Origin of the sequence: Paracoccus chinensis, assembly GCF_900102885.1 — a bacterium.
In the GTDB taxonomy this organism is placed as follows: Bacteria; Pseudomonadota; Alphaproteobacteria; order Rhodobacterales; family Rhodobacteraceae; genus Paracoccus; species Paracoccus chinensis.
In genome coordinates this window covers 109,914-335,410 of sequence record NZ_FNGE01000002.1, presented here as the reverse complement: position 1 = coordinate 335,410, position 225,497 = coordinate 109,914, and the positions used below count along the sequence as shown (strand labels likewise).

The following is a 225,497-nucleotide window of genomic DNA, read 5'->3' as shown; positions in this document are numbered from 1 at the left end:
ACAGGACGCTGTTGCCCTTGGGCCGGGGATCGTCGGGCAGTTCGCCCGTGACGACATACAGCACCTGCTCGGCGATCGAGGTGGCGTGGTCGCCCATCCGCTCGATGTTCTTGGCGATGAAATGCAGGTGCATGCAGGCGGTGATGTTGCGCGGGTCCTCCATCATGTGGGTCAGGAACTCGCGGAACAGCGCGTTGTACATCTGATCCACCTCCAGGTCGCGCGCCCGCACGTCGGCGGCCAGCGCCGCGTCCCGCTGGACATAGCTGTCCAGCGCGTCGCGCAGCATCCCCTCGACCGTCGCGGCCATGCGGCGCAGCGCAAGGCCGGTGCCGGGGATCACCGGCATCTGCGACAGCTGGTTGGTGCGCTTGGCGATGTTCTTGGCATAGTCGCCCACGCGTTCCAGCGCCGCGGCGATCTTGATCACCGACAGCACCAGCCGCAGGTCGGTCGCGGTGGGCGCGCGCAGGGCGATCAGGCGGGCGGCGGATTCGTTGACCTGCACCTCGAGCTGGTCGATGGCGCGGTCGCGGCGGCGGACCTCCTCGGCCAGTTCCTCGTCGCGGGTTTCCAGCGCGCGCGCGGCTTCCTCGATCGCGGCCTCGACCATGCCGCCCATGCGGATGACCTCGGCCTGGATGCTTTCAAGGTCGCGGTCGAAGGCCGACAGGATGTGCTTGTCGCGGTTCATCATCGAAAACCCCCTCAGCCGATCCGGCCGCTGATGTAGCTTTCCGTCCGCGGGTCGCGCGGGCGGGTGAAGATGTCGTCGGTGTCGCCGTATTCGACGAGGTTGCCCAGGTGGAAGAAGGCCGTCTTCTGGCTCACGCGGGCGGCCTGCTGCATCGAGTGCGTCACGATCACGACCGAGAAGGTCGCGCGCAGCTCGTCGATCAGTTCCTCGACCTGCGCGGTGGCGATGGGGTCAAGCGCCGAGCAGGGCTCGTCCATCAGCAGGACCTCGGGCGCGGTGGCGACGGCGCGGGCGATGCACAGGCGCTGCTGCTGGCCACCCGACAGGCCCGTGCCGGTCTCGCCCAGGCGGTCCTTGACCTCGTTCCACAGGGCCGCGCCGCGCAGGGCCTTTTCGACGATCTCGTCCAGTTCGGCGCGGTTGCGGGCCAGCCCGTGGATGCGCGGGCCGTAGGCCACGTTGTCGTAGATCGACTTGGGAAAGGGGTTCGGCTTCTGGAACACCATGCCGACGCGGGCGCGCAGCTGCACCGGGTCCACGCGGCGGTCATAGATGTCCTCGCCGTCCAGCAGCATCCGGCCCTGGACGCGGGCGATGCCGATGGTGTCGTTCATGCGGTTGAGGCAGCGCAGGAAGGTGGACTTGCCGCAACCCGAGGGGCCGATGAAGGCCGTCACCGTCTTGTCCAGCAGGTCGACGCTGACGTCCTTGATGGCGTGTTTCTCGCCATAGAAGACCTGCACGTCCTTGCACTGGAACTTGATATCCCGGGCGTCTGTGTCCACCACTCGCTCCACCATTCTCACGTCGTCCATGATGTGGTCCCTTTCCCCGGATTTACCACCGCCGCTCGAACTTGCGGCGCAGGGTGATGGCCAGAAGGTTCATCGCCAGAAGGAAGACCAGCAGCACGATGATGGCGCCCGAGGCACGTTCGAAGAACGCGGGGTCCGCGCGCTGGGTCCAGTTGAAGACCTGCACCGGCAGGGCCGAGGCGGGGTCGAGAAAGCCCTCGGGCGGGGCGGACGGATAGGTCGTGACGAAGGCCACCATGCCGATCAGCAGAAGCGGCGCGGTTTCCCCCAGCGCCTGCGCCAGTCCGATGATCGTGCCCGTCAGGATGCCGGGCATGGCCAGCGGCAGGACATGGTGGAACATCGTCTGCATCCGCGAGGCCCCCACCCCCAGCGCCGCGTCGCGGATCGAGGGCGGCACCGCCTTCAGCGCGGCGCGGGTCGAGATGATGATCGTGGGCAGCGTCATCAGCGTCAGCACCAGCCCGCCCACGATGGGCGCGGACCGCGGCAGACCCGCGAAGTTGATGAAGACCGCCAGCCCCAGGATGCCGAAGACGATCGAGGGCACGGCCGCGAGGTTCGATATGTTCACCTCGATCAGGTCGGTCAGCCTGTTCTTCGGCGCGAATTCCTCAAGGTAGATCGAGGCCGCGACGCCGATCGGCAGCGACAGCACCAGCACGATCAGCATCATGTAGAAGGACCCCAGGATCGCCACGCCCAGGCCCGCCGCCTCGGGCCGGTTGTCCGAGCTGTCGGTCGAGGTCACGAAGTCCCAGTTGAACCGCGTCTGCAGGTCGCCCCGTTCCTGCATCGCCATGGCGAGGTCGTATTGCGCGACCGAGGTCTTGGCGTCGATGGCGGCGGATTCGCGGCTGACGCGGCCCTTGAACATCCCGTCGATGCGGGACGAGGTCATCACCGGCGCCTCGATCACGGTGCCGACCAGTTCGGGGTTCGCCAGCACGGCGTTGCGCAGGTCGGCGCGCGCCTGGGCCGAGAAGAAGGAGGACAGGTCGCGGTCGTCCAGCCCCTCGATCTCGATGCCGTTCGCCTCGACATAGGCGGCCAGCGAATTGTCCAGCAGCTTGCCGTAGCCCATCGTCAGGACCTTCTGCATCTCGGCCGGATCGCGGTTGCCGGCCGGGTCCACCACCTGCGCCTCGATGGCGATGGGGATGCGGGCATAGGTCTGGAAGAAGGCGCTGGTGCCGTCGCGGAAGATCGTGAACAGCAGGAAGACCAGCGCGCCCATGGCCAGCGCGATGGCGACCACGCCATAGGCGCGGAAGCGCCGCTCGGCCGCGTTGCGGCGCCTGGTGCGGGGGTCCTCGATCAAGAGCGACCTCCGCGCGGGCGCGGCAGGGGGATCGACGGGCCGGGGCGGCTGCGAGGTGACGTCGGTCATTCGTACTGTTCCCGGTACTTGCGCACGATGTAGAGGGCCAAGACGTTCAGCCCCAGCGTCATGACGAAAAGCGTGAGGCCCAGGGCAAAGGCCACCAGCGTCTCGGGACTGGCGAAGTCGTTGTCGCCGGTCAGCTGGCCCACGATCTTGACGGTGATGGTGGTCATCGCCTCGAAGGGGTTGGGGCTGATCCGGGCCATGGCGCCCGCGCCCAGGACCACGATCATCGTCTCGCCGATGGCGCGCGAGGCGGCCAGCAGGACCGCGCCGACGATGCCCGGAAGGGCGGCGGGCAGCACCACCTGGCGGATCGTTTCGGAATGGGTCGAGCCCATGGCGAGGCTGCCGTCGCGCAGCGACTGCGGCACGGCGTTGATGATGTCGTCCGACAGCGAACTGACGAAGGGGATCAGCATCATCCCCATGACCAGACCCGCCGTCATCACCGACGAGCCGCTGGACCCCAGACCCAGCGGCTGGGCGATCCAGTCCCGCAGCAAGGGGCCGACCGTCACCAGCGCGAACAACCCGTAGACGATGGTGGGAATGCCGGCCAGCACCTCGATGGCGGGCTTCACGACCGAGCGGACGCGGGGCGTCGCGTATTCGGACATGTAGATCGCGGCATAAAGCCCCACCGGCACCGCCACCAGCAGCGCGATCAGCGAGATGTACAGCGTACCCCACAACAGCGGCAGCATGCCCAGTTCCGAGCCGCCGCCGAAGCTGGGCGTCCATTCGGTCCCGAAGAAGAAGTCCTGCCAGGGGTACATCCGGAAGAAGCGTAGCGATTCGAAGACCAGCGACAGCACGATGGCCACGGTTGTCGCGATGGCGATCAGCGAGCAGACGATCAGGATGCCGCGCACGACCTGCTCGACCACGTTGCGGGCGCGGAACTGGGGTGCGGTGCGCGACAGGGCAACGGCCAGCCCGGCCACGCCCAGCGCCAGCGCGGCCGGGGCCAGCCAGCCCGGCGCCTGGAGCAACCGCGCCAGCGCCAGCAGCACCAGCGCCGGAAGCGCGGTGAACAGCGCGACATGCCAGCCGTGATAGGTCGGGCGCGAATGCAGCGCCCGGGTGTCGCCGCCCGCAAGCCGGACCGAGCGGCTGCGGCCCAGCAGATAGCCCAGCGCGGCCAGGGCCAGGATGGCGATCGTGATCCAGAAGGGCGACATCAGACCTCGCACAAGGGGGACGCGGCGGAAGTCATCACGACACCGGCCGCACCGCAAGCAAGCGGGCCACCAGCGGCCCGCCTGCCGGCGTCAGGTAACGGGCTCAGTTGGCCGCGACAACCGTTTCGGCCGCAACCGCCTGCTGGACCCTGGCCAGTTCCGGGTCGGGCACCAGGCCGTATTCGGACAGCGGGCCGCCGGGGCCGGCGATGGCGTCGGCCACGAAGAACTCGGCAAACTCCTTCAGGCCGGGGATCTCGCCGAAGTGGTCCTTCTTGACGTAGAAGAACAGCGGGCGCGACACGGGGTATTCTCCCGAGGCGACCGTCTCGACCGAGGGCGCCACGCCGTCGATGGTGGCGACCTTCAGCTTGTCGGTGTTGTTTTCATAGAAGGACAGGCCGAAGACGCCCAGCCCGTTGGGGTTGCTGTCGATGCGGGCCAGCGTCTCGGTATAGTCGCCGTCGATGTCCACCGAACGCCCGTCGGTGCGCAGCTTGACGCAGGCCTCCTCGGCCTTGTCGGCGTCCGACAGCACGGTCATCGCCTCGAGCGCGCCCGAGGTCTCGCAGCCGGCGGCCATGACCTTCTCCTCGAAGACCTCGCGGGTGCCGTGCTTGGTGCCGGGGACATAGGCGGTGATCTCCTGCGCGGGCAGCGCGGGGTTCACGTCGGCCCAGGTGGCGGCGGGGTTCGCGACCAGCTTGCCGTCCACGACGACCTCGGCCGCCAGCGCCTTGTAGACGTCCTGCGGGGTCAGGGCGAAGTCCGGGCCGTTGATCGACGAGGCGAAGACGATGCCGTCATAGCCGAACTGCACTTCCATGATGTTGTTCACGCCATTGGCGCGGCATTCGGCCAGCTCGGCCTCCTTGATGGGGCGCGAGGCGTTGGCCACGTCGATGGTGTTCTCGCCCAGGCCCGCGCAGAACTGCTTGAGACCCGCGCCCGTGCCGCCACCCTCGACCACCGGGGCGGTGAAATCCATGTTCTCGGCGAAGGCTTCGGCGACGATGGTGGCATAGGGCAGGACGGTGGACGACCCCGCGACCTGGATCTGGTCGCGCGCGGCGGCCGCCGTGGCCGAGACGGCCAGCATGGCGAGGACCGAGGCGGAGAATTTCATGGTGTTCATTTGGCAGCTCCTGCGGTGTGGGCCCTGAAGGCCTGCGCCCGGTTAGATCGGCTTCATGTCATCTTCATGACAGAAATGATGCAGGCAGGTGACTGCCCGTGGAAAGCCCCTGCCCGGCGCGTCGAATGAAAAGGGGACCGGACTGGCCGATCCCCTGGCTGTTGCGGTCCGCCGCCACCGCCTGTGGCGGGCGCGGTTCCTCAATGGCTAAGGCGCTCGATCTCCTCTTTCAGCCGCAGCTTTTCCTTCTTCATCGCCGCGATGCTGAGGTCGTCCGTACCCGGAGCGCGCTGTGCGCGTTCGACTTGTTCCGAGAGATCCTGGTGCTTCCTGCGCAGTTCCGCGACGTGCGACTGAACCGACATTCCGAATACTCCTTCTCTGGTGTCGAGAAGGGCAGTCCAGCATGATTCGCCCGCACTGTCACGCCAGTCACGGATGTATGATGTTAAGGGCGGCCCCATGTCGCAGGACTGCCTGCGCGGCGGGCGTCAGGTCCTCGCCGTCGCCTTCATGCGCCGCACCTTCGTGCAGCACGAAGGGCGCGAGAAGCCGCAGGGGGCCGCGCGCGCCCTTGCGGGCGGCGACGATCACCCGGCCCGCGTCACGGCCGCGCCGCGCGGCGAGGGGCAGGATCGCCGTGGCCCCCGCCCGGCCCGGCAGCGCCGACAGGATGCGGTCCAGTGCCTCGGCCCGGTGGATCAGCACCAGCCATCCGCCCGGACGAAGACGCCGCAACCCGGCGTCGATCCAGGTTTCCAGCGGCGTTTCCTCGTGCCGGGCCTCGGCGCGGCTGTCGTCGGGCGCGCGGGTGCCGGGACCGAAGAAGGGCGGGTTGGCGATGACATGGTCGAAGGTTTCAGCCCGCAGTGCCGTGGGCATCGCGGAGAGGTCGCCCGCGACGATCCGGGCCGCGATGCCGGTCGCGGCGGCATTCTGCCGCGCAAGGTCGGCCATGCCGGGCTGGCGTTCCAGCCCCGTCAGGTCAAGCCCCGGCACCCGCGCCCCGAGGCAGAAGAGCGCGACCCCTGCCCCGCAGCCAAGCTCCAGCACGCGTTCGCCCGCCCGTGCGGGGCAGGCGGCGGCCAGCATCACGGCGTCGGCGCCTGCGCGATAGCCGCGCGCGGGCTGGCGCAGGACCAGCCGCCCGTCCAGGAAGGCGTCGTCGCGCGTCATCCGATCCCGTGGTCGCGCAGGATCGCCGCCGCCATGAAATGATCGCGGTCTGCCACCATCAGGCGGCGCGGCAGGATGCCGATGGACCCTTCCAGCACGCTCATGTGCTGGTCGAACTGGAAGGCCATGATGCCTTCGCCTCTCAGCACGTCTTCGGCACGGGTCATGGTCAGCGGATCGGTGGTGCGCAGGACTTCCTTCATGGCGCGCCACGCTAGGGCGCGGTTGCGAAACTGTCCACGACATGGCAAGGGCCACGGCGAAAAGGGGTGCTCTCATGGGTGTGAACGAAACCGTGGCGAAACCGCTGGACCGACTGGCCGCGCTGCTGGCCCACGACATGGGCGCGGTGGACGCCCTGATCCGCACCCGCATGGAAAGCCGCCACGCCCCCCGCATTCCCGAGGTCACGGCCCATCTGGTCGGCGCGGGCGGCAAGCGGCTGCGGCCCCTGCTGACCATCGCCGCGGCCCGGCTGCTGGGATACGAGGGCACGCATCACCAGCTGCTGGCCGCGACGGTCGAGTTCATCCACACCGCGACGCTGCTGCATGACGACGTGGTGGACGAAAGCCGCCAGCGCCGGGGCCGCCCGACCGCGAACCTTCTGTGGGACAACAAGTCCAGCGTGCTGGTGGGGGACTATCTTTTCGCCCGCAGCTTCCAGCTGATGACCGAGACCGGCAACATGCGGGTCATGTCGATCCTGTCGAACGCCTCGGCCGTGATCGCCGAAGGCGAGGTGCTGCAACTGACCGCAGCCCAGGACCTGAGGACGACCGAGGAGATCTACCTGCAGGTCGTGCGCGGCAAGACCGCCGCGCTTTTTTCCGCCGCGACCGAGGTCGGCGGCGTGATTGCGGGCGGCACGGATGCGCAGGTGCAGGCGCTTTACGACTATGGCGACGCTCTGGGGATCGCCTTCCAGATCGTGGACGACATCCTCGACTACAGCGGCACGACCGAAACCATCGGCAAGAACACCGGCGACGACTTCCGCGAGCGCAAGCTGACCCTGCCGGTCATCAAGGCGGTGGCGAAGGCGGATGCCGAGGAACGCGCCTTCTGGCAGCGCACCATCGAGAAGGGCGACCAGCAGGAGGGCGACCTCGAGCGTGCAATGGCGATCCTCGGCCACCACGGCGCCATCGACGCGGCGCGCGCGGACGCCCTGGCCTGGGCCGCGCGCGGGCGGTCGGCGCTGGAGGCCCTGCCCGAGGGCGAGATCCGGGCGCTGCTGACGGAACTTGCGGATTTCGTCGTCGCACGGGTGGCCTGAGACCGGACCAGGGCCCTGCCCCCTCGTCGCAAACGACGATCCCGGGAGGCTTCGGCGAAGAAGAACGCGCATGAAAGAAGGCCCGGCAGACTCGCCGGGCCTTGTTGTTGCAACATGGGGCTCAGTTGTAGGCGTTCTCGCCGTGGGTGGTGAGGTCGAGGCCTTGGCGTTCGTCGGTTTCCGACACGCGCAGGCCGATCGTCATGCGGATCAGGTGCGCGGCGACAAAGGACACGACGCCCGACCAGACGATGCAGATGATGACGCCCAGCGTCTGCACCCAGACCTGCGGGCCCATCGCATAGCCGTCCAGCCCCGTGCCGCCCAGCGAGGGCGCCACGAAGACGCCGGTCAGGATGGCGCCGACGATCCCGCCCACGCCGTGGATGCCGAACACGTCGAGGCTGTCGTCGATCCCCATGCGCCGCTTGAGCGAGACCACCACCCAGAGGCAGGCGAGCCCGGCCACGATCCCGATGGCGATCGCCCCCATGGGCCCGACAAAGCCCGCCGCCGGCGTGATGCCGACAAGGCCCGCGATGGCGCCCGAGACGCCGCCCAGCAGCGAGGGATGACCGCGCAGGACCCACTCGCCCCCGGCCCAGGCCAGTGCCGCGGCGGCGGTGGCGACGACCGTGTTGATGAGGGCCAGCGCGGTCAGGCCGTTGGCTTCCAGGTTCGAGCCCGCGTTGAAGCCGAACCAGCCGATCCACAGCAGGCAGCCGCCGATCATGGTCATGGTCAGGTTGTGCGGCGCCATCGGCTCGCGCCCGTAGCCGAGGCGGGGTCCCGCGACCATTGCGGCGACCAGACCCGCCACGCCCGCGTTGATGTGGATGACGGTGCCGCCCGCGAAGTCCAGCGCGCCATGAGCGAACAGGTAGCCGCCGCTCCACCAGACCATGTGGGCCATGGGCAGGTAGGACAGGAAGAACCAGATCACCACGAAGGCGAGGATGGCCGGAAACTTCAGCCGCTCGGCCGTGGCGCCGACGATCAGCGCGGGGGCGATGCAGGCGAAGGCCATCTGGAAGGCGACAAAGGCGAATTCCGGGATCTGGACGCCCGCCGTGAAGGTATCGACCAGCGACTCCGGCGTGACGCCGGCCAGGAAGGCCTTGCCCAGTCCGCCGATGAAGGGGGTCAGCGGACCTGCCGCATCGCCCTCGGCGCCGGTGAAGGCCAGCGAATAGCCGGCGATCACCCAGAGGATCGACATGACTGAGAAGACCGACAGCACCTGCATCAGCACCGACAGGACATTCCGCGACCGGACCAGCCCGCCGTAGAACAGCGCGAGGCCCGGCAGCGTCATCATCATCACCAGCACCGCCGAGATCATCACCCAGGCGGCGTCGCCCTTGTCCATCACGGGCGCTGGGGCCGCCACCGCCTCGGGCGCCTGCGCCAGCGCCGCCCCGGCCGTCAGCGCCAGAAGCGTCCCTGCGGCAAGGGGCAGGGCCATCCTGGCGGCTGCCATCGTCTGACGGCCCGCGGGCCCGTCGCCTGCATGGATCAAGATCTGGCTCATCGGCATGTCCTCGTCGCTTGCCGCGGGCCCTTGCGCCGGCCCGCCCTTCAGCCGGATCACGCGGCAACTGCCCGCCGCGCGTCCAGCAGCAGGCGGATTTCGGCCGGTCTCCGGCGGAAATTGCCCAACCACGCGGCAGAGTTTGCGGAAAATGCGCGATATTCCGGCAGGTCACGTCTGGGTGCGCAGGCCGACGGCGCGTGTTCTCAAGCGGGCCGGGCTGCTATATGTGGGCGGACGAAAAAGGCCGGGAAACGGCCCATTGGATGCAGGCATGAAGAAACCCGAGAAGCCCCGGCGCCTTGCCGCCGACAGGCGCTATGCCGCCCCCTCTGCCGCGGCCCCGCCTTCGGGCGGAGGGCTGCCGCCCCAGCAGGCGCAGCGGCGGGCCAGTGCCGCCCCCCCGCGCAAGCCACGGCGCGGCAACTTCGTCACGCGCGGCGTGACGGGCGCGGTGTCGCTGACCTGGCGCCTCATCTGGGGGTCGTTCTGGCGAACCGGCGCGACCCTGGCGCTGATCCTTGGCCTGACTGTCGCCTATTATTATTCCACCCTGCCCGATCCCCAGGCGCTGTTCGACGGGCGCGCGCGCGGCTCGGTCACGATGCTGGACCGCGACGGCCGCGTCTTCGCCTGGCGGGGCGAGACCTACAACACCGTCAGCGCCGACCGGATCGCCCCCGTCCTGCGCAACGCGGTGGTGGCGACCGAGGACAAGCGCTTCTTCAGCCACCTGGGCATCGACCCGCGCGGCATCGCCAGTGCCGTCAACATCAACATGGCCGAGGGGCGCGGGCCCCTGGAAGGCAACGGCGGGTCCACCATCACCCAGCAGGTGTCCAAGCTTCTGTGCCTGGGCGAGGAATTCGACCCCATCAAGTGGAAGTCCGAGGCCGAATACGAGGCCGACTGCCGCAAGTCCTCGCTGTGGCGCAAGATCAAGGAAGTTCCCTACAGCCTCGCGATGGAGGCCAAGTATTCCAAGGCCGACATCCTCAACATCTACATGAACCGCAGCTACCTGGGCGCGGGCGCCCGCGGCTTCGAGGCCGCCGCCCAGCGCTATTTCGGCAAGTCGGCGGCCGAGGTGAACGCCGCCGAGGCCGCCATGCTGGCCGGGCTGCTGAAGGCGCCGAGCTATTTCTCGCCCACCTCGAACCTCCAGCGATCGCAGGACCGGGCGGCGGTGATCCTGGGGCTGATGCATGACCAGGGCTACCTGGACGACGCGCAATTTGCCGAGGCCAAGGCCAACCCCGCCGTCCTGTCCAGGGCGGCGGCGGCGCGGGCGGGCGGCTATTTCGCGGACTGGGTGATGGAATCGGGGCCGGGCTTCCTGACCTCGGAAACGACCGAGGACGTGACGATCACCACGACCTTCGACCAGACCGTGCAGCGGCAGGCGGAACGCGCGCTCAAGCGGATCTTCGACGAGAAGGTCAAAGAAGGGTCCAAGGCGCAGGCGGCGGTGGTCGTGATGTCGGCCGACGGCGCGGTGCGCGCCATGATCGGCGGGCGCGACACGGCGGGTGCGGGCACCTTCAACCGCGCGACCCAGGCCAAGCGGCAGACCGGTTCGGCCTTCAAGCCCTTCGTCTTCGCAGCGGCGCTGGACCAGGGCTATTCGCCCAACGACACGATCCTGGACGCGCCCATCACGATCCACATCAAGGGCTCGAAGCCCTGGACGCCCAAGAACTACACCCGCCGCCACATGGGCGAGATCACGCTGACCAAGGCGCTGTCGCAGTCGATCAACACCTCGACCATCCGCCTGCAGGAGGCCGTGGGCCGCGACAACGTGCGCCGCGTGGCGCAGGACTTCGGCTTTGCCCATGACATCACCGCCAGCCCCTCGATGGGCCTCGGCGTGGCGGAAACCACGCTGCTGGAAATGACGGGCGCCTATGCGGGCATCCGCAACGGCGGGACGGCCGTGCGCCCCTATGGGCTGGTGGAACTGCGCATCAAGGGCGACGACAAGCCTCTGATCGGGCAGGTCGGCGGCATGGGGCAGCGGGTGATCTCGCCCAAGGCCGCGTCCGAGCTGATCTGGATGATGCAGCAGGTCGTGGAAAACGGCACCGGCGGGCGCGCCAAGCTGCCGGGGCGCGAGGTCGCGGGCAAGACCGGCACGACCTCCTCCTATCGCGACGCCTGGTTCATCGGCTTCACCGAGCAATATGTCACCGGCGTCTGGATGGGCTATGACGACAACACGCCGCTGCAGGGGGTCACGGGGGGCGGGCTGCCCGCCGAGATCTGGCAGGCGGTCATGGCCGAGATCCACGAGGGCCTGCCGCCCCAGCCGCTGGGGGTGATCGCGCCCGACGCGGCGGGCAACATGATCGTCGCCAGCGACATCGTGTCGGCCGATTCGGACGACCCGCTGGCCGCCGCCCTGGCCGAGGCCGTAGCCGCCGCACAGCCCGTGGACGGCCGCGAGACGGACGTGATCCAGCCGGGCGACGCCACGGGGATGCCGATCGATGCACCCGCCATCGTGGCGACCTCGCCTGACGGCGCGGCGGACCCGCTTGCCGCCGCCCTGGCCGAGGCGATGGGCGAAAGCGCCCCCGCGCCCGAGCCCGCGCGCCTTGTGGAACCGGCGCCCTCGGCCCCGCCGCCCGCGCCTGTTCCAGCGCCCGTGCCCGTGCGCTCCGGCCCCATCGGCGCGGACCCCGCCCCTCCTCCGGCGCCGCGCACCGAGGGCTCGACCGTCAGCAGCTCGGGCGAGGACGCGCCCCCTGCCCCCAGCCCCGTCGAGGCCGCGGTGGCCGAGGCCGTGGCCCCGGCCGACCTTCCGGCCGACGATGCCCTGAACGACGCGCTGTCCCAGGCGCTGCAAGGCATCCCCGCCCTGAACTGACGCAAGAGAAAGCCCCGCTCGAAGGCGGGGCTTTTCCATGGCGCGGCGGCGGTCTCAGCCTGCCTGCTGCAGGTCCGCGATCAGGGCGCCCACGTCGCCCTTGCGGCGGGCCAGCATGGCGTTGATCTCCTCGCGCTCGGAGGCCAGCATGTTCACGCCCTCGATGATGAGGTTGAAGAAGCGCGGCTGCCCGGTCTTGTCCGAAATGTGCCATTCGACGCGCATCGGGCTGCGGCCGTTCAGGTAGGCCGTGGAATCCACCGCCCAGAAGGACTTGAGCGGACGCGCCGCCCCGACCTCGATCCGCGAGCCCAGGAATTCCTGGAAACGCCGTCCATACTTGCGCGCGACATAGCCGGTCATCGCCTCGCGGAACTGCCCGAAGCTCGACGGGTCCATCTGCCGCGCCGTGGGCCCCAGCGCCGAGCGCGAGATCGCGTCCACGTCGGCATGGCGCTGGAACACGCCTGCAAAGGCCCCGTACATCTGCGCGGGCGGCCGGCCCGAGTTGATGATGCCCAGAACCTCGTCCACCGCGCGCCGGATCGCGGTTGAGGCCTCGGCCGCCGTCATGGCATGGGCCGGCGTCACCGCCATCACGCCGCCCATGGCGACCAGTCCCAGGAACCCGCGTCGGGTGCTATTCGGCATATGGGTCAATGGCGTCCTCTTCCTGCTTCAGCTCGTAACGGCGGTGCTGGGTGTAAAGCAGCCGCGTCTGGGCGTAACTGTCGGCACTTTCATGCAGGACCGAGTCCACCGTCGAGCCAAATTGCGCCCGCTCACCCGCTTTTGAGACGACGCGCGCCGCCGTGCCCGCAAGCTTCTGTTCATCCGTCAGCACATTGTCCAAGGGATCGATCAGCGCGAAGTCCACGATCTTGCCCGCGAGGTCGCGTTCCGTGGACGGCCCCAGCAGCGGCAGCTCGAGATAGGCGCCCGAGGGCACGCCCCAGACATGCAGCGTCTCGCCGAAGTCCGTGTCGATCTCGGGCAGCGCGAAATCCGAGCCCGCCGGATCGAACAGCCCGCCCAGCCCCAGCGTCGTGTTGACGGCGAAGCGGAAGGTGTTCTTCACCGCGGGCTCGGGGCGGCCCTGCAGCAGGCTGTTGACGACCTTTCCCGGCAGCGACAGGTTCGAGCCGAAGTTCCCCACCATCTGCATCACGCCCGGCGGCTGGCCTTCAACCGGGGGGCGTGACGCGCCGTCGCCTTTGACCATCCGCGCGGCGGGGCGCACGAGGTTCGCGTCCAGCGCCTTGTTGAAGGCGTGGACGCGGCGGTTCATGGGCTCGTAGGGGTCGGCGATCTCGCCCGGGGGCGCAGTGGCGCAGCCGGCAAGACTCAGAGCCAGCACAACCGGAACAAGACGCATCAATCTCTCCTTAACATCCATAGGCGAGTATTGGCCCAAGACCGAACGAAGCTTGCCACCTGCCTGTCCGAATGGTTCGGCTTGGGATAGAGGGCGCGCGGTGCCGCGACAACCTGTGGTCGGCACTGCGGCAGACGGGGCGGCCGATTGCCGCGCATGAACGGAAACAAAGAGCCGATGGCAACAGGACGTCAGGACGGATTCGCCGAGCTTCGGGCCGCGCGCGGGGGCAGTCTGGGGCTGGTCGCCGCGGTGGCCGTGTTCTCGGTCGCGGTGAACCTGCTGAACCTCACGGGGCCGCTGTTCATGATGCAGGTCTACGACCGCGTGCTGGGCAGCGGGTCGGTGCCGACGCTGGCGGCGCTGTTCGGGCTGGTGGCCTTCCTCTTCGCCATGATGGGCCTGATCGACCTCGCCCGCGTCCGCGTGATGTCGCGCGTGGCGATGCGGTTCCAGGACCGGCTGGAATCCCGCGTCTTCCAGGCGGCCTTGGCCGAGGGCGCTGTGACGGGACAGGCCAGCGCAGCGCAGGGCGGGCTGCGCGACCTCGAGGCCGTGCGCCAGCTGATCGGCTCGCCGGTGCTGATGGCGCTGTTCGACCTTCCCTGGGCGCCCGTCTTCCTGGCGGGGCTCTACATCTTCCACCCGGTGCTGGGGGTCGTGGCGACGCTGGGCGCGATCGTGCTGGTCCTCACGACCTGGGCCAACCAGTGGCTGACCCGCCGCCCCCTGCAGGAAGCGATGGTGTCCGGCCAGACCGCCGACCGCGCCGCCGACCTTTACCGCGACGAGGGCGAGCTGATCGGCGCGCTGGGCATGCGGCAGGCGGCCTTTTCCCGCTGGAAGCAGACCCGCGACCGGATGGCCAATGCCACGATGTCGGCCTCGGACCGGGGCTCGGGCTTCTCGATCTTTTCGAAAACCTTCCGGCTGTTTCTGCAATCGGCCCTGCTGGCGGCGGGGGCCTGGCTCGTGCTGCAGCAGGCGGTGACGCCGGGCGCAATGATCGCAAGCTCGATCCTGATGGGGCGGGTGCTGGCGCCGGTGGAGCAGATCGTCGGCGGCTGGTCGGCGGTGCAGCGCGCCCTGGACGGCTGGAACCGGCTGGGAGGGCTGCTGACGCGTCGCCCCCCGCAGGCGCAGCGGACGCCCCTGCCCCGTCCGGCGGCACGGCTGGACGTGACCAACCTGACCGTCGTGCCGCCGGGGCAGACCGTGCCCACGCTGCGCGGCGTCAGCTTCAATCTCGGCCCCGGGCAGGCGCTGGGCGTGATCGGCCCCTCGGGTGCGGGCAAGTCCACGCTGGCCCGCGCGCTGATCGGGGCCTGGGCCCCGGCCAGCGGCTCGATCCGGCTGGATGGCGCGACGCTGGAGCAATACGACCCTGACGTGCTGGGCCGGCTGATCGGCTACCTGCCCCAGCAGGTGACGCTGTTCGACGGTACCATCGCCGAAAACATCGCCCGCCTTTCGCCACGTCCCGACCCGGACGCGGTGGTCCGCGCGGCGACGGCGGCAGCGGCGCACCGGATGATCCTGGACCTGCCGCAGGGCTACGACACGCCCCTGGCGCAGGCGGGCGCGCGGCTTTCGGGCGGGCAGATCCAGCGCGTGGGCCTTGCGCGGGCGCTTTACGACGACCCGGTGCTGTTCGTGCTGGACGAGCCGAACTCGAACCTCGACAACGAGGGGTCCGAGGCGCTGAACCTCGCGATCCGCGCGATCAAGGCGCGCGGCGGCGCGGTCATCATCATGGCCCACCGCCCCGCCGCCATCGCGGAATGCGAGCTGCTGCTGGTGATGGAAGGGGGCATGCGCCGCGCCTTCGGGCCGCGCGACGAGGTGCTGCGCTCGACCGTCCGCAATGCCGAAACGATCACCCGCGCGCGCGGCGCAGGCGGAGGCGTGACATGAACAACCCCACTCCGCAGATGCGCGACCCCGCGCAGATGGGCCTCGCCACCGCGCCCGTCGCAAGGGTGGACGATATCGTCGCCCCGACGCGCCGTGCCGTGCGTCGGCCCGAGCAGCCCCCTCCGCCGCCCCCGGCCGCGGGCAGCCGCTGGTCGGCCCGCAGCGCGCTGCTGCTGGGGCTCGTCGGGATGCTGCTGCTGGTCGGCGGCTTCGGCCTGTGGTCCGTGACGTCGCGCATCGCGGGGGCAGTCGTGGCCGCCGGCCAGGTCGAGGTCGAGCAGCACCGCCAGATCGTTCAGCATCCCGAAGGCGGCGTGGTCGAGGAGATCGCCGTCCGCGAAGGCCAGCCGGTCCAGGCGGGCGACCTGCTGATCCGGCTGGACGGCACCCTGCTGCGCACCGAGCTTGCCATTGTCGAGGGCCAGTATTTCGAGATCCTCGCCCGCCGCGGAAGGCTCGAGGCCGAGCGCGCCGACCGCCCCGCCATCACCTTTCCCGAGGAACTGGTGGAACTCGCGCCCACCCGCCCGGACGTGGCCGACCTGATCGAGGGGCAGACGCGGCTTTTCGAAAGCCGGCTCGACACGCTGCGGCAATCGACCGACCAGCTGGACCAGCAGGCCGAGCAGGTACGCAACCAGATCGAGGGGATCGACGCGCAGATGACCGCGCTGCGCACCCAGCGCGAGCTGATCCAGGAGGAACTGACCGACCAGCAGACCCTGCTGGACCGCGGTCTGGCGCAGGCCTCGCGCGTGCTTGGGCTGGAACGCGAGGCCGCGCGGCTGGACGGCCAGCTGGGCGAGACCCAGGCCATGCGCGCGCAGGGCGAGACGCGCCTGACCGAGATCGACATCACCAAGCTGAAGGAAGCGGCCGAGCGGCGCGAGACCGCTGAAACGGAACTGCGCGACCTTGGCTACCGCGAGCTGGAACTGGCCGAGCGCCGCCGCTCGCTGATCGAGCAGATCTCGCGGCTCGACATCCGGGCGCCGGTCTCGGGCATCGTCCACCAGTTGCAGGTGACGACACCCCGCGCGGTGATCCGGCCCGCCGATCCGGTGCTGTTCCTGGTCCCGCAGGACCGCCCGCTGGTGATCGCGGCGCGAGTTTCTCCCTTGAACATCGACGAGGTGTCGGTGGGGCAGGACGTCACGCTGCGATTCTCGGCCTTCTCCAGCCGCACCACGCCCGAGATCCACGGCACGCTGGCGCGTGTCTCGGCAGATGCCGTCACGGACGAGGCGACGCAGATGCAGTACTATCGCGCCGAGGTCACGATCCCTCCGGCCGAGCGCGAAAAGCTGGGCAACCTGTCCCTGATCCCCGGCATGCCGGTCGAGGTTTATGTCCAGACCGGCGAACGCAGCCCGCTTGCCTATCTGATGAAGCCGCTGACCGACTATTTCGTGCGCGCCTTCCGCGAACAGTAGCAGGCCGCGCCTCCGGTGGGGCCTAGGGAGACGCCTGCCTCCGGCACCCCTGCCCTTGGCAGCAGGATAGGCCCGGGCCGCGTACCCGGCGCAAAGCGCAGGTTCCTTCTCTTTCGGGAAAATATCCCGGGGTCCGGGGCAGCGCCCCGGTCCTTTCCCGTCCCCGGCAGGATACTCTTGCCGCTTCGGGACAGCCTGCGGCGCAGCCCTCGCGCCCAAGCCACCCCATTGCCGTGCGTCCTCCCTCGGCCTAAGGCTGCGAACTGACGTTCACCGCGGGACAGGACCATGCGGATCATCATCTGCGGTGCGGGACAGGTCGGCTGGCAGATCGCCCGTCAGCTTTCGGGCGAAGGCCATGACGTCGCCCTGATCGACCGTGACGAGCGGCTGATCCAGCAGGCCAACGACGCGCTGGACGTACAGGGCATCGTCGGACACGCCAGCCATCCGGAAGTGCTGGACCGCGCCGGCGCGGCGGATTGCGACCTGCTGATCGCCGCCACCGCCAGCGACGAGGTCAACATCGTCGCCTGCGAGATCGCCGCCGCCCTGTTCTCGGTTCCCCGCCGCATCGCGCGGCTGCGCGCGCAGGCCTATATCCGCCCCGAGTACGCCGATCTCTACCAGGCGCAGAACCTGTCCATCGACGTCGTCATCAGCCCGGAACAGGAGGTCGCGGCCGCCGCCCTGTCGCGCCTGGATGCGCCGACCACCTTCGACACCGAGACCTTCATGGACGGGCGCGTCCGCATGCTCGCCATGGCGCTGACGGACAGCTGCCCGATCCTGAACACGCCGCTGCGCCATCTCGACCAGACCTTCTTCGGCCTGCGCGCCGTGGTGGTGGGCCTGCGCCGCGGCGGGCGCTTCTTCGCCCCCGAGCCGAACGACCAGCTGCACGCAGGCGACCGCGCCTATGTCGTGACCCCGCAGGAGGACGTGGCCCGCACGCTGGACATCTTCGGCCTGCCGGGGCGTCCGATCTGCCGCGTGGTCGTGATCGGCTGCGGCAACATCGGCAGCGCCGTCTCGCGCAGCCTGGACCGCGCCCCCGAGGTCACGCTGCGGATCATCGAGGGCGACCTCGGTCGCGCCGAAACCGCCGCCGAGCGGCTGCGCCGCAGCGTGGTGCTGCATGGCGACGGCATGTCCCCCGACCTCATGGCCGAGGCGGGTGTTCCGCAGGCCGACGCGGTGCTGACCCTGACCGCCAACGATCATGTCAACATCCTTGCCGCGATCCGGGCCCGGCAGGCGGGCGCAGGAATGGTGGTCGCGCTGATCAACGACCCCTCGCTGCTGCCCCTGGCCTCAAGCCTCGGGATCGACGCGCAGATCAGCCCGCGTGCCGTGACCGTTTCCTCCATCCTGCGCCACATCCGCCGGGGCCGGGTCCGCGACGTCTATTCGCTGGGCGACGCCGAAGCCGAGCTGATCGAGGCACAGGTCCTGCCCGGCTCGGCCCTTGCGGGCCAGGCGGTGCGCGATCTCAAGCTGCCGCGCGGCGCGCTGATCGCGGCGGTGGAGAAGGCGGGCGCCATCCTCAAGCCCCGCCCCGACACGCGGCTGGAGCCGGGCGACCTTGTGCTGATCTTCGCCCTGTCGGGCGACATCCACGAGGTCGAGCGCCTGCTGCAGGTCTCGGCCGACTGGTTCTGATGGACCGGATCGCCCGCCTGCCCGTGCTGGTGATCGCGGGGCTGGCGATTGCGCTCGCGATGCTGGTCCCGGCCGCCCATGCCGAGGCCGTCGGCGACCACCGCATCGCCGCGACCTTTGCCGCCTCGGCCGTAGGCGCGCTGGTTCTGGGGACGATGCTGGGGCTCGCGACGGCCGCCACACCCGCAGCGGCCCCCTCGCGCGGGGTGCTGAGCACGCTTCTCAGCGTCTATGCCGGGCTGCCACTGCTTTGCGCGGTCCCCTTCGCGGCCGTGATGCGCGACACCGGCCTTTTCAACGCCTGGTGGGAGATGCTGTCCTGCCTGACGACCACGGGCGCCACGCTTTACGCGGCCGAGCGCCTGCCGCCCTCGCTGCACCTGTGGCGCGGCACCGTGGGCTGGCTAGGCGGGCTGTTCATCCTGGTCGCCGCGATCGCGCTGATGGCCCCGGTGAGGGTCGGCGGCTTCGAGATCATGGACCGTTCCACCGGCACGGACGAACGCCTCAACCGGCTGGGCGGCGGAAATGACGTCACCCGCGGCCGCGACCATGCCGCGCACCTGGCAGACCCAGCGCTGCGGCTGATCCGCTGGGGGCTGGCCATCGCGCCCCTTTACGCCGCCGCGACCGGCGCGCTGTGGCTGGGGCTGATGATGACCGGGGATCACGCGCTGAACGCGCTGATCCGCGCAATGGGAACGCTGTCCAGCAGCGGCGTCGGCCTCGACGCCCGCCCGGTCGGCGCAAGCGGCGGAGTGGCGGCCGAGGCGCTGGTCGCGGTCTTCATGCTGGCCGCCCTGACCCGCCGCGCCTGGCCGGGCGGGGGCGAACTGCAGACCACCCGCCGCCTGCGCAACGACCCGGAGTTGCGCGTCGCGGCCGGCCTTCTGGCGCTGGTCACGCTGATGCTGGTGCTGCGGCCCTTCATCGGCGCCTTCGATGCCGACGTGCAGCCGCTCGCCCCGCCCGAGCCCGCCGCCCCCGGCCTGGCCGGCGGGCTGGCCCGCGCCGCCGGCGCCGCCTGGGGCGGCCTGTTCACGGCCTTGTCCTTCCTGACGACGACCGGCTGGACCTCGATGCACTGGGATGGCGCGCGGGCCTGGGCGGGGCTCTCCGCGCCGGGGCTGATGCTCGCGGGGCTGGCCATCATGGGCGGCGGCGTCGCCACCACGGCAGGCGGCGTCAAGCTGCTGCGCGTCTTTGCCCTTGCCCTGCATGCCAAGCGCGAACTCGACAAGATCGTCCACCCCGCCTCGGTCGCGGGTGGAGGGCCAGTGATCCGGCGGCTCAGGGGACCGGGGGCCTACCTGTCCTTCATTTTCTTCATGGTCTTTGCCCTGGCCATCGTGGCGACCATCGCGCTGGTGTCGCTGCGCCCCGTGTCCTTCGAGACGGCGACGATCCTCAGCGTGGCCGCACTGACCAACACCGGGCAACTGGCCGAGGCGATCCCCCTGACCCCCGTCTTCGAGGGCAGCGCCGGGATCGCGGGTGCGCCCTGGCAGGGATGGGCGGGGCTTGCCCCCTTCACCAAGGCGGTGCTGGCCGCCGCGATGGTGGCCGGGCGGCTGGAGATGCTGGCGATCCTCGCCCTGCTGACGCCCGGCGCCTGGAGGCGCTAGCGGGCGAAGATGCCCGCCGTGTCGGCGAAGCCCTTGACCTCGATCGGGTTGCCGGACGGGTCGCGGAAGAACATCGTCCCCTGCTCGCCGGGCTCTCCCTTGAACCGGATATGCGGCTCAAGCTCGAAGCGGGTGCCGGCGGCGCGCAGACGCTCGGCCAACGTGGTCCAGTCCTCCATCCCCAGCACCACGCCCAGATGGGGCATCGGCACCATGTGATCGCCCACCTTGCCGGTGTTGGTGGTGGCGAAGGGCTGGCCCAGGTGCAGGCTGATCTGGTGGCCGAAGAAGTCGAAATCGACCCAGGTGTCGGTGGAACGCCCCTCGGCGCAGCCGAGCGTGCCGCCATAGAAGGCGCGCGCCTTGTCCAGGTCGGTGACGTGATAGGCCAGGTGGAAAACGGACTGCATCGCGGCTCCTTGTCGCAAGTCGGCGGAGAATAGCCGGGCGTGGCGAAAGGGAAACACCTGTGGCGCATTTTTGCCCGCGCCTTGTCACGTTGCGGCGGGTGACCTTAATGTGAACACAACGCTGCAAGAACAAGAAAAGGTGTCCCGCATGGCCGGCGACAAGCAGAACCTTCAGGACGCGTTTCTGAACCATGTCCGCAAGGCCAAGGTCCCGGTCACGATCTTTCTGATCAACGGCGTCAAGCTGCAGGGCGTCATCACCTGGTTCGACAACTTCTGCGTCCTGCTGCGGCGGGACGGACAATCGCAGCTGGTCTACAAGCACGCGATCTCGACGATCATGCCGGGCCAGCCGATCAGCCTGTACGAAGGCGAGGACTGAGTGGCCGAGCCGCAGTCGACCGAAACGCGGCGCACGCCCGCCTTCGTCGTCCACCCGGACCTGGGCACCCGGCGCGACCAGCGCCGCTCGCCCGAGCTTGCGCTGGAGGAAGCAGTGGCGCTGGCGCGCGCCCTGCCCGCGATCGAGGTCGTGGGCAGCATGGTCGCCAAGCTGCGCAACCCCTCGCCGGGGATGCTCTTCTCCTCGGGCAAGCTCGAGGAACTGGGCGAGGCGATCCGCGCGGCGGAAGCCGAGCTGGTCCTGATCGACGGCCCCGTGAGTCCGGTCCAGCAGCGGAACCTGGAAAAGCACTGGGACGTGAAGATCCTGGACCGGACCGGCCTGATCCTTGAGATCTTCGCCGACCGCGCCCGGACGCGCGAGGGCGTGCTGCAGGTTGAACTCGCGGCGCTGTCCTACCAGCGCACCCGGCTGGTGCGCGCATGGACCCACCTCGAACGCCAGCGCGGGGGCTTCGGCTTCGTCGGCGGCCCCGGCGAAACGCAGATCGAGGCCGACCGCCGCGCCATCGACGACCAGATGGTCCGCCTGCGCCGCCAGTTGGAACGGGTCGTCCGCACCCGCACACTTCACCGTGCGGCCCGGGCCAAGGTGCCCTATCCGATCGTCGCGCTGGTGGGCTACACCAACGCGGGCAAGTCCACGCTGTTCAACCGCCTGACCGGGGCCGAGGTGCTGGCCAAGGACATGCTGTTCGCGACGCTGGACCCCACGATGCGGGCGATCCACCTGCCCTCCGCCGATGGCGAAGCGCGGGGCCGCCGGATCATCCTGTCGGACACCGTGGGCTTCATCTCGGACCTGCCGACCGAACTCGTCGCCGCCTTCCGCGCCACGCTGGAGGAGGTGCTGGAGGCCGACCTGATCCTGCATGTCCGCGACATCAGCCACCCGGAAACCGAGGAACAGGCGGGCGACGTCGGCGACATCCTCGACAGCCTGGGCGTGGACGAGGACGTGGCGCTGATCGAGGTCTGGAACAAGATCGACGCCCTGTCGGACGACACCCGCGCCGCCCTGCGCCGCACCGACGCCCGGCGCGCCAATGTTCAGGCCGTCAGCGCCCTGACCGGCGAAGGCCTGCCCGACCTGATCGCCGCCATCGACCAGCGCCTTGCGGAGGTTCTGGACGAACCGCGCGAACCGGGCGTGGTCACGCTGACCCACGCCGAGGGCCGCCGCCGGGCCTGGCTGCATGAGGCCGGCGTGGTGGAACGCGAGGAACAGACCGAGGAGGGCTCGCGCCTCCACGTCCTCTGGACCCATCGCCAGCGCACCGCCTTCGAGGCATTGGACGGCGCCGACCGGCCGGAAGCCGAGGAGGACGACGAGGACGACGACACCTCCGCGCGTCCCTCGCCGGGCGGCTGGGATCCCTTGGCTCGCGACGACCGCGAGTGAGACGGCGTGGGGCGCTGCTTCTGGCTCGCCCCTGCCACGTCCTTCCCGCTGGGAACAGCCTGTAGGGTGCGTGCCTTGCACGCACCCGTGCCACCCGAACGTGACCGTGAAGGACGCACGCTTCGCGCCCATCCTCCTATCCGACGATCCCGCAAAATATCTACAGACAGAAAATCAAGGCGCTCTGGCCATCTTCTGTCCCCAAATATCCCCGCCGGAGGCGCCGGAGCGGTGCAGCCCACGCGGCGCCAGAGGCCCTATTTGGCCATCACCTCGTCCTCGACCCGCATCCCCCCGACGACTCCCAGCGACTTGAGCTTGCGATGCAGGGCGCTGCGCTCCATGCCGACGAACTGCGCGGTGCGGCTGATGTTGCCGCCGAAGCGGTTGATCTGGGCCAGCAGGTATTCCCGTTCGAACAGTTCGCGCGCCTCGCGCAGGGCCAGCGCCGTGATCTGCGGGCCCAAAGCCAGCGCCTCGCCGTTGTCGGGGGTCGCGCCCTGGGGCTCCAGTTCCGCAGGCTGGATCGGACCGCTGCCCTCGCCCAGGATCAGGACACGTTCGATCACGTTGCGCAGCTGGCGGATGTTGCCGGGCCAGCGCATCGCCTGCAGCGCGGCGATGGTCTCGTCCGGCAGGGCGCGCAGCGGCAGGGCCTGGCTTGCGTGGAACTGCTCGATGAAATGGCGGGCAAGCTCAGCGATGTCCTCGCGCCGCTCGCCAAGGCTGGGAACCTGCACCGGCACGACGTTCAGCCGGTCGTAAAGTTCCTGCCGAAAACGGCCGGCGGCGATCTCGCTGCCGAGATCGCGGTTGGTTGAGGAGATCACCCGCAGGTCCACCCGCACCTTGTCGGTGCCGCCCGCGCGCTGGAACTGCTGTTCTGTCAGCACGCGCAGGATCTTGGGCTGGGTGCCCAGCGGCATGTCCGCGACCTCGTCGAAGTAGATCACCCCTCCATGCGCCTGTTCCAGCAGGCCGGGCTCGACCCCGCGTTCGGAGGACTCGCGGCCGAACAGGACCTCCTCCATCCGCTCGGGCTCGATCGTGGCGCAGGGGACGGCGACAAAGGGGGCGTCGGCGCGGGGCGAGTGGGCGTGGATGTAGCGGGCCGCCATCTCCTTGCCCGCGCCGGGCTCGCCCGTCAGCATCACGCGGCCGTTCGACTTGGCGACCTTGTCGAGGTTCTCGCGCAGCCGCCGGAACGAGGCGGAATGCCCCAGCATCTCGGCCGCCGCGACCTCGCGCCGGCGCAGCTGCATGTTCTCGCGCCGCAACCGGCTGGTTTCCATTGCCCGCGTGATCACGACCATCAGCTGGTCGATGTTGAAGGGCTTCTCGATGAAGTCATAGGCGCCCTGCTTGATCGCCGCGACCGCGATCTCGATGTTGCCATGCCCCGAGATGATGACCACCGGCACCGAGGGGTTGTTGCGCTTGACCTGCTTGAGGATGTCGATCCCGTCCATCCGGCTGTCCTTGAGCCAGATGTCCAGGATCATCAGCGCCGGCTCCTCGGCGTTGATGGCGGCCAGCGCCTCGTCGGCATTGGCGGCGGTGCGCGTCTGGAAACCCTCGTCACCGAGGATGTCGGCGATGAGTTCCCGGATATCGCGTTCGTCGTCCACGATCAGAATGTCGCTCATGTGCCTGTCGCCTCTTCGAGTTTATGTTTGCGCGATGGGGCCAGCCGGACGGGCTGGCGTTCGCGGGGCAGTCTGACTTCGGCCATCGCGCCGCGATGGCCGGTGGCGTCGGGGGGCGCGTCGGTCAGGACCAGCGAGCCGCCATGCTCCTCGACGATCTTCTTGACGATGGGCAGGCCCAGCCCCGTGCCGCCGCGTTTCAGCGTGACATAAGGCTCGAACAGCCGGGCGCGGTCCTCGGGCAGGCCCACGCCGTTGTCGCAGATGCGGATCGTGACCGCGTCGGGACGCGCTTCCAGCACGACCTCGGCGCGGGGCATCCAGTCGCCTGCCGGACGGTCGCGCAGGGCTTCGCCCGCGTTCTTCAGCAGGTTGGTGAAGACCTGCCCCATCATGCCGGGGTCGCAGTCCACGATCACCGGCTCGTCGGGGATATGCGCCGCAACGCCGCCCGCGATCGCGTCCTTCTGCAGCACAACCGCCTCGCGCAGCAGGGCGGCGATGTCGGTTTCCGCGCGGTCTGGCTCGGGCATCCTGGCAAAGCGGCTGAACTCGTCCACGATCCGGCGCAGGTCATTGGTCTGGCGGATGATGACGTCGGTGTATTGGGCCAGCGCCTCGCGGTCCTCGTCCGAACCCGCCAGCTTGCCGAACTTGCGCCGGATGCGCTCGGCCGAAAGCTGGATCGGGGTCAGGGGGTTCTTGATCTCATGGGCCACGCGGCGGGCCACGTCACCCCAGGCGGCCATGCGCTGGGCCGTCACCAGTTCGGTCACGTCGTCGAAGGCGATCACATATCCCGCGACGGTCCCGTCCTCGGCCTGCCGCGCGGCCATGCGCACCAGCAGACTTTCGATGCGCCCGTCGCGCTGCAGCCGCACCTCGTCCTGCACGCTGTCCGCAACCGACCCCTGCAGGCGCGCGAACAGCGAGCCAAACTCCGGCACCACGTCCAGCAGCGGCATGTCGTCCGTCGCCGTCGGGTCCAGCCCCAGAAGCCGCAGGGCCGAGCGGTTGACGAAGTCGATCCGCCCGTCATGCCCCAGCCCGATCACCCCCGCCGTGACCGAGGTCAGCACGCTGTCGAAAAGCCGCCGCTGTTCGTCGGTGGCGCGGTAGCTGTCCACCAGCTCGAGCCGCTGCTGCTTGAGCGCCTGGGTCATGCGGTTGAAGCTCTGGCCCAAGGTCTGGATCTCGTCGCCCGTGTCGGGTTCAGGAACCTGCACATCCAGGTTCCCCTCGCCCACCTGTTCCGAGGCCGCCGCCAGCCGCCCGATGGGACGGGCCAGCCGTTCCGCGAACCACAGACCCAGCCAGATCGCCCCCGCCACCAGCAGCAGCGCAAAGCCGAGATACAGCAGCGAGAACTCGAACAGCACCCGGCTGCGGGTGCGTTCAAGCTGCTGGTATTCGCCGACCGTGGCGCGGGTGTCGTCCAGAAGGCCCAGAAGGTCGCCGTCCACGTCGCGGGTAACGTAAAGATAGCGGCCCGGCAAACGCTCCAGCCGGACCAGGGCGCGGAACTCGTTGCTCTGCCAGTCCTCGACCAGCAGCATGCCGTCGGCGTCCACGGCGCGGAACTGCGCCTCGGTCGGCTCTTCGTACCAGAAGCGATAGCTGCGGTCGCCGCGCGCGCGGATCGCGCCGGTCGCGTCGATCACGTAAGCCTCGCGCAGGCCCCGCTGGATCAGCCCCTGCCCCTCGGTCAGCACGGTGCGGACGGTGCCGTCGTCCAGGAAGGGCGCGGCGCGGGCGGCCTCGTCCAGCACGCGGGCGAGAAGCCGGGCGTCCTCGGTCAGGTCGCGGCGGTGTTCGTCCTGATAGGCCTCGGCCGCCGACAGCGAGGTCGCGACCACCTGCTGCACCCGGCCGGAAAACCAGCCTTCAAGGCCGATGTTGACCGTCAGCCCGGCGAACAGCGCGACCAGCACGGTCGGAAACAGCGCCAGCGCGGTGAAGACGCCCACCAGCCGCATGTGCAGGCGCGACCCGGCGGCGGCGGACTTGCGGGCGGTCAGGATTGCGGCCATGCGCGCGCCGACCAGCCCCGTCAGCAGCAGGATGTAGATGAGGTCGGCCAGAAAGACGAGCCGCAGCCCCGTGCTGGCCGTCTGCTGGCTGAGCGGCCCCATGACGACATAGGTCGCAACCGCCAGCACCGGCCCCAGGACGGCCATGAACAGCGTGGCCGCGTTGCGCACGCGCCGCTTCCGGCGCAGACGCGCCAGACGTTCCCAGGGTCGCGCCGCGATTGCGTGTGCCACCTTGACTGCCTCGCCCTCGGTCCGCCGCTGTTGTCGCGGCGTTCTTGTTGCACAGGCGTTACGTGACCCTGTGTCGCTGTGACCGTTTTACATCAGGCGGCGGCGGCGTGTCACCTCGATATTCAGGTCGTTCACTTTCTTGCGAAGCGTGTTCCGGTTGATCTGCAGAAGATCGGCGCAGCGCAGCTGGTTTCCGTTGCACGCGTCCAGCGCGATCTGGATCAGGGGACGCTCAACTTCCCGCAGCACACGGTCGTAAAGGCCCGGCGGGGGAAGCTGGTCGCCATGCAGGTCGAAATAGCGCTGCAGATGCTGCTCGACAGCTTCGGAGAGCGGACGCGAGGGGTCGATGCGCGGCGCCCCCGTGCGGGGGGCGTTGGGCACGGGCAGAGCGGCGGCCACATCCTCGGCCTCGATCCGGGGGCCGGGGGCGGTCAGGGCCAGGCGGCGCAGCAGGTTGTCCAGTTCCCGCAGGTTGCCGGGGAAGGGATAGGTGCGCAGGGCGTCCAGCGCGGCGTCCGACAGGGTGGCCATGCCGCCCTGCCCCGCGGCGCGGTCCAGCATCAGCCGCACCAGCGCCGGCAGATCATCCAGCCGCGACCGCAGCGGCGGCACGGTCAGCACCATCCCGGCCAGCCGATAGTACAGGTCGGGCCTCAGCTGCCCGCTAGCCGAATCTCCCTCAGGGTCGGGCCCGGTCGTCGCCACCAGGCGCGGCGCGCGGGCGCGGTCGGGCCCGCTTTCGGCGGCCTCGATCAGGCTGGCCAGGCGGGCCTGGACCGCAGGCTCCATCCCCGCCGGGTCTTCCAGGATCAGCGTGCCGCCCTGGGCCTGCGCCAGCCGCGGCCCGAGCGTTTCGGGCGTTTCCGAGGCGCCCAGCCGCACCAGCGGCCCGTCGCGGCGGTCGCCCAGGTCGTGCAGCGCCTGCGCCAGCGTGCTGCGGCCGGTCCCCGGCTCTCCGGCCACGATCACGGGCAGGTCGGTGTTGACGATGCGCGCCACGCTGCGGAACAGCCCCTGCATGACGGGCGTATGGCCGATCAGGGACACGCCCTCGGGCACGACCGGCGCAGAGGCGGCGGCAGGCGCGGGCTCGCGGCGGATGCGGCGTTCCAGCCCGGCACGGACGCGGCCCATCAGGTCGGGCAGGTCGAAGGGTTTGGGCAGGTAGTCGAAGACCGCCGCTTCCGTTGCCCGGATCGCCGTCACGATCGAGTTCTGCGCCGAGATCACGATCACCGGCAGATCGGGCCGGGCGCGCGAGATGCCGGGGATCATGTCCAGCCCGTTGCCGTCGGGCATCATCACGTCCGTCACGACCAGGTCGCCCGTTCCGTCCTCGACCCAGCGCATCAGCTGGCCCAGGCTGCCCGTCGCATGGACGCGGCAGCCTGCCCGCGTCAGCGCCTGGGTCAGCACGGTGCGGATGGTGCGGTCGTCGTCCGCGATCAGTACGGTTCCGTCCATGGGGCAGCTCCTTTTCCTGCAAGCGGCAGGGATACGCGAAACAGGGTGCGGCCGGGGCGGCTGTCCGCGCGGATCAGCCCCCCGTGCTCGGTCACGATCTTGCCGACCAGCGCCAGCCCAAGGCCCGTGCCGTTCTCGCGTCCCGACACGAAGGGCTCGAAGATCTGGTCGGCGATGGCCTCGGGGATGCCGGGACCGTTGTCCTCGACCTCGACCTGCAGGGCCAGGGGCGTGCCTTCGGGCCCGCGCACGTCGCGGTCATAGGCGGTGCGCAGCCGGATCAGCGGTGGCCCGCGCGGATCGTCCGGGCCGCGCGGCTCGCGCCCCAAGGCCTCCGAGGCGTTGCGCAGCAGGTTCAGCACGACCTGCATGATGCGCCCCGGATCGACCAGCGCGGGCGGCAGCGAGGGGTCATAGTCCGCGACGATCCGGGGCGCGGTCCCGCCCAGCGCCATGCTGCGGCAGGCGCGGTCGAGGATATCGTGGATGTTCACGGGCCGAAGCTGCGGCAGGGTGGTGTCGCCGAAACGCTCGACCTCCTCCAGCAGGGCCACGATGCGGCGGCTTTCGGCGACGATCAGGTCGGTCAGTTCCCGGTCCTCGGGGCCAAGGCCCTCGGACAGAAGCTGCGCGGCGCCCCGGATGCCCGCCAGCGGGTTCTTGATCTCGTGGGCCAGCATCTCGGCCATGCCGATGGCGCTGCGGGCCGCGCGGCGGGGCGAGGCGTCCACCTCGGCCTCGGGCTCGGGGCGGATCAGGGCGACCACGCCCCCGTCGGGCAAGGGTGCGAGGTCCAGCCCCGCACGGCGAGCGGTCCAGCGGCCCGCACGGTCGCTGATCTCGAAGCGGACGCGGGGGTGCAGGACGGACTCGCCCGCCTGCGCCGCCTGCGCGACCAGCGGCCCGAGTTCGGGTTCGACCCGCAGGCGGGCGATCAGGGCGGGGTCGTCGGCGGACAGGCCGGTCACGCCGCGTTCCGACAGGTTCAGCCACAGCTCGGCGGCCTCGTTCAGCCCGCTCCACCGTCCCTTGGCGTCGAAGGTGGCGACCGGCGCGGGCAGCGCGGCCAGCACGGCGCCGGGATCGGCGGGAAGGAAGGTCCCCGTCATGCGGCCCGCGCCTTTTCGCCCGCACCGGAAAAGACGGCGCGGATCGCGATCAGCGCCGCCTCGGGCGTAGCGGCGGCCATCAGGGCGGCGCGGGCGGCGGCGAGGTCGGGAAGGTCCGCGGCCTCGGCATACCAGCCGAGGTGCTTGCGCGCGACGCGCATCCCCAGCTCGCGGCCGTAATGCGACAGGATGTCGGCGTGGTGGTCCGCTACCGCATCCGCCAGCGCCGCGCCTTGCGGCACCTGCGGGGCGGGCGCGCCGTGGTTGGCGGCGGCGATCTGCGCCAGCCGCCAGGGCGCGCCCTGTGCCCCGCGCCCGACCATCACCGCATCCGCCCCAGACAATTCGCGCGCGCGGGTGGCCGATGCGGCATCCACCACGTCGCCATTGGCGACCAGGGCCAAGTCCGGCACCGCCTCGCGCACCGCGCGGATCGCGGCCCAGTCGGCAGAACCCGTATAGAACTGCGCCCGCGTCCGCCCGTGGACGGCGATCATCCGTATCCCTGCGTCCCGCGCGCGGCAGGCGAGGTCGGGCGCGTTCAGGCAATCGGCGTCCCAGCCGAGCCGCATCTTCAGCGTCACGGGCAGGTCGGGGACGGCGCCCACGACCGCCTCGATCAGGGACAGCGCCCGGTCGGGCTCGCGCATCAGGGCGGCACCCGACAGCCCGCCCGTCACCTTGCGCGCGGGGCAGCCCATGTTGATGTCGATGATCCCCGCGCCCATGTCGGCCACGATCCGCGCAGTTTCCGCCATCGGCCCCGGCTCTCGCCCGGCGATCTGCACGCTGACGGGGACGCCGTTTTCCTCGACCATCGCCTTGGCGCGGACGGCCGCGCGGGTAGACGGGCGCGGCGTCACCATCTCGGTCGAGGCGACCATCTCGCTGACCACCAGCCCCGCCCCGTGCCGCGCCACCGCGCGACGGAACGGCAGGTCGGTGATTCCGGCCATCGGGGCCAGGAAGACCGGAGGGTCCAGCAGCGCGTCGCCAAGGCGGATGGGGTTCGTCGTCATGGGCTCAGTTGACCTTGCAGCCGGGGATCGGAAAGCGGGCAGGCGGCATGACCTCGGGGCAGGAAACAACGGCGCCGGGCAACTGCCTCGCAGGCAGCCGATATGCACAAAATTCAGGCAGATTGCAAATGCGCGAGGGCTGGCGCGCAGGCGGCAGGGCACCTACCTTGCCCCGGGTTTCGCAAGGGGAAGGCGCTGCCATGTTCCTGTCGGTCTTCGATCTCTTCAAGGTGGGCGTCGGGCCGTCCTCGTCGCACACGATGGGGCCGATGGTCGCGGGGGCGCGCTTCCTGGACCTGCTGCGCGCCGCGCCCTTCCGCGCCCAAGGGCTGCGGGCCAGCCTGCACGGCAGCCTCGCCTTCACCGGCAAGGGCCATGCGACCGACCGGGCGACGATCCTGGGCCTTGCGGGCTTCACCCCCGAGACGATGGATCGCGAAGCCGCCGACGCCGCGCTGGAGCAGAACCGCCAGACGCGCCTGCTGCACCCCGAGGGCCTGGGGGACCTGCGCTTCGACCCCGAGCGCGACCTGATCTTCGACTTCGACCGCCCCCTGCCCGGCCATGCCAACGGCATGATCCTGATGGCGACCGACGCGCAGGGCGACGTGATCCTGCGTGAAACCTATTACTCGATCGGCGGTGGCTTCGTGCTGACGGAAGGAGAGCTGGAGGACCGCGCCTCCGACCGGCGCAGCGATGCGGCATCCAGCGTGCCCTATCCCTTCGCCACCGCCGCCCGGATGCTGGAGATGGCGGCGCAGTCGGGCCTGTCCATCGCCCAGATGAAGCTGGCGAATGAACGCGTCTACCGCAGCGACATCCAGATCCGCGACGGGCTGGCCCGCATCTGGCAGGTGATGCGCGACTGCATGGACCGGGGGCTTGCGGCCGAAGGCACGCTGCCGGGGGGACTGAAGGTCCGCCGCCGCGCCGCCGCCATCCACCAGGCGCTGCTGGCCGAACGCGGGCAGAACCTGACCGCGCCCCATGTCATCAACGACTGGATGTCGGCCTATGCGATGGCCGTGAACGAGGAGAACGCGGCCGGCGGGCAGGTGGTCACCGCCCCGACCAACGGGGCTGCGGGCGTGGTGCCCGCCGTGATCCGCTACTGGCTGGACCACGTCCCCGGCGCGTCCGAGCGCGACATCGGCACCTTTCTTCTGACCGCCTCCGCCATCGGCGGGCTGGTCAAGCACAACGCCTCGATCTCGGGGGCCGAGGCCGGTTGCCAGGCCGAGGTCGGGTCCGCCAGCGCCATGGCGGCGGCGGGGCTGGCGGCCGTCCTGGGCGGCACGCCCGAGCAGGTGGAAAACGCGGCCGAGATCGCGCTGGAACATCACCTCGGGATGACCTGCGATCCTGTCGCCGGGCTGGTGCAGGTTCCCTGCATCGAAAGGAACGGCCTGGGCGCGATCAAGGCCGTCAGCGCCGCCAGCCTGTCCCTGCGCGGCGACGGCAAGCATTTCGTGCCGCTGGACGCCGCCATCGAGACCATGCGCCAGACCGGCCGCGACATGAGCGAGAAATACAAGGAAACCTCGCTGGGGGGCCTCGCGGTCAACGTTCCCAACTGCTGACGGCGAATCCGCGCCGCAGGCGGGTCCCCGGCCACCGGGAATGCTTGTCACGAAGGGGCGCGCTGTCTAAGGCTGACAGCAAAAGAACGACCTGGGACAGGAAAAACAACATGACGTTGCGCTTTGCCCTGCTGGCGCTGCCGCTCGCGCTGGCCGGATGCGACAGCCAGGCCATGCAGAACATGCAGAACCTGCGGATGCCCTGGGACAAGCCCGAGCCGGTGGCCGCCGCCCCGGCCACGCCGGCCGTTCCGACCATCCCCGAACCGACCGGCGCCTCGCCGACCGTCCAGCCGCTCGAGATCGAAGGCAAGACCGCCAAGGTCGCCACCGCCGACGCCGAGACCCTGGCCGTCACCGACCTGACCGCCGCGGGCGAGGGCTGGGCCGCCAGCGTCAAGGGCACCACCGCGCGCTTCGAGCCGGCGGGCGGGAAAGCGGCGAACATCACCGTGCGCCGCATCCCCTATTCGGGCGGCCTCGAATATATCGGCGTGCTGGGCGGCCAGCCCTTCGTGCTGCGGGTGAACGCGCAGGATTGCGGCGGCCAGCCGCTGACCGCGACCGTCCGCGCCAGCGGCAGGACCCTGCCGGGCTGCGCCGCCCCGGCCGCAGCTGCGGCCACGCCCGCGGCTCCGGCTTCGACTCGACCGCCCAGGGCATGACAACGGCAGCGGGCGGCGACGCGGCCCGCGCCATGACGACCCGGCGCCGCGCCGCCACCGGCACAGGAAGACCCGGCGGCCCTTGCGCCCCGGTTCCGCCCGCGAAAGGACAGTTCGCATGACGAAAGCCCGCCTGACCCCTCTGACCCGCCGCCTGCTGGCCACGGCGCTGCCAGTTGCGGCGGCGCTGGTCCCGGCCGGCGCGGGCTTCGCCGATCCCATGATCGGGACGGTGACGAACCGCTATGGCCTGCCCGGCGTGATCGACACGCCCACGGCCGAGATGATGCCCGACGCGACCCTGGGCGCGGTGCTGGGCTATACCGAGCTGGGCAACAGCACCGGCCTCAGCTTCCAGATCCTGCCGCGCGTCACGGCCGTGCTGCGCTATGGCAAGTTCGACAGCACCGAGGAAGACCGCGGCTATGTCCGCGACCGCTCGTTCGACATCCGCGTGTCGCTGCTGGACGAATCCCTGGGCGGCTGGCGGCCCTCGGTCGCAGTCGGCCTGCAGGATGCGATCGGGACGGGCTTCTATGCCTCGGAATACGTGGTCGCCACCAAGACGCTGTCGCCGCGCCTGCGCGTCTCGGCGGGTCTTGGCTGGGGGCGGCTGGCCAGTTCCGGCGGCATCGGCTCGCTGATCGACGACCGGGGGGCGCCTGACGAGGAGGAAGGCGGCTCGCTGAACACTGACCAGTGGTTCCGAGGCGAGGCCGCGCCTTTCATCAACCTCCAGTGGAAGGCCACGGACAAGCTGACGCTGCTGGCCGAATATTCCGGCGACGACTACGCCTGCGAAACGGGCGACGCCGACAACTGCGCCCGCACCGCCTGGCTCAGTGACGAGGAGCCGCTGTCCAACAACGTCAACCTCGGGCTCAGTTACCAGATGGGGCCGAACTACCAGATCGGCGCCTATGTGCTGGGGGGCAAGCATTTCGGCATCCAGGCCAGCATGACGCTGAACCCGCGCCGCGCGCCCTTCCCCTCGGGGCTGGAAAAGGGCCCCGCGCCCGTGCGCCCGCGCGCAGCCGTGGCGGCGGACCCCGACGGCTGGTCCGGCGCCTGGGCGCAGGACCCGACCGCGCAGCCCGCGATCCAGAAGGCCCTGGGCGACGCGCTGCGCAAGGAAGGCCAGACGCTCGAGTCCATGGTGCTGACCTCCAATCGCGCCGAGGTCCGCATCCGCAACAACCGTTACATCCAGCAGGCCGAGGCCGTGGGCCGCACCGCGCGGCTGATGACCCGCGCCCTGCCGCCGTCCGTGGAAACGCTGGTCGTGACCTCGGTCGAAGGCGGGATGCCCGTGTCCTCGGTCACCATGCGCCGGTCGGATGTCGAGCGGCTGGAAAACACCGAGGCCGGGCAGATCGCCAGCGTGGCCGTCCTGACCGACGCCGATCCGCGCCCCGCCGGGCTGGTCCGCAACCCCGAGGTGACGCCACGCTTCCAGTGGGGACTGCGGCCCTATCTCTCCACGGGCCTCTTCGACCCCGACGAGCCCTTCCGCTACGAGGTCGGCGCCGCCGTTTCGGCCAGCTACGAACTGGTGCCCGGCCTGACCCTGAAGGGCACCGTCCGCCAGCGCCTGTTCGGCAATGCCGAGCAGGAGGCGCCCGGCGACCTTTCGGTCGAGGAATACCTGGCCCTGTCCGACGAGCAGATCGCCGAGGGCAACAACGGCGTCTACCGCGTCCGCTCGGACGGGCGGATGTATTCGGGCAACGACAAGCTGCGGGTGCCCGAACTGACGCTGAACTGGAACGCCCATCCGACGCAAACGGTCTATACCCGCGTGACGGTCGGCCTTCTGGAAAACATGTATGGCGGCGTCTCGGGCGAGGTGCTGTGGAAGCCTGTGAACTCGCGCCTGGCGCTGGGGGCCGAGATCAACCGCGTCCGCAAGCGCGACTACGAGGACGCCTTCGAGTTCCTGGACTACGAGGTCACCACGGGTCACGTGTCCGCCTATTACGAATTCGGCGGCGGCTTCGTGGGCCAGCTGGACGTGGGCCGCTACCTGGCGGGCGACGACGGCGCGACCGTGACCCTGACGCGCGAATTCGCCAGCGGCTGGTCGGTCGGGGCCTATGCCACCAAGACCGACCTGTCCGCCGAGGAATACGGCGAAGGCTCGTTCGACAAGGGCATCGAGATCAAGATCCCGCTGGCCTGGGCCACGGGGATGCCGTCCAAGCGGACGGTGGGCGGCACGATCAGCTCGCTCAACCGCGACGGCGGGCGGCGGGTGCGCGTCGATGACCGGCTGTACGAGACGATCCGCGATAGCCATTCGACCAAGATGTATGACGGTTGGGGGAAATTCTGGCGATGAACAGGTCCATGCTGAAGCTGGTGTCCGCTCTGACCCTTGTGGCCTTGGCGGCGGGCTGTTCCAGCCGCAACGGCGCCGACGAGGCCGAGCCCTCGGCCTCGCCCTTCGGGATCGCGCGTGCGGCGCTGGGCCAGATCGTGACCGAGCGGCGCAGCCAAGGCACCCCCGCCCCCGCGCGCAGCCCCGATGAGATGGCGGCCGCGGCCCTGGCCGCCAATCCGGGTCCGCTGATCATGGTGGGACTGGAACAGTCCGGCACGACCCAGGTGATGGCCATGACGGGCCAGAACGGGGGCATGCGGACCTACATGACCCCGAACGAGCAGGCCGTGATCATGCGCGGCTTCATGGTGACGGGGACGCGCGGGCTTGGCCGCGACCTGTCGGTTGCCGAGGCCGCCCCGACCGCCGCGCTGGTCCAGGCGGGCCGCTCGGGGAACGCGAAGCGGGTGATGCGCTACTACAGCGGCGACGGGCTGGAACGGCCAATTGACTTCACCTGCCAGGTGAGCCCCGGCCCACGGGCCGGCGTCATGGTCGAGAACTGCGAGGGTCACGGGCTGTCCTTCCAGAACAGCTACCTGCCCTCGGCGGGCGTGTCGCGGCAGTGGATCGGGCCGGGCCTGGGCTATGCGACCATCCAGGTCCTGCGGAACTGACGGGCGCCGGATGTCCGACTATGGAAGGCTCGCCATCCGGCGGGCCTTTTTCCTTTCCCGATATCCGGTTCGCCCTGTCGGGCCGCTCCAACGAAAAGGGGCCAGTCCGAAGACTGGCCCCTGATCGGTACCGATCCGAAAAGATCAGTTGGTGGTGTCGTCGTCGTCATCATCATCGTCGTCGTCCGAAGCGACGGCAGCGATGACGCCCAGCAGCAGCAGGGCGGGGACGACGAGACCGGCGTTGGTCGACGCCGGACGGGTGTCGACGACGACGGGCTCGACGTCGACGACCGGGGCGACGTAGCCGCCGGCGAGAGCCGACGAAGCCGACAGGCCAAGGGCCGCGGCGAAGGTAGCGAATTTGGTCATGATCATGCTCCGTACTCTTTTGAAGTCTGCCGGTTTCCCGACAGCATCGAGGCGACAGTTACACAAAGGCCCGATATTGAAAAGCGGCTAACAGCCGGTTTCGCTGCGGGTCAGCGGGTACTGTTGCTTTTTGGCCAACACCCGCTTTCGCCCCTGGTTCCTCACTGCGCGGACAGCCCCGGAAGGCTGTGGCTCATCTGCATCAATATTGCCTTTGCAGGCAGAAAACCGCGCATTTTCCGTTTGTTCCGGAAAGTTGGGGAACCAACTGAGAACTGCCCGAAACGGATCACTGGCCTTGGCGATTCCGGCGGAGGCAATTCAACGACAAGGCGAATCATTGCCCTGCCGAAAAGGCGCGACCCGTGGTCCTGAACGGGTCGCGGCAAGGGTCTGAAGACCCTCTCAACCCCGGTCGGGGCCGCGCGGACCCCTGGGCCGGCCGTCGGGCTTGCTCCCCGGCCCGCGCCCGGTCGGCGCACCGCCCCGAGGCTTGCCCGGTCCCGCACCGCCTTGCCGGGGACGGCCGCCTTGTGCCGGTCCGCCGGGACGGGGACCACGATCGGCCCGGTCAGGGCGCCCGCCCTCGCCCTGCGGACGGTCGGGGCGCAGGCTGCGCGGCTTGCGCGCGAACCCCTCGTCCTCGCCGCGCCGGGGGCCGCGCGGGGCACCCTCGCGCGGCGGCCGGGCCGGGCGGTCGCCGTCGCGCTGCTCGCGCTGGGCCCAAGGCTTGCGCTCGCCGCGCGGGCCGCCCTCGCTGCGCGCACGGTCAGGACGCTGTCCCGCACCATCGGCGCGCGGACCACGGGGGCGGTTTTCCCCCTCGGTGCGGCGGCCGGGGCCCTTCCGCTCGAACCCGCCCTCGGCCGGACGGAGGCCGCGCTCGCGGTCACCGAAGCGTCCGCCCTCGGCACGGCCGGGGCCCGCGGGCTTGCGGTCGAACCCGCCGGTCTTGGGGCCACGCTCGTATCCGCCCTCGCGCGGCTTGCGGTCGAAGTCGCCCCCCTCGCGGCGCGGCTTGCGCTCGAAGCCCTCGCCCCGTGGAGGCCGGGCCTCGCCCGAACGGGCGGCCCAGGGCTTGCGATCCGCCCCTTCGCCGTCGCGCCGGGGCGCTCTCGGCTTGCGCTCGGCATTGTCGCCCTCGGGCCGCGGGGACCAGGACCTGCGCTCACCACCCTCGCTGTCGCGGCGCGGCGTGCGGGGCTTGCGTTCGGCACCCTCGGGCCGCGAGGACCATGGCTTGCGGTCACCGGCCTCGGCGTCACGGCGCGGGGCGCGCGGCTTGCGTTCGCCCATATCGCCCTCGCGGCGCGGCCCTCGCGGAGCATCCGGGCGGCCACGGCTTGCGGCGCGAGGCGCCTCGTCCGTTTCGCCGGTCAGCAGCCCGCCGAGCTGGTCGCGCAGCACGCGGCGCTTGACCTCGCGGACCTCGTTCTCCTCCATCCCCGTCAGCTTGAAGGGACCGTAGCCGATGCGGATCAGCCGGTTCACGATCAGCCCGACATGGGCCATCGCGCGGCGGATCTCGCGGTTCTTGCCCTCGCGGATGCCGACGGTCAGCCAGGCGTTCGCGCCCTGCTGGCTGTCGAGCTTGATCTCCATGGGCGCAAATTCCTCGCCCTCGATGGTGGCGCCGCGGCGCAGGGGATCGAAGGTCAGGTCGTTCGGCTGACCATTCACGCGGACGCGATAGCGGCGCAGCCAGCCGGTCGAGGGCAATTCCAGCCGCCGCTTCAGCTCTCCGTCGTTGGTCAGCAGCAGCAGGCCCTCGGAATTGAGATCGAGCCGCCCCACGCTCATCACCCGCGGCAGTTCGCGCGGCAGGGCGTCGAAGACAGTCTGGCGGCCCTTCTCGTCCGATTCCGAGGTCACGAGTCCGACCGGCTTGTAATAAAGCCAGAGCCGCGTTTCCTGCGCGGCCTCCATCGGCTTGCCGTCCACCGTCACCTTGTCGGCGGGCAGCACGTCCAGCGCGGGGCTGGAGATCTTTTTCCCGTTCACGGTGACGCGGCCTTCCACGATCATCCGCTCGGCCTCGCGCCGGCTGGCCACGCCCGCGCGGGCCATGATCTTGGCGATGCGCTCGCCGCCCGAGGACTGAGCAGGCGCGGATTTCTTCGCCGCGCCGGCCTTCGCGGGCTCGGCCGGCGTCTCGGGCACGTCGTCGTCGTCGTCGTCGTCGTCGTCGTGGCGCTCGTCCGCCTTGTCCTCGGCGGCAAGCTCGATCTCGTCGTCGTCCTCCTGCTCGACGCCCTCGACGGGCGGCAGGGCTTCGTCGTCTTCGTTGCGGGGGGTGTCAGCGTCGGTCATTGCGATCTCCTGCGCATCGCTGCGGTGGTGTGGCGGCAAGGCGCCGGGTCTAGACCCAACGCTGCTCGGGTGAAAGCGGTTCTTGCGCCCGGACCCGCGTCACGGCATCCCCGCCCCATGTTCCGCAGCCACATGGATGCCGCCCTGAGCGAAGCCCGCGCCGCCGCCGACCGGGGCGAGGTGCCTGTCGGCGCCGTCCTGACCGACCCGGCGGGCCGGGTCGTCGCCGCAGCGGGAAACCGCACGCGCGAGTTGTCAGACCCCACGGCCCATGCCGAGATCCTCACCATCCGCGCGGCCTGTGCGGCGGCCGGATCGGAACGCCTGCCCGGCCACCGGCTGTGGGTCACGCTCGAACCCTGCCCCATGTGCGCCGCCGCCATTTCCGCCGCGCGGATCGCCGTGCTGTATTACGGCGCCGCCGACCCGCGCATGGGGGGTGTCGCGCACGGCGCGCGGGTCTTCGACCATCCGCAATGCCACCACCGTCCCGAGGTCTACGAGGGCATCGCTGCCGAACCCGCGGCCGAGCTTCTGCGCCATTTCTTCGCCGCGCGGCGCTGAGCCCATCGTCGCGCTTGCACTCGCCGGACGCCTGCTGAAAGGTTCGCCCCAAATCCTCCGGGGGTGCAGATGTTCCAGAAGATCCTTGTGGCGAACCGCGGCGAAATCGCGATCCGCGTGCTGCGGGCGGCCAACGAGATGGGCAAGCGGACGGTCGCGGTCTATGCCGAGGAGGACAAGCTGAGCCTCCACCGCTTCAAGGCGGACGAAGCCTACCGCATCGGCGAGGGGCTGGGGCCGGTCGCGGCCTACCTGTCGATCCCCGAGATCATCCGGGTCGCGAAAGCCTCGGGCGCGGATGCGATCCATCCGGGCTATGGGCTGCTGTCGGAAAACCCCGACTTCGTGGACGCCTGCACCGCCGCCGGCATCGCCTTCATCGGGCCAACGGCCGAGACGATGCGGGCCTTAGGCGACAAGGCTTCGGCCCGGCGCGTGGCGATACAGGCGGGCGTGCCGGTGATCCCCGCGACCGAGGTCCTGGGCGACGACATGGCCGAGGTGGCGCGGCAGGCGGAAGAAATCGGCTATCCGCTGATGCTGAAGGCCAGTTGGGGTGGCGGCGGACGGGGGATGCGTCCGATCCAGTCGGCGGCCGAACTGGCCGAGAAGGTGCGCGAGGGCCGACGCGAGGCCGAGGCCGCCTTCGGCAACGGCGAGGGCTATCTGGAAAAGATGATCCTCCGCGCCCGCCACGTCGAGGTGCAGCTGCTGGGTGACGGCCACGGCGGGCTCTACCACCTCTATGAGCGCGACTGCACGGTGCAGCGCCGCAACCAGAAGGTCGTGGAACGCGCGCCGGCGCCCTACCTCACCGCCGAACAGCGGGCCGAGGTCTGCGGGCTGGCGCTGAAGATCGGGCAGGCCGTTGGCTACCGCAACGCGGGCACGGTCGAGTTCCTGATGGATATGGACTCGCAGCAGTTCTACTTCATCGAGGTGAACCCCCGCGTCCAGGTCGAGCATACGGTGACCGAGGAGGTCACCGGCATCGACATCGTGCAGGCCCAGATCCGCATCGCCGAAGGCGCGACCTTGGCCGAGGCGACCGGCATGGCCTCGCAAGGGGACGTGACGCTCTCCGGCCACGCGATCCAGTGCCGCGTGACGACCGAGGACCCACAGAACAACTTCATCCCCGACTATGGCCGCATCACCGCCTATCGCTCGGCCACCGGCAACGGCATCCGGCTGGACGGCGGCACGGCCTATGCCGGCGCGGTCATCACCCGCTATTACGATTCGCTGCTGGTCAAGGTCACCGCTTGGGCGCAGACGCCCGAGGCCGCGATCCGCCGCATGGACCGGGCGCTGCGCGAGTTCCGGGTGCGGGGCGTTTCGACCAACATCGACTTCGTCATCAACCTGCTGAAGCACCCGGTCTTCCTGTCCGACCAGGCGACGACCAAGTTCATCGACACGACGCCCGAGCTGTTCGACTTCTCGCCCCGGCAGGACCGGGCGACGAAGATCCTGACCTATCTCGCCGACATCAGCGTGAACGGGCACCCCGAAACCAAGGGCCGCCCGCGCCCCGCCGAGGCGAAGCTGCCCGTCGCCCCTGCCCCGCGGCAGGAGCCGCCCGAGGGCACGCGGCAGCTTCTGGACCGCGAGGGGCCGCAGGGCGTCGTGGACTGGCTTTCCCGCCAACAGCGGCTTCTGCTGACGGACACCACCATGCGCGACGGGCACCAGTCGCTGCTGGCGACGCGGATGCGGTCCATCGACATGATCCGCGTGGCACCGGCTTACGCGGCGAACCTGCCCGGCCTCTTCTCGGTCGAATGCTGGGGCGGCGCGACCTTCGACGTGGCCTACCGCTTCCTGCAGGAATGCCCCTGGCAGCGGCTGCGGGACATCCGCGCGGCCATGCCCAACATCATGACGCAGATGCTGCTGCGCGCCTCGAACGGGGTCGGCTACACCAACTATCCCGACAACGTCGTGCAGAGCTTCGTCGCGCAGGCCGCGAAGTCCGGCGTGGACGTCTTCCGCGTCTTCGACTCGCTCAACTGGGTCGAGAACATGCGGGTGGCGATGGACGCCGTGGTGGGTTCGGGCAAGCTCTGCGAAGCCGCGATCTGCTACACCGGCGACCTGATGGACCCGGATCGGTCCAAGTATGACCTCGCCTATTACGTCGACATGGGGCGGCAGCTGCGGGACGCGGGGGCCCATATCCTCGGCGTCAAGGACATGGCGGGGCTGCTGAAACCTGCCGCCGCGCGGGTGCTGTTCAGGGCGCTGCGCGAAGAGGTCGGCCTGCCGATCCACTTCCACACCCATGACACCAGCGGCATCGCGGGCGCCACGGTGCTGGCGGCGGCGGAATCGGGCGTGGCCATCGTGGACGCGGCCATGGACGCCTTCTCGGGCGGCACCTCGCAGCCCTGCCTCGGCTCGATCGTCGAGGCGCTGGACGGGACGGACCGCGACACCGGTCTGGATATCAGCGCGATCCGGGAAATCTCGAACTACTGGGAACGGGTGCGCGACCAGTATTGCGCCTTCGAGGCGGGTTCGCGCGCCCCGGCCTCCGAGGTTTATCTGCACGAGATGCCGGGCGGGCAGTTCACCAACCTCAAGGCACAGGCGCGATCCTTGGGCCTGGAAGACCGCTGGCACCAGGTGGCCGAGACCTATGCCGAGGTGAACCGGATGTTCGGCGACATCGTCAAGGTCACGCCTTCGTCCAAGGTCGTGGGCGACATGGCGCTGATGATGGTGGCGCAGGGACTGACGCGCGCGCAGGTCGAGGATCCGGCGGTCGAGGTCGCCTTCCCGGATTCGGTCGTGGACATGATGCGCGGCAACCTCGGCCAGCCCCCCGGCGGCTGGCCCGAGGCACTGCAAAGGAAGGTCCTGAAGGGCGAGACGCCGATCACCGAGCGGCCGGGCGCCCTGATGCCCTCCGTGGACCTCGATGCCGCCCGCGCCGAGGTGCAGGCCAAGCTGGACACGGACCTCGACAACGAGGACTTCAACGGCTGGCTGATGTATCCCAAGGTCTTCAGCGACTATGCAGAACGGCACAAGGTCTATGGCCCCGTCCGCACCCTGCCCACGCCCGCCTTCTTCTACGGGATGGAGCCGGGCGAGGAGATCAGCGTCGAGATCGACCCCGGCAAGACACTGGAGATCCGGCTGCAGACCATCGGCGACACCGATGATGCGGGCGAAGTCCGGGTGTTCTTCGAACTGAACGGCCAGCCCCGCACCGTGCGCGTCCCGAACCGGGGCGCAAAGGGGGTGACCGCCGCCCGGCCCAAGGCGGACGGGGCGAACCCCGGCCATCTCGGCGCGCCGATGCCGGGCGTGGTGGCGACGGTCGCGGCGCAGGCGGGGGCCAAGGTCCGCGCGGGCGACCTGCTGCTGACCATCGAGGCGATGAAGATGGAAACCGGCATCCACGCCGACCGCGAGGCCACCGTGAAGGCCGTCCATGTGGCGCCCGGCCAGCAGATCGACGCCAAGGACCTGCTGGTCGAACTGGACTGACAAGGGCCGCGCCGCCTTGGGGCGGCGCGCCCGATCACGCCGTTTTCACAAGGCTTTGGCCGCCCTCACGCAGGCGTGGGGGGAACGCGGCGGGGTTTTGGTGGTTCATTCCCGGACAGCCCGCCTCTTGCGGGCCGGAACCGCGCGGCGCCCTTGCCGCGCCTCGGGACATGGAGCCGCAATGCCTCGCACCTTTTTCCGCAATTCCACCGCGCTTGCCCTGGGCCTGGGCCTGGCCCTGCCGCATGTAAGCGGGGCGCAGGCCCTGCCTGCCCCCGACGCAGCCCGAACCGCCCAGACGCGGGCAGGCAACATGCCGGAACTGGCCCGGATGCTGGACGAGGAAATCCGCGCGGGCCTGAAGGCGGACGACCTGAACTGCCTGATGAACGCGCCGAAGCCCTGCCCCGAGGGCTCGCCCCTGTTCACGCCCAAGGGCATCGCCGTGCAGATGGTCGAAGACGGCAGCTTCATCCTCGCCCCCGCGCCGCAGCAGGTGAAGCGCGTGAACGGCGAAGGCAGGCTGGTGCCGGCGGATGGCAAGCTTTACGGCGCACCGAGGTCCGAGGCCGATCTGCCCGCACCCGTGCGGCTGGCGCAGGCGGACGGGGAGACGGCCACGGATGCCGTGCCACTGCCTGACGCTGCGGCTGAAGGTAACGCAGGCGCCGATGCAGCGGCGGCCGATGCAGCGGCTGCGGCCGCCGCGGCCGAGGCGGATGCACCGGTCGTGGCCGAAGAGCCGGCCGCCGAAGCGCCCGCCCCCGAACCCGTGGCAGAGGCCGCGCCGGAGCCCGAACCCGAGGCTGCTGCGCCGGCCGAAGCTCCGGCGGCGGCGGAAGAGCCTGCAGCCGAGGCCGAAGAGCCCGCCGTCGAGGCTGCCGCCCCCGAGGAAACGGCAGAGGCCGCGCCGGAAGCTGCGCCCGAGCCTGCCGAGGCACCGGTCGTGGAGGCAGAGCCTGCCGCCGAGGCGCCCGCGCAGGCGGCCGAAGCCGCAGCTGAGGACACGGCGGAAGACCAGCCGGAAGCCGCGGCCGAGCCCGCCGAGGCGCCGGTCGTCGCCGCCGAGACGCCTGCGCAGGCAGCCGAAGAGGCTGCGGCGTCCCCCGAGGCGCCGACGCCTGCTCCGCAGGCGCAAGCCGCCCCCGAGACCAGCGAGCCCGCCGCGGCGGCTGAAGCTCCGGCCGCTGCAGATGCGCCGTCCGAAGCCGACCTGGCCCGCGCGCTGGCCGAACGCAGCGAAGGCGAGGCCAGCACCGACGCGGCCCCTGCCGCGGAAAGCGGCGCGGCAGCTTCGGCCGCAAGTGCCGACAGGGACGCAGGCGCAGCACCTGCGGCCGAGGCGACCAGCCCGGCCGAAGCCGCCGGACAGGCTGCAGCGGAAAGCGCCGCCACGGACGGCACTGCCACAACCCCGATCGTCGAGGGCACCGCTTCCGAAGGAACGGCCCCCGCGGCTGAAGCAGCGGCCGGAGCCGGCGCGACGGCTGCCACTGCGGCAGAAGGCGCAGCCCCGGTTGTCACGGAAGGCGCGGCGGCGACGCCGACCGCCCCCACCGACGAGGAGCTTGCCGCCGCCCTCGCCGGCGCGCGCGAGGTTCCCGAGGCCGAGGCACGCCCGACCGACGCCGCCCGCGAGGCCGCCGCGGCGGCAGCGGCCCCGGCCGCCGCCGCGCTGGCCGAGACGGCCGCGCCGGTCACCACCTCGGACACGCGGCAGGTGACCGAGGAAACCTCGCGCAGCGCGACCGAGGACTTCCTGACCGACGTGCGCGGGGCGCTGCGCCAGGGCGACATCCCCGTGGTGGGCGGAACGCAGGGCGCGACCGCCCCGGTGGTCGTCGGCGCGGACGGCCAGCCCGTCACCACGGACGGTGCGCGGACCGAGGCGCGTGACAACGAGGACGATGACCGCAGCAACCTGGAAAACGTGCTGCGTCAGGCGGTGCTTCCGGCACTGGCGGGCCTCGCCGTGGGGCAGCTTCTGTCGAACAACCGCCAGGTCGAACTCAACACCGGCGACCGCGTCGTCGTGACCCGGCCTGACGGCAGCCAGGAGATCATCAAGGACGACAACGCCCTGCTGCTGCGTCCCGGCTCGACCGTGCAGACCGAGGAATATGCCGACGGTTCGACCCGGACCATCGTCACGCGCGAGGACGGCAGCCAGGTCGTGACGATCCGCGACGCCGACCTGCGCGTGCTGCGCCGGACGCTGGTGCAGCCGAACGGCACCACCACCGCGCTGATCGACGAAACGGCGCAAGTCGCGCCCGTGGACGTGGCGAGCCTGCCCCCGCCCGCCCGCCCGGTCGTGGTCGCCCCCGGCCAGCAGCTGTCCGAGGACGCCCTGCGCGAGGCGCTGCGGCGCGAAACGCAGGTGGACCGGACCTTCACCCTGGGCCAGATCCGCAACATCCCCGAGGTGCGCGCCCTGGTCGCCCCCGTGGACATCCAGGCGATCACCTTCGACACCGGCTCGGCCGCGATCAAGCCGGACCAGGCGCAGGCGCTGGCCTCGCTGGGCCGCGTGATCGCCGACAGCGTGCGGCAGAACCCCTCGGAGATGTACCTGATCGAGGGACATACCGACACGGTGGGCGCGGATGCCATGAACCTGGCGCTGTCGGACCGCCGGGCCGAGTCGGTCGCCCTGGCCCTGACCGAGTTCTTCGGCGTGCCGCCGGAAAACATGGTGGTGCAGGGTTATGGCGAGCAGTTCCTGAAGGTGCCGCAGGAAGGCGACATCCGCGCCAACCGCCGCGCCTCGGTGCGCCGGATCACGGACCTGCTGGCGCGGAGCTGACGGGACCGGGGCCTTGCCCCTGCACCCTTGGATACTTGGATCAGACGAAAAGGCCGGGGCGTTCCCGGCCTTTTCCCTTTGCGTCAGTCCTTCCGCTGCCAGACGACGCGAAAGGCATCGTTCGCCGCCAAGGCCGCCGCGGCCGCGCTGAGGTCGAAGCCCGGCAGGGCCGCGAAGGCATCGGCCAAGGCCGCCGCCCCTGCCGCCTCGACGGGGATCAGCAGAGCCTCGCCCTCTCGCGTCTTCAGCCGCCAATGGGCGTGGCCTTCCAGCCGGATCAGACGGATCTGGGACAGGTCGCGCAGGGCGATCTCTCCGCCCAGCGCCCGGGCGCCGTAATAGCGGATCGCGCCTTCCTCGACCTCGACGAATCCCGGCGCTCCGATGTCCACGGCAAAGCGCCGACGCCGCCAGGCGCCAATGCCCCAGAGAAGCGCGAAGGCGAGGATCGCCCCGCCCAGGGGCTGGAAGAACAACCCGCCCTGTGCGAAGACCCAGAGGCCGAAGGCGCCGGTCAGCGCGGCGGCCCCCACCTCGCGCCAGGGCCTGAAGCGGGCGACCAGCTCGGGGCGGATCAAGCCCGCCTCACAGCGCCAGGCTCATGTCGCGGTGGGGGATCCCCGCGTCGTCGTATTCCGGGCCGTAGACGGTGAAGCCCAGCCGTTCGTAGAAGCCGATGGCATGGGTCTGCGCGCCCAGTTTCGCCATGGTGACGCCGCGCGCGCGCAGTTCGTCCAGCGCGGCGCGCATCAGGGCCGCGCCTGCGCCCGTGCCCCGCAACTCGGGCAGGATCGCGACGCGGCCGATCTTGGCGGTTTCGCCCTCGATCAGCAGGCGGGCGGTACCGACGGGGCGACCGTCCTGCGTCGCCAGCAGGTGCACGGCAGTGGCGTCCAGATCGTCCAGTTCCAGTTCCTCGGGAACGTTCTGTTCCTCGATGAAGACGCGGCGGCGGATCGCGGCGCAGGCGGGGAAATCGTCGGTGACGGTGATCTTCATCGGAAAAACCGCTGCAGGATGGACTGGTAGATGGCTTTCAACTGGTGGACCTGCTCGACCGGGACGCGCTCGTCCACCTGGTGCATGTAGGCGCCGACAAGGCCGAACTCGACCACCGGGCAGTGGTCCTTGACGAAGCGGGCGTCCGAGGTGCCGCCCGAGGTGGACAGCACCGGAACGCGGCCGGTGTGCTTGGTCACGACTCCCGCCACCAAGTCCACGAAGGGACCGGGCTCGGTCACGAAGGACTCGCCGCTGACCGTGACGGCAAGGGCGATGCGGACGCCGGTCTCGGCCTCGACCGCCGCCGCGCGCTCGTGCAGCATGGCGGTCAGGCTGTCACCGGTATGCGCGTCGTTGAAGCGGATGTTGACGGTCGCGGTCGCCCGTTCGGGGATGACGTTCGAGGCCGGGTTGCCGCAGTCGATGGTCGTGACCTGCAACCCCGAGGGGTCGAAATGCGCCGTTCCCTGGTCCAGCGGCCGGGCGGTCAGGTCCCCCAGCAGCCGTACCAGCGCGTGCAGGGGATTGAGCGCGCGATGGGGATAGGCCGCATGGCCCTGGCGGCCGGTGGCGGTGATCTGCGCGGTCAGGCTGCCCCGGCGGCCGATCTTGATCATCTCGCCCATCGCCTCGGGGTTCGAGGGCTCGCCCACGATGCAGACGTCCATGCGCTCGCCCGCGTCACGCATCCAGTCGAGGATGGCGCGGGTGCCGTCGCGGGACGGGCCTTCCTCGTCGCCGGTGATGGTCAGGATCACGGCGCCATCCGGGGGCGTCTTGGTCACGAAATCCACCGCCGCCGCGACAAAGGCAGCCACGCCCGACTTCATGTCGGTGGCGCCCCGGCCCCAGATCATCCCGTCCGCCAGCGCGCCGGAAAAGGGCGGATGGGTCCAACTGGCCGGATCGCCCGGGGGCACCACGTCCACATGGCCGTTGAAGCCGAAGCTGCGCGCGCCCTTGGCGCCCCAGCGGGCGTAAAGGTTGGGCACGCCGTTCCGGTCCACCCGGCGGCAGTCGAACCCCGCAGGTTCCAGCACCTCCTGCAGCAGGTCCAGCGCTGGGCCGGCCTCGGGCGTCACCGAGGCGCAGCGGATCAGGCGGGCGGTCAGAAGGGTGGGATCGGTCATGACATCACCTCTATCCCCCGGCGGATCAGGTTCAGCGAGGTCAGCGCCAGCAGCACCAGGGTCCAGCGCCGGAACTGCGCCAGGTCCATCCGGTCCTGCAGCCAGAAGCCCAGCTGCATCCCGGCGAAGGCGGGGATCACCATCAGCAGGGACAGCGGCAGCGTCTGCGCGTTCAGCACGCCCGAGGCAAGATGCGCCACCGTCAATGCGGCCCCTCCCAGAAGGAAAACGACGCCCTGCACCCGGATCTGTTCCAGCTTGGGGGCGCCGATGGACAGCAGGTAGACGATCAGCGGCGGCCCCCAGATGCCGGACACCCCGCCGTAAAGCCCGCCGATGATGCCGCTGGTGACCTCGGCCCGGCGGCGGTGATGGATCGGCAGGGTCATCGGGCGGCCTGACAGCTGCCACAGCGCGAAGCCGAGGATCGGCACCCCGAGCGCGAGATACATGAGCGGCTGGGGGATCACCCGCGCGAAGGGGGCCGAGACGAACATGAACACCGCCACCATCGCGATATGCCAGCGATAGTCGCGCGCCGTTCCCCAGGCCGCGCCCATGCCCTGCCGCGTCGCCTGCTGCACATTCGTCAGCAGCACGGGCAGGATCATCAGCCCCAAGGCCACCTGCGTGGGAAGAAACGAGCCCAGCGCCGACATCAGGATGATCGGCATGGCAAAGCCGATCGCGCCCTTGATGGTGCCCGCGCCGAAGGTGATGGCGGAAACAAGCAGAAGCGTCTGGGGGTCAAGGCCGAACATGGCGCGGACCCTGCCCCCGCGCAGGCGTGGCGGCAAGAGGTGGCCGCAGGGACAGGCCTTGTGAGAGACGCCATTGCGCATGTGCGCAACGAAGCTGCGCGCAAGCCTGTGCCTGCGCAGCATAGTTGCGCTGCACCTGCGAAAAGGCTAGGCAGATTCGAGCCCCTTCTCGCAGGAACAGCCCCATGCTTGACGCCCGCGCCACACTTTCCCCTGCCGACGCGCAGACCCTTGTCCCGGAACTCGATACGCTTCTCGCCCGCGCGACCGAGGCGCTGCGGGCGCGGGTGGGCGGCGGCAGGATCGACCCGGCCGTGCTGGAAACCGATCAGCACGCGGCCCACGCGCTGTCCTGGCTTGCGACCTATGTCGAGTCGCTCAGGCAGCTGTCGGCCTGGGCCGGGCGGCTCGGCGAGGCTTTTGGCGAGATCGAGGCGCTGATCCTGCAGATCGGCTTCGGCGAATACCTGACGCAGATCGCCGGCGGCATTCCGATGAGCCAGACCGAGTTCGCCCGCCTCTCGGACCTCGGGATCGACTGGCAGCCCTCGGACGCGGCCCGCGCGGCGATGGGGGGCAACAGCCCGCAGGCCCGCGCGCGGCTGGTCGCGCTGATGCAGGACAACGCGGGCCGGGCGACGGTCGGCGCCACCGGCCTCGACGAGGACCTGGAGATGATCCGCGACCAGTTCCGCCGCTATGCCGAGGACCGGGTGATCCCCAACGCCCATGAGTGGCACCTGAAGGACGAGCTGATCCCGATGGAGGTCATCAACGAACTCGCCGAACTCGGCGTCTTCGGCCTGACCATTCCCGAGGAGTTCGGGGGCCTCGGCCTCTCGAAGGCGTCCATGGTCGTCGTCAGCGAGGAACTCTCGCGCGGCTATATCGGCGTGGGCTCGCTGGGCACCCGCTCGGAGATCGCGGCGGAACTGATCCTTGTCGGCGGCACGCCCGAGCAGAAGGAACAGTGGCTGCCCAAGCTCGCAAGCGGCGAGATCCTGCCCACCGCCGTCTTTACCGAGCCGAACACCGGCTCGGACCTCGGGTCCCTGCGCACCCGCGCCGTCCGCACCGAGGACGGCTGGGAGATCACCGGCAACAAGACCTGGATCACCCATGCCGCCCGCACCCATGTCATGACGCTGCTGGCGCGGACCGAGTCCGACACGACCGACTGGCGCGGCCTGTCGATGTTCCTGGCCGAGAAGACCCCCGGCACGGACGAGAACCCCTTCCCCACCCCCGGCATGACGGGCGGCGAGATCGAGGTGCTCGGCTATCGCGGCATGAAGGAATACGAGCTCGGTTTCGACGGCTTCAAGGTCAAGGCCGAGAACCTACTGGGCGGCCAGCCTGGGCAGGGCTTCAAGCAGCTGATGCAGACCTTTGAATCCGCCCGCATCCAGACGGCGGCCCGCGCCATCGGCGTGGCGCAGTCGGCGCTGGAACTGGGGATGCGCTATGCGCTGGACCGCAAGCAGTTCGGCAAGGCCCTGATCGAGTTTCCGCGCGTGGCCGACAAGCTGGCGCTGACGGCGGTGGAGATCATGATCGCCCGCCAGCTGACCTATCATTCGGCATGGCAGAAGGACCATGACAAGCGCTGCGACCTGGAAGCGGGGATGGCCAAGCTGCTGGGCGCCCGGGTCGCCTGGGCCGCGGCCGACAACGCCCTGCAGATCCACGGCGGCAACGGCTTCGCGCTGGAATACACGATCAGCCGGGTGCTCTGCGACGCGCGCATCCTCAACATCTTCGAGGGTGCGGCCGAGATCCAGGCGCAGGTGATCGCACGGCGTCTGCTGGGCTGATCGCGTTGCCCGAATGGCACGACGGGCGCCGCTCGCGCCCCCGTGCATGGACATTATGGCAACCCGGTGGCAGGGCCGTGCGATATTCTCGTGAAGTCAAACACCTGTTCATCGGGGGAAGCCTTACATGATCTCCGCCCTGCGCATCGCCGCCGTTTCCGCAACCCTCGCCACCCTGGCGGCCTGCGGCCCCGAGCCCATGCCCGCTGACGGCACGGGCTTCGAGGGTGGCATTCCCTTCGGCACCTACACCATGGTCGGCTTCGGCCAGGAGGCCGTGCCCACGCGCGATTCCCGCATCCGCCTGACGCCCGGCCAGATCACCGGCAACGGGCCGTGCAACACGTTCGCCGCCACCAACGCCGCGACGCTGCCGCAGATCAGCGTCAGCGTGATGAACTGGACCGACAATCCCTGCGGTCACAAGGGCTTCGAGGGCCGCTTCCTCGAAGCCGTGACCCAGGCGTCCGAGGCCGAATGGTCGGGTGGCGTGCTGAAGATCAAGAGCCCCCTGGGCTGGATGACGCTGGAACGCTCGGGGAACTGAGCTTTCTCAGGGCCGCCCCTCGGGGCGGTCCTTATCCTTGGGGCCGGCTGTCAGCCGCGCCACCAGCCGCGCGCGGGCGGCAGGCAAGGGCCGCCCCACCTGCGCCTCGGCCAGCCGCGTGGTCAGGAAATGTCCGGTCAGCGCGAAACCGGCGGCAAGACCGCCCTCCGCATCCGGTCCGCCCAGGATGCCCGGCAAGGGAAGCAGCCGCGCCGCCCACTCCCCCGCCGCCTCGGCCGTCACCGCATGGCCGGACTTGGGCGAAACATACGTCAGCCCCTCGCGTGCGCCGCTGACCGCACAGCGATCCAGCGACAGGCCGAAGCCCAGTTCGTCCAGCAGCAGAAGCTCCCAACGAAGATACTGCTCTGTCCAAGGCGGTGGACCGTTTTCAGCGAGGAAGGCGGCGGTGGCGGCAAGGGGGGCAGACAGCTCCCCGGCTCCGGCAGTGCCGTCAGCGCCCCTTCCGCTGCCCCCCTCCATTGCGTCCAGCAAGCCTTCCGTCGCATCGACCAGCCGCGGATGCGGGTCGCGCTCGGGCAGCGCCCAGGCGATCAGCGCGGTCACCGCGTTCAGGCCCGCCAGGGCATCCGCATCCGCCATCAGCCCCGCACGCGTCCGCCCCGGTTCGACCGTGAAGCTGCCCAACTGGTCGTCCAGCCGCGCCCGCCACCGCAGGGACAACCTGTTTCCGGGCTGAAGGATGGCCGCGCGCCGTACGCTCGCGCCGCCCGGCACGACACCCGAGATCAGCCCCAGCTCGCGCGTCAGCGCGGTCAGGATCACCGCGTGTTCGCCATGCCGGCGCCGCGTGATCGCCGTGCCCTCGCCCTGCCATTCCATCCGGCTTCCTTTCCCGCGCCCGCTGGCGCAAGTTGCGCCGCATTATCGAACGAACGAAAGGGACCCGTCGATGCTGAAACCGTGGATCGAGGCGCAGGCGCGGCTGGTCGAGGTCGCCGCAGGCCGCGCGCCCGCCGACATGGTGATCCGGGGCGGCCAATGGGTCAACGTCCACACGCGCGAGGTCCTGCCCGGCCACGACATCGCCATCGCCGACGGCCGCGTGGCCTGCGTCCTGCCCGACGCATCAGTCAACATCGGCCCCGACACGCAGGTGATCGAGGCGAATGGCCGCTACATGGTCCCGGGTCTGATCGATGCCCATATGCATGTGGAATCGGGGATGCTGACGCCCGCGGGCTTCGCAGCGGCGGTGATCCCGCATGGCACGACCACGATCATGCACGACCCGCATGAGATCGCGAATGTGATGGGGCTGGAAGGCGTGCGGCTGATGCGCGACGAAAGCCTGATCCAGCCCATCACCATGCTGACGCAGATGCCCTCCTGCGCGCCCTCGGCGCCGGGGCTGGAAACCACGGGCCATCCGATCACGGCTGGCGAGGTCGCGCAGGCCATGGGCTGGGACGGCGTCGTGGGCTTGGGCGAGATGATGAACTTCCCCGCCGTTTCGGCCGGAGACCCCGCGATGCTGTCCGAGATCGCCGCGACCCGCGCCGCAGGCAAGACGGTGGGCGGCCATTACGCGAGCCCCGACCTCGGCCGCGCCTTCTCGGCCTATGTCGCGGGTGGCGCCGCCGACGACCACGAGACGGTGGCCGAGGCGCAGGCCGTGGCTCGCGTGCGCCAAGGCATGGGCGCGATGATGCGGCTGGGCTCGGCCTGGCACGACGTCCAGGCGCAGATCACGGCGATCACGCAGCGGGGGCTGGACACCTCGAGCTTCATGCTCTGCACGGACGATTCCCATGCCGGGACGCTGGTGCATGACGGGCACATGGACCGGGTGGTGCGCCATGCCGTGGACTGCGGCTGCGATCCGCTGGTCGCGATCCAGATGGCCACGATCAATACCGCCCGGCATTTCGGGATGGAACGGGACCTCGGCTCGATCACGCCCGGGCGCAGGGCCGACGTGATCCTGACCTGGGACCTGCGGGCGCTGCCTGTCGAGATGGTGGTGGCGCAGGGCCGCCTGGTGGCGGAAGACGGTCGCCTGCTGGTGGACTGCCCGCGCATCGACTGGCCGGATGAGGCACGGAACTCGGTCCACCTCGGCCGTGCGCTGAATGCCGCCGACTTCCGCGTGCCTGCTCAAGGGCGCGAGGCCGAGGTCCGCGTGATCGGTGTCATCGAGAACCAGGCTCCGACCCGTGCCCTGATCGCGACCCTGCCCATCCGCGACGGCGAGGTGATCCCCGGGGGCGTCGAGCGCATCGCGCTGGTCGAACGCCACAAGGGCACGGGCGGCGTGGTCAACGGCTTCGTGCAGGGCTTCGGCTACCAAGGCCGCATGGCCGTTGCCTCGACGGTCGCGCATGACAGCCACCACATGATCGTCGTCGGCACCTGCGGCGAGAACATGGCCGCCGCCTCGGCCCGGCTGGCCGAGCTGGGCGGCGGCATCACCGTCTTCCGGGACGGGGCCGAGCTTGCCCATGTCGCCTTGCCCATCGCAGGGCTGATGTCGGACCGTCCTGCCCCTGAGGTCGCCGAGGCCGCCGAGGCCGTCAACCGCGCCATCCGCGACTGCGGTTGCAGCCTGAACAACGCGATCATGCAGCATGTCCTGCTGGCGCTGGTGGTGATCCCCGAGTTGCGGATCTCGGACCTGGGACTGGTGGACGTGACCCGGTTCGAGATCTGCGACGTGGTGATCGCCTCGCGGTAGCCATGGGTATCTGGGTCAGGAAGGACCTCAGGGGAGCGTGAGGGCTCCATCCTCGCCCAAGGGCCAGAAGGGGTTGTGCGCGATCTCCCACACATGGCCGTCGGGGTCGGCAAAGTAGCCGGAGGTGCCGCCCCAGGCCGCCTTCTCCGGGCGCTTGAGGCAGGTGGCCCCGGCCTCAAGCGCGGACTGGAAGACCGCCTCGACCTCCTCGACGTCGCGGCAGTTCTGGGCCAGCGTCGCGGCGCCGGTCCCGAGTTCGGCTTTCGCGCGGCGCTGGTCCTCGGCCAGTTCATCCAGCGCGAAGAGCGCCAGCGCGAGGCCGGGCATCTGGAACAACGCGAGGCCCTCGGGCGCGTCCGGATGCGGGGTCCAGCCCCAGTCGCCATAAAAGCGGCGGGCGCGGGAAAGGTCCGCCACGCCCAGCGTGATCAGGCTGATGCGATTGCGCGGCAGGGTCATGCACATCTCCCCTTGGTCCAGGGCACCGCCTCGCACCTGGGGCTGGCGCGGCTGCGGCGCGGCCTCAACCCTCATCCGTCAGGGCCGAGGCCTCGCCTTCGCGCTCAACGTGCAGGAAGCGGGCACGGCCGTCCAGCGCGGCGAACAGCTCGCGGCCCGTGGCGGTCAAGAAAGCCTGCGCGGGCAGCGCGGTGATCTCGTCATACAGCGCAGCGCGGCGGCTTTCGTCCAGGTGGGCTGCGACCTCGTCCAGCAGGACGACGGGGCGTTCGGGCGCCAGCGCGCGGGCATTGGCGAGGATCAGCGACAGCAGCAGCGCCTTCTGCTCTCCGGTCGAACTCAGCGCGGCGGGCATGTCCTGCGGGCCCCAGCTTGCGCCGAGATCGGCCCGGTGGGGGCCGGTCAGGGTGCGGCCGGCCGCCATGTCGCGGGGGCGCATCGCAGCCAGACGCGCGGCGATGCTGTCAGGGTCGGCATCGTCGGCCTCGCCGTCGCCGGCCAGCAACACCAGACGGGCCGAGGGGAAGCTGGTCTCGGCGCCCGCCTGCGCCTGCATGATCCGGGCCAGGGCCTCCTGCCGGTTGCGGGTGATCGCGGCGCCCGCCTCGGCCATCCGCGCCTCAAGCACGCGATACCAGCGGTCGTCGCGCATCTCGTCCCGCAGCAGCCGGTTGCGGTCGCGCATGGCCTTTTCATAGGCGAGCGCCTCCTCCGCATGCCCCGGCGCGAAGCTGAGCGTCAGGCGGTCGAGGAAACGCCGCCGCACCTCGGGCGCGTCGGTCCACAGCCGGTCCATCGCGGGCGTCAGCCAGATCAGGCGCAGCAGCGCCCCCAGCGCCACCTGCGGCGCAGGCTTGTCGTCGATGGTGACGCTGCGGCCCTCGCCCGGCCCCGCGCCGGTTTCGACCGCATGGTCGTCGATGGTGGCCCTGATACGCCAGCCCGCCTCGGGGCCGCGCCGGGCTTGGTCCTGGGGCGCGGCGCTGCGCATCCCCCGCCCCGGCGACAGCATCGACAGGGCTTCCAGGATGTTGGTCTTGCCCGCGCCGTTCGGGCCGAAGATGGCGACCGGCCGCGCGTCCAGTTCCAGCGCCAGCCGCGGCCAGGACCGGAACTGCGCGAGAGCCAGATGGCTAAGCGTCACACGCGCATCGGCATGACGACATAGACGGCGGATTCGTCCCCGCCCTCGCGGATCAGCGCCGCATCGCCCGAGCCGTTGAACAGGAAGACGGCATTCTCGCGGTCGATCTGGGCCGCGATCTCCTGCAGGTATTTCGCGTTGAAACCGATCTCCAGCGGCTCGTCGGCATAGGCCACGGCCAGCTCCTCGTCGGCCGCGCCGGCATCGGGGGCGTTCACCGACAGGATCAGCCGGTCCTCGTCCAGCGCGAGCTTCACCGCGCGCGAGCGTTCGCTGCTGACGGTCGCGACCCGGTCCACCGCGCGGGCGAAATCGGCGGCATCGACCTCCAGCCGGCGGGTGTTTCCGCGCGGGATCACGCGGGTATAGTCGGGGAAGGTGCCGTCGATGACCTTCGAGGTCAGCGTGATCGTCGGATTGGCGAAGCGCACCTTGGTTTCGCTGATCGAGACGGCAATCTCGGCCTCGTCGTCGTCCAAGAGCTTCTTCAGCTCGGCCACGGTCTTGCGGGGGACGATCACGCCCGGCATTGCCTCGGCCCCTTCGGGCAGGGGCGCGTCGATGCGGGCCAGACGGTGGCCGTCGGTCGCCACGCAGCGCAGGGTGCGCCCGCCCTCGCCATCTGCGACATGCATGAAGACGCCGTTCAGGTAATAGCGCGTTTCTTCCGTGGAAATCGCGAAGCGCGACTTGTCGAAAAGCCGCCGCAGCACCGGCGCCGGGGCGGTGAAGTTCGCCGTGTATTCGGTCGAGGCCATGACCGGAAAATCCTCGCGCGGCAGGGTGGCGAGGTTGAAGTTCGCCCGTCCCGCCTGCACGCTGACCCGGCCCGAACCCGCGTCAAAGGCGATGTTGACCAGCGCCCCGTCGGGCAGCTTGCGGGCGATGTCGTTCAGAAGGGCCGCGCTGACGGTGGTGGCGCCGGGGCGTTCCACGGTGGCAGGCGCGCGGTCCACGACCTCGGTGTCGAGATCGGTGGCGCGGAAGCTGACCCCCTCGGGCGTGGCCTCGATCAGCACGTTGGACAGGATCGGGATGGTGTTGCGGCGCTCCACGACCGACTGGGCCTGCGACACGGCCTTGTTCAGAACCGCCTTTTCGATCGAGAATTTCATGGCGTCCTTGCCCCTTTGGTCGCGAAAGCCGCCCCGAAGGGCGGCGCGCTCAGTTTCGTCAATGTTCGTCGGCGGTCAAGCGCCCGTGAAGACTCAGGCCTCCAGCGAGCGGCGCAGCAGGTCGATGTCCTCGGCGAGGCTGCGATCCTCGGTGCGCAGTTCCTCGATCTTGCGGATTCCGTGCATGATCGTGGTGTGGTCGCGCCCGCCGAAGCGGCGACCGATTTCCGGCAGGCTGCGGCTTGTCATCTGCTTGGCCAGATACATGGCGATCTGGCGGGGCCGGGCCAGCGTGCGGACCCGCTTGGGACCGACCAGGTCCGACAGGCGGATGTTGTAATGCTCGGCCACCTTGCGCTGGATCTCCTCGACCGTGACCTTGCGGTCCGAGGCCCGCAGGATGTCGGTCAGGCATTCTTGGGTCATGTCCAGGTCGATCTCGCGCCCCATGAGGCTGGCGAAGGCAAACAGCCGCTGCAGCGCGCCTTCCAGCACGCGCACGTTCGAGGTGATGCGGTGGGCGAGGAATTCGAGAACCCCCTGCCCCAGCCGCAGGCCCGGATAGGTCTGGCGGAACTGTTCCGTCTTGGACTGCAGGATCGACAGGCGCAGTTCATAGTCGGTTGGATGCAGATCCACGATCAGCCCGCAGGACAGGCGCGACTTGATCCGTTCTTCCATGTCCTTGATCTCGCCCGGCGCGCGGTCGGCCGAGATGACGATCTGCTTGCCCTGGTCCACCAGCGCGTTGAACGTGTGAAAGAATTCCTCCTGCGTGGAATCCTTGCCGGCGATGAACTGGACGTCGTCCACCATCAGCAGGTCCACGGTGCGGAACAGTTCCTTGAAGTCCATGACCGTGCGCTCGCGCAGGGCCTGGACGAAACGGTACATGAACTGCTCGGCCGACAGATACAGGATGCGCGCCTGCGGGTCGCGGGTCTGCCGTTCATAGGCGATGGCGTGCATCAGGTGCGTCTTGCCCAAGCCCACCCCCCCGTAAAGGAACAGCGGGTTGAAGGTGACATGCCCGCCCTCGGCCACGCGGCGGGCGGCGGCATGAGCCAGCTCGTTGGGCTTGCCGACCACGAAGTTGTCGAAGGTGAAGCGCGCGTCCAGCGGCGCCGTCATCTCCTCGTCGCGCAGGGGGGCGCGAACCGGAGCGGGCGCAGCCACGGGCGCAGCAGCAGGGGCCGCGGCGGGCATCGGACTGGCCACCGCGCGCGGGATCGAATCCACCGGGCGCAACTCGGCCGGGCGGTTGTCCACGGCGGGGGCAGGCGCGGCGACGGTGAAGCTCAGCCGCTCGACCTCGGCGCCCTGATGGACCAGCGCGTCAAGGATCGGGCGGGCATAATGGCGCGACACCCAGTCCGACAGGAAGCGCGTCGGGCAGGCGATGTCGGCCGATCCGCCGTCGATGGCGCGCAGGCTCAGCGGCGCCAGCCAGGTGACGTAGTTGTGGGTCCCGACCCGAGCTTCGAGTTCGGATCGTGCGCCCGTCCAAAGATCATCCATCCGAATCGTTCCTTTTCGTCCCCGAACCCCCACCGGGAACGCCGGCAGGACACCGCGATCACGCCGCAACACAGGGATGAACAGGACAGGGACGCCACAGGCGAGCCTTTGGCGCGTCGGGCCAGTGGCCCCTTCTGTCTGTTCCGGGTCGGCCCGTTCCGGTGGCAGCCGGAAACGGACCCGTGGCGCGCCGGATCGGCCCGTGGCAGCGGGCCGCGGCATCGGCTGGCGCCTGCCCGGACCTGTGCTGGCAGCTGAAGGCCCGGGCGTTCATCCCCTGTTGCGACGTGAATCGCTTGGATCAAGCTAGCGGCAAGCCCCGGAGGCCCGCAACCGAACTATCGGCTTGACAGCCCCTTTGCCCGTCGAATCTGTGGCAGTCTTGCACCGCTTTTGTAAAGTAAGCAAAATCAATGATTTACGTAAATTAATGACGCTGCGGCGCAGAATGACAAAGGGCGCCCCGAAGCTCCGGGACGCCCTTGCAAAGGCCGGCGGGATGTGCCGGATCAGGCCTTCGACAGCGCCTTCACACGGGCCGCCAGGCGCGAGATCTTGCGCGACGCGGTGTTCTTGTGGACCACGCCCTTGGTGACGCCGCGCATCAGTTCGGGCTGGGCCGCCTGCAGCGCCTGGGCCGCGACCTGCGCGTCGCCGCCGGCGATCGCTTCCTCGACCTTGCGCAGGAAGGTGCGGATGCGCGAGCGGCGGGCCTTGTTGACGGCGGTGCGGCGCTCGGTCTGGCGGGCGCGCTTCTGGGACTGGGGCGTATTGGCCATGCTGGGGTCTTTCCTGGTCAGTTGCGTTCGATGATCGCGCAAAAGACCCAAGCCACCGCCCCTGCAAGGAGAGGCGGTCCTGTTTCATGCCTAAGCGGGCCCACGCGCATTTCAGCGCCCGCCTATAAACGCTGCGGGCGCGAAATGAAAGACCCGAATCAGCGGTCGCGGAACTGCGCTTCGCGCTTTTCGGCAAAGGCGCTCATGCCTTCCTTCTGGTCCTCGGTGGCGAACAGCGCGTGGAAGGCGCGGCGTTCGTACAGAAGCCCCTCGCGCAGCGTCGTCTCGTAGCTGCGGTTCACGGCCTCTTTCGCGACCATCGCGGCAATGGCGGACTTGGAGGCGATCTTCTTCGCCGCCCCCATGGCCTCGTCCAGCAGCTTGTCGGCGGGCACGACGCGGCTGACGAGGCCCGAGCGCTCGGCCTCGGCCGCGTCCATGAAGCGGCCCGTCAGGTTCATGTCCATGGCCTTCGACTTGCCGACGAAACGGGTCAGCCGCTGCGTGCCGCCGATGCCCGCGATGACGCCCAGGTTGATCTCGGGCTGGCCGAACTTGGCGTTGTCGGCGCAGATGATGAAGTCGCACATCATCGCAAGTTCGCAGCCACCGCCCAGCGCATAGCCCGCAACGGCGGCGATGACCGGCTTGCGGACCCGCTGGATCACTTCGATCTCGGGACCGAAGAGATCGCCCGTCAGCACGTCGACATAGGATTTCGACGCCATCTCCTTGATGTCGGCGCCTGCGGCAAAGGCCTTCTCGCTGCCGGTCAGGACGATGCAGCGCACGTCCGCGTCGGCGTCGGCGGCCTTCATGGCGGCGGCGAGTTCGGACACGAGCTGGCCGCTCAGCGCGTTCAGCGCCTCGGGGCGGTTCAGCCGGATCAGGGCGACATGGTCGGTGATTTCGACGATCAGGGTCTGGTAGGCCATGGAAGCGGTTCCCCGGGGCGATTGAAGCGTGGCCCCCGGCTTAGCAAAGCGCGCGCGCCCCTTCCAGCGTCACCGCTGGCAGACCGGGCAATACCAGGTGGACCGCCCGCCCTGCACGATCCGCCGCAGCGTGCCGCCGCATCCTTCGCGCAGGCAGGGCTGGCCTTCGCGGCCATAGACGCGGAAGCTGTGCTGGAAATAGCCAAGCTCGCCCGAGGTCTGGCGGTGGTCGCGCAGGGACGAGCCGCCCGCCTCGATGGCCTGCAGCAGCACCTCGCGGATGGCGGCGTGCAGGCGGGCAATGCGCTCGGGCCCGATCCGGCCGGCAGGGCGGGTGGGGTGGATGCCCGCGCGGAACAGCGCCTCGCAGACATAGATGTTGCCCAGGCCCGCCACGATCCGCTGGTCCAGCAGCGCCGCCTTGATGGGCGTCCGCCGCCCGGCCAGCGCCGCCGCCAGCCGCTCGGGCGTGAAGCCGTCGTCCAGAGGCTCGGGGCCAAGGGCCGCCAGCAGCGGGTGGCCCTCGCCGCGCACGAAATCCACCGCGCCGAAGCGGCGGGCATCGTTCAGGGTGATGGTCGTGCCGTCCTCGGTGGTCAGCACAAGGTGGTCGTGCTGGGGCAACACGGCGGGATCATGGTGGAACCGGCCCAGCCCCTCGCCCTCGATCCGCACCCGGCCCGACATGCCGAGATGCAGCAGCAGGCTCGCATCGCGGTCGAGATCGGCGAGGATATATTTCGACCGCCGCCGCAACTCGGTCACCCGCGCGCCGGTCAGCATCTGCACGAGGTCCGGCGGCATCGGCCAGCGCAGGTCGGGGCGGCGCTGGTCCACCCGGACGATGCGGCGCCCGACAAGGTGCGGCGCAAGACCGCGACGCACCGTTTCCACTTCCGGCAGTTCTGGCATTTCCCGCCCATCCGCTGCATGGTGCCGCCCTGACCGGCGACTGGATGTTCAGCTATGACCGAAGACTCCCCGAAACAATCCGAGGGGCACACCCATTTCGGCTTCCGCGACGTGCCCGAGGGCGAAAAGGCCGGGATGGTGCATGGCGTCTTCTCGCGCGTGGCGTCCAAGTACGACGTGATGAACGACCTGATGAGCGTGGGCATCCACCGCATCTGGAAGAACGCCATGATGGACTGGCTCGCGCCCCGGGACGGCCAGCACCTGCTGGACGTGGCGGGCGGGACCGGCGACATCGCCTTCCGCTTCCTCGGCCGGGCGCCGGGGGCGAGGGTGACGGTGTGCGACATGACCGAGTCCATGCTGGTCGAGGGGCGCAAGCGGGCCGAGGCCGACCGTCTGGCCGACCGCCTCGCCTGGGTCACGGGCGACGCCATGGCCCTGCCCTTCGCGGACGCCAGCTTCGACCGCTACACGATCAGCTTCGGCATCCGCAACGTGACGCGCATCCCCGCCGCCCTGTCCGAGGCCTTCCGCGTTCTCAAGCCCGGCGGCCGCCTGATGGTGCTCGAATTCAGCCAGCTTCCCGTGCCCATGCTGCAATGGGCCTATGACCAGTATTCCTTCAACGTGATCCCCCCCTTGGGCCAGCTGGTCGCGGGGGACCGCGACAGCTACCAGTATCTCGTGGAATCCATCCGCCGCTTTCCCGACCAGGAAACCTTCGCCGGGATGATCCGGGACGCGGGTTTCGAGCGGGTGCAGTACCGCAACCTGTCCATGGGCATCGCCGCGCTGCATTCGGGCTGGAAGATCTGAGATGCGCGGCCCTCACAACATCTGGCGCCTGATCCGCACGGGCGCGACCTTCCAGCGCACGGGCGCGATGGGCCAGGCACTGGACGCGATGAACGCGCCGCGCCGGCTGCGGGTCGCCGCCCGGCTGCTGGGCCTGCCCTTCGCCTGGCTCGGTTATCGCGGGGACCCGGCGCTGCCCCCCGTGACGCGGGCAATCACCGCGCTGGGCCCGGCCTATATCAAGTTCGGGCAGATCCTCTCGACCCGCCCCGACGTGGTCGGCGCCGAGATGGCGGGCCACCTGCGGATGCTGCAGGACAGCCTGCCCCCCTTCCCAACCCCGATCGCCCGCCTGCAGGTGCAGGAGGACCTGGGCGCCCCAGTCGAGACGCTGTTCTCCGAATTCTCGGAACCCGTGGCCGCCGCCTCGATCGCGCAGGTCCACCGGGCGCGCCGCACCGATACGGGTGCCGAAGTCGCGGTCAAGGTGCTGCGGCCGGGCATCGCCGCCGCCTTCCGCCGCGACATCGACGCCTTCCACTTCGCCGCCGGCATGATCGAGCGGCTTTCCCCCTCGAGCCGCCGCCTGCGCCCGCGTGACGTGATCTCGCATTTCGAATCTGTCGTGATGGGCGAACTGGACCTGCGACTGGAAGCGGCCTCGGCCTCGGAATTCACCGAGAACACACGCGAGGACGCGGGCTTTTCGGTCCCCCACCCGCACTGGGACCTCAGCGGCCGGCGCGTGCTGACCAGCGACTGGGCCGAGGGCATCCCCATGGCCGACGTGCCCGCAATCCGCGCGGCGGGGCACGACACCTCGCGCCTGGCCGAGCGGCTGCTGCAGCTTTTCCTCAGCCATGCTCTGCGCGACGGCTTCTTCCATGCCGACATGCACCAGGGAAACCTGCGCATCGCGCCCAACGGCGACATTGTCGCCTTCGATTTCGGCATCATGGGCCAGATCGACGAATACACCCGCCGGGTCTATGCCGAGATCCTCTACGGCTTCATCCAGCGCGATTATCACCGGGTCGCCCGCGTCCATTTCGAAGCGGGCTATGTTCCCCCCGACCGCAACATGGCGCAGTTCGCCCGTGCCCTGCGCGCGGTAGGCGAGCCCATCTTCGGCGCCGACGCGAGCCGCATCTCGATGGCGAACCTTCTGGCCTATCTCTTCGAGGTGACCGAGCGCTTCGGCATGGCCACCCGGACCGAGCTGATCCTGCTGCAGCGCACCATGGTCGTGGTCGAGGGCGTGACCCGCACGCTCGATCCCCAGATCAACATCTGGGCCGCCGCGCGGCCGGTGGTCGAGCTTTATATCCGCGACAACCTTGGCCCGCGCGCCGCCCTGCGCGACGGGCTGAAGGTCGTCCAGGCCCTCGGCCGCCGGGGTCCCCTGCTGCCTGAGGTCGTGGACCGCCAGATCGATCGCCTGTCTCGACCCGAGCCCAGCACGATCATCGTCGAACCGACCGCGCCTCGTTGGCCCCTGGCCATCAGCCTGCTGGCCGCCGGCGTCGTGCTGGGCGCGCTGCTGTCATGAGGACCAGGACCGCGCCTTCCGCGCCATTCCCCGGACAGCGCTGACCCAAGGGGCGGCCTGTTCCTGCCTGTTGCGCTCGCAGCCTTGTCCGACCGCAGAACCCAGCCTGCAACATGGCTGAAGACTTGCGTGTTCTTGCCGGCCTGGGCCGCGCTCCCTCGTCCTGCCGTCCTCAACCCGACAACAGCACCAGCGCCGCATTGTAGGAGGACTGCGCGGGACTGACGGCTTGGGCACGGACCAAGAACCGCTGGATCAGCTTCTCGACATTGGCCGGATCGGCGAAGACCGAGGGCGACTCGGACCCGAAGAGCTTGCCGCTCCGCAGCTTCATCTCGGAAAGCTGGCGGTCGATCGGCAGTTTGCCGAACTCGGTTCCAAGGCCCAGCGCGCCCTCGACCACCTTCCGCAGCGGCGCCGTGCCAAGAATATTGTACCAGCGCGTATTGTCCGTCGCGTTCGAGCCGCCCAGCGCGCCGAGCTCACGCCTGGCACTCATGGCCAGGCGCAGGTTGCCATCGACCGTGCCCACCCGGCGCTCCAGTTCCGCCGAGACATGACGCTCGGCGATTTCATCGGCCAGCTTTGCCGAAGGTCCCGTCCCTCCGGCAAAGCGGAACGCCTCGGCCATGGCGCGATAGCGCTTGTCGCCCAGCCGGTTCGCCAGGCTTTTCGGATCGTCCAGGTCGGACTCCAGCACCTTGCGGATGAAAAAGCGGTTGCTCGCGTCCGCCTCAAGCCCGAAGGCGCTGAGCGTCGTGCGCAGCAGGCGAAAATCCGACACCAGTTCCTCGGCGCTGCCCACCTGGCCCAGCTTCGCGCGGACATGGGCCGTGTCGCGCGCCACTTGGGGATCGCGCGCGACCAGCGCCTTCTGCGTCTCGCCTGTTCTGGCGAGCAGCCGCCAGCCGGCGTAGCCGCCCTGTCCGACAAGCGGCTGGAAGCTCATGTGATCTGCGCGAAGATCCGCGCCTCGCGTGGCATCAGGCTGCGCAACTGGCGCAGTGCGCGATAAACATTGCCTGCAATCACGTCCTCGGCCGCAGCGCCCAGAGCCTCGCGGCTTTCGGGATCGTCGAACACCTGGACCAGCTGCTCGATCCCCCGCAGAAGATCGCGCTGACCTTGCGCGGGATCGGCATCCCCCGACAGAAGGAGCTGGGCATCGTAGCACACCCGCGCCACCGGAGTCGCCACGTCATCCGGATGCATCGCATCCTTCAGCCGCAGGATGCTGGCGTTCGGGGTCTTGATCGAGATCCTGCAGCGGCGGTCGCCATTCTCGATCACCGCGCCGTTGATCAACAGGCGCTCGCCGGGTGCGAGCTTGAGGACCAAGCCCGTCATGCGGCAACCTCGCCACGAAGGCCCTTCATCACATGCAGGTTGATGTCGATCAGCGGCTGCGGGCTGGCGCCCTGTGTCATCACCGCCCGGCCATGCCGCAGCGAGAAGATCGCCAGCGACAGAAGGCCCGCGCGCAACTGGGTGGGAAGGGCGTTGTCCTCCTCGGCCAGGTCACTGGCCAGAATGGTCCACAGCCGCGTGTTGGCGCCAGCGGCAGCGGCCGGCGAGGCCTGCCCGGAAAGCGCGTGCTGCAACTGGCGGGTGACGCGCGAGAAGGCGTCGTATTCCATGCCCCGCGCCGTGCGGACCTGTTCCGATCCGAAGCCGCGGGCGGCAAGCCCGGTCTGGTGAGCGGTCAATTCTGGACTCCTTCAGACGGAATGGGGACGGGCGCGCGCAAAGGCGCGCCCGGGCATCATCAGCCGCGGAACAGCGACAGGATGTTCTGCGGCGCCTTGTTGGCAATCGACAGCGACTGGATGCCCAGCTGCTGCTGGGTCTGCAGCGCCTGCAGGCGGGCCGAGGCTTCCTCCATGTCCGCGTCCACCAGCGCGCCCACGCTGGATTTCAGCGTGTCGGTCAGCTTGGACACGAAGTCCGACTGCATCTCGATCCGGCGACCCGCGGCGCCGAAGCGCGCGGCGGCGTCGGTGGAGGTCTGCATCATCGTCTCGATCGAGGCGAGCGCCGCTTGGGCGTTCGCTGGCGTGGTGACGTCGATGCTGGCCAGTGCACCCAGACCGCCCGAGCCAGCGTTCCGGAACTGCGCGGTGATGTTCAGGTCATTGGCGGTCGCAGGCGCGCTCCCCGATTTGATGGTGAGCTGCCCCACGGTGCCCGAGTCGTAATCGACGCTGACGCCGCTGATCCCCAGCTTCTCGATGGCGGACTTGAGGCCCACGGCCACGACGTCGTTGGGTGTGGTCGAGCCCGCATCCGCCGCGCTGACGGTATAGGTCGCCGTCTTGTCGCCGATGCGGATCGAGATGCTGTCGCCTGCCGCGAGCGCCCCGGCCCCCGCCCCGATGGTTAGGGTGACGCCGGTGGTATCCCCGGCCCCAAGCGTCATCACCGCGCTGTCACCTGCGGTCGAGGCCGGCGCCGTGCCCGCCCCGAAGATGTCTTTGGCCACATAGTTGCCGGTGGACAGATTCTGGCCCGACACGGTGATGTTCGAGGTGCTGACCCCGGCCGAGGTCCGGTCCAGCGACGACAGGAAGTCCACCGAGGCCGTGCTGCCGTCCAGCAGGTTCAGGCCGTTGACCTGCGACCCCTTCACGACGCCCTCGATCTGCTTTCTGAGGTTGGTGACATCCTCCTGCAGCTTGGCGCGGTCCTGCGCATTGGTCGCGTTCTGCGAGGTCACGATCGTGTCGCGCATCTTGGTCAGCAGGCCGGTGATCTGCTCGGCCCCTTCCCGCGCCATGCCGACAGATTGCGCGCCCAGCGCCAGGCTGGACGAGATCGCCTTGAAGCCGCTGACATCGGCCTCCATCACCTTCGAGATCGCCCAGACGGCGGCATTGTCCTTGGCCGTGGCGACAGACTTGCCGGTCGAGATCTCGTCCTGCGTCTTGGCCAGGTTCGAGTTGATTCCCTTGAGGGTCTGCAGCGCGACCATCGCGCCATTGTTGGTCAGAATGCTGGACATTGTGTCCCCCTTCGCTTGCGGACGTCTTATCCCCGTCCGGGTTTCGTGAATTCCGGCCTTCTGACCATCGGGCTGCACCCGGCGCCTTCCGACGCGATCACCCTTCTATCCGGTGTCGCCTAAGGAATAGTGAATTGCCGCGGCACCGCCAAAAACCGAGTTGCAGGCATTTTATCAAAACCGCTGTGTGCGGGCGGAAAGCACGGTGGCGACCCGCTGCCGCCCACCGCGGTCATAGACATCCAGCCCACCGAGGAGCGCGGACAATTCGCGCAGCCAGGCGCGCGCGCTGTCCAGGCCCTCCAGCGCCGACAGGGCAAGCCCGCGCAGGCGCGCCAGCTGGCGTTCACAGGCTGCCTGCGCCTCGGGATCCAAGGGCTCGCGTGCGACCTGGGCCGCAAGGGACTCCAGCGCCTTGCGGCAAGCCTCGGGGTCGCCCTGGGCCATGGCGGCGCAGGCGCTTTCGAGCAGCCGTTCCGCCTCACCCATGGTCCGCCTCCAGCCTGCCCGCGAGGCCGAGGTCGAGGCGCGAGGCCAGCGCGGCCGCGTGCTGCTCGGTCAGGAAGGAGGAAAACTGCGACTCTCCCGTTCCGCCGCCGAATGCGCCCGCCCCCCCATCCGGCATGGCGATCTTGAGCATTTCCGCAAGGAACGCCGTTTCCAGCTGGTCTCCGACCCCTGGAAGCCGAGGCCGCGGGGAAATATCCGCTCCGTATCCTTCGATTTTCATCTTCTCACCATATTAATTCGCCTGGTCCCCCAATTACCCTTCAGCGGTAAATATTCGGTAACCCGGACCGGATAATCACAAACCGTGATTCTCAGGGGCCCTGCGATGCCGACCGCGATTGCACGTCTTTCTCCTGCCGCCTCGACCTTGCTCCCGCAGGCCGGCGCGCCCTCGGCAGAGGCGGCCTCTCCGGGTCAGGCCGCTGCATTCGAGGCGGTGCTCGACCTGCTCGCCGCAGCCCGGTCCTCCGGTCTGCGGAAGGAGGCGCAGGCCGCCGAGCCGGAGGCGCCGGGCGCGGATGCGGCCGAGGAGGAGCATGCTGCCGACGAGGCCGATCCCGAGGAACTCGGGCAGCCCGTCTGGCCCGAAGCGTCGCCAAGCCTTGTCGGGACCTTCCTGGGCCAGCCGCCTGATGACGCGCGCCTTGCCCGGCAGCAGGGCATAGACCCCGCGCAGGACGCCGCCCTCACGGGTGCTCAGGCGGGGGCACATGCGGCCACGACTCCAGCGCTGCGGGAGGGCTCGGCCACGCTGGACCCGGACCTCCCGGCCTCCGAGGCGCCATCCCCGGATCAGGCACCGCTCCAGGCGGAGCACGCGGGCCGCCCCGCTTCTCCCGCGGCCGAGCCCTCGCTGCGCTCCATGACGCAGGAACCTGCCGTGCGCGGCTCTGTGCTGGCGGCGACCGGGCAGCCCGGGGCAAGCCCGGCACCCGCCTGGGCAGAGCATCGGCAAGACCGCCAAACCGCGGCGGCTGCACCCCAGGCGCCCGGCAGGGAAATCCCGGAACTGACCGTCCCTGCGGCAGCCCAAGAGACGGCAGCCTCACCCGCTCTCGGACATGACCGCGACGCTGCGTCACCAGCGCGTCCACCCGAAACGGCCGCGCTCAGCCAGGGCGCAACCCACGAACAGGCAGGCGCCCCGGCTGCGTCCGGTGAGCCTGCCCCTCTCGAAGCGGCTGCCACGGAAGGCGCCGACCTCCATCTTCCGCAGGCTGCGGCCGAGCCTGTGATCGGCCCCGCAACCTCCGCGCCTGCCATGCCTGGACCTGCACCCGCGACCGAGGGGGCCTCCCGCCCTCCTGCAAGGGCCGAGGCAGCCGCTCCGCACCCGCCTCATGTCCCTGCGCCCGAACGTCCGGTTGCCGACGCCATCGTGCGCACGCGGGAGGGGCAGGTCGAGGTCGTGCTCAACCCCGTCGAACTGGGACGCGTCACGCTTCTGCTGGGGGCCGAGGGCGATCCGGGGCATCTGGGGCTGTATGTCGAGCGTCCGGAAACCGCCGATCTCATCCGGCGCCACAGCGACCAGCTGCTGCGCGAGTTGCGCGAGAACGGCATGCCCGAGGCCCGGCTGGATCTGCTGCGGCAGGACGGACAGGGCCAGAATCGGGGCGGCGGCTTCCGTCAGCCTTCCTCGGCAGGCGCCCCCGAAGGCGCGCGCGCGGGACCGCCCGACCGGCCCACGCCGCCCGCACCCTCCCTCTCCCGCCTCGACATCCGCCTTTAGGATCGCCCGCATGAGCAGCATCACCGCCCCTGCCCCCGCCTCTGCCGCCTCCGCCGCCCTGCCCGGCGGGGGAACCGCCACCCCCGCCTCGACCATGGCCGGCGGCGACTTCGAAACCTTCCTGAAGATGCTGACGACACAGATCAGGAACCAGGACCCGCTGAACCCGATGGAAGGCTCGGACTTCGCGGTCCAGCTGGCGACCTTCTCGGGGGTCGAGCAGCAGGTCAGGACCAACCAGCTGCTGGAACAGGTGGCGATCGGACAGATGGGGGGCCTGGGCGCGCTGGCCGGCTGGATCGGGAAGGAGGTGCGGACGACCGCGCCCGTCAGCTTCGACGGCGAACCGCTCACGCTCGACATCCGCCCCGCAAGCGGCGCCGACCGGGTCGAGCTGGTCGTGATGGACGCGCGCGGCCGCGAGGCGCTGCGCGAGGACATCGGTCCCGGCACGGGCGAGATCGACTGGGCGGGACGGACCGAGGACGGCCCGCTGGCCGACGGGCTCTACAGCTTCAAGCTGGTGAGCTATCGTGGCGAAGAGGTCCTGAGCACACAGGCCGTGGGCGCCTATGCCCGCGTGACCGGCGCCGAGGTGACGGCGGACGGCATCCGCCTGTCCCTGCCCGGCGGCGCAAGCGCGCTGGAGCGCGAGGTCACGGCCCTGCGCGAGGCCTGAGGTCCGGTGCAGGCGCGGGTGCGGCCAAAGGGGCGCTCCTGCCCTGCCTCTCCTCCGCACCGCCAAGCTTTCTCTCCCATGGGCGCATCATGCATTTCCACGCTGCGTCCCGCCCGCTGCAATGCTGCCTGCCCTTGCGGAACCGCCGCCGCTGTCTATAACCCCCGACGATTTGCACGCCGCCAAGCGCCGAGGGGAAAGCCATGCCGAAAAGAACCGATATCTCCTCGATCCTCATCATCGGCGCCGGACCCATCGTCATCGGCCAGGCCTGCGAGTTCGATTACTCGGGCGCCCAAGCCTGCAAGGCGCTGCGCGAGGAAGGCTACCGGGTCATCCTGGTGAACTCGAACCCGGCGACGATCATGACCGACCCTGGCATGGCCGACGCGACCTATATCGAGCCGATCACCCCCGAGATCGTGGAAAAGATCATCGCCGCCGAGCGTCCCGACGCCCTGCTGCCGACCATGGGCGGGCAGACCGCGCTGAACACGGCGCTGGCGCTCGCGGACATGGGCGTGCTGGAAAAATACGGCGTCGAGCTGATCGGCGCCCAGCGGTCCGCCATCGAGATGGCCGAGGACCGCAAGCTCTTCCGCGAGGCCATGGACCGGATCGGGCTGGAAAATCCCCGCGCCACCATCGTCTCGGCGCCCAAGCTGCCGAACGGCAAGTACGACATCTCGGCCGGCGTCGCCCAGGCCATGGAGGCGCTGGAGGAGATCGGCCTGCCCGCCATCATCCGCCCCGCCTTTACACTGGGCGGCACCGGCGGCGGCGTCGCCTACAACCGCGACGACTACGAGGCCATCGTGCGTTCCGGTCTCGACGCCTCGCCGGTCGCGCAGGTGCTTGTGGACGAAAGCCTGCTCGGCTGGAAGGAATACGAGATGGAGGTGGTCCGCGACCGCGCGGACAACGCCATCATCGTCTGCTCGATCGAGAACGTGGACCCGATGGGCGTCCACACGGGCGATTCGATCACCGTGGCCCCGGCGCTGACGCTGACCGACCGCGAATACCAGCGGATGCGCTCGGCCTCGATCGCGGTGCTGCGCGAGATCGGCGTGGAAACCGGCGGCTCGAACGTCCAGTGGGCCGTAAACCCGGCGGACGGCCGCATGGTCGTGATCGAGATGAACCCGCGCGTCAGCCGCTCCTCGGCGCTGGCGTCCAAGGCCACCGGCTTCCCCATCGCCAAGGTCGCGGCCAAGCTCGCCGTCGGCTACACGCTGGACGAACTGGACAACGACATCACCAAGGTCACCCCGGCCTCCTTCGAGCCGTCGATCGACTATGTCGTGACCAAGATCCCCCGCTTCGCCTTCGAGAAGTTCCCCGGCGCCAAGCCCGACCTGACCACCGCGATGAAGTCGGTGGGCGAGGTCATGGCCATCGGCCGCACCTTCCACGAATCGCTGCAGAAGGCGCTGGCCTCGATGGAGAACGGCCTGTCCGGCCTTGACGAGATCGCCATCGCGGGCGCGGCCGAGGAAGGCCGCCCCGCCTTCATCAAGGCCCTGTCGCGCCAGACCCCCGACCGCATCCGCGTCATCGCCGAGGCCATGCGCGCTGGGCTCACCAACGATGAAATCCAGCGCGTCACCAGCTTCGACCCCTGGTTCCTGTCCCGCATCCGCGAGATCGTGGACGCCGAGGCCGAGATCCGCCACCACGGCCTGCCCTCGGACGCCGCCGGCCTCAGCCGGGTCAAGATGATGGGCTTCACCGACGCCCGCCTCGCGCATCTCACCGGCCAGACCGAGACCGCCATCCGCCGCGCCCGTCGCGGCGCGGGCGTCCTGCCCGTCTTCAAGCGCATCGACACCTGCGCGGCCGAGTTCGAGGCCCAGACTCCCTACATGTACTCGACCTACGAGACCCCCGCGATGGGCGAGGTCGAGGACGAGGCGCGTCCCTCGGACCGCAAGAAGGTCGTCATCCTCGGCGGCGGCCCCAACCGCATCGGTCAGGGGATCGAGTTCGACTACTGCTGCTGCCACGCCTGCTTCGCGCTGACCGAGGCGGGCTACGAGACCATCATGGTCAACTGCAACCCCGAGACCGTCAGCACCGACTACGACACCTCGGACCGCCTGTATTTCGAGCCGCTGACGCTGGAGCACGTCCTCGAGATCCTGCGCGTCGAGCAGGAAAACGGCACCCTCCACGGCGTCATCGTCCAGTTCGGCGGCCAGACCCCGCTGAAGCTCGCGCAGGCGCTCAAGGACGAGGGCATCCCGATCCTCGGCACCACCCCCGACGCCATCGACCTGGCCGAGGACCGCGAGCGCTTCCAGAAGCTGCTCAATGACCTCGGCCTCAAGCAGCCCGTCAACGGCATCGCCCACAGCGCTGACGAGGCGCGCGAGATCGCCGCCCGCGTCGGCTTCCCGCTGGTGATCCGCCCCTCCTACGTCCTCGGCGGCCGCGCGATGGAGATCGTGCGCGACACCGACCACCTCAACCGCTACATCACGACCGCCGTGCAGGTCTCGGGCAAGAACCCCGTGCTGCTCGACAGCTATCTCTCGGGCGCCATCGAGGTCGACGTCGACGCGCTCTCGGACGGCAAGACCGTCCATGTCGCGGGCATCATGGAGCATATCGAGGAAGCCGGCGTCCATTCGGGCGACTCGGCCTGCTCACTCCCGCCCCACACGCTGGACGCCGCCACCATCGAGGAGCTCAAGCGCCAGACCGTCGCCATGGCCCGCGCGCTGAACGTCGTGGGCCTCATGAACGTGCAGTTCGCGATCAAGAACGGCGAGATCTTCGTGCTCGAGGTCAACCCCCGCGCCTCGCGCACCGTGCCCTTCGTCGCCAAGGCCACCGACAGCGCCATCGCCTCCATCGCCGCGCGCCTGATGGCGGGCGAGCCAATGGCGAACTTCCCCCTCCGCCCCGCCTATCCCGAGGGCGTCGGCCCCGACACGCCCCTGCCCTATGCCGATCCCCTGACGCTGGCCGACCCGGTCACGCCCTGGTTCTCGGTCAAGGAGGCCGTGCTGCCCTTCGCCCGCTTCCCCGGCGTCGACACGCTGCTGGGGCCGGAGATGCGCTCGACCGGCGAGGTCATGGGCTGGGACCGCAACTTCGCCCGCGCCTTCCTCAAGGCGCAGCTGGGCGCGGGGACGCATCTGCCGGACGAGGGCCGCGTCTTCGTCTCGGTCAAGGACGCCGACAAGACGCCCGAGATGGCCGAGGCCATGCGCGACCTCTGCGCCATGGGCTTCACCCTGATCGCCACCCGCGGCACGGCCGAGTTCCTGCGCGGCGCCGAGGTCGGGGCCGAGCTGGTCAACAAGGTCTACGAAGGCCGCCCGAACATCGTGGACCGCCTGAAGAACGGCGACATCGCGATGGTCCTGAACACGACGGAAGGCGCGCAGGCCATCGCCGATTCCCGCGACATCCGCTCGGTCGCGCTTTACGACAAGATCCCCTATTTCACGACGGCGGCGGGAGCGATCGCCGCCGTGGCGGCGATCAAGTCACGCGAGGAAGGGGACGTGGGGGTGAGGACGTTGCAGGGGTAATAACCCGGAGCCAATCAAGAGTGGATCAAGAAAGACCAAACAAGCAAGCCACTGATTATAATTGGTTTCTCCTGCAGACACGACACCGGAGCAGTGAAGCATCAAGAGCAGATCAAGAACCTATGCCCACACAGGCAGGTAACCTGCTCTAGGATGCTCTGGATCAGCAACGCGAATTAACTGTTGCTCAAGCGTACGCTTGATGACTGCCGAAGCCTGCGCAGCGTTTCGGGGCTCAATACCAAATCTTTCGCAAAGACTTGCGTTCCGCATTCGGTCACCCGCTAAAAACCTTAAAACTGCATGAAAATAGCAAGCCCTAACTCTTTCATCTGCTGTCATGTCAGCGAACGTTCGGGGTCCATATAGACAAACTTGCATTGAGTTATCGCTAGCGCGGAGCAAAGGCGGGGGTAGTTGAGCGACCTCAACCTCAGTTAACACCTTATCCAAACCGCTGCCCTGCTCTTCACAAAATCCCATGCGCCGCATTAACGATGCAAGAGCTTCGTTTCTAGAACGAGGTGCTAAATCTATCATTCTTTCCGGGTCAACCAACGGTTTTCCCGGGTTGGTAATTTCCAATCGGTCTTCAAACAGCTCGATTAGCGGCCCTGCACCAGTGACTGTCATATCTTGATGGATGAGCGCGTTTGCAACAAGCTCCCGAACTGCCAACTCTGGATATAAAGGCTGCGCCTCCCTAAGCGCACGGCCTATATGTTCATTTCTTGGTATTTGAGCGTCTATATAATCCATCAGACCTTGGAAGCCAGACGCATAGCCACGTTTGCCATCTCGCCTATGCTGAACACTTGTAGCGCGCGTGCGCCCGGAATAGGATACAAACCGAACTGCTTTCCTCGCAATCGACACTGGAAAATCATCCAAGTTCGCAGCAAACAATATTGCCCCGAGATTCATTACATTCCATCGACCACCAACATCCTTGCTGATTAGCCTATCCGCCTCAAGGCGATCCAGAATGGCAGTTTGACTTTGAGGCAAAGGTTGCTTCGTAAGCGAAAAGTAACTAGCAAAATCCAAATACCTCAGCACATCCTCCGGCGGAAGAAAAGATAGCGCCACTCCGGCTTCCCAGTGATAAGGCCTAAGCCTATCTATCAGCGCTTGATATCTATCGGGATAATCCGAGAGTTTAGGCGTCGCCGGTCCAATACGAATATAAGGAATCCCTGCATAAGTCACTGGTGCGCTTAAAGCAGCAGAAATCTCCAAGATAACGACTGGCCCGCTTGGATGGGTGACCTCACGAAACTCAAACGCTGGGCTTGGTTGCAGCTGATTAGCCAACCACAGTTGAAGAACCTGGTTGCCGACAGTTGCAGAGGTGGGGACAAATGTTGTTCCTACAACCTGCCGATCCTGATCCTTGATACCCCAGATGATGAACGCAGAGTCTCGACCTGAAAGTCGTGCGCTATTCGACAGCGCTGAACATAGTTTAGCTATTCTTTCTGGATCGGCATTGTTTTCTTTGAACTCCAACCAGGATGTCTCTGCCGGGAGCTGCAAGAGATCATTTAGTAGAGCAAGATCTCGCTCCTGGGACATACTTAGCCTCACTAGACCACAATACCAAAGCTAAGTATGCTCGCCGATTAGAGCTTAAAGGTCAAACGCTAATTGATGCATTGATATACGATCTCCGGACTAAGCAAGCGTAGGTTTTGGTTCCACCCGGCTATCTTCCAAGTGCTCTACCGCGCCCTCAACCACGCCATCGTATCCGCCCGCGCCGAGCGCTTTTCCTCGCCCAGAGGCACCCCCGGCTCGTCGCTCATCAGCCGGGAGGCGTCGGGGCCGAGGTCCTCGTAGGCCGCCTGCGCCTCGCCCCAGCCCGGCTTGCGGCCGTCCAGCCCCTCGCCCTCGCGCCGCGACAGGTAGTCCATCGTCTCGCCCCCGCGCAGAAGGCCCGCCAGCCGCGCGTGCATGAAGGCGCGCAGCACCGCGTTCATGCGGGGGCCATAGCCCTCGCCCATGCCGCGGAAGAAGCGGACCACGTCCTCCTCCAGCGCGATGGTCACCCGGATGCGTTTCGCCTCGCCGCGCTCGCGCGCGATCTCGTGCCAGGCCTCGGGGATGCGCCCCTCGGTCAGGACCTTCTGGTGCAGGTCCCATTCCAGCCGCCGCATCGCGTCGGCCATGTAGTGATAGTTGATCCGCCTCGCCGTCTCGGCCTTCGTTTCGCCCATGCGCGCCCCCTGCCCCTATGCCCGCAGTCTGGCGGAACGGGGTTAACACCCCCTCAACGCGGCGTTCGCATCGGTCGTGCATCGAGTGTGCATCCCCCGTGCAGCGGATGTGCATGGCATTTTCCGGGGAAATCCCGCCCCGGACAGGCAGGGGGCGGAGTTCCGAAAGCGCGCCCCGTTGCGCCGCGCGCCCCCCTCGCCTATGCCGTCGCAAAGGGGTTTTCCGCATGAGCGTCAACAGTTTCGGCCGCATCTTCACCGTCACCACCTGGGGCGAAAGCCACGGCCTCGCCCTCGGCGCCACCGTAGACGGCTGCCCCCCCGGCATCTCCTTGGACAAGGCCGCGATCCAGCCCTTCCTCGACCGCCGCCGCCCCGGCCAGTCCAAGATGACCACGCAGCGGCAAGAGCCTGATTCCGTTCGCATTCTCTCCGGCGTTTTCGAGGGCCGCACGACCGGCACGCCCATCCAGCTGACCATCGAGAACACCGACCAGCGCTCGCGCGACTATGGCGAGATCGCCCAGGCCTTCCGCCCCGGCCACGCCGACATCACCTATCACCTGAAATACGGCCACCGCGACTATCGCGGCGGCGGCCGCTCCAGCGCCCGCGAAACCGCCGCCCGCGTTGCCGCCGGAGGGGTCGCCCACGCGGTGCTTGGCCAGTTGGCGCAACAGGTAGTGATCACGGGGTATATGGTGCAGATGGGCGAGCTGGAAATCGACCGCGCGCGCTTCGACCTTGAGGAGATCACCCGCAACGACTTCTTCCTGCCCGATGCCGCCGCGGTCCCTGAATGGACCGACTACCTGTCCCGCATCCGCAAGGACCAGGACAGCGTCGGCGCAGTGGTCGAGGTGCTGATCCAGGGCTGCCCGCCGGGCCTAGGCGCGCCGGTCTATGGCAAGCTCGACACCGACCTCGCGGCGGCTATGATGTCGATCAACGCGGTGAAGGCCGTGGAGATCGGCGAGGGCATGGCCGCCGCCCGTCTGCGCGGGACCGAGAACGCCGACGAGATCCGCATGGGTCCGAACGGCCCCGAGTTCCTGTCGAACCACGCAGGTGGCATCCTCGGCGGCATTTCCACGGGTCAGGACATCGTCCTACGCTTCGCGGTGAAGCCCACGAGTTCGATCCTGACACCACGCCGGACGATCAACCGGGCGGGCGAAGAGGTCGATCTCGTGACCAAAGGCCGCCATGATCCCTGCGTCGGCATCCGTGCGGTGCCGGTGGCCGAGGCGATGGCGGCCTGCGTGATCCTCGACCACCTGCTGCTGGACCGCGCCCAGACGGGCGGGCGCAGGGGCGTGATCGGCTAGGCGGCCTCGCGCAAGGGCTGGACCACGAAGGGCGTGATCGTGACCGTGTCGCCCTCGAAGACGCAGAAGGAACCGGGCGGGACCTCAAGCCAGTCGGCCTCGTCCACCTCCAGCGGCTCGGACACGACGGCGCGGCCCGCGCGGCTGTCGGACCAGCGGTGGAACAGCGTCGGGGCGTGGTCGTCGGTGGCATAGCGGGCCGCGTAGAGCCGCCGCCCGTCCGAGAAGGCGCAGGTCAGGCGGACATGGGGCGCGGTCCCCCGCTGCCGGGCCAACGCCTCGAAGCGTGCCGTGGCGCGGGCCAGCGCGCCGCGGGGGTCGTCCTCAAGCCCCTCGCCAAGGGCGCAAAGGAACAGCGCCTCGCTGTCGGTCGCGCCCTTGCGATGCGGGTAAAGCGCGTCGGGGATCAGCAGTTCGGCCGCGCGGCGCCAAGTGTCGTAGCCGCCGAACTGGCCGTTGTGCATGAAAGACCAGCGGCCGACCGCGAAGGGGTGGCAGTTGTTGCGGCTGGTGGCCGTCCCGGTCGAGGCGCGGACATGGGCCATGAACAGGTGCGATTTCACCGTCGCCGTCAGGCTGCGCAGGTTCGGGTCGGACCAGGCCGGCATGACGTCGCGGTAAAGGCCGGGCTCGTCCCGCTCGCCATACCACGCAAGGCCGAAGCCATCGGCGTTGACCGGAGTCTGGCAGCGGACGGCGCCGTGGCTTTGCCGGATCAGCGAATGCCCCGGACGGCTGACGATGTCCTCAAGAAAGATCGGCCTGCCCAGATAGGCCGCCCAGCGACACATTCCCGTCCCCCACATCAATGTTTGGGCGGACGTTAGCAGCAGCCGGGCGACAAATCAGCATATTCCTTTGGACATTGCGCGGAGCCGTCGATCACAACCCCGCGCAAGCCAAGGCGTTCACGCGGCGTCCGCGATCACCTTCTCGACCGCGGCAATAGCGTCGTCGAGCGCGTCAAGCGACGGCGCCCCGCCCTGCGCACGGTCGGCACGGCCACCGCCGCCTTTGCCGCCCAGCGCCGCGACCGCCGCCTGGACCAGCGACACTGCGCTGACCCGCTCTGCGAGATCCGGCGTCACCGTCGCGGCCACCGTGGCCTTGCCGTTGTCCTCGGTCATGACGACGACCGCCCCGGTCGAAAGGCCCGAGCGCATCTGGTCGGCCAGCGCGCCCAGTTCCTTGCCCGAGACTCCCTCGACCCGCCGCGCGATCACCTGCACGCCGCCGATGTCCTTGGGTGCGGCCTCCGAGCCGCCGCCCATCGCCAGCTGGCGCTTGAGCTGGGCGATCTCGTTCTGCATGGCCTTGCGGTCGTCGGCCAGCGCCTTGACGCGGCCCACCACGTCGCCCGCCTGCGCCTTGAGCATCCCGGCGATTTCCGCAAGCTGCCGCTCGGCCTCGCGCAGATGCGCCAGTGCCGCCTGTCCGGTCAGCGCCTCGACCCGCCGCACGCCGGCCGAGGAGGCGCTGTCGCCCAGCAGGACGAACGCGCCGATGTCGCCGGTGCGGGTGACATGGGTGCCGCCGCAGAGCTCGATCGAGTAGATGTCGCGGTTCGTGCCCTTGCCCGAGCCCTCGCGCCGGCCCATGGACACGACGCGCACCTCGTCGCCGTATTTCTCGCCGAACAGCGCCTGCGCGCCCATCTCGCGGGCGTCGTCGGGCGCCATCACCCGCGTCTCGACAGGAGTGTTCTGGCGGATGACGGCGTTCACCTCGGCCTCGATCTGCGCCAGCTCCTCGGCGCTCAGCGCCTTGCCGTGGCTGAAGTCGAAGCGCAGCCGGTCCTCGGCGTTGAGGCTGCCCTTCTGGGCCACATGCTCGCCCAGCGCATTCCGCAGCGCCTCGTTCAGCAGGTGCGTGGCCGAGTGGTTGGCCTGGATCGCACCGCGCCGAGTGCTGTCCACCGACAGGATCGCCCCCTGCCCGCGCGAGACTTGGCCGGTGGTCACGGTCGCGAAATGGATGAACAGGTTGCCCGACTTCTTCGTATCGGTAACCTGCGCCGCGCCGGTCTCGGTCTTGATCAGGCCGGTGTCGCCCACCTGACCGCCGCTTTCGGCATAGAAGGGCGACTGGTTCACGACGATCTGGACCTGCTGGCCCTCACCCGCCGCCTCGACCTCGGCACCGTCCTGCACCAGCGAAAGGATCGCGCCTTCCGCCTGTTGCGTGTCATAGCCCAGGAACTCGGTCGCGCCGTGGCGCTCGGCCAGGTCGAACCAGATCGCGGCGTCCTTGGTCTCGCCCGAGCCTGCCCAGGCGGCGCGCGCCTTGGCCTTCTGCTCGGCCATGGCGGCGTCGAAGCCCGCGACCTCGACGCCCCGGCCCTGCTCGCGCAGCGCGTCCTGCGTCAGGTCTAGCGGGAAGCCGTAGGTGTCGTAAAGCTTGAAGGCCGTCTCGCCCGGAAGGTCAGCGCCCTCGGGCAGGCGCGCGACTTCGTCCGACAGCAGCCGCAGGCCTCGGTCGAGCGTCTGCTTGAAGCGCGTCTCCTCGCCCTTCAGCGTTTCCTCGATCATCGCCTGGCCGCGGGTCAGTTCGGGATAGGCCGCGCCCATCTGCCGGACCAGCGCCGGAACCAGCCGGTGCATGACGGGATCCTGCGCGCCCAGCATGTGCGCGTGGCGCATGGCGCGGCGCATGATGCGGCGCAACACATAGCCGCGCCCCTCGTTCGAGGGCATCACGCCGTCCGCGATCAGGAAGCTGGTGGACCGCAGGTGGTCCGCGATCACCCGGTGATGCACCTTGCCCGGCCCGTCGGGGTCCGAGTTGGTGGCATGGGCCGAGGCCTCGATCAGCGAGCGCATCAGGTCGGTGTCATAGTTGTCGTGCTTGCCCTGCAGCAGCGCCCCGATCCGTTCCAGCCCCATGCCGGTGTCGATCGAGGGGTTCGGCAGCGGCTTCATCGAGCCATCCTCGAACTGCTCGAACTGCATGAAGACGAGATTCCATATCTCGATGAAGCGGTCGCCGTCCTCCTCGGCGGAACCGGGCGGGCCGCCCCAGACATGGTCGCCGTGGTCAAAGAAGATCTCGGTGCAGGGGCCGCAGGGGCCGGTCGGACCCATGCGCCAGAAGTTGTCGTCCGTCGCGATGCGGATGATACGGTCGTCGGTCAGGCCCGCGACCTTCTTCCACAGGTCGGCCGCCTCGTCGTCGGTGTGATAGACGGTGACCAGCAGCTTGTCCTTCGGGATGCCGAAGTCCTTGGTCAGCAGCTCCCAGGCGTAAGGGATCGCCTCGGTCTTGAAGTAGTCGCCGAAGGAAAAGTTGCCCAGCATCTCGAAGAAGGTGTGATGCCGCGCGGTATAGCCCACGTTGTCGAGATCGTTGTGCTTGCCGCCCGCGCGCACGCATTTCTGCGCCGTGGTCGCGCGGGTGTAGTCGCGGTGCTCGAGTCCGGTGAACAGGTTCTTGAACTGGACCATGCCCGAGTTCGTGAACATCAGCGTCGGGTCGTTGCGCGGCACCAAGGGCGAGCTGTCCACGCGCCGGTGGCCGTTCCGTTCGAAGAAGTCGAGGAAGGTCGAGCGGATGTCGTTCAGGCTGGGCATGGGACGGATTCCTGCGGGGATTGGCAGCGGTCACATGTAAGACCGCCGCCCCTTCCTGTCCAGAACGCGCGCCGAGGCCTTATTTGCCGATCGCGTTCACCACGGCGTCAAAGAAGGCCATCGGGTCGACCGGCTCCTTGCCCAAGGGCTCGGGCTGGGCGGCGGTCATGGCGATGACCACCCGCTCGGCAGGATCGATGTAGATGTTCTGGCCCTGGATGCCGACGGCGGCATAGGCCTTGTGCGCGACTGACTGCTCGGTCCAGGCGGGCCACCACATCAGGCCGTAATCCGCCGTGCTGCCGTCATTCAGCGTGATCGGCAGGCCCGCGCGATCCGTCCAGCCCTCGGGCAGGACCGGCTGGCCGTCGATCATGCCGCCGTCGAGAAAGAACTGGCCGAAGCGGGCGAAGTCGCGCAGCGTGGCCGACAACCCGCTGCCGCCGATCTCATGCCCTTCGGGGCTGTCCAGCCACCATTTCGCCTCGGCCTCCATGCCGTAGGGCTGCCAGATATTCTCGGCCAGGTAGTCCGACAGGGTCTTGCCGGTGGCGCCGATCACGATCTCGCCCGCGACCTGGGTCTCGCCGGTCGAGTAGGTGTGGACCGCGCCCGGCTCGGCCGCACGGGGCAGCGCCGCCATGACCTTCATCAGCCCACCCGGCTCCTGCGCAATCTGCGCGGCCAGCAGCGCCCGGCGGTCCGAAGCCGGATCGGTGTAGGTCTCGTCCCACTGGACGCCCGAGGTCATCGCCAGGATCTGGCCGACCGTCACCCCATCATAGGCACTGCCCTTCAGCGCGGGAACATAGTCGGTGACTAGCGCGTCCTCGCCCGAGATGGCGCCGTCGCGGATCGCGGCGCCGATCAGGGTCGAGGTGACGGACTTCGCCAGCGACATCGACATCCAGCGCGTGTCCGGGCCGTTGCCGCGCTGGTAGATCTCGGTCACCAGCTTGCCGTCCTTCAGGACGATCAGGCCGGTGATGCTGTCTAGGGCGATGACGTCGTCGAGGTCATAGCTCTTGCCGTCAACAGTCAGATCCAGCGGCCCCAGCTTCAGACCCGAGGGCTCCAGCGCGCGCGGGCTGGCCGATGCGGGAATGCTGCGGGTCGGGAACAGCCGGTGGATATTGCGGAAGGTCGCAACTGCTTCGTCGGGCAAGAGGTTGCCGTCATAGATCTGCTCGACCGTCCCGATGGGCTCCTCCGCGTGGCGATAGAACGTTTCGGCCAGCGCCGGCCCCGCAAGGGCAAGGGCGGCAAGCGCAAGGCGGAGGGAAGCGGCGGTTCTCATCGGCGGTCTCCATGATGGCTCATGGCCAGCCTGCCTGCTTGCACCGCCAAGTGCCAGTCCCAGAAAGAAAAACGGGCGCCCGATAGGGGCGCCCGAAGCAGCAGGATCATGGGGGCGACAGGGCATCCGGCCCCCAGAGGCCGGCAGCAGGGTCACTCCTCGGTCAGGGCCTCGTCGTCGCTCTCGGTCGCGCCGAAGTCGAGCCCGTGGCTGGCACGGATGCGATCCTCGATGGCGGTGGCGACATGGGGATTGTCTCGCAGGAACTGCTTGGCGTTCTCGCGCCCCTGCCCGATCCGCTCGTCGCCATAGGAATACCAGGCGCCCGACTTCTCGACCACGCCGGCCTTGACGCCGAGGTCGATCAGCTCGCCGACCTTCGAAATGCCTTCACCGTACATGATGTCGAACTCGACCTGCTTGAACGGAGGCGCGACCTTGTTCTTGACGACCTTCACCTTGGTCGAGTTGCCCACGACCTCGTCACGATCCTTGATCGAGCCCGTGCGACGGATGTCGAGGCGCACCGAGGCATAGAACTTCAGCGCGTTGCCGCCCGTCGTTGTCTCGGGGTTGCCGAACATGACGCCGATCTTCATCCGGATCTGGTTGATGAAGATCACCATGCAGTTCGACCGGCCGATCGAGGCGGTCAGCTTGCGCATCGCCTGGCTCATCAGGCGGGCCTGGCTGCCCATCTGCATGTCGCCCATGTCGCCCTCGATCTCGGACTTGGGCGTCAGCGCCGCGACCGAGTCGACCACGACCAGGCTCACCGCGCCGGATCGCACCAGCGTGTCCACGATCTCCAGCGCCTGCTCGCCCGTGTCGGGCTGCGAGATCAGCAGCTCGTCCAGGTTCACGCCCAGCTTGCGGGCATATTGCGGATCAAGCGCATGTTCCGCGTCCACGAAGGCGCAGACGCCGCCCTTCTTTTGTTCCTCGGCGACCACATGCAGCGTCAGCGTGGTCTTCCCCGAGCTTTCCGGCCCGAAGATCTCGATGATGCGACCCTTGGGCAGGCCGCCGATTCCCAGCGCGATGTCCAGCCCCAGCGACCCGGTCGAGGTCGCCTCGATCTCGGCCACCGGGTTGTCGGCGCCGAGCTTCATGATCGAGCCCTTGCCGAACTGGCGTTCGATCTGCGCCAGGGCGCTGTCGAGCGCCTTCTGCCGGTCCGCGCTGCGTTTGTCGTCCATCTTCAGGATGCTCGCCCCAGACATTTTCACCTACTCTATTGCAGCGCATGGCCGTGCACAACGATGCGGCGCAGCCATCTCTTGTTCACCTGATGTTCTGGCCCCCAGATGGTGATTTCGGCCCCTGACCACAAGGACTTGCCGCCTCTGAATCGCAGTCTGAAGGAAGATTCTTAAGAAAGCGTTGACCCGTTTTCGGAGGTCGTCTTGAGGCTGCGCGCCGGGGGGATAAACTGGCTTCCATGCACCTATCCTTCCCCCGTCCCAGCGCCGGCCTGCGGCCATGACGCCAGCCGCCCGCGCCGCCGCGGCCATCCAGATTCTCGATGCCATCCTGCGGGGTGAGCCCGCCGAGGCGCAACTGACCCGCTGGGCGCGCGGCAGCCGCTTTGCGGGCTCGGGCGACCGGGCGGCCGTGCGCGACCTCGTCTATGACACCCTGCGGCGACGGCGCAGCCGCGCCGCCCTTGGAGGCGGCGACAGCGGGCGCGGCCTGATCCTAGGGGCGCTGCGCGAGGCCGGGACCGATCCGGCCACGATTTTCACGGGCGAAGGCCACGCGCCGGCGCCCCTGACGCCTGCCGAGGCCGCAGGCGGGCGGGCGCCGACACCGGCCGAGACCGCCGACCTGCCCGACTGGATCGCGCAGGCGCTTTCAGCCGATCTCGGCCCCGATTTCCCGGCGGTGGCCGAGGCGCTGCGGGACCGCGCGCCGGTCTGGCTGCGCGCGAATCTCGCCCGTGCCACGCCCGAGTCCGCGCGGGCGGCCCTTGCCGCCGAGGGTATCGAGGCCGAGCCAGATCCCCGCTGCGCGACGGCCCTGCGCGTGACGTTGGGAGAGCGGCGGCTCCAGTCCTCGGCTGCCTACAGCGCGGGGCTGGTGGAACTGCAGGACCTTTCCCCGCAGATGGCCTGCGCCGCGCTGGAGGTGGGGCTGGGGACGACGGTGCTGGACTATTGCGCGGGCGGCGGCGGCAAGTCGCTGGCGCTGGCGGCGCGCGGCGCGCGGGTAATGGCTTGGGACGCCGCGCCCGCGCGGATGCGCGACCTGCCCGCGCGCGCGGCTCGCGCGGGGGCGAGGATAACGGTGGCAGGCCCCGCAGGACCGCACGGCCAGTTCGACCTTGTCGTGACGGATGTGCCCTGCTCGGGTTCGGGCACCTGGCGGCGGACGCCGGACGCGAAATGGCGGCTCTCGCCCGAGGATCTCGCGCAGGTGACGCGCACGCAGGCCGAGATCCTCGCCCGCGCCGCCGCTCATGTGCGGCCCGGCGGCACGCTGGCCTACATGACCTGCTCGCTGCTGGCGCGCGAGAACGAGGAGCAGGTCGCCGGCTTCTTGGCCCGGCATCCCGGGTTTCGCCTGCAAGAGGCCGTCACCTGGACGCCCCTGACCGCAAGCGACGGTTTTTTCCTCGCGAAGCTCCTCCGTTAAGCGACGCTTAACCGGCGGGGCGTTATCGTCGGGCGCGAATCGGTCTTGAGGCAGGAATGAAGCAAAACGGGATCTTGCCTTCGCGCGGCCTCGTGGTGGTGCCGGTCCTGATGCTGCCGACGCTTCTCGGCGCAGTGTGGCTGGCGCTTGCGCCGGAAACGGTGTCCGCGCGGGTGCTGGTGGTCGCGGGAACCGTCGCGATGGCCTGGTACCTGCTCGCGGGGATCTTCGCCGGGCAGCGGCTTTTCTCGGAGCTTGCGCTGCTGCGGCAGGTCCGGGCTGCACGGCGGATGCTCGGGGACGAGCCGGGCTGCGCCTGGATCGTCGATGCGCAGGGCGCCATCCGCGCTCAATCGGCCGAGGCAGAGCGGGTGCAGGACATGGCGGGCCGGGATGCCGCCGCGCTGCTGACCCGCCACCGTGCACGCCCTGCCGCAGCAGCAGCCGGGCTTCTGGCGCGCGTCGGGGACGACCGGCCCGCGCGCTTGCCGCTCGGGGATGGCACCTGCCTGACGGCCCGCCGCATTCCCGGCACGGTCCTGCAACTGTGGCGGCATGAGGCCCCGCAGCACGATCCGGTGCCCCCGGTGCAGGCGGCGGGACCCGGCATGGGCTTCGGCGACCTGAACCTGCCCATCGCGCTGCTGGAACTCGACGCCTCGGGACAGGTGCTCACGGCCAATCTCGCCGCGCAGGCCCTGCTGGGCCCGGTCGCCCGGGGCACTTTCCTGGGCGACCTGGTGGACGGTCCCGGCCGTCCCCTGAGCGACTGGATCGCCGAGGTCCGCGAGGGCCGCGACACCGGTCGGGGCGAGGTGCTGCAGACCCGCACCGGAGAGCCCGAGCGCGCGCTGCAGGTCACCCTGGGCGCAAGCCCCGGCACGGACCGCATCGTGGCGGTGCTGACGGATGTCAGCGCGCTCAAGACGCTCGAGGCACAGTTCGTGCAAAGCCAGAAGATGCAGGCCATCGGCCAGCTGGCGGGCGGCATCGCGCATGACTTCAACAACCTGCTGACGGCGATCACCGGCCATTGCGACCTGCTGATGCTGCGGCGTGACAACACCGACCCCGATTACGCGGACCTGCACCAGATCTCGCAGAACGCCAACCGCGCGGCGGCGCTGGTGCGCCAGCTGCTCGCCTTCTCGCGCAAGCAGACGCTGACGCCGCAGCTCATCGACCTGCGCCACACGCTGTCCGACCTCAGCCATCTTCTGAACCGGCTCGTGGGCGAACGGGTTGTCGTCACGGTCACGCACGACCCTTCGCTGCGCCCTATCCGCGCCGATGCCCGGCAGTTCGAGCAGGTGCTGATGAACCTTGTCGTGAACGCCCGCGACGCCATGCCGGGTGGCGGCGAGGTTGCAATCCGCACCGAGAACGTCCGCCTGCGGTCCCGGCTGACGCTGAAACAGGCCAGCATCCCCAAGGGCGAATACGTCCGCATCACCGTCTCGGACCAGGGGTGCGGCATCCCACCCGAGGCGCTGGACAAGATCTTCGACCCGTTCTTCACCACGAAGAAGCAGGGCGAGGGCACCGGCCTGGGGCTGTCCACGGCCTATGGCATCGTCAAGCAGACGGGCGGCTACATCTTCTGCGACAGCCTCCCGGGTGAGGGCACCACCTTCACGTTGTACTTCCCCGCCCAACGCGCGCGGCCCACCGCCGCCAAACCTGTGCCCCGGGCACCCGCCGCCCTGGATGACCTGCCCGATGAGCGGCGGCGCACCGTGCTGCTGGTCGAGGACGAGGCGCCCGTGCGCGCCTTCGCCGCCCGCGCGCTCAAGCTGCACGGCTTCGACGTCATCGAGGCCGACAGCGGAGAGCGGGCGCTCGAGATCCTGTCCGATGCCGCGCTGGCGGTGGACATCTTCGTGACCGATGTCGTGATGCCCGGCATGGACGGCCCTGCCTGGGTCCGCACGGCCCTGCGCGACCGCGAAGGCACGCCTGTCATCTTCATGTCCGGCTACATGGACGCGACCCTGTCGGACGGCAACGCAGCGATCCCGAACACGCTGTTCCTGCCCAAGCCCTTCTCTCTCACCGACCTGGTCGCCAGCGTCGAGAGCCATCTCGCCGGGCGCCCCGGCCCGGCCCAGTCTGCCGATGGCGGCGAAGCCGGCGGGACTGCTGCCTTGCAGTGACGCATTCCTTGGTCGGCCGGTTGCAGAAGCGAGGCGCAAGGCGCCGAAGGCCACCGAATGGGCGCGCGGACTGCGGGGCCTGACCATGCCGGCCTGCTGCACCAGCCGAATGACAAGGCCCGGCCGGGAGGCCTTGCGGCGCTATGGACAGGACTTTCCCCGCAGCGTAGGGGAGCCGTCAAGGCACGGGTGGTTCCCCGTCCCTTCCCCAGACTGAAGCAGCCGATGCGGCCCTCCCTTCCCGAGCACGGAATGACACGCGCCCGCCAGCCCGTTCTGATGTTGGGCGCCGTGCTTGTCACGCTGGCGCTGGGCCTCGGGCTGACCGTGGCTACCGTCCGGCTGGAGAACCAGGCCGTCGCCATGCGTTTCGCCCGGCTTGCCGATCTCGTGTCCAGCCGCCTTCAGCAGCGGATGAACCAGCATGTGGCGCTGCTGCGCGCCACGCGCAGCCAGTTCGACGCGGAGGTGGAGCCGGTCACGGTGCCCGAGTTCGCACGCTATGTCGCCGGGCTCGACCTGCAGGGCAACTACCAGGGGATCCAGGGCATCGGTTTTGCCGCGCTGCTGCCCACGGCCGAGGCCGAGCAGGCGCGTGACCGGATCGCGGCCGCGCATGGACACCAGATCGCGGCCCGTCCCCCCGGCGACCAGCCCTTCGTCGGCCCCATCGTCATGCTCGAGCCCCTGGACGAGCGGAACCGCCGTGCGCTCGGCTATGACATGTTCTCCGAGCCTGCCCGCCGCGAGGCGATGATCGCGGCGCTCGAGAGCGGCGAGCCGCGGGCCACCGGCCCGGTCGAGCTGGTGCAGGAGATCACCGACGAGAAGCAGACGGGCTTCCTGATCTACACTCCGACCCACGCAGGGCTGTTCGCGAGAAGCGAGCAGCGCGACGGCGGCTTCGTCTATTCCCCCTTCCGCGCGGGCGACCTGCATGCCGCCGTGCTGGCCACCCTGCCCGGCCTTCCGATGAGCCTGCGGACGGTGGACGCCCTTGCCCCCGACCAGCCGCTTTTCGACAACAGCCCCGCGGAAATCCCGCCAAATTTAGCAGCGCAGGCGATCACGCGCGAGATTCCGATCGCGGGCCGGCGCTGGCAGATGACCATGACCCCCGCGCCTGGCTTCTCGGGATGGAGGGACCGCTCGGCCAGCCTGATGGTGGGCGTGCTGTCGTTGCTGCTGGTGATCGCCGTGGGCGGGGCCACCTGGAGCTTCCTGCGCGCGCTGGCCGAGGCCGAGCGGGCGGCGGCCCTTTCGGCGCGCGAGGCCGAGCAGCGCGCGCTTCTGCTGCGCGAGATGCAGCACCGGATCAAGAACCACCTTGCCCGCATCCAGGCCATCGCGCGCCAGACCATGCGCTCGGCCAGGGACCTGACCGAGTTCGGGCGGATCTTCGGCGCCCGGCTTTCGGCCATGGCCAAGGCGCAGGACGCGATCAACCGCGACGGGCGCGACTCGGCGGACCTGCGCGCGCTGCTGCTGGCCGAGATCGGCGGGGTCGTCGAGGCGGATCGGGCCGAGGCGATGCTGGGCGGCCCGCCCGTGCGGCTGAACGGGCGCGAGGCGCAGGCGCTGGGGCTGGTGGCATATGAGCTCAGCACCAACGCCATGAAATACAGCGCGGAAGCCGATGCCCTGACGATCCGCATCGAATGGCAGGTCGAAAAGCGCGGCGAGGCCGACTGGCTGGTCCTGCGCTGGATCGAGCCCGAGGCCCAGCCCGGCGGCACGGAGGGCGAAGCGGGCGGCTTCGGCACGCAACTGATCCATGCGCTGATCGAGGGTGACCTGAACGGCACCTTCTCGCGCGACTTCGGCGCGGATGGCATGGTGATCACCATCGCCTTTCCGCTATCGCTGGACTGACGGCTACAGCGCCTCGGACGGGGCAGGATCGGGCGGGGGCTCGACCGCGTCGGCCAGCGCCTCGCGCGGGCCGATCAGCGCCCCGCGGCTGAGGCCGATCAGCGCCCCCCGCCCCGGCGCCACCACCGCCAGCGAGCCGGGCGAGCCCGTCCTTTCCGACCCCAAGGGCGCGCCCAGCAGGGTCAGCCTCTGACGGGCACGGGCCACCTTCTCGGGCGCAACGGGGGCCGCCAAGGCGAAGTCGTTGTAGGTCTCGGGCGTGCCGGTCATCCCTTCGAAGCCACGTTTTCGGAAGGTCGCGCGCAGGTCGTCAAAGCGCGCGAGATACCTGTTCGCATGAACCGCCGTGCGGGAATGGAAGGCTCCGGCCGCGCGGCGCCAGTCGCCCGTCTCGGCATAAAGGTCGCGGACGAAGCGGGCGGCGTAGCGGGCGTTTTCCAGCGGATCGAACATCTCGACCACGGAAGGAAAGTTCTCGCCATGCCAGCGGTAGTTCAACTGGAAACAGCCGATGTCCATGTTCGGCCGGCCCTGGTCGATGCGGTCCTGCGCAAAGGCCAGCGCCTCGGCCGGGTCGTCGAACCAGCTGCCCGCGCCCTCGGCATTCACGCTCCAGGCCCAAGGGCGGACGACGCCGCCGCGGCGGCGGCCGGTTTCGGTCAGGGTCAGCGCGCCCAGGATGTCGGGCGGCACGCCCATTTCGGCCGCCGCCGTCATGGCCGCCCATTCGCAGACGGCCGCGGGCTGGTCGGCCGGGTCAGTAGCGGCCTGTGCCATGGGCGTCAGCGGCAGCCAGAGCAGCAGCGCCAGAAGCCCCATCAGCCGCATCTGCGCCCCCCCCTTGCCCTTCACGGGCCCGGGATAGCAGCGCAGGCTTAAGAAACCGTTGCGGTCAGGCGAAAAGCTCGCGGCAGAACTCGAGCCCCGAGACAAGGGCGTCCACGTCCTCGCGGGTGTTGTACATGGCAAAGCTCGCGCGGGCCGAGGCGGGGATGCCGTAATGCTGCATCAGGGGCATGGCGCAATGCGTCCCCGCCCGCACGGCGATGCCGCGCTGGTCGAGGATCGTCGAGATGTCATGGGCATGCGCCCCTTCCATCGTCATCGAGAAGATCGCGCCCTTGCCCGGCGCCGTCCCCTGGATCTGCAGCCAGTTCAGCCCACCCAGCCGCTCCATCGCATAGTCGCGCAACGAGGCCTCATGCGCGGCGATGTTCTCCATGCCGAGCGACATCATGTAGTCGAGCGCGGCACCCAGGCCGATCTGGTTGACGATGCCGGGGGTGCCCGCCTCGAAGCGCAGCGGCGGGTCGGCGTAGGTCACGGCGTCCCGCGTGACCTCGCGGATCATGTCGCCGCCGCCGAGGAAGGGGCGCATCTCGGCCTGCCGCTCGGCCCTGATCCAGATCGCGCCCGACCCCGAGGGCCCGTAAAGCTTGTGGCCGGTGATCACGTAGAAGTCGCAGCCGAGCGCGCCCACGTCCACGGGCATGTGGACCGCCGACTGGCTGCCGTCGACCAGCACCGGCACATCGGTGCCGCGCGCAATGGCGCCCACGTCCACCACCGTGCCGGTGACGTTGGACATGTGGGTGATCGCGATCAGCCGGGTCCGGGGACCGACCGCCGCCAGCACCTTTTCGGGCGGCAGGCTGCCGTCGGGCTCGGGCTCGACCCAGCGCAGCACGACGCCCTGCCGTTCGCGCAGGAAATGCCAGGGGACAATGTTGGCGTGGTGTTCCAGCAGGGACAGGACGATCTCGTCGCCCGGCTGCAGGCGCGGGGCGGCCCAGCCATAGCTGACGAGGTTGATGCCCTCGGTCGAGCCGCTGGTGAAGATCACCTCGTCCTCGCGCGGGGCATTGAGGAAGCGCGCGATGGTGGCGCGGACGCGTTCGTAGTTGTCGGTCGCCAGGTTCGACAGGAAATGAAGGCCCCGGTGCACGTTGGCATATTCGCCCGCATAGGCCGCCGAGATCGCGTCGATCACCACCTGCGGCTTCTGGGCGCTGGCGCCGCTGTCCAGATAGACCAGCGGCCGGCCGTTCACCTGCCGCGACAGGATCGGGAAATCGGCACGGACGCGGGAAACGTCGAAACTCATGCGGGCGCTCCGGGCAGGAAGCCGAGGGTGGCGGCGAGGATGGACAAGAGGAAGCTGGTCAGCATGATCGTGCCCAGGATCCCCAGAACCACCAGAAGGGCGTTGCGAAAGCCGTGGACGGCCATCGTCAGGGCCACCATCAGATAGGCAGCCAGCAGCAGGGCCGCAATGCCCAGAAGCGCGCCGAAGGGCGGCAGGACCAGCGTGACGACAAGCTGCAGGGTCTGCAGCGCGACCATGATGGCCTCGACCCAGCCCACGGCCAGCAGCGCGTCGGAAAAGCGCCCGGTGCCGCCGAAAATGCGGCCCACCTCGGCCAGCAGATAGGCGCCAAAGGCGGCCGAGACGACCTGCACCGAGGCCATCGAGATGGGCGAGGCCGAGAGGAACCCCAGCACCCCCGGCCCCTCCCCCGGCGCGGCCAGAAGGGCCCCCGACAGCCAGGACAGGATGGCCGAGCAGGCGGCGGTGGCGAAGATCAGCGCCCAGCGGTCGCCCGGCTGCCACGGCTTTGCCTTCAGGACCCGGAACCCCCCGAGAGGGTCGCGGAGGGTCATCCTCATCAGTTCGATCATGCGGGCTGCCTTTGCTGGCTCAGGGCGCGAAGTCCCGAGATCCAGAACACCAGAAACGCGCCGCCCGCCAGCAGGTTCACGGCCGCGACAGCCGGGCCCGGCCCCACAAAGCCCATCGTCAGCCCCTGCAGCAGCATGACCGGCGCGACCGCCGCCAGGGCCCAGACCAGCGCCAGGCGCGAGGCGCGGCCGTCCAGCCGCAGCCCGAAGGCGCGGGCGACCAGTTGCGCGACGGCGGCCACCGCCATCACGATCAGCGGCATCATGAACAGCGTCGCCAGCAGCGCGCCCCCCAGGCGCGCGTCCAGCGGCACCGAGGGGTCCAGTGCCGCCGCGCGCGCGTGCGCGGGCCACTGGGCCACGAAATAGACCGCCATCGTGCCCAGAAGCAGCGCCAGCAGCCCCGCTTCGGACAGGCTCGCCATCCCGCGCACCGCCGCACCGGGCGCGCGCCAGGTCTGCAGGATGCGCGGGATCAGCGCCATGCCTCAGCCCTGGGCCTTGGCGGTCAGCCAGTCTTCCAGGCGGCCCGAGATCTCGGCCCGCAGGTCCTCGTCCTCGACCTCTTCCAGCGCGTCCGCGAGGAAGCTGAGGACCAAGAGCACGATCGCCCGTTCCCGCGGCACCCCGCGCGAGCGCAGGTAGAACAGCGCGGTTTCATCCAGCGCGCCCGTGGTCGAGCCGTGACTGCACTTCACGTCGTCGGCGTAGATCTCCAGCTCGGGCTTGGCGAGGAACTGGCTGTCCTCATCCAGCAGCAGCGCCTGGCTGATCTGGTAGCCGTCGGTCTTCTGCGCGCCGGGACGCACGAGGATCTTGCCCTGGAAGACGCCGGTCGCGCCGTTCTTCAGCACCTTCTTGAAGACCTGACGGCTTTCGCCGCGCAGACCGCCGTGGGTGATGAAGACGGTGTCGTCATGGCGCAGGTTGCCGCCATCGCCCAGAACGGCGGCCGCGACATGGGCCACGGCGTCGTCGCCGGCAAGTTCGATCACCGATTCCGACCGCATGTGCCGGCCATCGACCGACAGCTCGAAGCTTTTCAGCGAGGCGCCCTCGGCCACACGGGCGAACAGGTGGGTCGTCGCGATGCGCGCCACGCCCGCGCGAGGCGCGGCGATGTGGTGCAGCTTGGCGCCGGGCGCGAGGTCGGCCTCGATCACCACGTTGCCACGCGCGCCGAGCAGGCCGTTTTCCAGCAGCGTCAGCTCGGCCCCTTCCTCGAGCCGCAGGACGTGGTGGACGATCACGTCGGCACCGGCGTCCGAGGGACGATACAGGATCTGCACCGGACGGTCCGCCTTGCCGGTGACGCGGATCACTAGGCCGTCGGTGGCAACGGCCGTGTTCAGCACGGCGAAGGGACGGCGCACGGGCTTCTGCCCCTGGGCCTCCAGCACGCCATAGGCCTCGGCCACCCAGTGGCCGGGCTGCGCGTCGGCCTGGGCCAGCGTGGTGATCTCCACCCCGGCCAGCGCCGGGTCATCCGAAGCGGCGGCGTCGAAGCGGCCGTCCACGAAGACCAGCCGCAGCTTGTCCACACTGGCAAACAGCTTCGGGTCGCCCGCGACGGTCTCCAGCGCGACCGGCTCGGGCCGGGCGGCGTTGAAGGGCGCCGGGTCGGTATAGCGCCAGTATTCGTGGCGCGGGCCGGGCAGGCCCTGCTCCTTCAGCCGCGCCAGGGCATCAGCACGCGCGGGCGCGGTGGCGCCCGTCATGGGCGCGGGCGCAGCGGCAAGGCGGGCGTCAAGCTGCACATCGGCCGGGGCCGAGCGCGGGGCGCCCTCGATGACGGGGGTCTGCTGGGTCTTGACGGCTTCAAGCATCGGCGGCCTCGGCAAGGATGTCCCCGTAGCCGTTGCGCTCGACTTCCAGCGCCAGCTCGGGGCCGCCCGACTTCACGATGCGGCCGTCATGCATGATGTGAACGACGTCCGGCACGATGTGGTCCAGCAGGCGCTGATAGTGGGTGATCACGAGGAAGCTGCGCTCGGGCGAACGCAGCGCGTTCACGCCCTCGGCGACCAGACGCATCGCGTCCACGTCGAGGCCCGAGTCCGTCTCGTCCAGGATGCACATGCGGGGTTCCAGCATGGCCATCTGCAGGATCTCGTTGCGCTTCTTCTCGCCGCCCGAGAAGCCGACGTTCACCGGGCGCTTCAGCATCTCGGCGTCGATGTCCAGCGCCTTGGCCTTCTCGCGCACCAGCTTGAGGAAGTCGCCCGAGGACAGCTCCTCCTCGCCGCGCGCCTTGCGCTGGGCGTTCACGGCCGTGCGCAGGAAGGTCATGTTGCCGACGCCGGGGATTTCCACCGGGTACTGGAAGGCCAGGAACAGGCCGGCGGCGGCGCGTTCCTCGGGCTCCATCTCCAGCAGGTCGCGGCCGTCCAGCGTGGCGGAGCCGTCGGTGACCTCATAGCCCTCGCGGCCCGACAGCACATAGGAGGTCGTGGACTTGCCCGAGCCGTTCGGGCCCATGATCGCATGAACCTCGCCCGCCGGGACGGTCAGCGTGACGCCCTTGAGGATCTGCTTCCCTTCTTCCTCGAGCTGCACGTGAAGGTTCTTGATTTCCAGCATGTTCATTCCTTTTTGCGGCGGCGGAGGCCTGCGGCGCATGTGGCCCGGGGCAGGCTTCGCGTGATAATCTTCGTTCGGCGGACGTCCGGGGCAGGCATCCCGCCCGCCCCGGATCGCATGTCAGCCCACCGAACCTTCCAGGCTGATCGCGACCAGGCTCTGCGCCTCCATCGCGAATTCCATCGGCAGGGCCTGCAGCACCTCGCGGCAGAAGCCGTTGACGACCAGGGCCACGGCCTCTTCCTCGTCCATGCCGCGGGCGCGGCAGTAGAACAGCTGGTCCTCGTCCACCTTGGAGGTGGTGGCCTCGTGTTCCACGCGCGACGAGGTGTTCTTGACCTCGATATAGGGCACAGTATGCGCCCCGCACTGATCGCCGATCAGAAGGCTGTCGCATTGGGTGTAGTTGCGGCTGTTGGTGGCGCGCGGGTGCATCGTCACCAGACCGCGATAGGTGTTCTGCGCCCGGCCCGCCGAGATGCCCTTGGACACGATGCGCGAGCGGGTGTTCTTGCCAAGATGGATCATCTTGGTCCCGGTGTCGGCCTGCTGGGCGTTGTTGGCGATGGCGATCGAGTAGAACTCGCCCTGGCTTTCCTCGCCCCGCAGGATGCAGGACGGGTATTTCCAAGTGATGGCCGAGCCGGTTTCCACCTGCGTCCACATCACCTTGGCGCGGGCCTCGCGGCAGTCGGCACGCTTGGTGACGAAGTTGTAGATGCCGCCCTTCCCTTCCTCGTCGCCGGGGAACCAGTTCTGGACGGTCGAGTATTTCACCTCGGCGTCTTCCAGCACGACGATTTCCACCACCGCGGCGTGCAGCTGGGCGGTGTCGCGCTTGGGCGCGGTGCAGCCTTCCAGATAGCTGACGTGGCTGCCCTTGTCGGCGATGATCAGCGTGCGCTCGAACTGGCCGGTGTTCTCGGCGTTGATGCGGAAATAGGTGGACAGCTCCATCGGGCAGCGGACGCCCGGCGGGATGTAGACAAAGGACCCGTCCGAGAAGACCGCCGAGTTCAGCGTCGCGAAGAAGTTGTCCGAGGGCGGCACAACCGAGCCGAGGTATTTCTTCACAAGCTCGGGATGCTCGCGGATCGCTTCCGAGATCGAGCAGAAGATCACGCCCGCCTTGGCGAGCTCATCCTTGAAGGTCGTTCCCACGCTGACCGAGTCGAAAACGGCGTCCACGGCCACCCGGCGCGCGTCCTCGCGCCCTTGGATGGGCGAGGCGTCGGCGCCCTCGACCCCAGCCAGGATCGCCTGTTCCTTCAGCGGGATGCCCAGCTTCTCATAGGTCGCCAGCAGGGCGGGATCGACCTCGTCCAGCGACTTGGGCTTGACGGCCATGCTTTTCGGACGCGCGTAGTAATACTGGTCCTGATAGTCGATGTGGGGATAGTTCAGCATCGCCCAGCGCGGCTCGGTCATGCCCTGCCAGCGGCGGAAGGCCGACAGGCGCCATTCGGTCATCCACTCGGGCTCGTCGTTCTTCTGGCTGATCAGCCGGACGATGTCCTCGTTGATGCCCTTGGGGGCGTACTCCATCTCGATCTCGGTGTCCCACCCGTATTTGTAGGACCCCATGTTGGCGACGGTCTCGACCGTCTCACGGTCGACGCCTTCGCGGACTTCGATCTCGGGCGCGTCCAGAACGGCCATCGGTTACCTTCCCTTCTTGCTCTGCCACCGGGCGCGGGCGGAAAGCCACGCCTCGGCAAAGCGGTCCAATTCCTCGGGCGTCGTCGTTCCCCCGAACGAGACGCGCAGCGCGCAGCCGGCATCCTGCTCGGCCACGCCCATCGCGCGCAGCACCCCGCTTGACCGGACCTTGCCGGAAGAGCAGGCGGACCCGGCGGAAACGGCAAAGCCGGCCAGGTCCATCTGCATCACCTGCGTCTCGCCCTTCCACCCCGGAGTCAGGATGGACAGCGTCTGCGGCAGGCGTCGGGATTCGCGCCCTGGAAACATAGTGTTTCCGTCATGATCTTCCAGTCTCCGCAGCAGATGATCTCGCATTTCCGCGAGTCTTTCCGCGATTCCAGCCGCAAGGTCACTTTGGGCAGCCCTGGCCGCGGCGGCAAAGCCTGCAATGGCGGCGAGGTTCTCGGTCCCCGCCCGGCGGCCTTGTTCCTGCCCGCCGCCGCGCAGACGTGCCGGGCGGTCCTCGCCCTCCGCAAGGATCAGCGCGCCGATGCCGCGCGGCCCGCCCAGCTTGTGGGCGCTGACGAAGCCCGCACGCACACCCATCCAGTCGAAGGCCAGCGGGATCTTCCCGAAACCCTGTGTCATGTCGCTGACCGCGAGCCCTTGGGGCAGGTCCTGGATCACGCCCGTCTCGCTGTTGGCCATCTGCAGCGTGGCGTGGGCAGGATCGGGAACCGTGACGCGGCCCTGGACATCGGCGGCCAGCGTTTCCTCGCACCAAGCGCGCACGCAGTCATGCTCCACGCCCGCGCAGGCAAGCCCCTGCCCCTCCAGCGCCAGCGCGGCGGCCTCGGTGGAACCCGAGGTGAAGACGATGTCGGCGCGGGATGCGCCCAGCGCCTCGGCGATCTCCTCGCGCGACCGTTCCAGCAGCATCTTGGCCGCGCGCCCCTCGGCATGGACGCTGGAGGGGTTGCCGATCACGTCGAAGGCCTCGGCCATGGCCGCCCGCGCCTCAAGGCGCAGCGGCGCGGTGGCGTTCCAGTCGAGGTAGACGCGGCTCATGGTCGGCCCGCCTCGTGGCCCAGGTGGTCGGCGATGCGCGCGGCCAGGCGGCGGCCGACCTCGTCCTTGGGCAGCTGCGGCCAGGGCTCGGCGCCCCTGTCGGTGACAAGGATGACGCTGTTCTCGGTCCCGCCCATGACGCCGGTCGCGGGGCTGACGTCATTCGCCACGATCCAGTCGCAGCCCTTGCGCAGGCGCTTGGTGGTGGCATTGGCCAGCACGTCGTCGGTTTCGGCGGCAAAGCCCACGACCAGGGGCGGACGCGCCTCGGCCCGGCTGATCCAGGCAAGGATGTCGGGGTTCTCGGCCATTTCCAGCGCCGGCGGGCGGCCCGAGCCGTCCTTCTTGATCTTGCGGTCGGACGCGCTGGTCACGCGCCAGTCCGCCACGGCCGCCGCCATCACCGCCGCATCGGCGGGCAGCGCCCGCTCCACTGCCGCGCGCATCTCGGCCGCGGTTTCCACGCGCACGACCTGCACGCCCGGGGGCGGCGGAACCGTCGCGGGGCCGGTCACGAAGGTCACCCGCGCGCCGAGGTCGCGCAGCCCCGCCGCCACGGCCGTCCCCTGAGCGCCCGAGGAGCGGTTGGCGATGTAGCGCACGGGGTCGATCGGCTCATGCGTCGGCCCCGAGGTGACGATCACATGCCGCCCGGCCAGCGGCCCTGCTGCCACGCCCGGCAGGACGACCGCCTCGGGCGGCAGGCGCAGGATGGCGTCGGTCAGCCGCAGCGGGCGCTCTCCCTCGTCCTCCAGCGCGTCGCGGATGGCGTCGAGGATCGCTTCCGGCTCGGCCATGCGACCTTCGCCCCATTCGCCGCAGGCCATCTCGCCCGCATCGGGGCCGACGAACAGGATGCCGTCGCCTTCCAGCGTGGCGCGGTTGCGGCGGGTGGCGGGATGTTCCCACATCCGCACGTTCATGGCGGGCGCGACCAGCACCCGCTTGTCGGTCGCCATCAGCAGGGTCGAGGCGAGGTCGTCCGCGTGCCCCCCCGCCATCTTCGCCATCAGGTCGGCAGTCGCGGGCGCCACCACCACCAGGTCGGCCGCGCGCGACAGCTGGATATGGCCCATCTCGGCCTCGCGTGTCAGGTCCCATAGTGCGGTGTGGCAGGCCTCGCCCGACAGGGCCGACAGCATCAGGGGCGTGACGAACTGCGCGCCGCCTTCGGTCAGGACGGTGGTGACGCCAATGCCCGCGCCCTTCAGCAGCCGGACCAGTTCGGGGATCTTGAAGGCGGCGATCCCGCCCCCCACGATCAGCAGAACGCGCTTTTCCTGCATCATCGGCTCTTTTCCCTGACTTCGCTGGCGGATGCGAGGAGACTTAGAAGACCGGGGCGCATGGGGCAAGGAAGGCAGGCCCTCCTGCGGAATCCATGGGGCCTCGAGGCAGGCGGTGCCGGGCTGGATTTCAGTCTCTTCGGGGATGCGCCTGCCTTGCGGAACTGCCGGACCGGGGCGCTGCCCCGGACCCCGGGATATTTTCACAAAGAAGAACGGGCTTGCCTCACACCCCCGCTGCGAAAGGCAGGCGGTAGCCGATGGCCTCGGCGATATGCGGCGCACGGACCGTCTCGCTGTGGTCGAGGTCGGCGATGGTGCGTGCCGTGCGCAGGATGCGGTGGTAGCCTCGCGCGCTGAGGCCCAGCCGCTCGGCGGCGCGGGTGATCAGGGTACGGCCCTCGCTGTCCGGCGCGGCGATCTCGTCCAGCACCGGGCCCGAAGCATCCGCGTTCACCCGCAGCCCGGGATGATCGGCAAAGCGGCGGGTCTGCCGGTCACGCGCCACAGCGATCCGGCCCGCGATGGTTCCCGAGGCCTCGCCGCCCGGCCGCGCCTCGAGGTCGCCAATCGCGACGGCGGGCACCTCGATGCGCAGGTCGAAGCGGTCCATCAGTGGCCCCGACAGCTTGCCCATGTAGTCCGCCCCGCATTGCGGCGCCCGCGCGCAGGCCCGCGCCGCGTCCGCCAGGTGCCCGCAGCGGCAGGGGTTCGCCGCCGCGATCAGCAGGAAGCGGCAGGGATAGCGCACATGGGCATTCGCCCGCGCGACCACGACCTCGCCCGTTTCCAGCGGCTGGCGCAGGGTTTCCAGAACGGGACGGGGAAACTCGGGCAACTCGTCCATGAACAGCACGCCGTTGTGAGCGAGGCTGATCTCTCCGGGTTTCGCCCCTCGGCCGCCGCCCACGATGGCGGCCATGGACGCCGTGTGGTGGGGGTCGCGGAACGGCGCCTCGCGCGAGATGCCGCCATCCGTCAGCATCCCCGCCAGTGACTGGATCATCGAGGTTTCCAGCGCCTCGGCCGGGGTCAGCTCCGGCATCAGCCCCGGCAGGCGCGCGGCCAGCATCGACTTGCCCGAGCCGGGCGGGCCCACCATCAGCAGGTGATGCCGCCCGGCCGCCGCGATCTCCAGCGCGCGCTTGGCGCGTTCCTGCCCCCGGACGTCGGCCATGTCGGCCAAGCGCGGCGTCCTGACGACCTGCCCCGGCGCGGAAGGCGCGACCGGCGCGCGGCCCGTCAGGTGATCGACAGCCTGCCGCAGCCCCTGCGGCGCGATCACGGGCACCGCGCCCACCCAGGCGGCCTCGGCCCCGCAGGCGGGCGGGCAGATCAGCACCCGCCCCTCCTCGGCCGCAGCCATGGCAGCGGGCAGCGCGCCCGCGACCGAAACCAGCCGCCCGTCCAGCGCCAGTTCGCCCAGCGACACCACGCCCTCAAGTTCATCCGCCGGCAGCACCTCCAGCACCGCCAGCACCGCCAGCGCGATGGGCAGGTCGAAATGCGAGCCCTCCTTGGGCAGGTCGGCGGGCGACAGATTCACCGTCACGCGCTTGTTCGGCATCGCGACCGACATGGCGCCGAAAGCCGCGCGAATGCGTTCGCGCGCCTCGCTGACCGCCTTGTCAGGCAGGCCCACGATGGTGAAGGACGGCAGGCCGGGCGAGACCGCCGCCTGCACCTCGACCAGCCGCGCCTCGATCCCGTCGAAGGCCACGGTATAGGCGATCGCGACCATGTCCTTCCCCGCCAGCCCCTGCGCCAAGGCCTAGCGGGCGAGTCTTGCCAAATGGTTAACGGCGCAGCGGACGGGTTTCGGCCAGTTCGCGCATCAGCCCCGACAGGCCCGGCACCAGCGGGATCAGGTCCGCCTGGAGCGCGTGGTAGATGTCGGGCTTGCCGCGGAACTGGCGTTCTACCGGACGGCCCTCCTCGCCGATCTCGGGCAGCCAGCCGCCGTGACGGGCGTCGATGAAATGGCGCGCGGCGAAACGCCAGCAGTCGCGGTAGCGCTCCTCGTCTTCCGGCGCGGCTTCCAGCTTGAGCAGGCTGGCGAAGGCGCCGATGGCCTCGGTCACCGGCCACCAGTAGCGGTCGCGGATCGCGGGGCGGCCGTCGGTGCCCAGCGTGTAGATGAAGCCGCCGTCCCGGCGCCAGGCGTCGGCAAAGGCGCGTTCCACCAGTTGCCGGGCGCGGTCGGGGGCGTCGTCGCCGCGCCCCGACAGGTCCCAGTGCTGCAGCACCAGTCGGCCGAGTTCGAATGAATGGCCGGGCGTACTGCCGGGCGGACGGAACATCGGGGTGCCGGAATAGGCCGCGTCCACCTGCCAGCCTTTGGTGTAATGCTCGGGCAGGCGCCAGCCGTGTTCGGGCGCGATGCGGCCTGCGAAGAATTCAAGGATGCGGCCTGCGCGGTCGAGCCACTGGCGCTCGCCCGTGGCCTCATGGGCGGCCAGCATCGCCTCGGCGCCATGCATGTTGGCGTTCATGCCGCGATAAGTGGAAAAGGGCGTCCAGTCGCGGCGGTATTCGTCGGAAAGAAGCCCCGCGCCCTTGTCCCAGAAGCGGAGGTCCAGCACCTCGGCCACGTCACCCAGCAGGCGTTCGGCGTCCGGATGGCCGACCTGCCGGGCGCTTGCCGCCGCCAGAAGGACGAAGACATGGCCGTAAGCCAGCTTGGTGTCGTCGGCGAAGCCCTCGGGCGCGACTGCCCAGGCATAGCCGCCGTGCTGGGGGTCGCGGTGCCTGCGCCACAGGAAGCCCAGGCCCGCGTCGATGATGTCCTCGCAGCCCGGCGCGCCGGCGGCATGGGCCAGCGCGAAGGAATGGACCAGACGGGTCGTCGTGTGCAGCTCCTGCGGGCCGGGAAGCGGGCGGCCCGCGCGGTCCAGCACGTCGAAGCCACCGTCGCCGCGCAGGCTCGCGCGGAAGAAATCCAGCTGCCGCAGCGCATCGGTCGCCAGCCAGTCGCGGTGGCCGGGATCACTGATCCAAGGCTGGTCGGTGTCGGGGCCAAGGGCGTCGTCGTTCATCGGGGCACCTCAGGGGGCTTCGATCAGGATGGCGCGGAAGTCGTTGACGTTGGTCAGCGTCGGGCCGGTCACGACCTGCCCGCCGATGCGGCCGAAGAAGCCATGGGCGTCGTTGCTGTCCAGCGCGGCCCCTGCATGGGTGCCCGCCGCAGCCGCGCGGGCCAGCGTCTCGGGGCCGACCAGCGCGCCCGCGACCTCGGCCGCGCCGTCCACGCCGTCGGTGTCGCAGGCGATGGCATGGATGCCTGGCGCGCCCTTCAGCGCCAGGGCCAGCGCCAGCGCATATTCGGCGTTCGGCCCGCCGGTGCCGTCGCCGCGCCGGGTGACGGTCAGCTCGCCCCCCGACAGGATCACGCGCGGCCCCTTGGCGGCAAGCGCCAGCGCGGCATGGGCAGCCGCGACGTCCCGGGCCTCGCCTTCAAGCGCATCGCCCAAGGTCTCCACCGCATAGCCCTGCGCCCGTGCCAGCTCCGCTGCCGCCTCGAGCGAGCGCGAGGGCGCGGCATAGACCACGTTCTCGACCCGCGACAGCGCCGGGTCCTCGGGCGGGCGCACGCCGGTCGGGCCTTCCAGCACCGCGCGGACCGAGGGCGGCGCTTCGATCCCCCAGCGGTCCAGGATTGCGCGGGCCTCCTCGGCCGTCGAGCGGTCCCCGACCGTCGGCCCCGAGCCGATCAGCGCCGGGTCGTCCCCCGGCACGTCCGACACCATCAGCGCCAGCATCCGCGCAGGGTATGCGGCGGCGGCAAGCTGGCCGCCCTTGACCCGGCTGAGGTGCTTGCGCAGCACGTTCATCTGCCCGATGGGCGCGCCGCTTGCCAGCAGCGCGCGGTTCACCGCCTGCTTTTCCTCCAGCGTCACCTCGCCCGCAGGCGCGCAAAGCAGCGCCGAGGCCCCGCCCGAGATCAGCGCCAGGACGAAGTCACCCTCACCCAGGCCTTCCAGCAGCGCCAGCATGCGGCGCGTGGCGTCCACCCCCGCCTGGTCGGGGACGGGATGGGCGGCCTCGATGATCTCGATGCCCTGCGTGGGCCGGGCATAGCCGTAGCGGGTGATCACCAGCCCCTCGCAGGGCCCCCAGGCGGCCTCGACCGCCTCGGCCATGCGCGCGCTGGCCTTGCCCGCGCCGATCACGAGGACGCGGCCCGCCGGACGCTCGGGCAGGAAGCCCCCGAGGCTTTCCATGGGGTCGGCCACGGCGACGGCCCGGTCGAACATGGCGCGCAGAAGCTGGGGTGGGGTCATGCGGTTACTCCAAGGCTGGACCGGCGGGGGACAAGGGTCACCCCTTCGCGGCGTTCGGGCGGAGGATGGCGGCCCTCGCGCAGCCAGTCCAGAAGGGTTGCGGCCACGTCGCGGCCGAACTTGGCGATATCGCAGCTGACGGAACTGAGGTCAGGCCAGACCTGCGCGCATTCCTCGATGTCGTCGAAGCCGACCAGCCGGATGTCGCGGCCGGGCATCCGCCCCGCCCGCGCAAGCCCCGCCATCAGGCCCAGCATCACCAGGTCGTTGAAGGCCAGCACGGCGTCAATGGAAGGGTCGGCCACGATGCGCGGCGCGGCGACGTTCAGCCCCCAGCCGCGCGAACTCGCGCCCCCGATCACCAGGGGCTCGATCCCCCGCGCTTCCAGCACCTCAAGATAGCCGGACCGGCGCTCGGCGGTGATGGGGCGCCCGTCAAGGCCGCCCACGAAGGCGATGCGGCGCGCGCCCTGGTCCAGCAGGTGGCGCGTCGCCTGCCGCCCGCCGTCGGTGTAGTCGAAGCTGGCAAAGGGAAAGAGGTCCATTCGCGGGTCCGCCTGCCGCAGCACCTGCAACGTCGGCACAGCCGCGCGCGACAACTGATCAAAGATCCCCCCGCCCTCGCCGAAGGCGGGCGAGATCACCAGCGCGGCCACGCCATGTTCTATCATCGATCGCGCGATGCGGGCCTGCGCGCCCGCGTCCTCGTCCGAGTTGGCGATCACCACGGCATAGTCATGCTGGGCCACGGCCATCTGGAACGAGGCCGCGAATTCCGTGAAGAAGGGGTTCCTGAGGTCGTTGATGATCAGCCCGATCAGCCCGCCGGAACTGGACCGCAGGCCCGCGGCCGCGCGGTTGTAGACATAGCCCAGCCGCGCCATCACCGCGCGCACGTCGCGGGCGGTTTCCTCGCGCACCAGCGGGCTGTTCTTGAGCACCAGCGAGACGGTGGACTTGGACAGGCCCGCCGCGCGGGCCACGTCGTTGATGGTGGGTCGGCGCATGGGGCCTCAGGTTCCGATGCCGTTCACCGCCAGCAGGTGGCCCATCCGCCGCACGGCCAGATCGGGCCGGGCCAGCAGGCGGGCCTGGTCGGCCAGGCGGAACACCTCGGCATAATGGCCGATGGAGCGCGCGGACTGAAGGCCCCCCGGCATGGCGAAGTGATCCTGCGCCCCGTTCAGCCAGGCAAGAAAGGCGACCCCCGCCTTGTAGAACTGCGTGGGCGCCCGGAAGATCTCGCGCGACAGGGGCACGGTCGGGTCCAGGAGCGCGCGGTAGGTGGCGGTATCGCCCTGCGCCAAGGCCTCCACCGCCTGCGAGGCGGCGGGGGCGATGGCGGCGAAGATGCCCAGAAGCGCATGGGAATGGCGCTGGCCGTCCCCCTCGATCAGCGGGGCATAGTTGAAGTCGTCGCCGGTATAAAGCCGCACGCCGTCCGGCAGGCGGGCGCGGAAGGCTTCCTCATGCGCCTGGTCCAGCAGCGAGATCTTGATGCCGTCCACCTTGGCGGCGTTTTCTCCGATGATGCGCAGGACAAGCTCGGTCGCCTGCGCCAGATCGCCGGCGCCCCAGTAGCCCGCCAGCGCCGGGTCGAACATGGGTCCGAGCCAATGCAGGATCACCTTGTCGCGGGCCTGCCCCAGCAAGCGGCCATAGACGCGGGCATAGGCATCCGGCCCCGCGCCAAGGCTGGGCAGCGCGCGGGTGGCCATCAGGATCACCTGCCCGCCGGCAGCCTCGATCGCCTCCATCTGCGCCTCATAGGCGGCGATGATGGCGCCCTCGCTGGTCAGTTCGGCCGGGGGCACGCCGTCGGTCCCGGCGCCGCAGGCGACGCGGGGCTTCAGGGGATGGGCCTTGGCCTCGCGCATGGTGCGGTCGATCAGCTCGCGCGCGGTGGGCCAGTCCACGCCCATGCCGCGCTGGGCGGTGTCCATCGCCTCGGCCAGCCCCAGCCCCTGGTCCCACAGCCAGTGGCGGAAGCGCAGCGTGGCGTCCCAATCCACCGCCGGGCGGCCGCCCCAGGGATCGCGTTCGCGCAGGGGATCGCTGACGACATGGGCGGCGGCGAAGGCCGTGCGGGTCAGGGAGACGCGGGGTGCGCGCGGTTCCAGCGGCGCGCCGGTCAGGGTATGGGCTTCAAGCCGCCCCTCGGCGGTCGGCAGGGTGATGGTGATCATGGGCTTGTCCCCCGGTCGGCGCGGATCATGTCGGCGGCCTTTTCCGCGATCATGATCGTGGGCGCGTTGGTGTTCGACGAAACCAGCCGCGGCATGATCGAGGCGTCCACGACGCGCAGCCGCTCGATTCCGTTCAGCCGCAGCCGCGGGTCCACCACCGCCGCCGGGTCCGAGCCCATGCGGCAGGTGCCCGCCGGGTGGTGGTCGGTCTTGGCGTTGCGGCAGGCGTAGCGGAAATAGTCCTCGTCGGTGACGACCTCGGGGCCGGGCAGCACCTCGCGCCGGACAAGGGGCTTCAGCGCCTCCTGCCGCATGATCTCCTGCGCGAGCTTCAGGCCTCGGATCGACATCTCGCAGTCATGCGGATCGGCCCAGTAGTTCGGATCGATCAGCGGCGCGGCCCCCGGATCGGCCGAGGCCAGCCGCACCGTCCCGCGCGAGCGCGGGCGCAGGTAGGCCGAGTTCAGCGTGACGCCCCCGTCCGGCATCGCCGCCACCCCCGCCTCGATCCCCGAGCCGAGCCCCAGGTGCAACTGGATGTCGGGCGAGCGCGCATGGGGATCGGCGTACCAGAAGCCGCCGGTTTCAAACAGGCTGGAGGCCACCGGCCCCTTGCGCGTCAGCAGGTATTGCAGCCCTGCCAGCGCCGACAGATGCGGCTTCGCGTAGCGGTCGTAGGTATGCCGGCCGGTGCATTCGGCGATCACGAACAGGTCCACGTGGTCCTGCAGGTCCGCGCCCACGCCGGGCTGATCCAGCAGCACGGGAACGCCGACCTCGCGCAGGTGTTCGGCGGGTCCGATCCCCGACAGCATCAGCAGGCGCGGCGAGCCGATGGCGCCTGCCGACAGGATCACCTCGGTTTCCGCCGTGATCCGTTCCGGCCCGGCCTTGCCCGCAAGCTCGATCCCCGTGGCGCGGCCGCTTTCCACCACGATCCGCAGCACCTGCGCGCCCGAGCGCACCGTCAGGTTCGGCCTGCGCCGCGCGGGGTCGAGGAAGGCCACGGCGGTCGAGGAACGCCGCGCCTTCCGCTGAGTCAGCTGGTAATAGCCCACGCCGTCCTGCGTGGCGCCCGTCATGTCGGGGTTGAAGGGAATCCCAAGCTCGCCCGCCGCGCGGAAATAGGCCTCGCAGATCGGCAGGGGGGCGGCGGGCTTCGAGACGCCCAAGGGGCCGCCCTGGCCGTGATAGCGGTCGTGGAAGCTGTCGTTGTCCTCGGACTTGCGGAAATACGGCAGCACGTCCTCGTCGGCCCAGCCCTCGCAGCCGAGCTGGCGCCATTCGTCATAGTCCAGCGCATTGCCGCGCGTGTAGATCTGCGCGTTGATGCTGGAGCCGCCGCCGAGGACGCGCGCCTGGGTGTAGCGGATCACCATGCCGCCCATGTGGCGCTGCGGGACCGTGTGCCAGCCCCAGCTGCCGATGCCCCTGGTCATCTTCGCGAAACCGGCGGGCATGGCGTAGAAAGGGTGGCGCGGGCGGCCTCCGGCCTCAACCAGCAGCACGCGGGCGTCGGGGTTCTCGGTCAGGCGGTTGGCCAGCACGCAGCCCGCGCTGCCGCCGCCGACGATGATGTAGTCAAAGCCTTCGGGCATCCTCGTCCCTTCACAAACGGTGCAGCGACAGGCCGCCATCAACGGGGATGACGGCGCCGGTCGAGAAGGCCATCGCGCCCTCCGCCAGGGGCAGGACGGCCGCGCCTATGTCGGCGGGCACGCCCCAGCGGCCTGCGGGGACAAGGCCCTCGGCGATGCGGGCGTCGTATTTCGCGGCGACCCCTTCGGTCATGGCGGTGCGGATGATGCCGGGGCGCAGTTCGAAGACGCCGATGCCTTCGGGGGCGAGCCGCGCCGCGTAGAGCCGGGTCATCATCGAGGCCGCGGCCTTCGACAGGCAGTACTCGGCACGCTCGACCGAGACGAGCTCGGCGCTGACCGAGGTCACGAAGATCATCGCGCGATAATTCGGCGCAGGCGTGTCCACCATCCGCCGCGCCACGGCCTGCGCCAGGAAGAAGCCGCCGCGCAGGTTCACGCCCATGACGAGGTCGAAGCTGTCCGCAGACATCTCCAGCATGTCGCCGCGCGACAGCGCCGGGACGCCCGCATTCGACACGAAGGTGGTGATCGGACCCAACGCGGCCTCGACCCGCTCGACCAGCCCCGGGGCGGCAGCAATGTCGGTCAGGTCGTGGCGGAAGTAGCGTGCCCCCGGCAGGGCACCCAGCGCTTCGGTGACGGCAGGATCGTCCTCGGGCCGCTCGGCCGCCAGCGCCACGGTCCAGCCCGCGCCCGCCAGCGCGGTGGCAATGCCGAGGCCGATGCCCTGCTGGCCGCCGGTGATCAGGGTGATGCGGCTCATGCCCCTGCCCCCTCGCTGATGCGGTGGGCAACCCGCAGCGCATGGGCCGCGACGGTCAGGGCGGGGTTCACGGCGGCCGAGGTCGGCAGGACGCTCGCATCCGCAATGAACAGGTTCGGGTGGTCATGCGCCCGCCCCCAGGGGTCCACCACGCTTGCAGCCGGGTCCAGCCCTATCCGCGCCGTGCCGCATTGGTGCGAGGGCGTGCGCCGGTCGAAGGCCCGCGACAGGACCAGCGGATAGCCCGCCCGCCGCAGGTCGCGCTTGAGCCGGGCGACCAGCGCCAGATGCGCCTCCCAGTTGGACCGCCGCCAGTCCAGGCGGATGCGGCCGTTTTCCACCGTCACCCGGCTGTCGGGCGAGGGCAGGTCCTCGGACATGGCGTAAAGGTCCAGCGCGTGGTCCGCGATCCAGTGCGCCGCGCGCCGGGGCAGGCCCGAGGTCGCGGCGAGGATCGGCCCCGACACGCGGCCCAGCATCTGCACGTTGCCCAAGGGCTCTCCGTTCGGGCCGCCGGTCAGGTAGTAGTCGTTGATCATCAGCGTCTTCTGGTAGACCGAGCGGTTCCTGCGCCAGGGATGCACCGCCAGCACGGCCGAGGCATTGTGGTTCATGAAGTTCCGCCCGACCTGGTCCGAGCGGTTGGCAAGTCCCCTCGGGTGCGCCTCGGAGCCCGAGGACAGCAGCAGCGCCGCCGTGTTCACCGCACCCGCCGCCAGCACCACCGTTGCGGAGGTCAGCCGCCGCCCGTCCTGCAGCCGCAGAGCGGTGACGCGGTTGCCTTGGGTTTCCAGCGCGGCCACCCGCGCGCCGGTCAGCAGCGTGACGTTCGGATGCGCCAGCGCCTGCGCGATGCCGACGGACTCGGCGTCCATCTTGGCGCCGGTCGTGTCAGGAAAGGCGTCCCATGGCGTCTTGGCACGTTCCAACCAGCGGTCGAGATCCACCCCCAGCGGCAGATGCGAGGGATGCAGCCCGATCCGGCGCAGGCGCGCGCGCAGGTCCGCGATCTCGGGCTCGTCGGACACGGGCGGATGCGGGAATGGGGTCGAACGCGGCGGGTCGGTCGGGTCGTCCTCGGTCCCGCGCACCTGGAACATGGCCTCGGCGCGGGCGTACCAGGGCTCGTAGTCCGCGTAGCCCAGCGGCCAGCCGGGCGTGGTCCCGCCCATGTGGCGGATGGGGCCGAAGTCCTCGGCCCGATAGCGGATCAGCACCGCGCCGTAGAACTTGGAGTTGCCGCCGACGTAGTAATAGTTGCCGGGGTTGAAGGGCCGGCCCTCGCCGTCGAGCCAGCTTTCCTCGGGGCGGAAGCGGCCGTCGCGGAAGATCGCCTGCGGGTCGCGGCAATGGGGCGCGTCGGCCAGCCGTTCGCCGCGCTCAAGGATCAGGATGCGCCGCCCCGAAGGGGCCAGCGCCGCTGCCGCCGTCGCCCCGCCGATCCCCGAGCCCACGATGATGATGTCGGCATCCATTCCTCAGTCCCCGATCCGCGCTTCGGTCCGGGGATCGAAGACCACGGCCTTGTCCATGTTCAGCCGGAAGGGAAACTGCGCCCCAACGCGGGGCTGCGAATTGGCGCGCAGCCGCGCCACCACGTCGCGCCCGCCGACCGTGAAGGCCGCAAAGGTGTCCGCGCCCGCCGGTTCCACCACCGAAACGACATGATCCACCTGCTCGACCAGTTGCGCGCTGCTGTCGGCGCCACCCTCGTCGGTGATCGCCTCGGGGCGCAGGCCCAGGATCACCTCGCGCCCGTCCTGCGCAGCCAGCGCGGGCTGGCCCAGCCGCAGCAGCTTCTGCGAGGCGCCGTCCAGCGTGACCTGCGCATGCGGCGCACCGTCGCGGACGACGATGCGCGCGGGCATCAGGTTCATGGACGGGTTGCCCATGAAGCTGGCGACAAAGGTGTTAGCCGGCCGGTCATAGATTTCCCGCGGCGTGCCCAGTTGCTGGACATGGCCCTTGTTCATCACGGCGATGCGGGTGGACAGCGTCAGCGCCTCGATCTGGTCGTGGGTGACATAGACGGTGGTGCGGCCCAAGCGGTGGTGCAGCTTCTTGATCTCGGTCCGCATGTCCACGCGCAGCTTCGCGTCGAGGTTCGACAGCGGCTCGTCGAACAGGAAGACATCGGGGTCGCGCACCAGCGCCCGTCCCATCGCGACCCGCTGGCGCTGCCCGCCCGACAGCTGCCCGGGCTTTCGGTCCAGCAGGTGGCCGATCTGCAGAAGCTGCGCCACGTCCTTCAGCGCGCGCTCGCGTTCCGCCTTGGGAACGCCGTGCATCTCAAGCCCGAAGGTCATGTTCTGGCCCACGGTCATGTTGGGGTAAAGCGCGTAGCTCTGGAACACCATGGCGATGTTGCGGCGCGAGGGGTGGACCTCGTTCACCACCCGCCCGTTGATCGAGATCGTCCCCGAGGTGATGTCCTCGAGCCCCGCGATCATGTTCAGCAGCGTCGATTTCCCGCAGCCCGAGGGGCCGACGAGCACGAGGAACTCGCCCTCGCCCACCGAGATGTCCACGCGGTGCAGCACCTCGACCGTGCCATAGGACTTGGTGACGTTGTCGATGTCGAGAAAGCCCATGGGTCAGCCCTTCACAGAACCCGCCATCAGGCCGCGCACGAAATAGCGGCCCGCGACGATGTAAACCAGCAGCGTCGGCAGCGCGGCCAGGATCGCGGCCGCGAAGTGGACGTTGTATTCCCGCACGCCCGTCGAGGACTGCACGAGGTTGTTCAGCGCCACCGTCATCGGCATCGCGTCCAGCCCCGCGAAGGAGACGCCGAACAGGAAGTCGTTCCAGATGTTGGTGAACTGCCAGATGATGCAGACCACCGCGATCGGCCCCGACACGGGCAGCATGATCCGCCAGAAGATGCGGAAGAACCCCGCCCCGTCGATCATGGCCGCGCGCACCAGCTCGGTCGGGAAGGCGGCATAGTAGTTACGGAAGTAGAGCGTCGAGAAGCCGATCCCGTAGACCACGTGCACGAGGATCAGCCCCGGCAGCGAGCCCGCCAGCCCCATCAGGCCCAGCAGCCGCGCCATGGGGATCAGCACGATCTGAAAGGGGATGAAGCAGGAAAACAGCAGCAGCCCGAAGACCCAGCGGTGCCCCGGAAAGCGCCACTTGGTCAGGACATAGCCGTTGAGCGCCCCCAGCATGGTCGAGATGGCGACCGCGGGCACGACCATCAGGATCGAGTTCAGGAAATAGGGCTTCAGGCCCGTCGCCTGCACCCCGATCTGCGCCGTTGACCAGGCCGAGCGCCAGGGGTCCAGCGTGGGCTCGCGCGGCAGGGCCATCATGTTGCCGCCGGTGATCTCGGGCAGCGGCTTCAGGCTGTTGATCAGCATGACGCCCAGCGGCAGCAGGTAGAACAGCGCGAAGAAGATCAGCACCGTGACGATCAGCGCGCGCCCGATGCGGCCGGTGCGGACGGCGGTGGTCTGGGTGGCGACGCTCATCGGTCCTCTCCCTGCCGCATCTCGGCATAGATGTAGGGCACGATCACCGAGGCCACGCCCATCAGCATGATCACGGCGCTGGCCGCGCCCACGCCCATCTGGTTGCGGGTGAAGGTGTAGGAATACATGAAGGTCGCGGGCAGCTCGGTCGCCCGCCCCGGCCCCCCGCCCGTCAGCGCGATCACCAGGTCGTAGGACTTGATCGCCAGATGCGCGAGGATGACGAAGGCCGACAGGAACGCGGGCCGCAGCATCGGGATGACGATCCGGCGATACAAGCTGAGATTCGAGGCCCCGTCGATCTGCGCGGCCTTCAGGATCTCGTTGTCGATGCCCCGCAGGCCCGCCAGGAACATCGCCATGACGAAGCCCGAGGACTGCCAGACCGCCGCGATCACCAGCGTGTAGATCGCCATGTCGCGGTCCTTGATCCAGTCGAAGCGGAAGCTTTCCCAGCCCCACAGGTGCATCGTGTTCTCGATCCCGATGCCGGGGTCCAGAAGCCATTTCCAGGCGGTGCCGGTGACGATGAAGCTCAGCGCCATTGGGTAAAGGTAGATCGCGCGCAGGGTGCCCTCGGCGCGGATCTTCTGGTCCAGGAAGATCGCCAGCATCAGCCCGATGGCGATCGAGATCAGGATGTACAGGCTCGCGAAGATCCCGAGGTTCACCAGCGCCGTGGTCCAGGCCGACAGGCCGAACAGGCGCCGGTAGTTGTCGAAGCCCACCCAGTCGTAGCTGGGCAGCATCTTCGAGCCCGTGAAGGACAGAAAGACCGAATAGGCGATGAAGCCGTAGACGAAGACCAGCATCGCCGCGACCGAGGGCGACAGCACCAGCCTCGGCAGCCAGTCCTGCAAGCGCCCGCGCAGATCCGCACGGCTTGTCGCCGCGGGCATGGCTTCTGCGGACATGAGTTTCCTCCCGGATGGACCGCCGCGCCCTCCCGCGGCGGAAAGGGCGGGGCCGCACGGGCCCCGCGCCGGTGGCTTACTGCGCGCCCTCGACCGCGTTCACCAGTTCCTCGGCGGCCTGCTGGCTGTCGTATTCGCCGTTGAAATGCGCGGTGATGACGTCATACATCGCGTTCTTCACGGCGGCCGGGTTGGCGTGGCCGTGGCCCATGGAGCCCAGGAGCGTGCCCGCCTCGGAGGCGGCCTTGAGGTCCGCCATGCCCTTCTTGCCGCAGTCGTCGAACTCGGTGTCGGGCACATCCGTGCGCGCGGGGACCGAGCCCTTGACCGTGTTGAAGGCCACCTGGAACTCGGGCGACTCGATCGCGGCGGCCATGGCCATCTGCGCCTTGGTGGCCTCGGGATCGTCCTGCCTGAACATCATGAACTGGTCGCTGTTGAAGGTGACCGTTCCTTCCGTGCCCGGCACCCGGAAGCACAGGAAGTCGGTGCCGGGCACCTTGCCCGCGTTCAGGAACTCGCCCTTGGCCCAGTCGCCCATGATCTGGAAGGCGGCCTCGCCGTTGATGACCATCGCGCTGGCGAGGTTCCAGTCGCGGCCCGAGAAGTTGTCGTCCACGAAGCCGCGCAGCTGTTCCATCTTGTCGAAGGCCGCGACCATCTGCTCGGACCCCAGCGCCTCGGGGTCGAGGTCGATCATCGACTTCTGGTAGAACTCGGGTCCGCCCGACGCCAGGACGGCGCTGTCGAAGATCGTGGCCTCCTGCCAGGGCTGGCCGCCATGGGCCAGCGCAACCTTGCCCGCGTCCTTGGCCTTCTGCAGCGCGGCGATGAACTCGTCCCAGTTCGTGGGCTGACTGATGCCCAGTTCATCCAGCACGGCCTTGTTCGCCCAGACCCAGTTAGTCGAATGCACGTTCACCGGCGCCGCGACCCAATGGTCGCCGGGCTTGGAGAACCGCTGCAGCGCCGCCGGGATCACCGCGTTCCAGTTGCCCGCCGTCGCGACCTCGTCGAGGTTCGCCAGCACGTCGCCCTGTTCGGTCCAGTCCAGCAGGTCGAAACCCAGCACCTGCACGGCGGTCGGCGCGTCGCCTGCCGTCACGCGGGCGCGCAGCGCGGTCATCGCGGCCTCGCCGCCCCCGCCCGCCACCGGCATGTCGCGCCAGGTGATCCCCTGCCCTTCCAGGTCCTGCTTCAGCACGTTCAGCGCCGCGGCCTCTCCGCCCGAGGTCCACCAGTGCAGCACCTCGACCTCGGCAGCCGAGGCCGCCCCCGCCGAGGCGACTGCCAGGGCCGCCGACATCATCAGTCTGTCCAAAACGCGCATTCGTTCCTCCCCCTGCGCAAACCGGCCTTGTCAGCCGTTATCGACCCAGAGGCTCCGCCCCCGCGCGACGCGCATCTGGACGGTCTTGACCTCCAGGAACTCCTCCAACCCGTAGCGGCCAAGCTCCCTCCCCTGGCCGCTTTCCTTCATGCCACCGAACGGCATTTCCGCAAAGCCGTCCATCCAGGTATTCGTCCAGATCGTCCCGGCCGACACGCGGCGGGCGAAGTTCAGGCAGGTATGGACGTCGCGGCTCCAGACGCCCGCAGACAGGCCGTAGCTGGCGTCGTTGGCCAGCCGGATCGCCTCGTCCTCGGTGCGGAAGGTCAGGACCGACAGGACGGGGCCGAAGACCTCCTCGCGCGCGACCACCATGCCGGGGGTCACGTCCGCGATCACGGTCGGCGCGTAGAAGCGGCCGTCGAGGCCCGGCACCGCCAGCACGCCGCCCCCGATCACCACCCGCGCCCCTGCCTCGTGCGCGGCCCGCACATGGCCGTCGATCTTTGCAAGGTGGTCGTCCGAGATGATGGCCCCGACCTGCGTCGCCGGGTTCAGCGGGTCGCCGAAGGGCACGCGGCGGGACAGCGCGGCCACCCGGGCGACCAGGTCCTCGGCCACGTCCTCGTGCACGATGATGCGGCTGCCCGAGTTGCAGCATTCGCCTGCGTTGAAATAGACGCCGAAGGCGATGGCGTCGGCCGCAGCATCAAGGTCCGCGTCGGGAAAGATCACCTGCGGGTTCTTGCCGCCCAGTTCCAGCGAGACCTTCTTCAGCGTCCCCGAACCCGCCGCGACGATGCGCTTGCCCACGGCGGTCGAGCCCGTGAACGAAACCATGTCCACGCCCGGATGGCTGGACAGGGTCGCGCCCACCGGCTCGCCATGGCCCAGCACGATGTTGACAACGCCCGCGGGCAGCCCCGCCTCGGCCAGCAGCTCTCCGAGGATGACGGTGGTCGAAGGGGTCAACTCCGAGGGCTTCACCACCGCCGTGCAGCCCGCGGCCAGTGCGAAGGGCAGCTTCTGGCAGACGATCAGGAAGGGAAAGTTCCAGGGCGTGATGATGCCAACGGTGCCGATGGGCTCCTTGAGCACGACGCCCAGCATGTCGGGGCCGAGGCTGTTGTGGCTGTCGCCATGGACTGTCCGCGCCAGCGCCGCCGCATAGCGCCACAGGTCGGCCGCGCCCTCGATTTCGGCCAGCGCCTGGGTGATGGGCTTGCCGGATTCCAGCACCTCGATCCGGGCGATCCTTTCGCGCTCCCGGTCGATCAGCTCGGCCACGCGGCTCAGCAGGGCCGCGCGCTGCTTGCCCGGCAGAAAGCGCCAGTCGCCCCCGTCGAACGCCGCGGAAGCGGCGGCGATGGCGGCCTCGGTCTCGGCCGCGCCGCCCTTGGCGGAACGGCTGACCAGCATCCCGTGCGAGGGCGACAGGCGGTCGAAGGTGGCGCCGTCGCTGCTGTCCACCCATTCGCCGCCGATCAGGTGGCGGTTGGTCCGGGGTTCCAGTGTGACGGGGGTGGCGGGGCCTGCGATCAGGGTGTGCTCGGTCATCTCATGTCCCCGGAAAGACGGGCTTGCGCTTGGCGGCGAAGGCGGCGACGCCCTCGGCCTTGTCGGCGCTGGCGGCGATCATGCCGGACCCCAGCGCCTCGATCATGGCATCCCGATCCTCGCCAACGGCGGCGTGGATCATGTATTTCGCAACCTCGGTCGCGCGCGGCGAGGTTTCCAGCAGCTTGCCCGCAATGGCCTGGGCGGCCGCCAGCGGGTCCTCGGCGACCTCGGCCACGAAACCCGCCGCCAGCGCACGTTCGGCGCTGACCCGCCGCCCGAACAGCGCCATTTCCTTCAGCAGCGGCTCGGGGATCAGGCGCGCGAGCCGCTGCGTGCCCGACCAGCCCGGCACGATGCCGACCTGCGTTTCCGGCAGGGCAATGGTCGCGCCGGGCGCCATGACCCGAAGATCGCAGGCTGCCGCCAGTTCCAGCCCGCCGCCGAAGGCGTGGGCCTGGATCACGGCCACCGTCGGCATGGGCAGCCGCGCCAGCCGGTCGAAGATGCGATGCCCGCCCCGCACCCAGAGCCGCGCGAACTCGGCCGGCGGAATCCCGGCCCAAGCCCCGATGTCGGCGCCCGCGCAGAAGGCGCGCGGCCCTTCGGCCACCAGCAGGACGGCCCGCGCCGCGCCGTCCCGGTCCAGCCGGTCGCAATGCGCGACCAGCTGCTCCAGCATCGCGGGCGTGAAGGCGTTCAGCCGCGCGGGGTTGTCCAGCCGCAGCATGGCGATGCCACCCGCGATCTGCAGATGCACGGCGCTCACAGCGCAAGCTCCATGGGACCCTCGGCCAGCAGCGACAGCGGCATGGGGCGCGCGTCGGGGGCGATGCGGACGCGGCCCTGCGAGGCACCGACGATGTCGCGCTCGGGCTCCATCCCCGGCATGATCTCGACGGCCACCAGCCCCTCGGGCGTCAGGCGCATGACGCAGCGCTCGGTGACGTAAAGGACGTCCTGCCCCAGTTCGAGTGCCCTGCGACCCGAGAAGGTCACGTGCTCGACCTCGTCCACCATCTTGGTGAAGCGGCCGGGCTTGGTGACCCGCAGCCCATCCGGTGACAGGTCCAGTTCGGCCGCAGCCTCGAAGAAGCCGGAAAAGACCAGCTTGCGGGCGTTGGCCGTGATGTCCACGAAGCCGCCGCAGCCGGCGGTCAGATAGGGCTTCTTGCCCAGCTTGGACACGTTCACGTTGCCCTGCCGGTCCACTTCGAGGAAGGACAGGAAGGACATGTCGAAGCCGCCGCCCTGGAAATAGGTGAACTGGTTGGGCGAGGGCACGAAGCCGAAGGCGTTGGACGCGCAGCCGAAGGCGAAGCCGGTCAGGGGCATCCCGCCCACGGCGCCCTGCTCGATGGCCCAGGTGACCGCCTGCGGCTCGCCCGCCTCCAGCAGGATGCGGGGAACCAGCGCCGAGATGCCGAAGCCGAGGTTCGCCGTCTGGCCCCGCCGCAGTTCCATCGCGGCGCGGCGGGCGATGACCTTCTCGACCCCGTGCTCGGCGACCGTAAAGCTGGACCAGGGCCGCATGATCTCGCCCGAGATGGCGGGATCATAGGGCGTCTCGGTCGTCTGCCACTGGTCTGGCGCGACCACGACCAAATCCACGAGATGCCCCGGCACATGGACGTCATGGGGCCGCAGCGAGCCTGCCGCCGTCACCCGCTTGACCTGCGCGATCACCAGTCCGCGGTGGTTGCGCGTGGCGATGGCCTGGTCGAGCCCGCCCAGATAGGCGCCCTCGTGCTCATAGGTCAGGTTGCCGTTCTCGTCGGCGGTGGTGGCGCGCAGGATGCAGACATGGGGCACGATGTTGGGGAAATGCAGCCAGGTCTGGCCCCCGAAGTCCTGCCGGTGGACAATGGGGTGGGCCGCGGCGGCCTCGTTCATGGCGCAGCCCTGCCGGAGGGGATCGACAAAGGTGTCCAGGCCCACCTGCGTCAGCACGCCCGGACGGCGCGCGGCCACGTCGCGGTGCATGTCGAACATGATCCCCGAGGGCACGTTGTAGGCCTTGACCCGGTTTTCCACCACCATGCGCCAGATGTCCGGCATCGGCAGCGAGGACGGTCCCGAGGGGTAGGAGCCCGCCAGCACCCGGTCCAGCAGCCCGTCCTGCGCTAGGTGGTCCATGCCCTTGACGCCATACATGTCGCCCGCCGCGATGGGGTGCAGCGTGGTCAGGCCGCGCGGATGGCCTTCATCGCGGAACCGCTCGCCCAATGCGGCCAGCACCGCGTCGGGACAGCCCAGCGCCGAGGAGGAGGAGACGCTGACGACCGCGTCATCCCCGATCTGCGCCACGGCCTCGGCGGCGGAAACGATCCGGGCCATCAGATCCCTCCGTAATCAACGGGGATGCGGCGGCCGGTGCGGGCAGCCTCGGCCACGGCCAGCGCCACGGCAAGCGAGCGGACCCCGTCCTCGCCATCCGCCGCCGGGCGGCCCCGGCCCTGCGCGGCCTCGGTGAACAGGCGGACGCTGCGGTGGTAAAGGTTGTGGTCCTCGAAGGGGATCGCCTCGGTGCCCGTCTGCGTGACCAGCGTGACCTCGCCCACCGGGCGGCCGGTCATGACGTTGCGGGCGAAAATCGACCCCTCGGTGCCGTGGATCTCGATCCCCGTGCCCGCGAAGCCATGGGTGAAGCTTTCATGGGCCATGACCTGCGCGCCCGAGGGCATGGACCAGATAGACATGACGTTGTCCTCGACCCCCGCGCCCAGGCCCGCGTCGGCGGTCATGGCCACGACCTCGGCCGGGTTCTCGTCCAGGTGGAAGCGGACGGTGTCGGCGTCGTGCACGACGATATCGGGGATCACCCCGCCGCCCGCGGCCGGGTTGTCGACGCGCCAGCCCTGAAGATGAGCAGGAAGCTGGACCGCGTGAAAGACGCGGACGCTCTGCACGCGCCCGATCCGGCCCGCACGGATGGCGTCGCGGATGGCAAGGTGGCTGCCCGCGTTGCGCAGATGGTGGTTGGTGCCGAAGACCAGCCCTGCCTGACGGGCGGCGGCGACCATCGTCACGGCATCCGCCACGTTCATCGCGAGCGGCTTTTCGCAAAGCACATGCTTGCCCGCCGAGATGGCCGCCATGGCCTGCGGGAAATGCTTTTCATTGGTGGTCGAGATGTAGACGGCATCCACTCCGTCCAGCAGGCTGTTGAGTTCCGTTGTGCTGGCTGCGATCCCGTGGCGCGCGGCAAAGTCCTGCCCGCGCCGGCTATCGCCTGACAGGACCGAGGCGATCTCTCCTCCGCTCGCCCGGATGGCATCGATCATCTGCGTGGCGGCGATGTTGCTCGCGCCGATCAGGCCCCAACGCATCCGCATCCTCCATTTGGACCGTTCCAATGTCTTTGGAACGGTTCGATCTTTCTGTCAACTCCGATGTTGCAGCTTGTCGAAAAGCAAAAGGGTCAGGCGCGATCCGGGCCTGACCCTTCGGGGCGTCAGTGTTCCGTTCGCCCTCAGCCCTGGGCGGCGCGGCGGCGCTCGATGGCCTCCCAGATCAGGGCGGCGGCGTTGATGCCATCGAAGCGTTCCAGTTCCTGGATGCCGGTCGGCGAGGTCACGTTGATCTCGGTCAGCCAGCCGTCGATCACGTCGATGCCGACGAAGATGAGGCCCTTCTCACGCAGGACCGGGCCGATGGTGGCGCAGATCTCGCGCTCGCGCTCGGTCAGGCCGACCTTTTCGGGGCGGCCGCCGACATGCATGTTGGACCGGGCCTCGCCTTGCGCGGGGATGCGGTTGATGGCGCCGACCGGTTCGCCGTCCACCAGGATGACGCGCTTGTCGCCCTTGATCACGGCGGGCAGGTATTTCTGAACGATCACCGGCTCGCGGTTGATGCCGCCGAAGAGTTCAAGCAGCGCCGACAGGTTCGCGTCGGCCTGCGGCAGGTGGAAGACCCCTGCCCCGCCGTTGCCGTAAAGCGGCTTGATGATGATCTCGTCATGGCGCTGGCGGAAGGCGCGGATCGCCTCGACGTCGCGGGCGATCATCGTGGGCGGCGTCAGGTCGGGGAAGTCCAGCACGAAGAGCTTCTCGGGCGAGTTGCGGACCCAGAAGGGATCGTTCACCACCAGCACCCTGGGATGGATGCGGTCCAGAAGGTGGGTGGTTGTGACATAGCCCATGTCGAAGGGCGGGTCCTGGCGCAGCCAGACGACATCGAACTCGGTCAGTTCGGCTGTGCGCCACTCGCCGAAGCTGACGTGGTTGCCCTGTTCCCGCCGCAGGGTCACGTCGCGGCCACGGGCGAACAGCTTTCCCTCGTCGAAGATCAGCCCATCGGGCGTGTACTGGAACAGGCTGTGCCCCCGCGCCTCGGCCTCGAGCCCCAGCCGGAAGGTGGAATCGGCCGAGATCGAGACATTCTCGATCGGGTCCATCTGCAGGGCGACCTTGAGGGGCATCGTCGGCTCCGGGCTGGGTTTGAACTCGCCCCCGGTTCTGGCCCGCGCCAAGGGGCGATGCAAGCCGGGCGGTCAGTTCGGGCCGAAGGCGTTCTCCACGATCTGGATCCGGCCGTCCGCATCCACCAGCGCCGCGTCGAAGCGCAACTCGGTCAGCCCACCCGTGGGCAGGTGGTCGGTGTACAGCAGCGCGGCCTGGCAGATGCGGTCCATCTGCCGGCGCGAGATGCGCTGGGCGGCGATGTCATGGGTTTCGGATTTCTTGACCTCGACGAAGACGACCGCTTCGCCGTCGCGCAGGATCAGGTCGACCTCTCCGGCCGGGCTGCGCCAGCAGCGCTCCAAGATCGTGCAGCCGCGCGCGGCATAGCGTTCGGCCACCCGCCGCTCGGCCGCGTGGCCGCTGGCATGGGCGGCGACGCCACGGGCGACGCGGAAATGCGAAGGCCGCCGGAGCGCGGGCCGTCCCGCCTCAATCCAGGGCATGATCGTCATCGTCCCGCTCCTCCTGCATGGCCAGCGCCATGCGATACACGTCCTTGCGCGGGCGCCCCGCCGCCGCCGCGACCTCGGCCGCCGCATCCCGCAGGCTCATCCGCCCCGCCCGCTCGGCCAGCGCCGCGCGCACGGCATCGTCATCCGCCACCACGGCGCCGCCTGGCGCCATGACCACCACGATCTCGCCCCGCAGCCCTTCTTCGGGGACGCTCTCCATCACCGACTGCGCCGGGCCGCGCAGCACTTCCTCGAACTTCTTGGTCAGCTCCCTGCAGACCGCGATATCACGGTCCCCATCGATCTCGCACAGATCTCTCAACATATCCTTAACGCGACGGGGGCTTTCAAAGATCACCACCGTCGCGTCCAGCCGCGCCTGGGTCTCCAGCCAGCGCCGCCGCGCGCCCTTCTGCGAGGGTGCGAAGCCCGCAAAAAGGAAGCGGTCGGTCGGCATCCCGGCAACCGTCAATGCCGCCAGCAGGGCCGAGGCGCCGGGGACCGCATGAACGCGCCCGCCCGCCTGCGCCACGTCGCGCGACAGCCGGAAGCCCGGGTCCGCCACCAGCGGCGTGCCCGCGTCCGAGCAATAGGCGACCGACTGCCCGCCTTCCACCGCCTGCAGGATCGCGGGTCGGGCGCGGTCGGCGTTGTGGTCGTGATAGGCCAGGATGCGCCGCCCGCGCAGGGGAATGCCGTGGATCGACATCAGGTGGCGCAGGGTGCGCGTGTCCTCGGCCGCCAGCAGGTCGGCCGCGTTCAGCACGTCCAGCGCCCGCAGCGTGATGTCCCGCGCCGTTCCGATGGGCGTGGCGACGAGGTAGAGCCCGGGGTCGAGCCTTGCCGCCAGCACCGAGGCCGTCAGCACCCGCGCGCCCTCTGCCGGGCCGGGTCCGTCGTCATCAATGTCCATCCTGCCGTTCCCTTCGCCTGCCGGTCCGTCAGGTTGCCACGCCGGTGGGTCTGTGGCTACCCTTCCGCCCGAACCGGCACCCCAGAACAAGGGAATCACCCATGCTCTCCATTCCCCTGCGCCTTGGCCCCGCGGGCTGGCGGCGTCCGCTGATGCGCGTGGCCGCCCTGGTGGCCGCCGCCGCCCTGGCCGCCTGCGAACCCGTCGAGCAGCAGGCCACGGGGCCGCAGACGGGGCCCACGATCGACCCCTCGCAGCCTGTCCAGGTGGCGCTGCTGGTGCCGGGCGGATCGGGGGACCCGAATTACGACTACATGGCGCGGTCCATGGCAAATGCGGCGCGGATGGCCGTGGCCGACGCGCAGGGCGCGCGGATCGACCTTCGCGTCTACGAGACCGGCGACGACGCGGGCCTTGCCGTGCGCGAGGCGAACCGGGCGGTGTCCGAAGGCGCCAAGATCATCGTGGGTCCGCTGCACGCGGAATCGGCCAACGCGGTCGGCAATGCCGTGCGGGGACGGGTGAACGTGCTGTCCTTCTCGAACAACGCCGACATCGCGGGCGGCAACCTGTTCGTGCTGGGTAACACCTTCTCGAACACCGCCAACCGGCTGGTGTCCTATGGCGTAGCCCAGGGTCTGCGCCGCTTCCTGATCGTGCACGAGACAGACGTGGCAGGCCAGATCGGCGGCGCCGCGATCGAGGGCGCCATCGCCCGCAACCGCGCCACCTTGGTCGGCAAGACGGGTCACGGCCCCACGCGGGCCGAGATGGACCGCATCGCCCCCACCATCGCCCAGGCCGCCGCCGCCAATCAGGCGCAGGCGATCTTCCTGACCGGCAACAACACCGCCGTCCTGCCCGAGATCACGGGCGCGCTGGCCAACGTGGGCCTGAGCAGCCAGTCCATCCAGTTGATGGGTCTGACGCGCTGGGACGTGCCCGGCGACCGCGCCCGCCTGCCGCAGATGCAGAACGGCTGGTTCGCCGTCCCCGACCTGTCCCGCATCGCCGAGTTCAACCGCCGCTACCAGGCGGCCTTCGGCGAAACGCCGCATGAATTCGCCACGCTCGCCTATGACGGCGTCTCGGCCGTGGCGGCCTCGGTCCGGGCGGGCCGCAGCAATGCGGTGACGACGGCGGGCCTGACGCGCAGCGGCGGCTTCGCGGGCGTCCAGGGCGCCTTCCGCCTGCTGCCCGACGGCAGCAACCAGCGCCAGCTGGCGGTCGCCACGCTGCGGAACGGCCAGCTCGTCATCATCGACGCGCCGCGCGCCAGCTTCCGCGGGGCCGGGCTCTGACCCTGGTGCGACCCGACGACGAGGAAGACCCGGCCGTCCGCACGGTCCAGAGCGCCCCGGCCCTGCCCGGGGCGCATCCGTTGTTCGACGGCGACACGGCGATTGCCGCCCTGACCGCCGAGCTGAAGGGGCTGGCGGACCCGCGCGAGATCCGCGCCCGCACCGTTGCCTGGCTGGCCGCTGCCCGGTCCGAGGCCATGGCCGACATCATCGCGGGACTTGCCACCCACCCCCGCAAGGGGCGCGAAACGGTCCGCGCCATCGCCCAGCTGACCGACGCCACGGTGCGGGCCATCCATCACGTGGCGACGAACTGCCTGCATCCGAACCTGTCCCCCACCGAGGGCGAGCGGCTGGCCGTGCTGGCCGTCGGCGGCTACGGGCGCGGCGAGATGGCGCCGCATTCCGACATCGACCTGCTGTTCCTGCTGCCGTGGAAGCCCACCGGCTGGATCGAAAGCGTCGTCGAATCGATGCTCTACATGCTTTGGGACCTCAAGCTGAAGGTGGGCCAGGCCACGCGGTCCGTGGACGAATGCATCCGCCTGGCCGAGACGGACATGGTGATCCGCACCAGCCTGCTGGAACACCGGCTGGTCTGCGGCGACGCCGTGCTGGCGCAGTCCCTGCGCGAGCGGCTCTGGCCCGAGCTGTTCGCCCGCACCGTGCCCCAGTTCATCGAGGCCAAGCTGGAAGAGCGCGAGGACCGCCACCGCCGCCAGGGCGGCCGGCGCTACGTGCTGGAGCCCAACGTCAAGGAGGGCAAGGGCGGGCTGCGTGACCTCCAGACTCTCTACTGGATCGCGAAATACATCCATCAGGTGGACCGGGCGATCGAGCTGGTGGACCTCGGCCATTTCACGCGGGCCGAGCACACCACCTTCTGGGCGGCCGAGGATTTCCTGTGGGCCGTGCGCTGCCACATGCACCTGGCCGCCGGCCGGGCGGTGGAAAAGCTCAGCTTCGACATGCAGCTCGAGGTGGCGGCGCGCATGGGATACCGCGATGCGGGCGGGCGGCGCGGCGTCGAGATCTTCATGCAGGACTATTTCCGCCAGGCGACGCGCGTGGGCGAGCTGACCCGCGTCTTCCTGACCGGCCTGGAACAGCGCCACCTGTATCGCGCGCCCCTGCTGGAACGCTTCCGCCGCCCCCGGGTGGCCGCAGGCTTCAAGGTGGAAACCGGGCGGCTGGCCATCGCCGACCCCCGGGCCTTCTTCGCCGATCCGCTGAACATCCTGCGGCTGTTCGAGGAAGCCCTGCGCAGCGGCATCCTGATCCATCCCGAGGCGATGCGCCTTGTCGCCCAGAACCTGCATCGCATCGACGACCAGGTGCGGTCCGACCCCGAGGCCGCGCGCATCTTCCTGGACCTGCTGCTGAAGCACGGCAACCCCGAGCGCGCGCTTCGCCGGATGAACGAGCTGGGCGTGCTGGGTGCCTATATCCCTGAATTCGAACGCATTGTCGCCATGATGCAGTTTAACGTCTATCACCACTACACGGTGGACGAGCACCTGATCCAGTGCGTGGCGGCGCTGGCCCAGATCGAGCGGGGCGAGCTGGTCGAGGACCTGCCCATCGTCAGCGCCATCATGGCCGAGGGCAAGCTGGACCGGACGGTCATCTATCTTGCGACCCTGCTGCACGACATCGGCAAGGGCCGGCCCGAGGACCATTCCATCATCGGCGCGCAGATCGCCCGGCGCGTCTGCCAGCGGCTGGGGCTGACGCCGGTGCAGGTCCAGCTTGTGGAATGGCTGATCCGCAACCACCTGGTCATGTCCGACGTGGCGCAGAAGCGCGACATCTCGGACCCGCGCACGCTGCGCGACTTCGCCAAGGCCGTGCGGACGCGGCGCAGGCTGGACCTGCTGACGGTGCTGACCGTCTGCGACATCCGCGGGGTGGGTCCCACCACCTGGAACAACTGGAAGGCCGAGCTGCTGCGCAAGCTGCACCGGCAGACGGCGGACCTGCTGGAGAACGGGTTCGAGGACGTCAACCGCGAGCAGCGCGTGGACGAGGCCCGGCGCAGCCTGCGCCACCTGCTGGTCGCTCAGGGCTGGGCGGCCGCCGACATCCGCGCCGAGGCCACCCGCCATTATGACAGCTACTGGCAGGGGCTGCCCACGGACACGCAGCAGGTCTTCGCCCGGCTTCTGAAGGACATCACCGCCGACGAGATCCGCATGGACCTCGACCCCGACCTGCGGCGCGACGCGACACGGGCCGCCTTCGTCATGGCGGACCACCCGGGGCTGTTCTCGCGCCTGGCAGGGGCGCTTGCACTGGTCGGCGCCAACGTGGTGGACGCGCGGACCTACACCACGCGCGACGGCTATGCGACCGCCGTCTTCTGGGTGCAGGACGCCGAGGGCAAGCCCTATTCCGCCGACCGCCTGCCCCAGCTCAAGCGCATGATCTTCCGCACGCTGGCGGGCGAGGTCGTGCCGCGCGACGCCCTGACCGAACGCGACAAGCCCAAGAAGCGCGACCGTGCCTTCCGCTTCCCGACCCACATCACCTTCGATAACGAGGGCTCGGACATCCACACGATCATCCAGGTCGACACCCGCGACCGGCCCGGCCTGCTTTACGACCTGACGCGGACGCTGGCCGCCAACCACATCCAGATCGTCAGCGCCGTGATCGCCACCTATGGCGCGCAGGTGGTGGACAGCTTCTACGTCAAGGACGCCTTCGGGCTGAAGCTGACCCAGGCCCCCAAGCGGGAAGCCCTTGAACGCAGGCTGCGACAGGCGATACGCGAAGGCGCGGAACGAGCGGAGGCCTGAATTCATGCGCGGCGGACTGGTGCGGGGGTTCATCTCCGTGGGCCTCTGGACCTTCCTGTCCCGGTTGACGGGCTTCGTGCGCGACATCCTGATGGCGCGCTGGCTGGGCACCGGGGCGCAGGCCGAGGCCTTCCTGGTGGCGCTGTCCCTGCCCAACATGTTCCGCCGCTTCTTCGCGGAAGGCGCCTTCAACACGGCTTTCGTGCCGATGTTTTCCAAGAAGCTGGAATCGGGCGAGGCGCCGCGAGCCTTCGCCGCGGACGCTTTTGCGGGCCTTGGCTTCGTGGTTGCGGTCTTCTCGGCCCTCGCGATGATCCTGATGCCGGGGCTCGTCTGGCTGATGGCGGCGGGATTCGCAGGGGACGAGCGCTTCGACCTGGCGGTCGAATACAGCCGCATCACCTTCCCCTACATCCTTCTGATCTCGCTCGCCTCGATGATCTCGGGCGTGCTGAACGCGAACGGCCGCTTCGGTGTGGCCGCCGCCGCGCCGGTCCTGCTGAACCTCCTGTTCATCGCGGGGATGCTGCTGGGGCGCTGGTTCGGCTGGGATCTCGGCCTGACGCTCGCCTGGGCGACGCCCGTCACGGGGATCGCGCAACTGGCACTGGTCTGGTGGGACGCGGCGCGCACCGGCTGGCGCTTCGCGCCGCGCCGGCCGAGGCTGACGCCCGACATGAAGCGGCTTCTGTCCATTGCAGTTCCCGCGATCTTCGCGGGCGGCGTGGTGCAGGTGAACCTGCTGGTGGGACGGCAGGTCGGGTCCTTCTTCGAAGGCGCGATCGGCTGGCTCAGCTACTCCGACCGGCTTTATCAACTGCCGCTCGGGGTCGTGGGCGCGGCGGTTGCCGTCGTCCTGCTGCCGGAGCTCTCGCGCCGCCTGCGGGCGGGCGACGAGGCGGGCGGCCAGTCGGCCCTGTCGCGCGCGACCGAGTTCGGGATGTTCCTGACCCTGCCCGCCGCCTTCGCCATCGCCGTGATCGCGGTGCCGATGGTCGCCACCCTGTTCGAGCGCGGCGCCTTCGGCCCGCATGACACCCAGATGACCGCGCGGGCGCTGATCGTCTATGCGCTGGGCCTGCCCGCCTTCGTCCTGCAGAAGATCCTGCAGCCGCTTTATTTCGCGCGTGAGGATACCAGGACGCCATTCCGCTATGCGGTGAACTCGATGGTCGTGAACGCCGTCGTCGCGGTCGGGCTGATGCCGCTGGTCGGCTTCGTGGCCGCCGCGCTGGGCACGACCGTTGCCGCCTGGGTGATGGTCGGGCAGCTCTGGTGGGGGACGCGCGGCATGGGCCAGGCCGCGCAACTGGACGGGCGGCTGCACAGCCGGCTGCCGCGGATCGTGCTGTCCTCGGCTCTGATGGCGGGGGGGTTGTGGGCGCTGCGGGGATGGCTTGCACAGGACGGCGAGGGCGACATTGCGGGCCTTGCGATCCTCGTCTTCGGCGGCGCGGCCGCCTATTTCGTCCTGAGCTTCGTGATCGGGGCGATCAGCCCTGCCGAGTTGCGCGCCAACGTGCGCCGGCGGCGCTGAGGAGCGGCGCCGAACCGGGGGCCAGCCCCATCGTCGTATACGACGATCCGGGATATTTGCGCGAAGAAGAATGTACCGGGGCAGCGCTCTGTCATTCTCCTTTGGCCAAATATCCCACGGGGGCGCGGGGGTGTGAAACCCCCGCCCGCAACGGTGCAGCAAGGACCGCCGCGACGATCCGAAAGCTACCTCTGGCGGATGCGCCGGCGGACGCGGCCCATGCCGCCGGGGATCAGGACAAAGGACAGCAGGAAGCCGATCACGAAGCCGGACACCTCGGCGATCCAGTTCTTGCCCGCGCCGCCAAAGGCAATGCCGAAGACAAGCTGGAACAGCAGCAGCATCCCGATCAGGGTGAAGGCGCGCAGCTGGTTGGCGTTCTCCTCGCCCAGCCGGGTCCAGAGCAGGAAGGTGAAGGCGCCGAGGAGGCCATAAACAGGCGCATAACCTCCGACCAGCGGGTCGAAGCGGACCATCGGCAGGAAGCCCGCAACCAGCGAATAGACCGCCGCGCCGCCGATGGCCGAGGCGAAGAAGAGCGCGACCACTGCCCCCGGGCGGAAGACCCGCGCCACCATGTTCCCCAGCGCCAGCAGGAAAACGAGGACGAAGATCGCATGGGTCAGCGAGTAATGGACGAAGGGATAGGTGAGCAGCCGGTAAAGCTGGGCCCCCGCGACCGAGGAACGGTCAAAGGCGCGCACCAGGAACTCGGGGTTGAAGGCGGTCTGCTCGATGGTGATGCCTCGCGCCGCCTGGCCCGCGTTCACGCCCCCCGCCAGAAAGCCCAGGCGGCCAAGGCCGAAATAGGCCTCGGCCGCGATGATGGGCATGGCCAGCAGCCACAGCACGGCGGGAAGGCTGTTGACGGGGCTTTCGTTCATTCCGGCGCGCATCGGGGTCCTTTCCGGCGCGGTTGCGCCCACAGGACTCAAGCGGTAATCCGGCCGCGACGGTTTTTCCAGCAGGCAGCAGCATGGCACGCGTCCACACCCCGCGCATCTTTTCAGGCATCCAGCCGTCGGGAGGGCTGACGCTGGGCAACTATCTCGGCGCCCTGCGCCGCTTTGTCGAAAAGCAGGGGCAGGTCGAGACGATCTACTGCCTCGTGGACCTGCACGCCATCACCGTCTGGCAGGAGCCCGAGCGGCTGCGCCACCAGACGCGCGAGGCCGCGGCGGCCTTCCTTGCGGCAGGCATCGATCCGGCGCAGTCGGTCCTGTTCGTGCAAAGCCACGTGCCCGCCCATGCCGAGCTTGGCTGGATGCTGTCCTGCGTGGCCCGTGTCGGCTGGATGAACCGCATGACCCAGTTCAAGGACAAGGCCGGCAAGAACGCCGAGGCTGTCAGCCTTGGCCTTTACGCCTATCCGGCGCTGATGGCGGCGGACATCCTCGCTTACCGCGCGACCCATGTGCCGGTGGGCGAGGACCAGAAGCAGCATGTCGAGCTGACCCGCGACATCGCGGCCAAGTTCAACCATGACTATGGCACAGACTTCTTCCCCTCGCCCGAGCCGGTGATCGAGGGGGCGGCGACCCGCGTCATGAGCTTGCGCGACGGGACCAAGAAGATGTCCAAGTCCGACCCTTCGGACGCGAGCCGCATCAACCTGACCGACGACGCCGACGCCATCGCCCAGAAGATCCGCAAGGCGCGCACGGATGCCGAGCCTCTGCCGGGGTCGATGGAGGGGCTGAAAGACCGGCCCGAGGCGCGCAACCTCGTCAACATCCACGCGGCGCTGTCGGGCGAAACGCCGGACGCGGTGCTGGCGCGGTTCGAGGGCCAGGGCTTCGGCGCCTTCAAGCCGGCACTGGCCGATCTGGCCGTGTCGGTGCTGGAGCCGATCACACGGCGGATGAACGAGCTGATGGGCGATCCCGCCGAGATCGACCGCATCCTGCTGGCGGGCGCCGAGAAGGCCGACGCCATCGCCTCGCCCATCGTGGCCGAGGCGCGCGAGATCATGGGGATGATCCGGGGCGCGCGCTAAGGCCGGGGCTGCCGCCCTCGCTGCGGGGGTGAATGGGGCCCCACCCCCATTCACCCCCGCGGATATTTTGGCGAAGAAGAACCGGCCTGCGACGCGGCTCGCAGTGTCAGGTAGCCGACGGGCTGTCCTGCGTCGAGGATGTCGGCGGGTTCGCCATGATCTCGAAGACTCGCTCGGGCGGACGGCAGAGACGGGTGCCGAGGGGCGTCCGCACGAAGGGGCGCTCCAGCAGGATCGGATGCGCCATGATCGAGTCGAGAAGCTGATCCTCGGTCAGGTCCGGGTCGTCAAGCCCGAGGTCGTCATAAGGCGTGTTCCGGCGGCGCAGCGCCTGCCGGACCGTCAGGCCGGCATCGGTGATCCACTGGCGCAGCGTTTCCCGATCGGGCGGGGTCCTGCGGTAGTCGATGACCATGGGGGCCTCTCCACCGTCCTGCAGCATCTGCAGCACGCGGCGCGAGGTCGAGCAACTGGAGTTATGCCAGATCGTCGTCATGGGTCCAGCCTGCCCGGAACGTCAGAACAGCGCAAGCTGGTCGCCCGCGCGCGGGGGCGGGGCGAAGCGGCTGGCATCCAGCGGCGGGCTTTCGCGGTCGTAGCCCAGCCGCCTGCGGGCCAGGCGGAAGCGCTGGTGCATCAGCTTGGCCTCGGGGCCTTCGCCGCGCATCCGGTGGCCGAAGCGGGGGTCGTTGTCACGCCCGCCGCGCATGGCCTGGATGCGGGACATCACATGGGCCGCGCGACCGGGATGGTGGCGGTCCAGCCAATCGCGGAACAGGGGTGCCACCTCGTGCGGCAGGCGGATCGGGATCATGCTGGCAGTCGCGGCGCCCGCAGCCCGCGCGGCGGCCAGAAGCGCTTCGATCTCGTGGTCCGTCAGCGCCGGGATCATGGGCGACAGCATGACGCGGACACGCACGCCCGCATCCGCCAGCGCCCGGATCATGCCCAGGCGGGTCGCCGGGGCGGGTGCGCGCGGCTCCATCTGCCGGGCCAGCCCTGCGTCCAGCGTCGTCAGCGAGACGCCGACGAAGACCTGCCCGCGCGCGGCCATGGCCGCGATCAGGTCGAGGTCGCGCAGGATCGTCCTCCCGCGTGTCACGATGCTGAGCGGGTGGTTCCAGTCGTGCATCATCTGCAGGCAGGCGCGCAGGATCCCAAGCCGCGCTTCCACCGGCTGGTAGGGATCGGTGTTGGTGCCGAAGGCAATGGGGGCGACGGCATAGCCCGACCGGGCGATCTCGGCCTGCAGCAGACGCGCGGCATCGGGCTTGGCGGTGATCCGCGTTTCGAAATCCAGTCCCGGCGAGAGGCCGAGGAAGGCATGGGTCGGCCGGGCGAAGCAGTAGATGCACCCATGCTCGCAACCGCGATAAGGGTTCACCGAGCGATCAAAGGGAACGTCGGGCGAATCGTTGCGGGTGATGATCCGGCGCGGGGTCTCGGCCGTGACCTCGGTGCGCAGCAGCACCTCGTCCGGCGGACTGTCCCAGCCATCGGGTTCGCGCAGGGTCCGGTAAGGTTCGAACCGTCCCGCGGGGCGGTGGGCGGCGCCGCGGGCCTTGAGTATCTGGTCGGGGTCACGCGGCGGCAGCATGATCCAAGTCTGGAACATTAAGCGAACAGTGACAAGTCCGCGCTCATGGAACGTTTGCGGCCCATCGCGGCTTTTCATTCGGTGCGTCAGGTCACATATTCGGACCGTAGAGGAGGACGCGATGCCCCTGCCCCATTTCCTTCTGCTGGTCGCAGCCGTGATCCTGACGGCGGGCGCGACGCTGGTTCTCGCGCTGGTCATGGGGGTGCCGCTGCAGGCGCTGGCCCTGGCCGCGGGGATCGCGGCGGTGGTGGTGCATCTGTCGGCGCGCATCGGCAACGGGCCGCGCCACACGCCCGACGCCTGAGCCCTCAGCTTTCCAGCTCGGCATCCCAGTAAAGATAATCCATCCAGCTGACATGCAGGTGGTTCGGCGGGAAGCGCCGGCCGATGGCGTGCATCTCTTCGGTGGTGGGGCGGCGCGGCGCGCGCTTCAGCCGCAGACCCGAGGCGCGCAGGCTCTTGTTCGCCTTCCTGAGGTTGCAGGGCGAACAGGCCGCCACGACGTTTTCCCAGGCCGTGGTGCCGCCGCGTGACCGGGGCACGACATGATCGAAGGTCAGGTCGCCGCGCGATCCGCAATACTGACAGCAGAATTCGTCCCGCAGAAAAAGATTGAAGCGCGTGAATGCCACGCGCTTCCTGGGTTTCACATAATCCTTCAGCACCACGACCGAGGGGATGCGTATGGTCTCCCTCTGGCTTCGCACAACCTCGTCATATTCGGCGAGGATCAGGACGCGGTCCAGACACACCGCCTTGATCGTTTCCTGCCAGGGCCACAGCGACAGGGGATAATAGCTGAGCGGACGGTAATCTGCGTTCAGCACCAATGCGGGGTTGCGGCGCAACGCGGCAGGGTCGCGCACGAACTGGCTGCGGAAATCGCCGTCGACATTCGGGTCGTCAAGCATCCGGTCTGTCCCCCCGCCATGACGCCTCAGGACTTTTCGCCGACTATATTGGGCGGCGGCGTCCTGACAAGGCTTCGGATAGGGGCGGGTATCGGGGGCGGTCGTAACCGTTGCGTGACGGTGACGCGACGCGGGGGTGACGCAGGCGTCAGCCCAGCGCCTCGCGCACGAAGCCCAGCGCCGCACCCAAGCCATCGGGCGAGATGCCGTGGCCCGTGCCGCGCATGGTATGGGTGGTCACGGTGAAGTTTGCGCCCGACAGCGCCCGTTCTGCCAGACCCATGTCCGCGAAGGGCACCATCTGGTCCTGATCGCCGTGCAGCAGCATGACCGGCGGGCGGACCCTGACCTGGCCCAGCAGTTCGGGCGCGAGCAGCCGGCCGGAAAAGCCGACGATCCCCGCCACCGCATCATCCCGGCGCGGCAGGATGTGCAGCGCCATCATGGTGCCCTGCGAGAAGCCCACCACCACCATGCGATCCGCGCCCAGCCCCTCGCGCGCAAGCACACCGTCGAGGAAGGCGTTCACGTCGCCGATGGACTTCTCCATCGAGGCGCGGGCCTGCGCTTCGGTCGAGCCGTCGAGCCAGGGGATCGGAAACCACTGGAAGCCGAAGGGATTGTTGCGGCAGGGCTCGGGCGCGTTCGGCGCGTAGAAGGCGGTGTCGGGCAGATAGCGCCCCAGCGGATCGGCCAGCCCCAGCAGGTCCGCGCCATCCGCGCCATAGCCGTGCAGGAAGACGATGACCGAGCCCGCCTTCTCGGGGCCGCGGCGGCCCGATTGCAACTCGCGCGTCATGTCACTCCCTCGCGTCCCTTGGCGACGTGGTAATAGGCCCAGAGCCCCCGCGCCGCAACCGCGCGCCAAGGCGCCCAGGGGCGCGCAAGCTCGGCCAGCGCACGACCCTTGGGGCGTTCGGCCAAGCCATACATCAGCCGCGCGGCCTCTTGCAGGGCGAGGTCGTCGGGCGCAAAGGTATCCGCCCGGCCCAGCGCGAAGATCAGGTACATCTCGGCCGTCCAGCGCCCGATGCCGGGCAGTGCCGTCAGGGTGGCGCTGACCTCCTCGTCGGGCATGAGCCGCAGGGCGTCGAAGTCGATTCCCGCTTCCGCCAGCGCCCGCAGGTAGCGCACCTTCTGCCCCGACAGCCCGCAGGCGCGCAGCGCGGCGTCGTCGGCCGCCATGATCGTCCCGGGGACGTCCAGACCCGCTGCCGCGAGCCGCGCCGAGATGGAGGCCGCGGCGGCCGTGGAAATCTGCTGCGAGACGATGGCCGACATCAGCGCGCCGAAGCCGTCGGCGCGCCGGCGCAGCGGCAGGGGGCCAAGCTGCGGAAGCACCTGCGCCCATACGGGGCAGACCGAGGCCAGATGCGCCGCGCCTTCGGCCAGGTCGGCATCGGACGCGATCACGCGCAGGCTCACTTGCGGCCCTGCTCGATGGTGCTGGCCCAGGCGCGGGCGGATTCCATCAGCCGCGTCTCGAAGGCCGTCGAGATGTGGTTGCGCAGCGCCTTTTCCGCCGCATCCCCGTCGCCCGAGGCGATGGCGTCGACGATCTCGCGGTGCTCGGCTAGAGACCGCAGACCCCGGCCCTCGGCGGCGAGCGACGTGCGTGCCATCAGCGCCATGGTCCGGTGCACGATGTCGAGCTGCTGGACAAGATAGCGGTTGTGCGAGGCGAGGTGGATCTGGTGGTGGAAGCGGCGGTTCGCGCGGCTGAGCGCCTGGGGGTCGTCCACGACGCGGTGGTCGTCCTCGACCATCTGGCCCAGGACCCGCACCTCCTCGCGCGTGGCATGGCGCGCGGCCAGCCGCGCGGCCAGCGCCTCAAGCTCGGTGCGCACGGTGTAAAGCTCGGCCAACTGGTTGTGGTCCAGCGTGGCCACGATCAGGCTGCGGCCGTCGCGGGTCAGCATGGACTGGGTTTCCAGCCGCTGCAGGGCCTCGCGCACGGGGGTGCGGCTGACGCCGAAGCGCTCGGCCAGTTCCGATTCGACCAGCCGGTCGCCCGGACGGTAGGTGCCGTCGTCGATCGCCGACAGGATCAGGCTGTATGCATCTTTCATCGGGGCAGAGTTGGCCGGGTGCCCCCGCGATTGCAAGGCCGCAGCGTCCGCGTTAGCCCTCGTTCATGGATACGCCCTTCATGCGCCCCCTGCGCGACATCGACACCGCCGCCCTGCAGGCGGATTTCGCCGGCGTGGACGCCTGGATCTTCGACCTGGACAACACGCTGTACTCGCCGGAGATGCGGCTGTTCTCGCAGATCGAGGCGCGAATGACGGCCTATGTCCAGCGCCTTCTGGACGTGGATGCCACCGAGGCCGACCGCCTGCGCGCCCATTACTGGCGCGAGCATGGGACGACGCTGGCAGGCCTCATGGCCCATCACGGCATCGACCCCGAGACCTACCTGGCCGAGGTCCACGACATCGACTTCACCGCCCTGACGCCGGAACCCGCGCTGGCGCAGGCGATCCGGGCGCTGCCGGGGCTGAAGATCATCCACACCAACGCCGACGCGGCTTACGCGGGCCGGGTGCTTGCACGGCGCGAACTGGGCGTCTTCGACGCCATCCACGGCATCGGAGAGGTCGGATACCATCCGAAACCCGACCCGCGCTCCTTTGCCGCAGTCCTTCGCGCGCATGGCCTCGACCCCACCCGCTGCGCCATGTTCGAGGACGATCCACGCAACCTCGAAGTGCCGTTTTCCTTGGGAATGCGCACGGTTCTGGTCGGCGCGGGCCGCCACGGTCCCGACGAGCTGGCCGAGGATCACAGCCATGGAAGCCACGTCCTGTGGCACACCCGCGACATCGTGGCATTCCTGCCTGCGCTTGCGGCGGCCCTTGGCGCCGTGGCAAGTTCGCAGCCAAATCCGTCAACAGCCGAGGCCGACCATGAGCCGCACTGAAACCTCTGCCGAGCACCTTGCTTCTGCGCTCAGCCCCGATGCCGAGATGCAGACGCAGAAGGAACGCATCCTCGCCGCCCGCATCCTCGTCATCCTGGCGCTGGTGGTGGTGCTGGTGATCGTGGTCGTGGCGCTGTTCGGGCTTCCCGCGCTGACCATGATCGCGCTGCTGGCGACCGTCGTCGTCATGGGCCTGCTGATCGCCTACGCGGCCGGGTTCTAGACCCCGTGCCGGGCGCGTCCGTGGATGTCCTGGTTTCCGGCGGCGGCGTCGCCGGGCTGACAGCGGCGGCGGCCTTCGGCGCCTCGGGCCTGAGCGTCCTTTGCGTGGACCCCGCGCCCCCGGTGACGGAAGAAGGCGGCGCGGGCGCCGACCTGCGGACCACGGCCTTCCTGCAACCGTCCGTCGATCTGCTGGCCCGCATCGGATTGTGGGACCGGCTGGCGCCCTATGCCACGCCCCTGCAGGTCATGCGCATCGTGGACGCGGGCGGGGCGGAACCGGTCGCACGGCTGACGCGGGCCTTCGACGCCTCGGAAATCTCGGACAAGCCTTTCGGCTACAACCTGCCCAACTGGCTGCTGCGCCGCGAGATCTCGGCCCGGCTGGGGGAACTGCCCAATGTCGAGTTCCGGCCCGGCACCGGCACCGCCGGGCTGACGGTGCGCGACGACGCGGCGCTGGTGGACCTGTCGGACGGCAGCCGCACAAGGGCCCGGCTGGTGGTTGCGGCGGACGGGCGCAACTCGCCCGTGCGCGAGGCGCTGGGGATCGGCGTCCGCACCATCCGCTATGGCCAGAAGGCGCTGGCCTTCGCCGTGACGCACGAGATCCCGCACGAGAACATCTCGACCGAGATCCACCGCTGGGGCGGCCCCTTCACGCTGGTTCCCCTGCCCGACCGCGACGGCAAGCCTTCCTCGGCCGTGGTCTGGATGGAACGCGGGACCGAGATCGCGCGGCTGCGGGGCCTGTCCCGCGAAGCCTTCGAGGCCGAACTGAACGCCCGTTCCGCCTGCGTCCTCGGCCACCTGACGCAGGCCACGGGCCTGACCGAATGGCCGATCATCAGCCAGATCGCCGACCGCTACACCGGTCCGCGCACGGCGCTCATCGCCGAGGCCGCCCATGTCGTCCCGCCCATCGGCGCGCAGGGGCTGAACATGAGCCTTGCGGACCTGTCCTCCCTTCTGGACCTGATGACCCCCGATCCGGGCAACCAGGCGGCGCTGGAGCGTTACGCCCGTGCCCGCCGTCCCGAGGCGATGGTCCGCCTGATGGGCATCGACGCGCTGAACCGCGCCAGCATGCTGACCCCCCGCCCCCTGCGCGACCTGCGCGCAGCGGCGCTGGGCGGGCTTTACGCACTCGCCCCCGTGCGCCGGACGATGATGCGCGCCGGGCTGGGGATGCGCTGAGCCGGTGATCCCGCCCTGCGGAAAGCCCTGCCTTTCCTGAGATTGCGCGCGCCGGTGTTCTGGACACCCAAAGATGCGCGGTGTAGGCCCTTGCGCGAAACATCGGGAACCACGAGGGCAGAAAAAGATGCGCGTGTATTATGATCGCGATTGCGACGTCAATCTGATCAAGGACAAGAAGATCGCGATCCTGGGCTATGGCAGCCAGGGCCATGCACATGCGCTGAACCTGCGCGATTCCGGCGCGAAGAACCTGGTCGTCGCGCTGCGCGAAGGCTCGCCGTCGGCGGCCAAGGCCGAAGGCGAGGGCCTGAAGGTCATGGGCATCGCCGAGGCCGCGGCCTGGGCCGACCTGATCATGTTCACCATGCCCGACGAGCTGCAGGCCGAGACCTACAAGAAATACGTCCATGACAACCTGCGCGAGGGCGCGGCGATCGCCTTCGCCCATGGTCTGAACGTCCATTTCGGCCTGATCGAGCCCAAGAAGGGCGTCGACGTCATCATGATGGCCCCCAAGGGTCCCGGCCACACCGTGCGCGGCGAATACGTCAAGGGCGGCGGCGTGCCCTGCCTGGTCGCGGTCCACAATGACGCCTCGGGCAAGGCGATGGACATCGGTCTGTCCTACTGCTCGGCCATCGGCGGCGGCCGCTCGGGCATCATCGAGACGAACTTCCGCGAGGAATGCGAGACCGACCTGTTCGGCGAGCAGGCGGTCCTGTGCGGTGGCCTGGTCGAGCTGATCCGCATGGGCTTCGAGACGCTGGTCGAGGCGGGCTACGAGCCCGAGATGGCCTATTTCGAGTGCCTGCACGAGGTGAAGCTGATCGTAGACCTGATCTACGAGGGCGGCATCGCGAACATGAACTACTCGATCTCGAACACCGCCGAATACGGCGAATATGTCTCGGGCCCGCGCATCCTGCCCTACGAGGAAACCAAGGCCCGGATGAAGGAAGTCCTGCGCGACATCCAGACCGGCAAGTTCGTCCGCGACTTCATGCAGGAAAACGCCGTCGGCCAGCCGTCCTTCAAGGCGACTCGCCGCATCAACGACGAGCACCAGATCGAGCAGGTCGGCGCCAAGCTGCGCGAGATGATGCCCTGGATCTCGAAGGGCAAGATGGTGGACCGCGCGCGGAACTGATCGCGCTTGCGGCACCGCCGGACCGGGGCTCTGCCCCTTCGTCGTATACGACGGTTCCGGAATATTTCAGCGAAGACGAAGGGCGCCCATCGCGGCGCCCTTCTTCTTTTGCAGTCGTCTGCGGGGCTCCAGCCAAATTCTTGTTAATCCTGCGGTTTCCTGCCCGGCGCGGCCCGGTCGCGGGAACCTTCCCGGGAAGCGGCGGTTTGACCCCGACACAAGCCGAGGAGCGGATCATGGTCGATGGAAGCAGCCCCCCCCGACTGGACGAGGAGCAAGGGGTGCCCTCGGAAGCCTCGGGACAGCGGCCTGCGATCCGCACCATTCTTCTGGTCATCGTCGCGCTGGTCCTTGCCGGCTGGGCGCTGCAGGCGATGTCCAGCGTCTTTGTCCCGCTGGTCGCCTCGATCATGATCGCGCTGGCCGTCATGCCGGTGCGGGACTGGGTGCAGCGCAAGGTGTCCCGGAGGTTCGGCTGGGTGGGCGTGGTGGCGGCCATGACGTTGCTGCTGCTGGTGGTCGGGCTGTTCTTCGGCGCGCTCTGGCTGGCCGCCCAGCAGGTGATCGCCCAGGTCCCCGGCGGCACCGAGCAGATCACGCAGGTCATCGAGCAGGCCATGCCGCAGGAAGAGGCCGAGGCGCAGGGCGGGACCGAGGCGCAGCCACCCCAAGGTGACGCCGGGTCCAGCCTGCCGCTGGGCCTGCCCTCGGCCGTGGCAGAGCCGGGCGCCTCGGCCCAGGTGTCGCAGGCCGGGCAAGGGTCGGGTGGCGAAGCCGCCGGCGGCCTTGCCTCGCGCTTCGGCGACACCCTGGTCAGCGTCCTGACACGGGTGGCCAAGACCCTGCTTGGGTCTGCCGTGGGGATCGTGTCGGCTCTGGTCGTGATCTTCTTCCTGACGCTGCTGATCCTGATCGAAAGCCGGGACTGGGGCCGGAAGATTTCCACGATCACCCACTGGCGCACGGAATGGCGGCTGACCGAATCCGCCGAGGTGATCGCCCAGAAGGTGCGCGCCTACCTGCTGATCCGCGGAGTCCTCGGATTGGCCACCGCCGCTCTTTACGGGCTGTGGCTGTGGTTCTTCGGCGCGGGGCTGATCTTCGTCTGGGCGCTGCTGACCTTTCTTCTGAACTTCATCCCCACGGTCGGGTCCATCATCGCGGGGCTGCTGCCGGTCATCTATGTCGTTGCCACGCAGGATCTGGGCACGGCGGTGGCGGTGGGGGCGGGCCTGCTGGTGATCGAGCAGGTCATGGGCAACTTCATCGACCCCAAGGTGTCGGGCAACCGGATCTCGGTCTCGCCGCTGGTGGTGCTGGTGGGGCTGCTGTTCTGGTCCTGGATCTGGGGCATTCCCGGCGCGCTGCTGGCGGCGCCCGTCACCGTGGCGCTGGTCGTGCTGGGGGCGCATGTGCCGATCCTGCGCCCCTGGGCCCTGCTGCTGTCGGACCGCACGGACATGGAAGGCCTGACCGAGGCCACGCGCCCCAAGTAGGGGCGCGCTCTTAAAGGTCGTTGTGGCTGTTCAGCAGGGCGGCCGCGCTGACAGTCCGGCCGTCGCGCGTCCGGCACAGGTCCGCGCGCCGCCCTTGCGAGACGCGGGGGATCACCGTCCCGCCCGTCCCCTGGCAGTAAAGCGCCGCCGGATCGACCAGCGCGGCGGGCGGGACGGCGCCCGTCGTACGAGGCGCAGGGCTGCCACAGGCGGCAACCAGCAGGGCCGCGGCACCGGCGAGGGATGCATGGATCAGGCGTCGGGGCATGGCATCGGTCCTTTCACGTCGCACGGGTCCGCAGGTCTGGGCGTGGCGCCTACCCTGCCCCGATTTGGGCCGGAGGGGCAACCGGCCCTATTCCTCGGTCACGTCGATCACCCCCTCGACCGCGCGAAGGGCCTGGCGCATCTTGGGCGTGACCGGCACGTCCGGGGCGACCTCGACATCATAGACGGTGTTGCCCTCGCGCACCCGCATCAGCAGGGGACCGCGGCCCTTGGCCGAGACCGCGATCTCGGCGCTGGTTTCGCGCAGCCGGTTCAGCACCGCGAGGGCCGTCCTCGGGTCCGCGACCTCGACTGCCAGCAGGCCTGAGCCTGCGTCGGCCACCGCTTCCTCCAGCGACTGGACGGACCGGGCGAGCATCTTCACCTGGTCGCCCGAGGGCTCGGCATTGACCGTCAGCAGGACGTTCATCCCCGGTTCCAGCAGCGAACGGTGGGCGTCCAGCACGTCCGAGAAGACCGTGGCCTCGTAAAGCCCGGTCGGGTCGGAGAGCGTTACGAAGGCATAGCGCGTGCCCTTGGCGGATTTCTTTTCCGCCCGCGCCGCGACCGTTCCGGCAATCTGCGCGACCATCGGCCCCTCGGCGCAGGCGGCCTGCACCTCGGCCAGCGTCATCGCACCCTTGCGCTTCAACGCCGGGACATAATCGTCCAGCGGGTGGCCCGACAGGTAGAAGCCGATGGCCGTGCGCTCCTCGGCCAGCTTCTCGGCGGGCATCCAGACGGAGGCCAGCGCGGGACGCGGCGGCGGCAGGTCCTCGCCGCCCCCGAACAGCGAGGACTGGCTGGACTGCGCGGCCTCCTGCACCGCCGTGGACCAGGCGACCAGCGAGTCCAGTGACTTGAGGACGCGGGCGCGGTTGTTGTCCAACTCGTCAAAGGCCCCTGCCCGCGCCAGGATCTCCAGCGCGCGCTTGCCGATCTGGCGCATGGGGACGCGGCGGGCAAAGTCGGTCAGGTCGCGGAAGGGCCTGTCGCCCCGCGCGGCCACCAGCGTCTTCATCGCCTCGACGCCCACGTTCTTCAGCGCGCCCAGCGCATAGACGATGCGCCCTTCGCGGACGCTGAAGCGCGGCTGGCTGCGGTTGACGCAAGGCGGGATCACCTCGATCCCCATGCGGTCCACCTCGCGGCGGTAGATTGCCAGCTTGTCGGTCAGGTGGATATCGCAGTTCATCACGGCGGCCATGAACTCGACGGGGTGGTTCGCCTTCAGCCAGGCGGTCTGGTAGCTGACCACCGCATAGGCGGCCGCGTGGGACTTGTTGAAGCCGTAGTTGGCGAATTTCTCCAGCAGGTCGAAGACCTCGCCCGCCTTCTTCTCGTCCACCCCTTGGGCCTTGCAGCCCTCGACGAACTTGGGGCGTTCCTTCGCCATCTCCTCGGCGATCTTCTTGCCCATGGCGCGGCGCAGAAGGTCGGCGCCGCCAAGCGAATAGCCCGCCATGACCTGCGCGATCTGCATCACCTGTTCCTGGTAGACGATGATGCCCTGCGTCTCGGCCAGGATGTGGTCGATGGTCGGGTGGATCGATTCCAGCGGCCGGACGCCGTTCTTCACGTCGCAATAGACCGGGATGTTCTCCATCGGCCCCGGACGATAGAGCGCGACCAGCGCCACGATGTCCTCGATGCAAGTCGGACGCATGCGCCGCAGCGCGTCCATCATGCCCGAGCTTTCGACCTGGAACACCGCGACCGTGCGGGCCGAGGCGAAAAGCTGATAGGTCGCCTCGTCGTCCAGCGGGATGAGGTTGATCTCGTCCACCGCGCCTGCGGGCGGCTCGTAGAGTTGGCGCCCGTCGGCCGCGATATGCAGGTGCCGCCCGCCCGCGCGGATCAGGTCCACGGCGTTCTGGATCACCGTCAGGGTCTTGAGGCCGAGGAAGTCGAACTTCACCAGCCCGGCCTGCTCCACCCACTTCATGTTGTACTGCGTGGCCGGCATGTCGGACGCCGGGTCGCGGTAGAGCGGCACCAGCTGGTCCAGCGGCCGGTCACCGATCACGACGCCCGCCGCGTGGGTCGAGGCGTTGCGGTAGAGCCCCTCGACCTGCGCGGCATAGTCGAGCATCCGCTTGACGTTTTCCTCGGCCGCCGCCGCCTCGCGCAGGCGCGGCTCGTCGGCCAGCGCCTTGGTGATCGAGACGGGCTTCACGCCTTCCACCGGGATCATCTTCGACAGCTTGTCGCGCTGGGTGAAGCCCATGCCGAGGACGCGGCCCACGTCATGGACGGCGGCCTTGGACAGCAACGCGCCGAAGGTGATGATCTGGCCCACCTTCTCGCGCCCGTATTTCTGGCAGACGTAGTCAATGACCTCTTCCCGCCGGTCCATGCAGAAGTCGATGTCGAAGTCGGGCATCGAGACGCGCTCGGGGTTCAGGAAGCGCTCGAACAGCAGCGAATAGCGCAGGGGGTCGAGGTCGGTGATCGTCAGCGCATAGGCCACCAGCGACCCCGCGCCCGAGCCCCGGCCCGGCCCGACCGGGATGCCCTGCCCCTTGGCCCATTTGATGAAGTCCGCGACGATCAGGAAGTAGCCGGGGAAGCCCATCTGCTCGATGATGCCGAGTTCGAAATCGAGCCGGGCGTTGTAGTTCTCGACGCTGACGGCATGGGGGATGACGGCAAGCCGGGCGGCCAGCCCCTCGCGCGCCTGTCGGCGCAGTTCCTCGACCTCGTCGTCGGCAAAGCGGGGCAGGATCGGCTTGTGCTTGGAAACGGCAAAGGCGCAGCGCTGCGCGATTTCGACCGTGTTGGCGGTGGCCTCGGGCAGGTCGGCGAAGAGGACCAGCATGTCCTTTTCCGACTTGAAGTCGTGGTTTGCCGTGAGGCGGCGGCGCGGGGTGGACTGGTCCACCATCGCCCGTTCCCGGATGCAGATCAGCGCGTCATGGGCGCCGAACATCTCGGGTTTCGGAAAATAGACGTCGTTCGTCGCCACCAGCGGCAGGTTCAGCGCATAGGCGAGGTCGATCATGCCGCCTTCGCTCGCCAGTTCCGCCTGCATCAGCTGGCCGTTGTCCTGCATGTGGCGCTGGATCTCGACATACAGCCGGTCGCCGAACATACCCGCGAGGTCTCGCAGGTGCGACTCGGCATCCGCCATCTTGCCCGCGGCGACCATCAGTCCAAGCGGGCCGCAGGCGCCGCCGGTCAGGCAGATCAGGCCCTCAGCGTGCTTGCCAAGTTCCGCCATCGTCACATGGGGAAACTCGCGCGGCGGCGTCACGTAAAGGCAGGTGGACAGCGCCATCAGGTTCATCCAGCCCTGCTGGCTCTGCGCCAGCAGCACCACGGGTCCGCACATCGGCCCCGCGTCCAGCGTCATCTGGCAGCCCACGATGGGCTGGATGCCCTCGTCCATGGCCTTCACCGAGAACTCCAGCGCGGCGAACAGCGCATTGGTGTCGGTCAGGGCGACGGCGGGCATGCCGTGCCTGGCGGCCAGGGCCGGCAGCTTCTTGACGGGGATCGCGCCTTCCAGAAGCGAATGCTCGGAATGACAGCGCAGGTGGATGAACTTGGGCAGGTCGGTCATGGGCCGTTGCTAGCACCAGAAAGAGCCACGCAGAAGGTGGCGCTGAAGCTTCCGACGCGGCATACGAGCGCCAGGATTGCCGTCGGGTTCACGAAGACAGTCTTCGCGTGGACCGATATAATCGGCCATCGGAAGGATGATTGTGTGGGCACCGGAACCGGCTAACGTACGAAAAAGACAACGGGGATGGCGTGACGACCAGCGAATTGTTCCGGGCCGACGGCCTGGCGAAGTCCTATCCGGGCGTCCGCGCCAACGACAATGTGTCCTTCTCTGTCGCGCCGGGCGAAATCCATGCGCTGCTGGGTGAAAACGGCGCCGGCAAATCCACTCTCGTCAAGATGATCTATGGCCTCGTGCGCCCTGATCAAGGGCGGATGATGCTGGGGGGCCAGCTTCATGCGCCGGCGGACCCCCGGGCCGCGCGGGCCTCGGGCGTGGGCATGGTGTTCCAGCACTTCAGCCTGTTCGACGCGCTGACGGTGGCCGAGAACATCGCGCTGGGAATGGATTCGCCCCCGCCCCGCGCGGACCTGTCGCGCCGGATCACCGAGGTCAGCGCGGCCTATGGCCTGCCGCTGAACCCCGCCCGCCGCATCGCCAGCCTGTCGGCGGGCGAGCGCCAGCGGGTCGAGATCGTACGCTGCCTTCTGAGCAATCCGCGCCTGCTGATCATGGATGAGCCGACCAGCGTCCTGACCCCGCAGGAGGCCGAGATCCTCTTTGCCACCCTGCGGCAGCTGGCCGCGCAGGGAACCTCGATCCTGTATATCAGCCACAAGCTGGACGAGATCCGCACCCATTGCGACTGCGCGACGATCCTGCGGCAGGGCCGCGTCGTGGGCACCGTGAGCCCGGCCGAGCATTCCGCGCGCGAACTGGCCGCGATGATGGTCGGGGCCGAGATGCGGCTGGTGGACCGCTCGGGCCGTCAGGCGGGCGAGGTCGTGCTGACGGTCGCCGGGCTGACCTCGGCCGCGGGGCTGGAAGGGACGGCGCTGAAGAACGTGGGCTTCCAGGTCCGTGCGGGCGAGATCTTGGGCATCGGCGGTGTCGCCGGCAACGGGCAGGAGGAACTGATCGCCGCCCTGTCCGGCGAGACGACCGGCCGGCCCGGCACCGTGGTCATGGACGGCCGCGACCTGTCGTCCCAAGGCCCCGAGGCCCGGCGCCGTGCGGGCCTGCTGGCCGCACCCGAGGACCGGCTGGGCCACGCGGCGGTCCCCGACATGAGCCTGACCGAGAACGCCATCCTGACCGGGGCGACCCGGCAGGGGTTGCAGAAGAACGGCATCCTCGACCACCGCGCCGCCCGCAGCTTTGCCGAGCGCATCATCGCCGCCTTCGACGTCCGCACACCCGGTCCGGGGACGGCGGCGGGGGCGCTGTCGGGCGGCAACCTGCAGAAATTCGTGATCGGCCGGGAAATCCTGCAGGAGCCCCGCGCGCTGGTCGTGAACCAGCCGACCTGGGGCGTCGATGCGGGCGCGGCCGCCGCGATCCGGCAGGCGCTGCTGGACCTTGCCGGACGGGGGGCGGCGGTCGTCGTCATCAGCCAGGACCTCGACGAGCTGCTCGAACTCTCGGACCGCTTCGCCGCGCTGAACAACGGCGTGCTGTCGCCACCCGTCCCGACCGAGGGGCTGACGCTGGAACAGGTCGGCCTGATGCTGGGCGGCGCGCATGGGATGGAGGTCGCCCATGTTGCGGCTTGAGCCTCGCACCGCCGCGCCTTGGTGGCTGGGCATCGTCTCGCCCGTCATGGCCGTGGTCGCCACGATGATCGTCGGCGGCCTGCTCTTCGCGCTGATGGGCTTCGACCCTGTCGCCTCGATCCGCACGATCTTCTGGGACCCGCTGTTCGGGCCTGCGGCGGGCTATTCGCGCCCGCAGCTGCTGGTGAAGGCCGGTCCGCTGATCCTGATCGCCTCGGGACTCGCCATCGGCTTCCGGGCGGGCATCTGGAACATCGGGGCGGAAGGCCAATACATCATCGGCGGCATCTGCGGCGCGGCGGTGGCGCTGGCCGCCTATCCTGCCGAGGGCTTCTGGATCTTCCCCGCCATGGTCCTGGCGGGGGCGGCCGGGGGCTGGGCCTGGGGCATGATCCCGGCGATCCTGCGCAACCGGACGGGCGCGTCCGAGATCCTCGTCTCGCTGATGCTGGTCTATGTGGCGCAACGGGTCGCGGCCTGGATGGCCTTCGGGCCGATGCGGAACCCGGAAGGCTTCGGGATGCCCGGCTCGCGCAACCTGCAGCAATATCCCCCCGCCTCGAATCCGGAACTGATCGCCGGGACCGGCATCCACTGGGGGGTAATCGCGGCGGCGCTGGCGGTGCTGGCGACCTGGTTCCTGATGAGCCGCCATATCCGCGGCTTCCGCATCCGAGTCGCGGGCCTCGCGCCGCGTGCCGCGCGCTTCGCCGGGGTGCGTCCCGAAACGCTGGTGGCCTTCTGCCTCGGCCTGTCCGGCGCGCTGGCGGGCATGGCGGGGCTCTTCGAGGTGGCGGGCCCCGGCGGGCAGATCACCGACAGCTTCGGCTCGGGCTACGGCTTCACCGCGATCATCGTGGCTTTCTTGGGCCGCCTGCATCCCTTGGGCATCCTGCTGGCCGGGCTGCTGATGGCGCTGACCTACATCGGGGGCGAACTTGCGCAGCTGATGCTGTCCCTACCCGCCGCGACCGTGCAGGTCTTCCAGGGGATGCTGCTGTTTTTCCTGCTCGCGTTCGACACGCTGACCCGATACCGCCTGCGCTGGGGGACCGCGCGATGATCGAATGGACGACCTTCCTGCTGCTTCTGTCCGCCGCGACCCCGATCCTGTTCGCGGCCTTGGGCGAGACCATCGCAGAACGCGCGGGCGTGCTGAACCTCGGCGTCGAAGGGATGATGATCACCGGTGCGCTGGCGGGCTTTGCCGCGGCCCATGCGACCGGCTCGCCCATGGCGGGCTTCGTCGCGGGCGCGGTGGCGGGCGCGGCGCTGTCGCTGATCTTCGGGGGTCTGACGCAATACCTGCTGACCAACCAGGTCGCCACAGGCCTGGCGCTGACCATGTTCGGCCTTGGCCTGACCGCGATGTTCGGCAAGCCCTATGAGGGCGTCAAGGCGCCCTCGATGGCCGGTGGTCCCCTGGGCATCAACTGGGTGATCTGGCTCGGGCTGGTCCTCGTCCCCGTGACCTGGCTGATCCTGAACCGCACCCGTCCCGGCCTGATCCTGCGCGGCGTGGGGGAAAACCACGACGCGGCCCATGCGCTGGGTTACAAGGTGCGCGGCACCCGCATGGCCGCCATCGCCATCGGCGGCGCGTTGGCCGGGGTCGGGGGCGCCTATGTGTCCATCGCGACCGTCCTGCAATGGACCGAAGGCATGACGGCGGGCGCAGGCTGGATCGCGCTCGCCATCGTCGTCTTCGCGGGGTGGAGCCCTTGGGGCGTTCTCGCCGGTGCCTGGCTTTTCGGCGGCGTGACCGTTCTGCAGCTTCGCCTGCAGGCGGCGGGCGTCGCGGTCCCGGTCCAGCTGCTCAGCATGGCCCCCTACCTTGCCACGATCATCGTGCTGGTGATCATATCGGCGCGCCACAAATACGCAGGCGGCGGCGGAACGGCGCCGGGCTCGCTGGGCCGGTCCTTCCACGCGCTGCGATAACAAGTTCCGACAGAGGAGATGTCCATGAACCGCAGAACCCTTCTGGCCTCGGCCGCCGCCATGGCGCTGGTCGCCATGCTGCCCGCGCTGCCCGTTTCGGCGCAGACGCCGTTCCCCGAAGGCGAGAAGCTGAAGGTCGGCTTCATCTACGTCGGCCCGGTGGGCGACGGCGGCTGGTCCTACCAGCACGACCTGGGCCGGCAGGCGATCGAGGCCGAATACGGCGACCGGATCGAGACGACCTTCATCGAAAGCGTTCCCGAGGGCGCCGACGCCGAGCGTGCCCTGACCCAGCTGGCGCTGTCGGGCTGCAAGCTGATCTTCGCCACCAGCTTCGGCTTCATGGACGCGGTCATCAACACCGCCGCCAAGTTCCCCGACGTGAAGTTCGAGCACGCGACCGGCTACAAGCGGGCCGAGAACGTCTCGACCTATGACGCCCGCTTCTACGAGGGCCGCGCCGTCATGGGGACCATCGCGGGCCGCATGACCAAGTCGAACAAGATCGGCTACATCGGCTCGTTCCCCATCCCCGAGGTGATCCAGGGCATCAACTCGTCCTTCATCCATGCCCGTAAGGTGAACCCGGATGTCGAGATGCGCGTCGTCTGGGCCTACACCTGGTTCGACCCCGCCAAGGAGGCCGATGCCGCATCCGCCCTGCTGGCGGAAGGCGTGGACGTGATCCTGCAGCACACCGATTCCACCGCCCCGCTGGCCAAGCTGCAGGAAAAGGGCGGCATCGGCTTCGGGCAGGCGTCCGACATGGCGGCCTTCAAGCCGACCCCGCGCGTCAGCTCGATCATCGACAACTGGAACCCCTACTACATCCGCCGCGTGGGCCAGGTCCTGGACGGCACCTGGACCTCGCACGGGGTCTGGCTGGGGATCGGCGACGGCGAGGTCGAGATCGGCGAGATCACCGAGGCCGTGCCTGCCGAGGTCAAGGCCGAGGCCGAGGCCCTGCGCGACCAGATCGGCTCGGGCGCCTATCACCCCTTCACCGGCCCGCTGAACAAGCAGGACGGCAGCGCCTGGCTGGCCGAGGGGCAGAAGGCCACGGACGAGGAGCTGTCCTCGATGAACTTCTTCGTGGAAGGCATTTCCGCGCAGATCCCGAGCTGAACAAGCGTCAGGATGCACGAAGGGCGGGCCTTGCGGCCCGCCCTTTCCCATAAGGGGGCGTGGTCTGCGCGCACCCTGCGGCTGCCCCTCAGCCGCGATGCGACTCGATGAACCACAGGTCCTTGTCGGCCTGACGCGAGGCGGCGGTCAGGATGTCGGCGCTGTCGGCATCGCCCGCCTCGTCCACCGTGTCGATGGCCGTCCGCACCCGCTCTCCGTAGGCCCGCAGCCGGTCCGCGACCTCGCGCAGGTGATCCTCGGCCGAGGTCAGGTTGGTCGGATAGGGCTCGAGCCGGGTGGCGCGGGCAACCTCCTCGACCGTGCCGACGGCGGTGCCGTCGAGCTGCTGGATGCGCTCGGCCATGTCGTCGATGTTGGGATCGAGCCGCGTCTTCACCCCGTCCAGCAGCTCGTGGATGGCGATGAAGTTCGGCCCCTTGAGGTTCCAATGCGCCTGCTTCAGCGACATCGACAGCGACAACCCGTCGCTCATGCAGGCCTGCAGCTCCGAGATGGCGGTCTTGCGGGCATTGTCTTCCAGACCCTGCAGGTTCACGGGCATGATCTTCTCCTGATGTTGTTGATTTGCAGGTCAACGAACCGCAGGGCCCGAGGTTCCGCCGCCGCGCCGATCCACCGCAGCCGCAAACGGAAACGGCGCCCCAGGGGGACGCCGTTCAAGGGATGCCGATGGAGGCAGCGATCAGGCGGCGGTCGCCTGGTCGATGAACTTCACCGCGTCGCCGAAGGTCTGGATCGTCTCGGCGGCGTCATCGGGGATCTCGATGCCGAATTCTTCCTCGAAGGCCATGACCAGCTCGACGGTGTCCAGCGAGTCCGCGCCCAGATCGTCGATGAACGAGGCGGTCTCGGTGACCTTGTCCTCTTCGACGCCCAGATGCTCGACGACGATCTTCTTCACGCGATCAGCGATATCGCTCATGTCTCGTTCCTCAGTTACGGGCACTCCGCCCGGATGCGACCGGGACGCACCCGGCAACAAGCCGCGGGCGGGTCCCTGCGGCCTTGGCCCCGGCATATAGCAACGCCAATGTGATCCGCAACCGCTTTCGCGGCCCCTCAGACCATCGCCATGCCGCCGTTGACATGCAGCGTGGCCCCGGTGACGTAAGCCGCCTCGGGGCTGGCCAGATACAGCACGGCGGCCGCGATCTCGTCGGCGTGGCCCATGCGACCGGCGGGAATCTGGGTCAGGATGCGCCCCTTCTGGTCGTCGTTCAGCTTGTCCGTCATCGCCGTCTCGATGAAGCCCGGCGCCACGCAGTTGACCGTGATCCCGCGCGAGGCGACCTCGTAGGCGAGGCTTTTCGACATCCCCACCAGCCCGGCCTTGGCCGCGGCATAGTTCCCCTGTCCCGGGTTGCCCGTGGTGCCGACGACCGAGGTGATCGACACGATCCGCCCCCAGCGCGCCTTCATCATGCCGCGCAGCACCCCCCGCGCCAGCCGGAAGGACGAGGTCAGGTTCACGTCCAGCACCTGCGCCCATTCCTCGTCCGACATCCGCATGAACAGGTTGTCGCGCGTGATCCCCGCGTTGTTGACGAGGATATCGACCGAGCCCATCGCCTCGGCCGCCTTCTTCGGCAGTGCCTCGACGGCGGCCGGGTCACCCAGGTTCGCCGTCACCACATGCGCCCGCTCGCCCAAGCTGGCGGCGAGTTCCTGCAAGGGCGCCTCGCGCGTTCCCGACAGGGTCATGGTCGCGCCTGCCGCGTGCAGCGCCGCCGCCACGGCCCCACCGATGCCGCCCGAAGCGCCGGTGATCAGAGCGTTCTTTCCGGTCAGGTCGAACATCGCACTCTCTTTCTTCTTCGTAAAAATATCCCGGGATCGCCGTATACGACGGTGGGGCAAGCGCCCCGGTCCGGCCTCAGCCCTTCAGGGCCACGATGTCCTCGGGGGTGCCAACCGCCTTCGTCTCGACCCCCGGCGCGATGCGCTTGATCATGCCCGACAGCGCCTTGCCCGCGCCGATCTCCCAGAACTCGGTCACGCCCTGGTCGGCCATGAACTGCACGGATTCGCGCCAGCGCACGGACCCCGTGACCTGCTCGACCAGGAACTGCCGGATCGCGCCGGGCATGGTGACGGGTTCCGCGCGCACGTTGGCGATCAGCGGCACGGCAGGCTCGTGGATGTCCACGCCCGCCAGCGCGTCGGCCATCACGGTCGCGGCGGGCTGCATCAACGCGCAATGGAAGGGAGCGGACACGGGCAGCATAAGCGCCCGCTTGGCGCCGCGCGCCTTGGCCAGCGCCGCTGCCCGTTCCACCGCCGCCTTGTGGCCCGAGATCACCACCTGCGCCGGGTCGTTGTCGTTGGCGGCCTGGCAGACCTCGTCCTCGGCCGCCTCGCGGGCGATCTCGTCCACCGCCGCGAAGTCCAGCCCCAGGATCGCGGCCATGGCGCCCACGCCGACCGGCACCGCCTCCTGCATGGCGGTCCCGCGGATGCACAGAAGCCGCGCGGTGTCCGACAGGCTGATCGCCCCCGCGGCGCAGAGCGCCGAATATTCACCCAAGGAGTGCCCCGCCACGAAGGCCGCGTCGGTCACGGCGAAGCCCTCGGCCTCCAGCGCCCGCATGGCCGCGACCGAGGTCGCCATCAGCGCGGGCTGGGCGTTGCGGGTCAGCGTCAGCGTCTCGATGTCGCCTTCCCAGATCAGCGCGGACAGCTTCTCGCCCAGCGCCTCGTCCACTTCCTCGAAGACGGCGCGCGCCTGCGGATAGGCGTCGGCCAGCGCGCGCCCCATGCCGATGGTCTGGGCCCCCTGGCCGGGAAAGACGAATGCGCGCATCTTGAGCTTCCTCCATGCTTTGCGTTGGGATAGCCCGGTCACGGCGATCCCGCAACGGCAGGAGAGAGCGATGCCCGCAGCCAACACCTCGCGCGCCTATGGCAGTGTCCACCGTTTCCTGCACTGGACCATCGCCGTCCTGATCCTGTCAGCCATCGCCCTGGGCCTTTACGCCGAAAGCTTCCGCGCCGGCGGAGCGCAGACCCTGGCGCGGATGGTCGAGGTCTTCTCGATCCACAAGACCGTGGGCATCACCGTCCTGTTCCTGGCGCTGGCCCGCATTGTCTGGGTCCTGGTGCAGGGCCACCCGAGGCCCTTGCACCCGGAGCGCCGGCTGGAAAACTTCGTCGCCTCGACCGTCCACTGGGCACTTTACGGCGGCATGGTGCTGATGCCGCTGGCGGGCTGGCTGCTGCATTCGGCCGCACCGGGCGGGGGCTTTGCCGATATCCTGTGGCCCTTCGGCCAGCGCCTGCCGGGGGTGCCGCAGGACGCCGAACTGTCCGAGCGCTTCACCGCTTTCCACGTCAACGGATGGTGGCTGCTGGCGGGGCTGATCGCGCTGCACATCGGCGGCGCCTTGAAGCACACGATCATCGACCGGGATGCGACGCTGGCGCGCATGGCGGGCAACGCGGCGCTTGTGCCCGAGCCGCCGCGCCACCCGCACCGGCACCGCTGGCTGCCGCCGCTGGTGGCGCTGGCGCTTTGGGGCGGGCTGGCCACCTGGGCCGCCACGACTGAAAGGGCGCCGGAAGCGATTCTCGAACAAGCCTCCCAGCAGGCGCCTGCCTCCGTCGCGCCCGCGGAAACGGCGGCTTCGGCCTGGACGGTCCAATCCGGCACGCTCGGCCTTTCGGTCACCCAGGCGGGCGTTCCGGTCGAGGGGCAGTTCGGCACCTGGACCGCCACCATCGCCTATGACGAGGCGACCGGCACCGGCGAGGTCATGGCCGAGGTCAACATCGCCTCGCTGACCCTGGGCGCAGTCAGCGGCATGGCGACGGGGCCGGATTTCCTGAACGCCCAAGCCTTCCCGGCCGCCCGCTTCGAAGGGCAGATCGCCCGCACCACCGAAGGGGGCACGGCGCACCAAGCCACCGGAACGCTGACCATCGCGGGACAGGCGCAACCTGCCACCCTGCCCTTCGACCTGACGATCGAGGGCGACCAGCCGACCGCCAAGGGGACCCTGACGCTGGATCGCCGCGACTTCGGCGTGGGCGCGACTTACGCGGATGAAAGCACGGTGGCCTTCCCGGTTGTGGTCACAATCGACCTGATGGCCACCCGCGGCTGAGGCCCGAACGAAAAAGGCCGCCCCAAGGGCGGCCTTCGCATCGAATGGGATCAGGCGTTCAGCCGACCAGCTCGAGGCCCGAGAAGAAGAAGGCGATCTCTTCCTTGGCGGTTTCCGGCGCGTCCGAGCCGTGAACCGAGTTCTCGCCGACCGACAGGGCGAATTCCTTACGGATGGTGCCCGCATCGGCATTGGCCGGGTTGGTCGCGCCCATCACTTCGCGGTTCTTGGCGATGGCGTTCTCGCCTTCCAGCACCTGCACGACGACCGGCTCCGAGGCCATGAACTCGACCAGTTCGCCATAGAAGGGGCGGTCCTTGTGGACTTCGTAGAACTTGCCGGCCTGGGCGGGCGACAGGTGGATGCGCTTCTGCGCGACGATGCGCAGGCCCGCGTCCTCGAACTTGGCGTTGATCTTGCCGGTCAGGTTGCGGCGGGTGGCGTCGGGCTTGATGATGGAAAGGGTGCGTTCGATGGCCATGATGTCCTCGGGGTCCGGGGTTGTCTGATCGGCCGGGCGGCTAGCATGGGTCTTGCGCGAAGGAAACCCCGCGCCGACAGCCGCGCCCGAACGGAAAAGGGCGGACCCGCAGGCCCGCCCTTTCGATGTCCGTCGCTGCGTCCGATCAGACGAAGCGGATGTTGATCGCGGATTCGCGGCCGTCGCGGCCTTTTTCCAGGTCGAAGGTGACCTTCTGACCGTCAGCGGGGGCCTGCAGGCCGGCGCGCTCCAGCGCCGAGATGTGCAGGAACACGTCGCGGTTGCCGCTTTCCGGCTGGATGAAGCCGAAGCCTTTGGTCGAGTTGAACCATTTCACGGTGCCGTTGGCCATCGTGAGATCTCCTGTCATTCGCCATCCGCGGAAATGCGATGGCCCGGCGCAGTCAGTCATAGCAGCATACTGAAGCCGGTAGACGGAGACAGAGAGCAGATAGAAAAACGTTGCCCGCCCCATATAGGCGAGGTCGGGCCTTCCAACAAGGATATTCGCCCGAAGCCGATCAGCCGCGTTGACGAAGCTACGCGGCTGCTGCAAGCCCCGCCCATGCTGCGCATCGACGACATCTCTTATTCCATCGCGGGACGGCCGCTGTTCGACCACGCCTCGGCGGTGATTCCGACGGGGCACAAGGTCGGCCTTGTCGGCCCGAACGGCGCCGGCAAGACGACGCTGTTCCGGCTGATCCGGGGCGAACTCACGCTGGATGGCGGCACGATCGGCCTGCCCGCCCGCGCCCGCATCGGGGGCGTCGCACAGGAATCGCCCGCGACCGACATATCCGTGCTGGACACCGTGCTGGCCGCCGACACCGAACGCCACACTCTGATGGCCGAGGCGGAAACGGCCACCGACCCCCACCGCATCGCGGATATCCAGACGCGGCTGGCCGACATCGACGCCTGGTCGGCGGAAGGCCGCGCCGCATCCATCCTGCAGGGCCTGGGCTTCTCGACCGAGGACCAGTCGCGGCCCACGGGCGACTTCTCGGGCGGCTGGCGGATGCGCATGGCGCTGGCGGGAGTGCTGTTCGCCCAGCCCGACCTGCTGCTGCTGGACGAGCCGACGAACTACCTCGACCTCGAAGGCGCGCTGTGGTTGGAGGGCTACCTTTCCCGTTATCCCCACACGGTCATCGTCATCAGCCACGACCGGGGCCTGCTGAACCGCGCGGTCGGCTCGATCCTGCATCTCGAGGACCGCAAGCTGAACCTCTATGCAGGCGGTTACGACAGCTTCGCCCGCATCCGGGCCGAGCGTCGGGCGCTTCAGGCCGCCGAGGCCAAGAAGCAGGAGGCCCGCCGCGCCCACCTGCAAAGCTTCGTGGACCGCTTCCGCGCCAAGGCCACCAAGGCCGCGCAGGCGCAGTCCCGCCTGAAGGCGCTGGCGAAGATGGAGCCGATCACCGCGCCTGAGGAGGCGAAGTTCCACCGCTTCACCTTCCCCCAGCCCGACCAGCTTTCTCCGCCGATCCTCGCGCTGGACGGCGTCTCGGTGGGTTACGGCGACCGCGCGGTGCTGCGGCGGCTGAACCTGCGGATCGACCAGGACGACCGGATCGCGCTGCTGGGCCGGAACGGGCAGGGCAAGTCCACGCTGTCCAAGCTGCTGGCCGACCGCCTGCCCGCGATGGACGGAAAGGTGGCGCGCTCGTCCAGGCTGCGCGTGGGCTACTTCGCCCAGCACCAGGTGGACGAACTGCATCTGGACGAAACCCCCTTGGACCATGTCCGCCGCCTGCGGCCCGACGAGCCGCCCGCCCGCCTGCGCGCTCGGCTTGCGGGCTTCGGCCTGATGGAGGCGCAGGCGGAAACCAAGGTCCGCGCCCTCTCCGGCGGCCAGAAGGCGCGGCTGTCGCTGCTGTTGGCCACCATCGACGCGCCGCACCTGCTGGTGCTGGACGAGCCGACCAACCACCTCGACATCGAATCGCGCGAGGCGCTGACCGAGGCGCTGAACGACTATACCGGCGCCGTGGTGCTGGTCAGTCACGACATGCACCTGCTGGAACTGGTCGCCGACCGGCTGTGGCTGGTGGTCGAGGGCGCAGTGTCACCCTATCCCAATGACCTCGAAACCTACCGCAAGTCGCTGCTGACCACGGACGAGCCCGAGCGTCCGAAGGAAACCCCGAAACCCGCGCCGAAGAAGGCCAGCCGCGACGAGATCCTGGATCTACGGGCCGAGGTGCGCCGCGGCGAGGAACGGGTCGAGAAGCTGACCGCCATGATGGCGAAGATCAGCGAGAAGATGGCCGACCCCGCGCTTTACGACGACCCGGCCGAGGCCGAGAAATGGGGCCGCAAGCACGCCGAGGCCGCCGAGGCCCTGCCCCGCGCCGAGGCCCTGTGGATGGACGCCCTGGAACGGCTGGAGGCCGCCGAGCGCGGCTGAACGCCCTTGCGCGGAGTCGCCCGCCGACGAATGCTTGACCCGAATCCCGGAGACATCCCCATGCGCGCCAGCCTCCCCCTGCTTCTTGCCGCCCTTGCCCTGCCGCCCGCCGCCCAGGCGCAGGAGGGCTGGGGCCTTGCCGCCGACATCGGCCTTGGCGCCGAGACCGAGCCGGACTGGCTGGGCTCGAAGGACATGGAAGCCTCGCCCTGGATCATCTTCCGCAACTTCGACGTGACCGCGCCGGGCCAGCCGGCGACGCGCGACGGCTCGTCCGACGGCCTGCGGGTCGTGCCGACCTTCAACTGGCGCGGCGGGCGCGATCCGGGCGATTCGGAGGCGCTGACGGGCCTTGACGACATCGACCGCACGATCGAGGCGGGCGTGCGCTTCCGCTATACCCGTGGCCCGGCCAGCGGCTACCTGGTCGTCCGCAAGGGCTTCGGCGGTCATGACGGGCTGGTGGGCGCGGTCGGCGCGAAATACCGCATCGCCCCGAACGAGCGCCTGACCCTCTGGCCGGGGATCGAGGGCAAGTTCGGCGACGAGCACTTCACCCGCACCTTCTTCGGCGTGACCGAGGGCGAATCGGCCCGCAGCGGCTACGAGGCCTATTCGCCCGATGGCGGCTTCTACGCCGTCGGCGCCAGCCTCGAGGCGCGCTACGCCCTGACCCCCACCCTCGCGGTCGTGGGCGAGGCGGAATATTCCCGCCTGACGGGCGACGCGGCGGACGCGCCCTTTGTCGAGGAAAAGAACCAGCCCGCGCTGCGGCTGGGCATCGTCAACCGCTTCAGCCTGCGGTTCTGAGTTGCCCTCATGGTCTTTCGTCCCGGACCGCCAGCCCCTATATGCGGGAACGAACCCGAGACGGAGGCCGACCCATGTATCAGACGCAGCCGACCGAGGGCGAGCCGCTGATCGCGCCCTCGACCACCGACCATCCGCTGTACGACAGCGTGGTCGAGGCCTGCCGCACGGTCTATGACCCGGAGATCCCGGTCAACATCTTCGACCTTGGCCTCATCTACACGATCGCCATCGACGACACGAACGCGGTGCGCATCCTGATGACGCTGACCGCGCCGGGCTGCCCCGTGGCGGGCGAGATGCCGGGCTGGGTCGCCGATGCCGTCAATGCCATCCCCGGCGTCCGGCAGGTGGACGTGGACATGGTCTTCCAGCCCCCCTGGGGGATGGAGATGATGTCGGACGAGGCGCGGCTGGAACTCGGCTTCATCTGATGGGGCCTGCCCGCCGGGCGATGCTGGCCGGCCTGCCCTATGATCCCGAGGACAACGAACTTGCCGCCCTGCGTCGCCGCGCGCAGGACCTGATGCGCAGCTACAACGCCACCATCGACGGCGACGACCGCAGCATCCTGTCGGACCTTCTGGGCAGTTGGAACGGCGCGGTGATCCGCCCGCCCTTTTACGTGGACTACGGCCTCCACATCCATTTCGGCCCGGGCTGCTTTCTGAACTACGGCTGCGTCTTTCTGGACGTGGCCGAGATCCGCCTTGGCGCCCGCGTCCAGGTCGGACCCATGGCGCAGGTCCTGACCGCCGACCACCCCCGAGAGGCCCATCGCCGCGCGGCGGGCGAGGAGTCGGGCCGTCCTGTCACCATCGGCGACGATGTCTGGATCGGCGCGGGCGCGCTTGTCCTGCCGGGCGTCACCATCGGCGCGGGCGCGATCATCGGCGCGGGCGCGGTCGTGACGCGTGACGTGCCGGCAAGGACCACCGTCGCGAGCAACCCGGCCCGGCCGATCGCCTCGAAGCCCCCGTTCATCTGAGAGCCGACGGCCTCGTCTGACCCGGATACCCGCTGCGGCCCTTGGCGTGGGATCAGCGACGGGGCGGACGCCAGCTTTGCACCCAGCCCCGGAAGCGGCCCCGCGCCTCGCGCGCCTCGGCCCCCAGCCGGTCGCGCGCACGGTCGGCGCGGGCGTCCATCTGCTGCAGCCGCCGCTCGGCCCGTGTCACGGCGGGCGAGATGCGGGCCTCGCGGAAGCGGTTCCAGGCACGCCAGAACAGCGCCAGCAGCACCCCGAGGATGACCAGGATCATCAGCGCGGGCCAGTTCGTCGGCCGCTCGCCCGGCCCCGCGACGGGGGTGATCGAGATCGCGTTGGGAAAGATCGTCAGCAGGTCGTTGCGCCAGCCGTAGGAGGTGACGCTGACCCAGCGCGGGTTGTCCGCCGTGGACCGCAGGTCGCCCGCGACCGCATGCAGGTTCGAGCTGTCGTACTTGAAATAGGGCGGCCAGATCAGGCCCGTGTCCTCGTTGCGGTAAACCAGCGGCTTGCCGTTCGGGCGCACCGTGTCGATGAAGCGGACGTCGCGCGATCCCTGCGCGTTCTCGACCGTGCCGGTGCGGGGCGAGGCATAGAAGAGCCGGTTGCTCCAGTTCAGGTCGGTCAGCTTGTTGTAGGTGTTGGTGATCCGCACCGTCTCGCGCGAGGGCAGCGCATAGTCGAGGAACAGGAAGACCGCGACGCCGAACAGCACCCCCAGCACGACCTGGACATTGCGCATGGACATGGGGCTCTCCTCGGCTGCGGGTGGCGGGACCATAGACGCGACGGCGCGCAAGGGAAACGCCCGCCTCGCCTCATGGCAGAACGGCGCTGCCTCGCCCGCCGTTCCGCTTGACGCCGGGGCGTGCCATGATGGGCGAAAAGACACGAGGCCATCGACCGTGACCAGGACCCTGCCCATCGGCGCGCTGATCTATTTCTTCGCGGCGCTGATGCTGTCGCTGTATTTCGCCTTCGCCGCCGTGCAGGGCCCTTCGGGTATCCTGCGCCGCGTGCAGCTTGAAGCCGAGACGGCCGAGCTCGTGGCCGAACGCGACCGCCTGCAGGCCGAGGTGGAGCGGATGCGCAACCTGACGCGCCGCCTGTCGGACCAGTATCTCGACCTCGAACTGCTGGATGAGCGCGCCCGCGACGTTCTTGGGCTGGTGCGCGCCGACGAGCTGATCGTTCGCTGACGCCACGTCAGAAATCGGCTTGCGCGTCTCCGGCACCCCGCCGTAAGTTTAGTTCAACGTTGAACTACTTGCGCCGGAGGATGCAGATGGCCAGAAAGCCGACCGAGACTGCCGCGCCAGCCGCGTCCGCGAATGTCTCGCGCGACGAGCTGTTGAAATACTACCGCGACATGCTGCTGATCCGCCGGTTCGAGGAAAAGGCCGGCCAGCTTTACGGCATGGGCCTGATCGGCGGCTTCTGCCACCTGTACATCGGCCAGGAAGCCGTCGTGGTGGGGCTGGAGGCCACCGCCAGGGACGGCGACAAGCGCATCACCTCCTATCGCGACCATGGCCACATGCTCGCCTGCGGGATGGAGGCGCGGGGTGTCATGGCGGAACTGACCGGGCGCATCGGCGGCTATTCCAAGGGCAAGGGCGGCTCGATGCACATGTTCAGCCGCGAAAAGCACTTCTACGGCGGCCACGGCATCGTGGGCGCGCAGGTGCCGCTGGGGGCGGGCCTTGCCTTTGCCGACAAGTACAAGGGCAACGACAACGTCACCTTCACCTATTTCGGCGACGGCGCCTCGAACCAGGGCCAGGTCTATGAAACCTACAACATGGCCGAGCTCTGGGCGCTGCCGGTCGTCTTCGTGATCGAGAACAACCAGTATGCCATGGGGACCAGCATGAAGCGGTCCACCCGGTCCACGACGCTTTACGGCCGCGGCGAGGCCTTTGGCATCCCCGGCGAGCAGGTGGACGGCATGGACGTGCTGGCGGTCAAGGCTGCGGGCGAAAAGGCGGTTGCGCACTGCCGCGCCGGCAACGGGCCCTACATCCTGGAAATGATGACCTACCGCTATCGCGGCCATTCCATGTCGGACCCCGCGAAATACCGGACGCGCGAGGAGGTGCAGAAGATGCGCGACGAGCGCGACCCGATCGAAAGCGTCCGCAACCTGCTGCTGACCGGGAAGCACGCCAGCGAGGATGATCTCAAGTCCATCGACAAGGAGATCAAGGACATCGTCAACGACTCGGCCGACTTCGCCCGCGAAAGCCCCGAGCCGCCGCTCGATGAGCTCTGGACCGACATCTATGCCGACGACGCGCCGCAGAAGACGGCCGAAGACGTGAACGTGTGAGGGCTGACGCATGGCAACCGAAATCCTGATGCCCGCCCTGTCCCCGACGATGGAGGAAGGGACGCTGGCCAAGTGGCTGGTCAAGGAAGGCGACACGGTGAAATCCGGCGACATCCTGGCCGAGATCGAGACCGACAAGGCTACGATGGAATTCGAGGCGGTCGATGAGGGCACCGTGGGTCGCCTGCTGGTGTCCGAGGGCACGCAGGGGGTGAAGGTGAACACCCCGATCGCCGTCCTCGTGGCCGACGGCGAATCCGCCGACGCCGCGCCCCAGGGCTCTGCCCCTCAGGCCGCCGAGCCGCTGGCCCAGCCCGGCCAGGGCGAGGCCAGCAAGGACGAAACTGGCGAGGCGCCCGAACGCGCCCCCGCCGCCGCGAAATCCGCCGTCGAGCAGGTCAGCACCCCTGAGCCCGACGAATCCCCCGACTGGCCCGAGGGCACGACCGTCAGGCAGATGACGGTGCGCGAGGCGCTGCGCGAGGCCATGGCCGAGGAGATGGAGCGCGACGAGACCGTCTTCCTGATGGGCGAGGAGGTCGGCGAATACCAGGGCGCCTACAAGATCAGCCAGGGGCTTCTGGACCGCTTCGGTCCCCGCCGGGTCGTGGACACGCCAATCTCGGAAATGGGCTTTGCCGGCATCGGCACTGGCGCGGCCTTCGGGGGCCTGCGCCCCATCGTCGAGTTCATGACCTTCAACTTCGCCATGCAGGGGATGGATCACATCATCAACTCGGCGGCCAAGACGCTTTACATGTCGGGCGGGCAGATGGGCTGTCCCATCGTCTTCCGCGGCCCGAACGGCGCCGCCGCCCGCGTGGCGGCCCAGCACAGCCAGGACTACGCCGCCTGGTATGCGGCGATCCCCGGCCTCAAGGTCGTGCAGCCCTATACCGCGGCCGACGCCAAGGGGTTGCTCAAGACCGCGATTCGGGACCCGAACCCGGTGATCTTCCTTGAAAACGAGATCCTCTACGGCCGCAGCTTCGACGTGCCGCAGATGGACGACTTCACCATTCCCTTCGGCAAGGCCCGCGTCGCCCGCAAGGGCCGCGACGTCACCATCATCAGCTTCGGCATCGGCATGGCCCATGCGCTGGAAGCGGCCGAGAAACTGGCGGGTGACGGCATCGACGCCGAGGTGCTGGACCTGCGGACCCTGCGTCCCATCGACTATCCGGCAATCCTCAAGTCGGTGCAGAAGACCAACCGCGTGGTGACGGTCGAGGAAGGCTTCCCCGTGGGGTCCATCGGCAACCACCTGTCGGCCTGGATCATGGAGAACGCCTTCGACTGGCTCGACGCCCCGGTGATCAACTGCACCGGCAAGGACGTGCCCATGCCCTATGCGGCGAACCTGGAACGCCTCGCGCTGATCACGGCGGACGAGGTGGTCGAGGCCGTCCGCAAGGTCACCTATCGGTAAGGGGAAAGACAGATGGCAACGCAGATCCTGATGCCCGCCCTGTCCCCGACGATGGAGGAAGGGACGCTGGCCAAGTGGCTGGTGAAAGAGGGCGACACGGTGAAATCCGGCGACATCCTGGCCGAGATCGAGACCGACAAGGCCACGATGGAGTTCGAGGCCGTGGACGAGGGTGTGATCGGCAAGATCATGGTTTCCGAGGGCACGCAGGGGGTGAAGGTCAACACCCCCATCGCCGTGCTGGTCGAAGACGGCGAAAGCGTGGATGACGCCGCAGGCGCGGCGAAGCCCCCGGCTGCCGCGTTCGGCGGCGCGGAAGGCGCATCGACGGCTGCCGAGGAAAAAGCCGCCGCCGAAAAGGGCTATGGCGGTCCCATCGGCGCCCCGGTCGCGGGGGACGGCGGTGCGGGTGCTGCCCCCGGCGCTGCCCCGCCCAGGGACAAGGGCGAGCGCGTCTTCGCCTCGCCCCTCGCCCGCCGCATCGCGGCCGAACGCGGGATCGACCTGTCAGGCCTGACCGGCAGCGGCCCCAGGGGCCGGATCGTCAAGGCCGATGTCGAGAATGCCCAGCCCGGCGCCGCAAAGCCCGCGACCCAGCCCACCCAGGCCGCGGCCCCTGCCCCCGCGCAGGCCGCAACCGCCGAGGCGCCCAAAGCCGCTGCCGCCCCGCAGGGCATGGGTTACGAGACCGTCCGCAAGCTGCTGGAAGGCCGCGAGACCGAGGAGGTCGCCCTCGACGGGATGCGCCGCACCATCGCCGCGCGCCTGTCCGAGGCCAAGCAGACCATCCCGCATTTCTACCTGCGCCGGTCGGCCAAGCTGGACGCGCTGATGGAGTTCCGGGGCACGCTGAACAGCCAGCTAGGGTCCCGCGGCGTCAAGCTCAGCGTCAACGACTTCATCATCAAGGCCTGCGCGCTGGCGCTGCAGCAGGTGCCGGATGCGAATGCCGTCTGGGCGGGCGACCGGATCATCAAGCTCAAGCCCTCGGACGTGGCGGTGGCTGTCGCGATCGAAGGCGGGCTGTTCACCCCGGTCCTGAAGGACGCCGATAAAAAGACGCTGTCGGCGCTGTCGACCGAGATGAAGGACCTTGCCACCCGCGCCAAGACCAAGAAGCTCGCGCCCCACGAATACCAGGGCGGCAGCTTTGCGATCTCGAACCTCGGCATGTTCGGGATCGAGAACTTCGACGCCGTGATCAACCCGCCCCACGGCGCGATCCTGGCGGTTGGCGCGGGCATCCAGACGCCCGTGGTCGAGAACGGCGAGGTGGTCGTGCGCAACGTCATGTCCATGACGCTGTCGGTCGATCACCGGGTCATCGACGGTGCCCTCGGCGCGCAGTTGCTCGACGCCATCGTGAACCACCTCGAGAACCCGATCGGGATGCTCGCCTGAGCCATCCCGCAGCCGCCAAGGGAAAGGGCGCCTCCGAAGGGCGCCCTTTCTTGACTCGAAGGTTTCCGGGAAGACTGGAAGCAGCCCCCTACTCCGCCGCAGAAGGCTCGGCCCGGTTCAGCCCAAGGCGGCGCTGCAGCCAGCCGCCGACCCGCTGCTGCCCGCCATGCAGCAGCGAGAACAGCGAGGGCACGAACAGCAGCGACAGCAGCGTCGACAGCAGCAACCCCCCGATCACCGCAATGGCCATGGGCGAGCGGAACTCGGACCCTTCCGCTGTCGAGATGGCCGAAGGCAGCATCCCCGCCGCCATGGCGATGGTGGTCATGATGATCGGCCGCGCCCGCTTGTGGACGGCGTCCAGGATCGCGTCGCGCTTGGCGGCACCCTCGTCCATCGCCTGCACCGCGAACTCGACCAGCATGATGGCGTTCTTGGTGACAATCCCCATCAGCATCAGGAAGCCGATCACCACCGCCATGCCGATGGCATTGCCCGTGGCATAAAGTGCAAGGATCGCGCCGCCGATGGCCAGCGGCAGCGACAGAAGGATGCTGATGGGCGTCACGAAGTTGTGGAACAGCAGCACCAGCACGACATAGACCAGCAGCGCCCCCGCCCCCATGGCGAAGCCGAAGGCGCCAAAGACCTCGCCCATGATCTCGGCGTCGCCCGAGGCCTCGAACTCGGTCCCGGGCGGCAGGCTCAGCCGGTCCTGCGCCGCCTGCACCTTGGCCGCGACCGGCCCCAGGATCGCCCCGTCCGCAAGGTTGGCCGAGACCGTGGTGCGATAGCGCTGGTCATAGCGGGAAATCTGCGTGGCCCCCGCGGACAGCGACACGTCCGCTACGGCGCCCAGCGGCACCTGCCCGACCGAGGACGGCACGCGCAGGTTCCGCAACTGCAGCAGGTCCTCGCGTGCCTCCTCGTTCAGGCGGACCATGATCGGGATCTGCTCGTCGCCCGCGTTGAATTTGGGCAGGTTCGATTCGGAATCGCCCAGCGTCGCCACCAGCAGCGTCTGCGCCATGGCGGCGGTGGACACGCCCATCTGGGCCGCGCGCTCGACATGCGGCGTGATCTGGATCTCGGGCCGCTGCAGCGCGGACGACGAGGTCACGCTTTCCAGTTCCGGCATCCCGCGCATCTCGGCCACCAGCATCCCGGCGGCCTGCGCCGCGCCCTCCTCGGTGTCGCCCAGGACGCTGACCGTCAGGTCGTTGGCCCCCGCTTCGTTCTGGAAGTTCAGCCGCACGTCGGGCGTGTCGGCGAGGAAGCCCTTCAACTGCTCCTCGATCTCGAACTGGGTGCGCTCGCGGCTGGCCTTGTTGCCATAGTTGATCATCAGCCGCGACTTGGTGGGCTCCGAGGTGCCTCCCATGACGAAGACGGACTGCACCTCGGGGATCGCGGCCACGCGGGCGGTCAGGGCGCGCGTCACCTCCTCGTTGTCGTCCACGGTCGATCCGGGGGGCAGTTCGACCTCGATCTGGCTGCGGCCCACATCGGCGGGGGCGATGAACTCGGTCGGCAGCAGCGTGGCCGAATAGATCGAACCCGCGAAGACGCCGAGGCCCAGCAGCAGCGTCAGCCCCCGGTGCCGCATGGTCCAGCGCAGCACGGCCATGAGGCCGCGCATGAAGCGCCCGTCACGCTCCTCCTCGGGGTGGCCCGCGCCGCGCAGGAAATAGGCGGCCAGCATGGGCGTCACGATCCGCGCGACCAGCAGCGAAAACAGGACCGACACCGCGACGGTCAGGCCGAACTGCTTAAAATACTGCCCGGCGATCCCGCTCATGAAGCCCACGGGCGCGAAGACCGCGACGATCGAGAAGCTGATCGCGATGACGGTGGTGCCGATCTCGTTCGCGGCTTCCTCTGAGGCCTGGTAGGGGGGCGAGCCCATGTGCATGTGGCGCACGATGTTCTCGATTTCCACGATCGCGTCGTCCACCAGGATGCCGGTGACCAGCGTGATCGCCAGCAGGCTGATCCCGTTCAGGGTGAAGCCCAGCGCGTCCATGACGAAGAAGGTGGGGATCACCGACAGGGGCAGCGCAACCGCCGCGATCACCGTCGCGCGCCAGTTGCGCAGGAACAGCAGCACCACGATGACAGCCAGCGCCGCGCCTTCATACAGCGTGTGCATCGCGGTCTCGTAGGACTGCTCGGTATAGGTCGTGGTGTCATCGACTAGGGTGATGGTCAGGTTGGGATAGCGTTCGGCGATCTCGGCCAGCCGCTCCTTGGCGTTGTCGCCGGCCATCAGGTCGGATTCGCCCGTCGCGCGATAGACGCCGAAGGCCACCACGGGCTTGCCGTCCAGCAGCGCGAAGCTGCGTTCGTCCGTGGGCCCGTCGGTGACGGTGCCCAGCTGGTCCAGCCGCACCGTCTTGCCGCCCGCGATGGACACCGGGGTCGCCGCGAGTTGCGCCACCGTGTCGGCGGACCCCAGCGTGCGGATGGAATATTCCGTGCCCGCCAGGTCGCCGCGCCCGCCGCCCATGTTGACGTTCTGGGATCGCAGCTCGTTCGAGACCTCGGCCGCCGTCAGCCCGTGCGCCAGCAGCCGGTCGGGGTCAAGCGCGACCTCGATCTGGCGGTCGGCGCCGCCGATGCGGCTGACCTGGCCGATGCCGCGCAGGGTGGTCAGCTCGCGCGCGATCACGTCGTCCACGAACTTGGACAGGCCCTCGATGGACCGCGTGGGATCGCCCACCGCATAGGTCAGGATCGGCATCCCCGTCACGTCAAGGCGGCGGACCAGCGGCTCGGTGATGGACTGCGGCAGGTCGGACCGCACGCTCGCCACCGCGTCCTTGACGTCGTTCAGCGCCCGGTCGCTGTCGGTTTCCAGCTCGAACTCGACCGTCAGGCTGGCCGAGCCGTCCGAGGCGGTGGCGCTGATATGGCGCATTCCCTGAACATTGGCGATGGCGTCCTCGATCGGGCGGACGACCTGCGAGATAAGCTCGGTCGGGGCGGCGCCGGGCTGGGCGACGGTGACCGAGACGATCGGCAGGTCCACGTTCGGCATGGCCGTGACCGGCAGGCGCAGGAAGCTGACCAGCCCCAGCACGACCAGCACCAGGAAGATGGCGATGGGCGGGACAGGGTGCCGGATGGACCAGGTGGACAGGTTCATGGCTGCACCCCGGCCTGGGCCGCCGGGGTCACCGGCTCGGTCGGGATCGGCACCGCCGCCTCGATGGTGGCCGCAGCGGCAGGGGTGGCCAGCGCGGCCGCGGGCGCGGCGACCACCGGTTGCGCGGCCGGCTGGACCGAGGCCACGGCAGGCGCGTCCAGGTCTCCGGTCGTCGCGTTCACCCGGTCGCCGCTCGTGAAGAAGGCGCCCGCGCGGGCGATCACCGTCTCGCCCGCGACCAGGCCGTCCCGGATCTCGCGCCGCTCCTGCCACAGAAGGCCCGCGTCCACCGGCCGTGTTTCGACGACTCCGTCCGCCACGACCTGCACGCGCGAGCCCGAGGCATCGGCCAGGATCGCCGAGGCGGGAACCGTCACCGCATCATGCCGGTCGGTGATGATGTCGCCGCTGGAAAAGAGCCCCGTCAGCAGCCGCTCGTCGTAATCCAGCTCGACCCGGACAAGGCCCAGCCGCGTTGTCGCGTCCACGGCGGCGGGCAACTGGCGCACCCGGCCCGTGACGCGGCCCACGCCCGCGACCTGAAGCTCGGCCGGCTGGCCGGGGCGCAGCTGGGGCAGGTCGGTCTCGATCACCTCGCCCTGGAACTCGATCGAGCCGTCCGCGATCAGGGTGAACATCGGTCCCGAAGCGGCCGAGGCGATGCTGCCCAGTTGCGCGCTGCGGCTGGCGACCCGTCCCTCCACGGGCGAGACGATGCGCGTGCGGTCCACGTTCAGTTGCGCGATCTCGCGCGCCGCCCGCGCCTGCGCCCCGGCAGCCTGGGCGACGGCCAGCCCTTCGCGCGCGCTGGTGGCGGCGGCACGGGCGGCGGCCTCGGCGGCGATGGCCTGATCCAGCGAGGCCTGGGTTCCGCTGCCGCTGCGGCGCAGGCTGCGGGCGCGTTCCAGCGCGGTGACGGACTGGGTCAGCGCGGCCTCGGCGCTGGAAATCTGGCTTTCGGCCTGGCTGACGCCTGCGGTGGCGCGCTGCAGTTCGGCCTCGGCCTGGGCCAACTGCGCCCGCACGGTTGCATCCGACAGGCGGGCAAGCTCCTGCCCCTTTTCCACGCGGTCGCCCGCCTCGGCGCCCAGCGAGGTGATCTCGAGCCCCTCGACCTGCGGATAAACCTGCACCTCGGCCCGCGCAACCAGCGTGCCCGACAGCGGCACGCGCCGCTGCACCTCGGTCACGGCGGCAGGCTCGACGGTGACGGTCGGAACGGCCGTGGCGGCGGGGGCGGCCGGTTCCTCGGGCGGGGCGCCGCCCATGGCCAGCAACGGGCCGGGAACAAGCAGGATCAGGGCTGCAAGAAGGGGAAGGCGCCGCATGGGTCTGATGTCTCTCTGGTGCCGATGGCACATAAGAGCCACCCTGACGCGCCACAATGGCCGCGTTCAAGGCGTTGACGCGATGGTGCCTAGATGTTGACCCGGACGCCGGGCAGACGCAGCTCGACCAAGAGGTCGCGCAGTTCCTGCCGCGCGGCGATGTTCGACATGGACAGGTTCTGCGTGCCGATGTCGCGCAGGTCCAGAAGCGTCAACCCGCGCGGGAACAGCTCGCGGAAGATCACCCGCTCGGCAAAGCCCGCAGCGACCCGGAACCCGATGCGGCGCGACAGCCGCGTCAGCGCCTCGCCCACCTTGCGCTTGTTGTGCATCTCGGTCGTGCCAAGGCGGTTGCGCAGCACCACCCAGTCGATCGGGCCCGCCCCCGCCTGGCCCCGCAACTGGCGCGCGGACCAGACCATCTCGGCATAGATCGATGGTCCCAGCACCTCGCCCTGCGGCGAGATGCGGGCAAGCAGGTCAAAGTCGATGAAGCTGTCGTTCATCGGCGTGACCAGCGTGTCGGCCAGCGTATGCGCCATCTGGCTCAGCTTCGTATGCGAGCCGGGGCAGTCGATGACGATGAAATCGTGGTCCGGGTCCAGCCCCGCCACGGCAGCCGACAGGGGGTCCCCGCCCTCGTCGCGCGGCAGTTCGGCCAGCGTGGGGGTGGGCAGCGACAACCCCTCGCGGTCCATGAAGGCCATGCGGTTTTCCAGGTAGCGGCCGAAGCTGCGCTGGCGCACGTCAAGATCCAGCGCCCCCACGCGGTGCCCCATGCGGGCCAGCGCGGTCGCCACATGCATCGAGGTGGTGGATTTCCCCGAGCCGCCCTTTTCGTTGCCGACAACGATGATATGCGCCACGAATCGCCTCGCTTCAGATCGGCGGAAGGCTAACGGGCCGGGCGGGACAAGTCATGGCGGTCCCGACGCCCGTCTGTGGACAATCGCCGCCCTTGGACGGTTCCTTGCCGATGGCCCCCGCCGCATGAGAAAGCGCCGCCCTTTCGGGGCGGCGCTTCCGGGTTCCGGTGCCGGGGATCAGAAGCCCAGGCCGGCGTACTTGTTCTTGAACCTGGAGACGCGTCCCCCGGTGTCCATCAGCTTGGCCGAGCCGCCGGTCCAGGCCGGGTGCGAGGTCGGGTCGATGTCCAGGGACATCGTGTCGCCTTCCTTGCCCCAGGTCGAACGGGTCTGGTAGGTCGTGCCATCCGTCATCTTGACGGTGATCATGTGGTATTCGGGATGGGTATCGGCTTTCATCGCGCGCGACCTCAGGCGTTGGCGTCGGCCTTGGCGGCCTTCGGCTTGTAGTTGGACACTTCGGCGATACGGGCGGATTTGCCGCGGCGATCGCGCAGGTAGTACAGCTTGGCGCGGCGGACGCGGCCACGGCGCACGACCTCGATCGAGTCGATGTTGGTCGAGTACAGCGGGAAGACGCGCTCGACGCCCTCGCCGAAGGAGATCTTGCGGACGGTGAAGGAGGCACCGATGGTCTCGCCACCCTTGCGGCTGATGCAGACGCCTTCGTACATCTGCACGCGGGTGCGGGTGCCTTCCGTCACCTTGTAGCCGACGCGCACGGTGTCGCCGGCCTTGAAGTCGGGAATGGTCTTGCCGAGCGAGGCGATCTGCTCGGCTTCCAGTTGGGCGATCAGGTTCATCGCGATTGATCCTCGTCATGCTCGCGGTGGTTCCGCGATTGGTCTGATGCGCCCGAGAGCTGCGTCCTTCGGTTCGGGTCCATACCGTCGCGGTATGCCCGCCACAGGTCGGGGCGGCGTTCCTTTGTCAGCCTTTCGGCCTCGTCGTTCCGCCAACGCGAAATTGCCGCGTGATTTCCGGACAGAAGAACATCCGGGATCCTGCGGCCTTCCCATTCGGCGGGCTTCGTGTACTGCGGATGCTCAAGCAGGCCGTGGGAAAAGGACTCCTCGGCCAGAGATTCCTGATTCCCCAGCACGCGCGGTATAAGGCGGACCGTCGCGTCGATCAAGACCTGAGCGGCGATCTCCCCTCCGGTCAGGACGTAATCGCCGATGCTGATTTCGGTCACGTCGAAGGCGTCCAGCACGCGCTGGTCCACGCCCTCGAAGCGCCCGCAGATGAGGGTGACGCCCGGCCCCTGCGCCAGGCGGCGGGCGAGACCTTGGGTCAGCGGGCGGCCGCGCGGGGAAAGATAGACCACAGGCAGGTCCGGCGCGGCAGCTTTCGCCTCGCGCAGGGCGGCGGCCATGACGTCGGGGCGGATGACCATGCCCGCGCCGCCGCCGGCCGGGGTATCGTCCACGTTGCGGTGCCGCCCGATGCCGTGGTCGCGCAGCTGGATCGTGCGCAGCGACCACAGCCCTTCGGTCAGCGCGCGGCCCGTCAGCGACAGGCCCAGCGTGCCGGGGAAGGCCTCGGGGAACAGGGTGATGACCTGCGCGGTCCAGGCGCCCGCGAGTTCGGGCGGCGCCATCAGGTCGCGCGGCCGCAGCGTGGGGCGCACGGCCACCCGGCCATGGGAGCGGGAGGGCGGCTCAGCCATCGCGGCCTCCGCCAATGGGGAACCAGTCGGTGCCCGCCATGACTGCGCCTGCACCGGACAGCGCCAGAGGGCCCAACCCACCCCAGTTGCCGGACCAGCCGAGGCTGCGGGTCAGGGCGGCGGCGCCGAGGTACAACGCGACGCAGGTTAGCGTAGCCAGAGCCGTGGCTCCGGCCAGATGGAAGGGTGAGCGCCAGGTTTCCCCGGGCGCGGCCAGTACAAGCCCGAAGACGGCCAGCAGTGCGAACAACCCCACTGACCAGGCCCCTGCCCGGCCGAGACCCGCGAGCAGCGGCCTGGCGAAGATCAGCACCCGCCCGATCCACTGGCGCGACGATACCCTATTCATCCGAAACGGGCGGGTCTGCGACGATGCGTCCGGCGGCCAGATCGACCGTCGGCACCGCCGCTTTCGTGAAGGGGATCAGAAGAATGCCCGAGGAACCGTAAACCTCGAGGATGTCCCCCGCGCCGTGATCGTAGATTGCGCGCACCCGGCCGAGGGTCGCGCCGCCCGTGTCCATCACCTCGAGCCCGATCAGGTCGGCATGGTAGAATTCGTCGTCCGGCAGCGAGGGCAGCGCCGCGCGGTCGGCCCAGAGGGTCGCGCCCTTCAGCGCGTCCGCCTGTTCCTTGGTCTCGATGCCCGACAGCCGGGCGCCGAGGCCCCCGTTGACGGGACGCGTCAGCTTGACCGCGAAGCGGCGCTTGCCGTCCTCGCTGGTCAGTTCGCCATAGGTGGCGATGTCCTCGGCGACGGCGCAGAAGCTTTTCAGCCGCACCTCGCCACGAACGCCGAAAGCGCCGGCAATGGCGCCGACGCAGATGCGGTTGGACGGTTCAGCCATGCGCTTGCCCCCTGCCGAGCGTCAGACGGGCGGGCGCGAGGGTGCGCCCGCCGATCCCGTGAATCAGGGCGACTCGGTGCCGCTGGTCGATTCCGAGGCGTCCAGCGCGGTCTCGTCGGTCGCGGCAGGCGCGTTCGCGGCCTCGGCGGCGGCGGCTTCGCGGGCGGCGCGCTTCTCGGCGCGGTCCTTCGCGGCCTTGCCCGGCTCGCCCTTCTTGAGGTTGGCGCGCTCGGTCTTGTCCTTCACGCCGGCAGCTTCCAAGAAGCGGGCCACCCGGTCGGTCGGCTGCGCGCCCTGGCCCAGCCAGTACTGCACGCGCTCGATGTCCATCTTGATCCGCTCTTCCGAGTCCTTCGGCAGCAGCGGGTTGTAGGTGCCCAGCTTCTCCAGGAAGCGGCCGTCGCGCGGCATGCGCGAGTCGGACGCGACGATGGCGTAGTGGGGGCGCTTCTTGGACCCGCCGCGGGCGAGCCGGATCTTCATGGCCATAGGTCTATCTCCTTGGATATGGCGGTTATTTCTGGAACTGCTCGTGATGCCGGATGACCTCCGAGATCACGAAATTCAGGAACTTGCGGGCAAAGGCCGGATCGAGATCCGCCTCGGCCGCCAGCCGTTCGAGCCGGGCGATCTGCTGCGCCTCGCGCGCGGGGTCCGACGGCGGCAGGTCGTGCTGGGCCTTGAGCCGCCCGACGGACTGGGTGTGCTTGAAGCGCTCGGCCAAGGTGAAGACCAGAACGGCGTCCAGCCGGTCGATGCTGGCGCGATGCTCGGCGAGCAACTCTGCGGCGCGGGCGGCAGGGTCGGTCACCGGGCGAATCCGGGCTGTGCATGGGATGCACGGTCCATGCACATCCGATGCACGGAGGGTATGAACCGGCCGGATGCGATCACCGGCAGAGGGGCGGAGGGCCTGGTCATTTCTTGCCGAACAGCCCCGAAAGGCCGCCGGGCAGGTTCAACCCGCCAAGCTGGCCGCCCAGACCCTTGGGGTCCTGCAGCATCTTGGTGGCCTCGGCCATCTTGGCCGGATCGACGTCGCCCAGGTCGGGCAGCCCGCCGCCCTTGCCGGACATGGCGCGCATCGCCTGCTTGAGCATGGCGCCCTTGCCCATCTTGCTGACCTTCTTCATCGTGTCGGCCATCTGCCGCTGCATCTTCAGCAGCTTGTTCAGTTCCGCCACGTCCATGCCCGCGCCCGCCGCGATCCGCTTCTTGCGGGAGGCCTGCAGAAGCTCGGGGTTCGCCCGTTCCTTCTTGGTCATGGAATTGATCAGCGCGATCTGGCGGCGGATCATCTTGTCGTCGATGCCCGCGGCCTCGGCCTGCTTGGCCATCTTCCCCATGCCCGGCATCATGCCCATGATGGACTGCATCCCGCCCATCTTCTGCATCTGCTCAAGCTGGTTGCGAAGGTCGTTCATGTTGAACAGACCCTTGGCGAAGCGCTTCATCATGCGCTCGGCCTGCTCGACCTCAAGGACCTGCTGCGCCTTTTCGACAAGCGCCACGATGTCGCCCATGCCGAGGATGCGGCCCGCGACGCGCTCGGCGTCGAAGGTTTCCAGCGCGTCCATCTTTTCGCCGACGCCGACGAAGCGGATGGGCTTGCCGGTGATCTGGCGCATCGACAGCGCCGCGCCGCCGCGCCCGTCGCCGTCCATCCGGGTCAGCACCACGCCCGAGACGCCGACCTTGGCGTCGAACTCGGTCGCCACGTTCACGGCGTCCTGGCCGGTCAGGCCGTCGACGACCAGCAGCGTCTCGCGCGGGTTCGCCACGTCGCGGACGGACTGGACCTCGTCCATCAGCACTTCGTCGATGTGCAGACGGCCCGCGGTGTCGAGCATGTAGACGTCATAGCCGCCCAAGGTCGCCTGCTGCTTGGCACGCTTGGCGATCTGGACCGCGTTCTCGCCCTTGATGATCGGCAGGGTATCGACGCCGACCTGCTGGCCGAGAATGGCCAGCTGTTCCATCGCCGCAGGGCGGTTGGTGTCCAGCGAGGCCATCAGGACGCGCTTCTTCTCGCGGTCCTTGAGGCGCTTGGCGAGCTTCGCCGTGGTGGTGGTCTTGCCCGAGCCCTGCAGGCCAACCATCAGGATCGGCGCCGGGGGCGTGTCGATCTTCAGCGTCTCGGGCGCATCCTCGCCCTGCAGCGTGCGGATGAGTTCGTCATGGACGATCTTGACGACCTGCTGGCCGGGGCTGACCGACTTTGTGACGGCCGCGCCCGTGGCCTTCTGCGTGACCGCGCGGACGAAGCTGCGGACGACCGGCAGCGAGACGTCGGCGTCCAGCAGCGCCTGGCGCACCTCGCGCATGGCGGCGGTGACGTCATCCTCGGTCAGGGCGCCCTGCTTGGTCAGGCGGTCGAAGACTCCGCCAAGGCGGTCTGACAGGCTCTCGAACATCGCGGACCCTCCGCAAGAAAACACCATTTGCCCCCGTGGGCGCATCCGCGCTGACGGGGGGCGATCCCCGGGCAAGGCGGGGACCGGAAGGCTGACCTTCCGGGAATCCGGGTGGACATTTCAGATTGACGGGCGAGAGTCAACCGGAACCGGAAGGACGGGCCCTGCCCCCCGCGCCACTTGCACGACCCTCCGGGGCATTTGGATCAGAAAGAAGACCATGAACCAGCCGATCAGCCGTTTCGAGATCCCCAACCTGCGCAGCCTGCCGCCTGACATCCAGGAGATGATGCGCGCCGTGCAGGAGAAGTCGGGCTTTGTCCCGAACATCTTCCTGGCACTGGCCCATCGCCCGGCCGAGTTCCGCGCCTTCTTCGCCTATCACGACGCGCTGATGGAAAAGGACGAGGGGCTGTCGAAGGCCGAGCGCGAGATGATCGTGGTGGCGACAAGCGGGCTGAACCGCTGCCAGTATTGCGTGGTGGCGCATGGGGCGATCCTGCGCATCCGTGCCAAGGACCCGCTGATCGCGGACAAAGTGGCGATCAACTGGCGCAAGGCAGGCCTGAGCGAGCGGCATTACGCCATGCTGTACTATGCCGAGCTGGTGGCGACGGATGCCGACAACATCACCCAGGACGATTACGAGGACATGATCGACGCGGGCTTCACCCCCGACGAGATCTGGGACATCGGCGCGATCTCGGCCTTCTTCGGGATGTCGAACCGGCTGGTGAACATGGCCGACATCCCCCCGAATGACGAGTTCTTCCTGCTGGGGCGGGTGCCCCGGCAAGGCTGACTCAGGGTTTCAGCGCCAGCCCCCGCGCCGCCGCATCCCGGATCGCGGCGGCGTAGGTCGTCACGTCGATGGTGGTCGCCACGAAGCGGGCACCGTCGGCCACGGCGTTGCGGGCATTCACCTCGTCGGTCCAGAGGATGCCCGCCGCCTTGCCCGAGGCGCAGATCACCCGGATCGCGGCGCGGATCGCGCGCTGGACCAGCGGATGATCCAGTTGCCCCGGAAAGCCCATGTCGGCAGCCAGGTCCGAGGGACCGATGAAGACGCCGTCCACGCCCTCGACCGTCAGGATCTCGTCCAGGACGTCCAAGCCCGCGCGGGTTTCCACCTGCACGCCCAGCCAGATCTGCGCGTCCGCCGTCGCCAGATAGTCGGGGATCGCAGAAAAGCGAGACGCCCGCGCCAGCGCCGCCCCCACGCCGCGGTTTCCGTTCGGGGGATAGCGGACGGCGCGGACCAGCTGTTCGGCCTGCGCCGCGCTTTCGACCATCGGGATCAGCAGGGATTGCGCGCCGATGTCGAGCGCCTGCTTGATGGCCCAGGTTTCGCCCATCGGCAGGCGCACGACCGGGGCGCTGGCCGATCCCTCGACCACCCGCAGCTGCGACAGGATGGAACGGAGGTCGTTCGGCGCGTGCTCGCCGTCGATCAGCAGCCAGTCGAAGCCCGCCGTGGCCGTGATCTCGGCGGCATAGGCGTCGCCCAGGCCTACCCAGGCGCCGATCAGGGTCTCGCCCGCCGCAAGCCGGGATTTGAAGCGGTTCTCGGGGGCGGGCATGGCAATCTCCGGCAGGTCAGGGCGGGTGGAGGATGGAAAAGGCCCGCGCCGGGCACAAGCAGGAACTTCGCCGAGGCGGCGGATCACGGCAAGCTCCTGAACATTCACACCAACTTGACCGGATGGGGCGGATCCGAATTGCGAGGTCGCGCAGTTATCCTGGCACGACCGTAACAATCTATCCTGCAGGAGATGACCATGAGCCTTGCCCGGACCTTCACCGCCGCCGCCCTGTTCGCCGTCAGCGCGGGCGCCGCCCTTGCGCAGGACGCCCCCGCGACCGTCGTCGACGTCGCCGTGGGCTCGCCCGACCACACCACGCTGGTGCAGGCGGTGACCGCCGCCGGACTGGCCGAGACGCTGCAGGGCGCAGGCCCCTTCACCGTCTTCGCCCCCACGAACGCGGCCTTCGCGGCGCTGCCCGCAGGCGCGCTGGATGATCTGCTCAAGCCCGAGAACAAGGAGCAGCTTGTCGGCGTGCTGGGCTGCCACGTGGTCGAGGCCAAGGCGATGGCGGCGGACGTCACCAAGATGATCGCCGACGGCAATGGCAGCGCCGAGATCACGACGCTGGGCAACTGCCGCCTGACCGTGACCAGCATGGACGGCAAGGTCATGATCGGCGGCGCGGGCGGCACGCCCGTCACCGTGACGGCCACGGATCTGGAGGCCGGGAACGGCGTTGTCCACGTGATCGACGGAGTTCTGCTGCCCGCCTCGTAAGCCACCGCGTGCAGCAGGAAGGGGAAAGGGGCGCCGCGTGCGCCCCTTTCTTCATGCGCCGGGGATCAGGCGGCCTGCGCGGCGGGGTCCACCAGCGCGACCAGGTCCATCATGATCCGGTTCAGCTCGAAGTCCTTGGGCGTATAGACCCGCGCCACGCCCATGGCGCGCAGTTGCGCGGCGTCGTCGTCGGGGATGATGCCGCCGACGATCACGGGGATATGGCCGAGGCCCGCGGCCCGCATCCGTTCCATGACGTCGCGGACCAGCGGCAGGTGGCTGCCCGAGAGGATCGAGAGGCCCACGACATGGGCCTGCTGGTCGCGCGCGGCGGCCACGATCTGTTCAGGCGTCAGGCGGATGCCGTCATAGGTGATGTCGATGCCGCAGTCCCGGGCGCGGAAGGCGATCTGCTCGGCGCCGTTGGAATGCCCGTCGAGGCCGGGCTTGCCCACCACGAACTTGAGCCGCCGTCCCAGCCGCGTGCTGACGGCGTCCACCGCCTCGCGGATCGGCTCGAGCCCCTCGGTGCGGTTCGAGGGGTTCGGGGACACGCCGGTCGGCCCACGGTATTCGCCATGGACCTGCCGCATGACGCCGGCCCATTCGCCGGTCGTGGCCCCTGCCTTCGCCGCCGCGATGGAGGCGGGCATGATGTTGCGGCCAGCCTCGGCGTCAGCGCGCAGGCGCGACAGGGCGGCCTCGACGGCCGCGTTGTCGCGGGTCTGGCGCCACTGGTTCAGGCGGGCGACCTGGTCCTGTTCCACCGCCGGATCGACGACCATGATGCCGCCGTCACCTGCCGTCAGGGGCGAAGGCTCGCCCCCCTGCCAGCGGTTCACGCCGACCACGACCGTCTCACCATCCTCGACCCGGTTCAGCCGCGCGGCATTCGACTCGACCAGCCGCGATTTCATGTAGTCGATGGCGGCGATGGCGCCGCCCATCTCGTCCAGCAGCTTCAGTTCCGCCCGCGCGCCGTCCTTGAGTTCCTCGACCTTTGCCGCGACCACCGGATTGCCGTCGAAGAGGTCGCCGTATTCCAGCAGGTCCGTCTCGTAAGCCATGATCTGCTGCATCCTGAGCGACCACTGCTGGTCCCAGGGACGCGGCAGGCCCAGCGCCTCGTTCCACGCAGGCAACTGCACGGCGCGGGCGCGGGCGTTCTTCGACAGCGTGACCGCCAGCATCTCGATCAGGATGCGGTAGACGTTGTTTTCCGGCTGCTGCTCGGTCAGGCCGAGGCTGTTCACCTGCACGCCATAGCGGAAGCGGCGGTATTTCTCGTCGTCGATGCCATAGCGCTCGCGGCAGATCTCGTCCCAAAGCTCGGTGAAGGCGCGCATCTTGCACAATTCGGTGACAAAGCGGATGCCCGCGTTCACGAAGAAGCTGATGCGCCCGACCATCGCCGGGAAGTCCTGCGGTTCCACCTTGCCTTTCAGGTCATCCAGCACCGCGATCCCCGTCGCCAGCGCATAGGCGAGTTCCTGTTCCGGCGTCGCCCCCGCCTCCTGCAGATGATAGGAGCAGACGTTCATCGGGTTCCACTTGGGCAGGTGCTGCGCCGTATAGGCCGCAACATCCGTGATCATCCGCAGGCTGGGCTTCGGCGGGCAGATGTAGGTGCCACGCGACAGGTATTCCTTGATGATGTCGTTCTGCACCGTGCCCTGCAGCTTCGAGACATCTGCCCCCTGTTCCTCGGCTACCGCGACATAGAGCGACAGAAGCCAAGGGGCCGTCGCGTTGATCGTCATCGAGGTGTTCATCTGTTCCAGCGGGATCTGGTCGAACAGCGCCCGCATGTCGCCCAGGTGGCAGACGGGAACGCCGACCTTGCCGACCTCGCCCCGCGCCAGCACGTGGTCGCTGTCATAGCCGGTCTGGGTGGGCAGGTCGAAGGCCACCGACAGGCCCGTCTGCCCCTTGGACAGGTTGGTGCGGTACAGTTCGTTCGACTTGGCAGCGGTGGAATGGCCGGCATAGGTGCGGAACAGCCAGGGTTTGTCCTTCTGGGCCATGCGGCGCCCCTCTCGCAAGAATCTGTCGCTTGAGGCGAGTTAAGGGACAGGATGATGCGCCGTCAACTCGCCGCAGCGCGGCACAAGCGTAACGTGGCGCCCGCAACATCGTTTCACGGCCCAGACATATTGTTGCGTCATTTTGCGCTGCATCTATTGCAATGTTGCGCCCGCCTGCATAGCACTCGACTCATGAGCCCGGCTTCTGCGCTGCGGCATGAACGCGAGGAGATCATCATGGCCCTGGACGCCCCATCCGCGATCGCGCCCTATGACGCGCCGATCAAGGACCTGTATGAAATCGGCGAGATGCCGCCCCTCGGCCATGTGCCGAAGCAGATGTATGCCTGGGCGATCCGCCGGGAACGCCAGGGCGAGCCTGACCAGGCCATGCAGGTCGAGGTCGTGGACACCTGGGAGATCGACAGCAACGAGGTGCTGGTCCTCGTGATGGCGGCGGGCGTCAACTACAACGGCATCTGGGCGGGCCTGGGCGTGCCGATCAGCATGTTCGACGTCCACAAGCAGCCCTATCACATCGCGGGTTCGGATGCCTCGGGGATCGTCTGGAAGGTCGGTGACAAGGTCCGCAACTGGAAGGTCGGCGACGAGGTCGTCATCCACTGCAACCAGGACGACGGCAACGACGAGGAATGCAACGGCGGCGACCCGATGTATTCGCCGACCCAGCGCATCTGGGGCTACGAGACGCCGGACGGGTCCTTCGCCCAGTTCACCCGCGTCCAGGCCCAGCAGCTGATGCCGCGCCCCAAGCACCTGACCTGGGAAGAGGCCGCCTGCTACACGCTGACGCTGGCCACCGCCTACCGGATGCTGTTCGGGCACGAGCCGCACGAGCTGAAGCCCGGCATGAACGTGCTGGTCTGGGGGGCCTCGGGGGGGCTGGGGTCCTATGCGATCCAGCTGATCAACGCGGCGGGGGCGAACGCCATCGGCGTGATCTCGGACGAGGACAAGCGCGAGTTCGTCATGGGACTGGGCGCCAAGGGCGTGCTCAACCGCAAGGACTTCAACTGCTGGGGCCAGCTGCCCACGGTGAACAGCCCCGAATACAAGGAATGGTTCAACGAGGTCCGCAAGTTCGGCAAGGCCATCTGGGACATCACCGGCAAGGGCCAGAACGTCGATATCGTGTTCGAGCACCCCGGCGAATCGACCTTCCCGGTGTCGGTCTTCGTCTGCAAGAAGGGCGGGATGGTGGTGATCTGCGCGGGCACCACCGGCTTCAACTGCACCTTCGACGTCCGCTACATGTGGATGCACCAGAAGCGCCTGCAGGGGTCGCACTTCGCCCATCTCAAGCAGGCGGCGGCCGCCAACCGGCTGATGCTGGAGCGCCGGCTCGACCCCTGCATGTCCGAGGTCTTCCCGTGGGACGAGATCCCGCAGGCGCATGTCAAGATGATGAAGAACCAGCACAAGCCCGGCAACATGGCGGTGCTGGTGCAGGCCCCGCGCACCGGTCTGCGCACATTCGAGGACGCGCTGGAAGCCGGCCCCGGCCGCTGAGGTTCTGAAATAATGCAAAGGCCGGCGCTTGGACGCCGGCCTTCTTCATTTCACCGCCCGTTACTGGGCAGGCTGGTAGGTCTGCGGCGGCTGGGCGGTGTCGGTCAGTTGCGACACGTCGATTCCGGCCTCGGTCAGCGCGGCCTCGGCTTGGCTGCGGGTTTCGGCGTCGATCTGCGGCTCGCGCGCGAGGATCCAGCCGATCGGGCCTTCGGGCGACTGGACGGCGGCCCACTGGTATTTCCCGTCCTCGACGTCGCTGGCGGCGGCCACGACATAGTTCACGCCCTGGTTCTGCTCGCCCATCGAGAACTCGACGTTCAGGGTGTTGAAGTTGTTGTTCACCACCTCGGCCTCGCCGGTGATGCCCTGCGGCTGGCCGTCCTTCCCGTCGCAGCGGTTCGTGACCTTCACCGTCTCGGCATCGACCAGCTCGTAGGTGGCGGTGACGCCACCCGCGCACATCTCCTGGAAGGGGGCGGGGGTGCGGGCGATCTCGTACCAGGTGCCGGCATAGGCCTGCGGGTCGATCTCGGTCGAAGCCGTGGTTCCGGCGTCCTGCGCGAGGGCGGGCGCGGCCATCATCAGCGACGCGGCAAGGCCGAGTGCGAATCTCATCGGGAAATCTCCTGTGTGCTTACGGCGGGACGACACCCGTCCCGCCGCGCCGTTCGGTCACGCGCCTTCACGATCAGTAGTTGCCGGGCGGGTCGCTGGCGGGGAAGGATTCGTCCACCTGCTCGTCCACACGGTCCCAGCCCCGGCGCGGGCGGTCGCGCATCGATTCAGGCCCGGCGTCGCGGACGAAGGTCGGGCCGGCGACTTCCTCGGCCCCTTGGGCGACCTTGGGGTCGATGGCGGCGAGCCCTTCCGGGCGGCGGGCCGCGTCGCGGGCCGGGCGGCGGGGCGCGCTGTCGCGCAGGAACGAGACCGTCAGCGCAGCGATCCCGGCCAGCGCCAGCAGCGGCAGCAGCGAGTCCGAGCGGTGGTGGTGTCGGTATCTCATGGAATGTCCTTTCCTTTTGGTGGCGACGCACGGGCGCGTCTTCAGCCGCTCAACGCCCTGAGCCCGCCTCGGGTCCGTCGCGGCGAAAATTGCCGCCGGGCGTGGCGGTGCGCCGCCGCTCCCGCTAGGATGCGGCATGGAACTTTCCCCGACCTCCCCCACCCTGCCCAGCTTCTCGCCCGACCAGGCCGAGGCATGGGATGCTCTGGCCGAGGCGCTGGCGGGCGCGGGCATTGACCTTGTCTCCGAAGAACTGGCGCCTGCCCAGGGTGGCAAGGGCCGGGTAATGGCCGTGCTGGGCAAGGCGGGGTCGGGCAAGACGCTGCTTCTGGCGGAACTGACGCGGGCGCTGGTGGCCTCGGGCGTGCAGGTCGTCAGCGGGGATTACGAGAGCAAGAGGAAGAAGGACACCCGGACGGTCGCAATCCTTGCGCCGACCAACAAGGCGGCCTTCGTCCTGCGCACGCGCGGCGTGCCCGCGACGACAATCCACCGCATCCTCTACACGCCCGTCTATGACCCGGAATACGAGCGGCTGGCCGAGTGGCTGACGGGCACCGGCGAGCGTCCCCGGATCGAGGGGCTGACCGACGAGGCGCTGGACCGGGCGCTGATGTTCTACCAGGAGCACGGGTCGATCCCCGGCGCGCTGGCGGCGGCGGGCCTGCGCGGCTCCGACTTCATCCAGGGCTGGAAGCGGCGCGAGGACCCGCTGGACGTGGGGCTGATCGACGAGGCCTCGATGCTGGACGAGCGCCAGTTCGACGACCTGCGCGAGATCTTCCCGCTGCTGGTCCTGTTCGGGGACCCGGCGCAGCTTGCCCCCGTGGGCCAGTCGGGCGAGATGGTCTTCGACCGGCTGGCCGCGTCGCAGAAGCTGGAGTTGCACCGCATCCACCGGCAGGCGGACGACAGCCCGATCCTCGATCTGGCTCATGCGCTGTCCGATCCGGCGGTGGACTTCGCCGCCTTCGAGCGGCTGGTGCGCGAGGCCGCCGCCAGCGACCCGCGCGTGGTCTGGGCCGAGCGGATGGACGCCGACCTGATGGCGCGCAGCCCGGCGCTGGTCTGGCGCAACGCGACTCGGGTGCGGCTGATCACCGCCTTCCGCGCGGCTCATGGCGCGCCGGGCGACCTGCTGCTTCCGGGCGAGCCCTTGGTCTGCGACGGGATCGAGCTGCCGCTGAAGCACCGCAAGAAGCGCATCGACCTTGAGGCGCGCGGGCTGATCAAGGGCGCGCAGGTGATCTATCTGGGGCCGGGGAAGAAGCCGGGCTTTTCCCGCCTGCATGTGATCGGCACGCCCGAGCCGCGCCTGTCGGCGGCCAGCATCGTCAAGATCGAGACGCCGGATGTCGAGGAGCCCTTCATCCCCTTCGCCGCCCGCATGGGCGCGACCTTCCTGCATGGGGCGGCGGTGACGATCCACAAGGCGCAGGGGTCGCAATGGCCCGAGGTGCAGGTCTTCGCCCCCGACCTCTCGGCCGCCGCCTGGTCGAACCGGACCGAGGCCGGGCTGCCCCTGTGGAAGCGGCTGGCCTATGTCGCCATTACCCGCGCGCAGGAGCGGCTGTTCTGGGTCACGCGGGCGGCCTTGGCGCGACCGAAGGCGGGGCTGTCGGTGGATGATCTGGCCGTCGAGGCGGCGCCGTTGGAACTGGCGGCGCCTGAGTCCGAAGCGGAATAACGGGTTGAACCGCCGGAGCCTCCGGCAGGGATATTTGAAGACAGAAGATGCAGGCTCAGGACCCAGCCTTGCGGACCTTGGCGCCGGGCTGGGACTGAAGCTGCTCGATGCGGTCGCGCAGAAGCTCGGTCAGCGCCTCGCGCGGCAGGCCGGTTTCGCGGGCAAGCCGCAGGATGCCGAAATGGACGCGGGCGATTTCCTGGTAATAGCCCGCGAAGGCGAAGTTGATCGAGGCCCCGGCCATCGCGCCGAAGACGGGCGTCGCCTGGGCGGCGAGCTTCTGGCCCAGCACCAGCGACAGGCGCGGCGCAATGCGGGCGATGATGCCCTGCACCGTCTGGCCGGTGATCGACAGCTTCGCCGCCAGCAGGCCGAGGTCGGTGCCGTCGTCCTCGGACATGGGACCGGCGGCGGCGAAGACGCGCAGCGCCTCCATCCGCACCTCCTCGCTTTCAGGGTCGAGGCCGTGTTCGGCGGCGATCTCCAGGATCGCCCGAAGCAGCATCGTCACGGTCAGGGGCAGTTCGACCATCGCACCGGGCAGTCCCGCCATGCCGCCTGCCGCGCCAGAGACGGTCGAGGCGAGCCGGTTGAACCAGTCGCCCCGGTCACGGACATAGCGGCGCGAGCGCGTGGCCGCGTCGAAGGCCCGGTTCAGCGCCACCAGCGTGATCCGGTCCATCCGCTTGCGAACGAAGCCCGGCAGGCGGTCCACCAGCCCCTGCGCGCTGCCGCCCACCGAGGCGAGCATCTCCATGATCAGCCCGCCGGCATCGACATAGCGGCGTGCCAGCTTGTCGATCTGGACATGGACCGAAGGATCATCGATCGGCGGCAGAATGGCTTGGCGCGAGCTGATGCTTGTCGCGGGCATGGGGTGTGTCCTTCGTAACCTCGACATCGGCGCAGGATGAGCGCAGATCCGGTGCGCCCGGTTCCGCAAGCCCCGCCAGCACCTCGGGCCGGGTCTCGCGCGTCACCGCGCCCCGCACCCCAACCCAGGCGCCGGGGTGAAGTTCCAGACCCAGCACGCGGTCCGGGTTGGTGGGCGGCGGCATTTCCACGTGATCGAGCTTGGAGAACCCGAAGCGGCCGTAATAGGGCGCGTCGCCGACCAGCATCACCCGTTCCCACCCCATCGCGGCGGCGCGGGACAGGCTTTCGCGCATCAGGAACCCGCCCAGGCCTTCGCCCTGCGCAGTCGGGTGGACGGCGACGGGACCCAGCAGCAGCACCGGGCGGTCCGCCACGCGCACGGGCCAGTAGCGGATGGCGGCGAGCAGCGGGTCCGTCTGCTTCTGACCGGACCGCAGCAGCAGGCACAACTTGCGCACCGGGGGCACGCCGTCGCGCAGGCGATAGGAGGACAGCGCCGTGCGGCCCGGCGCGAAACACAGGTCCAGCAGCGCCTCGACCTCGGGCGTGTCGGCGTCGGTTTCGGGGCAGAGCCTGTACATCGGACCTCATCGCCGCAAGTCGCGCGCCCTTAGCACCGACCGGCAGGCGGTGAAAGAAACAATGCCGTGCAGGCGGTTGCCGCAGGCGGCCGGCGTGTTCATATGGCCGCGCCGCAACAGGAAAGGCCCGCGCCCCATGTTCTATCGTCCCGAAGCGGGCCACGGCCTGCCGCACAATCCCTGGAACGCCATCGTCGCGCCCCGGCCCATCGGCTGGATTTCCACCCGCGGGCGGCAGGGGGACAACCTCGCGCCCTATTCCTTCTTCAACGCCACGGCCTATGTGCCGCCGCAGGTCATGTTCGCCTCGACCGGCGCCAAGGGGGACCGGCCCAACACCAAGGATACGGTCGCGCAGATCGCCGAAACCCGCGTCTTCTGCGTCAACATCGCGGACGGCGCGCTGAAGGAGGCGATGAACGCCTCATCGGCGTCCCTGCCGGCGGGCCGGAACGAGTTCGAGGTGGCGGGGCTGACGGCGGTGGATTGCGAGACCATCGACTGTGCGCGCGTGGCCGAAGCGGCGGCCAGCCTTGAATGCCGCGCCACGCGGATCATCCGGCTGGCGGGCGAATCCAATCACATGGTTCTGGGCGTCGTGACTGGCATCCACCTGCGCGACGACAACGTGGTGGACGGCCGCTTCGATTTGCGCCGCAACGGCTGGCTGGCACGGATGGGCTATCGCGATTATGCGGTCGTCACCGACCTGTTCGAGATGGAGCGCCCGGCATGAACCGGCAGAAGAGCGTCAAGGATTACATCCGCACCATCGTGGATTTCCCGCATGAAGGGATCCTGTTCCGCGACGTGACCACCCTGTTCGCCGATGCGCGCGGCTTCCGCATCTGCGTGGACCAGCTGCTGTCGCCCTATGCCGGCATTCCCATCGACAAGGTCGTGGGGTTGGAAGCGCGCGGCTTCATCCTGGGCGGCGCGGTGGCCCACCAGCTGACCACCGGCTTTGTTCCGATCCGCAAGAAGGGCAAGCTGCCCGGCGCCGTCATCAGCCAGGCCTATGCGCTGGAATACGGCGAGGCGGTGATGGAGATCCATGACGACGCCATCCGCGCGGGCGAGCGCGTCCTGATCGTGGACGACCTGCTGGCCACCGGCGGCACCGCCAGCGCCGCCATCGAGCTCTGCCGCCGCCTTGGGGCCGAGGTCGTGGGCGCGGCCTTCGTCATCGACCTGCCGGAACTCGGCGGGCGCCGCGCGATCGAGGCGCTGGGCGTCGAGGTTCACGCCCTCTGCGAGTTCGAAGGGGCGTAACCGCGCGCCTCGGGCATGGGGAAGACCCGGTCGTAGGCCCAGTTGAATGCGTAGCCGTAGACGATGTAGAAGATCGCGATAGCAAGGTCGAAGAGGAAGGCCTGCCACAGCGAGACGCCCAGCATCCAGGCCACGAAGGGCAGCAGCAGGACCAGCAGCCCCCCCTCGAACAGCAGGGCGTGCAGGGCGCGGATGGGGTGGGTCTTGAGGACGCTGCCCCGCAGCCGCAGCATCGCGCGGTCGAAACCCAGGTTGTAGACATAGTTCCAAGCCGTCGCGATCAGCGAGGACACGACGCCGATGACCCCCAAGGAATGGGCGTCGAAGCCGGTCAGGATCGTGCCGCCGCCGATCAGGAAGATCAGGCCGATCAGCTCGAACAGGAGGGCGTGGCGGATGCGGTCAGCCGTGGTGCGCATGGGATCGGTTCCTTTGCGGGCCGTCCCGAGCGCTGCCCATGATGGGGAAGGTCGTCCTTCGCCGCCCGATATAGGCCGGGCGGCGAAGGGGTTCAACCGAGGCCCAAGACTGCGCCGGGGTTCATGATCCCGTGCGGGTCCAGCGCGGCCTTGATCGCGCGCATGGCCGACAGCTTCACCGGGTCGCCCCAGCGTTCGAGGTCCGCGACCTTGAGGCGACCAACGCCGTGTTCGGCCGAGAAGGAGCCGCCGCGTTCCACGACCATCTGGTAGACCGCCTCCGGCAGCCGGAACCGCAGGTCCGCGTAATCCGCGCGCGAGCGGCCGGCACCGGGGAAGACGTTGTAATGCAGGTTGCCGTCGCCCAAGTGGCCGAAGCAGTTGATCCGCATGTCGCCCATGCCGGCGATCATCGCGCCCGCATCCGCGATGAAGCGCGGGATTTCCGACAGCGGCAGGCTGATGTCATGCGAGGAAATCGCGCCGATACGCCGGTTCGCTTCGGGCAGATGCTCGCGCAGGTTCCAGAACTCGGCCGCCTGCTGGCCCGACTGGGCGATGGCGCCGTCGGTGACAAGGCCCTCCTCCATCGCCCGGCCCAGCAGGTCCTCGACCGCCGTGTCGGGGTCGATGCCTTGGGGCAGCGACAGTTCGAGCAGCACCGACCAAGCCGCGCCCGGCAGGGGCTGGCGGATTTCCGGCAGCGTCTCCGCGACAAAGGCGAGGCCCTGCCCCGAAATGAGTTCAAAGGTCGTGACGCAGCCCGCCATCATCGCCTGCGCCAGCGACAGAAGTTGCAGGGCCGCCGCCGGATCGGGCACTTCCAGCATCGCCGTGGCGACGGCGGCGGGCCGGGGCGCGAGCTTCAGCGTCGCCGCCGTGATGATCCCCAGCGTGCCCTCGGCCCCGATCATGAGGTCGCGCAGGGAATAGCCGGTGTTGTCCTTCCGCAGCCGCTTGAGATCGCGCAGGATCTTGCCATCCGGCATCACCGCCTCGATGCCAAGGCACAGCGCCCGCGCATTGCCCCAGCGCAGCACGCCCGTGCCGCCCGCATTCGCGGCCAGCACGCCGCCGATCTGCGCCGTCCCTTGGCTGGCGAGCGACAGCGGGAACTGCCGGCCCGCAGCCGCCGCGGCCTCCTGCACCTGCTGCAGCGTGGCGCCCGCCTCGGCGACCAGCGCATCCTCGTCGGCCCAGACATCGCGGATGGCGGTCATCCGTTCCAGCGACAGGACCAGGGGCGCAGGCCCTTCCGGCATGACCGAACCGGCGACCAGCCCCGTGCCGCCCCCGCGCGGCAGGATGGCGACACGCGCCTCGGCGCAGGCACGGACGACCGCCGCCACTTCCTCGACGTTGCGCGGTGCCGCCAGCAGCCCGCCCTGCCCCGCGAAATAGCCGCGCGGCTCGTCCAGGTGCCGCGGCTCCAGAGGGCGGACGACGCCCTCGGGCAAGGCGGCAATCAGACGATCATCGGCGGGGTTCAGCATGCAGTTCTCCTTTGCGTAAATATCCCGGGGGAGAGACACCGAAGGTGGCTCGGGGGCAGCGCCCCCATACCTATCCCGCCTCGGTCCGCCCGCGCCGGTCGGCCCGCAGGATCGAGTACTGGACGTGGTTCCGCCAGCGCCCGTTGATCTGCAGGTAGGATTGCGCGACGCCCTCGTACTTGAAGCCGCAGCTTTCCAGCGCGCCGCGGCTGGCAGCGTTCTCGGGCAGGCAGGCGGCCTCGATCCGCGACAGGTCCATCGGCCCGAAGGCATGGGCCACGACCGCGCAGATCGCCTCGCGCATGTAGCCCTGCCGCACGAAGGGCGCCCCGATCCAGTAGCCCAGCGTCCCCATCTGCGCGGGCCCGCGCCGGATGCCGTCCAGCGTGATCGCCCCCAGCAGAACGCCATCGTGGCGCACAAGGAACAGCGGCAGAGAGGTGCCGCTGCGGCTGGCCCGTGCCGCCCAGTAGACGCGGTTGGTGAAGGCGCGGCGCGACAGGTGGTCGGCGTGCCAGACGGGCTCCCACGGGGTCAGGAACTCGCGGCTTTCGGCCCGCAGGTTCGACCAGGCGGAATAATCGCCATGCGCCGGCAGGCGCAGCACCATGCGCTCGGTTTCCAGCCGGGGCGCATGGCGGCGAAAGAACATCAGGCGGCGAGCCGTTCGGCCAGCGCCTCGCGCGCCGGGGCCTTGCGGACGGGACCGTAAAGCGCCAGCGCCGGTTGCGCCCGCGCGATCATCCGCTGCGCGTGGTCGCGGACATCGGCGGCCGTCACGGCGTCGATGCGCCGGGCGACTTCCTCGGCATCCGGCACCCGGCCCCAGATCGACAGCGCCCGCGCGATCCGCTCGGCTTGGCCCGAGGGGCTTTCCAGCCCCATCAGCAGCCCGGCTTTCAGCTGCGCCTTGGCACGCGCGACCTCGGCCTCGCCCAGATCCTCGGCGGACCGGCGGATCTCGTCGATGGTCAGATGCGCAAGATCGGCCACCTGGTCACCCGAGGTGCCCGCATAGACCGTCACCATCCCCGTGTCGTCGTGGAAGCCCGACTGGGCGAAGATGGAATAGCAGAGGCCCCGCTCCTCGCGGATCTTCTGGAACAGGCGCGAGGACATGCCGCCCCCCAGCGCATTGGTCCAGATCTGCGCGGCGTAGAAGTCGGCGTCCAGGTAGCCCGGCCCCTCGAAGGCCAGAGCGAAATGGGCCTGCTCCAGCTTCTTGACGCGGCGGGCCTCGGTGCCCTGCCAGACAGCGGCCTCGCGGGTGACGCCCAGAAGCGGAGTCAGGTGGCCGAAGATCTCCTCGGCCTGCCGCACCAGCGCCTCGTGATCGATGGCGCCAGCGGCGGCCACGATCATCTGGCCGGGGCCGTAATGCTCGCCTACGAAGCGGGCCAGGTCCTCGCGCGAGAAGCCCGAGACGCGCTCGGCCGGGCCCAAGATCGTACGGCCCATGGGTTGGCCCGGATAGGCCGCTTCCTGCAGCCAGTCGAAGATCACGTCGTCGGGGGTGTCGAGGCTCTGGCCGATCTCGGACAGGATCACGCCGCGCTCGACCTCGATCTCGCGCGGATCGAAGGCCGGGTTCAGGAAGATGTCGCCGATCACGTCCAGCGCCAGCGCCACGTCGCCCGACAGGACGCGCGCGTAATAGGCCGTCACGTCGCGCGAGGTATAGGCGTTGATATAGCCGCCCACGTCCTCGATGGCTTCCGCGATCTGCAGGGCCGACCGACGCGCGGTGCCCTTGAAGGCCATGTGTTCGAGGAAATGCGCGATGCCGTTCTGCTCGGCGCGTTCGTCGCGCCCCCCGGCGTTGACCCATATGCCGACGCTGGCGGAATGCAGCCCCGGCATCAGCCGCGTGGCGACCCGAAGGCCGTTGGGAAGGGTCGTGATCTGGACGTCGTTCAAGCCATTCTCCGTTCAAGGATCAGGGACTTAAGCGCCTCGTTGTCGTTTTCAACCCGAGTGACGCGCTCGGGTAGGTCGAACAGCCGGGCCATGTGCGGCGGCAGGGGCGGGCGGATGCCGATGGCCTGCTCGACCGCGTCGGGGAACTTGGCCGGATGCGCGGTCGCCAGGGTGATCATCGGCACGCCCGGCTTGCGGTGGTCGTCCGCGACCTTGATGCCCACGGCGGTGTGGGGGCAGACGACCTCGCCCGTCTCGGCGCGGACACGGGCGATGGTGGAGAGGGTTTCCGCCTCGGACACCCGGCCCGAGTCGTAGATCTCGCGCAGGTGCTGCAGCGCGCCTTGCGGTACGGTGAAGCTGCCGCCCTTCAGTTCCTGCATCAGTTGCGAAACTGCCGCACCGTCGCCTGCCAGCGCGTAGAACAGCGCGCGCTCGAAGTTCGAACTGACCTGGATGTCCATCGAGGGCGAGACGGACGGCTCGACCCGGCCGACCTCGTAGGTGCCGCTGCGCATGACGCGGTCGAGGATGTCGTTCTGGTTCGTCGCGATCACCAGCCGGTCCACGGGCAGGCCCATGGCGCGGGCGATGGTGCCTGCGAAGATGTCGCCGAAGTTGCCGGTCGGGACGGTGAAGCTGACCGGGCGGTGCGGCGCCCCCAGGCTGACCGCGCTGGTGAAGTAATAGACCACCTGCGCCAGCACCCGCGCCCAGTTGATCGAGTTCACCCCGGCCAGACCCACGCCATCGCGGAAGTCATGGTCGTTGAACAGGTCCTTCAGCCGCGCCTGCGCGTCATCGAAGGTGCCGCTGATGGCCAGCGCATGGACGTTGGCGTCGTCGGGCGTCGTCATCTGCCGCCGCTGCACCTCGCTGACCCGGCCATGCGGGTAGAGGATGAAGACATCGACATTCGGCAATCCGCGGAAGGCCTCGATCGCAGCCGAGCCGGTGTCGCCGGAGGTCGCGCCGACGATGGTGACGCGGCGGCCTTCGCGGGCCAGCGCCACCTGGAACAGCTGGCCGATCAGCTGCATGGCAAAGTCCTTGAAGGCCAGCGTCGGCCCGTGGAACAGCTCCAGCAGGTGATGGCCGGGGGCGAGTTGCACCAGCGGCGCGCGGGCGGCATGGCCGAAGCCCTGATAGGCGCGGCGGATGGCCTGGCGCAGCTCGTTTTCGGAAAAGCTTTCCGCCACGAAGGGCTGCATGACGCGGAAGGCGGCCTCTTCATAGGACTGCCCCTCCAGCGCCGCGATTTCCGCCGCGTCCATCTGCGGGATCGTTTCAGGCACATACAGCCCGCCGTCGCGGGCCAGCCCGGTCATCATTGCCTCGGCAAAGGGCAGCACGGGCGCCTGCCCGCGGGTCGAGATATAGCGCATCGTCTTCCCTTCAGTCGGTTTGCCGCCGGATACGCCAGGCCAGCGCCATTGTCATCCCGAAGCAGATCAGCGCGAACAGGAACCACTGCACCGCATAGGACAGGTGGTTGTTCGGGATGCCGCTGACGTCGAGCGGCATCGGCGTGATCCCCTGCGCCTCGCCCTGCACGGCGTGCGCAACGACCAGCACGGGCTCGGTGCCCAGGTGCTCGGCCATGCGCGGCACCTCGCGGGCAAACCAGATGCCGGCCTTCAGGTCAGGCTCGGGCGTCATGCGGCCCTTTTCATCGGGCCAGTGGAGGTTGCCGGTGACGGTCAACTGCGCTGGCGGACGGGCGGCGTGGCGGTCGTCCTGCGGGATGAAGCCGCGGTCCACCATGATCCGGCGGCCGTCGGCGGTCTCGAAGGCCGAGACGACATTGTAGCCGCCGCCGAGTTCCTTGGTGCCGGACAGGACCAGGATCTCCTGCCCCGTGGTGCGGCCCGAGACGACGACCGGCAGGTAGCGCATCGACGGGTCGATGGCGGGTGGAAGGGGACCGGCGGGCTGCTCGATCCCGCGCTGGATGGCGGCAAGCTGCTGGGTTTTCCACTCCATCCGCTGCAACTGCCAGACGCCCAGGGAGACCAGGACGGCGGTTAGGGCGAAGGCGGGGATCAGCAGGACAAGCAGGCGGCGCAGCATGGGCAGGTGCCTTGATCGGGCGGCAGGGGGCGCGGGTCCCCGGAATGGCGAAGGCGCGCAGGACGGGCCCGCGCGCCTTGTGGGAGGGTGGCGGGGATCAGCGGCCCCAGACGTAGATGGCGGCGAAGAGGAACAGCCAGACCACGTCCACGAAGTGCCAGTACCAGGCAGCGGCCTCGAAGCCGATGTGCTGGCGGTCGTTCATGTCGCCGCGCATGAAGCGGACAAGGCAGACCAGCAGGAAGATTGTCCCGATGATGACATGGGCGCCGTGGAAGCCGGTCGCCATGTAGAAAACGCCGCCGTAGACGGTGTCCGCCAGGCCGAAGGCCGCGTGGCTGTATTCATAGGCCTGCAGGATGGTGAAGGCCACGCCCAGGATCACGGCCACGGCCAGGCCGCGGATCACGGTCTTGCGGTCGTTCTCATGAACCAGCGCATGGTGCGCCCAGGTCACGGCGCAGCCCGACAGCAGCAGGATCAGCGTGTTGATGAAGGGCAGGTGCCAGGGGTCGAAGGTCACGATGCCTTCCGGCGGCCAGACCCCATCCACGATCGGGCTCATCTCGCCCATCGGATACAGCGCGTTCTTGAAGAAGGCCCAGAACCAGGCAACGAAGAACATCACTTCCGAGATGATGAACAGAATCACGCCGTAGCGCAGGCCGATCTGGACGACCGGAGTGTGGTCGCCGGTGTTGCCCTCGTGCGTCACGTCGGACCACCAGCCCCACATGGTGTAGATCACCGTCAGAGCGCCGAGCGCGAACATCGCCCAGGAGGGTAGGCCCAGGACGCCCATGCCCTTCATCCAGAAGACCGCGCCCGTCAGCATGATGAAGGCGCCGACCGCGCCAAGGAACGGCCAAAGCGAGGGCGGCAGGATGTGATAATCGTGGTTCTTGGCGTGGGCCATGTCGCGGGCTCTCTCTCGGGTCGTCGTGGGCGTTCAGTTTAGGGCGGTCGCCGGGGCTGCGTCCACCTCGGCACGGGCCGATTTCTGCGCGTCCTGGCGGAAGAAGGTGTAGCTGAGCGTGATGTCCCGGATGTGGCCGGCGTCGCGGCTGTCCACCATGTCGGGGCTGACGAAGAAGGTCAGCGGCATCTCGATCCGTTCCCCGGGAGCAAGCGTCTGCTCGGTGAAGCAGAAGCACTCGATCTTCTCGAAGTAATAGCCCGCGTCGTCGGGGGCGACGTTGTAGGTCGCGCTGCCGGTCACGGTCTGGTCCGACACGTTGACGGCCTCGTAATAGGCCATCGCGGTCTCGCCGAGACGGACGGTCATCTCCCGCTGCATGGGGCGGAAGGTCCAGCCCATGTCGGGCATGACGTTGGCGTCGAAGCGGACGCGCACGGTGCGGTCCAGCACGCGGTCGGATTCCTGCGTGGCGACCTGCGTGGTCCCGGCGAAGCCCGTCACCTGGCAGAACCAGGAATAGAAGGGCACCGCCACCCAGGACAGCGCGCCCATCACGACGACCACGGCCAGCAGCCGCCAGACCAGGCGCTTGTTCGCGTCGGGTGCCGTGCTCATGGCCGCACCGGGGCGGTCTGGGCGTTCGGCAGATCGGCGCCGGGAGTCCCGGGCGCGGCCACCGGATTCGCCGCTGGGCCGGGCACCGCCGTCACGGGCGCCGCGGCCGGCAGGCGGTGGTCGAAGCCCTGCAACAGGCCGCCCTGCTGCACCTTCACCACGGACAGCGTGAAGACCAGCGCCACGAACAGGGCCAGCACGATGCCCAGCCCGATGTTGCGGCCGCTGCGGCGGCGGTGCAGTTCATGTTCGGTCTGCAGTCCCATCACCATGTCCCCACCGTTGCCTGCAGCGCCAGCGCCGCGAAATGCAGCGCGAGGTAATACAGCGACAGGCGGAAGAAACCCTTTTCGGTGCGGTAGTCGTCGGCCTGCGCCTGCGCCTCGGTCCGGCGCAGGATCTGCCAGCCACCGCGGATGAACAGCACGTTCAGCACCAGCGCGACCGACAGATACAGCGGCCCGCCGACCGGGGTCAGGCCCAGGGCGACCGCGAAGGGCGCCAGCACCAGCGTATAGCCGAAGATGTGGCGGCGCGTGGCCGTCCGGCCATGGGTGACCGTCAGCATCGGCACGCCGGCCTTGTGGTAGTCTTCCTTCATGAACAGCGCGAGCGCCCAGAAATGCGGCGGCGTCCAGAAGAAGATCAGCGCGAACATCAGCAGCGGCTCGATCGAGATGCCGCCGGTCGCGCAGGCCCAGCCGACCATCGGCGGGAAGGCGCCCGCCGCGCCCCCGATCACGATGTTCTGCGGCGTCGAGCGCTTGAGGAAGACCGTGTAGATCACGGCGTAGAAGAAGATCGTGAAGGCCAGGAAGGCGGCCGCGAACCAGTTGGCCGCAAGCCCCAGCATCAGCACGGCCAAGCCCGACAGGAACAGCCCGACGCCCAGCGCCTCCTCGGCGCTGACGCGGCCTGCGGGAACGGGGCGCTTGCGCGTCCGGTTCATCACCGCGTCGATGTCGGCGTCATACCACATGTTCAGCGCGCCCGAGGCGCCGCCCCCCAGCGCGATGAACAGCACCGAGGCGAAAGCCACGACCGGGTTCACCGACACGGGCGCCACATACAGCCCGACAAAGGCCGTGAAGACGACCAGCGACATGACGCGCGGCTTGAGCAGCGCGACATAATCGCCGAACTCGCCCTCGCCCCCGGCCGCGATGCGGGGGGACGAGGAATCATATGCGCGGATGTCGCTCACCGCCCTGGTCAGTTCGCTTGGGCCAGCCGCACGGGCGCGGCGGGCAGGTGATCCGAAGCGTCGGCGGCGAAGGTGGTCTGGGCCTCGGCCAGCCAGGCGTCGTACTTCTCCTGGCTGACGGCCTTCACCACGATCGGCATGTAGGCGTGGTTGATGCCGCAAAGCTCCGAGCACTGGCCGAAATAGACGCCTTCCTTGTCCGCCTCGAACCACAGCTGCGCGATGCGGCCCGGAACGGCGTCCTGCTTCACGGCAAAGGCGGGGATCGTCCAGGAATGGATCACGTCGGTGGCCGTCACCTGCATCAGCACGGTCGCGCCGACCGGAACCACGACGGCGTTGTCCGTCGCCAGCAGGTATTCGTCCTCGGTATAGCCGTAATCGCCCAGCTCCTCGCGCGCCAGCATCAGCGCGTCGAAGGCGATGCCGTCGTTCGGGTATTCATAGGACCAGTACCACTGGTGACCGATGGTCTTGATGACTAGGTCCGGGTCCGAAGGCATTTCCTGCTGGCGGAACAGCGCCGGCAGCGAGAAGATGCCGATGGTCAGCAGGATCAGGACCGGCGTGACCGTCCACAGGACCTCGACCGGGGTGTTGTGGGTGAAGCGCGCGGGCACCGGGTTGGCGCGGCGGTTGAAGCGGACGATGCACCACAGGATCAGCAGGCAGACGATGATCGTGATGACCGTGATGATCCACAGCACGAAGCGGTCCAGCCACTGCTGGTCATGCGCCAGCGGGCTGGACGCGGGCTGGAACCCGATCGCGCCGGGCTCGGGCTTGCCGATGATCGGCAGCTCGCCCAGCACATCCTGCGCCATCGCCGTGCCCGTCATCGCCAGGTTCGCCGCGACGAGGCCCGCCGCCATCAGCCCTGCCGTCACGCGGCCCCTTGCCCAGTTCGCCATTCGTCGATTCCCGTTCTGTCCTGCGTCTCGACAGGGTCCGGTCGGGGCGGCCGCGGACGGCCCCCCTCTCCCCATCGCGTCATGTTGTCACAACCACATCTGACGCCACCGGACAAGCCATTGCTATCGACTTGGCCCCAAAAAACCCCTACCTCCGGTAGCAATCATGAGTGATCGCTTCGACCCCTTCGCCGACCTGATCGACCCTGACCGGGCCCTTGCCATCCTGCGCGACGCCACGGCGGGCGCCGACGACGGGGAACTGTTCCTGGAACGCGCCCGCGGCGAAAGCCTGGTCTTCGACGACGGGCGGCTGCGCAGCGCGGGCTACAACGCCTCGCAGGGCTTCGGCCTGCGGGCCGTGCGGGGCGAGGTCACGGGCTATGCCCATTCCACGGACATCACCGAACAGGCCCTGCGCGACGCCGCCGCCATGGCGCGGCTGGCCGTGGGGAACGGCGGCGGCACGATGGCGCCTCCGCCCGCCGGGCCGGGGCCGCGGCTTTACACGGATGCCGACCCGGTCGGCGGGATCGAATTCGGCGCCCGCATCGCCACCCTGCGCGACATCGACGCCTTTGCCCGTGACCTCGACCCGCGCGTGGTGCAGGTGACAGCCTCGCTCGCCTCCTCGCTGCAGGAGGTCGTGATCCTGCGCCCCGAGGGCGGGATCGTGTCCGACATCCGTCCCATGGCGCGGCTGAACGTGTCGGTGATCGTCGAATCGAATGCCCGCCGCGAGACCGGAACCGCGGGCGGGGGTGGCCGATTCGGTCTGTCCGCCCTGATGGAGCCTTCGCATTGGCAGGGCCTCGTGCGCGAGGCACTGCGGATCGCGCAGGTCAACCTGCGATCCGTCCCCGCGCCCGCGGGCGTCATGGACGTGGTGCTGGGGCCGGGCTGGCCGGGCATCCTTCTGCACGAGGCGGTGGGCCATGGGCTTGAGGGCGATTTCAACCGCAAGAAGGCCTCGGCCTTCTCGGGGCTGATGGGCCAGCGGATCGCGGCGCCGGGTGTCACGGTGGTGGACGACGGCACCCTGCCCGACCGGCGCGGCTCGATCACCGTGGACGACGAGGGCACGCCGCCCCAGCGCAACGTGCTGATCGAGGACGGCATTCTCGTGGGATACCTGCAGGACCGCCAGAACGCCCGGCTGATGGGGGTCGCGCCCACGGGCAACGGGCGGCGCGAAAGCCACGCCCATGCGCCGATGCCGCGCATGACGAACACGATGATGGATCCCGGCACCGACGATCCCGCCACGATCCTGTCGGACCTGAAGGACGGCATCTACGCCGTGGGCTTCGGCGGGGGTCAGGTGGACATCACCAACGGCAAGTTCGTCTTCTCCTGCACCGAGGCTTACCGCGTCCGCAACGGCGAGGTGGGCGAGCCGATTCGCGGCGCGACCCTGATCGGAGACGGCGCGACCGCGCTGCGCCAGATCCGGGCGGTCGGCAACGACCTCGCGCTGGACCCCGGCGTCGGCAACTGCGGCAAGCAGGGCCAGTGGGTGCCGGTGGGCGTGGGCCAGCCCACGCTGCTGATCGGCGGACTGACGGTCGGCGGCTCGGCGGCGTGACCGGGCGGCGCTAACCGAATCTTAACCAAATCCATGCGAGACCGGTTCTGCGGATGAGGCAGGGGCCGGTTTTGCAGGCGCGATCGTTTTCTCTCGTTACCCCCGAAGCCCCACCCACCCCGAGGGAAGATGACCTTGCGGTCCTTCGCCTCATCCGCTCTCGCCGCGTGGGACCGGCGACCTTCCACCGCCTTCTGGCCGAGCATGGCAGCGCGTTGGCCGCTCTGGAGGCTCTGCCCCGCATTGCCGCCGAGGCGGGGATCGAGGGCTATGAGCCCTGCCCCTCGGGCGTCGCCCATGCCGAGCTTGCCGCGGGCCGACGGGTCGGCGCACGGCTGATCCGCTTCGACGACGCGGCCTATCCGCCCCTGCTGGCGACGATCCCGGACGCGCCCCCGGTCCTGTGGATGCGCGGACGAACCGAGGCGCTGGAGCGCCCGGCCATCGCCGTGATCGGGGCACGCAACGCCTCCTCGCTGGGGCTGCGCATGGCGCGGGGTCTCGCACGAAGACTGGCCGAGGCGGGGCTGGCGGTGACGGCAGGCTTGGCACGCGGCGTCGACACCGCCGCGCATGAGGCAAGCTGCGACGCGGGCACGATTGCCGTCATGGCGGGCGGCATCGACATCGTCTACCCGGCCGAGAACCGCGCCCTGGCCGACCGCATCGTCGAGAACGGCTGCCTTCTGAGCGAGCAGCCGCCCGGTGTCGAGCCGGTCGCCCGCCACTTCCCTGCCCGCAACCGGATCGTTTCGGGCCTGTCGGCGGGCGTGGTGGTGATCGAGGCCGCCCATCGCTCGGGCAGCCTCATCACCGCGCGCTGCGGCGCCGACCAGGGGCGCGAGATCATGGCCGTTCCCGGCCATCCGCTGGATGCCCGCGCGGCAGGCTGCAACGCCCTGATCCGAGACGGCGCGACCCTGATACGCAACGCCGAGGATGTGATCGCAGCCCTTGAGGCCAGTGGCGCGATGCTGCGCTTCGAGCGCCAGGCAGGTGCGGACCGGCCAACTGGTGAAGCCTTTCACAGCCAAGGCGAGGCAGGGGGCAGGTCGTCGGTCCCCCGCAGACCTGCCGCGCGGGACATGGCCGAAGGAGCCCTTCCGGGAAGACCTGCTCAGAGAACTGAGTACACCGGCCACGCAGATCACCATCGCTCTGCCGGAAAGCAGGCAGAACCGGGAGTACTTCACGTCGCGCCTGCCGATGCAGGCAACCGCGACCTGAAGGTTCGGTTGCTTGACCTTCTCGGCCCCTCGCCCGCCGAGGAAGACAGCGTGATCCGCGACCTCGGCATCTCGCCCGCCTGTCTCGCCCCCGCACTTCTCGACCTGGAACTCGAAGGCCGGGTCATCCGCCTGCCCGGTGGACGGATCGCCTTGGCAGGGTAAGAGGGAGAGGGACGCACAGGACGACGCCGGAACTGCAGCTTCTCGCCGATACGGCACTCGCCCACCGCTTCGTTCGGATGGCTGTTCCAGGTGAATACCTGAAAAATGCAGCCCCAGCCAGCTAGCCGGATATCGCAGCCTGGGGCTCCGAAATCAGCCCTGATGGCTCCACAGGCAACATGGCTTTGCCTTCCCGGAAGGCATCCGGGTCCTCCAGATCGGCAATGGGGGGCTCATGCGTCAGGGCAGGGAGCGGCGCCTGCTGGTGCTCGGTCCAGCCGCTCGCGGCCGGAGTCTTCGCCTCGTTGCCGCCGAGCAGCCGCAAGGCGTGGCGGCCTGCGAGCTCGCCCAGCTTGCCCCGGAACAGGACCTGCCCCACCGTCGTCTCGAGCGTCGCGGCGCCGAGGATATCCGCCGGCAGAACGATCGTGTCCCCAGGCGACAGGCCGCGCAATTCTCCCAGCGAGATCATGCGCCGGCAGAGGACGCCGACCAGGTCGATGGGAACGGACCTGACCACAGCGGCCAGCGAGTCCCTCGGCCGGTCATCGCCGGCCGCCCCGGGCTGAGGGCCTTCGGGCTCGGGTTCGGGCAGCACGGGTCTTGCTGCGGGACGAAGGGCCGCCGGGGTTACCGGAAGCGCGATGACCATGCGCCCGTCGCGCTGCCCCGCGTCCCCTGCCCGCAGCCGAAGCGACAGCAGGTGAAAGGCCGTATCCTCGAGCATGAGGCCCAAGGGGCGCGGGTCGTCCAGGAAGCTGGCGTAACGGAAGCCGCGAAGCCCTTCGAACCCCGGCAGCGCGGCAAGCTCGTCGCCCAGTTCGAACAGGCAGGCGTTCACGAGATCGGCGCAGATCGCGCCATCGGTCCGCGTGGGACGGCGCATCGGCGCGGCGCGCGACGAGACGCGCCCCACCGCCTGCATCTCGATCACCGAGGCGAGCAGCCCCGGGCAGATCGCCACCGCGCCCAAGGCCTCAGCCGGACCCTCGGCCACGAGGATCAGCGCCGCCTCGGGCAGGACCTCGCCAAGTTCCGCCAGCCCGGCCTGCCGGACTTCCACACGGTCGAAGAACAGGGGCAGGCCATGCACCCGCTCGGCCGCGCGCCCGATCGCGCCAGAAATGATCCGCTCGGGCGAACGCTGGACAGGCGCGCCGGCGGATGGCTGCGCAGTCTCCTCTGCCGATCGCATGGCGCGGCGCCCTGCGGTCAGGGCAGCGACATGGCGCCGCAGCACCAGGCTGCCACGCGCCGTCGCATCCGTGCTGTCCGCCGCGCCCTGCATCGCCTGTCCGAATCGCCGTGGTTTCCTGCCACGACTGTCGCAGGCAAATCTTACCACCCGGTTAGCGGCCTAGAGCGCCAGCCCCTTGCGGCCAGCAAGATCCGTGAAGAACTGCCAGGCCACGCGGCCCGAGCGCGCCCCGCGCGTGGCCTGCCATTCGATCGCCTCGGCACGCAGCACCTCGGGCGCCACGTCCAGCCCGTAGGCCGCGCAATAGCCCTGGATCATGGCGAAATATTCATCCTGCCCGCAGGGGTGGAACCCGAGCCACAGCCCGAAGCGGTCGGACAGCGAAACCTTTTCCTCGACCGCCTCGCCCGGATGGATGGCAGTCGCGCGCTCGTTGTCGATCATGTCGCGCGGCATCAGGTGGCGCCGGTTCGAGGTCGCATACAGCACCACATTCGGCGGACGACCCGAAAGGCCGCCGTCCAGCACCGCCTTCAAGGACTTGTACTGCGCGTCGTCGCTGGAAAACGAGAGATCGTCCGCGAACAGCAGGAAGCGGCGGTCGCTGTCGCCGAGGATCGCCAGCAACCGCCCGACCGAGTCGAGGTCGTCACGGCTGATCTCGACCAGCACGAGGGGCAGGCCCTGCGCCACGGCCTCGGCATGAGCCGCCTTGACCAGCGAGGACTTGCCCATCCCCCGCGCGCCCCAGAGCAGTGCGTTGTTGGCGGCATGGCCGCGCGCGAACTGCAGGGTGTTGGCCAGCAGCGTGTCGCGGGCGCGGTCGATGCCGACCAGCTGGTCCAGCGGGACACGAGCCACGCGGCGCACGGGCTCCAGCCGGTCGGGGCCGGTGTGCCAGACATAGGCGTCGGCTTCCGTGAAGCTGGGAATCGCGGCGGGCGGCGGCGACAAGCGGTCCAGCGCGTCGGCGATGCGCGTCAGCGCCGGATCACTCGTCATCAACATCGACCCACAACCCTTCTGCACGCAACTGCGCCTCGCGCTTGGCCTCGATCCGGCGCACAAGCTGGATCGCCACCTCGTAAAGCGCGTAGATCACGGAAAACAGCACGATCTGGCTGACGATGTCGGGCGGCGTCACCATGGCGGCCAGCACCAGGATCAGCACGATCGCATAACGCCGCATGGATGCGAGACCCGCGGCCGACACCAGCCCGGCCTTGCCCATCAGCGTCAGCGCCACCGGCAGCTGGAAGGACAGGCCGAAGGCCAGGATGAACTTGGTCGTCAGCGACAGGTATTCGCTGATCGAGCCCTGAAAGACGATGCCCGCCATCTCGGGATCGCTCGTCACCGGCTGGGCCGGGTCGTCGGGCAGGGCCAAAGGTCCGCTCTGGAAGCCGAGGAAGAAGTCGAAGGCCCAGGGCAGGATGACGAAATAGGCGAATCCCGCGCCCAAGGCGAACATCACCGGCGAGGCGATGAGGAAGGGCAGGAAGGCCTGCTTTTCCGAGCGGTAGAGCCCTGGCGCGATGAAGCGCCACAACTGATAGGCGATCACCGGGAAGGCCAGGATGAAGCCGCCGAACATGGCGATCTGCATGGCCAGGAAGAAGCCTTCCTGCACCTTCAGCATGATCAGCCCGCATTCCTGCCCGCGCTTGGCCAGCGCCCCGCAGATCGGGTGGGTCAGGAAGTTGAAGACCGGCTGCCACACGAAATAGCACAGGATCGCGGCCATGACGAAGGCCAGCACCGACCAGATCAGGCGGGTGCGCAATTCGGCCAGATGCTCGATCAGGGGGGCCGAGCTGTCGTCGATGTCGTCAGGACGTTGGGCCAAGCCTCAGCTCCGGTCGGTGCGGCGAACCGCGTGCAGGCGCCGGGCGCCGGGCTGCGGTTCGGCCGAAGGTGCGCCGCTGGCGGCAGGCACCGGGGCGGGCGCAGGCGTCACGGGGGTCGCCTTGGGAGGCGCGGCGGGCGGCGGCGCGGCCGGATCGGGAACGGCCGAGGCCGCCTCGCGCACGGGCTGCAGCGGGTCCCATTTCTCGAACTTGTCGGCGGCGCGGCCCAGTGCGTCCAGCCCCATGGCGCGCGGATTGGTCATCTTCTGCAGGTCGCGCAGGTCCTTTGTCGCCTCCTGGATACCCGACGCCTTGGCCGCGTCCTCCATCGCCGAGGAGAACTCGCGCGCCATGCCCCGTGCCCGGGCCGTGATCCGGCCCAGCGCGTGGAACATCACCGGCAGATCCTTGGGGCCGACGACGATCAGCGCCACCACGCCGATCAGCAGAAGCTCGGTCCAGCCGACATCCAGCATGGCTTGCCTGCCTGTCCCGCCCGATTACAGGCGGTCGGCGTCGCGCGGCGTCACGTCACGCAGCGCGTCGGCCCGGCGGGTGCGGGCGGCCTCGGCCTCGGCCTGGATGCGGTCGGCCTCGGCGCGGGCCCTGGCGGCGCGCAGTTCGAGATCGTCGGCGGTATGCTCGGCCGTCACGGCGGCGCGCTCGGCCGGGGTCTCGACCGGGCGCTCGATTTCCTCGGCACCGTCGCGAACGCCGCGCTTGAAGGCGGTGATGCCCTTGCCGACCTCGCCCATCAGGGACGAAACCTTGCCCCGGCCGAACAGGACCAGGACGACAATGGCGATCAGAAGAAGCGCCATGGGTGAAGGTGCGTGCATCGTCTCTCTCCGTTGTCGGGCCGATGGGCCCCTGCGGCGGATGTCTGCGGACGGCCGCCTGGATGCATATAAGGACAGCGCGCGGCCGCCGAAAGGCCTTTTGCAGTCACAGCCGCGCGTCCGGGCGCGACCGGTGCCGTCCCGCCGAAAAATGATGGTCCGCACTGGCGCCTGGCCCCCGCGCACCCAAGATGTGGCGCGACGCCCCCCGCGACCGAGGAGCCCCGCCCCATGATCGCCGATCCTGCCCGCCTGGTCTTTCTTGCGCTGCTGCTGGTGGCGCTTGGAGGATTCCTGGTGGTGGAGTTCCGCCGCGACGCAGGCTCGGCCTCGCGCGCGGTGGTGGCCTGGGGGCTGATCTTCGTCGCCGTTGTCGCTGCCGCCGGGTTGTGGGAGGACGTCCGGCGCGACGTCTTGCCGCGCCAGGCGGTCGTCAGCCCCACGCGGATCGAAGTGCCGGTCGGACCGGACGGCCATTTCCACCTGACGGCCGAGCTGAACGGCGTTCCCGTGCGCTTTGTGGTGGACACCGGCGCTTCCTCGATCGCGCTGCGGCCGCGCGACGCCGAGCGGGTCGGCATCGACCTGGACCGTCTGGTCTTTGCCGGCCGCGCCCGGACCGCCAACGGACTGGTGCCGACCGCGACCGTGCGGCTGGACAGCGTCGCCATCGGCGAGATCCTGGACGAGAACGTCCCCGCGCTCGTGATCCGCGGCGAGGTGGATCGCTCGCTTCTGGGGATGGACTATCTCAGCCGATTCGCCCGCGTCGGGTTCGAGGGCGGCACGCTGGTGCTGGAACGGTGACGTCGGCCGGGAGCCAGCCCCCGGACCCCCGGGATACTTGGACGAAGAAGAAAGACTTTCCGGTCGGGCAAAGGCGCAGCTGAGGCACGGGCGGCGTCAGCGCTTCTTTTCCCAGCGCCCGCCGGCCTCGGACCAGTATTCCGCGGGGACACCCGCGCCGGTGAGCGTTCGCCACTGGCTGCGTGCGACGTTCAACGCACTGTCGTCGTTGCCGTCAAAGACGATGCAGACGCGCTGCGCCGTTGCGCATTCGGCCGGGTCCACCCCGGCCCCGTCGATGGCGATCAGGCAGTCGGCCCCCGTCGTTCCCTGCCCCGCCACCGTCAGCAGCACCGGCTGCATCGCGTCATGCGGGCCGCCCGCCAGTCCGTGCGGCAGGAAGCCGTCGCCCTGCCACAGCAACTCGTCCAGCCGCGCCATCCGCGCGGCTTCGGCGCCGCGCAGTTCCACCCGCCAGCCCGCCTGCCGTGACTTGGCGATCAGGGACGGCACCAGCGCCTCGGCCGTCGAGCGCGTCAGGTGATAGAACAGCGCGTTGCCCAAGCTGCTGCGGCCTTACTTCGCCTCGAAGCGGTCGCGGATCAGGCGATCGAGCGTCATCACGCCCCAGCCGGTCGGCCCCTTGGGCGCGAGCGTCGTTTCCCCGGGCGGCAGCGTCACGCCGGCGATGTCCAGATGCGCCCAAGGCGTGTCCTTGCGGATGAAGCGCTGCAGGAACTGCGCCGCGGTGATCGAACCGGCAGGGCGGCCGCCGGAGTTCTTCATGTCCGCCAGCCGCGACTTGATGAGGTCGTCATAGGCGGGTGCCAGCGGCAAGCGCCACAGGCCCTCGCCCGCGGCGTCAGCGGCCTTCAGCAGGTCGCCCGCAAGCCCGTCGTCGTTGCTGAACAGCCCGGCCTTGTCATGGCCCAGCGCGATGATGACGGCGCCTGTCAGGGTGGCGAGGTTCACCACCGCCGCAGGCTGGAAGCGGTCCTGCGCGTACCAGAGCACGTCGGCCAGCACCATGCGCCCCTCGGCGTCGGTGTTCACGACCTCGATCGTGTCGCCCTTCATGGACCGCACGATGTCGCCAGGCCGCTGGGCGCGGCCGTCGGGCATGTTCTCGACCAGACCGACAAGGCCCACGACATTGGCCCTGGCGCGGCGCAGGGCGAGCGTCCGCATGACGCCCGCGACGACGCCCGCGCCGCCCATGTCCATCGTCATCTCCTCCATCCCCTGCGCGGGCTTGATCGAGATGCCGCCGGTGTCGAAGACGACGCCCTTGCCGACCAGGGCGAAGGGAGCTTCCTCTCCGCCGCCCTGCCAGCGCATGACGACGACCTTGGAGGGGCTTTCCGAGCCCTGCCCCACGGCCAGCAGCGCCCGCATTCCGAGGCGGGTCAGCTCCTCCTCGTCCAGAACCTCGACCTCGAGGCCAAGTTCGCGCATCGCCAGCAGGCGGTCGGCAAAATCGGTGGTGGTCAGGACGTTGGCGGGCTCGTTCACGAGGTCTCGGGTGAAGAACACGCCTTCGGCCAGGGCCGCGCCGGACTGGGCGTCGCGGGCAGCCGCCTCGGGGTCGTCGCACAGGACGGTGACGCGGGCCTTTTCGGGCTGCGGCGGCTCGGCGGGCTGGTCCCGCGGTTCGTCGGCAGGCGCTGGCTCGACAGCGGCGGCATCGCTTAGGCGTGCCTCGGGGGCGGTGCCGTGGGTGACGCTCTGGGGTTCGGCGGCGGGGACATCCTCGGCGGGCTTCGTCTCGTCGGCCTGGGGCGAGGACTTGTAGGCCGAGAACTCGTAGCCCCGCAACGCGAGGCCCAGCGTCAGCTCGGACACCGGGCAGCGGGCGCCGCAGACCACCGTCACCTCGCCCTTGCCCATGCGCGCTCCGATGGCCGCGCCCGCCTTGCGGGCCAGGGCCGCATCCGCGCCGCGCGGCAGGCGGATCAACTGCACGGCCTCGGCGGCGAGGCCCGCGGGAAAGGCGATCTCCATCGCCGCGCCCGGTTTGAGCTCGGCCCAGGCTTTCGCCGCGACCGCGCGGCCCAGCGCCTTGCGGGCGGCCTGCGGCAGGCCCTTGGGCAGTTGCGCGCGGTCGTCCAGGACCAGGACCAGCCTGCCGGGGCGGGCGGACAGGTCGGCATCGGCAAGGGGCTGGAATCGGATTTCGACGGGATGGGTCATCGCGCAGGAGCCTTCGGTTCGGAAGCGTTCCCGACCCTAGACCCGCCCCCGCGCCTTGACCAGACGGCCCGGAGCCTCGCAGGGCTTTCGCGGCGGCACCGGGGCGGATAAGCAGGAAGCCACCCGAGCCAGGATGGGACATGACCCGGATCGACCGATACATGCTGTCGCAGTTCCTGACCCAGTTCGGGTTCTTCGCGCTGGTGCTGGTGTCGGTCTACTGGATCAACCGCGCCGTGCGGCTGTTCGAGCAATTGATCCAGGACGGCCAGACGGCGCTGGTGGTGCTGGAATTCACCGCCCTGACGCTGCCCGTGGTGATTGCACTGGTGCTACCCGTGGCGGCCTTCGCTGCGACAGCCTACGGGACGAACCGGCTGGCGTCGGAGTCCGAACTGACGGTGATGCAGGCGGCGGGGCTTTCGCCCTGGCGGATGGCGCGGCCGGCGCTGGTCTTCGGGCTTCTGGTGGCCCTGATGGTGGCGGTGCTGGCGCATGGGCTGGTGCCGATGGCGCGGACCCGGCTGGCCGAGCGCCAGGCCGACATCGCCGAGAACGTGACCGCCCGCTTCCTGCGGCCGGGCGCCTTCCAGTACCCGTCCGACGGCGTGACGCTGTTCATCGGCGAGATCGCCCCGGACGGGCGGCTGATCGACCTGTTCCTCGAGGACGCGCGCGACCCGGCCAGCCAGACCATCTACACCGCCGAGGAGGCGCTGGTCCTGCGCAGCGAGGACGGCCCCCGGCTGGCGATGGCGCGCGGCATGGTCCAGACCCTTCGCAGTGCGCCGGGGCTTGAGCCGCGCCTGTCCACGACGCGCTTTGCCGATCTCACCCATGACATCGGCGGGCTCTTCTCGGCCAGCGCGCGGCGGGGGCGCGACCTGCGCGACTATTCGACGCCCCGCCTTCTGAACCCCGACGCCGAGCTGCTGGCTGCGACCGGTGCCACCCCAGACCGCGCGCGGGCCGAGGCGCACGAGCGGCTGGCCCAGCCCCTGCTGGCGCCCATCGGGGCGCTGCTGGGCTTTTCGATGCTGCTGCTGGGGGGCTTTTCACGCTTCGGCGTGTGGCGGCAGGTGATCTGGGCCGTGGTCGCGCTGCTGGTCGTGCATTTCCTGCAGACGGCCGCCGCCACCCGCGCGGCCAAGGCGCCCGAGACCTGGCCGCTGCTCTACCTGCCCGCGCTGGCCGGGGCGGGGATCATCGCGGCCACGCTCTGGACCGCCGCCCGCCCGCGCCGGATGCGTCCGGCCGAGGCCGCGCCCGGGGCCGCGACATGATCCTGCAGCGCTATGTCGCCCGGCGCTTCCTGCGCCAGTTCCTCGTGGTCTTCGGGGTCTTCGTGGCGATCCTGTTCCTGATCGACATCATCGAGGAAATCCGCCGTTTCGGTGGCCGCGACATCGGGCTGGTGGGGCTGGCCGGGCTGGCCGCGCTGAACATCACCGCAAGCCTTTACGGCATCCTGCCGCTGCTGGCGCTGCTGGCGGGGATCGCGCTGTTCCTGGGCCTGTCGCGCAGTTCCGAAATGGTGGCGATCCGCGCGGCCGGGCGGTCGGGACTGCGCATCCTCTGGGCGCCGACGATCACGGCCGTGGTGCTGGGGGCGGTCCTTGTCAGCGTCATGAACCCGATGGTCGCCGCCACCACCAAGCGCTACGACGAGGCCACCGCGCGCGCGGCGGGCGAGGTGCCGCAGACCATCTCGCTGGGGCGCGGCGCCGTCTGGCTGCGTCAGGGCGTGCCCGCAGGCGCCGCGGGAACGGGCGAGGACGGCGGCCAGATCGTGATCCGCGCCTCGCGCGCCAGCCCCGATGCGACCACGCTTTACGACGCGACCTTTCTGGTCTTCGACGACACGCGCGGCCCCGTGCGCCGCATTGTCGCGCAATCGGCCCGGCTGGTGGACGGCGCCTGGGCGCTGAACGGCGTCAAGGAATGGCCCCTTGGCGCGGCGAACCCGGAAAGCGCCGCCATGGCGCTGCCGGGGCTGACGCTGCCCACCGAACTGACCGCCGCCCGCATCCGCGACGGCTTCGGCGCGCCCGAGGCGGTGCCGATCTGGCAACTGCCCGACTTCATCCGCGGGCTCGAACGCGCGGGCTTTTCCGCCCTGCGCCACAAGGTCTGGCTGATGATGGAACTGGCCCGGCCCTTCCTGATGGGCGCGATGGTCATGGTCGCGGCCGTCTTCACCATGCGCCCCATGCGCGGGCGGCGCAGCGGGATGCTGGTGCTGACCGCCTTCATCGCGGGCGTTGCGCTGTTCTTCCTGCGCAACCTGACGCAGGTGCTGGGCGAGGCGGGCGAGGTGCCCCCCGCCTTTGCCGCCTTCACGCCCCCTCTGGTGGCGGCGCTTCTGGCACTGACGGTCCTTCTGCGGCTGGAGGAATGATGACCCGCGCTGCCCTTCCCCCTGCCCGCCGCGCCGCCCTCACGATGGCGGTCGCGCTGGCGCTGGCCAGTCCGGCCGCCGCGCAATCGCCGGGCGTGGCATCCCTGATCGACCGCCCCGGCCCGGCGCTTGCCCCGACCCGGTCGATGCAGGCGGGCGACCGGCTGGCGGACGGCACCAGCTTCACCCCGCCCCCGGTCGTGATCACGCCCCGCCGCCCCCCTGCGCGGGGCGAGGCGCCTCCCGGACCCGAGGATGCGGCCACGCTGCTGGCCGACCATGTCGAGCTGTCGGGAAACCAGGTCCTGACCGCCTCGGGCGGGGTTGTGATCTGGTTCCGCGGTGCGCGCCTGATCGCCGAGCGGGTGATCTACGACGGCAATGCCGGGACGCTGGCGATCGAGGGGCCGATCCACCTGTCCGAGCCCGGCCTTGCCGGCACCCCGTCGGAGGCCGTGCTGGTCGCCGATGCCGCGCAACTGGACGAGGACCTGCAGGACGGCCTGCTGACCGGCGCGCGGCTGGTCCTTGCGCGCGAGCTGCAGTTCGCCGCGGCCGAGGTGCGCCGCACGGGCCAGGGCCGCATGACCACGCTGACCCATGTGGTCGCCTCCTCCTGCCAGGTCTGCGCCAGCGATCCCACGCCCTTGTGGGAGATCCGGGCCCGACGCATCACCCATGACGCCGAAACCCGGCGCATCCATTTCGACCGGCCTCAGTTCCGCGCCTTCGGCCTGCCCATCGCCACCCTGCCTCTGCTGTCCGCCCCCGATCCCACGGTCGAGCGGATGACGGGCTTCCTGCAGCCGCGCTTCCGCACGACCTCGGGCCTGGGCTTCGGGGTGATGCTGCCCTACTTCATCACGCTGGGCGACAGCGCGGACCTGACCCTGACGCCCTATGTCTCGGCCAGCCGCACGGCGACGCTTGGCCTGCGCTATCGCCAGGCCTTCACCAACGGCGCGGCCGAGATCAACGGCGCCCTCAGCGATGACGACCTGGAAGAAGGCACCCGCGGCTACCTGTTCGGTGCGGCCGCCTTCCGGCTGCCCCGCGACTACCGGCTGGGGCTGCAGGTCCAGACCGCCTCGGACCGTGCCTACCTGCTGGACTACGACATCACCGACGCCGACCGGCTGTGGAGCGGGCTGACCCTGGACCGCGTGCTGCGCGACCGCCTGCTGACCGCCCGCGTCGGCCGCTACGAGACGTTGCGCGAGGATGAGGACGAGGCAACCTCGCCCGGCCTCGTGGCCGACGCCCTGTGGGAACGCCGGGTCCGCCCTGCCCTGATCGGCGGGGAAGCGGGGCTGCAGTTTTCCGTCCATGCCCACCAGCGCGATTCCGGGGCCGACATCGCCGGGCGCGACATGGCGCGGGCCTCGGCGCGGCTGGACTGGCGCCGCAGCCAGGTCCTGGCAGGGGGCTTCGTCGCGGCGGCGCAGGCACGGCTGGATGCCGACCTTTACCGCATCCGCGACGACAGCCGCTTCGACGGCACGGAAGCCCGCGCCATCCCGATCGGCGCGGTGGAACTGCGCTGGCCCCTGCTGGCGCGGCGGGGCGGGGCCGCGCATCTGCTGGAGCCCGTGCTGCAGGTCGTCTGGTCCCCCGACATCGACGACGAGGACCGCGTCCCGAACGAGGATTCGCGCCTGGTCGAGTTCGACGAGGGCAACCTGTTCGCCCTCGACCGCCTGCCCGGCCGCGATGCCGTGGAAGGGGGCCTGCGCGCGAACCTCGGTGTGACCTGGACGCGCATCGACCCGGCAGGCTGGTCCCTGGGCCTGACCGCGGGCCGCGTGCTGCGCGCCGACCCCGACCCGGCCTTCGAGCGCTATGGCGAGGTGCTGGCGGGCCGCCAGTCCGACTGGCTTCTGTCGGCCACCTATTCGGGCGCCGGCGGGCTTGCCATCGCCAACCGCGCGCTGTTCGACAGCGACCTGAACCTCAGCCGGGACGAGCTGCGTCTGGGCTGGCTCAAGCCGGGGTTCGAGCTGTCGGCAGGCTACCTGTGGATCGACGCCGTGACCGAGGAGGGAGAGGCCCGCGACGTGTCAGAACTGACCGCCGCCACCGGCTGGCAGGTGGCCCAGGGGTGGAAGGCGACGGCCGAGACGCGCTACGACTTCGTCGCCGACCGGGCGCAGAAGGCCGAGCTGGGGCTGGAATACCGCAACGAATGCGTGACCGTGGACCTGTCGGTGTCGCGCCGCTTCACCTCGTCGGACACGGTGCGGGCGGATACGGACGTGGGACTGTCGGTGCGGCTGGGCGGCTTCGGCCGTCCGCGCGACACGGGCGCGGCCCCGGTGGCGCGGCGGTCCTGCCTGCGCTAGGTTGGCGCGCAAGAACGAGGATGAGGCGACAATGCGGCGGATGATTCACGCGACGACGATGGCGGTGCTGCTGGCCGCGACGGCCCTGCCCGCCCTGACGCAGGCCGGGCCGCTGTCGCCGGTCGCCTATGTCAACAACTCGGCCGTGACGCAGTATGAACTGGACCAGCGCGTCCGCTTCCTTGAAATCCTGCGCGCCCCCGACGCCAACCGCGAGGCCGCGCTGCAGGCCCTGATCGACGACCGACTGAAGCTGCAGGCGGCCAGGCAGATGGGCATTGCCGTCACCGACCAGGGGCTGGAACAGGGCCTGGCGGAATTCGCGGGCCGCGCGAACCTCAGCATCGAGGCCTTCACCGAGGCGCTGGCCCGCGAGGGCGTGGACCGCCAGGCCTACCGCGACTTCGTCCGCGCGGGCGTCGCCTGGCGCGAGGTCGTCCGCCAGCGCATCGTCCCCACCATCACCGTCAGCGACCGCGAGGTCGAGCAGGAGCTGACGCGCGAGATCGAGACCCCCATCGTCACCCAGGTTCTGGTGTCCGAACTGGTGATCCCCGCGCCTCCGGGGCAGGAGCAGGCGGCCCTGGCACTGGCCCAGCGCTTGTCGGAAACCGTGACAAGTGCCGGTGAATTCTCGGCCGCCGCGCGACAGTATTCGGCCGTCCCCTCGGCCGCGCAGGGCGGGCAGGTGCCCTGGACACCCTTGGAAAACCTTGCCCCCGGCCTGCGCAACATCATCCTCGGCCTGCAGCCGGGCTCGATCAGCCAGCCGCTGACGGTGCAGGGGGCGGTGGTCCTGTTCTTCCTGCGCGACACGCGCGGACGCCTGCGCGCGGGCGCCGAGGCGCAGACGGTGGATTACGTCGAGCTTTCCCTGCCCTCGGCGGCGGAAGGCGCACGCATCCTGTCCGTCGCCGACAGCTGCGAGACGGTCTATGTCGAGGCGAACCGCATTCCTGGCGACGTGATCCGGCGCCAGACGCAATCGCTGGACGCGGTGCCGCTGGACGTGGCGCAGCGGCTGGCCTCGCTGGACCCGAACGAGGGGACGATCATCGACTATGGCGCGGGCGTGCGTCTGGTGATGCTCTGCGACCGCACGCCCTCGCTGATCGCGGACACGACTCCCTCGACCACGTTGCCCGGCCTGCCCGTGCCCGCGCGGCGCGAGGAGGCCCCCGCCGCGGGGGCCGCCGAGGCCCCGAACGCGCAGAACGCGGCCTCGGACGCGGCTCAGGCGGCAGGGGTCGCGGGGGATGGGGCTCCGCCCCTGCGCTCGCGCGAGGATGTGCGGGCTGTGATCTTCAACCGCAAGGCCACTCTGGCCGCCGACGCCTACCTGGCCGAACTGCGCGCCGACGCGCTGATGCGGCGGCCGTGACCCGCTGCCCGTGACCGCGCCCCTGATCCTGACCTGCGGCGAGCCCGGCGGCATCGGCCCCGAACTCGCCGCGCCTGCGCTGGCGGCGGGTGTGCCCTTCGCCTGGCTCGGCGATCCGCGCCACCTGCCCGAAGGCACCCCTTGGGCTGAGGTTGCCGCGCCGGGCGATCCCGTTCCCTCGGGCACCCTGCCCGTCCTGCGCCACGACTTCGCCGCCTCTGCCACGCCGGGCCGCCCTGACCCGGCCAACGCGCAGGGCGTCATCGATGTCATCGCCCGCGCCGTGGCCATGGCGATGCGCGGCGAGGCCGGCGGCATCTGCACGCTGCCGATCAGCAAGCAGGCACTGAAGGAAGGCGCGGGCTTCGCCTTCCCGGGTCACACCGAATATCTCGCGCATCTCGCGGGCGGCGCCGAGGTGGTGATGATGCTGGCCTCGACCACCGTCCAGCCGCCCTGCCGCGTCGTGCCCGCCACGATCCACATCGCGCTGGAGGACGTGCCCGGGGCGCTGACCCCCGAGCTGATGGAACGCACGATCCGCATCACCCATGCCGGCCTGATCCGCGACTTCGGCATCGTCGCGCCGCGCATCGCCGTGGCGGGCCTCAACCCCCACGCGGGCGAGGGCGGCGCCATGGGGCGGCAGGAACTCGACTGGATCGCCCCCCTCTGCCAGCGCCTGCGCGCCGAGGGGCTGGCCGTCACCGGTCCCCTGCCTGCCGACACCATGTTCCACGCCCCCGCACGCGCCCGCTGCGACGCGGCGGTGGCCTGCTATCACGATCAGGGGCTGATCCCGATCAAGACACTGGATTTCGCGGGTGGCGTGAACGTCACGCTGGGCCTGCCCTTCGTGCGGACCTCGCCTGACCACGGCACCGCCTTCGACATCGCGGGCCAGGGCCGCGCCGATTCCTCCAGCACCATCGCCGCGCTGAGGATGGCCTGGGACATGGCCCAGAAACGGGGCGCGGCATGATCCATCTTCTGTCTGCAAATATCCTCAGGGGGTCCGGGGGCAGAATGCCCCCGGCTTCGACGGCATGAGCGCGATTGACGGCCTGCCCCCCCTGCGCGAGGTGATCGCCCGCCACGACCTGCGGGCGAAGAAGCAGCTGGGGCAGAACTTCCTGCTGGACCTGAACCTGACCGCCCGCATCGCCCGTGCGGCCGGCGACCTGACGCAATGCGACGTGATCGAGGTGGGCCCCGGCCCGGGCGGCCTGACGCGCGGGCTGCTGGCCGAAGGCGCGCGGCACGTGCTGGCGATCGAGAAGGACGCCCGCGCCATCCCCGCACTGCAGGAGATCGCCGGGGCCTACCCCGGCCGCCTGACGGTGATCAACGGCGACGCGCTGGAGATCGACCCGCTCGCCCATGTGAGGCCTCCGGTTCGCATCGCGGCGAACCTGCCCTACAACATCGGGACGGAACTGCTGGTCGGCTGGCTGACGCCGCCCGAATGGCCGCCCTTCTGGCAGTCCCTGACGCTGATGTTCCAGAAGGAGGTGGCGCAGCGGATCGTGGCGAAGCCCGGCGGCAAGGACTATGGCCGGCTCGCGATCCTGGCCCAATGGCGCTGCGAGGCGAGGATCGTCCTGACCCTGCCGCCGCAGGCTTTCGTGCCCGCGCCCAAGGTCGAATCGGCGGTGGTCCACCTCACTGCCCTGCCCGAGCCGCGCTTTCCGGCCGATGCAAAGCTGCTGGAAGAAATCACCCGCGCCGCCTTCAACCAGCGCCGCAAGATGCTGCGCGCTTCGCTGCGGGGCCTGCATCCGCAGATCGAGACACTGCTGGGGCAGGCCGGCATCCCGCCGACCGCTCGCGCCGAGGAAATCGACCTGGAACGCTTCTGCACCCTGGCCCGCGCACTGGACGCGGCACGGTCTGGCGCGCCGGGCTGAACGGGAAAAGCGGGCGCGAGCCCCTGAAGCCAAAAGCTCGCTGAAGCCGGCTCAGCAAGGCAGGCTGGGCCGCGCATGCTGCGCGGCCCAGCCTGCGGCTTGTTAGCTTGTTAGTCGTCCACGGCCGCTTCAGGGGCCTGCGGCGCAGCCTCGCCCTCGTCGCCAGCCTTGCGGCGGCGCTGGGGCGCGCGGCGCGGAGCCGTACCCGCAGCCCGGGGCTTGCGGGCACGAGGCGCTGCCGCCTCAGCGGTTTCCGGTGCCTCGGTCCGGTTCTCGGGCGTCTCGACCGGGGCTGCGTCCTCGTCGCCGCGGGCCTCGGGCAGAGCCGACAGGGGCGCCTGCAGGAACTCGGGGAAACCGGGCTGCTCGCAGACGGCAGTGTCCCTCTCCTGGCCTGCATCGGCCAAGGGCTCGACCGACGCGGGCGCGACGGCCGGAGCTTCGGAGGGGGTGGCCTCGGGGGTCACGGACTCGGGGGCAACCACGCGCTCCTCGGCGCGGCTGTCCTCGCGCTCTTCGCGCCGCTCGGAGCGGCCTTCGCGGTCCTCGCGCCGGTTCTGGCGGTCGTCGCGGCGGTTCTGACGGTTGTCGTTCTGGCGGCCTTCGTTCCGATCATCGCGGCGGCCGTCGTTCCGGCCCTCGCCACGGGGCTCGTTCCGGCTGTCGCCCCGCGCCTCGCCGCGGTTCTCGCCCCGGTCGTCGAGGCGCTCGCCCTGCTGGTGGCCGCCGTTATAGGGGTGGCCGTTGCGCTCCTCGCGCCCCTCGAAGCCGGGCTGCTGGCCACCGAACTGGGCCTGCCGCTCGGCCTGCTCGCGCTGCGCTTCGCCCAGCATCCGGGTGTAATGCTCGGCGTGCTGAAGGAAGCTCTGCTCGGCCACGCGGTCGCCTGAAAGCTGCGCGTCACGGGCAAGGGCCAGGTATTTCTCGATGATCTGCTGGGGCGTGCCGCGGACCTTGCCCTCGGGCCCCGAGCTGTCGAAGACGCGGTTGACGACGTTGCCAAGCGACCGCGGATTGTTGCGGGACTTGTTGCGCGAACGGGACTTGGAAGATCTCATCGTGCCAATGTTCATGGTCCGGCGCGAAGGGCGCCTGGATGCGGTTGGGGTCGCCATCCTGCGGCAAGAGCCGGGCAGTTCGCCCGGCGATTCGCGGAACGCTCCGGCAACGGTGTGTGCGGATGACCCGTGCGGGGCGTCATGCCCCTGTCACGCAGCCTGCTAACCATGCAGGCCCCGCCAAGGCAAGCGGAATCGGCATGTCTTCAATACAGATTGAACAAAGATTGCCCAATCATGCTTCCCGCCGAGCCAGAACCACCCGATCGCGGCCATCGAGGTCGCGGCGGATCGCGATGTCCTGCATCTCCTCCCGCGCGAAAAGCGCCGACACCGCTGCGCCCTGCGTCGGCCCGATCTCGACCGCCAGCCACCCGCCGGGCGTCAGATGCGTGACTGCGCCTGCGGCGATGGCGCGATAGGCGCCAAGGCCGTCGCCTTCGTCGGTCAGCGCGGCGCGGGGCTCCCAGTCGCGCACCTCGGGAGACAGGCCCGCCATTTCCTCAACCGCGATATAGGGCGGGTTCGAGACGATCAGGTCGAAGCGATCCGCGACGGCGGAAAACCAGTCCGAGTGCCGGAAGTCCGCAGTTACCCCCAGCGCGGCGGCGTTCCCGCGCGCCACCTCGAGCGCGGCGTCAGACAGATCGACGCCCAGGCCCCGGGTGCCCGGCCGCTCGGCCAGCAGCGACAGAAGGATTGCGCCCGTCCCGGTGCCGAGATCGAGGAGCGAGGCCCAGGGCAGTTCAAGCGCGGAGGCGACCAGCGTTTCCGTTTCGGGACGCGGGTCCAGCGTATCACGGGTGACGCGGAAGCGGTGCTTCCAGAACTCGCGGAAGCCGATGATCTGGCTGACGGGCTGCCGGTCAAGCCGTGCCTCCACCGCAGCCTGGAAGCGGGCGGCGGTTTCAGGCGGCAGGGGCTGGCTCAGCGCGTCGCGCAGGGCATGGCGCGGGACATCCAGCGCATGGGCCATCAGCGCCAGCGCGTCGCCCGCCGCATTGTCGATCCCTGCCCTGACCAGCCGGGCGGTCGCTTCGGCCAGTGCCGCGCGGCCCTTGCTCACCCTTCTGCCTCGGCCAAGCGGGCGGCCTGGTCATGGGCGGTCAGGGCGTCGATGATCTCGGTCAGGTCGCCCCCCATCACCCGGTCCAGCGCGTAAAGCGTCAGGTTGATCCGGTGGTCCGTCACGCGGCCCTGAGGGAAATTGTAGGTGCGGATGCGTTCGCTGCGGTCGCCCGAGCCCACCTGCGACTTGCGGTCGGCGGCGCGTTCCGCATCGGCGCGGCTCCGCTCCATGTCGTAAAGCCGCGCCCGCAGCACGGCCATCGCGTTGGCGCGGTTCTGGTGCTGCGACTTCTCGGAACTCGTCACCACGATCCCGGTGGGCAGGTGGGTGATCCGCACGGCCGAATCCGTCGTGTTGACGTGCTGCCCGCCCGCGCCCGACGAGCGCATCGTGTCGATGCGGATGTCGGCGGCGGGGATGTCGATGTCCACCTCCTCGGCCTCGGGCAGCACCGCCACGGTCGCGGCCGAGGTGTGGATGCGCCCGCCCGATTCCGTTTCCGGCACCCGCTGGACCCGGTGGACGCCGGATTCGTATTTCAGCCGGGCGAAGACGCCTTCCCCGGCGATATGGGCGACGGCCTCCTTGACCCCGCCCAACTCGGATTCGGCCAGGTCCAGCAGGCGGAAGTCCCAGCCCTGCGCCTCCGCATGGCGCTGGTACATCCGCAGCAGGTCGCCCGCGAACAGCGCGGCCTCGTCGCCCCCGGTGCCGGGGCGGATCTCCAGAATCGCGGGACGGGCGTCGGCGGCGTCCTTCGGCAGCAGTGCAAGGCGCAGCGCCTGTTCCAGTTCGGGCAGGCGGGCGCGCATGCGGGAAATCTCGTCCTCGGCCAACTCGCGCATGTCGGGGTCGGCCAGCATCGCCTGCGCCTCGGCCAGCCCGGCCTGGGCCGCGCGCCATTCCATGATCTGCGCCACCACCGGGCCAAGCTCGGAATACTCGCGGCTCACGCGCGCAATCTCGTCGGGCGCGGGACCCGCGTTCAGCCGCGCCTCGAGAAAGTCGAAGCGCTGCACGATCTGGTCGAGGCGGTCGGCAGGCAGCATATCCGCGCCATAGACCCCGCGCGGCTGCGCGGCAAGGCCGGTGAAAAAGGGGAAAGGTTTGATCTGCATCAGGGAACTGTCGCGCGTGGAGGGCGATAGTTCCTGCGACGCGCGTGATCTGCATCAAGCGAAGGAAGCCATGATGACCTACCGCCCCCTTATGTATCTCACCACGGCGCTTGTGCTGCTGGCACCGACCGCCTTCGCGCAGACGGCCGACGAACCCGTGGTCGAACAGGCGCAGGGCGTGCAGGACCTGCCCGCAACCGACCCGGCCAGGGAAGCGACGGCCGACGGCGACGCCAGCCCGGCCGGAACCTCGGCCGAGGACCTGGCGGCGGAAACCGCCGTCGAGCCTCAGGCCGACGGTGCCGCGGCGGATCCGAATGCAACCCCGCAGGCCGCCACCGAGGGCGCGAGCGCCTCGCCCGATGCCGCATTGCGGACGGAAGCGGCCGAACTTTTCGAGGTGATCCCGCGCGCGGCCGAGCCGCCGAGCGGCCGTCCCGTGACCCGCGCCAAGGTGGACCTGGGTGCCATGCTGTTCTTCGATCCGCGCATGTCGGTGTCGGGCGTCTTTTCCTGCCAGTCCTGCCACAACATCGGCATGGGCGGGACCGACGCGCTGGAAACCTCGATCGGCCATGGCTGGCAGCAGGGTCCGCGCAACTCGCCCACCATGCTGAACGCAGTGTTCAACGCGGCCCAGTTCTGGGACGGCCGTGCCGACGACCTGGCCGAGCAGGCCAAGGGCCCGGTCCAGGCGGGCGTCGAGATGAACAACACGCCCGAAAACCTGATCGGGACGATCCAGTCCATGCCCGGCTATGTCGAGGCCTTCGAGGCCGCCTTCCCCGGCGAGGAGAACCCGATCACCTTTGACAACTTCGCCCTGGCGGTCGAGGCCTTCGAGACGACGCTCGTCACCCCCAACTCGCGCTTCGACCAGTGGCTGATGGGCATGGACGGCGCCATGACCGATCAGGAAAAGCGCGGGCTGCGGGCCTATATCGACGCGGGCTGCTCGGCCTGCCACGCGGGCGTGAACTTCGGCGGCCAGGAATATTATCCCTTCGGCCTGGTCGAGGCGCCCGACGCCGAGGTGCGCCCGGAAGGCGACGTCGGCCGCTATGCCGTGACCGAAACCGCCGAGGACCAGTATGTCTTCCGCGCGGCGCCCTTGCGCAACGTGGCCCTGACCGCGCCCTATTTCCATTCGGGCAAGGTCTGGAGCCTCGAGGAAGCGGTCAAGATCATGGCGAACGCGCAACTCGGGACCGAACTGGCCGAGGAGCAGGCCCAGGACATCACCGCCTTCCTCGGCACGCTGACGGGCGAGCAGCCGCAGATCGTCCATCCGACCCTGCCGGTCCGCACCGACGAGACGCCGATGCCGGCGCCGATCGACGCGCCCCCCAGCACGGGCGCCGCGGCGAACTGAGCCCCGCCCCTGAGGATGATCGGGGCCGCCCTGCGGGGCGGCCCCTTTGCATGCCGGGCTCCGGTCGGATCAGCCCTTGATCGCCTCGACCGAGATCCGGATCTCCATCTCGTCGGACACGGCGGGCGCCAGCATCCCGAGGTTGAAGTCGCTGCGCTTGATCTCGCCCTCGGCCACGAAGCCCACGGCGGGCTTCTGCGTCATCGGATGCGCCGCCGCCTTGCGAAGATCGACCTCCAGCGTGACCGGCTTGGTCACGCCGTTCAGCGTCAGGTCGCCCGTGACCCTGGCCTCGTCCTCCTCCTCGACCTCGACGCTGGTCGAGCGGAACGTGACCTGCGTGTCGGGAGAAGCGCCCTTCAGCATCTGGTCGCCATAGATGTGCTGGTCCAGGTCCGCGTCGATGGTGCTGATCGACGACAGCGGGAAGCTGGCCTCGACGGCCGAGTTCCCGGGGTTCGCGGCATCCAGCGTGATCGAGCCGGTGACGCCGTTGATCATGCCGTGGCTGATCGAGAAGCCCAGGTGGTCATACGAGAACACGATCTGGCTGTGGCCGGGATCGATCACGTAGGTGCCGCTGAGATCGCCGCCTTCGGCCGGGGCAGCCGCACCGGCTGCGGCCTGCGCGGCGGGCTCGGGCGCCGCGGGCGCCTGCTGCGCGTCGGGCGCGGTCTGCGCCGCCGCGGGCGCCGCCAGCAGGGCGGACAGGGCGAGGAAAGAGAGGGTCCGGCTCATGAAGGCTCCTTTCACGATGATGGGTCAGTGATGGTTTGTCCGGTGAACCTGCAAAAGCAACGGCCGTTCCGCCCGCTGATGCCGATGTGATTGCGGGGCGAATCCGCTTGCACGAGGGCGCTTTTCCCCTATAAGGCCCCATTCTCTTCCGCAGTTTTGCGAAACCGGCGCAGCCTCTCGTGGCGGGGCGCGGAAGGGACTGACCCGCCTATGAAGCGCGCCCGAGACGAAAAGGGACTGCCATGCCGCTTTACGAGCATGTGCTGATCGCCCGCCAGGACCTGTCGAACGCGCAGGCCGAAGGGCTGATCGAACATTTCTCGACCGTGCTGGCCGACAACGGCGGAACGGTCAAGGAAAGCGAATACTGGGGCGTGCGCACGCTCGCCTACAAGATCAACAAGAACCGCAAGGGCCATTATGCCTTCCTGCGCACCGACGCGCCCTCGGCCGCCGTGCAGGAAATGGAGCGTCTGGCCCGCCTGCATGACGACGTGATGCGTGTCCTGACCGTCCGTGTGGACGCCCACCAGGAAGGCCCCTCGGTCCAGATGCAGCGCCGCGACGACCGCGACCGCGGCGATCGTGGTGATCGTGGCGACCGCCGCGACGGCGAGCGTGGCGAGCGCCGCGATGGTGACCGCCGCGATGGCGACCGGGGTGGCGAGCGCCGCTTCGGCGACCGTGCCGAAACCCGCGGCGACGACCGTGGCGACCGCGAGCAGCGCGCGCCCCGCGCCGACCGTTTCTGATCGTAAAGGAGCGACATCATGGCGACCAAACCGTTTTTCCGCCGCCGCAAGGTCGATCCGTTCGGGGGCGACAACGCGCCCGCGATCGACTACAAGGACACCCGCCTGCTGCAGCGCTACATCAGCGAACGCGGCAAGATCGTGCCGTCGCGGATCACCGCCGTTTCGGCCAAGAACCAGCGCAAGCTGGCGCAGGCGATCAAGCGCGCGCGCTTCCTAGCGCTGCTGCCCTACGCCGTGAAGTGAGGAACTGACGATGCAAGTCATTCTGCTGGAACGCGTGGCCAAGCTGGGCCAGATGGGCGAGGTGGTGAAGGTCAAGGAAGGCTTCGCCCGCAACTATCTGCTGCCGCAGGGCAAGGCGATGCGCGCCTCCGACGCCAACATCGCCGCCTTCGAGGCGAAGAAGGCCGATCTGGCCGCCCGCAACGACGAGACCCGGACCGAGGCGCAGCGCCTGGCCGAGACGCTGGACGGGGCGACCTTTGTCATCATCCGCTCGGCCTCGGACGCCGGTGCGCTGTATGGCTCGGTCACGCCCCGCGACATCGCGGAGGCCGCCGTTGCCGACGGCTTCCCCGTCGAGCGCCGCCAGGTCGTTCTGACCACTCCGATCAAGGATCTGGGCCTGCACGAGGTGACGGTCCACCTGCATCCCGAGGTCGAGGCGCAGATCACGCTGAACGTCGCCCGCTCGCCCGAAGAGGCCGAGCTGCAGGCGTCGGGCCGTTCGATCCAGGACCTGGCCGCCGAGGAAGATGCCGCCGCCGAATTCGAGATCGCCGAACTGTTCGACGACATCGGCTCGGCCGGCCGCGACGAGGACGAGGGCGGCCGCGCCTGAGCGCAGCCCCTTTCATCGTGAACCCATCGAAACCGCGCCGCATCCCGGCGCGGTTTTTTCATGCCTGCCTTGCCCCTGCCCCGGCCCGCGGGAACATCCCTGCCGCGCCGTGGGTTGATCCGCCAAACCAGATCCTCGCGGAGGCCGCCATGAGCACCCACCCCACCATCCTGGGCGAAATGGTCAAGCAGCAGGCGCTTGACGACGACGAGAAGACCTCGCTGGACGTTGAACCGGACCTCGGGGTGCCCGGCGAAGGCCTTGATCGGGACGCCTCCTCGACCTCGCAGCCCGCCTCGGCCGAGGCCGACCGCAAGCCCGGCGAGCGCCGGCAGCGCATCCAGTCCGAGTGAGGGCATGCCGCGTGCCGCTGCGGGAACGATCCCGCCCGCGCGCGTGTTGGTCGTGCAATCCACCGAATTGCCGGAAACGTGGCAGCAGCAAGGAAAAACCGTCATGGCCGACACCGATCACCTGCCCTCGAACAGCTACATTCCCGAAAGCGGCGGGCTGGGCCGCCCGGTTGATCGCCGTCAGGAAACCTACCGGCCCTCGGGCCATGCCTCGCGTCCGATCCCGCCGCACGGGGATGTCTCGCCCGATGGCCGGCGAGCCTGGCCCCAGCCTTCGATGACCTCGCGCGTGCTGGTCTATGGCGGCATGGGGATCGCCGCGGCGGCGGCCACGGCGGGGGCCATCCTTGCGGTGCGGAAGGTGGCCGACCTTGTGACCGGCAACGACGAACTGGACCGCGACGCCGACCGCGCGGCCGAACAGGCCCGCGTGCGCGTCTATGACGAGGCGCACGGCCGCTATGCCGCGCCGCGAATGGCCGCGATGCCGGAACATGAGCGCGAGGCCATGCGGGCCCGCGCCCGTGCCCGGATGCGCCAGGACGATGCCGAGCGCGACCGGCTGCGCGCCGACGCCCAGTCGGGCCGCGGCGAGGACCGCAAGCCGCGCCGCCCGCGTGACGAGGGCAAGCGCCGCCCGCAGGCCGCGCGCGGCTTCCAGCCGATGGGCTTCATCGATGACGTGGAACAGACCGCCCAGCGCCTGACCCGGACGGTGAACGAGGTCGCGGGCAGCATCAGCGCGGCCGTGGCCGCCTTCCGCTCGGTCGCGTCGCAGGCGCAGGACGTCCTGCATGAATTCGGTGATACCGCCAACCAGGTCCGCAGCTTCCTGGGCACGGGGGATGCAGCTCAGGGCGGCCGCAGCGGCTCCCGCCGCGACCCTTATCGCCGCCCCTCGCGCAGCGACGTCGTCGATCTGCGCGATCCGGCCGACAGCGTTGCGGGCGGCTCGGGCGCGCCCTCGGGCGATGCCGATGGCGGGCGCACCCACCGGCTTTGACGGCGGCGCCACGAGGGCCGCGCGGGCGCGCGCCCTTCCCCGATCCGGCCGCGCCCCATCTGGCGCGGCCTTTTCCGACCAGAGGCTGACATGACCAATCCGAAACCCGACGTCTTCGAGGCCTTGTTCGATCCGCTTCCCGAGGGTTGGCGGGAACGCAAGGGCCTGCCGCCGGAACCCGGCAAGGACCACAGGACACCTGCCGAGCAGCCCGAGGGGCGCGAATCTGCCGCCTCGACCGCAAAGACCGCCGAGGCGAATGCCGCGCCGCCTCCCCGCAGGCCCGGTGCCCCGGAAAGCCCGTGGCAGCTCAGCGGCCATAGCTGGCTCGAGGTCGCCAAGCGCGTCGTCAAGGAATTCACCGCCGACCGCGTGACCTCGGTCGCGGGCGGCGTCACCTTCTTCGCGCTGCTGGCGCTGTTCCCGGCGATCACCGCGCTGGTGTCGATCTACGGCATGGTGGCGGACCCCGCGACCATCGCGGATCACCTGTCGCTGCTGGAAAACCTTCTGCCGCAAAGCGCGCTTGAACTGATCTCGGGACAGGTCATCGCCATCGCGTCGGCGCCCAAGACCTCGTTGTCGATCGCGGGGATCGTGGCGATCCTTGTCGCGCTGTGGTCGGCGAACGGCGGCATGAAGGCGCTGATCGAGGCGCTGAACATCGCCTGGTTCGAGACCGAGAAGCGCGGCTTCATCAAGCTGAACCTCGTCTCGCTGGCGATGACGCTGGGGGCCATCATCGGCGTGATCCTGATGATCGGCCTGGTCGCCATCCTGCCGGTCCTGCTGAACACGCTCCTTGCCGGCAGCGGCTTCGAGACCTGGCTGAACTGGCTGCGCTGGCCGATCCTGGCCGGGATGCTGATTCTGGGACTTGCGGTGATCTACCGCTTCGGCCCCAGCAAGGAAGACGCGGCCTGGCAGTGGATTTCCCCTGGCGCGCTGCTGGCGACCCTGGGGCTGCTGGTCGCCTCCATCCTGTTTTCCTGGTATGCGGCGAATTTCGCCAATTACAACGAAACCTACGGTTCTCTGGGGGCTGCTGTCGCCACGATGATGTGGCTGTGGATCGCGGCCATCGTCGTGCTGATGGGCGCCGAGGTGAATTCCGAGGTCGAGCGGCAGATCAAGATCGAGAACGGCGTTCCGCCCAAGTCGCGCGAGGACCTGGACCGCGCATGAAGAAGGCCGCCCCGAGGGGCGGCCCTTTTTCGATCCACCGGAAAGGGATCAGACTTCGTCCAGCGACTCGAGCGCCTTTTCCAGTTCTTCCTTGGACACGGCGCGCTCGGTGACCTTGGCGCCCGAGATGATGTGATCCACCACCTTGTCCTCGAAGATCGGGGCGCGCAGCTGCTGCTGGGCGGCCTCGTTCTGCTGGATGAACTCGAAGAAGGCGCGTTCCTGGCCGGGGAAGTTCCGGGCCTGGCGCATGACGGCCTGCGTCATCTCCTGGTCGGAGACGCTGATCTCGGCCTTCTGCCCGACATCGGCCAGCAGCAGGCCCAGGCGGACGCGGCGCTCGGCCAGCTTCCTGTGCTCGTCGGTGGGCTCGATCGAGCCGTGATTGTGGCCGTGCTCCTCGGGGTGCTCCTCGTGCCACAGCTGGTGCGCGATCTGCGCGGCCTCGGCATCGACCAGCGACTGCGGCAGGTCGAAGCTGACCAGCTCGTCCAGGCGGTCGAGCAGCTGGCGCTTGACCAGCGCGCGGCTGGCGCCCTGGTATTCGGCGGCCAGGCGCTCGCGGATCTGGGACTTCAGCGCCTCGAGATCGTCGGCACCAAAGCGCTTGGCCAGCTCGTCGTCGATCTCGGCGGCCTTGGGCGACTTCACGGCATGGACGGTGGTCTCGAAGACCGCGTCCTTGCCCTTGAGATGGGGCGCGCCGTAGTCCTCGGGGAAGGTGACATTGACGTTCACCTTGTCGCCGGCCTTGGCGCCGACCAGCTGTTCCTCGAAGCCGGGGATGAAGGACCCCGAGCCCAGCACCAGCGGATAGCCCTCGGCGGTGCCGCCCTCGAAGGCCTCGCCGTCCACCATGCCCTTGAAGTCGATGGTGACCTGGTCGCCCGACTGGGCGGCCTCGCCCTCGGCCCGGTCCTCGAAGCTTTGTGCGTTCTTGGCCAGGTTCTCCAGCGCCTCGGTCACGGCCGAGTCCTCGGGCTGGACGGTCAGACGCTCAAGCTCGACCGCCGACAGGTCGGCTTCCGGGATCTCGGGCAGCAGTTCATAGGAGACGTTGACGACGACATCATCGCCTTCCTTCCAGTTCTCGCCGTTCTCCATCTCGATCTTCGGCTGCATGGCGGGACGGACATTGCTTTCCTGCATGTGCTTGCCGATGGCGTCGTCGATGGACTTCTGCATGGCGTCGCCCATGACGCGCTGGCCATAGGTCTTCTTCAGAAGGGCCATGGGCACCTTGCCCTTGCGGAAGCCCTTCATCTCGATGTTCGGCTGCGCCTCGGCCAGCTGGCGATCGACCTCGGCGGCCAGATCGGCGGCGGGCAGCGTGAACTGGTAGCCGCGCTTGAGGCCTTCGTTCAGGGTTTCCGTGACCTGCATGGGGGTTCCTTCTGTCATGTCGTCAGGGGCCGCGGCAGGGGCGGCCGTGCAGTTTGACCGCCCTTCTAGGGACCGCAGGCCCCGCGCGCAAGCGGAACGGGGCCTTTCGCAGGCAGTTGAAGGCACACTGCAGACGTCGCGCAAGACTCCGATACAGCATAGCGCATCCAGTCGACTCGCCTCTTGCGTGCATGGACAAATTCACTAAATCACGCGCGAGCATCTGGATGAGCGCATGAAGATCGTTGGTATTTGCCGCTTCTCCCTTGTGGGCAGGGGAGATTGGAGGGAAACGCGCAAGAGGTCCTTGGCAGAAGTCAGGGCGATGGCATCCGATCGTGCGTCCATGCTGTTCGCACCCGAACGGATGGAGGCGCGCCTTGCAACTTTCGAACACCTGACGCTTGCTTCGCTACAGGCGCAGACCGACCCCGACTTTACCTTCCTTGTCCTTGCGTCCGACCTGATGCCGCAGGACTACAAGGACAGGCTGCAGGCGCTTTGCGCTCAACTTCCCCAGGTCGTGCTGCGGTATTTTCCCGTCACGCCTGTTCCCGCCGCCCAGAAATCCGCGTTCAACGAACTCGGCATCGTGTTCGCCGACACGCTGCAGTTCAGGCTCGATGACGACGATTGCATCTGCGCTGACTATATCGAGGTCATGCGTCGGCACACGCGGGGCCTGATGAACGCGCCTGATCCTTTTGTTGCAAGTCTGACAGGCGTGATGCTGTCGTCCCTGACGGGGCCGCTCGCGGGCGTTTATGACTGGCCAGTGCCCTATTACAGCGCAGGAGCGGCCATGCGCCATCCGACCGACGGCATCTACCAGCGCGGCCACTTCGGCATGTCCCGCTGGTTCCTGAGCCTGACGATCCCACGCGGCATGGCACTGGTGACGCATAACTCGACCAACGACACCACGCTTCCGGCCCCCGGTCAGATCGAGCGCGGCGAGATGTCGCGGATGACCCCCGAGCAGGTCGAAAAAGCTCAGGAGCGATACTTCCCCTTCCTGACCGAAACGGGAAAGCGGATCGCCGGCCTCACGGAAGCAGCCGCCCCGGTGGCCTGAGGCCTTTTCCTGCCGTGGTGCGGGTGGAGGGACTTGAACCCCCACGCCTTGCGGCGCCAGAACCTAAATCTGGTGCGTCTGCCAATTTCGCCACACCCGCATCGCCCGAAGCGGACCGGCAGGCCCGCGCGAACCGGGTCCTCTTAGCAAAGCCCTTCCGCGCGCGCGAGGGGGAATCTACAGCCCCAGATCGCGGAAGACGCCGGGCAGCTGCTCGGGCAGATCGTCGGCGATCAGGCCGGGTCCGAAGCGGCGCGCGGCGGCGGCGTGCAGGAAGGCCCCCGTGGCGACGGCCTCCAAGGGCGGGAGGCCCCGCGCCAGCAGCCCGGCGATGATCCCGGCCAGCACGTCGCCCGCGCCCGCCGTGGCAAGCCAGGGCACGTCAAAGGCCGAATGGATGCGGGCCTGCCCGTCCGGGGCGGCGATCACCGTGTCGGGACCCTTCAGCAGCACGACGGCCCCGCTGCGGGCAGCCGCCTCGCGCGCGGCGTCGAGCCGGGAGTAGAGCGGCCCGCGCATGTCGGCCAAGGCCTGCCGCCAGGTTTGCAGCGCAACGGTCTGGGCGCTTTCCTGCGCGGGCGACCGGGGCCGGGGCGTATCCAGCCGGGCGGCGAGATCAGGGAACAGGCGGCGAAACTCGCCCATGTGAGGGGTCAGGACGCAGCCTCCGTGCAGGCCCTCGAAAATCGCGGGGTGTCCCGCGAGCGCAGTCAGGGCATCCGCATCCAGCACCGCCGGGCGGCGCGAGGCGAGCAGCGGCTCCAGCAGGGCGGCGGCGCGCTCGGTCCCGCAGCCGGGGCCGAGGCAGACCGCCCGCAGACGATCATCGCCCAACAGCCGCGACAATGCAGCGGCATCGTCCACGGCGCGGCGCATCAGCGCGTCGGGCGGACCGGAATGTTCGGCCATCGCGTCGGCGGGCGGCGCAAGCGTCACCAGCCCAGCCCCGACCCGCAGGGCCGCGCGCGCGGACAACCGTGCCGCGCCGCCCTGCCCTGCCGTCCCCGCCACGATCAGGGCGTGACCGTGATCGAACTTGTGGGACCCGGCCCGCTTGCCCAGCAGAGGCTGGCCGCGGTCCTGCTGCAGGTGCCGGGGCGGGTCCATGACGGCCAGCGTGCGCTCGGACCATATCTGCCCCTCGGCATCCCGGAAGGAGGTCGTCTTCAGGCCGATGTCGGCAACGACCAGCTCGCCGCCGAGAACAGGCCCCAGTTCAAGAAGATGTCCGACCTTGGGCGCATGGAAGGTGACGGTCAGGGCGGCGCGTGGAAGGTTTCCCCCGGGATCGCCGCGTTCGCCGCCCAGCCATGCGCCGCTGTCAAGGCACAGCCCGCTGACCGCATCGACCGCGACAATGGGTGGCGGCGTGACGGCACGGGCGGGCGTCCAGCCGCCCATCCACCGGCTGACCAGCGCCATCTCGCGGTCCAGCGGCCGGGTCATCCCCGTGCCGAAGATCGCGTCCACGACCAGGTCACTAAGGTCACTTCCCAAGGCGGCGGCGGTCAGCGGCTCGATCCCGCCCATCTCGGCCCAGCGCCGCTTCATGGCAGCCGCATCCGGGCCTGGGGTGTTGTCCATCCCCAGCACCCGCACCCGCCAGCCCGCCTGCGCCAGCTGCCGCGCCACTACATAGCCGTCGCCGCCGTTGTTGCCCGGCCCGCAAAGGACCGTCACCCGCCCGGCCTTGGGCCAGCGCAGGCGGATGGCGCCGGCAACGGCCGTCCCTGCCCGCTCCATCAGCTCCAGCCCCATAACGGCGCCGCTGGCCATGGCCGCCGTTTCCAGTGCGCGCATCTCGGCCGTGGTCAGGACCTCGGTCCACCCCATTCGCAGATTGCCTGTTTCTTGTGCAGCCTGCCGCATCTCAAGGCGCCTTTCAGGAGTTGTGTGCCGCGGCAGGTCAGGGACACCCCCCGCGCATTTACGCCCTGCATCAAACCCGCCACTCACGTCTCAAGGCAAGCCGGACAGGAGCAAAGCGCGATGAAGAAGGTCGAAGCCATCATCAAGCCGTTCAAGCTGGACGACGTGAAGGAGGCGCTGCAGGACGCGGGTGTCCAGGGCCTGTCCGTCACCGAAGTCAAGGGCTTCGGCCGCCAGAAGGGCCATACCGAGCTTTACCGCGGCGCCGAATATGTCGTGGACTTCCTGCCCAAGGTGAAGATCGAGATGGTGCTGCCCGACGACCTGGTCGATGCCGCCATCGAGGCCATCATCGGCGCCGCCCGCACCGACAAGATCGGCGACGGCAAGATCTTCGTGTCGCCCGTCGAGCAGGCGATCCGCATCCGCACCGGAGAGACCGGCGACGACGCCGTCTGAACCGGACAGAATCCCACTAACCCGCAAAGACGCGGTCAAGGAGAAGTTTATGGCCACGAAAACGGTCGCCGAGGTCCTGGACCTCATCAAGTCGGAAGAGGTCGCCTATGTGGACGTCCGCTTCACCGACCCCAAGGGCAAGCTGCAGCACGTCACCCTGGACGTGGACCTGATCGACGAGGACTGGTTCGAGGAAGGCTTCATGTTCGACGGCAGCTCTATCGCGGGCTGGAAGTCGATCGACCAGTCGGACATGAAGCTGATGCCCGACGTGACCTCGGCCTACCTCGACCCCTTCTACGCCGAGAAGACCCTGTGCATCCATTGCAACGTGGTCGAGCCCGACACCGGCGAGCCCTATGCCCGCGACCCGCGCGGCACCGCCGTCAAGGCCGAGGCCTACCTGAAGTCCTCGGGGATCGGTGACGCCTTCTACTGCGGACCCGAGGCCGAGTTCTTCATCTTCGACGACGTCCGCTATGCCGTGACGCCGCAGAAGGTCAGCTTCCAGATCGATTCCCACGCGGCGGCCTGGAATACCGACACCGAATACGAGACCGGCAACCAGGCCCACCGCGCGCCCTTCAAGGGCGGCTATTTCCCGGTGAACCCGATCGACGAGGGGCAGGACATCCGCTCCGAGATGCTGTCCACCATGAAGCGGATGGGTATCAAGGTGGACAAGCACCACCACGAGGTCGCCACCGGCCAGCATGAGCTGGGGATGATCTTCGGCAGCCTGGTCGAGCAGGCTGACAACATCCAGAAGTACAAGTACGTGATCCACAACGTGGCCCACGCCTACGGCAAGACCGTGACCTTCATGCCCAAGCCCATGAAGGGCGACAACGGCTCGGGGATGCACGTCAACATGTCGATCTGGAAGGACGGCAAGCCGCTGTTCGCCGGCGACCGCTATGCCGACCTGAGCCAGGAAGCCCTGTGGTTCATCGGCGGCATCCTCAAGCACGCCAAGGCCCTGAACGCGATCACCAACCCCTCGACCAACAGCTACAAGCGGCTGATCCCCGGCTTCGAGGCCCCGGTGCTGCGCGCCTATTCCGCCCGCAACCGCTCGGGCGCCGTCCGCATCCCGTGGACCGAGTCGCCGAAGGCCAAGCGCGTCGAGGCCCGCTTCCCCGATCCGTCCGCCAACCCCTATCTGGCCTTTGCGGCGCTGCTGATGGCGGGCCTGGACGGCATCCGCAACAAGATCGACCCCGGCCCGGCCTCGGACAAGGACCTCTACGACCTGCCGCCCGAGGAACTGGCCGAGATCCCGACCGTCTGCGGCAGCTTGCGCGAGGCGCTGGAGGAGCTGGAGAAGGACATGGACTTCCTGCTGCAGGGTGACGTCTTCACTCGCGACCAGCTGGAAGCCTATATCCGGCTGAAGTGGGAAGAGGTCTATGCCTACGAGCATACCCCCCACCCCATCGAATACGCGATGTATTACAGCTGCTGAAACGCGGCACGTTCACCGGAAGGGCGCCCCAGTCGGGCGCCCTTTTGCGTTGCGGCAGGGCCGGACCGACAAGGTTCGGTGGAACAGTCCCGCGCCTGATGCCGTTCGGCTGGCACAACAGTTGGAGGCATCCATGCGCGCGATCACCTATCATGGCACCGGCAAGGTCCAGGTGGACAACGTCGACGACCCGACCATCGAGGAGCCGGGCGACATCGTCCTGAAGGTCACCTCGACCGCCATCTGCGGCTCGGACCTGCATCTCTACGACGGCTTCATCCCCGAGATGCGCAAGGGCGATGTCCTGGGCCATGAATTCATGGGCGAGATCGTGGCCGTGGGTTCCGGCGTGACCAAGTTCAAGCAGGGCGACCGGGTGCTGGTGCCCTTCAACATCGCCTGCGGGCAGTGCGACTTCTGCCGCATGGACGCCTTCTCGCTGTGCGACACCACAAACCCGGACCATGAAAAGGTCGAGCCGCTTTACGGCCAGTCGCCCGGCGGGATGTTCGGCTATTCGCACCTGTTCGGCGGCTATGCGGGCGGACAGGCGGAATACGTGCGCGTGCCGCATGCCGACGTGGGGCTGGTCGCGGTTCCCGAAAGCCTGCATGACGAGAAGGTGCTGTTCCTGACCGACATCTTCCCGACCGGCTACCAGGCGGTGGAACAGGTCGGCACCGGCCCGGGCGACATGGTCGCGGTCTGGGGCGCGGGTCCCGTGGGGCAGTTCGCCATCCGCTCGGCCTTCCTGCTGGGCGCCGAGCGGGTCTTCGCGCTCGACTTCGAGGAAGGGCGGCTGGAGCTTGCGCGGCAGGCGGGGGCCGAGACGATCAACCTGTCCAAGGAAGACAGCTACGAGCGGCTGCTGGACCTGACCGGGGGCAAGCTGCCCAACCGCTGCATCGACGCGGTGGGGCTGGAAGCGCATGGCGCATCCGTCATCGGCAACATCTACGACAAGGCCAAGACCGCGATGATGCTGGAAACCGACCGGCCGAACGCGCTGCGCGACGCGATCATGTGCTGCCGCAAGGGCGGCGCGGTCTCGATCCCCGGCGTTTACGCGGGCTTCGTGGACAAGTTCCCCATCGGTGCGGCCTTCGGCAAGGGCCTGACGATGCGCGGCGGCCAGACCCACACCCGCGCCTACATGGAGCGCCTGCTCAAGCGCATCGAAGCGGGCGAGATCGACCCCAGCACCATCATCAGCCACCGCGGCACGCTGGAAGACGGGCCGGAGTTCTACAGGAACTTCCGCGACAACCGCTCCGAGTTCACCAAATGCGTGATGACTCCCTGATCGACTGACGGGGGCCGGCCCGCACGGCCGGCCCGATTCGGTTGCACTGCCGGCGCGGGGGGTTCTAAGAGGCGGGCGAACGCCACCCTACGGAAGGCCCGCCATGATCCCCCGCTATTCCCGCCCCGAGATGGTGGCCATCTGGTCGCCCGAAACCAAGTTCCGCATCTGGTACGAGATCGAGGCCCATGCCTGCGACGCCCAGGCCGACCTGGGCGTGATCCCGCGCGAGAACGCCGAGGCCGTGTGGAAGGCGAAGGACGTCCAGTTCGACGTCGCCCGCATCGACGAGATCGAGGCCGTCACCAAGCACGACGTCATCGCCTTCCTGACGCACCTGGCCGAGCACATCGGCTCCGAGGAAGCCCGCTTCGTCCATCAGGGCATGACCTCGTCGGACGTTCTGGACACCACGCTGAACGTCCAGCTTGTCCGCGCCGCCGACATCCTGCTGGCCGACATGGACCGCGTCCTGGCCGCGCTGAAGACCCGTGCCTTCGAGCACAAGGACACCGTCCGCATCGGCCGCAGCCACGGCATCCATGCCGAGCCCACCACCATGGGCCTGACCTTCGCCCGCTTCCACGCGGAATGGCCCGCGGCCGCGAGCGGCTGGAACGCGCCCGCGAGGAAGTCGCGACCGGCGCGATCTCGGGCGCCGTCGGCACATTCGCCAACATCGATCCGGCCGTCGAGGAACATGTCTGCGCGAAGATGGGTCTGCGCCCCGAACCGATCTCGACGCAGGTAATCCCCCGCGACCGCCACGCGATGTTCTTCGCCACGCTGGGCGTCATCGCCAGCTCGATCGAGAACATCGCCATCGAGATCCGCCACATGCAGCGGACCGAGGTGCTGGAGGCCGAGGAATATTTCTCGCCGGGCCAGAAGGGCTCGTCGGCCATGCCCCACAAGCGCAACCCGGTGCTGACGGAAAACCTGACGGGCCTGTCCCGCCTCGTCCGCATGGCCGTGGTCCCCGCGATGGAGAACGTGGCGCTGTGGCATGAACGCGACATCAGCCATTCCTCGGTCGAACGCGCCATCGGGCCGGATGCGACGATCACGCTCGACTTCGCGCTGAACCGGCTGGCGGGCGTGATCGAGAAGCTGGTGATCTACCCCGAGAACATGCTGAAGAACATGAACAAGTTCAAAGGGCTGGTCATGTCCCAGCGCGTCCTGCTGGCGCTGACGCAGGCGGGGGTGTCGCGCGAGGACGCTTACCGCCTAGTCCAGCGCAATGCCATGAAGGTCTGGGAACAGGGCGCCGACTTCCGCGAGGAACTGCTGGCCGACCCCGAGGTGACGGCGGCGCTGTCGCCCGCCGCCATCGAGGAGAAATTCGACCTCGGCTATCACACCAAGCACGTGGACACGATCTTCCGCCGGGTCTTCGGCGCGGCCTGAGCCCGTTCACCGAAGATTAAGCCCGCTCTGGCAGGATGTTCCCCAAGGGTTCGACTCAAGGGGGCGCGGATGCTCAGGGCGGCGCCGGGGCTTTCGCCCCGGCAGAAGGCGGCGGTGGTGGTGCGCGTGATGCTGGCCGACGGGGTGGGGCTGGACCTGTCGCGCCTGCCCCCTGACATGCAGGCGCTGCTGGCGCAGGAAATGGCGGGGATGGAGCTGGTGGACCGCGACACCTGCGACGGGGTCATCGCCGAGTTCTGCGACATGATCGAGGCCGTGGGCGTTACCTTCCCCGGCTCGATCGACGGGACGCTGGACTTTCTGGGCGCGCATCTGTCTGCGGACACGACAAACCGGCTGCGCCGACTCGCGGCCCTGAACGGCGCGACGGACCCCTGGGACCGCATCGCCGCGATGCCACCCGCGCAACTGGCCGAGGTGGCGCGGACCGAGGCGGTCGAGGTCGCGGCGGTCATGTTCACCCGCCTGCCCGTCGCCCGCGCCTCCGAGGTCTTCGGCCTGCTCGACGCCGAACTGGCGCGGCAGATCGCCTATGCGATGTCGTTGACCGCGGGGATCGAGGCGCCGGCCCTGCGCCGCATCGGCCTTGCGCTGATCCGCGCCATCGACGCCCGCCCCCAGCCCGCGATCGAGGGGCAGCCCGTGGAAAAGGTGGGCGCGATCCTGAACTTCGCCCCTGCGCTCACGCGCGACGCGGTGCTGGCGGGGCTGGACCAGGACGACGCCGATTTCGCGGGCCGGGTGCGCAAGACGATCTTCACCTGGGCCAACATTCCCCGCCGCATCGACCCGCGCGATGTCCCCCGCATCGTGCGCGAGGTGGACGCCACGACCATGACCCGCGCGCTTGCGGGCGCCACCGGCGACAACGCCCCCACGGTC

203 protein-coding genes, 1 tRNA gene and 3 pseudogenes (2 of these 207 cut by a window edge) are annotated in these 225,497 nt (G+C 69.2%); 78 read left to right on the top strand and 129 right to left on the bottom strand.

All coding sequences use genetic code 11. The annotated features are described in order from the left end of the window. The 8 genes from phoU to BLQ03_RS03445 form a co-directional block, all read right to left on the bottom strand. Positions 1-694: the 5' portion of a phosphate signaling complex protein PhoU gene (gene phoU, locus BLQ03_RS03480; protein ID WP_090753055.1), read on the bottom strand. It extends 26 nt beyond the left edge of the window; 694 of the gene's 720 nt are visible here — the first part of the coding sequence; the start codon lies at positions 692-694; its stop codon lies beyond the left edge, outside the window. Positions 695-708: 14 nt separating this feature from the next. Next, positions 709-1,512 (bottom strand): phosphate ABC transporter ATP-binding protein PstB, encoded by an 804-nt coding sequence (gene pstB, locus BLQ03_RS03475; protein WP_090752846.1) that lies wholly within the window; start codon positions 1,510-1,512, stop codon positions 709-711. A 22-nt stretch (positions 1,513-1,534) separates the two neighbouring features. Further along, complete coding sequence (pstA, locus tag BLQ03_RS03470) at positions 1,535-2,902, bottom strand: phosphate ABC transporter permease PstA (protein ID WP_090752842.1); 1,368 nt, start codon at positions 2,900-2,902, stop codon at positions 1,535-1,537. Then, complete coding sequence (pstC, locus tag BLQ03_RS03465) at positions 2,899-4,080, bottom strand: phosphate ABC transporter permease subunit PstC (RefSeq protein WP_090752838.1); 1,182 nt, start codon at positions 4,078-4,080, stop codon at positions 2,899-2,901. The genes pstA and pstC overlap by 4 nt, the downstream gene beginning before the upstream one ends. 103 nt (positions 4,081-4,183) lie before the next feature. Further along, positions 4,184-5,215, bottom strand: a complete 1,032-nt coding sequence (locus BLQ03_RS03460; protein WP_090752833.1) for a substrate-binding domain-containing protein — start codon at positions 5,213-5,215, stop codon at positions 4,184-4,186. Positions 5,216-5,415: 200 nt separating this feature from the next. Further along, positions 5,416-5,580, bottom strand: a complete 165-nt coding sequence (locus tag BLQ03_RS03455; protein ID WP_090752830.1) for a YdcH family protein — start codon at positions 5,578-5,580, stop codon at positions 5,416-5,418. A 67-nt stretch (positions 5,581-5,647) separates the two neighbouring features. Continuing rightward, complete coding sequence (locus BLQ03_RS03450) at positions 5,648-6,391, bottom strand: tRNA1(Val) (adenine(37)-N6)-methyltransferase (protein ID WP_090752827.1); 744 nt, start codon at positions 6,389-6,391, stop codon at positions 5,648-5,650. Next, the gene (locus BLQ03_RS03445) at positions 6,388-6,594 is read right to left on the bottom strand and encodes a putative signal transducing protein (protein ID WP_090752823.1); all 207 of its coding nucleotides are present in this window, start codon (positions 6,592-6,594) and stop codon (positions 6,388-6,390) included. Before BLQ03_RS03445 ends, BLQ03_RS03450 begins: the two co-directional genes overlap by 4 nt. A 74-nt stretch (positions 6,595-6,668) precedes the next feature. On the opposite strand from BLQ03_RS03445, the gene BLQ03_RS03440 reads away from it, so the two are divergent. Next, positions 6,669-7,670 carry a polyprenyl synthetase family protein gene (locus BLQ03_RS03440; RefSeq protein WP_090752819.1) on the top strand — a complete coding sequence of 334 codons (1,002 nt, stop codon included), beginning with the start codon at positions 6,669-6,671 and terminating at the stop codon, positions 7,668-7,670. A gap of 121 nt (positions 7,671-7,791) precedes the next feature. Here BLQ03_RS03440 and BLQ03_RS03435 read toward each other — a convergent pair whose 3' ends face one another. After that, positions 7,792-9,150 (bottom strand): ammonium transporter, encoded by a 1,359-nt coding sequence (locus tag BLQ03_RS03435; protein ID WP_217629647.1) that lies wholly within the window; start codon positions 9,148-9,150, stop codon positions 7,792-7,794. 325 nt (positions 9,151-9,475) lie between these two features. Between BLQ03_RS03435 and BLQ03_RS03430 the strand changes: the two genes are divergently transcribed. Then, complete coding sequence (locus BLQ03_RS03430) at positions 9,476-12,070, top strand: transglycosylase domain-containing protein (RefSeq protein ID WP_090752816.1); 2,595 nt, start codon at positions 9,476-9,478, stop codon at positions 12,068-12,070. A 54-nt stretch (positions 12,071-12,124) separates the two neighbouring features. Here BLQ03_RS03430 and BLQ03_RS03425 read toward each other — a convergent pair whose 3' ends face one another. Together BLQ03_RS03425 and BLQ03_RS03420 are read right to left on the bottom strand one after the other, a co-directional pair. After that, on the bottom strand, positions 12,125-12,721 hold the full coding sequence (locus BLQ03_RS03425; RefSeq protein ID WP_090752812.1) for an MlaC/ttg2D family ABC transporter substrate-binding protein: 597 nt from the start codon (positions 12,719-12,721) through the stop codon (positions 12,125-12,127). Continuing rightward, complete coding sequence (locus BLQ03_RS03420; protein WP_090752809.1) at positions 12,711-13,445, bottom strand: MlaA family lipoprotein; 735 nt, start codon at positions 13,443-13,445, stop codon at positions 12,711-12,713. The genes BLQ03_RS03425 and BLQ03_RS03420 overlap by 11 nt, the downstream gene beginning before the upstream one ends. A 177-nt stretch (positions 13,446-13,622) precedes the next feature. On the opposite strand from BLQ03_RS03420, the gene BLQ03_RS03415 reads away from it, so the two are divergent. The 4 genes from BLQ03_RS03415 to BLQ03_RS03400 all read left to right on the top strand — a co-directional run bounded on the left by BLQ03_RS03415 (position 13,623) and on the right by BLQ03_RS03400 (position 20,079). Next, entirely contained in the window at positions 13,623-15,359 is a 1,737-nt protein-coding gene (locus tag BLQ03_RS03415) for a type I secretion system permease/ATPase (protein WP_090752806.1), read from the top strand. Next, positions 15,356-16,792, top strand: coding sequence for an HlyD family type I secretion periplasmic adaptor subunit (locus BLQ03_RS03410; protein WP_281200990.1), 1,437 nt, complete (start codon positions 15,356-15,358; stop codon positions 16,790-16,792). Before BLQ03_RS03415 ends, BLQ03_RS03410 begins: the two co-directional genes overlap by 4 nt. A 288-nt stretch (positions 16,793-17,080) precedes the next feature. Continuing rightward, positions 17,081-18,454, top strand: a complete 1,374-nt coding sequence (gene trkA / locus BLQ03_RS03405) for a Trk system potassium transporter TrkA (protein ID WP_090752802.1) — start codon at positions 17,081-17,083, stop codon at positions 18,452-18,454. After that, on the top strand, positions 18,454-20,079 hold the full coding sequence (locus BLQ03_RS03400; protein ID WP_090752798.1) for a TrkH family potassium uptake protein: 1,626 nt from the start codon (positions 18,454-18,456) through the stop codon (positions 20,077-20,079). Before trkA ends, BLQ03_RS03400 begins: the two co-directional genes overlap by 1 nt. On the opposite strand, the gene BLQ03_RS03395 is transcribed toward BLQ03_RS03400, so the two are convergent. After that, positions 20,076-20,489: a VOC family protein gene (locus BLQ03_RS03395; RefSeq protein ID WP_090752794.1), complete on the bottom strand. Its 414-nt coding sequence runs from the start codon at positions 20,487-20,489 to the stop codon at positions 20,076-20,078. The genes BLQ03_RS03400 and BLQ03_RS03395 overlap by 4 nt on opposite strands. Positions 20,490-20,637: 148 nt before the next feature. Between BLQ03_RS03395 and hfq the strand changes: the two genes are divergently transcribed. Together hfq and hflX are read left to right on the top strand one after the other, a co-directional pair. Further along, the gene (gene hfq / locus BLQ03_RS03390) at positions 20,638-20,871 is read left to right on the top strand and encodes an RNA chaperone Hfq (RefSeq protein WP_020949330.1); all 234 of its coding nucleotides are present in this window, start codon (positions 20,638-20,640) and stop codon (positions 20,869-20,871) included. Then, positions 20,872-22,293, top strand: coding sequence for a GTPase HflX (hflX, locus tag BLQ03_RS03385; RefSeq protein WP_090752791.1), 1,422 nt, complete (start codon positions 20,872-20,874; stop codon positions 22,291-22,293). 257 nt (positions 22,294-22,550) lie between these two features. On the opposite strand, the gene ntrX is transcribed toward hflX, so the two are convergent. The 5 genes from ntrX to dusB all read right to left on the bottom strand — a co-directional run bounded on the left by ntrX (position 22,551) and on the right by dusB (position 29,798). Continuing rightward, a complete protein-coding gene (gene ntrX, locus BLQ03_RS03380; protein ID WP_090752787.1) occupies positions 22,551-23,939 on the bottom strand; it encodes a nitrogen assimilation response regulator NtrX in 1,389 nt (462 codons plus the stop codon). Then, the gene (locus BLQ03_RS03375; RefSeq protein WP_245688656.1) at positions 23,936-26,203 is read right to left on the bottom strand and encodes a sensor histidine kinase NtrY-like; all 2,268 of its coding nucleotides are present in this window, start codon (positions 26,201-26,203) and stop codon (positions 23,936-23,938) included. The genes ntrX and BLQ03_RS03375 overlap by 4 nt, the downstream gene beginning before the upstream one ends. A gap of 87 nt (positions 26,204-26,290) precedes the next feature. Then, positions 26,291-27,670, bottom strand: coding sequence for a response regulator (locus BLQ03_RS03370; protein WP_090752783.1), 1,380 nt, complete (start codon positions 27,668-27,670; stop codon positions 26,291-26,293). Further along, the gene (locus BLQ03_RS03365) at positions 27,652-28,779 is read right to left on the bottom strand and encodes a two-component system sensor histidine kinase NtrB (protein ID WP_090752780.1); all 1,128 of its coding nucleotides are present in this window, start codon (positions 28,777-28,779) and stop codon (positions 27,652-27,654) included. Before BLQ03_RS03365 ends, BLQ03_RS03370 begins: the two co-directional genes overlap by 19 nt. Next, entirely contained in the window at positions 28,776-29,798 is a 1,023-nt protein-coding gene (gene dusB, locus BLQ03_RS03360) for a tRNA dihydrouridine synthase DusB (RefSeq protein ID WP_090752776.1), read from the bottom strand. Before dusB ends, BLQ03_RS03365 begins: the two co-directional genes overlap by 4 nt. A 200-nt stretch (positions 29,799-29,998) precedes the next feature. Between dusB and BLQ03_RS03355 the strand changes: the two genes are divergently transcribed. From BLQ03_RS03355 to BLQ03_RS03340, 4 genes are all read left to right on the top strand, one after another. Then, on the top strand, positions 29,999-31,381 hold the full coding sequence (locus tag BLQ03_RS03355) for an L-serine ammonia-lyase (RefSeq protein ID WP_090752773.1): 1,383 nt from the start codon (positions 29,999-30,001) through the stop codon (positions 31,379-31,381). Between the two features lie 110 nt (positions 31,382-31,491). Continuing rightward, positions 31,492-32,046, top strand: a complete 555-nt coding sequence (locus BLQ03_RS03350; protein ID WP_090752770.1) for a hypothetical protein — start codon at positions 31,492-31,494, stop codon at positions 32,044-32,046. 118 nt (positions 32,047-32,164) lie between these two features. After that, on the top strand, positions 32,165-34,384 hold the full coding sequence (locus BLQ03_RS03345) for a YjbH domain-containing protein (RefSeq protein ID WP_090752766.1): 2,220 nt from the start codon (positions 32,165-32,167) through the stop codon (positions 34,382-34,384). An 8-nt stretch (positions 34,385-34,392) separates the two neighbouring features. Then, positions 34,393-35,043 carry a YjbF family lipoprotein gene (locus BLQ03_RS03340; RefSeq protein WP_090753043.1) on the top strand — a complete coding sequence of 217 codons (651 nt, stop codon included), beginning with the start codon at positions 34,393-34,395 and terminating at the stop codon, positions 35,041-35,043. Positions 35,044-35,187: 144 nt separating this feature from the next. On the opposite strand, the gene BLQ03_RS03335 is transcribed toward BLQ03_RS03340, so the two are convergent. Together BLQ03_RS03335 and BLQ03_RS03330 are read right to left on the bottom strand one after the other, a co-directional pair. Continuing rightward, a complete protein-coding gene (locus BLQ03_RS03335) occupies positions 35,188-35,421 on the bottom strand; it encodes a hypothetical protein (protein WP_090752762.1) in 234 nt (77 codons plus the stop codon). A 399-nt stretch (positions 35,422-35,820) separates the two neighbouring features. Beyond that, a complete protein-coding gene (locus tag BLQ03_RS03330) occupies positions 35,821-37,725 on the bottom strand; it encodes a pseudouridine synthase (protein ID WP_175558756.1) in 1,905 nt (634 codons plus the stop codon). Between the two features lie 117 nt (positions 37,726-37,842). Between BLQ03_RS03330 and BLQ03_RS03325 the strand changes: the two genes are divergently transcribed. The 3 genes from BLQ03_RS03325 to BLQ03_RS03315 all read left to right on the top strand — a co-directional run bounded on the left by BLQ03_RS03325 (position 37,843) and on the right by BLQ03_RS03315 (position 44,593). Further along, positions 37,843-38,289 (top strand): nucleoside deaminase, encoded by a 447-nt coding sequence (locus BLQ03_RS03325; protein ID WP_090752759.1) that lies wholly within the window; start codon positions 37,843-37,845, stop codon positions 38,287-38,289. Between the two features lie 63 nt (positions 38,290-38,352). Next, entirely contained in the window at positions 38,353-41,787 is a 3,435-nt protein-coding gene (locus tag BLQ03_RS03320) for a pyruvate carboxylase (protein WP_090752755.1), read from the top strand. Between the two features lie 181 nt (positions 41,788-41,968). Continuing rightward, on the top strand, positions 41,969-44,593 hold the full coding sequence (locus BLQ03_RS03315; RefSeq protein ID WP_090752751.1) for an OmpA family protein: 2,625 nt from the start codon (positions 41,969-41,971) through the stop codon (positions 44,591-44,593). Positions 44,594-44,676: 83 nt separating this feature from the next. On the opposite strand, the gene BLQ03_RS03310 is transcribed toward BLQ03_RS03315, so the two are convergent. Genes BLQ03_RS03310 through BLQ03_RS03295 form a run of 4 tightly spaced genes read right to left on the bottom strand, consistent with a single transcriptional unit; the run spans position 44,677 to position 47,486 of the window. Continuing rightward, entirely contained in the window at positions 44,677-45,171 is a 495-nt protein-coding gene (locus tag BLQ03_RS03310; RefSeq protein ID WP_090752747.1) for a hypothetical protein, read from the bottom strand. A 7-nt stretch (positions 45,172-45,178) separates the two neighbouring features. Further along, complete coding sequence (locus BLQ03_RS03305) at positions 45,179-45,592, bottom strand: GNAT family N-acetyltransferase (protein ID WP_090752743.1); 414 nt, start codon at positions 45,590-45,592, stop codon at positions 45,179-45,181. Then, complete coding sequence (dapE, locus tag BLQ03_RS03300; RefSeq protein WP_090752738.1) at positions 45,589-46,725, bottom strand: succinyl-diaminopimelate desuccinylase; 1,137 nt, start codon at positions 46,723-46,725, stop codon at positions 45,589-45,591. Before dapE ends, BLQ03_RS03305 begins: the two co-directional genes overlap by 4 nt. Continuing rightward, on the bottom strand, positions 46,722-47,486 hold the full coding sequence (locus BLQ03_RS03295) for a sulfite exporter TauE/SafE family protein (RefSeq protein ID WP_090752735.1): 765 nt from the start codon (positions 47,484-47,486) through the stop codon (positions 46,722-46,724). Before BLQ03_RS03295 ends, dapE begins: the two co-directional genes overlap by 4 nt. Positions 47,487-47,671: 185 nt before the next feature. On the opposite strand from BLQ03_RS03295, the gene BLQ03_RS03290 reads away from it, so the two are divergent. Together BLQ03_RS03290 and BLQ03_RS03285 are read left to right on the top strand one after the other, a co-directional pair. Next, positions 47,672-49,300: an acyl-CoA dehydrogenase family protein gene (locus tag BLQ03_RS03290; protein WP_090752731.1), complete on the top strand. Its 1,629-nt coding sequence runs from the start codon at positions 47,672-47,674 to the stop codon at positions 49,298-49,300. A 127-nt stretch (positions 49,301-49,427) separates the two neighbouring features. Beyond that, a complete protein-coding gene (locus tag BLQ03_RS03285) occupies positions 49,428-49,847 on the top strand; it encodes an META domain-containing protein (protein ID WP_090752727.1) in 420 nt (139 codons plus the stop codon). A 6-nt stretch (positions 49,848-49,853) separates the two neighbouring features. Here BLQ03_RS03285 and recO read toward each other — a convergent pair whose 3' ends face one another. Then, complete coding sequence (gene recO / locus BLQ03_RS03280) at positions 49,854-50,690, bottom strand: DNA repair protein RecO (protein ID WP_090752724.1); 837 nt, start codon at positions 50,688-50,690, stop codon at positions 49,854-49,856. A 70-nt stretch (positions 50,691-50,760) separates the two neighbouring features. Here recO and ade point away from each other — a divergent pair, with 70 nt between their 5' ends. Then, on the top strand, positions 50,761-52,542 hold the full coding sequence (ade, locus tag BLQ03_RS03275) for an adenine deaminase (protein ID WP_090752720.1): 1,782 nt from the start codon (positions 50,761-50,763) through the stop codon (positions 52,540-52,542). A 27-nt stretch (positions 52,543-52,569) separates the two neighbouring features. On the opposite strand, the gene BLQ03_RS03270 is transcribed toward ade, so the two are convergent. The 7 genes from BLQ03_RS03270 to mutM all read right to left on the bottom strand — a co-directional run bounded on the left by BLQ03_RS03270 (position 52,570) and on the right by mutM (position 59,404). Next, on the bottom strand, positions 52,570-52,995 hold the full coding sequence (locus BLQ03_RS03270) for a VOC family protein (RefSeq protein ID WP_090753038.1): 426 nt from the start codon (positions 52,993-52,995) through the stop codon (positions 52,570-52,572). A 70-nt stretch (positions 52,996-53,065) separates the two neighbouring features. After that, positions 53,066-54,145: a DNA replication/repair protein RecF gene (gene recF / locus BLQ03_RS03265; RefSeq protein ID WP_090752716.1), complete on the bottom strand. Its 1,080-nt coding sequence runs from the start codon at positions 54,143-54,145 to the stop codon at positions 53,066-53,068. Next, positions 54,142-55,260 carry a DNA polymerase III subunit beta gene (gene dnaN / locus BLQ03_RS03260; protein WP_090752711.1) on the bottom strand — a complete coding sequence of 373 codons (1,119 nt, stop codon included), beginning with the start codon at positions 55,258-55,260 and terminating at the stop codon, positions 54,142-54,144. The genes recF and dnaN overlap by 4 nt, the downstream gene beginning before the upstream one ends. Before the next feature lie 93 nt (positions 55,261-55,353). Further along, positions 55,354-56,778 carry a chromosomal replication initiator protein DnaA gene (gene dnaA / locus BLQ03_RS03255; RefSeq protein ID WP_090752707.1) on the bottom strand — a complete coding sequence of 475 codons (1,425 nt, stop codon included), beginning with the start codon at positions 56,776-56,778 and terminating at the stop codon, positions 55,354-55,356. A gap of 509 nt (positions 56,779-57,287) precedes the next feature. Next, the gene (rpsT, locus tag BLQ03_RS03250) at positions 57,288-57,557 is read right to left on the bottom strand and encodes a 30S ribosomal protein S20 (RefSeq protein WP_090752703.1); all 270 of its coding nucleotides are present in this window, start codon (positions 57,555-57,557) and stop codon (positions 57,288-57,290) included. A gap of 158 nt (positions 57,558-57,715) precedes the next feature. After that, positions 57,716-58,492, bottom strand: a complete 777-nt coding sequence (locus BLQ03_RS03245) for an enoyl-CoA hydratase (RefSeq protein WP_090752700.1) — start codon at positions 58,490-58,492, stop codon at positions 57,716-57,718. 69 nt (positions 58,493-58,561) lie between these two features. Beyond that, the gene (mutM, locus tag BLQ03_RS03240; protein ID WP_090752696.1) at positions 58,562-59,404 is read right to left on the bottom strand and encodes a bifunctional DNA-formamidopyrimidine glycosylase/DNA-(apurinic or apyrimidinic site) lyase; all 843 of its coding nucleotides are present in this window, start codon (positions 59,402-59,404) and stop codon (positions 58,562-58,564) included. A gap of 54 nt (positions 59,405-59,458) precedes the next feature. On the opposite strand from mutM, the gene ubiE reads away from it, so the two are divergent. Continuing rightward, positions 59,459-60,223, top strand: a complete 765-nt coding sequence (gene ubiE / locus BLQ03_RS03235; RefSeq protein WP_090752691.1) for a bifunctional demethylmenaquinone methyltransferase/2-methoxy-6-polyprenyl-1,4-benzoquinol methylase UbiE — start codon at positions 59,459-59,461, stop codon at positions 60,221-60,223. A gap of 1 nt (position 60,224) precedes the next feature. Continuing rightward, entirely contained in the window at positions 60,225-61,751 is a 1,527-nt protein-coding gene (gene ubiB, locus BLQ03_RS03230; protein WP_090752687.1) for a 2-polyprenylphenol 6-hydroxylase, read from the top strand. Between the two features lie 172 nt (positions 61,752-61,923). Here ubiB and BLQ03_RS03225 read toward each other — a convergent pair whose 3' ends face one another. The 6 genes from BLQ03_RS03225 to BLQ03_RS18780 all read right to left on the bottom strand — a co-directional run bounded on the left by BLQ03_RS03225 (position 61,924) and on the right by BLQ03_RS18780 (position 65,389). Further along, on the bottom strand, positions 61,924-62,700 hold the full coding sequence (locus tag BLQ03_RS03225; protein WP_090752683.1) for a DUF1217 domain-containing protein: 777 nt from the start codon (positions 62,698-62,700) through the stop codon (positions 61,924-61,926). Continuing rightward, the gene (gene flbT / locus BLQ03_RS03220; protein ID WP_090752681.1) at positions 62,697-63,098 is read right to left on the bottom strand and encodes a flagellar biosynthesis repressor FlbT; all 402 of its coding nucleotides are present in this window, start codon (positions 63,096-63,098) and stop codon (positions 62,697-62,699) included. The genes BLQ03_RS03225 and flbT overlap by 4 nt, the downstream gene beginning before the upstream one ends. After that, positions 63,095-63,457, bottom strand: coding sequence for a flagellar biosynthesis regulator FlaF (gene flaF, locus BLQ03_RS03215; protein WP_245688655.1), 363 nt, complete (start codon positions 63,455-63,457; stop codon positions 63,095-63,097). Before flaF ends, flbT begins: the two co-directional genes overlap by 4 nt. A gap of 59 nt (positions 63,458-63,516) precedes the next feature. Next, the gene (locus BLQ03_RS03210) at positions 63,517-64,749 is read right to left on the bottom strand and encodes a flagellin N-terminal helical domain-containing protein (protein ID WP_090752676.1); all 1,233 of its coding nucleotides are present in this window, start codon (positions 64,747-64,749) and stop codon (positions 63,517-63,519) included. A 174-nt stretch (positions 64,750-64,923) separates the two neighbouring features. Continuing rightward, positions 64,924-65,238 carry a hypothetical protein gene (locus BLQ03_RS03205; protein ID WP_090752672.1) on the bottom strand — a complete coding sequence of 105 codons (315 nt, stop codon included), beginning with the start codon at positions 65,236-65,238 and terminating at the stop codon, positions 64,924-64,926. Continuing rightward, positions 65,231-65,389 carry a rod-binding protein gene (locus tag BLQ03_RS18780; protein WP_245688654.1) on the bottom strand — a complete coding sequence of 53 codons (159 nt, stop codon included), beginning with the start codon at positions 65,387-65,389 and terminating at the stop codon, positions 65,231-65,233. The genes BLQ03_RS03205 and BLQ03_RS18780 overlap by 8 nt, the downstream gene beginning before the upstream one ends. A gap of 195 nt (positions 65,390-65,584) precedes the next feature. Between BLQ03_RS18780 and fliK the strand changes: the two genes are divergently transcribed. From fliK to carB, 3 genes are all read left to right on the top strand, one after another. Next, positions 65,585-66,991, top strand: coding sequence for a flagellar hook-length control protein FliK (gene fliK, locus BLQ03_RS03195; RefSeq protein WP_090752667.1), 1,407 nt, complete (start codon positions 65,585-65,587; stop codon positions 66,989-66,991). A 10-nt stretch (positions 66,992-67,001) separates the two neighbouring features. Beyond that, positions 67,002-67,670, top strand: a complete 669-nt coding sequence (locus BLQ03_RS03190; protein WP_090752664.1) for a flagellar hook capping FlgD N-terminal domain-containing protein — start codon at positions 67,002-67,004, stop codon at positions 67,668-67,670. A gap of 203 nt (positions 67,671-67,873) precedes the next feature. Continuing rightward, positions 67,874-71,212 carry a carbamoyl-phosphate synthase large subunit gene (gene carB / locus BLQ03_RS03185; protein ID WP_090752661.1) on the top strand — a complete coding sequence of 1,113 codons (3,339 nt, stop codon included), beginning with the start codon at positions 67,874-67,876 and terminating at the stop codon, positions 71,210-71,212. A 120-nt stretch (positions 71,213-71,332) separates the two neighbouring features. Here the strand turns inward: carB and BLQ03_RS03180 are convergent, their stop codons facing one another. Both BLQ03_RS03180 and BLQ03_RS03175 read right to left on the bottom strand, forming a co-directional pair. Further along, positions 71,333-72,721: an ATP-binding protein gene (locus BLQ03_RS03180; RefSeq protein WP_245688653.1), complete on the bottom strand. Its 1,389-nt coding sequence runs from the start codon at positions 72,719-72,721 to the stop codon at positions 71,333-71,335. Positions 72,722-72,933: 212 nt separating this feature from the next. Then, positions 72,934-73,428 carry a BrnA antitoxin family protein gene (locus BLQ03_RS03175; RefSeq protein WP_090752656.1) on the bottom strand — a complete coding sequence of 165 codons (495 nt, stop codon included), beginning with the start codon at positions 73,426-73,428 and terminating at the stop codon, positions 72,934-72,936. A gap of 227 nt (positions 73,429-73,655) precedes the next feature. On the opposite strand from BLQ03_RS03175, the gene aroC reads away from it, so the two are divergent. Next, complete coding sequence (gene aroC, locus BLQ03_RS03170; RefSeq protein WP_090752653.1) at positions 73,656-74,756, top strand: chorismate synthase; 1,101 nt, start codon at positions 73,656-73,658, stop codon at positions 74,754-74,756. On the opposite strand, the gene BLQ03_RS03165 is transcribed toward aroC, so the two are convergent. The 4 genes from BLQ03_RS03165 to recA form a co-directional block, all read right to left on the bottom strand. After that, complete coding sequence (locus tag BLQ03_RS03165; RefSeq protein ID WP_090752650.1) at positions 74,753-75,547, bottom strand: class II glutamine amidotransferase; 795 nt, start codon at positions 75,545-75,547, stop codon at positions 74,753-74,755. The genes aroC and BLQ03_RS03165 overlap by 4 nt on opposite strands. Before the next feature lie 117 nt (positions 75,548-75,664). Next, complete coding sequence (gene alaS / locus BLQ03_RS03160; RefSeq protein ID WP_090752648.1) at positions 75,665-78,322, bottom strand: alanine--tRNA ligase; 2,658 nt, start codon at positions 78,320-78,322, stop codon at positions 75,665-75,667. Positions 78,323-78,401: 79 nt separating this feature from the next. Then, positions 78,402-79,619 (bottom strand): serine hydrolase domain-containing protein, encoded by a 1,218-nt coding sequence (locus BLQ03_RS03155; RefSeq protein WP_090752645.1) that lies wholly within the window; start codon positions 79,617-79,619, stop codon positions 78,402-78,404. A 152-nt stretch (positions 79,620-79,771) separates the two neighbouring features. Further along, the gene (gene recA / locus BLQ03_RS03150; protein ID WP_090752643.1) at positions 79,772-80,842 is read right to left on the bottom strand and encodes a recombinase RecA; all 1,071 of its coding nucleotides are present in this window, start codon (positions 80,840-80,842) and stop codon (positions 79,772-79,774) included. Positions 80,843-81,101: 259 nt separating this feature from the next. Between recA and BLQ03_RS03145 the strand changes: the two genes are divergently transcribed. The 3 genes from BLQ03_RS03145 to BLQ03_RS03135 all read left to right on the top strand — a co-directional run bounded on the left by BLQ03_RS03145 (position 81,102) and on the right by BLQ03_RS03135 (position 86,278). Then, positions 81,102-82,253: an RsmB/NOP family class I SAM-dependent RNA methyltransferase gene (locus tag BLQ03_RS03145; RefSeq protein WP_090752640.1), complete on the top strand. Its 1,152-nt coding sequence runs from the start codon at positions 81,102-81,104 to the stop codon at positions 82,251-82,253. 56 nt (positions 82,254-82,309) lie between these two features. Beyond that, positions 82,310-84,406, top strand: a complete 2,097-nt coding sequence (locus BLQ03_RS03140) for an ATP-binding protein (RefSeq protein ID WP_090752637.1) — start codon at positions 82,310-82,312, stop codon at positions 84,404-84,406. 252 nt (positions 84,407-84,658) lie between these two features. After that, positions 84,659-86,278 carry a CHASE domain-containing protein gene (locus BLQ03_RS03135; protein ID WP_175558755.1) on the top strand — a complete coding sequence of 540 codons (1,620 nt, stop codon included), beginning with the start codon at positions 84,659-84,661 and terminating at the stop codon, positions 86,276-86,278. Between the two features lie 3 nt (positions 86,279-86,281). Here the strand turns inward: BLQ03_RS03135 and BLQ03_RS03130 are convergent, their stop codons facing one another. From BLQ03_RS03130 to rsmI, 28 genes are all read right to left on the bottom strand, one after another. After that, a complete protein-coding gene (locus BLQ03_RS03130) occupies positions 86,282-87,106 on the bottom strand; it encodes a lysozyme family protein (RefSeq protein WP_217629643.1) in 825 nt (274 codons plus the stop codon). A 64-nt stretch (positions 87,107-87,170) separates the two neighbouring features. Then, on the bottom strand, positions 87,171-88,382 hold the full coding sequence (locus BLQ03_RS03125; protein WP_090752632.1) for a cysteine desulfurase: 1,212 nt from the start codon (positions 88,380-88,382) through the stop codon (positions 87,171-87,173). After that, complete coding sequence (locus BLQ03_RS03120; protein WP_090752629.1) at positions 88,379-88,957, bottom strand: YIP1 family protein; 579 nt, start codon at positions 88,955-88,957, stop codon at positions 88,379-88,381. The genes BLQ03_RS03125 and BLQ03_RS03120 overlap by 4 nt, the downstream gene beginning before the upstream one ends. Then, a complete protein-coding gene (locus BLQ03_RS03115; protein WP_090752626.1) occupies positions 88,954-89,442 on the bottom strand; it encodes a hypothetical protein in 489 nt (162 codons plus the stop codon). The genes BLQ03_RS03120 and BLQ03_RS03115 overlap by 4 nt, the downstream gene beginning before the upstream one ends. Positions 89,443-89,445: 3 nt before the next feature. Beyond that, a complete protein-coding gene (locus tag BLQ03_RS03110) occupies positions 89,446-90,783 on the bottom strand; it encodes a SufB/SufD family protein (RefSeq protein WP_090752623.1) in 1,338 nt (445 codons plus the stop codon). After that, complete coding sequence (gene sufC, locus BLQ03_RS03105) at positions 90,776-91,537, bottom strand: Fe-S cluster assembly ATPase SufC (RefSeq protein WP_090753033.1); 762 nt, start codon at positions 91,535-91,537, stop codon at positions 90,776-90,778. Before sufC ends, BLQ03_RS03110 begins: the two co-directional genes overlap by 8 nt. A 120-nt stretch (positions 91,538-91,657) precedes the next feature. Then, a complete protein-coding gene (gene sufB / locus BLQ03_RS03100) occupies positions 91,658-93,196 on the bottom strand; it encodes a Fe-S cluster assembly protein SufB (protein WP_090752620.1) in 1,539 nt (512 codons plus the stop codon). 3 nt (positions 93,197-93,199) lie between these two features. Continuing rightward, on the bottom strand, positions 93,200-94,246 hold the full coding sequence (locus BLQ03_RS03095; RefSeq protein WP_090752618.1) for a cysteine desulfurase family protein: 1,047 nt from the start codon (positions 94,244-94,246) through the stop codon (positions 93,200-93,202). Continuing rightward, a complete protein-coding gene (locus BLQ03_RS03090; protein WP_090752615.1) occupies positions 94,243-95,535 on the bottom strand; it encodes a bifunctional phosphopantothenoylcysteine decarboxylase/phosphopantothenate synthase in 1,293 nt (430 codons plus the stop codon). The genes BLQ03_RS03095 and BLQ03_RS03090 overlap by 4 nt, the downstream gene beginning before the upstream one ends. A gap of 223 nt (positions 95,536-95,758) precedes the next feature. Then, on the bottom strand, positions 95,759-97,273 hold the full coding sequence (locus BLQ03_RS03085; protein WP_090753031.1) for a YifB family Mg chelatase-like AAA ATPase: 1,515 nt from the start codon (positions 97,271-97,273) through the stop codon (positions 95,759-95,761). 55 nt (positions 97,274-97,328) lie between these two features. After that, positions 97,329-98,567 carry an AGE family epimerase/isomerase gene (locus BLQ03_RS03080; protein WP_090752612.1) on the bottom strand — a complete coding sequence of 413 codons (1,239 nt, stop codon included), beginning with the start codon at positions 98,565-98,567 and terminating at the stop codon, positions 97,329-97,331. Between the two features lie 9 nt (positions 98,568-98,576). After that, positions 98,577-99,812, bottom strand: a complete 1,236-nt coding sequence (locus tag BLQ03_RS03075; RefSeq protein ID WP_090752610.1) for a glycerate kinase type-2 family protein — start codon at positions 99,810-99,812, stop codon at positions 98,577-98,579. Further along, positions 99,809-100,819 carry a LacI family DNA-binding transcriptional regulator gene (locus BLQ03_RS03070; protein ID WP_090752607.1) on the bottom strand — a complete coding sequence of 337 codons (1,011 nt, stop codon included), beginning with the start codon at positions 100,817-100,819 and terminating at the stop codon, positions 99,809-99,811. The genes BLQ03_RS03075 and BLQ03_RS03070 overlap by 4 nt, the downstream gene beginning before the upstream one ends. 6 nt (positions 100,820-100,825) lie before the next feature. After that, a complete protein-coding gene (locus tag BLQ03_RS03065; protein WP_090752604.1) occupies positions 100,826-101,998 on the bottom strand; it encodes a dihydrodipicolinate synthase family protein in 1,173 nt (390 codons plus the stop codon). Beyond that, positions 101,995-103,596, bottom strand: coding sequence for a GMC family oxidoreductase (locus BLQ03_RS03060; RefSeq protein ID WP_090752601.1), 1,602 nt, complete (start codon positions 103,594-103,596; stop codon positions 101,995-101,997). Before BLQ03_RS03060 ends, BLQ03_RS03065 begins: the two co-directional genes overlap by 4 nt. A 10-nt stretch (positions 103,597-103,606) precedes the next feature. Beyond that, positions 103,607-104,362, bottom strand: a complete 756-nt coding sequence (locus tag BLQ03_RS03055; RefSeq protein WP_090752599.1) for a 3-ketoacyl-ACP reductase — start codon at positions 104,360-104,362, stop codon at positions 103,607-103,609. Beyond that, the gene (locus BLQ03_RS03050) at positions 104,359-105,837 is read right to left on the bottom strand and encodes an FAD-dependent oxidoreductase (RefSeq protein ID WP_090752597.1); all 1,479 of its coding nucleotides are present in this window, start codon (positions 105,835-105,837) and stop codon (positions 104,359-104,361) included. The genes BLQ03_RS03055 and BLQ03_RS03050 overlap by 4 nt, the downstream gene beginning before the upstream one ends. 3 nt (positions 105,838-105,840) lie before the next feature. Then, a complete protein-coding gene (locus BLQ03_RS03045) occupies positions 105,841-106,953 on the bottom strand; it encodes an ABC transporter ATP-binding protein (RefSeq protein WP_090752595.1) in 1,113 nt (370 codons plus the stop codon). A 3-nt stretch (positions 106,954-106,956) separates the two neighbouring features. After that, positions 106,957-107,838 (bottom strand): carbohydrate ABC transporter permease, encoded by an 882-nt coding sequence (locus BLQ03_RS03040; protein ID WP_090752592.1) that lies wholly within the window; start codon positions 107,836-107,838, stop codon positions 106,957-106,959. Next, on the bottom strand, positions 107,835-108,752 hold the full coding sequence (locus BLQ03_RS03035) for a carbohydrate ABC transporter permease (protein ID WP_342672003.1): 918 nt from the start codon (positions 108,750-108,752) through the stop codon (positions 107,835-107,837). Before BLQ03_RS03035 ends, BLQ03_RS03040 begins: the two co-directional genes overlap by 4 nt. A gap of 76 nt (positions 108,753-108,828) precedes the next feature. Next, positions 108,829-110,082, bottom strand: a complete 1,254-nt coding sequence (locus BLQ03_RS03030; RefSeq protein WP_090752590.1) for an ABC transporter substrate-binding protein — start codon at positions 110,080-110,082, stop codon at positions 108,829-108,831. Positions 110,083-110,112: 30 nt separating this feature from the next. Then, complete coding sequence (locus tag BLQ03_RS03025; protein ID WP_090752587.1) at positions 110,113-111,639, bottom strand: aldehyde dehydrogenase family protein; 1,527 nt, start codon at positions 111,637-111,639, stop codon at positions 110,113-110,115. A gap of 1 nt (position 111,640) precedes the next feature. Next, positions 111,641-112,408 carry an enoyl-CoA hydratase/isomerase family protein gene (locus tag BLQ03_RS03020; RefSeq protein WP_090752585.1) on the bottom strand — a complete coding sequence of 256 codons (768 nt, stop codon included), beginning with the start codon at positions 112,406-112,408 and terminating at the stop codon, positions 111,641-111,643. Continuing rightward, the gene (locus tag BLQ03_RS03015; protein ID WP_090752582.1) at positions 112,405-113,976 is read right to left on the bottom strand and encodes an acyl CoA:acetate/3-ketoacid CoA transferase; all 1,572 of its coding nucleotides are present in this window, start codon (positions 113,974-113,976) and stop codon (positions 112,405-112,407) included. The genes BLQ03_RS03020 and BLQ03_RS03015 overlap by 4 nt, the downstream gene beginning before the upstream one ends. Continuing rightward, positions 113,976-114,968, bottom strand: a complete 993-nt coding sequence (locus BLQ03_RS03010; RefSeq protein ID WP_090752579.1) for a Gfo/Idh/MocA family protein — start codon at positions 114,966-114,968, stop codon at positions 113,976-113,978. The genes BLQ03_RS03015 and BLQ03_RS03010 overlap by 1 nt, the downstream gene beginning before the upstream one ends. A gap of 143 nt (positions 114,969-115,111) precedes the next feature. Then, positions 115,112-116,062 carry a glutathione synthase gene (gene gshB, locus BLQ03_RS03005; RefSeq protein WP_090752576.1) on the bottom strand — a complete coding sequence of 317 codons (951 nt, stop codon included), beginning with the start codon at positions 116,060-116,062 and terminating at the stop codon, positions 115,112-115,114. 72 nt (positions 116,063-116,134) lie between these two features. Next, entirely contained in the window at positions 116,135-116,557 is a 423-nt protein-coding gene (locus BLQ03_RS03000; protein ID WP_342672002.1) for a YraN family protein, read from the bottom strand. Continuing rightward, complete coding sequence (rsmI, locus tag BLQ03_RS02995; protein ID WP_425415715.1) at positions 116,535-117,464, bottom strand: 16S rRNA (cytidine(1402)-2'-O)-methyltransferase; 930 nt, start codon at positions 117,462-117,464, stop codon at positions 116,535-116,537. The genes BLQ03_RS03000 and rsmI overlap by 23 nt, the downstream gene beginning before the upstream one ends. 107 nt (positions 117,465-117,571) lie before the next feature. Between rsmI and BLQ03_RS02990 the strand changes: the two genes are divergently transcribed. Genes BLQ03_RS02990 through murJ form a run of 3 tightly spaced genes read left to right on the top strand, consistent with a single transcriptional unit; the run spans position 117,572 to position 123,106 of the window. Continuing rightward, a complete protein-coding gene (locus BLQ03_RS02990) occupies positions 117,572-118,771 on the top strand; it encodes a penicillin-binding protein activator (protein WP_090752570.1) in 1,200 nt (399 codons plus the stop codon). Positions 118,772-118,776: 5 nt separating this feature from the next. Further along, the gene (locus BLQ03_RS02985; RefSeq protein ID WP_090752567.1) at positions 118,777-121,569 is read left to right on the top strand and encodes a [protein-PII] uridylyltransferase; all 2,793 of its coding nucleotides are present in this window, start codon (positions 118,777-118,779) and stop codon (positions 121,567-121,569) included. 4 nt (positions 121,570-121,573) lie between these two features. Beyond that, entirely contained in the window at positions 121,574-123,106 is a 1,533-nt protein-coding gene (gene murJ / locus BLQ03_RS02980; protein ID WP_090752564.1) for a murein biosynthesis integral membrane protein MurJ, read from the top strand. 185 nt (positions 123,107-123,291) lie between these two features. Here the strand turns inward: murJ and BLQ03_RS02975 are convergent, their stop codons facing one another. After that, positions 123,292-124,002 (bottom strand): rhomboid family intramembrane serine protease, encoded by a 711-nt coding sequence (locus tag BLQ03_RS02975; protein ID WP_090752561.1) that lies wholly within the window; start codon positions 124,000-124,002, stop codon positions 123,292-123,294. Positions 124,003-124,082: 80 nt separating this feature from the next. Here BLQ03_RS02975 and trpS point away from each other — a divergent pair, with 80 nt between their 5' ends. Then, the gene (trpS, locus tag BLQ03_RS02970) at positions 124,083-125,102 is read left to right on the top strand and encodes a tryptophan--tRNA ligase (protein WP_090752559.1); all 1,020 of its coding nucleotides are present in this window, start codon (positions 124,083-124,085) and stop codon (positions 125,100-125,102) included. A 106-nt stretch (positions 125,103-125,208) separates the two neighbouring features. On the opposite strand, the gene arsC is transcribed toward trpS, so the two are convergent. Then, positions 125,209-125,598, bottom strand: a complete 390-nt coding sequence (arsC, locus tag BLQ03_RS02965) for an arsenate reductase (glutaredoxin) (protein WP_090752558.1) — start codon at positions 125,596-125,598, stop codon at positions 125,209-125,211. A gap of 21 nt (positions 125,599-125,619) precedes the next feature. Continuing rightward, positions 125,620-126,699 (bottom strand): PA0069 family radical SAM protein, encoded by a 1,080-nt coding sequence (locus tag BLQ03_RS02960; RefSeq protein WP_425415712.1) that lies wholly within the window; start codon positions 126,697-126,699, stop codon positions 125,620-125,622. 121 nt (positions 126,700-126,820) lie between these two features. Between BLQ03_RS02960 and BLQ03_RS02955 the strand changes: the two genes are divergently transcribed. Further along, positions 126,821-127,006, top strand: coding sequence for a hypothetical protein (locus BLQ03_RS02955; RefSeq protein WP_090752555.1), 186 nt, complete (start codon positions 126,821-126,823; stop codon positions 127,004-127,006). 4 nt (positions 127,007-127,010) lie between these two features. On the opposite strand, the gene BLQ03_RS02950 is transcribed toward BLQ03_RS02955, so the two are convergent. The 4 genes from BLQ03_RS02950 to BLQ03_RS02935 all read right to left on the bottom strand — a co-directional run bounded on the left by BLQ03_RS02950 (position 127,011) and on the right by BLQ03_RS02935 (position 129,682). Continuing rightward, positions 127,011-127,613, bottom strand: coding sequence for an HNH endonuclease (locus BLQ03_RS02950; protein ID WP_090752553.1), 603 nt, complete (start codon positions 127,611-127,613; stop codon positions 127,011-127,013). Positions 127,614-127,761: 148 nt separating this feature from the next. Next, positions 127,762-128,412 carry an alpha/beta hydrolase gene (locus BLQ03_RS02945; RefSeq protein ID WP_090752550.1) on the bottom strand — a complete coding sequence of 217 codons (651 nt, stop codon included), beginning with the start codon at positions 128,410-128,412 and terminating at the stop codon, positions 127,762-127,764. Continuing rightward, positions 128,409-129,038, bottom strand: coding sequence for a DNA-3-methyladenine glycosylase family protein (locus BLQ03_RS02940; RefSeq protein WP_175558752.1), 630 nt, complete (start codon positions 129,036-129,038; stop codon positions 128,409-128,411). Before BLQ03_RS02940 ends, BLQ03_RS02945 begins: the two co-directional genes overlap by 4 nt. After that, positions 129,035-129,682, bottom strand: a complete 648-nt coding sequence (locus tag BLQ03_RS02935) for a GntR family transcriptional regulator (protein ID WP_090752547.1) — start codon at positions 129,680-129,682, stop codon at positions 129,035-129,037. The genes BLQ03_RS02940 and BLQ03_RS02935 overlap by 4 nt, the downstream gene beginning before the upstream one ends. 65 nt (positions 129,683-129,747) lie before the next feature. Between BLQ03_RS02935 and BLQ03_RS02930 the strand changes: the two genes are divergently transcribed. From BLQ03_RS02930 to BLQ03_RS02910, 5 genes are all read left to right on the top strand, one after another. Beyond that, positions 129,748-130,533 carry a pyrimidine 5'-nucleotidase gene (locus BLQ03_RS02930; protein ID WP_245688652.1) on the top strand — a complete coding sequence of 262 codons (786 nt, stop codon included), beginning with the start codon at positions 129,748-129,750 and terminating at the stop codon, positions 130,531-130,533. Beyond that, entirely contained in the window at positions 130,520-130,756 is a 237-nt protein-coding gene (locus BLQ03_RS02925) for a hypothetical protein (RefSeq protein ID WP_090752544.1), read from the top strand. The genes BLQ03_RS02930 and BLQ03_RS02925 overlap by 14 nt, the downstream gene beginning before the upstream one ends. Positions 130,757-130,761: 5 nt before the next feature. Beyond that, a complete protein-coding gene (locus tag BLQ03_RS02920) occupies positions 130,762-131,952 on the top strand; it encodes a UbiH/UbiF family hydroxylase (RefSeq protein WP_090752541.1) in 1,191 nt (396 codons plus the stop codon). A gap of 127 nt (positions 131,953-132,079) precedes the next feature. Beyond that, positions 132,080-133,102 carry a ketol-acid reductoisomerase gene (ilvC, locus tag BLQ03_RS02915; protein WP_090752538.1) on the top strand — a complete coding sequence of 341 codons (1,023 nt, stop codon included), beginning with the start codon at positions 132,080-132,082 and terminating at the stop codon, positions 133,100-133,102. A 236-nt stretch (positions 133,103-133,338) separates the two neighbouring features. Then, positions 133,339-134,598 (top strand): AI-2E family transporter, encoded by a 1,260-nt coding sequence (locus tag BLQ03_RS02910; protein WP_090752535.1) that lies wholly within the window; start codon positions 133,339-133,341, stop codon positions 134,596-134,598. A 10-nt stretch (positions 134,599-134,608) separates the two neighbouring features. On the opposite strand, the gene BLQ03_RS02905 is transcribed toward BLQ03_RS02910, so the two are convergent. After that, complete coding sequence (locus BLQ03_RS02905) at positions 134,609-134,866, bottom strand: DUF333 domain-containing protein (protein WP_090752533.1); 258 nt, start codon at positions 134,864-134,866, stop codon at positions 134,609-134,611. An 87-nt stretch (positions 134,867-134,953) separates the two neighbouring features. Then, positions 134,954-138,427 carry a DNA polymerase III subunit alpha gene (dnaE, locus tag BLQ03_RS02900; protein ID WP_090752530.1) on the bottom strand — a complete coding sequence of 1,158 codons (3,474 nt, stop codon included), beginning with the start codon at positions 138,425-138,427 and terminating at the stop codon, positions 134,954-134,956. A gap of 191 nt (positions 138,428-138,618) precedes the next feature. Here dnaE and BLQ03_RS02895 point away from each other — a divergent pair, with 191 nt between their 5' ends. Genes BLQ03_RS02895 through BLQ03_RS02880 form a run of 4 tightly spaced genes read left to right on the top strand, consistent with a single transcriptional unit; the run spans position 138,619 to position 143,208 of the window. After that, positions 138,619-140,142, top strand: a complete 1,524-nt coding sequence (locus BLQ03_RS02895) for an ABC transporter ATP-binding protein (protein WP_245688651.1) — start codon at positions 138,619-138,621, stop codon at positions 140,140-140,142. Continuing rightward, positions 140,129-141,205, top strand: a complete 1,077-nt coding sequence (locus BLQ03_RS02890; protein WP_090752528.1) for an ABC transporter permease — start codon at positions 140,129-140,131, stop codon at positions 141,203-141,205. The genes BLQ03_RS02895 and BLQ03_RS02890 overlap by 14 nt, the downstream gene beginning before the upstream one ends. Then, positions 141,202-142,083 carry an ABC transporter permease gene (locus BLQ03_RS02885; RefSeq protein WP_090752526.1) on the top strand — a complete coding sequence of 294 codons (882 nt, stop codon included), beginning with the start codon at positions 141,202-141,204 and terminating at the stop codon, positions 142,081-142,083. Before BLQ03_RS02890 ends, BLQ03_RS02885 begins: the two co-directional genes overlap by 4 nt. A 24-nt stretch (positions 142,084-142,107) precedes the next feature. Further along, positions 142,108-143,208 (top strand): BMP family ABC transporter substrate-binding protein, encoded by a 1,101-nt coding sequence (locus BLQ03_RS02880; protein ID WP_090752524.1) that lies wholly within the window; start codon positions 142,108-142,110, stop codon positions 143,206-143,208. Positions 143,209-143,296: 88 nt separating this feature from the next. On the opposite strand, the gene dps is transcribed toward BLQ03_RS02880, so the two are convergent. From dps to fabD, 4 genes are all read right to left on the bottom strand, one after another. Next, complete coding sequence (dps, locus tag BLQ03_RS02875) at positions 143,297-143,770, bottom strand: DNA starvation/stationary phase protection protein Dps (RefSeq protein WP_090752522.1); 474 nt, start codon at positions 143,768-143,770, stop codon at positions 143,297-143,299. Positions 143,771-143,911: 141 nt separating this feature from the next. Further along, positions 143,912-144,151 (bottom strand): acyl carrier protein, encoded by a 240-nt coding sequence (locus BLQ03_RS02870; RefSeq protein ID WP_090752520.1) that lies wholly within the window; start codon positions 144,149-144,151, stop codon positions 143,912-143,914. 137 nt (positions 144,152-144,288) lie between these two features. Continuing rightward, the gene (gene fabG / locus BLQ03_RS02865; RefSeq protein ID WP_090752518.1) at positions 144,289-145,026 is read right to left on the bottom strand and encodes a 3-oxoacyl-[acyl-carrier-protein] reductase; all 738 of its coding nucleotides are present in this window, start codon (positions 145,024-145,026) and stop codon (positions 144,289-144,291) included. Positions 145,027-145,102: 76 nt separating this feature from the next. Continuing rightward, positions 145,103-146,029 carry an ACP S-malonyltransferase gene (gene fabD / locus BLQ03_RS02860; protein ID WP_090752516.1) on the bottom strand — a complete coding sequence of 309 codons (927 nt, stop codon included), beginning with the start codon at positions 146,027-146,029 and terminating at the stop codon, positions 145,103-145,105. A gap of 70 nt (positions 146,030-146,099) precedes the next feature. Here fabD and BLQ03_RS02855 point away from each other — a divergent pair, with 70 nt between their 5' ends. After that, positions 146,100-147,329 carry a cytochrome b/b6 domain-containing protein gene (locus BLQ03_RS02855; RefSeq protein WP_090752514.1) on the top strand — a complete coding sequence of 410 codons (1,230 nt, stop codon included), beginning with the start codon at positions 146,100-146,102 and terminating at the stop codon, positions 147,327-147,329. Positions 147,330-147,387: 58 nt separating this feature from the next. Here the strand turns inward: BLQ03_RS02855 and ndk are convergent, their stop codons facing one another. Both ndk and BLQ03_RS02845 read right to left on the bottom strand, forming a co-directional pair. Next, positions 147,388-147,810 carry a nucleoside-diphosphate kinase gene (ndk, locus tag BLQ03_RS02850; RefSeq protein WP_090752512.1) on the bottom strand — a complete coding sequence of 141 codons (423 nt, stop codon included), beginning with the start codon at positions 147,808-147,810 and terminating at the stop codon, positions 147,388-147,390. Positions 147,811-147,955: 145 nt separating this feature from the next. Next, a complete protein-coding gene (locus BLQ03_RS02845) occupies positions 147,956-148,162 on the bottom strand; it encodes a cold-shock protein (protein ID WP_090752510.1) in 207 nt (68 codons plus the stop codon). Positions 148,163-148,375: 213 nt separating this feature from the next. Between BLQ03_RS02845 and BLQ03_RS02840 the strand changes: the two genes are divergently transcribed. From BLQ03_RS02840 to BLQ03_RS02825, 4 genes are all read left to right on the top strand, one after another. After that, positions 148,376-150,223: an ABC-F family ATP-binding cassette domain-containing protein gene (locus BLQ03_RS02840; protein WP_090752508.1), complete on the top strand. Its 1,848-nt coding sequence runs from the start codon at positions 148,376-148,378 to the stop codon at positions 150,221-150,223. 60 nt (positions 150,224-150,283) lie between these two features. Next, positions 150,284-151,033 (top strand): MipA/OmpV family protein, encoded by a 750-nt coding sequence (locus BLQ03_RS02835; protein WP_175558751.1) that lies wholly within the window; start codon positions 150,284-150,286, stop codon positions 151,031-151,033. A 74-nt stretch (positions 151,034-151,107) separates the two neighbouring features. After that, complete coding sequence (locus tag BLQ03_RS02830; protein WP_090752503.1) at positions 151,108-151,467, top strand: SUF system Fe-S cluster assembly protein; 360 nt, start codon at positions 151,108-151,110, stop codon at positions 151,465-151,467. After that, on the top strand, positions 151,467-152,021 hold the full coding sequence (locus tag BLQ03_RS02825) for a sugar O-acetyltransferase (protein WP_175558750.1): 555 nt from the start codon (positions 151,467-151,469) through the stop codon (positions 152,019-152,021). Before BLQ03_RS02830 ends, BLQ03_RS02825 begins: the two co-directional genes overlap by 1 nt. A gap of 52 nt (positions 152,022-152,073) precedes the next feature. Here BLQ03_RS02825 and BLQ03_RS02820 read toward each other — a convergent pair whose 3' ends face one another. Then, positions 152,074-152,769, bottom strand: coding sequence for a DUF1523 family protein (locus BLQ03_RS02820; protein WP_245688650.1), 696 nt, complete (start codon positions 152,767-152,769; stop codon positions 152,074-152,076). Positions 152,770-152,926: 157 nt separating this feature from the next. Between BLQ03_RS02820 and BLQ03_RS02815 the strand changes: the two genes are divergently transcribed. The 4 genes from BLQ03_RS02815 to BLQ03_RS02800 all read left to right on the top strand — a co-directional run bounded on the left by BLQ03_RS02815 (position 152,927) and on the right by BLQ03_RS02800 (position 157,180). Beyond that, positions 152,927-153,220, top strand: a complete 294-nt coding sequence (locus BLQ03_RS02815) for an FtsB family cell division protein (RefSeq protein WP_245688649.1) — start codon at positions 152,927-152,929, stop codon at positions 153,218-153,220. 86 nt (positions 153,221-153,306) lie between these two features. Continuing rightward, positions 153,307-154,350, top strand: coding sequence for a pyruvate dehydrogenase (acetyl-transferring) E1 component subunit alpha (pdhA, locus tag BLQ03_RS02810; RefSeq protein ID WP_090752501.1), 1,044 nt, complete (start codon positions 153,307-153,309; stop codon positions 154,348-154,350). A 10-nt stretch (positions 154,351-154,360) separates the two neighbouring features. Beyond that, complete coding sequence (locus tag BLQ03_RS02805) at positions 154,361-155,779, top strand: pyruvate dehydrogenase complex E1 component subunit beta (protein WP_090752499.1); 1,419 nt, start codon at positions 154,361-154,363, stop codon at positions 155,777-155,779. A 12-nt stretch (positions 155,780-155,791) separates the two neighbouring features. Continuing rightward, positions 155,792-157,180 (top strand): pyruvate dehydrogenase complex dihydrolipoamide acetyltransferase, encoded by a 1,389-nt coding sequence (locus tag BLQ03_RS02800; RefSeq protein ID WP_090752498.1) that lies wholly within the window; start codon positions 155,792-155,794, stop codon positions 157,178-157,180. An 88-nt stretch (positions 157,181-157,268) separates the two neighbouring features. Here BLQ03_RS02800 and BLQ03_RS02795 read toward each other — a convergent pair whose 3' ends face one another. From BLQ03_RS02795 to ffh, 11 genes are all read right to left on the bottom strand, one after another. Next, the gene (locus tag BLQ03_RS02795) at positions 157,269-160,325 is read right to left on the bottom strand and encodes an efflux RND transporter permease subunit (RefSeq protein ID WP_090752496.1); all 3,057 of its coding nucleotides are present in this window, start codon (positions 160,323-160,325) and stop codon (positions 157,269-157,271) included. After that, on the bottom strand, positions 160,322-161,653 hold the full coding sequence (locus BLQ03_RS02790; RefSeq protein WP_090752494.1) for an efflux RND transporter periplasmic adaptor subunit: 1,332 nt from the start codon (positions 161,651-161,653) through the stop codon (positions 160,322-160,324). The genes BLQ03_RS02795 and BLQ03_RS02790 overlap by 4 nt, the downstream gene beginning before the upstream one ends. A gap of 89 nt (positions 161,654-161,742) precedes the next feature. Continuing rightward, positions 161,743-162,519 (bottom strand): division plane positioning ATPase MipZ, encoded by a 777-nt coding sequence (locus BLQ03_RS02785; RefSeq protein ID WP_090752490.1) that lies wholly within the window; start codon positions 162,517-162,519, stop codon positions 161,743-161,745. A gap of 177 nt (positions 162,520-162,696) precedes the next feature. Further along, positions 162,697-162,918 (bottom strand): 50S ribosomal protein L31, encoded by a 222-nt coding sequence (rpmE, locus tag BLQ03_RS02780; RefSeq protein ID WP_090752488.1) that lies wholly within the window; start codon positions 162,916-162,918, stop codon positions 162,697-162,699. Positions 162,919-162,929: 11 nt separating this feature from the next. Then, positions 162,930-163,322: a 50S ribosomal protein L19 gene (gene rplS, locus BLQ03_RS02775; protein WP_090752485.1), complete on the bottom strand. Its 393-nt coding sequence runs from the start codon at positions 163,320-163,322 to the stop codon at positions 162,930-162,932. Then, positions 163,319-164,188: a tRNA (guanosine(37)-N1)-methyltransferase TrmD gene (gene trmD, locus BLQ03_RS02770; RefSeq protein ID WP_090752482.1), complete on the bottom strand. Its 870-nt coding sequence runs from the start codon at positions 164,186-164,188 to the stop codon at positions 163,319-163,321. Before trmD ends, rplS begins: the two co-directional genes overlap by 4 nt. Continuing rightward, positions 164,181-164,537: a hypothetical protein gene (locus BLQ03_RS02765; protein WP_090752480.1), complete on the bottom strand. Its 357-nt coding sequence runs from the start codon at positions 164,535-164,537 to the stop codon at positions 164,181-164,183. The genes trmD and BLQ03_RS02765 overlap by 8 nt, the downstream gene beginning before the upstream one ends. Beyond that, positions 164,530-165,036 (bottom strand): ribosome maturation factor RimM, encoded by a 507-nt coding sequence (rimM, locus tag BLQ03_RS02760; RefSeq protein ID WP_090752478.1) that lies wholly within the window; start codon positions 165,034-165,036, stop codon positions 164,530-164,532. The genes BLQ03_RS02765 and rimM overlap by 8 nt, the downstream gene beginning before the upstream one ends. Before the next feature lie 63 nt (positions 165,037-165,099). Then, positions 165,100-165,525: a 30S ribosomal protein S16 gene (gene rpsP / locus BLQ03_RS02755; protein ID WP_090752475.1), complete on the bottom strand. Its 426-nt coding sequence runs from the start codon at positions 165,523-165,525 to the stop codon at positions 165,100-165,102. 25 nt (positions 165,526-165,550) lie between these two features. After that, positions 165,551-165,847 (bottom strand): chorismate mutase, encoded by a 297-nt coding sequence (locus BLQ03_RS02750; protein ID WP_090752473.1) that lies wholly within the window; start codon positions 165,845-165,847, stop codon positions 165,551-165,553. A 106-nt stretch (positions 165,848-165,953) separates the two neighbouring features. Further along, positions 165,954-167,450 (bottom strand): signal recognition particle protein, encoded by a 1,497-nt coding sequence (ffh, locus tag BLQ03_RS02745; RefSeq protein ID WP_090752471.1) that lies wholly within the window; start codon positions 167,448-167,450, stop codon positions 165,954-165,956. A 220-nt stretch (positions 167,451-167,670) separates the two neighbouring features. On the opposite strand from ffh, the gene BLQ03_RS02740 reads away from it, so the two are divergent. Continuing rightward, entirely contained in the window at positions 167,671-168,252 is a 582-nt protein-coding gene (locus tag BLQ03_RS02740; RefSeq protein WP_090752468.1) for a peroxidase-related enzyme, read from the top strand. A 1-nt stretch (position 168,253) separates the two neighbouring features. Here BLQ03_RS02740 and BLQ03_RS02735 read toward each other — a convergent pair whose 3' ends face one another. Then, the gene (locus BLQ03_RS02735) at positions 168,254-169,030 is read right to left on the bottom strand and encodes an aldolase/citrate lyase family protein (protein WP_090752463.1); all 777 of its coding nucleotides are present in this window, start codon (positions 169,028-169,030) and stop codon (positions 168,254-168,256) included. 198 nt (positions 169,031-169,228) lie between these two features. Here BLQ03_RS02735 and BLQ03_RS02730 point away from each other — a divergent pair, with 198 nt between their 5' ends. Further along, a complete protein-coding gene (locus BLQ03_RS02730) occupies positions 169,229-169,753 on the top strand; it encodes a fasciclin domain-containing protein (RefSeq protein ID WP_090752460.1) in 525 nt (174 codons plus the stop codon). A 65-nt stretch (positions 169,754-169,818) separates the two neighbouring features. Here BLQ03_RS02730 and BLQ03_RS02725 read toward each other — a convergent pair whose 3' ends face one another. Then, positions 169,819-171,795, bottom strand: a complete 1,977-nt coding sequence (locus BLQ03_RS02725) for a protein meaA (RefSeq protein ID WP_281200988.1) — start codon at positions 171,793-171,795, stop codon at positions 169,819-169,821. Positions 171,796-172,014: 219 nt separating this feature from the next. Here BLQ03_RS02725 and ccrA point away from each other — a divergent pair, with 219 nt between their 5' ends. After that, a complete protein-coding gene (ccrA, locus tag BLQ03_RS02720; RefSeq protein WP_090753003.1) occupies positions 172,015-173,307 on the top strand; it encodes a crotonyl-CoA carboxylase/reductase in 1,293 nt (430 codons plus the stop codon). Positions 173,308-173,367: 60 nt separating this feature from the next. On the opposite strand, the gene BLQ03_RS02715 is transcribed toward ccrA, so the two are convergent. Together BLQ03_RS02715 and BLQ03_RS02710 are read right to left on the bottom strand one after the other, a co-directional pair. After that, positions 173,368-173,925 (bottom strand): lipocalin family protein, encoded by a 558-nt coding sequence (locus BLQ03_RS02715; protein WP_090752454.1) that lies wholly within the window; start codon positions 173,923-173,925, stop codon positions 173,368-173,370. 73 nt (positions 173,926-173,998) lie between these two features. Next, the gene (locus tag BLQ03_RS02710; RefSeq protein ID WP_090752451.1) at positions 173,999-174,313 is read right to left on the bottom strand and encodes a hypothetical protein; all 315 of its coding nucleotides are present in this window, start codon (positions 174,311-174,313) and stop codon (positions 173,999-174,001) included. Between the two features lie 136 nt (positions 174,314-174,449). On the opposite strand from BLQ03_RS02710, the gene BLQ03_RS02705 reads away from it, so the two are divergent. Continuing rightward, a complete protein-coding gene (locus BLQ03_RS02705; protein WP_090752448.1) occupies positions 174,450-176,000 on the top strand; it encodes an ATP-dependent DNA helicase in 1,551 nt (516 codons plus the stop codon). A gap of 55 nt (positions 176,001-176,055) precedes the next feature. Here BLQ03_RS02705 and BLQ03_RS02700 read toward each other — a convergent pair whose 3' ends face one another. Continuing rightward, positions 176,056-176,874, bottom strand: coding sequence for an EcsC family protein (locus BLQ03_RS02700; RefSeq protein ID WP_090752445.1), 819 nt, complete (start codon positions 176,872-176,874; stop codon positions 176,056-176,058). Positions 176,875-176,971: 97 nt separating this feature from the next. Beyond that, positions 176,972-177,457, bottom strand: a pseudogene (locus BLQ03_RS02695) (GNAT family N-acetyltransferase); the annotation flags it as partial. 136 nt (positions 177,458-177,593) lie between these two features. On the opposite strand from BLQ03_RS02695, the gene BLQ03_RS02690 reads away from it, so the two are divergent. Further along, complete coding sequence (locus BLQ03_RS02690) at positions 177,594-178,193, top strand: flavin reductase family protein (protein ID WP_090752439.1); 600 nt, start codon at positions 177,594-177,596, stop codon at positions 178,191-178,193. Next, the gene (locus BLQ03_RS02685) at positions 178,190-178,729 is read left to right on the top strand and encodes an adenine phosphoribosyltransferase (protein ID WP_090752437.1); all 540 of its coding nucleotides are present in this window, start codon (positions 178,190-178,192) and stop codon (positions 178,727-178,729) included. The genes BLQ03_RS02690 and BLQ03_RS02685 overlap by 4 nt, the downstream gene beginning before the upstream one ends. Here the strand turns inward: BLQ03_RS02685 and BLQ03_RS02680 are convergent. The 11 genes from BLQ03_RS02680 to coxB form a co-directional block, all read right to left on the bottom strand. Then, positions 178,699-179,148, bottom strand: a complete 450-nt coding sequence (locus BLQ03_RS02680) for a PACE efflux transporter (protein WP_090752434.1) — start codon at positions 179,146-179,148, stop codon at positions 178,699-178,701. The two genes, BLQ03_RS02685 and BLQ03_RS02680, sit on opposite strands and share 31 nt — an antisense overlap. A 92-nt stretch (positions 179,149-179,240) precedes the next feature. Then, positions 179,241-180,641: an FAD-binding oxidoreductase gene (locus tag BLQ03_RS02675; protein WP_090752430.1), complete on the bottom strand. Its 1,401-nt coding sequence runs from the start codon at positions 180,639-180,641 to the stop codon at positions 179,241-179,243. 70 nt (positions 180,642-180,711) lie between these two features. Then, a complete protein-coding gene (locus tag BLQ03_RS02670) occupies positions 180,712-181,293 on the bottom strand; it encodes a GNAT family N-acetyltransferase (RefSeq protein WP_090752427.1) in 582 nt (193 codons plus the stop codon). Beyond that, positions 181,293-182,558, bottom strand: a complete 1,266-nt coding sequence (locus BLQ03_RS02665) for a M16 family metallopeptidase (protein ID WP_090752424.1) — start codon at positions 182,556-182,558, stop codon at positions 181,293-181,295. The genes BLQ03_RS02670 and BLQ03_RS02665 overlap by 1 nt, the downstream gene beginning before the upstream one ends. After that, positions 182,555-183,943 (bottom strand): threonine synthase, encoded by a 1,389-nt coding sequence (thrC, locus tag BLQ03_RS02660; RefSeq protein ID WP_090752421.1) that lies wholly within the window; start codon positions 183,941-183,943, stop codon positions 182,555-182,557. Before thrC ends, BLQ03_RS02665 begins: the two co-directional genes overlap by 4 nt. Before the next feature lie 10 nt (positions 183,944-183,953). Then, on the bottom strand, positions 183,954-184,628 hold the full coding sequence (locus tag BLQ03_RS02655; protein ID WP_090752419.1) for an SURF1 family protein: 675 nt from the start codon (positions 184,626-184,628) through the stop codon (positions 183,954-183,956). A 97-nt stretch (positions 184,629-184,725) separates the two neighbouring features. After that, positions 184,726-185,544: a cytochrome c oxidase subunit 3 gene (locus BLQ03_RS02650; RefSeq protein WP_090752416.1), complete on the bottom strand. Its 819-nt coding sequence runs from the start codon at positions 185,542-185,544 to the stop codon at positions 184,726-184,728. Positions 185,545-185,577: 33 nt separating this feature from the next. Continuing rightward, positions 185,578-186,162: a cytochrome c oxidase assembly protein gene (locus BLQ03_RS02645; protein ID WP_090752414.1), complete on the bottom strand. Its 585-nt coding sequence runs from the start codon at positions 186,160-186,162 to the stop codon at positions 185,578-185,580. Further along, entirely contained in the window at positions 186,159-186,428 is a 270-nt protein-coding gene (locus BLQ03_RS02640; protein WP_090753000.1) for a hypothetical protein, read from the bottom strand. Before BLQ03_RS02640 ends, BLQ03_RS02645 begins: the two co-directional genes overlap by 4 nt. Beyond that, entirely contained in the window at positions 186,428-187,366 is a 939-nt protein-coding gene (gene cyoE, locus BLQ03_RS02635; RefSeq protein WP_425415711.1) for a heme o synthase, read from the bottom strand. The genes BLQ03_RS02640 and cyoE overlap by 1 nt, the downstream gene beginning before the upstream one ends. Positions 187,367-187,374: 8 nt before the next feature. Continuing rightward, entirely contained in the window at positions 187,375-188,277 is a 903-nt protein-coding gene (coxB, locus tag BLQ03_RS02630; protein WP_425415710.1) for a cytochrome c oxidase subunit II, read from the bottom strand. A gap of 166 nt (positions 188,278-188,443) precedes the next feature. Between coxB and tldD the strand changes: the two genes are divergently transcribed. Next, entirely contained in the window at positions 188,444-189,862 is a 1,419-nt protein-coding gene (gene tldD / locus BLQ03_RS02625) for a metalloprotease TldD (protein WP_090752411.1), read from the top strand. A gap of 53 nt (positions 189,863-189,915) precedes the next feature. Further along, entirely contained in the window at positions 189,916-191,253 is a 1,338-nt protein-coding gene (dprA, locus tag BLQ03_RS02620) for a DNA-processing protein DprA (RefSeq protein WP_090752409.1), read from the top strand. A gap of 121 nt (positions 191,254-191,374) precedes the next feature. Here the strand turns inward: dprA and BLQ03_RS02615 are convergent, their stop codons facing one another. The 5 genes and pseudogenes from BLQ03_RS02615 to BLQ03_RS18775 form a co-directional block, all read right to left on the bottom strand. Beyond that, positions 191,375-192,541: a FliM/FliN family flagellar motor switch protein gene (locus BLQ03_RS02615; protein WP_090752406.1), complete on the bottom strand. Its 1,167-nt coding sequence runs from the start codon at positions 192,539-192,541 to the stop codon at positions 191,375-191,377. A gap of 69 nt (positions 192,542-192,610) precedes the next feature. Next, entirely contained in the window at positions 192,611-193,453 is an 843-nt protein-coding gene (locus tag BLQ03_RS02610; RefSeq protein WP_090752404.1) for an ATP-binding protein, read from the bottom strand. Continuing rightward, entirely contained in the window at positions 193,443-194,297 is an 855-nt protein-coding gene (tatC, locus tag BLQ03_RS02605) for a twin-arginine translocase subunit TatC (RefSeq protein WP_090752402.1), read from the bottom strand. The genes BLQ03_RS02610 and tatC overlap by 11 nt, the downstream gene beginning before the upstream one ends. A 3-nt stretch (positions 194,298-194,300) precedes the next feature. Beyond that, positions 194,301-194,774, bottom strand: coding sequence for a Sec-independent protein translocase protein TatB (gene tatB, locus BLQ03_RS02600; RefSeq protein ID WP_090752400.1), 474 nt, complete (start codon positions 194,772-194,774; stop codon positions 194,301-194,303). A 186-nt stretch (positions 194,775-194,960) separates the two neighbouring features. Beyond that, a pseudogene (locus BLQ03_RS18775) lies at positions 194,961-195,137 on the bottom strand (twin-arginine translocase TatA/TatE family subunit); the annotation flags it as partial. 231 nt (positions 195,138-195,368) lie between these two features. Here BLQ03_RS18775 and BLQ03_RS02590 point away from each other — a divergent pair. Further along, a complete protein-coding gene (locus BLQ03_RS02590) occupies positions 195,369-195,944 on the top strand; it encodes a retropepsin-like aspartic protease family protein (protein ID WP_090752396.1) in 576 nt (191 codons plus the stop codon). A 96-nt stretch (positions 195,945-196,040) separates the two neighbouring features. On the opposite strand, the gene BLQ03_RS02585 is transcribed toward BLQ03_RS02590, so the two are convergent. Both BLQ03_RS02585 and BLQ03_RS02580 read right to left on the bottom strand, forming a co-directional pair. After that, positions 196,041-196,487 (bottom strand): DNA polymerase III subunit chi, encoded by a 447-nt coding sequence (locus BLQ03_RS02585; protein WP_090752394.1) that lies wholly within the window; start codon positions 196,485-196,487, stop codon positions 196,041-196,043. Positions 196,488-196,499: 12 nt separating this feature from the next. Next, positions 196,500-198,113 (bottom strand): leucyl aminopeptidase, encoded by a 1,614-nt coding sequence (locus BLQ03_RS02580; RefSeq protein WP_090752392.1) that lies wholly within the window; start codon positions 198,111-198,113, stop codon positions 196,500-196,502. Positions 198,114-198,253: 140 nt separating this feature from the next. Here BLQ03_RS02580 and lptF point away from each other — a divergent pair, with 140 nt between their 5' ends. From lptF to rsmA, 6 genes are all read left to right on the top strand, one after another. Next, the gene (gene lptF, locus BLQ03_RS02575) at positions 198,254-199,396 is read left to right on the top strand and encodes an LPS export ABC transporter permease LptF (RefSeq protein WP_090752390.1); all 1,143 of its coding nucleotides are present in this window, start codon (positions 198,254-198,256) and stop codon (positions 199,394-199,396) included. Beyond that, positions 199,393-200,511 (top strand): LPS export ABC transporter permease LptG, encoded by a 1,119-nt coding sequence (gene lptG / locus BLQ03_RS02570; protein WP_090752388.1) that lies wholly within the window; start codon positions 199,393-199,395, stop codon positions 200,509-200,511. Before lptF ends, lptG begins: the two co-directional genes overlap by 4 nt. Further along, positions 200,511-202,850 carry an LPS-assembly protein LptD gene (locus BLQ03_RS02565; protein WP_245688647.1) on the top strand — a complete coding sequence of 780 codons (2,340 nt, stop codon included), beginning with the start codon at positions 200,511-200,513 and terminating at the stop codon, positions 202,848-202,850. The genes lptG and BLQ03_RS02565 overlap by 1 nt, the downstream gene beginning before the upstream one ends. 31 nt (positions 202,851-202,881) lie before the next feature. Continuing rightward, complete coding sequence (locus BLQ03_RS02560) at positions 202,882-204,231, top strand: peptidylprolyl isomerase (protein WP_090752384.1); 1,350 nt, start codon at positions 202,882-202,884, stop codon at positions 204,229-204,231. A gap of 10 nt (positions 204,232-204,241) precedes the next feature. Then, the gene (pdxA, locus tag BLQ03_RS02555; RefSeq protein ID WP_090752382.1) at positions 204,242-205,213 is read left to right on the top strand and encodes a 4-hydroxythreonine-4-phosphate dehydrogenase PdxA; all 972 of its coding nucleotides are present in this window, start codon (positions 204,242-204,244) and stop codon (positions 205,211-205,213) included. Between the two features lie 64 nt (positions 205,214-205,277). Next, on the top strand, positions 205,278-206,138 hold the full coding sequence (gene rsmA, locus BLQ03_RS02550) for a 16S rRNA (adenine(1518)-N(6)/adenine(1519)-N(6))-dimethyltransferase RsmA (RefSeq protein WP_090752381.1): 861 nt from the start codon (positions 205,278-205,280) through the stop codon (positions 206,136-206,138). 110 nt (positions 206,139-206,248) lie between these two features. Here the strand turns inward: rsmA and BLQ03_RS02545 are convergent, their stop codons facing one another. From BLQ03_RS02545 to prfA, 3 genes are all read right to left on the bottom strand, one after another. Further along, positions 206,249-207,196 carry a DUF4167 domain-containing protein gene (locus BLQ03_RS02545; RefSeq protein ID WP_090752994.1) on the bottom strand — a complete coding sequence of 316 codons (948 nt, stop codon included), beginning with the start codon at positions 207,194-207,196 and terminating at the stop codon, positions 206,249-206,251. Between the two features lie 235 nt (positions 207,197-207,431). Continuing rightward, entirely contained in the window at positions 207,432-208,262 is an 831-nt protein-coding gene (gene prmC, locus BLQ03_RS02540) for a peptide chain release factor N(5)-glutamine methyltransferase (protein ID WP_090752379.1), read from the bottom strand. After that, positions 208,259-209,314: a peptide chain release factor 1 gene (gene prfA / locus BLQ03_RS02535; RefSeq protein ID WP_090752991.1), complete on the bottom strand. Its 1,056-nt coding sequence runs from the start codon at positions 209,312-209,314 to the stop codon at positions 208,259-208,261. Before prfA ends, prmC begins: the two co-directional genes overlap by 4 nt. Positions 209,315-209,453: 139 nt before the next feature. Here prfA and BLQ03_RS02530 point away from each other — a divergent pair, with 139 nt between their 5' ends. Beyond that, complete coding sequence (locus tag BLQ03_RS02530; protein ID WP_342672001.1) at positions 209,454-210,755, top strand: cytochrome-c peroxidase; 1,302 nt, start codon at positions 209,454-209,456, stop codon at positions 210,753-210,755. A gap of 69 nt (positions 210,756-210,824) precedes the next feature. On the opposite strand, the gene BLQ03_RS02525 is transcribed toward BLQ03_RS02530, so the two are convergent. Next, the gene (locus tag BLQ03_RS02525) at positions 210,825-211,493 is read right to left on the bottom strand and encodes a YceI family protein (protein ID WP_090752376.1); all 669 of its coding nucleotides are present in this window, start codon (positions 211,491-211,493) and stop codon (positions 210,825-210,827) included. Positions 211,494-211,735: 242 nt separating this feature from the next. Here BLQ03_RS02525 and rpsF point away from each other — a divergent pair, with 242 nt between their 5' ends. The 6 genes from rpsF to BLQ03_RS02495 all read left to right on the top strand — a co-directional run bounded on the left by rpsF (position 211,736) and on the right by BLQ03_RS02495 (position 215,630). Then, the gene (gene rpsF / locus BLQ03_RS02520) at positions 211,736-212,245 is read left to right on the top strand and encodes a 30S ribosomal protein S6 (protein WP_090752373.1); all 510 of its coding nucleotides are present in this window, start codon (positions 211,736-211,738) and stop codon (positions 212,243-212,245) included. Between the two features lie 18 nt (positions 212,246-212,263). After that, a complete protein-coding gene (gene rpsR / locus BLQ03_RS02515; RefSeq protein WP_073060981.1) occupies positions 212,264-212,491 on the top strand; it encodes a 30S ribosomal protein S18 in 228 nt (75 codons plus the stop codon). A gap of 10 nt (positions 212,492-212,501) precedes the next feature. Further along, positions 212,502-213,089, top strand: coding sequence for a 50S ribosomal protein L9 (rplI, locus tag BLQ03_RS02510; protein WP_090752371.1), 588 nt, complete (start codon positions 212,502-212,504; stop codon positions 213,087-213,089). Positions 213,090-213,238: 149 nt separating this feature from the next. Next, the gene (locus BLQ03_RS02505; protein WP_090752369.1) at positions 213,239-213,442 is read left to right on the top strand and encodes a hypothetical protein; all 204 of its coding nucleotides are present in this window, start codon (positions 213,239-213,241) and stop codon (positions 213,440-213,442) included. 103 nt (positions 213,443-213,545) lie between these two features. After that, positions 213,546-214,445, top strand: coding sequence for a hypothetical protein (locus BLQ03_RS02500; protein ID WP_090752367.1), 900 nt, complete (start codon positions 213,546-213,548; stop codon positions 214,443-214,445). A gap of 90 nt (positions 214,446-214,535) precedes the next feature. Then, positions 214,536-215,630, top strand: coding sequence for a YihY/virulence factor BrkB family protein (locus tag BLQ03_RS02495; RefSeq protein WP_090752365.1), 1,095 nt, complete (start codon positions 214,536-214,538; stop codon positions 215,628-215,630). A 48-nt stretch (positions 215,631-215,678) separates the two neighbouring features. Here the strand turns inward: BLQ03_RS02495 and tig are convergent, their stop codons facing one another. Beyond that, a complete protein-coding gene (tig, locus tag BLQ03_RS02490) occupies positions 215,679-217,013 on the bottom strand; it encodes a trigger factor (RefSeq protein WP_090752363.1) in 1,335 nt (444 codons plus the stop codon). Between the two features lie 235 nt (positions 217,014-217,248). On the opposite strand from tig, the gene BLQ03_RS02485 reads away from it, so the two are divergent. After that, positions 217,249-218,088 carry a glycosyltransferase gene (locus BLQ03_RS02485; protein WP_090752361.1) on the top strand — a complete coding sequence of 280 codons (840 nt, stop codon included), beginning with the start codon at positions 217,249-217,251 and terminating at the stop codon, positions 218,086-218,088. Between the two features lie 15 nt (positions 218,089-218,103). Here the strand turns inward: BLQ03_RS02485 and BLQ03_RS02480 are convergent. Beyond that, a tRNA-Leu gene (locus BLQ03_RS02480) sits at positions 218,104-218,188 on the bottom strand. Positions 218,189-218,265: 77 nt separating this feature from the next. After that, positions 218,266-219,921, bottom strand: a complete 1,656-nt coding sequence (locus BLQ03_RS02475; RefSeq protein ID WP_090752359.1) for an NAD(P)H-hydrate dehydratase — start codon at positions 219,919-219,921, stop codon at positions 218,266-218,268. 156 nt (positions 219,922-220,077) lie between these two features. Here BLQ03_RS02475 and BLQ03_RS02470 point away from each other — a divergent pair, with 156 nt between their 5' ends. From BLQ03_RS02470 to BLQ03_RS02450, 5 genes and pseudogenes are all read left to right on the top strand, one after another. Beyond that, positions 220,078-220,416, top strand: coding sequence for a P-II family nitrogen regulator (locus BLQ03_RS02470; RefSeq protein WP_090752357.1), 339 nt, complete (start codon positions 220,078-220,080; stop codon positions 220,414-220,416). 49 nt (positions 220,417-220,465) lie between these two features. After that, complete coding sequence (gene glnA / locus BLQ03_RS02465) at positions 220,466-221,881, top strand: type I glutamate--ammonia ligase (protein ID WP_090752354.1); 1,416 nt, start codon at positions 220,466-220,468, stop codon at positions 221,879-221,881. A 133-nt stretch (positions 221,882-222,014) separates the two neighbouring features. Next, positions 222,015-223,184: a zinc-dependent alcohol dehydrogenase gene (locus BLQ03_RS02460; protein ID WP_090752353.1), complete on the top strand. Its 1,170-nt coding sequence runs from the start codon at positions 222,015-222,017 to the stop codon at positions 223,182-223,184. 103 nt (positions 223,185-223,287) lie between these two features. Then, positions 223,288-224,594: pseudogene (gene purB, locus BLQ03_RS02455) on the top strand (adenylosuccinate lyase). A 69-nt stretch (positions 224,595-224,663) separates the two neighbouring features. Then, a protein-coding gene (locus BLQ03_RS02450) for a flagellar motor switch protein FliG (protein WP_090752350.1) crosses the window boundary here: on the top strand, positions 224,664-225,497 show its 5' portion. The gene runs 195 nt beyond the window's last position; 834 of the gene's 1,029 nt are visible here — the first part of the coding sequence; its start codon is at positions 224,664-224,666; its stop codon lies off the right edge, out of view.

Excerpts from the sequence above, each read along its gene's own strand:
- pstB (WP_090752846.1), bottom strand. The coding sequence starts at position 1,512 with ATGGACGACGTGAGAATGGTGGAGCGAGTGGTGGACACAGACGCCCGG.
- pstA (WP_090752842.1), bottom strand. The coding sequence starts at position 2,902 with ATGACCGACGTCACCTCGCAGCCGCCCCGGCCCGTCGATCCCCCTGCC.
- pstC (WP_090752838.1), bottom strand. The coding sequence starts at position 4,080 with ATGTCGCCCTTCTGGATCACGATCGCCATCCTGGCCCTGGCCGCGCTG.
- BLQ03_RS03460 (WP_090752833.1), bottom strand. The coding sequence starts at position 5,215 with ATGAACACCATGAAATTCTCCGCCTCGGTCCTCGCCATGCTGGCCGTC.
- BLQ03_RS03455 (WP_090752830.1), bottom strand. The coding sequence starts at position 5,580 with ATGTCGGTTCAGTCGCACGTCGCGGAACTGCGCAGGAAGCACCAGGAT.
- BLQ03_RS03450 (WP_090752827.1), bottom strand. The coding sequence starts at position 6,391 with ATGACGCGCGACGACGCCTTCCTGGACGGGCGGCTGGTCCTGCGCCAG.
- BLQ03_RS03445 (WP_090752823.1), bottom strand. The coding sequence starts at position 6,594 with ATGAAGGAAGTCCTGCGCACCACCGATCCGCTGACCATGACCCGTGCC.
- BLQ03_RS03440 (WP_090752819.1), top strand. The coding sequence starts at position 6,669 with ATGGGTGTGAACGAAACCGTGGCGAAACCGCTGGACCGACTGGCCGCG.
- BLQ03_RS03435 (WP_217629647.1), bottom strand. The coding sequence starts at position 9,150 with ATGGCAGCCGCCAGGATGGCCCTGCCCCTTGCCGCAGGGACGCTTCTG.
- BLQ03_RS03430 (WP_090752816.1), top strand. The coding sequence starts at position 9,476 with ATGAAGAAACCCGAGAAGCCCCGGCGCCTTGCCGCCGACAGGCGCTAT.
- BLQ03_RS03425 (WP_090752812.1), bottom strand. The coding sequence starts at position 12,721 with ATGCCGAATAGCACCCGACGCGGGTTCCTGGGACTGGTCGCCATGGGC.
- BLQ03_RS03420 (WP_090752809.1), bottom strand. The coding sequence starts at position 13,445 with ATGCGTCTTGTTCCGGTTGTGCTGGCTCTGAGTCTTGCCGGCTGCGCC.
- BLQ03_RS03415 (WP_090752806.1), top strand. The coding sequence starts at position 13,623 with ATGGCAACAGGACGTCAGGACGGATTCGCCGAGCTTCGGGCCGCGCGC.
- BLQ03_RS03410 (WP_281200990.1), top strand. The coding sequence starts at position 15,356 with ATGAACAACCCCACTCCGCAGATGCGCGACCCCGCGCAGATGGGCCTC.
- trkA (WP_090752802.1), top strand. The coding sequence starts at position 17,081 with ATGCGGATCATCATCTGCGGTGCGGGACAGGTCGGCTGGCAGATCGCC.
- BLQ03_RS03400 (WP_090752798.1), top strand. The coding sequence starts at position 18,454 with ATGGACCGGATCGCCCGCCTGCCCGTGCTGGTGATCGCGGGGCTGGCG.
- BLQ03_RS03395 (WP_090752794.1), bottom strand. The coding sequence starts at position 20,489 with ATGCAGTCCGTTTTCCACCTGGCCTATCACGTCACCGACCTGGACAAG.
- hfq (WP_020949330.1), top strand. The coding sequence starts at position 20,638 with ATGGCCGGCGACAAGCAGAACCTTCAGGACGCGTTTCTGAACCATGTC.
- ntrX (WP_090752787.1), bottom strand. The coding sequence starts at position 23,939 with ATGAGCGACATTCTGATCGTGGACGACGAACGCGATATCCGGGAACTC.
- BLQ03_RS03370 (WP_090752783.1), bottom strand. The coding sequence starts at position 27,670 with ATGGACGGAACCGTACTGATCGCGGACGACGACCGCACCATCCGCACC.
- BLQ03_RS03365 (WP_090752780.1), bottom strand. The coding sequence starts at position 28,779 with ATGACGGGGACCTTCCTTCCCGCCGATCCCGGCGCCGTGCTGGCCGCG.
- dusB (WP_090752776.1), bottom strand. The coding sequence starts at position 29,798 with ATGACGACGAACCCCATCCGCCTTGGCGACGCGCTGCTGGACCCTCCG.
- BLQ03_RS03355 (WP_090752773.1), top strand. The coding sequence starts at position 29,999 with ATGTTCCTGTCGGTCTTCGATCTCTTCAAGGTGGGCGTCGGGCCGTCC.
- BLQ03_RS03350 (WP_090752770.1), top strand. The coding sequence starts at position 31,492 with ATGACGTTGCGCTTTGCCCTGCTGGCGCTGCCGCTCGCGCTGGCCGGA.
- BLQ03_RS03345 (WP_090752766.1), top strand. The coding sequence starts at position 32,165 with ATGACGAAAGCCCGCCTGACCCCTCTGACCCGCCGCCTGCTGGCCACG.
- BLQ03_RS03340 (WP_090753043.1), top strand. The coding sequence starts at position 34,393 with ATGCTGAAGCTGGTGTCCGCTCTGACCCTTGTGGCCTTGGCGGCGGGC.
- BLQ03_RS03335 (WP_090752762.1), bottom strand. The coding sequence starts at position 35,421 with ATGATCATGACCAAATTCGCTACCTTCGCCGCGGCCCTTGGCCTGTCG.
- BLQ03_RS03330 (WP_175558756.1), bottom strand. The coding sequence starts at position 37,725 with ATGACCGACGCTGACACCCCCCGCAACGAAGACGACGAAGCCCTGCCG.
- BLQ03_RS03325 (WP_090752759.1), top strand. The coding sequence starts at position 37,843 with ATGTTCCGCAGCCACATGGATGCCGCCCTGAGCGAAGCCCGCGCCGCC.
- BLQ03_RS03315 (WP_090752751.1), top strand. The coding sequence starts at position 41,969 with ATGCCTCGCACCTTTTTCCGCAATTCCACCGCGCTTGCCCTGGGCCTG.
- BLQ03_RS03305 (WP_090752743.1), bottom strand. The coding sequence starts at position 45,592 with ATGAAGATCACCGTCACCGACGATTTCCCCGCCTGCGCCGCGATCCGC.
- dapE (WP_090752738.1), bottom strand. The coding sequence starts at position 46,725 with ATGACCGATCCCACCCTTCTGACCGCCCGCCTGATCCGCTGCGCCTCG.
- BLQ03_RS03295 (WP_090752735.1), bottom strand. The coding sequence starts at position 47,486 with ATGTTCGGCCTTGACCCCCAGACGCTTCTGCTTGTTTCCGCCATCACC.
- BLQ03_RS03290 (WP_090752731.1), top strand. The coding sequence starts at position 47,672 with ATGCTTGACGCCCGCGCCACACTTTCCCCTGCCGACGCGCAGACCCTT.
- BLQ03_RS03285 (WP_090752727.1), top strand. The coding sequence starts at position 49,428 with ATGATCTCCGCCCTGCGCATCGCCGCCGTTTCCGCAACCCTCGCCACC.
- recO (WP_090752724.1), bottom strand. The coding sequence starts at position 50,690 with ATGGAATGGCAGGGCGAGGGCACGGCGATCACGCGGCGCCGGCATGGC.
- ade (WP_090752720.1), top strand. The coding sequence starts at position 50,761 with ATGCTGAAACCGTGGATCGAGGCGCAGGCGCGGCTGGTCGAGGTCGCC.
- dnaN (WP_090752711.1), bottom strand. The coding sequence starts at position 55,260 with ATGAAATTCTCGATCGAAAAGGCGGTTCTGAACAAGGCCGTGTCGCAG.
- dnaA (WP_090752707.1), bottom strand. The coding sequence starts at position 56,778 with ATGGATGATCTTTGGACGGGCGCACGATCCGAACTCGAAGCTCGGGTC.
- rpsT (WP_090752703.1), bottom strand. The coding sequence starts at position 57,557 with ATGGCCAATACGCCCCAGTCCCAGAAGCGCGCCCGCCAGACCGAGCGC.
- BLQ03_RS03245 (WP_090752700.1), bottom strand. The coding sequence starts at position 58,492 with ATGGCCTACCAGACCCTGATCGTCGAAATCACCGACCATGTCGCCCTG.
- mutM (WP_090752696.1), bottom strand. The coding sequence starts at position 59,404 with ATGCCAGAACTGCCGGAAGTGGAAACGGTGCGTCGCGGTCTTGCGCCG.
- ubiE (WP_090752691.1), top strand. The coding sequence starts at position 59,459 with ATGACCGAAGACTCCCCGAAACAATCCGAGGGGCACACCCATTTCGGC.
- ubiB (WP_090752687.1), top strand. The coding sequence starts at position 60,225 with ATGCGCGGCCCTCACAACATCTGGCGCCTGATCCGCACGGGCGCGACC.
- BLQ03_RS03225 (WP_090752683.1), bottom strand. The coding sequence starts at position 62,700 with ATGAGCTTCCAGCCGCTTGTCGGACAGGGCGGCTACGCCGGCTGGCGG.
- flbT (WP_090752681.1), bottom strand. The coding sequence starts at position 63,098 with ATGACGGGCTTGGTCCTCAAGCTCGCACCCGGCGAGCGCCTGTTGATC.
- BLQ03_RS03210 (WP_090752676.1), bottom strand. The coding sequence starts at position 64,749 with ATGTCCAGCATTCTGACCAACAATGGCGCGATGGTCGCGCTGCAGACC.
- BLQ03_RS03205 (WP_090752672.1), bottom strand. The coding sequence starts at position 65,238 with ATGGGTGAGGCGGAACGGCTGCTCGAAAGCGCCTGCGCCGCCATGGCC.
- BLQ03_RS18780 (WP_245688654.1), bottom strand. The coding sequence starts at position 65,389 with ATGCTCAAGATCGCCATGCCGGATGGGGGGGCGGGCGCATTCGGCGGC.
- fliK (WP_090752667.1), top strand. The coding sequence starts at position 65,585 with ATGCCGACCGCGATTGCACGTCTTTCTCCTGCCGCCTCGACCTTGCTC.
- BLQ03_RS03190 (WP_090752664.1), top strand. The coding sequence starts at position 67,002 with ATGAGCAGCATCACCGCCCCTGCCCCCGCCTCTGCCGCCTCCGCCGCC.
- carB (WP_090752661.1), top strand. The coding sequence starts at position 67,874 with ATGCCGAAAAGAACCGATATCTCCTCGATCCTCATCATCGGCGCCGGA.
- BLQ03_RS03175 (WP_090752656.1), bottom strand. The coding sequence starts at position 73,428 with ATGGGCGAAACGAAGGCCGAGACGGCGAGGCGGATCAACTATCACTAC.
- aroC (WP_090752653.1), top strand. The coding sequence starts at position 73,656 with ATGAGCGTCAACAGTTTCGGCCGCATCTTCACCGTCACCACCTGGGGC.
- BLQ03_RS03165 (WP_090752650.1), bottom strand. The coding sequence starts at position 75,547 with ATGTGTCGCTGGGCGGCCTATCTGGGCAGGCCGATCTTTCTTGAGGAC.
- alaS (WP_090752648.1), bottom strand. The coding sequence starts at position 78,322 with ATGCCCAGCCTGAACGACATCCGCTCGACCTTCCTCGACTTCTTCGAA.
- BLQ03_RS03155 (WP_090752645.1), bottom strand. The coding sequence starts at position 79,619 with ATGAGAACCGCCGCTTCCCTCCGCCTTGCGCTTGCCGCCCTTGCCCTT.
- recA (WP_090752643.1), bottom strand. The coding sequence starts at position 80,842 with ATGTCTGGGGCGAGCATCCTGAAGATGGACGACAAACGCAGCGCGGAC.
- BLQ03_RS03145 (WP_090752640.1), top strand. The coding sequence starts at position 81,102 with ATGACGCCAGCCGCCCGCGCCGCCGCGGCCATCCAGATTCTCGATGCC.
- BLQ03_RS03140 (WP_090752637.1), top strand. The coding sequence starts at position 82,310 with ATGAAGCAAAACGGGATCTTGCCTTCGCGCGGCCTCGTGGTGGTGCCG.
- BLQ03_RS03135 (WP_175558755.1), top strand. The coding sequence starts at position 84,659 with ATGACACGCGCCCGCCAGCCCGTTCTGATGTTGGGCGCCGTGCTTGTC.
- BLQ03_RS03130 (WP_217629643.1), bottom strand. The coding sequence starts at position 87,106 with ATGCGGCTGATGGGGCTTCTGGCGCTGCTGCTCTGGCTGCCGCTGACG.
- BLQ03_RS03125 (WP_090752632.1), bottom strand. The coding sequence starts at position 88,382 with ATGAGTTTCGACGTTTCCCGCGTCCGTGCCGATTTCCCGATCCTGTCG.
- BLQ03_RS03120 (WP_090752629.1), bottom strand. The coding sequence starts at position 88,957 with ATGATCGAACTGATGAGGATGACCCTCCGCGACCCTCTCGGGGGGTTC.
- BLQ03_RS03115 (WP_090752626.1), bottom strand. The coding sequence starts at position 89,442 with ATGGCGCTGATCCCGCGCATCCTGCAGACCTGGCGCGCGCCCGGTGCG.
- BLQ03_RS03110 (WP_090752623.1), bottom strand. The coding sequence starts at position 90,783 with ATGCTTGAAGCCGTCAAGACCCAGCAGACCCCCGTCATCGAGGGCGCC.
- sufC (WP_090753033.1), bottom strand. The coding sequence starts at position 91,537 with ATGCTGGAAATCAAGAACCTTCACGTGCAGCTCGAGGAAGAAGGGAAG.
- sufB (WP_090752620.1), bottom strand. The coding sequence starts at position 93,196 with ATGGCCGTTCTGGACGCGCCCGAGATCGAAGTCCGCGAAGGCGTCGAC.
- BLQ03_RS03095 (WP_090752618.1), bottom strand. The coding sequence starts at position 94,246 with ATGAGCCGCGTCTACCTCGACTGGAACGCCACCGCGCCGCTGCGCCTT.
- BLQ03_RS03090 (WP_090752615.1), bottom strand. The coding sequence starts at position 95,535 with ATGATGCAGGAAAAGCGCGTTCTGCTGATCGTGGGGGGCGGGATCGCC.
- BLQ03_RS03085 (WP_090753031.1), bottom strand. The coding sequence starts at position 97,273 with ATGGTCGCGATCGCCTATACCGTGGCCTTCGACGGGATCGAGGCGCGG.
- BLQ03_RS03080 (WP_090752612.1), bottom strand. The coding sequence starts at position 98,567 with ATGAACGACGACGCCCTTGGCCCCGACACCGACCAGCCTTGGATCAGT.
- BLQ03_RS03075 (WP_090752610.1), bottom strand. The coding sequence starts at position 99,812 with ATGACCCCACCCCAGCTTCTGCGCGCCATGTTCGACCGGGCCGTCGCC.
- BLQ03_RS03070 (WP_090752607.1), bottom strand. The coding sequence starts at position 100,819 with ATGCGCCGACCCACCATCAACGACGTGGCCCGCGCGGCGGGCCTGTCC.
- BLQ03_RS03065 (WP_090752604.1), bottom strand. The coding sequence starts at position 101,998 with ATGATCACCATCACCCTGCCGACCGCCGAGGGGCGGCTTGAAGCCCAT.
- BLQ03_RS03060 (WP_090752601.1), bottom strand. The coding sequence starts at position 103,596 with ATGCCCGAAGGCTTTGACTACATCATCGTCGGCGGCGGCAGCGCGGGC.
- BLQ03_RS03055 (WP_090752599.1), bottom strand. The coding sequence starts at position 104,362 with ATGAGCCGCATCACCCTGATCACCGGCGGCCAGCAGGGCATCGGCCTC.
- BLQ03_RS03050 (WP_090752597.1), bottom strand. The coding sequence starts at position 105,837 with ATGGATGCCGACATCATCATCGTGGGCTCGGGGATCGGCGGGGCGACG.
- BLQ03_RS03045 (WP_090752595.1), bottom strand. The coding sequence starts at position 106,953 with ATGGGCTTTCTCGACATCGACAACGTCACCAAGTCCTATGGCACGGTC.
- BLQ03_RS03040 (WP_090752592.1), bottom strand. The coding sequence starts at position 107,838 with ATGAGCGTCGCCACCCAGACCACCGCCGTCCGCACCGGCCGCATCGGG.
- BLQ03_RS03035 (WP_342672003.1), bottom strand. The coding sequence starts at position 108,752 with ATGTCCGCAGAAGCCATGCCCGCGGCGACAAGCCGTGCGGATCTGCGC.
- BLQ03_RS03030 (WP_090752590.1), bottom strand. The coding sequence starts at position 110,082 with ATGCGCGTTTTGGACAGACTGATGATGTCGGCGGCCCTGGCAGTCGCC.
- BLQ03_RS03025 (WP_090752587.1), bottom strand. The coding sequence starts at position 111,639 with ATGACCGAGCACACCCTGATCGCAGGCCCCGCCACCCCCGTCACACTG.
- BLQ03_RS03015 (WP_090752582.1), bottom strand. The coding sequence starts at position 113,976 with ATGGCCCGGATCGTTTCCGCCGCCGAGGCCGTGGCGCAGATCGGGGAT.
- BLQ03_RS03010 (WP_090752579.1), bottom strand. The coding sequence starts at position 114,968 with ATGCGTTGGGGCCTGATCGGCGCGAGCAACATCGCCGCCACGCAGATG.
- gshB (WP_090752576.1), bottom strand. The coding sequence starts at position 116,062 with ATGCCCCTCAAGGTCGCCCTGCAGATGGACCCGATCGAGAATGTCTCG.
- BLQ03_RS03000 (WP_342672002.1), bottom strand. The coding sequence starts at position 116,557 with ATGACGATCATGCCCTGGATTGAGGCGGGACGGCCCGCGCTCCGGCGG.
- BLQ03_RS02990 (WP_090752570.1), top strand. The coding sequence starts at position 117,572 with ATGCTCTCCATTCCCCTGCGCCTTGGCCCCGCGGGCTGGCGGCGTCCG.
- murJ (WP_090752564.1), top strand. The coding sequence starts at position 121,574 with ATGCGCGGCGGACTGGTGCGGGGGTTCATCTCCGTGGGCCTCTGGACC.
- BLQ03_RS02975 (WP_090752561.1), bottom strand. The coding sequence starts at position 124,002 with ATGCGCGCCGGAATGAACGAAAGCCCCGTCAACAGCCTTCCCGCCGTG.
- trpS (WP_090752559.1), top strand. The coding sequence starts at position 124,083 with ATGGCACGCGTCCACACCCCGCGCATCTTTTCAGGCATCCAGCCGTCG.
- arsC (WP_090752558.1), bottom strand. The coding sequence starts at position 125,598 with ATGACGACGATCTGGCATAACTCCAGTTGCTCGACCTCGCGCCGCGTG.
- BLQ03_RS02960 (WP_425415712.1), bottom strand. The coding sequence starts at position 126,699 with ATGCTGCCGCCGCGTGACCCCGACCAGATACTCAAGGCCCGCGGCGCC.
- BLQ03_RS02955 (WP_090752555.1), top strand. The coding sequence starts at position 126,821 with ATGCCCCTGCCCCATTTCCTTCTGCTGGTCGCAGCCGTGATCCTGACG.
- BLQ03_RS02950 (WP_090752553.1), bottom strand. The coding sequence starts at position 127,613 with ATGCTTGACGACCCGAATGTCGACGGCGATTTCCGCAGCCAGTTCGTG.
- BLQ03_RS02945 (WP_090752550.1), bottom strand. The coding sequence starts at position 128,412 with ATGACGCGCGAGTTGCAATCGGGCCGCCGCGGCCCCGAGAAGGCGGGC.
- BLQ03_RS02935 (WP_090752547.1), bottom strand. The coding sequence starts at position 129,682 with ATGAAAGATGCATACAGCCTGATCCTGTCGGCGATCGACGACGGCACC.
- BLQ03_RS02930 (WP_245688652.1), top strand. The coding sequence starts at position 129,748 with ATGGATACGCCCTTCATGCGCCCCCTGCGCGACATCGACACCGCCGCC.
- BLQ03_RS02925 (WP_090752544.1), top strand. The coding sequence starts at position 130,520 with ATGAGCCGCACTGAAACCTCTGCCGAGCACCTTGCTTCTGCGCTCAGC.
- ilvC (WP_090752538.1), top strand. The coding sequence starts at position 132,080 with ATGCGCGTGTATTATGATCGCGATTGCGACGTCAATCTGATCAAGGAC.
- BLQ03_RS02910 (WP_090752535.1), top strand. The coding sequence starts at position 133,339 with ATGGTCGATGGAAGCAGCCCCCCCCGACTGGACGAGGAGCAAGGGGTG.
- BLQ03_RS02905 (WP_090752533.1), bottom strand. The coding sequence starts at position 134,866 with ATGCCCCGACGCCTGATCCATGCATCCCTCGCCGGTGCCGCGGCCCTG.
- dnaE (WP_090752530.1), bottom strand. The coding sequence starts at position 138,427 with ATGACCGACCTGCCCAAGTTCATCCACCTGCGCTGTCATTCCGAGCAT.
- BLQ03_RS02890 (WP_090752528.1), top strand. The coding sequence starts at position 140,129 with ATGTTGCGGCTTGAGCCTCGCACCGCCGCGCCTTGGTGGCTGGGCATC.
- BLQ03_RS02885 (WP_090752526.1), top strand. The coding sequence starts at position 141,202 with ATGATCGAATGGACGACCTTCCTGCTGCTTCTGTCCGCCGCGACCCCG.
- BLQ03_RS02880 (WP_090752524.1), top strand. The coding sequence starts at position 142,108 with ATGAACCGCAGAACCCTTCTGGCCTCGGCCGCCGCCATGGCGCTGGTC.
- dps (WP_090752522.1), bottom strand. The coding sequence starts at position 143,770 with ATGCCCGTGAACCTGCAGGGTCTGGAAGACAATGCCCGCAAGACCGCC.
- BLQ03_RS02870 (WP_090752520.1), bottom strand. The coding sequence starts at position 144,151 with ATGAGCGATATCGCTGATCGCGTGAAGAAGATCGTCGTCGAGCATCTG.
- fabG (WP_090752518.1), bottom strand. The coding sequence starts at position 145,026 with ATGTTCGACCTGACCGGAAAGAACGCTCTGATCACCGGCGCTTCGGGC.
- fabD (WP_090752516.1), bottom strand. The coding sequence starts at position 146,029 with ATGCGCGCATTCGTCTTTCCCGGCCAGGGGGCCCAGACCATCGGCATG.
- BLQ03_RS02855 (WP_090752514.1), top strand. The coding sequence starts at position 146,100 with ATGCCCGCAGCCAACACCTCGCGCGCCTATGGCAGTGTCCACCGTTTC.
- ndk (WP_090752512.1), bottom strand. The coding sequence starts at position 147,810 with ATGGCCATCGAACGCACCCTTTCCATCATCAAGCCCGACGCCACCCGC.
- BLQ03_RS02845 (WP_090752510.1), bottom strand. The coding sequence starts at position 148,162 with ATGGCCAACGGCACCGTGAAATGGTTCAACTCGACCAAAGGCTTCGGC.
- BLQ03_RS02840 (WP_090752508.1), top strand. The coding sequence starts at position 148,376 with ATGCTGCGCATCGACGACATCTCTTATTCCATCGCGGGACGGCCGCTG.
- BLQ03_RS02835 (WP_175558751.1), top strand. The coding sequence starts at position 150,284 with ATGCGCGCCAGCCTCCCCCTGCTTCTTGCCGCCCTTGCCCTGCCGCCC.
- BLQ03_RS02830 (WP_090752503.1), top strand. The coding sequence starts at position 151,108 with ATGTATCAGACGCAGCCGACCGAGGGCGAGCCGCTGATCGCGCCCTCG.
- BLQ03_RS02825 (WP_175558750.1), top strand. The coding sequence starts at position 151,467 with ATGGGGCCTGCCCGCCGGGCGATGCTGGCCGGCCTGCCCTATGATCCC.
- BLQ03_RS02820 (WP_245688650.1), bottom strand. The coding sequence starts at position 152,769 with ATGTCCATGCGCAATGTCCAGGTCGTGCTGGGGGTGCTGTTCGGCGTC.
- pdhA (WP_090752501.1), top strand. The coding sequence starts at position 153,307 with ATGGCCAGAAAGCCGACCGAGACTGCCGCGCCAGCCGCGTCCGCGAAT.
- BLQ03_RS02805 (WP_090752499.1), top strand. The coding sequence starts at position 154,361 with ATGGCAACCGAAATCCTGATGCCCGCCCTGTCCCCGACGATGGAGGAA.
- BLQ03_RS02800 (WP_090752498.1), top strand. The coding sequence starts at position 155,792 with ATGGCAACGCAGATCCTGATGCCCGCCCTGTCCCCGACGATGGAGGAA.
- BLQ03_RS02795 (WP_090752496.1), bottom strand. The coding sequence starts at position 160,325 with ATGAACCTGTCCACCTGGTCCATCCGGCACCCTGTCCCGCCCATCGCC.
- BLQ03_RS02790 (WP_090752494.1), bottom strand. The coding sequence starts at position 161,653 with ATGCGGCGCCTTCCCCTTCTTGCAGCCCTGATCCTGCTTGTTCCCGGC.
- rpmE (WP_090752488.1), bottom strand. The coding sequence starts at position 162,918 with ATGAAAGCCGATACCCATCCCGAATACCACATGATCACCGTCAAGATG.
- rplS (WP_090752485.1), bottom strand. The coding sequence starts at position 163,322 with ATGAACCTGATCGCCCAACTGGAAGCCGAGCAGATCGCCTCGCTCGGC.
- trmD (WP_090752482.1), bottom strand. The coding sequence starts at position 164,188 with ATGGCTGAGCCGCCCTCCCGCTCCCATGGCCGGGTGGCCGTGCGCCCC.
- BLQ03_RS02765 (WP_090752480.1), bottom strand. The coding sequence starts at position 164,537 with ATGAATAGGGTATCGTCGCGCCAGTGGATCGGGCGGGTGCTGATCTTC.
- rimM (WP_090752478.1), bottom strand. The coding sequence starts at position 165,036 with ATGGCTGAACCGTCCAACCGCATCTGCGTCGGCGCCATTGCCGGCGCT.
- rpsP (WP_090752475.1), bottom strand. The coding sequence starts at position 165,525 with ATGGCCATGAAGATCCGGCTCGCCCGCGGCGGGTCCAAGAAGCGCCCC.
- ffh (WP_090752471.1), bottom strand. The coding sequence starts at position 167,450 with ATGTTCGAGAGCCTGTCAGACCGCCTTGGCGGAGTCTTCGACCGCCTG.
- BLQ03_RS02740 (WP_090752468.1), top strand. The coding sequence starts at position 167,671 with ATGAACCAGCCGATCAGCCGTTTCGAGATCCCCAACCTGCGCAGCCTG.
- BLQ03_RS02735 (WP_090752463.1), bottom strand. The coding sequence starts at position 169,030 with ATGCCCGCCCCCGAGAACCGCTTCAAATCCCGGCTTGCGGCGGGCGAG.
- BLQ03_RS02730 (WP_090752460.1), top strand. The coding sequence starts at position 169,229 with ATGAGCCTTGCCCGGACCTTCACCGCCGCCGCCCTGTTCGCCGTCAGC.
- ccrA (WP_090753003.1), top strand. The coding sequence starts at position 172,015 with ATGGCCCTGGACGCCCCATCCGCGATCGCGCCCTATGACGCGCCGATC.
- BLQ03_RS02715 (WP_090752454.1), bottom strand. The coding sequence starts at position 173,925 with ATGAGATTCGCACTCGGCCTTGCCGCGTCGCTGATGATGGCCGCGCCC.
- BLQ03_RS02710 (WP_090752451.1), bottom strand. The coding sequence starts at position 174,313 with ATGAGATACCGACACCACCACCGCTCGGACTCGCTGCTGCCGCTGCTG.
- BLQ03_RS02705 (WP_090752448.1), top strand. The coding sequence starts at position 174,450 with ATGGAACTTTCCCCGACCTCCCCCACCCTGCCCAGCTTCTCGCCCGAC.
- BLQ03_RS02700 (WP_090752445.1), bottom strand. The coding sequence starts at position 176,874 with ATGCCCGCGACAAGCATCAGCTCGCGCCAAGCCATTCTGCCGCCGATC.
- BLQ03_RS02690 (WP_090752439.1), top strand. The coding sequence starts at position 177,594 with ATGTTCTATCGTCCCGAAGCGGGCCACGGCCTGCCGCACAATCCCTGG.
- BLQ03_RS02685 (WP_090752437.1), top strand. The coding sequence starts at position 178,190 with ATGAACCGGCAGAAGAGCGTCAAGGATTACATCCGCACCATCGTGGAT.
- BLQ03_RS02680 (WP_090752434.1), bottom strand. The coding sequence starts at position 179,148 with ATGCGCACCACGGCTGACCGCATCCGCCACGCCCTCCTGTTCGAGCTG.
- BLQ03_RS02675 (WP_090752430.1), bottom strand. The coding sequence starts at position 180,641 with ATGCTGAACCCCGCCGATGATCGTCTGATTGCCGCCTTGCCCGAGGGC.
- BLQ03_RS02670 (WP_090752427.1), bottom strand. The coding sequence starts at position 181,293 with ATGTTCTTTCGCCGCCATGCGCCCCGGCTGGAAACCGAGCGCATGGTG.
- thrC (WP_090752421.1), bottom strand. The coding sequence starts at position 183,943 with ATGCGCTATATCTCGACCCGCGGGCAGGCGCCCGTGCTGCCCTTTGCC.
- BLQ03_RS02655 (WP_090752419.1), bottom strand. The coding sequence starts at position 184,628 with ATGCTGCGCCGCCTGCTTGTCCTGCTGATCCCCGCCTTCGCCCTAACC.
- BLQ03_RS02650 (WP_090752416.1), bottom strand. The coding sequence starts at position 185,544 with ATGGCCCACGCCAAGAACCACGATTATCACATCCTGCCGCCCTCGCTT.
- BLQ03_RS02645 (WP_090752414.1), bottom strand. The coding sequence starts at position 186,162 with ATGAGCACGGCACCCGACGCGAACAAGCGCCTGGTCTGGCGGCTGCTG.
- BLQ03_RS02640 (WP_090753000.1), bottom strand. The coding sequence starts at position 186,428 with ATGGGACTGCAGACCGAACATGAACTGCACCGCCGCCGCAGCGGCCGC.
- coxB (WP_425415710.1), bottom strand. The coding sequence starts at position 188,277 with ATGGCGAACTGGGCAAGGGGCCGCGTGACGGCAGGGCTGATGGCGGCG.
- tldD (WP_090752411.1), top strand. The coding sequence starts at position 188,444 with ATGAGTGATCGCTTCGACCCCTTCGCCGACCTGATCGACCCTGACCGG.
- dprA (WP_090752409.1), top strand. The coding sequence starts at position 189,916 with ATGAGGCAGGGGCCGGTTTTGCAGGCGCGATCGTTTTCTCTCGTTACC.
- BLQ03_RS02615 (WP_090752406.1), bottom strand. The coding sequence starts at position 192,541 with ATGCAGGGCGCGGCGGACAGCACGGATGCGACGGCGCGTGGCAGCCTG.
- BLQ03_RS02610 (WP_090752404.1), bottom strand. The coding sequence starts at position 193,453 with ATGACGAGTGATCCGGCGCTGACGCGCATCGCCGACGCGCTGGACCGC.
- tatB (WP_090752400.1), bottom strand. The coding sequence starts at position 194,774 with ATGCTGGATGTCGGCTGGACCGAGCTTCTGCTGATCGGCGTGGTGGCG.
- BLQ03_RS02590 (WP_090752396.1), top strand. The coding sequence starts at position 195,369 with ATGATCGCCGATCCTGCCCGCCTGGTCTTTCTTGCGCTGCTGCTGGTG.
- BLQ03_RS02580 (WP_090752392.1), bottom strand. The coding sequence starts at position 198,113 with ATGACCCATCCCGTCGAAATCCGATTCCAGCCCCTTGCCGATGCCGAC.
- lptF (WP_090752390.1), top strand. The coding sequence starts at position 198,254 with ATGACCCGGATCGACCGATACATGCTGTCGCAGTTCCTGACCCAGTTC.
- lptG (WP_090752388.1), top strand. The coding sequence starts at position 199,393 with ATGATCCTGCAGCGCTATGTCGCCCGGCGCTTCCTGCGCCAGTTCCTC.
- BLQ03_RS02565 (WP_245688647.1), top strand. The coding sequence starts at position 200,511 with ATGACCCGCGCTGCCCTTCCCCCTGCCCGCCGCGCCGCCCTCACGATG.
- BLQ03_RS02560 (WP_090752384.1), top strand. The coding sequence starts at position 202,882 with ATGCGGCGGATGATTCACGCGACGACGATGGCGGTGCTGCTGGCCGCG.
- rsmA (WP_090752381.1), top strand. The coding sequence starts at position 205,278 with ATGAGCGCGATTGACGGCCTGCCCCCCCTGCGCGAGGTGATCGCCCGC.
- BLQ03_RS02545 (WP_090752994.1), bottom strand. The coding sequence starts at position 207,196 with ATGAGATCTTCCAAGTCCCGTTCGCGCAACAAGTCCCGCAACAATCCG.
- prfA (WP_090752991.1), bottom strand. The coding sequence starts at position 209,314 with ATGCTGCCTGCCGACCGCCTCGACCAGATCGTGCAGCGCTTCGACTTT.
- BLQ03_RS02530 (WP_342672001.1), top strand. The coding sequence starts at position 209,454 with ATGATGACCTACCGCCCCCTTATGTATCTCACCACGGCGCTTGTGCTG.
- BLQ03_RS02525 (WP_090752376.1), bottom strand. The coding sequence starts at position 211,493 with ATGAGCCGGACCCTCTCTTTCCTCGCCCTGTCCGCCCTGCTGGCGGCG.
- rpsF (WP_090752373.1), top strand. The coding sequence starts at position 211,736 with ATGCCGCTTTACGAGCATGTGCTGATCGCCCGCCAGGACCTGTCGAAC.
- rpsR (WP_073060981.1), top strand. The coding sequence starts at position 212,264 with ATGGCGACCAAACCGTTTTTCCGCCGCCGCAAGGTCGATCCGTTCGGG.
- rplI (WP_090752371.1), top strand. The coding sequence starts at position 212,502 with ATGCAAGTCATTCTGCTGGAACGCGTGGCCAAGCTGGGCCAGATGGGC.
- BLQ03_RS02505 (WP_090752369.1), top strand. The coding sequence starts at position 213,239 with ATGAGCACCCACCCCACCATCCTGGGCGAAATGGTCAAGCAGCAGGCG.
- BLQ03_RS02500 (WP_090752367.1), top strand. The coding sequence starts at position 213,546 with ATGGCCGACACCGATCACCTGCCCTCGAACAGCTACATTCCCGAAAGC.
- BLQ03_RS02495 (WP_090752365.1), top strand. The coding sequence starts at position 214,536 with ATGACCAATCCGAAACCCGACGTCTTCGAGGCCTTGTTCGATCCGCTT.
- tig (WP_090752363.1), bottom strand. The coding sequence starts at position 217,013 with ATGCAGGTCACGGAAACCCTGAACGAAGGCCTCAAGCGCGGCTACCAG.
- BLQ03_RS02485 (WP_090752361.1), top strand. The coding sequence starts at position 217,249 with ATGAAGATCGTTGGTATTTGCCGCTTCTCCCTTGTGGGCAGGGGAGAT.
- BLQ03_RS02475 (WP_090752359.1), bottom strand. The coding sequence starts at position 219,921 with ATGGGGTGGACCGAGGTCCTGACCACGGCCGAGATGCGCGCACTGGAA.
- BLQ03_RS02470 (WP_090752357.1), top strand. The coding sequence starts at position 220,078 with ATGAAGAAGGTCGAAGCCATCATCAAGCCGTTCAAGCTGGACGACGTG.
- glnA (WP_090752354.1), top strand. The coding sequence starts at position 220,466 with ATGGCCACGAAAACGGTCGCCGAGGTCCTGGACCTCATCAAGTCGGAA.
- BLQ03_RS02460 (WP_090752353.1), top strand. The coding sequence starts at position 222,015 with ATGCGCGCGATCACCTATCATGGCACCGGCAAGGTCCAGGTGGACAAC.